This is a genomic window from Nonomuraea cavernae (genome assembly GCF_014646355.1).
GTDB lineage: Bacteria > Actinomycetota > Actinomycetes > Streptosporangiales > Streptosporangiaceae > Nonomuraea > Nonomuraea cavernae.
The window spans coordinates 226,330-449,092 of the sequence record NZ_BMNH01000003.1 but is presented as its reverse complement, the minus strand read 5'-3'; the positions used below and the strand labels follow the sequence as shown (position 1 = coordinate 449,092).

The window sequence follows — 222,763 nt, the reverse complement described above, 5'->3', positions numbered from 1 at the left end:
GGCGGCGGCGCTGGAGGCGACGTTGCGCGCGGCCAACGACGCGGCCACCTGGGTCTCGCAGCTCGCCCACGACCGGCGGGTGTTTCGCAACTACGATCTGCGCAAGCACGTCTACGGGCAGGTCAAGGACAGGTACGGGCTGGCGGCCCAGGCCGCGCAGCATGTCATCAAGAAGGTCGCCGACGCCTACACCACCCTGCACGCCCATGTCCGCAACGGCCATCTGGGCAGGCCCGGCTCCGCCCGGCGTGAGCGGGTGCTGGCCAGGCCGATCGTCTTTCGCCCCGGCGCGGCCCAGCCGTTCGACGACCGCTGCCTGTCCTGGCAGCTGAACGCCCGCACGGTGTCGATCTGGACCACGGGTGGGCGGATGAAGGGCGTGGCGTTCACCGCCTCGCCCGATCAGCTCACCCTGCTGGCCGCTCACCGCAAGGGCGAATCAGACCTGGTCTGCCGCGATGGCAGGTGGTTCCTCATCGCCACCTGCGACCTGCCGGACGTTCCGGTGCGCGCCCCGGACGGGTTTGTCGGGGTGGATCTGGGGATCGCCAACATCGCCACCACCGCCACCGCCACCGCCACCGCCACCGCCACCGGCACCGGCACCGGCGATGGTGTCCGCCACAGCGGCAAGACCCTGAACGCGGTCCGTCACCGCCACCGCGAGCTGCGCCGCCGCCTGCAGGCCAAACAGACCAAGAGCGCCAGACGGCTGTTGAAGAAACGCCGCCGCAAGGAAGCGCGTTTCGCCGCCGACACCAACCACACCATCGCCAGACGCATCGTGACCGAGGCTGCACGCACCGGGCGAGGCATCGCCCTGGAAGATCTCCAGGGCATCCGCGACCGGGTACGGCTCCGCAAGCCCCAGCGGGTCACGCTGCATTCATGGAGTTTCCACCAGCTCGGCCACTTCATCGCCTACAAGGCGGCCCGCGCCGGTGTCGCCCTGGTCTGGGTGGACCCGGCCTACACCTCGCAAGCCTGCTCGGCCTGCGGACACGTGGCCAAGAACAACCGGCCCGACCAGGAAACCTTCGCCTGTACGTCGTGCGGCTTCGCTGAGCACGCCGACGTCAACGCAGCCCGCAACATCGCCGCACGCGGTGAGACGGGCTGGGCAGTGAGTCACGCTGCCTGACGCGGACCAGACCGTCGAAGCCACCGACGGCCAGGAGCTGCAAGCTCGGTCGTTTTACGGCCGAGAAGCTGACGTCCCTGTGCACCACCCCCACCGCGTGAATGGACTCCAGCGCCTCGGCGAGCCCGGCCCCCAGCGTGAGCACGGCCTGCTCTTGCCATGGACCATGCTCGGCAACCGCCTGATCCAGGGACAGACCCGGCACGTACGCCGTCGCCAGCCACGGCGGGTCCCCTTCCGGATCGGCGTCCACCACCCCGACGGTGAAGAACCCGCTCACCGTACGGGCCAGGGCGATCTCCCGGGCGAACCGGTGCCGGAACTCCCGATCGCCGGCCAGCTCCGGGTGGACCACCTTCACCGCCACCGCGCGCCCGCTTCTCGACCGCCCCAGGAAAACGCGGCCCATCCCACCCGCGCCCAGCCGCGCCTCGATCCGATAGGGCCCCACCCTCCGTAAGTCCTGCGGCTGTAACTCCTCGAACACGGCCACGCGCGCCTCCCCAAGGTTCGCGATCAGCTTGCCTGGAACACCAGGTCGTTCAGATAACCGGGAGAATAACGATCACCAACGGAAATACCGCAAAGTTCACGTTCGCCGCCGAAAGCCCGGCACTGCGAGGATCAGCGCATCAGGCCGTGGCAGGCGATGGCGGCGGCGGCCACCACGTTGAGCGAGTCGACCCCCGCCTCCATCGCGGCCGGGCTCATCGGGATGCAGACCGGCTCGTCGGCCTCGAGCAGCCACCGCGACGACAGCCCGTCGCCCTCCGAGCCGAGCAGCAGCGCGACCCGGTCCGTGAGCTTGACGGCGTCGAGGGAGGTGGCCGTCTGGTCGGGCGTCAGGGCCAGGCTCCGGTATCCGGCCTCCCGCAGCCGGGCCAGACCGTCGTACCAGTTGTCCATCCGGGCGTACGGGATCGAGAACACCGCCCCCATCGACACCTTCACCGCCCGCCGGTAGAGCGGGTCGGCGCATCGGGGCGACAGCACGATGCCGTGCACGCCCAGCGCGGCGGCGCACCTGAAGATCGCGCCGACGTTGCCGTGGTCGACCAGGTCCTCCAGCACCAGGACGCGCCGGGGCCCCGGTGAGGAGCCGGACGACGTGCCGGACGACGAGCCGGACGACGAGCCGGACGACGAGCCGGACAGCACGGAGTCGAGCGGGGGCAGCGGGAGGCGTTCCATCGAGGCCAGCGCCCCCCGATGCACCGGGAACCCGGCGATGGCCGTCATGACGTCGTCGCCGGCCACGTACACCCGGGCGTCGCCGAGCACGTCGGCGAGCTGCTCCAGCCAGCGGCCGGCGGTGAGGACCGAGCGGATGGGGTAGCCGGCGGCGACCGCGCGCCTGATCACCTTCTCGCCCTCGGCGATGAACAGCCCGCGCTCGGCCTCGAGGCTCTTGCGCAGCTCGACGTCGCGGAGCCGGGTGTAGTCGGTGAGGCGAGGGTCGCTCGCGTCGGTTACGTACTCAGGCACCTTCAGATACTGCCACGAGCCGCCTGACCTGCCAGCCGAGCGCGTAGCAGCAGAGCACCAGGCAGAGCCCCACCACGGTGCCCGCGCCCACCTTGGTGAGCACGCCGGGCAGGCCGAACTCCGGCGCGGGCGGATAGAGCACCGGCCAGAGGAGCGCTCCGGCGACCACACCGATGTAGGAGGCCGTGAGAACCGTCAGCCGGGCGCGAGGGGAGATCCGCAGGTGGCCGGGCACTCCGCAGGCGGCCATCCGCGACAGCCGGCGCCACGCCCACCAGACCACGAGGGCCAGACCCACCACCGAGGAGCCGTACTGCAGCAGGCGGAACAGCCTGATCACACCGAAGACCGAGTAGGACAGCCACTCGCCCCATTCCGCCGGACCGGTGGAGTGGGTGAAGGAGTCCCACAGGACGTGGCTCGCGGCCCCGATCAGCGCGCCGGCCACGATCGGCAGCGGCCGGACCCGGCGCCAGGAGGGCAGCAGGGTCGCGGCGCGGCCCGCGAGCGAGGGCGGCAGGAGCGAGATCAGCGGATCCCTGAGCACCAAGTGGAACAGGGCGAGCAGCACCAGGACCGACAGCAGGTCGATGGTGAGCACACCACGCCAGGCGTGCCAGTCGGAGTAGTCGGGCAGGAACGGCAGGAAGATCGGCAGATCGGGCACCATCGCGCCGATCGCCAGCGCCCACGGGTCGACCAGCCTGCGGATCCGGGACGACGACGCGAGCGGCAGCACGGCGGCGATGTGGGCGGGCGTGAACGGCACGAAACGGCTCCTCCCCCGAAACGATCATTACAGATTACCCTGTCAATCTTTGCCCCTCGCCACTAAAGTCACGCTAAGTAGCGGGTATGGTACGTAACGCTGTCGGCGGCCGGACGCCGCGGATTCGGAGGTTCATGGTGCCTGACCAGCGGGTTCACGCGCATCCGGCCGCGTCAGCCGACTGGCTCCGGGCGGCGCGCACGGCGCGCGCACTGTCGGTCGTCACGCTCGTGTGGCTCGGGCTGGAGAGCTCCCTCGGCCTGGTGGCCGGGCTGGCCGCGCACTCGGTGGCGCTGATCGGCTGGGGACTGGCGGCCCTCGTGGAGGCGGCGGCGAGCCTGATCGTGGTGTGGCGGTTCACCGGCTCGCGCACCCTGTCGGCGAGCGCGGAGCTCAAGGCGCGGCGCGCGGTCGCCGTGAGCTTCTGGGTGCTCGCCCCCTACCTGGTCCTGCACGTCGCGCACGATCTCGACGCGGGCCACCGGGCGGTGCCGACCACGCTGGGCATCGTGGTGACCACGGTCAGCATGGTCAGCATGCCGGCGCTGGGGATGGCCAAGCGGCGGCTGGGGCGGCGGCTGGCCTCTCCGTCGACCGCGGGAGAGGGCACCCAGAACCTCATCTGCGCCATGATGGCGGCCGGTGTGCTCGCCGGGCTGTGGCTCAACACGCTCGGCTGGTGGTGGGTGGATCCGGCCATGGCGGTCGCCCTGGCCATCGTCGCGCTGCGTGAGGGAATGCGGGCCTGGCGCGGTCACGCATGCTGCCACTGACGGTGACTCACCGTGGTTTCTGCACCAAAAGGGCTGTTTTGCCACAGTAACCGCACCGAGTATCGTTCCGACAGTATTGCGGAGTATCTCCGGCTAGGGTCTCCGGAAGGTCATCGACACAGCTAAGAGGACATCGTGGGGCGACACCGCACAGACGAGTTCGATGGCGGCTACCAATCCCAGCAACCAGCACCTCGCAGGCGCGCCACGGGCGGCGGCCGGGGCCGGGTGCTCGTCCCGCTCGCCGGGGCCGTCGCTCTGGCCGTCCTTCTCGGTGTCGCCGCGTTCGTCATCTTCAACCGCGACCACGACTGCTCCGGCGGCAGGCTGGCCCTCCGGGTCGTCGCCACCCCTGACATCCAGCCCGCCCTGAACAAGATCGCCGGCACCTACAACAAGGCCCTGCACTCCATCGACAGCCGCTGCGTCGAGGTGTCGGTGGCCAAGGAGGCGGCGGCCAAGACCGCGAACGCCCTGACCGCGGGCAAGGCCAACGCCGACGTGTGGGTGGCCGACTCCAGCCTCGTGGTGGCCCGGCTGCGCGGTGAGCCCGCCGCCGAGGCCGCGCTGCCCGAGCCGTCCGGGTCGGTCGCCACCTCGCCCGTCGTCCTCGTGACCGCCAAGTCGGCGGCCCCCAAGCTGGCCGGCAGCCTCAAGCCCAGCTGGGTCAGCATGATCGCCGCGGCCAACGTCGCGAACCCGGACGGCCCCGGCAGGAAGGTCCGGGTGCTCGCCCTCGACCCGCAGAAGAACTCCGCCGGGATGGCCGCGCTGCTGGCCGCCGCCGGCTCCGCCAAGCAGGCCGGCCAGGGCAAGGCTCTGGTGGGCGCGTTGAAGGAGCTGTCGGGCCAGTTGGTCTCCGACCCGAACGCGCTGCTGGCCAGCCTCACCGTGAAGTCCGGCAGCAGGGTGCCCGTCGGCGTCACGTCCGAGCAGACCGTCTACGTCCACAACACGAAGAAGCCGGACGCCCAGGTGGTGCCGCTCTACCCGGCCGAGGGCACGCTCAGCCTCGACTACCCGATCGTGACCGTCACCAAGGACCCGGCCGTCCAGAAGGCGGCGGCGGCCTTCCAGAAGGAGCTCGCCACGGAGTCGGCCCGCAAGGTGCTGCGCGGTCAGGGCTTCCGCACCCCTGACGGACAGGCCGGCGACGCGCTGTCCAAGGACAAGGGCTTCAACCCCGAGGCCCCGGAGGCGTTGCCCGCGCCCGACGCCAAGACCGTGGCCAGCATGACCCAGACCTGGTCGAGGCTGAACCTCGGCACCCGCATGCTCACCCTGCTCGACGTGTCCGGCACGATGGCCCTGCCCGTGCCGGGCACGAACATGACCCGTATGCAGGCGATCAGCAAGATCGCGTCCGAGGGGCTGGGCCTGTTCCCGGCCGACTCCGAGATCGGCCAGTGGGCCTTCTCCACGCACATGGACGGCCAGGGCAAGGACTGGATCGAGAACGTCTCGGTCGGCCCGCTGAGCGAGACCGTCAACGGAGTGCTGCGCAAGGAGACGCTGAACAGGACGCTGCAGCCCAAGGCCACCGGCGACACCGGGCTCAACGACACGATCAAGGCCGCCTACACGGAGATGTCCAAGACGTACGCCGAGGACAAGATCAATACGATTCTGATCCTCACCGACGGCGCCGGCAACGACGACCCCGACGGCGGCGTGAGCGACGCGCAGATCCTGTCGTTCCTCAAGAAGACGTACAACCCCAAGCGGCCGGTCGCCATCCTGCTCATCGCGTTCGGCCCGGACGCCCCCAAGGGCAAGCAGCGGATGGACGCCCTCGCCCAGGCCACCGGCGGCGAGGCCTTCATCGCCAAGGATGTCCTCCAGGTCCGCGACATCTTCCTGCAGGCCATGGAACGCCGCCTCTGCTCCCCCAAGTGCGACGGGTGACTCTGGCAACTCACATCACTTCTGACACTGTTCTCCCTGGTCATGCCGGTTGAGCATCTATGGCCAACCGGCTCTTTTCCGGCGGCGTCCTAAGCGCGTGGGGTAGCGAACCCAGCCGGGGAGGGACTGCGTGCCTGGATGGCCGAGTGTGGACCGTGCCGCCGATCAGCGGTTGGCGGAGGCGCTGCGGCGTGCCGACGCCGACGCCCCCGCCACGCTGTACGACGCCTACGGGGAGCGGCTCTACGCCTACGCGTTCATGCTGCTGGGAGAGCGGGAGACGGCCGCCGACGCCGTCCATGACGCGCTGGTCACGGCCCAGGGGGCGGTGCGGCGGCTGAAGGAGGACACCCGGCTGCGCGCCTGGCTGTACGCGCTGACGAGGTTCCAGGCCGTGGCGCGGATGGCGCACCGGGGCGGCACCTCGCCGGAGGGTCTGCCGGCTCCCGTGCTGGAGGAGACGGACGACTCCGAGCTGTCCGACCTGGTCCGCGAGACGCTGGGCGAGCTGAGCAGGAACGAGCGAGAGCTGCTGGAGCTGGCGCCGCGCCACGGCCTGACCCCGTCCGAGGCGGGCGCCGTGCTGGGGCTGACCTCGCGCCAGGCCGCGAGCCGGCTCGGCAGGGCCCGCGACCATCTGGAGAACGCCGCCGCGGCCGTCATCCTGGCGCGTGTGGGACGTGCGCACTGCCCCGACCTGTCGTCGATGGTCGACTCGTGGGAGGGGCCGCTCACGCCACTGCTGCGCAGGCGGCTGTCCGGGCACATCGGCGGCTGCGAGGTGTGCACCGAGGGACGGCACCGGAAGGTCTCGGCGGGACGGCTGCTCGACCTGGTCCCGGTGGCCTTCCCGCCGATCTCGCTGCGCCACCGGGTGATAGAGACGTGCGGGAGCCCCTCCGGTGACGACACCCGCATGCTGATCATGGATCGGGGTGACGGCTTCGACCGTACGGGCTTCCCGGCGGCGGCCGAGCCCCGTTCGCGACGACGGCGCCGGCCGCGCGGGCTCGCGCCGGTCGTCCTCGCGGGGGTCTGCGTGCTCGCCGCCACCGGCGCGATGGTGATGATCGGCGGCGGCGAGACCGGCACCGGCACGGCGCTGCACGTCATCTCCTCGCCGCCGCCCGTGTCCTCGCCCGGGGAGGGCTTCACCGATCCATCCGAGGAGCCCGAGGAGCCCGCGGCCGAGGACGACGAGCCCACGCCCACCCCGACGCCCTCGGCCACCGGCCCGGACCGGACGCCGGCCACGGTGCGGCCGGTCGCCACGGCGGCGACCACCCGACCGGCCACCGCGCCGCCGGCCACCCGCCGCCCCGTGGCCGGCGCCCGGCTGGGAGCCACCTGCCCCGACGGGATCGACGGCGTGGCCACCGTCCGGCTGACCGCCCGCAATGCCGCCGTGACCTGGACCGCGAGCGCCTCTGCGAGGCTCGGCGTGTACCCGGCGAGCGGTTCGATCAAGGCCGGCCGGTCGGTCTCCGTCTGGGTCACGGTCACCGACCCGGACACTCCCGGCAGCGGGACGGTGTCCTTCGGCTCGAACGGCGGCGGCGGCAGTTGCTCGCTGTCGTGGCGTGGTCATCAGCGGCAGCCCTCGGAGGGGCCGTCGGAGGAGCTGACGCCCACCCCGACCGAGACCGATCCGGTCAGCGACCCGTCGCACAGCTCGGCCGGGGATGCGCACAGTGAGACGGGGAGTCCCTCATGAGGCAACAGTTTTCCCATGAGTGATGCGCATCACCGTAGATCTTCGTTTAAGCGACATACAGGTAGGAGTCGGGCCCTGACTCGATGATCGGGCACCCAATAGGGCATCCTGGTGTACTTGGTGAACGGATCGGGCCGCGGGACGCTTGACCCTGTGTTGTAGGCCACATGGGAAATTCTCGCCTCTCGGTAAACCAATGCGGGTCACCAAGCGTCGGCATTGACGTGCCGGCAGGTGGGTTGGTCCCATGAAATGCGATCAATCGCGCCTTTAACCAGCCAGGAGCCAGGAGACACCATGATCAGGCACCGCCGAGCGCTCGCGTGGCTGCTCGGGCTCGCGTGCATCGCGGGAGCGGTGATCGCGCTCTTCGACATCGAGACGCCTCTCCGCCCTGCCTTGATCTCGCTGTTCCTTCTGGTCGTCCCCGGGGCGGCGGTGGTCGGGTTGCTGCGTGATCGTGACCCGCTGGCCGCGCTCTCCGTGGGGGCCGCCGCCAGCCTGGTGATCAACGTTCTCCTCGCCCAGGCCATGCTGCAGTTCAACGCGTGGTCGCCGCGAGCGGGAGTGGCGACGGTCGCCGTGCTCGGCGGGTTCATGTACGTGCTTCGCGTGTTGTACCGGGGGAAGAACATGCAGACCGAACAGGGGGCCAGGTCAAGGTGAAGATCACGGTGGTTCGCCCCGGAGATCTCGGAGACTCCGAACTCACCCGCTGGCGAGAGTTGCAGAAAGCGGATCCGAGCCTCGACAACCCGTTCCTGTCGGTCGAGTTCGCCGTGGCGATGGACAGGCTGCGCGACTACGTGAGGGTGGCGGTCCTCCACGACGGGTCCGGTGTCGCCGGGTTCTTCCCCTACGAGCGTCACAGCTTCGGCATCGGCAAGCCACTCGGCGGCTTCCTCACCACCTGCCACGGCCTGATCGCGGCCCCCGGGCTGGAGTTCGACGCCCGCGCCCTGCTGCGCGCCTGCAAGCTGACCGTCTTCGACTTCGACCACATGGTCGCGGGGCAGCCGACGTTCGCGCCGTACGAGGCCGACGTCCGCCCGGCGCCGGTCATGGACTTCACCGCGGGCTTCGACGCCTGGCTCGACCAGGTCAGGTCCAACTCCCCCAAGAACCTGAAGACCGTGCGCTACAAGGAGCGCAAGCTCGGCCGGGAGCAGGGCGACCTGCGCTTCGAGTACGCCTCCGCGGATCCCGAGGTGCTGCGCGTCCTGCTCGGCTGGAAGTCCGACCAGTACCGTCGCACGGGGCGGGTGGACAGGTTCGCGCAGCCGTGGATCGTCGAGTTGATCGACCTGATGCACGCCGAGCACTCCAGCGACTTCGGCGGTGTGCTGACCATGCTCTACGCCGGTGACACGCCCGTCGCCGGCCACTTCGGCCTGCGCACCGCCACCACGCTCGTCGGCTGGTTCCCCGCCTACGACACCGAGTACGCCCGCTACTCCCCCGGCATCGTGCACCACCTGCAGATGGCCGAGGCCGCCGCGACGGCCGGTCTGCAGATGGTCGACATGGGCAAGGGCGGCAAGGAGTACAAGGACTGGCTCAAGAGCGGTGTCCTCTACGTCGCCGAGGGCCGCGTGTCGAGGCCCTCCCCGACGGCGGCGGTCCACTGGATGGGCCGGACCCCGTTCAACAAGGCGCGAACAATTGTCCTGGACCGACCGTCTCTCTATAGAGCGGCCGATCGTGTCCTCAAGGGCTTCGGCCGTGTTCGCAGTTCGTTACGCCCCGAGCCAGCCAAGCAAGCAGTGAAGGAACCCACGGGAGCCAACTAGCTCCCACCCCCACCCCAACCAGCGCCACCCCCGGCACAGCAGCAGCACTGAAGCACCACCCTCACGCCACAGGACCGCTCCACGCACCGTTGGTCGATGTCGCCATTCCCCCAGCACCCGGGTGTGGCCGTCCTCGGCTCGCGTGGAGGAGGTCCCGGAAGGATTTGCCTCACCATGAGTCCCGAGACCACCAAGCACAACGGCAAGATTCAGATCACACCGTTGCGATCGATGCCACCTATTGAGCGTTTCACGCCGGTCACTCCTCACCTGGCCATTTCCCCGACGGTGAGCGTGGTCGTTCCGGCGATGAACGAGGCCGAGAACCTTCCCCACGTCTTCGCCACCCTGCCGCAGTGGATCGACGAGATCATTCTCGTCGACGGCAACTCCGTCGACGACACCGTAGCCGTCGCCAAGCGGCTGCGGCCCAATGTGAAGATCGTCACGCAGACCGGCAAGGGCAAGGGCGACGCCCTGGCCGCCGGATTCGCCGCCTGCACCGGTGACATCATCGTGATGATCGACGCCGACGGCTCCACCGACGGCCACGAGATCATCACCTTTGTCGGCGCGCTGGTGACGGGCGCCGACTTCGTCAAGGGCTCCCGCTACGCCGCAGGCGGGGGCAGCGACGATCTGACCTTCAACCGCAGGTTCGGCAACAAGGTGCTCACGAGCCTGGTCAACGTCATGTACGGCACCCAGTACACCGACCTTTGCTACGGCTACAACGCCTTCTGGGCCCGCCACCTCGACGTGCTCGACCTCGACTGCGACGGCTTCGAGGTGGAGACCCTGCTGAACGTCCGCGCCGCCAAGGGCGGGCTGAAGGTGCACGAGGTGCCGAGCCACGAGCGCTGCCGCATCCACGGCGAGAGCAACCTGCGAGCCGTGCGCGACGGCTTCCGGGTGCTCAAGACCATCCTGCGCGAGTGGCGCCGCCAGCCCACTCCCGTGCAGCCCGAGCCGGCCGCCGCTCCCGCCGCGGACCGGGGCGTCGCATAACAAAGAGGCATAGCCGTGAACACGTCCGTCGTCATCTGTGTCTACACCGAGGACCGGTGGGAGGACATCAGGGAGGCCGTCGAGTCGGTCGAGCGCCAGCGGCGCCGGCCACACGAGCTGATCCTGGTGGTCGACCACAACCCCGACCTGCACCTGAAGCTCAAGCGAGCCTATCCACAGGTCATCGTGGTGGAGAACACCCACGAGCAGGGGCTGTCCGGCGGCAAGAACACCGGCGTGGCCGCGGCCACCGGTGAGATCGTCGCCTTCCTCGACGACGACGCCGTCGCCGATCCCGGTTGGCTGGAGGCTTTGGAGGAGGGCTTCCAGGATCCGGGCGTCGTCGGCGTGGGCGGACGCACCGACCCGTTGTGGGCGTCGCGGAGCAGGCCGCGGTGGTTCCCGTACGAGTTCGACTGGACCGTCGGGTGCACCTACCGCGGCATGCCCGCGGTCCGGGCGCCGATCCGCAACGTGATGGGCGGCAACGCGGCCTTCCTGCGGGAGGTCGTGGCCGAGGTCGGCGGGTTCCACAGCGGCATCGGCCGCAGCGTGCAGGGCCGCAAGAGCCGGCCGCTGGGCTGCGAGGAGACGGAGTTCTGCATCAGGCTGAGCCAGCGCAGGCCGGGCTCGGTCATGTTGTTCGAGCCGCGCGCGGTGATCGGCCACAAGGTGTCGGCGCAGCGCGAGCGGTTCGCCTACTTCCGGTCCAGGTGCTACGCCGAGGGCCTGTCCAAGGCCCTGGTCACCAAGGAGGTCGGCACCCAGGACGGCCTGGCCAGCGAGCGGGCGCACGCGCTCAAGACCCTGCCGCTCGGCGCGCTGCGCGGCGTGGGTGAGGCGCTGCGCGGCGACCTGGGCGGGCTCGGCCGGGCCGCCGCGATCGTGATCGGCCTGGCCTGGACCACCTGGGGGTACGTGGTCGGCACCGCCCGGCTGAAGGCGGTGCGGTCATGACCCGTGTGCCGATCCTGATGTACCACTCGGTCACCGACACCCCCAACGAGGAGACCCGCCCCCATTCGGTGCGCCCCTCCGACCTGGAGGAGCAGCTCGCCTACCTGGCGGAGAGCGGCTTCACCCCGATGACGCTGGGCGACCTGGTGGCGAGCCTGAACAAGACCAGCGCCATGCCCGTCAAACCCATCGTGATCACCTTCGACGACGGCTACGCCGACTTCCACAGTCACGCGCTGCCGCTGCTGGAGCGCCACCGCTTCCCGGCCACGGTCTTCCTGACCAGTGGCTGGGTGGCCGACGCGGGTCCCGACGCCGCGGGCCGGGCGCTCGACGACATGCTCAGCTGGGGTCAGGCCCGCGAGATCGCGCAGACCGGCATCGAGATCGGCGGCCACAGCCACAGCCATCCGCAGCTCGACCAGCTGCGCACCGAGGATCTCCGCCAGGAGCTGCGCAAGAACAAGGGGCTGCTGGAGGAGAAGATCGGCGCCCCGGTCGCCACCATGGCCTACCCGTTCGGCTACTCCAGTGCCCGGGTACGCCGCGAGGTGCGCAAAGCCGGATATTTCGCCGCATGCGCCGTGAGCAACGCGATCGCCGCCGACCGGCACGACATGCTCGCCATCCCCCGGCTGACGGTCGCCGGCAACACGACCATCAGCATGTTCAGACGCGCCGTCGAAGGCAGCGCGGTGCCTCTGATCTACCTGCGCGAACGCGTCCTCACCAAGGGCTACGCGGTCGTCAGGCGGACCAGGTACGGCCTGCGCCGGGTGCGCGGAGATGTCTAGCCTCTGGCGCAAGATCGTCCATGACCTGCGCAGCCCGCTGCTGCGCAACGGCTACGCGCTGATGGCCAACACCGGCATCACCGCCGTGCTGGGCATGGGCTACTGGCTGCTCGCCGCCCACTACTACACGCCCGAGGAGTTCGGCAGGGGCCAGGCGCTGATCACCGCGATGCGGCTGTTCGCGTCGCTGACCGCGCTGGGCTTCGTGGGGGCGCTCGCCCGCTTCCTCCCGGTGGCGGGCCGCCGCACCCCCGAGCTGGTCCTGCGCGGGTACGGGCTCGCGGGGGCGACCGGTGTGGTGGCCGCGACCGGGTTCCTGCTGACGCTGCCGCTGTGGGGCAAGACCTACTCGGTGCTCGGCGGGTTCGGGCCCGGCCTGTTCTTCCTGGCCGCGGTGCTGGTCTGGGCGGTGTTCACGCTCCAGGACGTGGTGCTGACCGGCCTGCGCAAGGCCACCTGGGTGCCGCTCAACAGCCTGATCTTCGGCCTGCTCAAGATGGGCCTGCTGGTCGCCCTGGCCGGGGCGCTGCCCGAGGGCGGCATCTTCGTGTCCTGGATGGTGCCGACGGCGATCGCGCTGATCCCGATCAACTGGTTCATCTTCGCGATCATCATCCCCCGGCACGTCAAGAGCGCCGAGGCGAGCGCCCGGCCGCCGAGGCTGCGCGACGTGGGCCGGTTCCTGGCCGGCGACTTCCCCGGCACGCTGTCGATCCTGGCGATCGTCTATCTCGTTCCGGTCATCATCGCGACGCAGGTGGGCGAGGCCACGTTCGGCCGCTTCTCGATGGCCCACACGCTGGGCTGCATGATCGAGCTGCTGGCGATGAACATGGCCGTGTCGCTGACCGTCGAGGGCTCCTTCGACCGGGCGCAACTGGCCGGCAACTGCCGCAGGGCGCTGCGCCGGGCCTTCCTGATCATCGCGCCGGTGATCGCGGTGACGATCCTCGCGGCGCCGCTGATCCTGACCGTCTTCGGGTCCGAGTTCGCGGCGGAGGGGACGACGCTGCTGCGGCTGATGGCGCTGGCCGTGCTGCCCCGGGTGCTGATCGAGATCTACCTGAGCGCGCTGCGGGCGCAGAGCCAGGCGCGCACCCTGGCGATCGTCCAGATCGGGCTGGCGGCCACGGTGCTGATCTCGATCGTCGTGCTGTTCCCCTTCGCAGGCGTGAACGCGGTCGGTTACGGCATGCTCTTCAGCCAGATTCTGGTCGCCCTTTTGATCTTCGGAAGTCTCCGCAAAATTCTTAAATTCGGCGAAATCGGGCAGCCAACCGTCGCTCAGGGGTCGCCCGGGGCCCCATGATGGTCAACGTGAGGCAACGGGACGGCGATGGCATGACAACCGGGATCACGGGTTCCTCAGAGCTCAAGGGTGAGGAGGAGCCGGAGGTGCCCTTCGATCCGGACGCCACGGGCATCATTCCCCGGATCACGCTCTCCGGGGAGTCCGGCGACCCCGCCGACGCCGCGTCACCGGACGGTCCGGCCACCGCAGACGGTCCGGCCACCGCAGACGGTCCGGCCACCGCAGACGGTCCGGCCACCGCAGACGGTCCGGCCGCCGCGGACAGTCCGGCCACCGCAGACGGTCCGGCCACCGCAGACGGTCCGGCCGCCGCGGACAGTCCGGCCACCGCAGACGGTCCGGCCACCGCAAATGGTCCGGCCACCGCGAACGGTCCGGCCGCTGCGGACGACGGCGACGACGGTTACGGCGACGGCGGCGTGGCGGACTCCGACGTGACGACGGCGATTCGCCTGCCCACCCTGCGCATCGGCGGCCCGCCCACGGTCCCCGACGTCACCGCCTCCTCTTCGACCGGCGCACCCCCCTCCACTCCGTCCGGGACCGCGAAGACGCCTTCCACTCCCCCGGCCGAGGACACGTCCGCCACTCGCCCAGCCAAGGACAAGTCCGCCACATCCCTGGTCGAGGACAGGTCCGCCACTCCCGTGGTGGAGGACACGTCCGCCAGGTCTGCGGCGGAGGGCACGTCTGGGAGCCCGTCGTCCCGCACGGCCGCCTCCCGGGGCGCGGCGCCCGTCCAGGACGGCGCGCCCGACACCTCCCAGGCCGAGGACACCGTCACGCAGGTCCTGCCCGCCACCGGCACGCCCGGCGGCGGCAGCGGGCGCCCTTCCCAGGTCGGCAAGGGCGGTCCTCCCATCCCGGACGCGCCTCCAGCCGGCGCGGCAGGAGGCTCGGCTTCGGACGTGGGATCCACCTCTGGTGCGGGGGCCGCCTCTGGTGCGGGGGCCGCCTCTGGTGCGGGGGCCGCCGGGGTGGAGGATCCGCCTACGGCGGCGATGCCGGTCGTGGGCCGCCCATCGGGTGGGAGGTCGACGACGGCGCTGGGTGCCGACGCCGGTGAAGAGGACTCCGGCCCTACAGGCGCCGGGCATAAGGATGACTTCCGCACCGAGAGTGCGAGGATCTCGGCCGGAGACACGGGCAAGGAAGCGCCCGGAGAGAGTGGGTCCGGGCCGACGGTGGCGTTCCAGAGGGCGCCACAGGCGCCTCAGAGGACGCCTGGGCCGTCTCAGGAGCCTCCTGGCCCCGCAGAGCCTCAGCACGCGTCTCACGAGGCTCCTGCGCCCCAGGCGCCCCAGAGCGCGACGGCGGGCGGGACGGCGGGACGGCAGCGCACGGGGGTGGCGGCGCGGTTGCGGCAGTTGCTGCACAGCGCGCCCACCTGGCTCCCGGTGCTGCTCACCGTCGAGGCCCTCGTCATGTACGTCCTGGCGCTGCGCGCGTCCCCGGGGCCGTTCCGCGGGGTGGATCCGGCGGAGATCAACGGGCTGGGCCTGATCGCGGCGCTGCCGGCGAGCGCGTTCGCGGCCATCCTGATCATGCTCGTGGCGTTCTTCGTCACGGTGGCGCAGTCGACCGACCGCAAGTTCCTGCTGTTGTTCCAGATCGCGGTCATCACGTTCGCGCTGCACGGCGCGGGCGCGCTGGTGGCCGACGAGCCGCGCTTCCCCACGGCGTACATCCACGCGGGGTTCGTCGACTTCATCGGCCGCACCGGTGAGACGGCGATCAACATCGACGCCCGCATGGGCTGGCCGGGCTACTTCGCGCTCTTCGCGTTCGTGACGAAGGCCGCCGGGATCAGCGACATGACCACGATCCTGCAGTGGACGCCGCTGCTGTCCAACCTGCTCTACCTGCTGCCCTTCGTGCTCATCCTGCGCCAGGTGGTGGCGACGACGCGGGCGCGCTGGTTCGCGGCGTTGCTGTTCGTGCTGGTGCAGTGGATCGGACAGGACTACTTCTCGCCGCAGGGCTTCACGTTCGCGCTGTATCTGGCCTTCGTGGCGATCCTGCTGCGCTGGTTCGGGCGGGTGGAGCCGCGCACGAAGCCGGTGCCGCCCAAGGGGCTGCGCAAGCTGCTCGGCCGGCTCGACGCGATGACGCCCGGCGAGATCGCCAACACGGGGATGTTCCGGGCCGACAAGCTGCTGATGCTGACGTTGCTGCTGGCGCTGTTCTTCGCGTCGACGGCCTCGCACCAGATCACGCCGTTCATGATGCTCGGCGTGGTGACCGCGTTCCTGATCTTCAAGCGGACGTCGCTGACCTGGGCGCTGCCGTTCTCGCTCGGCCTGGTGGTGCTGGCCTGGATCAGCTACGAGGCCGTGGGGTTCTGGGCCGGCCAGATCGACACGATTTTCGGCGGACTGGGCAGGATCTTCGACAACTTCCAGAGCAACACCGGCGACCGCATCGAGGGCAGCGACCCGGCGCACGCGCTGGTGCTCCAGGCGCGTCTCGGCATCCTGGTCGTGATCCTCTCGCTGGCCGCCACCGGCCTGCTGCGCAGGCTGCGCCGCGGGGTGTTCGACCGGGCGGCGCTGATCCTGCTCTGCGTGCCGGTGATGGCGCTGGGGCTGCAGAGCTACGGCGGCGAGATCGGGCTGCGCATCTACATGTTCGCGCTGCCCGGCGCCTGCCTGCTGGCCGCGTACGCGTTCTTCCCCAACCTGCCCGCCGACAGCGCGGACGTGCGGGAGGAGACGATCCCCATCCGCAGGCGGAACGTCCGCTTCAACCCCGAGGTGACGAGGAAGGTCACGGTCGTCCTCGCGGCGTCCGTCTCGGTCGTGCTGGCCATGGCGTTCCTCGTCGCCCGCTACGGCAACGAGAAGTTCGAACGGGTGACCTCGGGCGAGGTCGCGGCCATGCACTACGTGTACGACCACGACAAGCCGAGCGCGCGGGTGCTCTACCTGGTGCCGAAGGAGGGCCCGGAGGTCACCCCGACACTGCCCTGGGGCGAGAAGGATGTCGAGCTGGTCAACTTCAACGGCCAGGCGCTCGTTCACAAGGATCCGACGCAGATCGCCAGCGCGGTCCAGAAGCTCAAGGAGAGCCCGCGCAACACCTATCTCGTCGTCAGCCGGGGGCAGGTCAGCTACCTGCAGCTCAACGAGGGCTTCCCGGAGGACTGGCACGAGAGGTTCCGGGCCGCGCTGGACGCCTCGCCGGACCTGAAGAAGGTCTACTCCAACAAGGACGCCGCCCTCTACACCTGGAAGACGTTCGTCAGGGGCACCGAGATCCCGGATCCCCAGCCGTACAAGGGGCGGGGCGATCCCACCTCGCCCTGGACGCCGGTGGGCATCGGGGCGCTGGCGGTGACGTGGATCACGTTCTTCGCCTACGAGGTGATCCGGCTGCACGGCCCCGACCGGGCTCGCCGGGCCCGCAGGCGGCTGTTGTACCTGGCCATACCGGCGTTCCTGGTGGCAGTCGGAGTCATCATCGAGCGATTCATCTTTATCGCGATGAATAACTGAATTCACAGGAAACGCTCAGGTTTTGCGGAAGGATGTTCGCCGATGACGGCACAGCGAACACCTCCCGTCCACGTGGACGGGCCGGCGACCAGGATCACGGCCGTCGACTCGCTGCGCGGGTTCTCGCTGCTGGGGATCCTCGTGGTCAACATCGCCTTCCTGGCCTCCGGCTACCGGATGGCCGGGCTGGCGGAGCCGGCGTTCGGCTCGACGCTCGACTGGGCCGTGCGGTGGACCGTCACGATGTTCCTGGAGAACAAGTTCTATCTGCTGTTCTCGTTCCTGTTCGGCTACAGCTTCACCCTGCAGATCGACTCGGCGGCGCGGCGGGGCCTGGCGTTCACGCCGATGTTCCTGCGACGGCTGGCCGGGCTCTTCGTGCTCGGGCTGGCCCATGCCGTGCTGCTCTTCCCGGGCGACATCCTGACCACCTACGCGGTGGCCGGGCTGGCGCTCCTGCTGCTGCGCCGGATCACGCCCAGGACCGCCGTCGTGCTGGCGATCGTGCTGACCTGCGTGCTGGCGGCGGGGTTCGTGCTGCTGGCCGTACTGGCAGGGGCGGGCCTGGACCTGGCGGGGACGGTGTCGCAGGGGACCGCGGAGGCGATCAAGTCCGACGCGTCGCTGGCGGGGTCCGCCGCGCAGATCGTCGCCGAGCACCTGCGCAAGCTGTCGCTCATCGTCGTGCTGCGCGTGCTCTTCCAGGGCCCGGCGGTGCTGGCGGCGTGCCTGATCGGGCTCGCGGTGGGCAAGCTGGGCCTGCTGCGCGACCTCCGGGCGCACACCGCGGCGCTCAGGAGACTGCAGTGGATCGGCTTCACAGCCGGGCTGGGCGGCGCGTTCGTCTACACGCTGTCGGCGTGGACGGGCATGGTGCACAAGTTCGCCGGCGAGGCGGTTGACCTGCTGACCGCGCCGTTGCTGGCCGCCGCCTACGCGGCCACGTTCCTGCGGCTGCTGCCGCGTCTGCCCCGGCTCGGCCGCGCCCTGGCCGCGCCCGGCCGGATGGCGCTGTCCAACTACCTGGCGCAGTCGCTGATCTGCGCGCTCATCTTCACGGGTTACGGCCTGGCGCTGGTGGATCGGGTCAGTCCGCCGCTGGAGGTGCTCATCGCGGTGGGCCTCTTCGCGGGACAGGCGATCTACAGCCATTGGTGGCTGCGTACGCACAGATACGGGCCCGTGGAGTGGCTGCTGAGAGGCATCACGTACGCCCGCGCCCCCGGCAAGGCCATCACGGATCCGGCCGAGTTCCCGCCCAGGCGGGAGCGGGCCTGAGCCGGATCGAGGGAGCACGGCCCGGCGCGAGACCGCTCGCCCGACTTGATAGGCAAGTCTTCACTTGCCTATGCTGAGGGCGTGGCGGAAGACATCTTCAAGGCACTGTCCGATCCCACCCGCCGGCACATCCTTGACGAGCTGGTGGAACGGGACGGTCAGACCCTGTTCGAGATCTGCGCGCGGCTGACGGCCAAGCACGGCCTGGGGCTGTCCCGCCAGGCGGTCAGCCAGCACCTGGCCGTACTGGAATCCGCGGGTCTGATCCATGCGCGGCGTCAGGGCCGCTACAAGTTCCACGACGTGAACACCGAACCGCTCGAGCAGATCGTGACCCGATGGCTCAGGCCCGACACACCGGAAGGCACCTCATGAGAATCCACCTGTCCAGCGTCTTCGTCGATGACCAGGACAAGGCCCTGCGCTTCTACACCGACGTCCTGGGCTTCGTGAAGAAGACCGAGGTCCCGCTGGGCGAGGACCGTTGGCTGACCGTGGTCTCGCCGGACGATCCCGACGGGACCGAGCTCCTGTTGGAGCCCGACGGCCATCCGGCGGTGAATCCGTTACGGAAAGCGCTGGTCGAGGACGGCATCCCGGCCACCGCCTTCGCCGTGGACGACGTGCACGCGGAGTTCGACCGGCTGCGCGGGCTCGGCGTGCGCTTCACCCAGGAGCCGCTGGAGATGGGCCCGGTCACCACCGCGGTCCTGGACGACACCTGCGGCAACCTGATCCAGATCGTGCACCACAAGTAGGGCCCGCTCCGGCGACCGGCGGCGGCTCCACCGTCGCCGGTCAGCCCTGGCCCCGTCCCTCCCACTTGACCTCGTACGGCTTCAAGGTCACCTGCTTGCCGTCGACGGTGGCCGTGACCTCGGCGTCGGCCGTGTTGACCATCACGACCTGACGCTCCTGGGCGAGGACCCTGATCCGCTCGTCGGAGGCATCGACCTGCTGGAGCCGCACCCCGAGGGGAAACCACCGGGTGAACCCGCTCAGCAGGCCCGCCATGGGCATGTCGCCCTCGTCGGCGGTCGACCACAGGCAGCCCGGGCAGACGCCCTGGCCCTTGGTCTGCGGGTTCCAGTAGAGGGCCGACGTCACGCCGCTCTTCGCGAACTCCATCAGCGCCGTGGCCTGCACCGCGGTGCGCTTCTCCTCGCTCCAGCCGGAGTTGTCGGGCTCGACGTACCATTCGGCCCACCAGACCGGCATGTCGCCGCTCTTCTCGCGCAACCAGGTGGTGATCGCGCCGAACTTGGCCTGGGCGGCGAAGTCGCCGGGGATGTTGCCCTTGTCGTTGGTCATCGAGGCGCCGTCGACCACGATGAAGTCGGCGCCCTTCTTGTGCTGGATCCAGTACTCGATCGCGTCGAGGGCGCGCTGGTCGATGGTGCCCCACGGCCCGGTCAGCTCGGACGCGCCGGCGCCGGACTCGCTCCCGATCGGCACGTACGGCCCGCCGACCTGGATGTCGTCGTCGACCTGCTTCAGCGCGGCGTAGACCTTGTTGTACATCTCGGTGTAGCCCTCGGCGTCCCACCGGTTGGAGGTCGTGTCCCAGAAGCCCTTGAACTCGTTCCACACCATGAAGTGCTTGACGGTCGGGTACTGCCTGGCCACCTTGGCGGCGAGCTTGGCGTAGTCGTCGAAGTGCTCGCGCTTGGGGGCGACCGTGTGGTTCTTGCTCCAGTCGGTACGGCCGGCCTGCCCGCCCTTCATCCAGTCGGGGGCGCAGCAGAGCGTGATGACCGGCAGGCCGCGCGACGAGGAGATGAACTTCATCCGCCGGTCGAGGTCGCCCAGGTTGTACTGCCCGGGGCGCGGCTCGGGGTTGCCGACGCCCCAGCCCATGATGTGCTGGTTCTGCAGCATCGGGACCCGGCCGAGCACCCCCTTGGCCTGCTCGGAGATCTGCTTGGGCGCGGTGTCGGCGCTGTACTGGGTGTGGGTGACACCCCACCGGGGCCAGTCCTCGAGGGCGGGTGGCTGCTCCAGGGTGGGGGCCGGCTGCGAGGGCCCGGCCTCGGCCACCTCGCCGCCCCGGAACTCATCCCTGGAACCGACCCGCATCGCGGCGTAGATCATGATGCCGGCCACGAGCACGACGGCGAGGACGCCGGCGCCCACGGCGATCGGCCACGGTGGCCGCCGCCGGGCATGCCGACCATCGGTGGGAATCACGGGAACCTCCACCCCTCGCGCGTACATACAGAGAGTCGGGCGCTGCCGCGCCCGACCTTTATAACCGTATATACGAGACTTGCAAGCTGCTTGCGCTTCAGATTAGGGGGCCGGCGGCCGCTCACCACCCGCCGGACCTGGAACACCCGCGTAACGGTAGGGCACGGGCTGCCGGCCCGGCTGAACTACCAGCAACGTACCGGGAGACTCGGCATAGAAGGCGGATTCGACCGCCGCGGCCACGTCCTCGGCCGTCAGCAGCGGGAACCCGGCGTTGACGAACAGCTCGCGCGCGTCGGCGACCAGCGGCGTGTCGGTGAAGCCGGGACAGACCGCGCCGATCCTGACGCCGTCCCTGGCCAGGGGCGCGGCCAGGGCCCTGACCAGCCCGACCACGGCGTGCTTGGTCATCGTGTAGATCGGGTCTCCGTCGTAGCCGACCAGCCCGGCCAGCGAGGCCGTGACCACGATCGCGCCGCCGCCGGAACGCCTGAGCAGCGGGACCGCGGCCGCGACGCCGAAGACCACGCCGTCGACGTTGACGCCGACCGCCCTGCGGTACTGCGCCGCGTCGAACGCGGCGAAGTCGACCCCGCTGGTGATGCCGGCGTTGAGGTGGACCAGGTCGAGCCGGCCGTACCTCTCCTCGGCCAGCGCGACGGCCTCGCGCGACGCCTCCTCGGTGCTCACGTCGGCGGCCAGCGCGACGCCGCTCACCTCCTTGGCGAGCCGCTCGGCGCCCTCGCCGTCGCGGTCGACCAGCACGCATCGGGCGCCGCCGGCGGACAGCCGCCGCGCCACCGCGGCGCCGATGCCGCTCGCCGCTCCGGTGATCAGTGCAACAGTGCTCATCAACGCTCCTGTGGGGTGGTCACGACTGGTCGAGGATCCTGTGCGCACGGGCTACCAGAGTGGGCACGGCCGAACCGATGTGCTCGAACCCATCCCCCACGGTCTTACCCTGCCGGAAGCGGGCGTGGATACCCTCCACGATGACCGCGAGCTTGTAGTTGCCGAACGCCACGTAGAACCCGAGGTCGGTGATGTCCCGGCCGGACACCTTGGCGTAGTGGGCGGCGAACTCGGCGGCGTTGAGGAACCCGGGGGCGAGCGTCACGTCGCCCGCCACCGGGATGCCGGCCCGTTCGTCGTCGCCGGGGTCCTGCCAGTAGGTCAGCGTGAGCCCCAGGTCGGCCAGCGGGTCGCCGAGGGTGGACATCTCCCAGTCGACCACGGCCAGGATCTCGGGCGCGGGCGCCGTCCGGATCAGCGTGTTGTCCAGCCGGTAGTCGCCGTGCACGAGGGTGCCGGCCGAGCCGGACGGCATCCGGTCGCGCAACCGGCCGGCGAGCCGGTCGTACTCGGGCAGGTCGGCGGTCTTCGAGCGCTCCCACTGCTGGCCCCAGCGCTGGAGCTGCCTGGCCAGGTAGCCCTCCGGACGGCCGAAGTCGCCCAGGCCCACCTCGCGGTAGTCGACGGCGTGGATGGCGGCCAGCACCTCGGCAAGCCGCTCGGACAGCCGCCTGGTCTCCTCGGGCGCGGGGTCCCCGAGCTCCGCCCTTCTCCGTACGGCCGCGCCCTCGACGTATCCCATCAGGTAGAACGGCGCCCCGATGACGTCCTCGTCCCCGCAGAACGCCACGGGTTCGGGCACCGGCACGGGGGTGGGCGCGAGGGCCGAGATGACCCGCCACTCGCGTCGCATGTCGTGGGCGGTGGGCAGGACGTGCCCGAGCGGCGGGCGGCGCAGCACCACGCGGCGCTCGCGGGCCTCGACGAGGTAGGTGAGGTTGGACTTGCCACCGGAGATGAGCGAGACGGAGAGGGGCTCGCCCGCGTCGGGGACGTTCTTGGCCATCCACGCGGACAGGCGCGGCTGGTCGATCCCGGGAACGGTCATGGACACACATTAGAACGTCACTCGGTCCTGAACGCTAGCTGAGAATTCTGTAACGTTCCGAGGCTGCGTGAACCACCGGCTGAAATACCCCTTACCCTGGGATTACACGTCTCCCCGCATGCTGACATGGGACAACGGCATGCCGACGGTAGGAGCCCATGCGCGTCACACTTGCTCGCCCCAGCGAACTGGGCGCACCCGAGCTCAACCGGTGGCGAGCCCTTCAGGAATCAGAGCCCGGATTCGACAATCCGTTCCTGTCGCCCGAATTCACGGTCATCGTCGGCGGGTTGCGGGACATGGTCAGGGTCGCGGTGCTCTACGACGGGCCGGAGATCGTGGGGTTCTTCCCCTTCGAGCGCCATCCGCTGGGCATCGGCAAGCCCGTCGCGGCGGGGCTGACCGACGCGCAGGGCCTGGTCCACGCCAAGGGCGTGGAGATCGACCCGCACCGGCTGATCAGGCAGTGCGGCCTCTCGGTCTACGAGTTCGACCATCTCGTCGCCTGCCAGCCGCTGCTCGACGAGCGGCACGAGCGGCATCCGTCGCCGATCATCGACCTGCGTGACGGCTACGAGAGCTACACCGGCTTCCTGCGCGAGCACTCCGGCAAGACGTACAAGACCACGCTGGCCAAGTCGCGCAAGCTGCAGCGCGAGGTCGGCGAGGTCCGCCACGACTACGCGATCACCGGCGCCGAGCCGCTGCACACCCTGCTCGCCTGGAAGACCGACCAGTACCGCCGCACCGGCCGCACCGACAGGTTCGCCCACCAGTGGATCGTCGAGCTGGTCGAGCGGCTGCTGGCCACCCGGACCGAGTCCTTCGCCGGTGTCCTCGACATGGTCTACGCCGACGGCCGGCCGGTCGCCGGGCACTTCGGGCTGCGCACCCGCACCACGCTGGCCGGCTGGTTCCCGGCCTACGACACCCGGTTCGCGAAGTACTCTCCCGGTCTCATCCACCACCTGGCGATGGCCGAGCGCGCCGCCGAGTCGGGCATCGAGACCATCGACATGGGCCGTGGCCAGAAGGAATACAAGGAGAAGCTCAAGAACGGCGAGTTCCAGGTCGCGGAGGGCAGGGTGGCCACCGCCGGCCCGGCCGCCGGCATCCACTGGCTGATGCGGGTGCCCGCGCGCAGGACCAGGGCCCTCGTGCTGGCCAACCCGGTGCTGCACCGGACGGCCGACCGCACGCTCAAGACCCTTGGCCGGCTCCGCACCGCCCGTTCGTGAGACTCATCGCCGAGCGCACGGGCCGCCGGTGCCTGCGCCTCCCGTCCAACCGTCTGGGGCTCTACCTGGCGCTGCGTCACTGGTGCAGGCCCGGTCAGCGGCTGCTCATGTCACCGGTCTCCGCCGACGAGATCCTCTTCCTGGTGCTCGCCGCCGGCCTGCGCCCGGTGATCGCGACGCTCTCGCCCGGCGACGGCAACATCGACGCCTCCCGGGCCGACCTGTCGCGAGTGGATGCGGTCCTGACGACCAACCTGTACGGCCTGCCCGACCAGATGACCGCCTTCGCCGGAAAGATCGTGATCGAGGACGTGGCCCACGCGCTGGAGACCACGTTCGACGGCCGGCCCCTGGGGACGTTCGGCCAGGCCGGTGTCTTCAGCCTGTCCAAGCACGCGAGCGCCGGCTCCGGCGGGGTGCTCGCCGTCGAGCACTCGGCCGACCTGGAGGCGCTCCGGCAGGCCCGCGACGAGCTCATGGTCCCCGGCTCGCCGCTCAGGCAGGTGTTCGACGTGGTGACGTCCATGGCCCGCCAGACCGCGCTCAAGGCCGACCTGGTCCGCCCGGCCCTCTACCTGGCCCGGCGGCTCGGGCTGCAGGAGCCGCGTGACGGCTACCGCATCACGCTCAAGGCCGACTCCCTCGACCGTGCGCTGCGGCAGGCGCCGTCCCTGTCGGCGTTCGACCCGTGGGTCCGCGCCGACCTGCACGACTACCGCGCGCGCAGGGGCTACGTCGCGCACTGGTACCAGTCGAGGCGCCTGGCCCAGGTGCCCGCCGAGCGGGCCCGGCGGCTCGACGGGGTGCGCCTGCTCGCCGAGCTGCCCATCGTGGCTCCGGCCGTACGCGACCACGTCGACCAGCCGTTGTTCCGGGTGCCCCTGCTGGTGCGCGACCGCGACGCGGCGATCGCGGAGCTGGAGCGCCACGGCGTGGCCGTCGGCTACCTGTACGACCCGCCCTACGACGACTACGCCCTCGGCTACACCGAGCCGTCGCCCGATCCGGGCCCGGCCCGCTGGTGGGCCCGCCACGTGCTCCCGATCAACCCGCTCTACGCCTCCCGCGCGCTGCCGATCCTCATGACCCTGGCCCCGGCGCCCCCGCTCTGACCCCGGCGATCAGGCCGGCCACGATCCGGCAGCCGCGCCGCACCTCGGGCAGCGAGGCGGAGCCGTACCCGATGACCAGACCGGGGCGGCCGGGGCCGAGGTGGTGGCGCTCGGCCGGGTCGAGCAGGACACCGAGCTCCCGGGCCCGCTCGACGATGCCGTCGCAGGTGCCCGGAGGCAGCTCCGCGAACACGTGCAGGCCGGCCGTGTCGCCCCGCAGGCGGCAGACCGGGCCCAGGGTCTCGACGATGACCGTCCGGCGGCGCGCGTACTCGAGCCGCATCCTGCGCAGGTGGCGGTCGAGGTCGCCGCGTTCGAGGAGTGTCGCCACGGCCTCCTGGACCGGGCCGCTGGTGCGGTCGGACAGCTTGGAGCGCAGCGCGGCTACCCTGGCCACCAGCTCGGGCGAGCCGACCAGCCAGCCGACGCCCACGTCGGGCGCCAGCGACTTCGACAGCGTGCCCAGCAGCACCACCCGCGAGGGGTCGAGGCCGTAGAGGGCGGGCAGCGGGGCGACGTCGTAACGGAACTCCGCGTCGTAGTCGTCCTCCACGATCATCGCGCCCGTGGCCCTGGCCCAGGCCAGAAGGCGTTCGCGGCGCGGGATCGGCAGCCGCCCGCCGAGTGGGTACTGGTGCGCGGGGGTGGTGTAGAGCAGGCCGAGGTCGTCGGGGAGGCCGTCGACGATCACGCCGTCCTCGTCCACCGGGCACGGCACGACCTCCGCTCCCCGTGCGGCGAAGACCGTGCGCGCCACGTGGTAGCCCGGCTCCTCGACGCCCGCCCGGCCGCCGCCGCCGAGCAGGGCCAGCGCGCACAGGTCGAGCCCGTTGCCGGTGCCCCGGGTGACCAGGATGCTCTCCGGCTCCACGGCCACCGACCTGGTCCGTCTCAGGTGGCCGGCCAGCAGCTCCCGCAGGCGCGGCAGCCCGTAGGGGTCGGAGCGGTCGCCGGGGGGCAGGTCGCCGGCCTTGCGCCAGGCCCGTTTCCAGGCGGCCCGGTCGTAGTCGCGGACCCAGGGATGGCCGGGCCGCAGGTCGATCGCCCCGGCCGCCAGGTCCGCGACGGGCGCGGGGGCAGGACTCGACGTGGGGGGCACGGCGGCCGGCCGCCGGTGCGTCTCCAGGGAGGCGACGAACGTGCCCGAGCCGTGCCGTCCCTCGAGCCAGCCCTCGGCGTACAGCTGCTGGAAGGCCTCGGTGATCACCGTACGGCTCACCCCGAGCTGCGCCGCGAGCGCGCGTGAGGACGGCAGCCGCTCGCCGGGCGCCAGGGTGCCCGCCAGCATCGCCTCGCGCAGCCGGCCCGCGAGCTGCGTCGAGAGGGGCACGGCCGACTGCCGGGACAGGGATACGGGCAGGTCGACGAGGCTGCGCACGGAAGTGGTCTCCCAGAAGTGGCCGATAGTGGCCCTATAACTTAGAGCCACTCGCTGGCTACCGTCGAATCATGCTCTCCACCACGCCCCGCACCAGACTCGGCCGCGAGAAGCAGCGGGCCGGCACCGATCGCCAGGACCTGTACGACGTGCTCGACACCGGGCTGTTCTGCCATCTGGGCGTCGTGGTGGACGGCTGCCCGATGGTGGTGCCCACCGGCTACGGGCGCGCCGGTGACACCCTCTACCTGCACGGTTCCACCGGAGCGCGGTCACTGCGTGCCGCCGCCGGGGCCGAGGTGTGCGTCACCGTCACCCACGTCGACGGCATCGTGCTGGCCCGGTCGGTCTTCCACCACTCGGTCAACTACCGCTCGGCGATCATCTACGGCCGGCCCGAGCCGCTGACCGGCGAGGAGGAGCGCCTGGAGGGGCTCCGCGCCCTGACCGAGCAGCTCGCGCCCGGCCAGTGGGACTACGCCCGGCGCCCGTCGCCCAAGGAGCTGGCGGCGACGGCCGTGCTGGCCCTGTCGCTGGAGGAGGCGTCGGTCAAGATCAGGCGGGGCCCGCCACAGGACGACGAGGCGGACTACGAACTGCCCGTCTGGGCGGGCGTGCTGCCCCTGCGGACGGCCTGGGGCGCGCCGGTGCCCGACCCGGTGCTCCCAGAAGGTATCGACGTACCTGTTCACATCAGCGGCCGAGAGTAGTTCCATAATTCCGGAGCCACCTGGCAAACCCGACCTCCAACTCGTGCGTCTCATCAGGTGGGCCGATTCCTGATGGGAGAGGCAATATGGAGTGGAGCGCCTCCGGTTACACCGAGGTCAAGCAGCTCGGAGCGGGTGTCAGCGGCAGGGTCGTGCTGGCGGTGCACGACGAGACCGGTGTGAAGGTCGCCATCAAGTACCTCGCCGCGGAGCTCCGGCGCGACCCCGCGAAGCTCGCCCGCTTCCAGGAGGAGGCGCGCCTGCTGGTGACCCTGCGCGATCCGCACATCGCCACGATGTGGGAGTACATCCAGGACCGCGACGGCGCGGCCATCGTGATGGAGCTGGTCAACGGTGTCTCGCTGCGCGCCTTACTGCGCGAGAACGGCACCACCGGGCCCGAGGCCGCGCTGGTCGTGCTGAAGGGCTCGCTGCTCGGCCTGGCCCGAGCGCACCGGACACGGCTCGTGCACAAGGACTACAAGCCCGAGAACGTGATCGTCCGCGACGACGGGGTCAGCAAGCTGGTCGACTTCGGCATCGCCGTACGACAGGGCACGGCCTCTCTTCCCGAGGGCACGCCGCCGTACATGGCGCCGGAGCTGTGGGCGGGCCATCCGGCCTCGCCCGCGACCGACGTGTACGCGGCCACGGCGGTGTTCTTCGAGTGCCTGACCGGGCACCGCCCCTACCGCTCGACCGAGCCGAGCGTGCTCGGCTACCAGCACGTGTACGCGCCGGTCCCGGTGCACGACGCGCCCGAGGAGATGCGCGATCTGCTGGCGCGCGGCCTGGCCAAGGACCCGGCCGAGCGGCCGGCCGGCGCGGACGCGTTCGTGGCCGAGTTGGAGGCGACGGCCCGGGCCGCCTACGGCGAGGACTGGGAGGAGCGCGGCAGGCGCCGGCTGGCCGGGCTGGTCGCGCTGCTGGCCCTGCTCCTGCCCGTGCCGCGGCAGCCGCCCGCCGAGGTGACCACCTCACTGGCGAGGACCGTGTTCCGCGGCGCGCGGAACAACGCGGCCCGGGTCGCGATGGGCGCCGGTCTGGCCACCGTGGTGGCGGTCGGCGCGGTGTACGTGCTGGCCAACCGGGACACCCGGCCGACGGCCATCGACATCGCCGCCGCGCCGGAGTCGCCGGGTGCGGCCCCGGCCTCCGCGCCCCCGACGGTGCCGAGCGGGGAGCCGCCGACGGGCGGCCTCCCCTCGCCCGAGGACAGCGAGGGTGACCCCTCGGCCGCGATCCTGCCGGACCGCAGTGACGAGCCGGAGACCACGGGCAGCACGCCGACCGGGACGTCCGGGCCGACCAGCACCAGAAGCACGGGCCCGGCCTCGGCCAAGCCCTCCGCCACGGCCACCGGCACCACTCCGGTGACCTCGGCCAACCCTCCGGCGACCGACCCGGCGACCCCCTCCGTGACTCCGACCCCCACCCCCACCCCGACCCCGACCCCGACTCCGACGCCTACGCCGACCCCCACCCCCACTCCGACCCCGACTCCTACGCCGCCGACGTCGGTGGCGGGCATCGGCATCGGCCCGCTCACGCTGAACGACGACGCGGTCGGCGGCGCCACGGTCACGATCCGCGCGACCGGCACCCGCCCGATCACCGCCACCGCCGTGTGGTCGGTCGCCGGCGACCCGGTCCAGCGCCGGCAGGTACGGCTCAGCGGCGAAACCTCCTACACCCGCACGTTCAGTCACACGTTCGCCGAGCGGCCCTGTGGCAGGACGGTCACCCTGACCGTCACCACCTCGCCCGCCGCGCCGGGCGGCGCCAGGACCGCCTCGCTGAACGTCCCGCCCTGCCCCACGACCGTGAGCGGGCTGCGGGTGGGGCTGGCCATGGCCCCCTCCCCGGGCACCCGCGCGACCGCCCGGATCCGGGTGACCACGACCGGCACCGACGCGGTCCCGGTCGAGGCCGGTTTCGCGCTCAACGGTGACGGCGTCGGCACCAGGAAGGCGACGCTGTCCGGCCGGACGGCCTACACGCGGACGCTCACCCTCCCGTTCGAGAGCAGGCCCTGCGGCTCCACGGTCTCCGTCAGCGTGACCGCCGGAGACCGGAAGGCCACCGCGCGGGCCCGGGTGACCTGTCCCCCAGGTGTCAAACAGGTGTCCATCGTCCGCTCAGCGGTCAACGCCCGCGGGCTCGCCACCGCCGCCGTCGCCGTCTCCACGGTCAACGACCGTCCGGTACGCCTGACCGTCGGCTTCTACCTGGCCGGCCGGCTCACCGGCACCCGGCAGGTGGCCCTGTCGGGCGAGACCTCGTACCTCAGGGTGCTGAACCACTCCTTCGGCGACCTGCCGTGCGGCGTGACCTGGCAGATCAGGGCGGCCACCCGGCCCGGGGCGGCGAACGGCGGCGACATGGCGGCCGGCCGGACACCCGCGTGCCCGCCCGAGAACGAGGAGCCCGACACCGAACAGCCCGCCACGGAGCGCCCGCAGACGGACGAGCCCGCGACCAAGGAGCCGGAGACCCCCGGCACGATCGGCTGACCGGGGGTCCGCATACCGATCGAGATATCCATGCCTGGAACCTGGCGATATCCCGTTAAGCTACGCTCCGTCTGTTGAGGGTGGGGGCCCAGACGACTCCAGAGGAGACCGTTATGCACGGTGATGCGCAGTGGGGGGTCCCCGGGTACAGCTCGGTCCGTGAGCTGGGCAGCGGATCCGCCGGCCGCGTGGTGTTGGCCAGGCGTGACCACGACGGCGCGGAAGTCGCCGTCAAGTACTTGTCCGACGCGCTGAGAGCCGATGTCGGCTTCGTCGCCCGTTTCCGGCACGAGGCCCGTCTCCTCGGCACGTTGCGCAGCCCGCACAACGCCCGGCTGATCGACTACGTCGAGACCGGCGCGGGCGCGGCCATCATCATGGAGCTGGTCAACGGGGTGTCGCTGCGCGAGATGCTGCGCTCCGAGGGGCCGACCGGGCCCGAGGCCGCGCTGGTCGTGCTGAAGGGCTCGCTGCAGGGCCTGGCCGCCGCCCACGCGATCGGCGTCGTGCACCGCGACTTCAAGCCCGAGAACGTGATCGTCCAGGGTGACGGCAGCAGCAAGCTGGTCGACTACGGCATCGCGGTGCGGGCCGGCGAGGACGCGAGCGCCGCCGGGACCCCGCCCTACATGGCGCCGGAGCAGTGGTCGGGAGCGTCGGCGGCGCCGTCCACCGACGTCTACGCCGCCACGATCGTGTTCTTCGAATGCCTCACCGGCGCCCGCCCCTACCGCGCGACCAACCTCGCGGCGCTCGCCCGGCAGCACCAGAGCGCGCCTCCGCCCGTCGAAGAGGTGCCGGGGCCGCTGCAGGGGCTGGTCGAGCGAGGGCTGGCCAAGGACCCCGCCGGGCGGCCGCCGTCCGCAGAGGCGTTCCTGACCGAGCTGGAGGCCATCGCGACCGAGGCGTACGGAGCCGACTGGGAGGAACGCGGCCGCCGCCGTCTGGCCAGGCTGGCCGGGTTGCTGCTGATGTTCTTCCCGACCGCGCCGGACGCGCCGGCCGGGGTGCGGACGTCGCTCGCCGAGACCCATTTCGGCACGCCGTCCAAGCTGCTGACCAAGCTCTCGTCCAAGGTCCTGATCGGCACCGCCTGCGCCGGCGTGGTGATCGCGGTCGCGGTGGTGACGGTCAGCGCCTTCGACGACGGCGACACGACCCTGCGGGCGCAGACCTCCCAGGTCACGCCGTCCACGGTCGCGCCCTTCACCGAGGAGCCGGTCACCGAGGAGCCGACGGAGGAGCCGACCGAGGAGCTCACGCCGGTCACCGAGGAGACGACACCGGAGGCGCCCACACCGGAGCCGACGGCCTCGACCAGCGCCGGGCCGCCCGTGGCGTCCTCGTCGCCGACCCCCCGGCCCACCAGGACCCGCGCGCCCAAGCCGACGCCCACCGCGAGCAAGACTCCCACGAAGCCGGCCAGCACCGCGCCGACGATCACTGGCACGCTCGACGAGCCGCCGGTCTCGGCCACCCGGCCGACCACGGCGGCGCCCACCACGGCCGCTCCGCCGACCTTCCGGCCTCCCACGCGGACGCCCGGCACACCCGCGCCGGAGCCCACGCCGACCCGGAGCGACGGCGGTGACGGTGGCGATGGAGGCGACGGAGGCGACGGAGGCGGCGACACCAGGCCGACCCCGGTGCCCGAGGACACGGGGGCCGGGCGGGCCGCGGCGGCACTGCTCGCGGCCGGGCTGGTGACGTCGGGCGCCGTGCCCGTCACACTTGCGGTGAGGCGTCGTATGGCGGGACGGCACCGGAAGAAGAGTTAGCGACGTCGGGGGGCGAGGCGATGGACAACGCTCGGAACGGCATCGCCGGCTTCCGGCTCACGGAACACACCTGGATCACCGAGGTCGGCAACTGGATCGACGCGATCTCACCCGACGGGCGCAGGGCGGGGGCGCTGCTGTTCGACCCGAGGGTCATCGGGTCGCCGGGGGTGCGCGATCGGGTGGTGGCGGCGGTCATGACCGACCAGCGGCTGGTGCTGGGCGGCCTGAGCGGCCTGATCCCGGTGGCGGACGTGGTGGCCGCCGGCGACCAGGTGTGGCTGCTCACCGCCCAGGCGGTCAGCCCCACCCTGTTCGACCTGCTCAGCTCGGGCTCGATCGACCCCGGCGGCGCGGCGGCCGTGCTGCTGGAGACGGCGCAGACCCTGCTCGCGCTGCACGCCTCCGGGCTCACGCACGGCTCGGTGCACCCGCGCACCGTGGTCATCGCCTCCGACGGCGCCGCGCTGCTGTCCGAGCGCGGGCTGTCCGACGCGATCCGCGCCCAGGTCTCGCCGCCCGAGCGTGACGCGGCGGCGTGGGCCTCGCTGGCGCGCGGGCTGGCGGCCTCGACCCACGGGGCGCCGCGGGCCCAGGACCTGTTCGAACGGGCGGCGGTGACGGCGACCACCCGCGGCCTGACCGCCGCCAGGGACGTGCTGGTGGCCGGGCGCGAGGTGCTCCCGGGCGGGGCGATCAGCCGTGACCGGCTGGCCCACGCGGCCCGCGGCCAGTCGGTGTTCGCGCAGGCGCCGCCGCAGGCGCTGCCGCAGGCGCTGCCGCGCGACGAGGGTGACATCGTCACGCTCCTGCACGTGCCGGGCGCCTCGTCGGGGTCGTCCGAGTCGTCCGGGCTTTCCGGGCCGGGGTCGTACGGGTCTGGGGCGTATGGGTCTGGCGCGTATGGGTCTGGGGGGTCCGATTCGGCGGCGTACGGGTCCGGGTCCCATGGGTCCGGGTCCCATGGGTCCGGGGCGTACGGGTCCGGGGGGCAGGTGCAGTTCGGGCCGGGGGTCGGCTCCGGTGGCGGCGCCGGATTCGGTGGCGGCGCGGACACGGGGCCGGGGGGCGGTACGCGGGAGCCGCAGCCGGGCACCACGGCCGAGCGGATCTGGCGGACCGGCAAGGACGAGCAGGCCACCGTCCAGCGGCGCGACCGCACGTCACGGGCCTCGCGCGCCCGCCGCCGCCGGACGATCCTGGCCGCGGCGGTGTTCGCGGCCATCCTGGCCGGGGCGATCCTGGGCTGGCTCCGGCTGAGTGACGGCCCCGAGCTGGCGGTCGTGGCGGTCGACGTCGTCGCGCCGAAGAAGACCCAGGGCTGCGGCAGCGTCGTCCCCATCACCGGCACGATCGTCACCAACGGCGCCCCTGGCGAGGTCCACTACGAGTGGCGCAGAAACCTGGACAAACGGGTCGAGAAGGGCACCCTGCGGACCACCTCCGACCGGACCTCCTACGAGGTGTCGTTAAGGTGGTCGCTGGACGGCAAGAGCACGGTCAAGGCCACGGCGACGCTCCGGGTGCTGTCTCCCGCCCCGGTGATCACGGAGAAGGCGAGCTTCACCTACAAGTGCTGACGCCCGGCCACTACGCCTGGCAACAATGCATATCAAAGCCGTTCTTACTACTCTGACGAGCATGACCACGCAGACCCCCGCGGGCTGGTACCCCGACCCTTACGGATCGCCCCGACTCCGTTGGTGGGACGGTGATCAGTGGACCGATGCGACTCACCCCCTGGAGCAGGGAGCGCGGCCACAGCAGCAGCCTTCCTCGGGGCCGCAGCCCGACTGGTCGGCCACCCCGGCCAACCCGACGCTCCAGTTCGGCCACCCGGCCGACACCCACGCGCCGTACGGGCAGCCCAACCAGCCCCAGGCCCCGTACGGGCAGCCCAACCAGCCCCAGCCCCCGCACGGGCAGCCCAACCAGCCGCAGGCCGCACACGGGCAGCCGCCGTGGGGCGGCGGCCCGCTGCCCGGCCCGGAGTTCGGCCCGCCGCCCAAGCAGGGCAATCCGCTGCCCTGGGTGTTCGGCGGCCTCGCGGCGCTGGTCGTGGTCGCCCTGATCGTGGTGGCCGGGATCTTCCTGATCAACAGCCGGTCGCCGGGTGAGGCGGCCAGACCGGCGCCCACGCGCACCCAGGGCTCCCCCGATCCGGGCCAGCCCTCGGAGCCGGCGCCGACGGGCGAGCTGCCGCAGCCGCAGGACGGCCGCGTCGCCGATCCGCTGGCCGGCCTGTCCTACGAGGTGCCCAGCGACTGGAAGGTGCCCGCCTTCGGCGACATCAACGGCGCCGACCCCGCCCTGCAGCGCTGGTCGAGCGGCGTGGAGGCGACCTCCCAGGAGAACTACGACGGCAGCGGCGGCAACTGGATCGGCAATGTCTACACGGGCCTGCTGCACGAGCTCTACCCGTACGAGGGAGCGCAGGGCCTGGGCACCACGGCGAAGATCGTGGTCGCCGACTTCACCAGGAAGTACTACCAGATCCCGCACGCGACCAAGGTCACGCGGGACGAGGCGCTCAAGATCGGCGACCGGGACGCCTGGGTCATCCGGTTCGAGCTCGACTTCACCGAGGAGTCCAAGGCCAAGGGCTACAAGTGGAACAAGGAGAACGGCGCGGTCGTGATCATGGATCGCGGCGAGGGCGAGCGCCCGGGGCTGCTGTACATGTCGGTGCCGGACAATCTGGGCACCGATGTCGACGATCAGGTGCTGAGCTCGCTCAAGCCGGCCTGACCGGTGGCACTAGGCTGGTGGGGTAGAGCAAGCGGGCGGACGGCTCCGAGCCGCTTGGGCGAGGAGAACGTATGAGTGACTTGCTTGTCTGGATCGACTGCGAGATGACCGGGCTCGACCTCGGTCGTGACGCGCTCGTCGAGGTGGCCTGTGTCATCACCGACAGCGAGCTCAAGCAGGTGGACGAAGGCGTCGATGTGGTCATCAAACCGCCGCCCGAGTCGCTGGAGCAGATGTCGCAGGTGGTCCGCGAGATGCACACGGCCTCGGGGCTGCTGCCCGAGCTGCCGGGCGGGGTGACGCTGGCCGAGGCCGAGTCGCTGGTGCTCGAGTACATCCGGCGCCACGTGCCCGAGCCGAAGAAGGCTCCGCTCTGCGGCAACTCGATCGGCACCGACCGCACGTTCATCTCGCGCGACATGCCCGCGGTCGACGCCTACCTGCACTACCGGATGATCGACGTGTCCTCGATCAAGGAGCTGGTGCGCCGGTGGTACCCACGGGTCTACTTCGCCGCACCCGAGAAGCAGGGCGGACACCGGGCTCTGGCCGACATCACCGAGAGCATCAGAGAGCTGCGCTACTACCGCGCCTCCGTGTTCGTCGCCCAGCCCGGGCCCGATTCGGCGACGGCTCGGGCGCTCGCCGAGCGTGTCACGGGTTAATGAGTGGCGTGAAGACTCCCGAACACCGCTACAATTTTCCTGTGCCGCTACAACGCGGTCCATGGTGGGTGTAGCTCAGGCGGTAGAGCGCCAGGTTGTGGTCCTGGATGTCGAGGGTTCAAGTCCCTTCACTCACCCCACGAACGGCCGGTCCTCAGGGACCGGCCGTTGTCGTTTTCTCCTCAATGTCCCCAAAACATGACTATGCGAGTTATGCTCGCTGTCTACCGCTAACGCCGGAAGCTCGGGGGCCTCGGCGACCTGCCCGTCTGTGTGCCCCCGGAGGCCGGATGAGAGTCGACGACGCAGCGTTCGACAGCATTTTCACGTCCCTGAGCAAACGCGAGGCCGAGGTCATGGACCTGATCGCGACAGGTCAGTCCAACGGCCAGATCGCCCGTCGCCTCTTTCTCAGCGAGAAGACGGTCAAGAACCACGTCAATCGCATCTACGCCAAGCTGGGCGTGGACTCCAGGGTCACGGCCATCGGGCTCTGGCAGTCTCGCAACGGCTGACGGCGGCGGGCGCCGCGATCTCCGTGCTCGTTGGGCGTGTTGCCGGACGGCCGTCCAGCCGACGCGCTAGCCTCTCACATCGACATCGCCGCGAGAGCGGCCGGGCCTGCCCCGCGACCTGGCTGATCCCCGTCGGCCCGCGGCCGCGAAGCGATCGTCAACCTCCGGCGAATGATCAGTGATCATTCGGTAAGGCGTGTGCGCCCCCTGAAGCACCGCGCCTCCGGACACATAGAACGGTTTCGGGTGAACACTCGCCATCATTCCGGGCGAATGTTCTGAGGCCCGAACACCGTCACGGGGGAGTCTGACATGGCTGGAAGAATCACGGTACCTATTCTCGTCGCGATGGCCGCCGCGGGCGGGATCACGTTCGCGTCCTCCGGAACGGCGATGGCCTCGGCCGCCCGGACCGCCTCCACGCTGGATCCGAGTCCGTTCCCCTACCCGCCCAAACCCGACCAGCACGCCGAGACCGACTCCGACACCGACACCGACGGGCACATCGAGTCCCGCACCGACGTTGAGGTCTTCGTCGAGGTCGACGACCTGGACCGCAACCGCTACTGGAGGCGCGGAGGCTGCTCCGGCGGAGCCTGCGGGGAGAAGAGCGGGGCCGAGCTGCCGATGACGGGAGCGCCGGTGCAGACCCTGGCGGCGATCGGTGCGGGAATGCTGTTCCTGGGAGCCTCCGGAACCATGATCGCGGTACGGCGTCGCCGATCGTCCAGTGCGAGCTGACAAGCGCCGCCGGTTCGTCACGTTCGGCCTGCTGGTTCCAGCCGCCGGCCTCGTGGCGGCCGGTGGCTGGTCGGCGTACCTCGGCCGTAACGTGCAGGTCGAGCTCCAGGCCACCAAGGACATCCTGGCCGGGATGCGAGAGAGCGAGCCCCGGCAGCTGGGAGAGGCGCTCGCGCGGGCGCGTCTGCACGCGCACGAGGCGCTCCGCCTCACCAGCGGCCCCGACTGGTCGCTGATCTCCCGCTCCCCCGTCGTCGGAGACGGCGCGACCACCGTCCGGGGGCTGGCCGAGGCGGCGGCCGAGCTGACCGAGGTGCTGACCGACGTCCACGGGGCCGGCGCGAAGCTGATGGCGTCCGGCGGGTTCGCCATGGGCGACATACACGAGTTTCTGCCCCACCTCGAGGCCGCGGCGCCCACGCTGGACACCGCCGCCGGCCGGATCGCCGCGGCGCGGGCCCGGCTGGCGGCCACCCCGGCGGACACCGGCCTGGCGACGCTGGACGCGGCCCGCGGCACCGCGCTGCACGAGGTCGACCGGCTCAGTGGCTGGCTCGACCTCGCGGCCGACGCCGGCGCCCTGCTACCGCCGATGCTGGGAAACGACGGCCCGCGCCGCTACTTCCTCGGCTTCCAGACCAACGCCGAGGCTCGCGGCACCGGCGGCCTCGTCGGCGCGTTCGGCATTCTCAAGACCGACCGCGGGAAGTTCGGCATCGAACGGCTCGCCGCCAACAGCGGCCTTGAGCCGATCTCCCGCCCGGTCGTCGACCACGGCCGCGCGTTCCGCTCGCGTTACGGCGAGAGCCCCCTCTACCTGCTGGCCAACTCCAACCTCTCGCCGCACTTCCCGTACGCCGCGCGCACCTGGACCGCGCTGTGGGAACGCCAGACGCACCAGCGCCTGGACGGCGCGATCGCGACGGACCCGGTCGGCCTGTCCTACCTTCTCCAGCTGATCGGGCCGGTCACCCTGCCCGGTGGAGAGAAGGTGACCGCGGACAACGTCATCGACCTCACCGAGCGCACCGCCTACGAGCGCTTCTCGAACCAGTGGGCGCGCAAGAGGTTTCTCATCACGATCGCCACCGCCGTCAGCGAGGCCCTGCCCAGAGCCAGCATCGACCCGGCGGCCCTGATGTCCACCCTGTCCCGGATCGCGGAGGAGCGGCGGATCCAGATCTGGAGCCGCAGGGACGCGGAGCAGAAGCGGCTGGCGGCCACCCCGCTCGCCGGCGAGCTGCCGCGGCGGCCGGAACCGTTCGCCGGGCTGGTGGTCAACAATTCGGGCGGCAACAAGCTCGACTACTACCTGAAGCGCTCGCTCGAGTACGAGCTGGGGCCCTGCCGCGCCGACGGGACCCGCGTCAGCCGGGTACGGGTCGGCCTCTTCAACGACGTGCCGCGCGGGAAGCTGGCCCCCTACGCCTCCGGCCGGCTCGACTCCCCGAACCGTCACCACGCCCGGGGGTCCAACCTGCTGTGGGTCTCGCTGTTCGCCTCGGTCGGCTCGAAGAGCGGCGGCATGAAGATCGACGGTAAGCCCGCGAACCTCTTCCGGGAGGTCGAACGGTCCCACCCGGTCTACTCGACCATGCTGGAGCTGGGTCCCCGGCAGACGAGGACGCTGGAGTTCCTGATGCTGGAGCCGGTCACGGCGGCGCCGCCGCGTGTGCCGGTGCAGCCCCTGGTCCATCCGCAGCGGACCCAGATCATCGAGAATCCGGACGGCTGCGCCTTCGGCGCGGGTCAAGAGGACCGATAGAACGGCAAAGTCCGGCGTGCCGAGGCAGGCGACCGGACCGGGCGTCCTACCGTCGCCCCCATGGAAGGTACGGGGGACGCCCTGCCGTCATCGCGGGCCGGGTTTCGCATCCTGTTCGTCTGCACGGCCAACATCTGCCGCTCCCCGCTCGCCGAGCGGCTGGCCCGGTCGGTCCTCGGCCCGCCGTTCCTGGTGTCGAGCGCGGGAGTGCGGGCCGAGCCCGGCAGGCCGATGGCCGAGCCCGTACGGCGGCTGCTGCTGCGCATGGGCGGCGAGCCCGGCGGTTTCGTCTCCCGGCCGTTGACCCCGGCGCTGATGGCGGACGCCGACCTCGTGCTGACGGCCACCACCGCGCACCGGGCCGAGTCGGTCGGGATGTGCCCCGCGGCGGCCGCGCGTACCTTCACCATCGCCGAGTTCGGCACGCTGAGCCAGGCGCTCACCGACGCGGCCGTCATTCGCCCCCGTGACCCCGTGCGGCGCGCGCACACGCTCGTCGAGGAGGCGCGGGCGCTGCGCGGGCTGGTCCGGGTGGACCAGCCCGACATCGCGGACCCGTTCGGCGGCTCGCGCTGGGCCTACCGGAAGGCGGGGCGGCGGATCGCCCAGGCGATCGAGGCCCCGCTCCACTTGTTCACGCGGTGACCGGGGCCTTCGCCTCGGACTTGGTCTCGTACCCGTAGCCGTATCCGTAGCCGTCGTAGCGGCTGGACTTGGCGGGCACGAAGTTGAGCACCGTTCCCACGATGCGCGCGTTGATCGACGACAGTTGCTCCGTGGCCCGCAGGATGTGCTCCTGCCGGGTCTTGCCGTAGCGCGCGACGAGCATCACCCCGTCGCAGATCGCGGCGAGCGTCGCGGCGTCGGTGACGGGCAGCAGCGGCGGCGCGTCGAAGATCACGATGTCGAAGGCGTCCGTGAGTTCGTCGAGCACCTGGCGCATGCCCTGCGAGCCGAGCAGCTCGCTCGGGTTCGGCGGGGTCTGGCCGCTCGGCAGCACGTGCAGGCTCGGCTCGCCCCAGGTCTGGATCACATCGGCCAGCCGGGCCCTGCCGATCAGCACGTCCGTCAGGCCGATCCCGCCCTCGATGCCCAGGTAGTCGGGAATGCGCGGGCGGCGCAGGTCTCCGTCGACCAGGAGCACCCGCCAGCCGGTCTGGGCCAGGGTGATCGCGAGGTTGGAGGAGGTCGAGGACTTGCCCTCGTTCGGCAGGCAGCTGGTGATCACGAGCGACTTGGGCTGCCGGTCGACCCCGATGAACTGCAGGTTGGTGCGGAGCGAGCGGAACGCCTCCGCGCGGGACGACCGGCCGTCGCGCCGGACGATCAGCGGGTGGCGCCGCGCGTCCCTCTCATAGCCGATGATGCCCAGCGTGGAGCTCTCCGACGTCCGCTGCAGCACGTCGGAGGTCTTGATCGTGGTGTCCAGGCGTTCGCGCAGGATGAGCGCGCTGATCGAGGCGACCAGCGCGACCAGCACGGCGATCAGGAGGTTGAGCAGCGGCACGGGGCTGACCGGTTTCTGGGGCACCTCCGCCTGATCCACCACGGTGACCTTGACGGTCGGCCTGCTGGTGGGGGTCGGCCGCTCGATCTGGTCGATCAGCTTGGCGAACTTGGCGCCCAGGGCGTTGGCCAGCGCCGCGGCACGGTTGGGATCGGCGTCGCTGACCATCGCGCGGAGCAGCACCGTGCCGGGGACGACCTCGGCTGTGATCCTGGCCTGCAGGCGCGGGATCTCGTCGCCCGTGGCGATCTCGCTGACGAGCCGTCGGCTGGTCAGCAGCGTCGCGTAGGACTGCACGCCCTGCGACAGGGTGCCCACCTGATAGGCGGGCGAGAACGCGCCCTGCTTGTCGTAACTGGAGAACAGCATGGTGATCGTCGCGACGTACTTGGGCGGCATGTTCGCGGTCACGACCAGCGCGGCGCCTACCGAGATGATCAGCGACAGGAAGATGAGCATCCAGTTCTTACGTGCGAGCCGTACCAGGGAGAGCAGGTCCACCTGATCATCGCCGCCTTTCACGGATTCGTGGAGGGTTCTCGACAGGACGGTGCGGCACGTCGGCGTTCACGCTCAGCAGCAGGGTGATGAGGCCGATCGCGGTGCCGGCCGCGACGATGGCGGCGCTCAGCGCAGGCACCCAGCCGAGGACCATGGCGGCGAGGAGCGCGCCGGCGAACGCGGCGGTCAGGGCGAGCAGCAGGGCGACCGAGCGGGCGTCGAAGCCGAGGCGCCGGAGCCGGTGCGAGACGTGGTCGGTGCCGCCCGTCAGCGGCGAGCGCCCGGCGCGCAGCCGGGACAGGAACACCACGCCGGTGTCGACGGTCGCGACGAAGGTGGTCAGCAGCAGCCCGGCGACCGCCGTGCCGGGGCCCCGCCCCGTGCTCAGGGCGACCGCCGAGCAGGTGAGGACGAAGCCGATGAACAGCGACCCGGCGTCGCCCATGAACATCCGCGCCGGCGACCAGTTGTGCGGCAGGAAGCCCAGCGCCGCGCCGGCCAGCACGATCAGGAGCAGGGCCAGGGCGGGCTGGTCGAGCAGGAACGCGGCGCCCGCGAGGAAGGCGGCGCTGACCGTGGCGACGGCCCCGAGCGAGCCGTCCATGTTGTCCAGCAGGTTGAAGGAGTTGGTCAGCACGACGATCCAGATCACCGTGATCACGCCGTCCGGCCACGCGCCGGTCACGGTGATCTCGACTCCGGCGAGCACGACGCCGATGGCCGACACGGTCTCCACGGTCAGCCTGGTGAGCGCCGGCAGCGACGCGATGTCGTCGATGAGCCCGAGCAGGGCCACCGCCGTGGCGGCCAGCAGGATGGCGGTGATCCGCTGGTCGGCGAAGCCGAGCGCGGCCATGGCGGGCAGCACCGTGGCCAGCGTGATCGCGATGCCGCCCAGGTACGGAGTCGGGCGGAGATGCCGCTTGTGCCCGCCGGGGCGGTCGGTGAACCCCCACCGCAGTGCCAGGTGCTTCAGCGGGACCGCGGCGGTGACGCTGAACAGGCAGGCCACCGAGCCGGCGGCCAGCGCGTATGCGCCGCTCACCGCATCGCCGCCGCGAGTTCCTCGCGGGCCTCCTCGACGATCTCGGTGAGGATCTCGTCGAGCGTGCGTCGCGGGACCCAGCCGGTGAGCTCGCGGATCCGCGTCGTGTCGGGGACCCTGCGGGTCATGTCCTCGAAGCCCTGCCGGTACGCCTCGTGGTAGGGAACGAGTTCGACCCCGGACGTGGACGCGGTGTGCTCGACGACCAGTTTCGCCAGTTCGAGGATGCTCACCTCGTCGGCCGAGCCGATGTTGAACGTCCGCCCGACGGCCGCGTCGTTGCCGAGCAGCCCGATCAGGGCGTCGACGACGTCCGTGACATGGGCGAAGCAGCGGGTCTGGGTGCCGTCGCCGAAGACGGTGAGCGGCTCGCCGGCCAGGGCCTGGCGCACCAGGCGCGGGATGACCATCCCGTAGGCGGGGCTCTGCCGTGGCCCCACGGTGTTGAAGAGCCTGACGACGATCGTGGGCAGGCCGCGTTCGGCGTGGTAGGCGTTGGCCAGGATCTCGTCGACGGACTTCGCCGTGCTGTAGGCCCAGCGGACGACGCCGGTGCTGCCGAGGATGCGGTCGGCGTCCTCGCTCAGCGCTCCGAACGAGTTCTTGCCGTAGATCTCGCTCGTGCTGGCGATCAGGATCTTCTTGCGGTACCTGTGCGCGGCCTCGATGACGATCTCCGAGCCGCGGATGTTGGTCGTGAGGCACCGCAGCGGCTGCTCGACGATCAGCTTGACGCCGACGGCTGCGGCCAGGTGCACGACCACGTCGCACTGGTTGACGAGTTCGTCGACGATGAGTTCGTCCAGGATCGACCCGTGGACGAAACGCATGCCGGGATGCGGCCGCAGGTTGCTGAGACGTCCGGTCGACAGGTTGTCGAGGATCACGACGGAGTCACCGCGGGCGAGCAACGCGTCGGTCAGGTGTGAGCCGATGAATCCGCTGCCGCCCGTGATCAGGTACTTGCATGCTTTACTCACGAGTTTCCCCATTGGTGCGTGAAAACGTGTTCGTTGGCGGTGGAGAGGGACGGGGTCAGGCCTGACTGCCGGCGCTCATGATCACCGCCTTCTCGAACCAGGCCACGGTCCTGCGCAGCCCCTCCTCCAGCGACACCGGGCGCACACCGGGAAACAGCTGGCGCAGCAGCGCGGGTGACGCCTGTGACTCGCGGATGTCGCCCAGGCGGGGCGGCAGGAAGGCGGCCTCGACCGGCCGGCCGAGGACCGACCCGAGGACGTCCTTCAGCTCCAGCAGCGAGATCCGGGTGCCGAAGGCCAGGTTGACCGGCTTCGCGCTGGTCACCCGGCGCACCACCGCCTCCCCGAGGACGTCCGTCACCGACCCCACGAAGGTGAAGTCCCGTGCCTGGTGCCCGTCGCCGTAGATCGGCACCAGCTCGCCCGCCATGGCCTTGGACACGAACGACGGGATGACCGCCGCGTAGGCGTGGTCGGCGGCCTGCAGCGGTCCGTAGACGTTGAAGAAGCGGAAGGGCAGGACGTCCAGGCCGAAGCTGGAGGCGTAGGCCAGCGCGTACGCCTCGGTCGCCAGCTTGCTCACGCCGTAGGGGCTGAGCGGCCTGGTGGGCAGGTCCTCGTGCTTGTACGGCTCCGCGCTGTTGCCGTAGACCGACGACGACGAGGCCAGGATCACGTGCGGGCCGGAGACGCGGCACGCCTCCAGCACCCGCAGCGTGCCGGTGGCGTTGACGTCGTGCGAGGTCAGCGGGTCGGCCAGCGAGCGGGGCACCGAGGGCCGCGCGGCGAGGTGGACGACGGTCGTGGTGTCGGCCACGAGCCGGGTCAGCAGCTCCGCGTCCAGGATGCTGCCCCGCACGAAGTCGGCCTCGACGCCGTCGAGGTTGGCGAGATCCCCGCTGCTCAGGTCGTCCAGCGCGGTGACCCTCTGGATCTCCGGCCGGGAGGCGAGCGCCCTGCACAGGTTCGCGCCGATGAAGCCGGCGCCCCCGGTTACCAGGACTTTCATCTTTCGTTCCCTCCTGTAGTGACACGACGATCCCGGCGCAGGCCGCCCAGCGATCGGTACAGGGCCTCGGTGTCGGCGACGAGGCGGTCCACGTCGAACGCGGCGCTCGACCAGGCGATGGCCGCCTCGCCCAGGGCGCGCGCGAGGTCCGGGTCGGTGAGCAGCCGCACCGTGCGGTCCGCCAGCTCCGTCACGTCGGGCGCGGCGAGCAGCCCGGTGCGGCGGTCCTGGACGACCTCGGCGACGCTGCCGACCCGCGTGGCGACGGCCGGGGTGCCGGCCATGGCGGCCTCGATGAGCGTGAGCGGCGTGCCCTCGTTGTCGGAGGTCAGCAGGACCACGTCGGCGGCCGCGTAGACCGTCTCCACGTCCTTGCGCCAGCCCAGCAGGTGGAAGGCGTGCCGGAGGGGTTCGACACCGCGTGCCACCTGGTCGCGCAGCTCGCCGCCGCCGCAGATGACGAAGCGGCAGTCGGGCATCCGCTGGAGGATCGTGTTCGCCGTGGCGACGAACCGGTCGGGGCGCTTGACCTGGGTGAGACGGCCGACGTACGCGACCACGGGGGCGTCGGCGGGCAGGCCGAGCTCGCGGCGGGCGGTCAGGCGGTCGGGCACGGGGCCCAGCCGGACACCGGGAGGGATCACGACATACTGCTCGGGCCGCCCGATGCCGGCGGCGAGCAGGTCGTCCCGGACCTTGGCGCCCACGGTGACCAGGCGGTCGGACATGGACGCGAGGAGGCGTTCCGAGCGCACGTAGAGCGCCCTCTTCGCGCCCGAGAAGTAGCCGTCGAGGAGGTGACCGTGAAAGACGTGCACGCCGGCCGAGCCCACTCCCGCCAGCTTGGCGGCCACCCGTCCGAGCGCGCCGGCCTTCGCGGTCCGCGTGTGGACGACGTGGGGGCGGAAGGCGCGCATGGCCGACACCAGCCCGGTGAGGGCACGGACGTCGTCGGAGGGCCTGATGGAACGGCCGAGGCCGGCGATGCGGTGCACCCGCACGTCGGAGCGCTTCAGACCGAGGTGGTCACCCTCGTCGTCGCCGACGTGGCCGGTGTAGAGGCGGTGGTCGAACTCCTCGGAATTCAGGCGCTCGGAAAGTCCCATCACCTGTGTGGCGGGACCGCCGACGTTCAGCCGGGCGATGATTTCCATGACGCGAATCCGACTGTCCGGCTTCATTCGGCTCCTCGATGACAGGTCTGGTTCACGTCCGCGAAGCTAGCTAGGGAATCGGTCAGTTCCGCTCGCGCCGTCTCGGTGGGTGGCGAAATGTTTCCTCGCTCCCTACCTGAGCGTGATCGTCGGGGAGTCGCCGCTTACTCTTCGTACGTCCTGGGCCACATATGGACGGAGTGGACCGCCGGGAAAGGCGTCAGGCCGGAAAGAATGCGCAAGGTGAAGTAATCAGCGGGCCATGGCCATCCTCGGAAAGTGATGTCACGGAGGTTCCGGCGCTAGCGTCGTCGTCGCCCGGTCGCTTCCCGGCGATTCGGTTCGAATGCTGGGCATTGGAGCGTCATGCTCAGCGGGACTGAAGGTCGCATTTTATGGAATTTCTCATTGTCGCCGCCGCCGCTGTGACGCTCGTCTGGCTCGTCCACGCGAACCTGGACGCGGCGGTGGCCCGGCGCGTGCTTCCGGTGCTGCTCGGCGCGTTCGTGCTGCGCCTGGTCATCCATGTCCTGGTGATGCGGTCGGGCGTCATCGAGTACGGCGGCGACAATCTGGACTACGAGGCCCGGGCGATGGAGATCGTGGGCTACTGGCGGCTGGAAGGCGTCCAGTTCGTCACGGCCGACGAGATGAGCTCGCTCTTCTCCATCGCGGTGCCGTGCAACGTCTTCGCCCTGGTCATCTACCTGTGCGACGGCCCCGCGCCGCTGGCCTGCACGGCGATCGTGGCGCTGCTCGCGTGCGCGCTGTGCGTCATCGTGCACAAGTTCGCCAGGCTCGTCGGCGCCGACGAGCGCGCCGCGTTCCGCCTGGTCGTCGTGACCGCCTTCATGCCCGCGCTGCTGCTGCACACGTCCGACACCTACAAGGACGGGTTCAACGCGTTCCTCGTCGTGGCCTGCGTCGGCATCGGGGCGTCGGCCGCGCGGCGGTTCAGCCTGAGCAGGCTGGTCCTGGCGGCGGGGTTGCTGTGGTGCCTGTGGTACGTCCGCCCCTACATGGTGTTCATGTGCGTGGTGCCGCTGATCTGCGGAGTGCTGGTCTCGAAGGCGAAGTTCTCGGTGCGCAAGCTGGTCACGTTCAGCGCGCTGCTGGCCACGGCCATGCTGTTCTTCGGCAGCGTGTACGACAGCGCCGCCATCGAGCAGCTGCAGCAGCAACTGGACCGGGGACAGTCGAACGTGGTCCGGTACGCCAACGCCACCGGCGGCTCAGGGGTGATCTTCGAGGACGGCGGCGACGCGTGGAACTCCCTCGGGGAGAAGCTGGTCTACACGGTCCTGTCGCCGTTCCCGTGGGCCTCGGGCAGCCTCGCGCTGCACCTCGGGAAGATCGACGTGCTGCTCTGGTATTTCCTGCTCTGGTCGGCGGCTCGTGGCGCCGTGCGGCTCTGGCGCCACGATCGCCGGATCCTGCTCATCCTGCTGCTGTTCATCGTGCCCGGCACGATCGCCTACGCGACCACTATGTCCAACATCGGGCTGATCTTCCGGCAGCGGATCCCCATCGTCCTGGTCACCAGCCTGCTCGCCGCGGTGGCCTGGAGCCGGCTGCCGCTGGGGTCCTCGGTGGCTCCGTCCGGCGCGACGCCCGGAGCTCCAGAACGCTCCAGGACGCGGGACCCGCGGCCGGCCAGGCACCTGACCGGGGATCCCGCGCCTCGCCGGTGACTCCCTACCGATCTGTCTGGTAGACGGCGAAGTCCCCGGAACGGAACCGGAGCCGGGCGAAGTCCGCGAGGTCGGGGCTCACGCCGGGGCGCGTCCCGTCGACGAACAGCCAGCCGACCCCGTAACGCTCCCGGAGCCGCTGGACCGCGCCCGTCGACGGAGCCGCGAAGGCCGCCTCGTTCGCCTCGAACCGGGCCCGGTCCCAGAACGGCAGGCTCATCACGGGCAGGCCCGGCTGCCAGCGGTCCGCGTTCGTCGACGTGAACGCCCACCCCTCGATCAGGAAACGCCGCTCGGTCAGGGCCGACATCCAGAACTGGCGAGTGTCGCACGGGTTCTCGAAGCCCCACCGGCAGTGCACGTTCGTCGCGACCAGGGTGTCCTCGGCCGAGTTGGCGCGCAGCCACCTCGCCGCGGCCAGCGCGCCCTGGGGGACGGCGACGCCGGGCTCCGCCGAGGCCGCCTGACCGCCGCCGCCGTACGCGAAGGACAGGACGCGGGCGTGGTGCGCGGCGGGCAGGCCGATGGCGGCCAGCGCCGTGAGCAGCAGAGCCCAGCCGCGGCGGCCCGGCTTCAGGACGACCAGGACGAGCACCGCCAGCGCGACCACCACGGCCAGCGCGACGTGCGGCCGGTAGAGGACGGAGTCCGCCTGGCCGGGATCCAGCGGCGTCCTGACCCCGCAGAGGACGGGGATCGCGTACGCGCAGACCACTCCGGCGCCCACGGCGCACAGCGTCGCCCGGCGCGACACCCGGCCACGGCGCAGGATCACGATGAGCCCGTGGACCGCGATGATCGCCAGATAGGGGTAGGTCCCCCACAGGAAGTACAGCTGGCTCCTGCCGGGATGATCGAGCACCAGGATCGCGCCGAGACCCGCAGCGCTGATGCCCAGCATGAGGACCACGTCGGCGCGCAGCAGCGATCTCGGCCGGCTCAGCAGCCCCAGGACCGGGCACCAGGTGACGGCCCAGGACAGCAGGTAGATCGTCAGCACGCCGAGCAGCGAGGCCAGTGGGGGCACGGACTCGATCGGCAGGCCGGTCAGGTCCTGCCAGACCGTGCGCAGGTAGGAGAGCGGGGCGACGATCGTGCCCTGCCGCTGGCCGCCGTACAGGACGTACTGGGCGAAGAACAGGCATCCCGCGGTCATCGCGAGCGTGACGACGGCGGCCCACGGAGGCCGCCGCCTCCTGACCACCTTGACCGCGATCACCGCCAGCAGCCCCACGGTGAGCATGGGCAGGTGCGTGGCCTTGGCGCCCATGACCACCACGAGGAAGATCGCGAGGAGCAGCCATACCCCGCCGCCCCACCGGCCCAGCCGCAGAAGATCGTTCACGAGCAGCACGACGGGAACGAACAGCAGGGCCCCGAACGCGAAGGTGGGGCTCCCCCACGCCGCGTCGTGCATGCCGCCGAAGGTGAACACGCCGCTCGAACCGAGGTAGAGGAGGGGCGCCCCCAGCAGGACCGTCGCGCAGGTGGCGATCAGGGCTCCCCTCCACGACTCCATCACCTGCCGCCCGAGCAGCGCGACCAGGACGACGAACGCGGCCAGCACCGGCAGCATCCCCAGCCGGAAGAGCAGGACGAGCGGCTCCACACCGCTGATCCAGCTCGCGGCGGCGTAGTGCGCGTAGACGAACCAGTGATAGGAGAGCGGCTCACCGGCCACCATGGGGGTCATGGGCGGCATGTGCTGCTTCAGCTCGCCGATCAGCGCGAGGTGGAACGGCGCGTCATCGGGATAGCCTGCCAGGGCGGGCCAGGACAGCGGGCCGAAGCTGTAGTAGGCGCGCGCGCTCCAGGCGACCAGATAGCAGACGATCGCCGCCAGCGACCACGACCACCAGATCGGAGCGGCCGGCCGCGCCCCGCCCTTCCAGTGCCTGCGAAGCCGGGGAGAGGCGAGGAAGGCGACGTAGACGGCGATCGGCCACGCCACGACGAGCAGCGGCAGGTCGAGGGCCCGGACGATGATGTACACCAGCACTTCGATGGCGTAGCCGAGCGCCACCCCCAGCGCCAGCTCCTCCGCCAGGGTGCGGCGGTCACCGTAGAGGGCACGGACCAGCAGCAGTCCCGGACCCGCGAGACACAGCACGACATAAGCGCCGAAGGCCGCCATGTCCCCGACGGAAACACCGTAGAACCACAGGACGACGGCGACGAACCCCAGCGTGAGCACGGCGGGCAGCCACGAGAACACCCCCCGCGCCCCGGGGGGACGGCGATCCGGATGTCGCCCGGTGCCGGGGAGCCGGATCTCGTGCAGGTCTTCGGGTGATCCTCCGGGGGCATGGGCGAAACCCTCGAGAGACGCGGAACCGGTCATGAGCGCGAGTCTGGCAATTCCGGCGACCGTGACGGGGCGAACACCGGGCGCTCAGCGATGTCCTTGCCTTTCCTTTGTTCCGTCAGCACCGACTGTTCCGTCAGCACCGACTGTTCCGCAGCGCGGATTGTTCCGGCAGCGGCGATTGTTCCGGGCGGTTGTTCCGGGCGGTTGTTCCGGCAGCGGCGATCTGGTCACGCCACCCGCGTATCGCCCGGAAAACCGACCATCCGATTTCACCTCCACCAGTAATCGGTATTAACGACGATATCGCGCTACTTGTGGGCTTGGTCGTAAGAAAGCATTGGCAAAGACACCGCTGTATGACACCTTCCACGCCGTCTCCTGCCACGGGTTATCGCCAAACTTGCCGCCATCTGACATTGCTTGACTCTGGATGCGGCCGGAGGCCACGTGCTGAACAGCGGGCAGAAGACCGGTTTCCCGGCACGGCGGCTGCTACGCACCGCGCTGTTCGGGCTCGGCGGCGGCGCGGCGTCCGCGCTCAGCCTGCTGCTGGGCGCCGACGCTCCGCCGGCGCCGGTCACTCAGCCGCCGGCGCCGACCACGGTCGTCGCCGCCGACCGGCACGCAGCACCCTCCTGGAGCCGCGCCTCCGCGTACGACCCCGTCGACCGGATGCGGCCGGGGAAGCGGCAGACCGTCACCGAGGCCTTTCGCACCATGCGCCGGCACCTGCCCGCCCGGACCCGCAAGGGCAGAGCCGCATGCCCGCCGACCTCCGTCATCTGCATCGAGAACAGCCTGCCGGGCAGCCCGCCGAGCCAGTGGGACGTGCCCACCCAGGGCGGCATCCCCGGCTATCCCACGCAGATCAGCGTGAACAAGGGGCAGACCGTTCAGTTCAAGGTGAACACCGGCGCGACCGACTACCGCATCGAGATATTCCGGCTCGGGTACTACAGCGGCCTGGGCGCCCGCCAGATGGCGACCGTGCAGCCCTCCGTCACGCTCCCCCAGCTCCAACCGGAATGCGTGAGCGAGGCGTCGACGGGGCTGGTGGACTGCGGCAACTGGGCGGTGTCCGCCTCCTGGGCGGTGCCGGGCACCGCCGTCTCGGGGGTCTACATCGCCAACCTGATCCGCGAGGACGGCATCAGCGGCCTGAGCCAGATGATCTTCGTCGTCCGGGACGACGCCCGCCAGTCGGAGATCCTCCTGCAGACCTCCGACGCCACCTGGCAGGCCTACAACACCTACGGCGGCAACAGCCTCTACACCGGCAGCCCGGCGAACCGGGCGTTCAAGGTCAGCTACAACCGTCCCTTCGACGCCCGCAGCAGGTTCTTCGGAGCCGAGTATCCGATGGTCCGCTGGATCGAGGCCAACGGCTACGACGTCAGCTATACCAGCAACATCGACACGGCCAGCCGCGGCGCGGCGATGCTGAACCACCAGACGTTCATCTCGTCCGGCCACGACGAATACTGGTCCAACGACATGCTGGACAACGCCTACGCCGCCCGGAACGCGGGGGTGAACCTCGCCTTCTTCACCGGCAACGAGATCTTCTGGAAGACCCGGTGGGAGCCGAGCATCGACGGGCAGGCCACTCCCTTCCGCACCCTCGTCTGTTACAAGGAGACGCTGGCCAACGCCAAGATCGACCCCAGTCCGCAGTGGACGGGGACCTGGCGTGATCCGCGTTTCTCCCCGCCTTCGGACGGGGGCAGACCGGAGAACGCCCTCACCGGCACGTTGTTCCGGATGAACGGCTACTCGTACAACGCCATCAGCGTGCCCGCGGAGTTCGGCTCCATGCGGTTGTGGCGCAACACCTCCATCGCCGGCCTGCAGCCGGGGCAGGCGGTGACCTTCCCCCTCGGCACGCTCGGCTACGAATGGGACGAGGCGCCCGACAACGGAGTCGCGCCGGCGGGACTGGTGAAGTTCTCGCGGACGACCGTGTCGACCACCAATCTGTTCCTGCTCGACTTCGGTAGCACCTACGGCGCCGGGACCGCGACGCACAGCCTGACGCTCTACAAGCCCACGAGCAACGCGCTCGTCTTCGGCTCGGGCACCGTCCAGTGGTCTTGGGGGCTGGACGCGGTCCACGACCTTCCCGGGACACCGACGAACATCGACATGCAGCAGGCGACCGTCAACCTGTTCGCCGACATGAGGTCCCAGCCGGCCAGCCTCCAGCCGGGGCTGGTGCCGACGACGCCGTCGACGGACACCGCTCCCCCGACCTCGGCGATCAACAATCCCGCCGCCGCGGGCGTCGTGTCCGCCGGTTCGGTCGTCCAGATCCAGGGCACGGCGGCCGACACGGGCGGCGGTGTCGTCGCGGGGGTCGAGGTGTCGGTCGACGGCGGCAACCGCTGGTTCCAGGCGGTCGGCCGCACCAACTGGACGTTCAACTGGACGACGCCCGGCACCACCGGACCCGTGACGATCAGGACCCGGGCGGTCGACGACATCGGCAACATCCAGGGCACTCCGACGCAGCGCACGGTCACCGTGGCCAGGGACTGTCCGCCCTGCACCCTGTGGCCGGACACGACCGTGCCGGCCACCGTCTCCACCAGCGACGACAGGTCGGTGGAGCTGGGCGTGAAGTTCCGCGCCACGAGCCCGGGCTTCATCCGGGGGGTCAGGTTCTACAAGGGCGCGCTCAACACCGGAACGCACACCGGCAGCCTGTGGAGCACCTCCGGGCAACTCCTGGCGACCGCGACGTTCACCAACGAGACGGCCAGCGGATGGCAGCAGGTGAACTTCTCGACACCTGTCGCCGTCACCGCCGGCACCACCTACATCGCCTCCTACTTCACACCGACCGGCCACTTCGCGGTGAACCGGGCGTACTTCACCGCTCCCTATGAGAACGGCCCGCTCATCGCCCCCGCCGACGCGGCGTCGGGCGGGAACGGCGTCTACCTCTACAGCGCGACGAGCGCCTTCCCGGCCAACACCTTCAACGCCAGCAACTACTGGGTGGACCCCGTCTTCGTGCCGTCGAACAGCCTCTGGGACGACTCGACGATCCCGTCGACTATCTCCTCGGACAACAAGGCCATCACGCTCGGCGTGAACTTCAGGGCGTCGACCAACGGGGTCGTCCAGGGAGTCCGGTTCTACAAGAGCTCGCTGAACACCGGGCCGCACACCGGAAGCCTCTGGAGCAGCGACGGGCGACTCCTCGCCGACGCCGTCTTCACCAACGAGACCGCGTCAGGCTGGCAACAGGTGACCTTCTCGTCTCCGGTCACCATCTCCGCCGGCACCACCTATATCGCCTCCTACCACACACCGTCCGGAAACTACGCGGCGTCACGGCAGTACTTCGCCTCGCCCTACACGAACGGCCCGCTCACGGCGGTCGCGAGCGGGCCGGGCACCGGGAACAACGTCTACACCTACGGCGCGACGAACACCTTCCCGTCGAGCACCTTCAACGCCAGCAACTACTGGGTGGACGTGGTGTTCGTGCCGTTGAACAGCCTCTGGGACGTCTCGACGGTCCCGGCCGGCCAGTCGACCGACAACAGGGCCGTGACGCTGGGCGTGAAGTTCAAGGCGACCACCGGCGGGGCCATCCAGGGGGTGCGCTTCTACAAGGGCCCGCAGAACACCGGGCCGCACATCGGAAGCCTGTGGACCGCCGACGGGCAGCTCCTCGCCAGCGCGACCTTCACCAACGAGACGGCGACGGGCTGGCAACAGGTGAGCTTCCCCTCGCCTGTCACTATTGCCCCCAACACCACCTATATCGCCTCTTATTACACTCCCAGCGGACTGTTCTCGATCACCCGGCCCTACTTCACCACCCAGTACGTCAACCGCCCGCTCATCGCCCTCGCCGACGGCGCGGAGGGCGGGAACGCCGTCTACACGTACGGTGCGGGGAACACCTTCCCGACCAGCAGTTTCCAGTCCAGCAACTACTGGGTGGACGTCCTGTTCGCGCCCTGACCGGACCGGCACGGAACAGGCTCACGGAAAAGGCTCACCCCGGCGATCATCGCCGGGGTGAGCCCTTTCTCCACAGCCGGTCTCTACAGCCGGTTCGCGGCGCCGGCCACGCTCAGAGCGTCGCCTCCTTCAACGGCCGCCACCACGCCTCGTTCTCCCGGTACCAGCGCACCACCTCGGCCAGCCCCTCGTCGAAGCCGACCTGGGGCTCGTAGCCGAGCGCCCGGATCTTGCCGCTGTCGACGGAGTAACGCCGGTCGTGACCGGGCCGGTCGGCCACGTACGCGACCATCTCCCAGCCGGCGCCGACCGCGTCGAGCAGCCGCCGCGTGAGCTCCCGGTTGGTCAGCTCGACGCCGCCCCCGATGTTGTAGACCTCTCCGGCCGACCCCTTCTCCAGCACGAGCTGGATGCCGCGGCAGTGGTCGTCGACGTGCAACCACTCGCGTACGTTGCCGGCGTCGCCGTACAGGGGCACCGGCCGGCCGTCGATCAGGTTGGTCACGAACAGCGGGATGACCTTCTCGGGATACTGGTACGGGCCATAGTTGTTGGTGCACCGGGTCACCCGGACGTCCAGCCCGTAGGTCCGGTGATAGGCCCGGCAGAGCAGGTCGGCGCCCGCCTTGGCCGCCGAGTAGGGCGAGTTGGGCAGCAGCGGCTCCTCCTCGGTCCACGACCCCTCGTCGATCGACCCGTACACCTCGTCGGTCGAGACCTGGACGACGGCCCGCACGCCGGCTTCGAGCGCGGCCTGCAGCAGCCGCTGGGTGCCGTAGACGTTGCTCAGGACGAAGTCACCGGGGCCGGTGATCGAGCGGTCGACGTGCGTCTCGGCCGCGAAGTTGACGACGACGTCGTGGCCGGGCACCACGTCGGCGAGCAGCCGGCCGTCCGTGATGTCGCCGTGGACCAAGGTGTATCCGGGGTGCCCGGCGACCGGCAGCAGGTTGGCCAGGTTGCCGGCGTAGCTGAGTTTGTCCAGCACGGTCACCTGGACGTCCTCATAACCGGGCAGGCGCCCGGACAGCAACGACCGCACGTAGTGCGAACCGATGAACCCGGCGCCGCCGGGCACGAGGATTCTCATGCTCTCACCTGAATTTTGCTGTGGTCTCCGACCATGAGCTGGTTGACGTGCGGAGAGTCCATGGACCGGGTGACCTCGACGTTACGGCCGATCAGCGAGTTGGTGAGCCCGCGGACCCCCGTGATGGACGACTCCCCCAGGATGATGCTGTACTCCACCTCGGCGCCCTCCAGCACGCAGCCCTCACCGATCGAGGTGTAGGGCCCGATGCAGGAGCCGCTGATCTTGGTGTTGGCGCCGAGCACGACCGGTCCCCTGATCACGGAGTTCTCGACCAGGGCGCCGGGCGCGATGACGACGCGGCCGCTGATCTCGGAGAACCCGTCCACGGTGCCCCTGACGTCGTGCTCGATGGTCTGCAGGACGATCTCGTTGCACTCCAGCATGTCCTGCAGCCGGCCGGTGTCCTTCCAGTAGCCGCTGACCAGATGCGAGTGCACCCTGAAGCCGTGGTCGACCAGCCACCTGATCGCGTCCGTGATCTCCAGCTCGCCGCGCGCCGACGGCCTGATCGCGCGGACGGCCTCGTGGATCGCCGGGGAGAAGGTGTAGACGCCGACGATCGCGAGATCGCTGCGCGGATGGACCGGCTTCTCCTCCAGTGCGACGATCTCGCCGTCCGGCCCGAGCTCGGCGACCCCGTAGAACCGCGGCTCGGCGACCTTGGTGAGCAGGATCTGGGCGTCGTGGTCGGCCCCGCGGAACGCGTCCACCAGGTCGGCGATGCCGTCCACCAGGAAGTTGTCGCCGAGGTACATCACGAACGGCTCGTCGCCGAGGAACTCCCGGGCGATCAGCACGCAGTGCGCCAGCCCCAGCGGCTCCTCCTGCGGGATGTAGGTGACCTCCAGGCCGAAGCGCGAACCGTCTCCCACCGCCTCCCGCACCTCGCGGGCCGTGTCGCCGACGATGATGCCGACGCTCCGGATGCCCGCGTCGCGGATCGCCTCCAGCCCGTAGTAGAGGATCGGCTTGTTGGCTATGGGGACCAGTTGCTTCGCCGAGGTGTGGGTGAGCGGGCGCAGTCTCGTGCCCTTACCGCCCGCCAGAACAAGTGCCTTCACCGCTCACTGAGCCCTTCCGCGAAGAGTGCATGCCGCGTGAACCGCCTGTCCACCTGACGGTATGCGAGTGCGAATTACCGGGCCGTCCGCCACATTTCCCTTTGCCGAAGGGCGTGCCACATGTTGCCAACGCGAGAGGGTTCGGTCAGCGGGCGACCCGGAGCGGCCGCCCGGCGGGCTCGGGTCGCGCCCGCTCCGCTCGGGCCCCCCTGAGCACGTGGCGGGTCAGTACGTACGTGAGCGGGACGTTGACGGCCAGCACGACCGGCATCGCGAGCCAGGGAGCGAGCCCGGCCCCGGTCAGCAGCACGACGAGTCCCAGGCCGACCAGGTAGGCGACCAGGTACACGACCGGGAAGCGCAGGGCGGACCTGAGTGAGGCCCGGATGCGGAACACGAAGACGGTGTTGATGACGTAGCCGAGCACGATCCCGGTCGCGTAGGCCACCGAGTAGGCGACCGGCGCCGGCATCGACCACGTCAGGACGACGAACAGACCGTGGGTCACGGCCGTGTTCGTGGCTCCTCCGGCGACGAACCGGGCGAACCTCCGGCGCGCCGCGTTCACACCCGCACCGGCTCACCCGAGACGACCCGGCGGAACTCGTCGTACGAGCGGATGTAGTCGTCCGGGTCGTAGGGATGCGAGGCGAACACGAGCAGCAGGGCGTCCGGCGAGTACCGGTACTGCGTGCCCCAGATCATGGCCGGCATGTAGACGCCACGGCTGGGCCGGTCCAGGCTGATCTCCCGCCGGTTGCGGCCGTCGTCCAGCAGGACTCCGCACGAGCCGCGCACACAGATCAGGAACTGGTCGCACCGCCGGTGCGCGTGCTCGCCGCGTACCTCGCGGCTGGGCACGTTGTAGACCAGGAAGTAGCGGGCCGGCCGGAACGGCAGCTCGCGCTCGAACTCGCCGACCGACAGCTCGCCCCGCAGGTCCTTGGCGACGCGGAGTTCGTGGAGGGTCGCCTTCCCCACGCCGAGGCCGGTGCCGCCGGCCGACGGCGCGCCGCCCGCCGCGAACGGGACACCGGGGTCCACCGGATCGGCGACGTAGCCCTTGATGCGGGCCGGGTTGCCGACCACGATCGCGTTCGGCGGGACGGACCGGGTCACCACCGCGCCCGCGCCCACCATCGCGCCGGTGCCGATCTCCAGGCCGGGCAGGATCGTGCTGTTCGCCCCGATGGAGGCGCCGGCCCGGACGACGGTGCGGGTGAACGCCTCGGGACGGACCCTGCTGCGCGGGAACGGATCGTTGGTGAACGTCGTGTTCGGGCCGATGAAGACGTCGTCCTCGACGGTGATCCCATCCCAGAGCTGCACCCCGCACTTGACGGTCACGCGGTCCCCCACGACGACGTCGTTCTCGACGAAGACCCCGTCGCAGATGTTGCAGTCGCCGCCGATCCGGGCGCCCGGCAGGATGTGCGCGAAGGCCCAGACCCGGGTGCCGTCGCCGACGGCCGCGCTCTCGCAGAGCGCTCGCGGATGGATGTACGTGCTCACGCGTGCCTGCCCGTGCAGAGGAGATCGGCGGTGGTCTCGGCCGCCCCCTCGAAGGTGCTGGCGGTGCGCACCAGGGCCAGGGGACGTTTCTTGGTGTTCTCGTAGCTGCGCCAGGCGTAGGAGCCGACGAAGCCGATGCCCAGGGTGTTGAGCGCGCCGAAGAACGTGATGACCACGATCGTGGCCGCGTACCCGGCCGCCTCGATCTGCCCGGTCAGGCGCATGACGATCACGAGTACGGCGAGGCAGCCGGCGACCGCGAACCCGAGCAGGCCCATCACCGTGAGGATCCGGATGGGCAGGTCCGTGAAGGCGAAGACGCTGTCCAGCAGATAGTCGATCTTCTTGCGGAGCGTCCAGGTGCTCGTGCCGTGCGCCCGCTCGCGCCGGTCGTACGGCACCTCGCCGCGCCGGAAGCCGAGCCAGTAGACGAGCCCCACCAGGGAGGTGTTGGCCTCGTCGAGCCGCAGCAGCTCGTCACGGATGCGCTGGTTGCAGCCGAAGACGTCCACCCCGCCCTGCGGGATCTCCGGCACCACGAACCGGCGGTAGAACGACCAGAACAGGTTGGCCGTCAGGCGCGACATCCCCGGGTCGTCGCGGCTCTCGCGAACCCCCACCACGATGTCCGACTCGTCCTTCACCAGCCGGTCGAGGAAGCTGAGCAGGAGCTCGGGCGGCTCCTGCAGGTCCGCGGCCATCACCGCGAAGTAGTCGCCCCGCGCGGCCCGCAGACCGGTGCGGATGGCCGCGAACGATCCGAAGTTGCGCGCGTGCAGCAGCAGCTGCGACCGGAACGGCGCCTGCGGCAGCGCCGCCTTCAGCAGTTCGAAGCTGTCGTCCGGGCTGCCGTCGACCACGAAGACGAACTCCACCGGCAGCCCGTAGCGCTCGGCGACGGTCGCGCCGACGCCGGTGAGCTCCTCGATCAGCAGCGGCACGGTCTCGGCGTTGCGGTACACGGGGATGATCACGGAGAACATGGCCTCACCACGTGTTCAGGCACGAGATCACCCGCGTGACCTCGCCGTCGGAGAGTTCGGGATAGCAGGGCAGCGTCAGGATCGAGCCGGCCAGGGCGTCCGTCACCGGCAGCTCCGCCGGGTCGCCGAGACCGGCCAGCGCGGGCTGGCGGTGGTCCGGCACGGGGTAGTGCACGTCGCTCAGCACGCAGGCCGACGCCAGCCGCGCCCGCAGCGCCTCGCGGTCGTCGCTCACGACCACGTAGAGGTGGCCGACGAACTCCTCGCCGTGCACCGGCGGGCACTGGATCTTCGGGTGGGCGATCTCCCGCGAATAGCGGGCCGCGATGGCCCGGCGGCGGTCGTTCCAGGAGTCGAGGAAGGGCAGCTTGGCGCGGAGCACGGCGGCCTGCATCTCGTCGAGGCGGCTGTTGCGCCCGCCGCCGGGGCCGGCGCGGTACTTCGACTCCCAGCCGTACTGCCGCAGCCGCCGTACCCGCTCGGCGACGTGCGCGTCACCGGTGACCACGGCGCCCGCGTCGCCGAGCGCCCCGAGGTTCTTCGTCGGGTAGAAGCTGAAGGCCGCCGCGACGCCGAACGTGCCGGCCCGCCGCCCGTCGCGCGCGGCGCCGTGCGACTGCGCGCAGTCCTCGAACACCGGGACGCCCGCGTGGGCGGCGACGTCCAGGATCGCGTCCATGTCGTGCAGCAGGCCGAACAGGTGTGTCACCACGACCGCGTCGAGGCCGCCGCCGGCGGCGGCCCGCTCCAGCTCGGCCGGACGCATCAGTTTCGTGTCCGGGTCCACGTCCACGAAGACGGGGCGGGCTCCGAGGGCCAGCAGGGCGGTCGTGGTGTAGAAGCCGGCGTTGGCGACGGTGGCGACCCGGCTGCCGGGGCCGACGCCGAGGGCGCGCAGTCCGAGCTCGATGGCGTCCGTCCCGTTCGCGACGCCCACGCAGTGCGCGGCTCCGCAGTAGGCGGCGAACTCCCGCTCGAACGCCTTCCCCTCCGCGCCGAGGACGTACCAGCCGCTGCCGAGCACCCTCTCGACGGCGTCGCGCACCGCCGCGCCGGTCGAGAACGCGTGCCGGCCCAGATCGTTGATCAGGACACGGCCCGCGCCCTCGCTCCCGCCGTCGTCGAGCCCCTCCAAGGGGAGGTAGGGCGAGTAGTGATCAACAGAGCGCATCGTCGGCCTTTGCTGCGTGCGGCGGTCACGGCTGCCAGGACAGGCGCTCCACATTCAACGCGGGCGGGAGCCTCGGCGGATCCGCCCGACACGCGGGGCACTGCCATCCCTTGGCGAGCCATTACCCAGGGCTTGCCCGGCGGGGTCCCCCGGTGCCGGGGGACGAGGTCACACGACCGCCGGGCGCGCATCCGGTCGCCGCAGCTTCCGCAGCTCCCGCGTGAACCGTACGTACTGGGACGGGGTCGGTGAGTACCACTGGCGGCTGGTCAGGTCGGAGCGCCGGTAGGGGCGCGAGCGGCCGTCCAGCACCGCGCGCACGGCCTCCGCCAGCGCGTCCAGCGCGCCGAGATACTGCTTCACCGGAAGCGTGCGGTAGGTGTCGGTGAACGGGTCGACCGCGACGGGCTCCTGCGCGAGGATCTCGCCCGTGTCCACGCCCGGGTCGATCAGGTGGATCGTCGTCCCGACCAGCTCGGGGCGGCCCTCGTAGATCGCCCAGAAGCCGCCGTGCACTCCCCGGTATCTCGGCGTGATGCCGACGTGGATGTTGACGAACGCCGGGGCGCATTCGAGGATCCGCCTGCCGATGATGCCCGTGCCCGAGACCACGACCGCGCCGGGCCGCTCGTCGCGCAGCAGGCCGGCGACCTCCGGGCCGTTCACGGACCCGACGTCCAGCACCCTGAGCCGGCCGTCGGGAGGACGGCGGTCGTGCCCGGCGAGCAGCTCCGCGACGCGGGCGCGTGACCGCGGCCTGATCACCGTCCGGTCGTAGCAGAGGAAGGCCAGCTGGGCGGCCACGGCGCGGACGCCGAGCTTCCGGAGCCGGTGCCGGAGCAGCCGTCGCTGACTCCCCTGCTCGAAGACCACGGCCGACACCTCGAAGCGCGCCGCCAGGTGGTTGATGAGCAGGTAGGAGGTCTCACTGCGGGCGGCCAGGATCACGATGCCGCTCACCGCCGCGCCCCCGCCCGGGTGACCTCGGCGTTGGCCAGCACGAACTCGGCGGCCTGGGCCATCGTCATGACGGCCAGCTCTCCCCTGTCGCGGCGCGCGCGGACCTCTCGCAGGATCTGCTCCAGCGCGCCGAACATCCGGGGATCGCCGCCCAGGTTGAACGGGTGGAACCAGAGATGGTAGATCTCGCCCCGGCGGACCGCGCGGTCGAGACCGAGCCGGGCCTGCCGCACCCTGGAGGCGATCGGGATGAGCCTGCGTGGCCCGTTGCCGCCGATGAGAAACTGCGACGCGGGCAGGTTCACCAGGCGCTCGCCCTCCCGGAGGGCGGGCGCGGCGTAGGTCGGGGCGGCCGTCCCCAGGGCCCGATCCAGGAAGTGAAGCGCGCCGGAACGGTTTCCGTACCAGTTCCGCTCCACCCCTCGATAGGCGATGATCCCGAAATCGGACAGGGTGTCGACGAATCCGACCTGGTTCCGCGGATAGACGATGGAGCGCATCGGCAGGCCGAGCCGCTCGCTCACCTCGGCGGCGGCCTCCAGCTCGCGGACCCACACGTCGCGGGTGGTGCCCGGATCATGCGCGTAGACGTGGCTGAAGGTGTGTGTGCCGATCTCGTGGCGCACCCGCGCGCCGGTGAGCCACTCCGTCAGATAGGGCGCGCTGTACCAGCGTTCCGGCGTGCGGGCAGGCCCGGAACGGACCGCCGGGTCCAGGAGGAGCCGGCCCACCACCGCCCACGTGGCGGGGACCTGGTATCCGTCCAGCAGATCGATCAGCCGCCGAATGATCTGTGGTTCCTCGTCGAGAATTCTGGAGAAACGCGGCAGGTCTTCGGAATTCGTGCCCCAGGCCAGCTCTGTATCGAGAGAAAGAATGAATATTCCGGGCATGCGGGGAGATTATCAATCTACAAACCACATTCAGCCGGCAGGCGGTCCGATTTCATCGCGATTTTGGTTAAGTCATCATTACCCGGGCCGGCCGGCACGGGCCGTTCTCGCCGCCGTGCCGACCGCCCTCCTCGCCGTCAACGGCCGCAGCACCGAACGCAGGTCGGCCGTTCCCGGTATCAACTCCCGCACCGGCAGCCCGGTCGACCGGGTGAACCGGACGATTTCGAGGAAGGCCATGAGGACGTAGGCCACGGTGGACGCCACGGCGGCGCCCACCGCGCCCCACCGGGGAATCATCACCAGGTTGAGCAGCACGTTCACGGTGAGGGCGCTGACCGCGATGGCGGTCATCGTGATCGGCCGATCGAGGCGCACCAGATACTGCTCCAGCGGCCGGACCACCATCAGCGCGATCGTTCCCGGAGCCAGCGCGAGCAGCGGGGCGACGCTTCCGGCGAAGGACGGGCCATAGACCAGCGGGATGAGCCAGGGCGACGCCGCCGCGAGCAGGCCGACGAGTGCCGAGGAGACGAACAGGTTGATCCGGAGGGCGCGTGCGGTGACCTGCGAGGCGTCGGACACGTGGCCGCCCGCCTGCTGGGGAAGGACGACCTGCGTGATCGTCTCGCCGGGGATCCGGGCGAGGGCCATCACCGTGACGGCGACGGTGTAGATGCCCACCGCGGCCGCCGAGTCCAGGGCGTTGAGCAGCAGGATGTCGATGCTGACGAGGAAATACAGGGCCACCCAGCCCACGTGGTACTTGGCCGAGAGGGCGAGCTGACACCGTACGAGCGCCCTGTCCCAGTGACGGGGGCTGGGCCGGAGCCCGCGCAGCCCCCGGACGAAGGGCAGGGCCGTCGAGATCGCCCAGCAGATGATCACACTGGCGACGGTCACCTGACCGATCGCCGCGAGGAACAGCAGCGGCAGGCACTGCGCGAGCGCGGCGAGCAGGATCGTGCGGTTGACGAACTCCATCCGCGACCGCAGCGTCAGGATGCCGTCGAGGTTGATGGCCGCCGCGCCCAGCGGCACCACCGCCAGCGCCAGCGCCCACAGGGCGAACCCGCCGGGCGCACCACCCGCCGCGGCCAGCGCCAACGCGCCCAGCGCCGACACGGCGCCCAGCACCAGGCCGAGGACCAGGCCGTTGGTGACCAGCGCCTGGTGCCGCGACCGGTCCGACCACCAGGCGATCTGCGACTTCTCCACCGACAGGTGCCCGACGACGATGGCGGCGCCCGCCGCTGTGGCGATCACCGCGTAGACGCCTCTGCCCTCCGGCTGGAGCGTGCGGGCGATGAGCACCCCGGTCGCCATCGCCAGGATCAGCCTGATCGCGCGGCTGACCAGCGTGTGCAGGACGACCGTCTCGGTGGACCTCACCGCGGGGGGACGGGCCATGGGATCAGGTCGCGCACCGATCCTCCAGCAGCCGGTGATACAGGCCCATGTGCTCCTCCACCATGGTGGTGACGTCGAGGTTCTTGCTCGCCCACAGGCGGCTCGCGGCCCCCAGCGAGGCGGCCAGCTCCGGATCGTCCAGCAGGCGGGCGACGGCCTGGCTGAGGGCCACGGGGTCCGCCGGAGGAACGAGGACTCCGCGGTCCTCCACCAGCTCGGGCGTGCCGCCGACCGAGGTGGCGACGATCGGCCGTCCCCGGGCCATCGCCTCCATGACGGAGTTGCTCAGCCCTTCCGAGACCGAGGGCGAGACGACGATGTCGGCACGGTCCAGCATCCCTCTGCTGTCCGTCATGGCTCCCATGAAGCGGATGTCGAGACCGAGCGCGTTCGCCCGCTCCCTGAGCCGGTCCTCCTCGGGGCCGTCCCCGACGAGCACCACGGTGATCGGCCTGCCCTGGCGGGCGAGCAGCGCGGCGGCGTCGAACAGGAAGCCGTGTCCCTTCTCCGGCCGGAGCCGGGCCAGGCAGAGCACCACGGGAAGGCCGGTGTCGATGCCCGCCGGTTCGACCGGGTCGAACGCCGAATCCTGGAGACCGTTGTAGATCACGCTGAGCTTCTGGGGCGGAACCCCCTCGACCGTCCGCGCGTCCTCCGCCACGGCCACCGCGTTGGCGACGACGTGATCGGTGATCCGGACCATCGCGCTGCCGAGCTTGAAGCACCAGCGGTCTCTCAGGATGTCGCTCAGGCTCCGGCGACCGGCCACCAGGACCGGGACCCGGGCGAGCAGGGCTGCCGGGGCCGCCGGCATGTAGCACTCCATGAGAAAGGCGTGCAGCACGTCAGGGCGGAGCCGGCGCAGCAGCCGCACCAGGCGGGCGAAGAGCCACACCCTCTGCATGACCGTGGCCCGGCCGCGCCGGCGCCGGACGAGGTGGTGGACCTCGATCCCCGCGGCTCGCAGCCCCGCCTCGTGGGGCCCGCCCCCGACCAGGAGGACGACGTCCACCTGGATGCCCCGGAGCCGTAGTTCGCGGGCGAGCAGGACCACCTGCGTCTCGGTGCCGCCGAATCCCAGTTGCCCGATGAAGAGCACGACGCGCCGGAGGGTGGCATGACCACTGGACGCCACTTCAGGCACCCTTCTGGGCCATGGCGCAGCGCCCGTCGGCGGCCACCGGATCGGCCGGCGACCCGTGCGCCCGTTGCCACAGCTCGAACTGGAGCAACGCCCAGATACGTTCGGCGTAGTCGGCCCCCGCCATGTGCCGCTGGAGCAGCTCCAGGACCGCCGTGGGCCTGAACAGGCCGCGGGCGCGGGCGGTGTCGTCGGTGAGGAGGTCGTAGGCGAGCTCTCGCAGGTCGCCGCGGAGCCAGGTGGCGAGCGGCACGCCGAACCCCTTCTTGGGGAACTCCAGCAGCTTCGGCGGCAGCCAGGGCGCGACCGCTCTTTTGAGCAGCAGCTTCGTCTGAAGCCTGCGCACCTTGTACCCGCTGGGCACGGCCGCCGCCCACTCCATCAGCTGATGGTCGAGGAACGGCGACCGCGCCTCGAGCGAGTTGGCCATCGTGGTGATGTCGACCTTGACCAGGAGGTCGCCCGGCAGGTAGGTGAGCGTGTCGAGTTCGAGGACCCGGCCCACCTCTGTTTCCAGCGCCGATTCGCGGAAGATATCGCCGAAAAGCCGGTAGCTGTCGGCATGCGCGACCTGTCGCCGCATGGCGTCGGTGTAGATCCGGGCCTTCTGCTCACGCGTGAAGCACGACATCAGCGACGCGTAGCGATGCGACGGAGCTTCGGCGCTGAACGCCATCAGCCGGCCGATCTTCCGGGCCGGGGAGCCCGAACGGGTCCGCTCCATGATCTGCGTGCCGAGCCGGTTGGCCCCCCAGGCGATGGGCGACGGGACGGCCGGGATCCGGCCGGCCAGGTTCATCAGGCCATAGCGCTGGTAGCCGCCGAAGCACTCGTCTCCCCCGTCGCCGTTGAGGACCACGGTGACGTGCTGCCGGCTCATCTGGGCGACGTAGAAGCTCGGGATCGCCGACGAGTCGGCGAACGGCTCGTCGAAGTGCCAGGCGAGCCGCGGCAGGATGTCGAGCAGGTCGGAGGTGACCACGAACTCGTGATGGTCGGTGCCGTAGTGCTCGGCGACCATCCGGGCCTTGTGGCGTTCGTCGTACCTGCTGTCCTCGAAGCCTATGCAGAACGTCTTGACCGGCTCGGGACTCTGCATGGCCATCGCGGCCACCACCGCGGAGGAGTCGATGCCGCCGGACAGGAACGCGCCCAGCGGGCGCTCGCTCACCATCCGGACCCGGGTCGCCTCCAGGAGCAACTCGCGCAGCCGTTCCTCCTCCTCCCGCTCGTCGGTGAACGGCCGTGGGACGTGGTCGAGCCGCCAGTAGCGGTGCACGTCGATCCGCCCGTGCTCCCAGGTCAGGAAGTGACCCGGCGGCAGCTTGTGCACGCCCTGGTAGATCGACTGCGGCGCGGGGACGTACTGGAAGCTCAGGTAGTGGTGCAGGGCGAGCAGGTCGAGCTCGCGCGGCATGCCGGGGTCCTGCGCGAGGGCCTTCAGCTCGGAGGCGAAGTGGATCGAGTCATGGTCGGTGCGCCAGTAGAGCGGCTTCTTCCCGATCCGGTCCCGGGCGAGGACCAGTCGTTCGCGGTCACGGTCCCAGATGGCGAGGGCGAACATGCCGCGGAGCCGGTGCAGGAAGTCGACGCCGTACTCCTCGTACAGGTGGACCAGGCACTCGCTGTCTCCGGCCGTGCGGAGCCGGTGCCCGCGCCGGGCCAGGTCTTCGCGAAGCTCGGCGAAATTGTAGATCTCACCGTTGAAGACGGCGACGACCCGGTCGTTCTCGCCGTACACGGGTTGGTCGCCGGTCGCCACGTCGATGATCGCCAGCCGGCGCATGCCGAGCGCGGCCTGCGCGTCGTCGTGGAATCCGGCGCCGTCGGGGCCCCGGTGCCTCATCACGTCGCACATGCGGCGGACGAGCGCCGGGTCCGGGCCGGACGCCGACACGATTCCCGCTATGCCACACACGGTGCCTCCATAAAACGGTGTACGACCGAACCGATCACACCTGGTCGTCGTGATCATACGTAGAGTAGGCATCTTTGACTTCTCCGGACGGCGCGAGAGGAGAGTGTGTCGTGATGAACTACACCGATTCGGCCTTATTTACCGATAGAGGAGGTGATTCGATCGGATCTGTCATGATTTCCAGTCGACCGTCATGCTTCATCGACCAAGGACGCCTTTTTCTGGCCGACTTCATATGCCGATAAATCCTCAAATTCCAGGAAATATCAGCAACATTCTCCACCTCGGAAAAAGTTTCACAAACGCTGGCCGGCGACAACTCGTGAAGAGTACAGTGCGATTGCGTCTCCTTTTATGAGGATCTTATTCACGAGTTCCTCGCGACATGGGACGCCTAGGCATCAGGGCGGAAATGGCGGCGTCGATCCCCACGCGGTGACCGCGTAAAAGCGGCGCCGGACATTCCGCGAGACCGACGAAGAAGTTGAGTTTCATGCGCGAATCCCAGCCCCAGCACGACGCACCCGACCAGACCCCCGGCCCCCGGGCCTCGGCGCCACCGGCATCCTCCTCCCGTCACCTCCGCTCGCGATCCCGGGGCCGGTCCGGCCTCGCGATCCTGCTCGCGGCCACCCTGTCGATGGGCGCGGTCGTCGCCATGCCGAGCGGCGCCCACGCGATCGGGCCGCCGGTGGACCTCGGCGACGCGGCGGACTTCGCCGTGCTGGCCTCGACCGCGGTGTCCAACACCAACCAGACGGCGCTCACGGGAGACCTCGGCGTGAGCCCCGGCACCACGGTGTCGGGGTTCCCGCCCGGCACCGTGAGCGGCGACATCCACCAGAACGACGCCGCCGCGGTCAACGCGAAGGCCGACGTGGTGGCCGCGTACAACGACCTCGCGAGCCGGGCCCCGGACGCCACCGTCGCCCCCGCGCTCGGCGGGACCACCAAGACCCCGGGCGTGTACGCCTCCACCAGCGGCAGCTTCGCGATCAGCGGCACCCTCACGCTCGACGCCGAGGCCGACCCGGACGCGATCTTCGTCTTCAAGGCGACCTCCCTCACCGCGGCGAACGTGAGCAACATCAACCTGGTCGGCGGCGCCCAGGAGGACAACGTCTTCTGGCAGGTCACCGGCACCGCGAGCCTCGGCACGTACCCCACCTTCCGGGGCAACGTCCTCGCGTCGGGCGCGGTCACGGTCGGCAGCGGTTCGGCGGTGTTCGGCCGGGTGTTCTCCATCAACAACGTGGTCACGCTGCAGGGCACGGACGGCATTCCGGCCACGCGCGTCACCGTGCCGAACAACCCGCCGACCACCACGACCCTCACCTCGTCGCCCAACCCCTCCGCCACGGGCGAACCGGTCACCTTCACCGCCACGGTCGACGGCGGCGCCGCGCCGGTCACGCCGGCCGGTGACGTGGTCTTCAAGGACGGCGCCACCGTCATCGGCACCGACCGTTTCGACCAGAACAACGACGCCCAGATCACGGTCTCCGACCTCGGTGCGGGCCAGCACCACGTCGTCGCCGTCTATCTGGGCGGCACGGTGTTCAACAACGAGCAGCCCATCACGTTCGCGCCGAGCACCTCACCCGTGCGGGTGCAGAACGTGACCACGTCGCTCTGGAACGACTCGACCAACCCGGCGGGCCAGTCCACGGACGACCGGGCCGTCACCCTCGGCGTGAAGTTCACCGCCGGCACGAGCGGGCTCGTGGAGGGCGTCCGGTTCTTCAAGGGCCCCGGCAACACCGGCCCCCATGTCGGCAGCCTCTGGACCAGCGGCGGGCAACTCCTGGCAAGCGGCACCTTCACCGGCGAGACCCCCACCGGCTGGCAGCAGCTGACCTTCTCCACCCCCGTGGCCATCAACGCCGACACCACCTACGTGGCGTCCTACCACACCACTGCCGGACTCTTCTCCCTGAACAGGCCCTACTTCACCTCGCTGCACGCCCAGGGCCCGCTCACCGCGCTCCAGGACGGGGCCCAGGGCGGCAACGGCGTCTACACCTACGGGGCCACGAACTCCTTCCCCACCAGCACCTTCAGGGCGAGCAACTACTGGGTCGACATCGCGTTCACCCCGTCTGACAGCCTCTGGAGCGACTCGACCAACCCGGCGGGCCAGTCCGGGGACGACCGGGCCGTCACCCTCGGCGTGAAGTTCAGATCGATCTCCGACGGGCTCGTGCAGGGCATCAGATTCCACAAGCGGCCAGGAAACAGCGGCCCCCACGTCGGCAGCCTGTGGACCAGCGGCGGGCAACTCCTGGCAAGCGGCACCTTCACCGACGAGACCCCCACCGGCTGGCAGGAGATGACCTTCTCCACCCCCGTGGCCGTCAACGCCGACACCACCTACGTCGCGTCCTACCACACCCCGACCGGGCAGTTCTCCGTGACCAATTCCTACTTCACCGAGAAATGGGTGAACGGCCCGCTCACCGCGCTCGAAGACGGGTTCCAGGGCGGCAACGGCGTCTTCGTCTACGGCGCCGCCAACTCCTTCCCCACCAGCTCCCACAACGCCAGAAACTACTGGGTCGACGTGCTGTTCGTCTCGCCCTGAGCCGCGCTCGTCCAGGTGCGAACCCTCGCCGGTGAAAACTCGCCGACCTGACGGGATCAGGTCGGCGAGAGCCGATCGAGTGCGGCGCCCTACGTCGCCGGAGTCGCCAGCTTCACCAGAGTCGGCCAGGTCACCGGAGTCGGCGGAGTCGCCGCAGTTGCCGGAGTCGGCGGAGTCGCGGCTCGCCGGAGCGCGGGCTGAAGGCTCGTGAATCCGTCGCAGTACGTGGTGCCCCACGCCGGTCCCGGAGGCGGTGGCGCGGCGGTCAGGACGCACTTCGTCTGGGCCAGGGAGCCGCTCGACGTCAGCACCGTGATCAGCAGGCTGCTGAGCGGCTCGTCCGCCTCCGTCACCGAGACGCCGACCACCCCAGGCGGGTAACCGGGCACCGACGTGAGGCTGTGCCAGCCTCCCGGCGCGGGTGTCCGGGGGTCCAGGATCCAGGTCACGCCGTCCGAGACGTACGCGGTGAAGTTCGTGTCGTAGGGCGGGAAGGTCAGCGAGACGAGAGTCGAGCCGACCCCGGAGGCCGTTCCCGGTGTGCCCGGCGTGCCCGGCGCGCCGCGCGGCCCTCGCGGGCCCGGCAGGCCGGGCACTCCCTGCGGCCCCCGAGGACCGGTCTCACCCTGCGGCCCTGGCTCGCCCTCGAGGCCGGGTGGCCCCTGCCATCCGGGCCCCGCCGGTCCCCGCTCCCCTCGCTCCCCTTGCTCCCCTCGCTCGCCCCGCTCGCCGCGCGGGCCCGGCGGCCCTTCCGGACCACGGAGAAAGCGCGCGCAGCGGAACCGGTGGCACAGGTGGCGGCAGCGCCTGCCGTGGCAGTCCCGGCGATCGGCGACGGCGTCCCCGCTCACCGCGAAGGTGGCCGAGGAAGCGGTCACCGCCGCCTGGGCCGTCCCAGGAAACGACAGGCCCGTCGCCGCACAGGTCAGCGTCAACGCGAAACCCGGTATGCCCCTGCGAGAAATCACGTGGTCTCCCTTTCATGGCGAAGAGGAACGCTGCGGAATCGCCACTTTCGGACGACGCGAGCGGGAGATACCCGAATAGCCGGAAGGCGATGCTTTACGGCAATGACGAGCGAAGCAAAAAGGCGACATTCCACAACCAAGTCATCCGCTGTGTCCGGATATAGGGGAATATCCAGGCGTGAATGGTCAATGTCACCGGCGATTGAGCACCTGCTGGGCCACCACCGGCGACTCACTCGGGGCGAATTCGACCCACGCCTCGAACACGGCGGTCCCCCCGTTCACGTAGACGGCCCTGATCTCGTGGACGCCCCGGGACAGGGAGGAGGTCGTGAACGTCGCGATCCCCGTCCGGTCGGCGTAGGCCTCGCCGAGGATGGTGGCACCCTCCATGAACAGGACCATGCCGGTGGGGCCGAACCCCTGGACGTTCCCGTCGACCTTGGCGGTGAAGGTCACCGGCTGCCCCATGCGCGACGGGTTCGGGGCCGAGGTGAGCGTCGTCGTGGTGGGCGGGTTCTGCGGCACGGTGACCCGCGTCGCGGGCAGGATCTCGGTGCCCTCGAAGGTGAGCGCCTCGTCGAGGGCCATCGTGCGGCCGTAGATCGCCGCGCCGTACGACACCTTGACCGAGTTCCGCGCCAGGACGGTCCCGCGGAAGGTGGAGTACGTCCCCAGGGTCGCGTCGTCGCCGACCTGCCAGATGACGTTGTCGGCCTGGGCGCCGTTCACCAGGTCGATGTTGCTCACCCTCGCCGTGTTCAGGGTGGAGTCGGCCTGGAAGATGAAGAGCGCGTCCAGGTCGCCCTGGGCGTCGAGCGTGAGGGTTCCGTTGATGCGGAAGCTGCCGTCCGTGCTCTCGTAGACGCCGGGCGAGATGGTCTTGCCGCCCAGCTCCGGCGACATGACGCCGTTGGCCGCCCGCCCGGCCGCGTCCTCGTAGGCCTCGATCGCGTCGGCCTTCGTCTCCCGCGCCTCCGGGTCGTCGATGTAGATTCCTCCATCACGTACCTCCCCCGGCGGGAAGCCGACCACCTCGTCGCCAGGGGTGATGGCCAGATCACCGGTGACCTGGGTGAGACCCGCGTTGAGGATCCGGGTCGCCCCCATCGCCGCGCAGTCATAGGCACTGCCCAGCTCCACGCGGGGCACCCGCCGCACCCGTCCCTCACCGGGCCGCGCCTGGTACGCGGCGGGCTTCGCGCCGATCGTCCCCGGCTCCGCCTCGGCCGCCGCGTTGTACGAGGCGGGCTCGGCGTTGAACGTCCCCATCGCGAGCGCGCTGACCACGACCGCGGCCAGCCAGGACGAGGGCAGTGACTTCATCATGCGGGCAAGTGTGACAACCCGGTCGGCCCGGACGGACGGGAGCCGTCGGCAGTGGGAGATGTCCTTGCCAGAGTTTGTGCGGTTCGAGACAAGGACCGCTCTCCGCCCGCGCCGCTCTGCGCCCGCGACTCCGGCCAGAGCCGGTAGACGCCGAAGTCGCCGGTGCGGAAGCGCAGGTCCGCGAAGGTCTCCAGGGCGGAACCGGGTCCGGTCCGGCGCTCGTCCACGAACAGCCACCGCACCCCGTAACGCTCGCGCAGCCGCCGGACCGCGCCCGCCGACGGCCGCTCGAAGACCGCGTCGTTGGCCCGCAGCCGGTCGCGGTCCCAGAACGGGCGGGTGACCACCCGCCCGCCCGGACGGCGGCCGTCGAGATTGGTCGCCGTGTAGGCCCACCCCTCGACGAGCATCCGCCGCTCGCTCAGCGCGGCGGCCCAGAAGGCGCGGCTGTCGCACGGGCTCTCGTATCCCAGGCGGCAGTGCACGTTGGTGGCGACGAGCTCACCGGGATCCGAGTGGTCACGCAACCACCGCCCCGCCGCCAGTCCCCCCTCGGGGACGTCCGGAGCCGGCGCCGGCCCGGCCACCGGGCTCCCGTACGTGCCGGGCAGGGCTCGCGCGACCCAGGCGGCGGGTGTGCCGGCCGCCGTGACCATGCACATCACCAGCGCGCACGTACGGACCCCGCTCTGCCGCGCGACGCGCAGCACGGCGACGACCAGCAGCACCACGCCCAGCAGCACGGCGTACGGCAGCCACAGCGCGAGGCCGTCCTGGCCGGAGCCCAGCGGGGTCCGGACGCCGCAGAGCAGCCGGACGGCGCAGGCGGCGAGCACCCCGGCGACGGCCGCGCAGGCCATGGCCCGGACCGTCACCCCCGCCCTCCTGACGACGTACGCCGCCCCGGCGACCGCGACCATCGCCAGGTAGGGGTAGGACGCCTGCGGGAAGTAGCCCTGCGACTGGCCCGGATGGCCGAGCAGGAACACCGCCGCGAGAGCGGCCGCGTTCATGCCGAGCGCCAGCACGACCGGTGGCGACAGGAGCCGTCGTGGCCCCGCGAGCAGGCCCAGCACCCCGCACCAGGTGATCAGCCCGCACAGCAGGCACAGCGCGGCGACCGAGAGGGCGGCGGCCCAGGAGACCTGCTCCGGCGCCCCGCCCGCGCCGGTCAGGTCCTGCCAGGTCACCCGCATGAGCGACAGCGGCTCGAACACCAGGCCCTGTCTCGCGCCGCCGAACAGCACGACGTGCGCGACGAGCAGGCAGGCGACGGTCAGCCCCAGCGCGGCCAGAGCGCGCCGGGGCGGCGAGAACCACCTGGCCGTCTCGACCGCCACGACCGCCACCAGCCCCGCCACGAGCACCGGCAGGTAGGTGGCCTTGGCCCCCATGACCGCCATGAGCATGACGGCCAGCAGCACCCACCGGCCCCGGGCCGGCCGCCGGTCACCGAGCAGATCGACGATCACCAGGACGACCGGGGCGAACAGCAGGGCGCCGAAGGTCTGGCTCGGGCTCGTCCACGACTGCGTGCCGCCCCAGGCGGACACCTCCGCCGTGCCCAGGTACAGGTCGGGCGCGGCGAGGAAGACCGTGCTCGCCAGGGCGATCAGCCCTCCCGTCCACGAGCCCGTGACCCGGCGGCCGACCGCCGCGAGGCACCCGGCGAGCGCGGCCAGCATGGGCAGCAGGGCCAGGCGGTAGAGGAGCACCAGAGGCTCGATCCCGGTCACCCAACTGGCCGCCGCGAGATGCGCGTGGACGAACCAGTGGTAGGCGAGGGGTTCGCCGGCGACCGTGGGCACCACGGGCGGCACGTGGTGCCTCAGCTCGCCGGCCAGCGCCAGGTGATAGGGCAGGTCGACGTACGAGGAGGCGATCGCGGGCCAGGTCAGGGCGTTGGCCGCGAAGAAGCCCGCGCTCCACAGGATGAGGCAGATCACGATCAGCGCGAGGCACCAGGCCCGCCCGAGCGGCGTGCGGCGCGCCGGACGGGCGGCCCTCCAGTGCCGGCGCAGCCGGGGGACGGCGAGGAAGACCGCGTACGTGCCGAGCGGCCAGGCCACGACCAGCAGCGGCGCTCCGAGCGCGCGGGCCGGGAGGTAGGCCAGCAGCTCCAGCGCGTAGCCGAGGGCCACCCCCAGCGCCAGCTCCTCCGGCAGCGTCCGCGCCCGCGGATGCAGGAGCCTGACCCACAACAGACCTGGCAGCGCGAGCCCCAGCGCGACGTACAGGCCGAACACGCTCATGTCCCGGGCGGAGACGCCGTGCAGACCGAGCACGACGACGGCGCAGGAGAGCACGGCCGTCGCCGGCAGCCAGGCCGACAGCCGCCCCAACGGCCCGCGCGGGACGGCGCGCCCCGCACCGGACTCCGGCTCGGGCGGAGGAAACGGGGACGAGGTCGCGGAAGGCAGCGCGGCGCGGGGCGTGGACGGGGCTTCGGCCATGCGCGCAAGCCTGGCGACGCCCGCGCGCCCGGCGGACGCCGACAGCCGAACCGGGTGACGTTCCTTACCTGCCTTTGGCCGGTGGAGACGCCCGTCCAGGGCCGCCCGGCGCGATCACGCGGAGCTTCCCGACACACCCTCAGCTCCTACTCGTGTCAGATTCGTCACTGAGCGTAACGTGGGGTGTGTGAGGATCTGGCCGCTCAGAGGGTTGGTCATCCTTTTCGTCTACTGCGTCTACTGATCGGCCAGCCGAATGAGTCTTCCGAAACAGGCGCGTCCCGGCATCGCTCCGGGTCCCCGGTGTTCCGAGCTCCATTGCCTCCGTTGCCGTGGCACGCTCCGCGTGGCCGACGGCGAGCTGACGTGTGAGGTCTGCCCAGCCACCTATCCCGTGGACAAGGGGATCCCGAGGTTCGTCCCCGAGGACAACTACGCCAAGGGGTTCGGCTACCAGTGGAACCGGCACCGGCTGACCCAGCTCGACAGCCACTGCGGCCTGCCCATCTCCCGCGACCGGGTGATGAGCGCGAGCGGCTGGACCGCCGCCGAGTTGCGCGGTAAAAGCCTGCTCGAATGCGGCAGCGGGGCCGGCCGGTTCACCGAGGTGCTGTGCGAGACCGGCGCCGTCGTGACGTCGTTCGACATCTCCAGCGCGGTCCACGCCAACGCCGCCTCCAACGGCCACTTCCCCAACCTGCTGCTCCTGCAGGCCAGCATCTACGACCTGCCGCTGCCCGAGGAGTCCTTCGACTACCTGTTCTGCTTCGGCGTCATCCAGCACACGCCCGACGTCGAGCGCACCTTCAAGACGTTGTTCCGCTACCTGCGGCCCGGCGGCCGCTTCTGCGTCGACGTCTACGCGGCGCCGATCTCCTACCTGCACCCCCGGCAGCTGTTGCGCCCGCTGACCAAGCGCGTTCCTCCGGCCCGGCTGTACGCCATGGTGGAGAAGACCGCGCCGAAGCTGCTGCCGCTGTCCCTGGCGCTCTCCTCCGTCCCCGTCGCGGGGCCGGGCCTGGCGCGTCTGGTCCCGGTCGCCATCCATCGGCATCTGGGCCTGCGAGACCGGCAGACCGTCCGTGACTGGTCGGTGCTCGACACCTTCGACTGGTTCGCGCCGCGCTACGAGAGGCCGCAGACCCGTCGGCGGCTGGAGCGGTGGACCCGGGACCTCGGGTTGAAGCAGGTGTCGATCCACCGCAATCGCGGCCTCTACGTGGTGCGCGGCGTCAAGTAGCCCCGGCCATGGGACTGACGCGCCCGGCTCTGGCCGGGCGCGTCTCAGCTCGAACCAACGGGAGTCTTTGCATGGAAGAGAAACTGGTTGTCGTCGGCCAGGGCTATGTCGGCCTGCCCCTGGCGATGCGGGCCGTGGAGGCGGGGTTCGACGTCGTAGGAATCGACGTCGACCAGTGGCGCGTCAAGCGGCTGAACGCCTGCGAGTCCTACGTCGAGGACATCACCGACGACCGGCTGGCCGCCGCGCTGCGCAGCGGCCGCTACCTGGCCAGCTCTGACTACGCCGACGCCGAGGGATTCGGCGTGTGCGTGATCACGGTGCCGACGCCGCTCGCCGAGGGCGCCCCCGATCTGAGGTACATCGCCTCGTCCGGCCGGTCGATCGCGCCGTTGCTCCGCCCCGGCGCCACCGTGATCCTGGAGTCGACCACCTACCCGGGCACCACCGAGGAGTATCTGCTGCCGCTGCTGGAGGAGGGCTCCGGGCTGCGGGCTCCGGAGGACTTCTTCCTGGGCTACAGCCCCGAGCGCATCGACCCGGGCAACCCCGAGTGGCGCCTGGAGAACACCCCGAAGGTCGTGTCCGGCCTCGACGAGGCGTCCCTGTCCAAGGTCGGGGCGTTCTACGGGCAGATCGTGAGTCGGGTCGTCCCCGTCTCCTCGCTCCAGGTGGCCGAGCTGTGCAAGCTGCTCGAGAACACCTTCAGGCACGTCAACATCGCCCTGGTCAACGAGCTGTCCATCTTCGCCGAGCAGCTCGGCATCGACGTCTGGGAGGCCATCGACGCGGCCTCCACCAAGCCGTTCGGGTACATGCGCTTCACGCCGGGGCCCGGCGTCGGCGGGCACTGCCTGCCGATCGACCCGTCCTACCTGTCGTGGAAGGTGAAGCGGAGCCTGGGGCACAACTTCCGGGTCGTGGAGCTGGCCAACGACATCAACGACCACATGCCCGAGCACGTCGTGCACCGGGTGACCCTGGCGCTGAACCAGCGTCGCAAGCCGGTCAACGGCAGCCGCGTGGTCGTGCTCGGGCTGGCGTACAAGAAGAACGCCGGCGACTGCCGCGAATCGCCCGCGATCGAGGTGGCGAGGGGGCTGCACAAGCTGGGCGCCGACGTACGGGCCGCCGATCCGCACGTGGAGCACTTCCTGCTGCCTCCCGGCGTCGAGATCATCGAGGTCTCGCGCCGGGAGCTGGCCGAGGCGGACGCGGTGGTGATCCTCACCGACCACGACTGCTTCGACTACGGGCTGATCGAGCAGGTGAGCCCGTTCGTCTTCGACACCCGCAACCGCTGCCGCGGGCCCAACGTCGAGCTGCTCTGACCCTAGGGGATCGCCGAGACCGGCACCTCTCGCACCTCGACCAGCGGGCTCGGCGCCATTCCGGGCGTGACGCCGGCGAACCACGCGGCGGGGGTGCCGGCCGCGGTGACCAGGCAGATCACCAGCGCGAACGTCCGCCGCCCGCCGGTCCGGGCGGCGAGCAGCGCGAGCGCGACCAGCAGCACCACGCCCATCAGGGCGAGGTACGGCAGGTAGAGGAGCACCACCTCCTCACCGCGGCCCAGCGGCACCTCGACGTCGCAGAGCACCCGGACGAGGTAGGCGGCCAGCACCCCGGTCCCGGCCGCGAGCAGCACCGACCTGAGCGGCAGCCGGGCCCGCCGTACGACGAGGAGCAGCCCGTAGACCGCGACCATCGCCAGGTACGGGTACGGCCCTTCGAGGAAGTGCCGATCGCCGAGCAGCAGCCCCAGCAGGAGACCGGTCGCGCTCATGCCGAGCACCAGCACCACAGGGGGCCGCAGCAGCAGTTGCGGCCGGCTCACCAGCCCGAACGCTCCGCACCAGGTGATCGCGCCGCAGAGCGTGAGCAGCAGCGCGACGCCGAGCAGCGCGGCCGGCGAGGGCGCCTCGTCGCCCAGGCCGGTCAGCCGGCCCAGCGTCTCCCGCACGACCGGGCCGGCCGCCGGCGACATCCCGGCGGCCGGCGCGACGGCCAGGCACACCCCGGTCAGCCCGAGGGCGGCGACGGCCCGCCGGGGCAGGCTGAACCACCTGACCGTCTCGACCGCCACGACCGCCACGAGCCCACCGGCCAGCAGCGGCAGGTAGGCGGCCTTCGCGCCCATGACCGCCACGAGCATCACCACCAGGAACACCCACCGGCCCCGGGTCTGCCGCCGGTCGCCGAGCAGGTCGACGACCACGAGCACGACCGAGGCGAAGAGCAGCGCGCCGAAGGTACGGGCCGGGCTCGACCACGACTGCACCGGCTCCCAGGCGAACACCCCGGCGGCCCCCCGGTAGAGGCTGGGCGCCGCGACGAAGACGGTGGCGGCCAGGGCGCCGAGCGCTCCCGCCCACGTGCCGATGACGCGGCGGCCGACGGCCCCGAGCAGGACCACGAGCGTGCCCAGTATGGGCAGCATGGCCAGGCGTGAGGACAGGACCAGCGGCTCGATTCCGGTGAGCGCGGCCGCCGCGAGGTGCGCCTGGATGGACCATTCATGCCCGTCCAGCACGCCGGCCGGGGCGAGCGGGGCGCCGAAACGGTCGGCGGCGGTCCATCCGATCAGGCAGATCACGCCCAGCGCCAGCCCCCACGACCAGCGGAGCGAGGTCGGGGCCGGGCGCGGCGCGCCCTTCCAGTGCCGGTGCAGGCGGGGGACCGCCAGGAAGAGCGCGTACGTGCCGAGCGGCCAGACCGCGACGAGCAGGGGCACCCCGGCCGCGCGGCTGAGAAGGGAGGCGAGGACTTCCAGCGCGTAGCCGAAGGTCAGCCCGAGCGCGACCTCCTCGGGCAGCGCGCGGGGACGCCGGTACAGGAGCCGGACCCACAGCAGGCCCGGCAGCGCGAGGCCCAGGGTGACGTAGCCGCTGAACAGGACGAGGTCCGTGACGGAGACGCCGTAGAACCCGAGCACCACTCCGGCGCAGGCGGCCACCGCCGCGGCGGGCAGCCAGGTGGTGAGCCGCTGCCAGGCCGGCCGCGGGCCGGGGGGCGCTGGTCCGTCCGCGCCGGTCTCCGGCGCGGAGGCGGCGGAGGCGGCGGAGGGCAGCGGGGAACGCGGAAAAGGAGGAGCTTCTGCCATGAGCGCAAGCCTGGCGAGGCAGGCGCTCCGGACCGGCGCGGACGCCCGGGCACGGCAATGTCCTTGCCGGTCCTTGGCGGGGTTTTCAGGCCAGGGCGGTCACTTCAGGGCGGTCACTTCTGGGCGTCACTTCCAGAGTCACTTCCAGAGTCACTTCCAGGCGTCACCTCCAGGCGTCACTTCAGGGCGGCCGAGAGCGCGGCGAGACCGCGGTCGAGGTCGGACTCGGTGATGTTGAGCGCCGGGCGCAGCCGGACGGAGCGGGGGCCGCAGGGGAGCACGAGCACGCCCTGCTCCTCACGGACGCGGGCGACGAAGGCGTCCCGGCTGGAGGTGCCGGGCAGGTCGAAGGCGCACATCAGGCCGCGGCCGCGCACGTTGGACACGCTGTCGGGCTGCTCGGCCTGGATCTTGGCGAGGCGTTCGAGCAGGAGGACGCCGAGGGTGGCCGCGCGCGGGATCAGGCGGTCGCGCTCGATGATCTCCAACAGCCCGCGCGAGCGGACCATGTCGACCAGGTTGCCGCCCCAGGTGGAGTTGATCCGGCCGCTCACCTGGAAGACGTTGTCGGGCACCAGGTCCACGCGGCGGCCCGCCATGATCCCGCCGACCTGCACCTTCTTGGCGAACGCCACGACGTCGGGGGCCAGGCCGAGCTGCTGGTAGGCCCACGGGGTGCCGGTCGCGCCGCCACCGGTCTGCACCTCGTCCAGCACGAACAGGGCGTCGTACTCGTGGCACAGCCGCTGCATGGCCTGCAGGAACTCGGGGCGCAGGTGGTTGTCGCCCCCCTCGCCCTGGATGGGCTCGGCGATGAAGCAGGCGATGTCGTGCGGGTGGCGCTCGAAGGCGGCACGGGCCTGCTCCAGCGCGTGCGCCTCCGCCGCCTCCACGTCTCCGAGGTGGGCGGCCGGTACGTCGAGGCGCGGCCAGTCGAAGACGGGGAAACGGTCGGTCTTGGCCGGCTCGGTGTTGGTCAGGCTCATCGTGTAGCCGCTGCGGCCGTGGAAGGCCCTGGTCAGATGCATGACCCGGGTGCCGAGCCCGCGCGACCTGCCGGCGGCCTCGTTGCGGCGGCTCTTCCAGTCGAAGGCGGTCTTGAGGGCGTTCTCGACGGCCAGCGCGCCACCCTCGACGAAGAACAGGTGGGGCAGTTCGGGGTCGCCGAGCACGCGGGTGAACGTGTCGACGAAGTCGGCGAGATGCTCGGTGTAGATGTCGGGGTTGGCGGGCTTGTTGCGGGCGACCCGGCCGAGCAGCTCGGCGAACTCGGGATCGAAGGGCGGGTTCACGCCCAGCGGGGCGGAGGCGAAGAACGTGTAGAAGTCGAGATATCGGCGGCCGTCGCGCGCGTCGACGAGCCAGGAGCCCTGACTTCGTTCGAGATCGAGCACCAGGCGGTAGCCGTCGACGAGCAGGTGGCGGGCGAGCCGGTCGTGTACGTCCATGTCTCCTCCACAGTGAGCCAGACATGGCATACGTTCCCCACTCCAGCAGGCAATTATCCGAAAATTTTCCGGATTCTAAGCCCCTGGCGCGAGTTTCTTCACCCAGAACGCCAGAGCCATCACCGCGATGCCGTACAGGATCGCGAACAGGCCGACCAGCCAGACGAGCGTGAGCAGGCCCGCGCCCGGCCAGATCAGCAGGACGATGCCGAAGATCACCAACAGCACCCCGCCCACGATCAGCGTCCACTCGTTGGCGGTCGTCTCGCGCAACCGGACGCCCGCCACGATCTCCGCCACGCCGGCCAGGATGGCCCAGATGGCCACGACGTAGAGCAGGGCCAGCGAGGTGATCCCCGGCCAGACGAGGGCCACGATGCCGGCCACGATGCCGAGGATCCCGGAGATGATCAGCCAGGCCCGCGACCCGGTGTCACGTTCGGATCCGGCGAACAGCAGGAAGAAGCCGTTCACGATCGCGTACGCGCCGAAGAAGATCACCAGGACCAGCACCGTGAGGCCGGGCCAGATGAGGGCGAGGATGCCGAAGATGATGGCGGCGATGCCCCGGATGAGAACCAACCACCAGGTGCGCGCGATTTGCTCCATGGTGGATCTATGTCCAGTTTGTCACCGCATGCAGCCCACCATCGGGTCAAGCGTTGGTGATCCGCACCCCCACCGTCCCCGCGTCGCCCCGGCGCAGCTTGCTGCCGAGCATCGCGATCCGGCCCATCAGGCCGTACTTCCGCTTGAGGAGGCCGCGCACCCGCTCGGTCTCCTCGGGGCCGAGCACCTCGGCCCGGCCGGGCACCGCCTCTCCCCTGAGCTTTCCCCTGTGGTCACAGGGCGCCACCGCCACATCGGGATTGTTGCGGATGCGCTTGACCTTGCCGGAACTCGCGGCGGTCCAGAGGACCAGGGCGTCGCCGTCCTGGGCCACCCAGACCGCCGTCGCGACGGGGGTGCCGTCCTTGCGGTAGGTCGTCACTGAGATGTACTGCTCCGCACCGAGATTCACATGTGTGAGTAGACCACGATCGACACCGCGATGTACTGCACCAGGTAGGCGGCGACGGTGAAAGCGTGGAACACCTCGTGGAAACCGAACCACTGAGGTGACGGATCCGGGCGGCGCAGGCCGTACACGACCGCGCCGGCACTGTAGAAGACGCCGCCGACGGCCACCAGCACGACGGCGGCCACGCCCGCCCCCTCCAGCAACTGCGGCAGCACGAAGATCGCGGTCCAGCCGAGCGCCAGGTAGAGCACGGTGTAGAGCCAGCGCGGCGCGCCCATCCAGCACACCCGGAACAACACGCCGGCCAGCGCGCCGCCCCAGGTGACGGTCAGCACGATCACCCGCGCCGCGCCCGAGAGCGCCAGCAGCGCGAACGGCGTGTAGGTGCCCGCGATGATCAGGTAGATGTTGGCGTGGTCGAAGCGGCGCAGCACCTCGGCCAGGCGCGGGCCCAGCGTGCCGCGATGGTAGGTGGCGGAGATGCCGAAGAGCAGGCCCGAGCTGATCGCGTAAACGGCCGCCGCGACGCGGGACAGGAGGGTCGGGCCCAGCGCCACGAGCGCGAACCCCGCGACCAGCGTCACGGGCAGCGCTCCCATGTGCAACCAGCCTCGCAATCGGGGCTTCACGGTCAAGGTCGTCATATAACCTACGGTACCGTAGGTTAGAGCCCGTTGAGGAAGCGGGCGGTGATCGGCAGCGCGGCCGTCCGGCCCGCTCCGCCGTGCCGTACGAAGACGCAGAAGGCCAGGTCGTCGCGGTAGCCGACGAACCATCCGTGGTCGTCGCCGTCCACCACCTCGGCGGTGCCGGTCTTGCCGGAGACCCCGGCGGGCAGGCCCGCCCCGCTCGCCGTCCCGTGGTCGACGACCGCGGCCATCATGTCGCGCAGCGCGGCGACGATCCCCTCGTCGAGCCGGACCGGCCGGTGCGGCGTCCCCTCGATGCGCGCGGCCTCGTCCTCCGGGAGCAGCCGAGGCGAGCGCCAGGTGCCGCTCTGCACGGCGGCGGCGATCGCCGCCATGCAGAGCGGGGTGGCGAGCACGGTGCCCTGCCCGATCGCGGCGGCGCCGTGCCAGTCGGCGTTCTCCGGATCCTTCATCGTGCCGCAGGCGCCGCCCGCGCCCGTCGGCAGGCCGCGGCCGAACCCCCACTCCTCGGCCGTCGCGCGCAGGTCCTCGGTGCCCAGCCGGGCCACGGTCTGCTGCACGAACGTGGTGTTGCAGGAGTGGGCGAAGGCGTCGGTGAAGGAGACGGTGCCGTGGTCCTGGTGGCCGGCGTTGTGGAAGGACCGGCCGAAGGGGATCGTGTACTCGCCCGGGCAGGCGAACTCGGTCGCCGGGTCGAGGCCGCTCTTCAGCAGCGCCGCCGCGGTGATCACCTTGAACGTGGAGCCGGGCGGGAAGAGGTCGTGAAAGGCGCTGGCGCCCCGGAGCCGGTCGGCGACCGCGAGCACCTCCCCCGAGCTGGGGCGCAGCGCGATGATCGCGGCGTCCTGCACCCCGTCCAGCGCCCGCGCCGCCGCCGCCTGCACCGGGCGCGACAGCGTGGTGCGCTGGGCCTCGGTCTTCGGTTCGGCGGTCATCAGCCGCCGGACCGGCTGTCCCGGCACCGTCGACACCAGCGCCCAGCCCTGGTTCACCTCCCCGAACTCGGGTCTGATCCGGTCCAGATAGGACTCGGCGTAGCTGTCGTTGGGGATCTTGTCGCCCTCCCTGGTGACCAACTCGGCCGAGGGCCCGTCGAACTCCGTCAGGTCCAGCGTCCCGCCGTCCTTGAGCAGCGGATGGAGCGTCTCGGGCGACCAGAGCACCTTCCAGGCCCGCCCCCGTACGGCCAGCCGCAACGTCCCGGCGAACGGCCACGGCCCGAACTCGCGTAACTCGCGGCTCCCGGTGAACGGCACCTCGGCCGTCTCCTCCCCCGTGCTCTGCACCGCGCCGGGCACCAGCTCGACCTCCTCGACGTGCAGTCTCTCGGTGAACGACAGGTGGCGGCTGACGAAGTCGGCCGGCGGCTGGTGGACGAGCCGGGCCATCGCCCGCACGTCACCGTCCTGCCACGCCCGGAAGTAGGCCGCCGAGGTCTCCTGGGCGCTGCCCCGGACCCGGTTGGCGGCCAGCACGGCGAAGCCGTACGCGCCCAATACCGCCACTACGGCGATAACGAGCACAATCAGCCTGCGGCGTCGCATACGGTTTCCCCCAGGGAGGAGACAGCGTGGCACGAGGACAGCGCGAACCGATGCCCGGTCTGTATCCGGTGACGTTCGGCGAGATCGAACTGCTCCGGGATCTGGATCGGCAGGACGGCTGGGTGCTGTCCAAGGATGGCGTACCTCAGTCGTATGTTGACCTACAAGACCCCACATATCTGGAATTCGAGTACGTACGCCTCATGGCGGACGTCATCGACCTCCTCCCGGAGGGCCCGCTCACCTGTGTCCACGTGGGCGGCGGCGCCTGCACGATCCCCCGTTACGTGGCGGCCACCCGGTCCGGCTCGCGGCACATCGTCATCGAGCCCGACGGCCTCCTGGTCGACCTGATCCGCGAGCAGCTCGATCTGCGCTCGGTGCCACGCCTGAAGGTCATGGTCCAGGACGGCCGCGACGGCATCGCCCGCGTCTGGGACTCCTCGGCCGACCTGGTGGTGCTCGACGCGTTCGCCGGGGCCACCATGCCGGTCGAGCTGGGCACGGCCGAGTACATGAGCGACCTGGCCCGCGTTCTGCGCCCCTCGGGGCTGCTGTTGATCAACCTGGCCGACGGCAAGGGCCTGAGCTTCGCCAGGCGGCTCGTGGCCACCGTGCTGGGCGCCTACCGCCACGTCGCGCTGCTGGCCGAGCCCGGCGTGCTGCGCGGCCGCAGGTTCGGCAACCTCATCGTCGCGGCGTCTCGCACCGAGCTGCCCGTCGACCTCCTCACCCGCCGCGCCGCGGGCGGCCTCACCCAGGCCAGATGCGTGTACGGCGAGGCGCTGACGCGCTTCGTGGCGGGGGCCTCCCCGATCAGAGACGGCGACCCGGTGCTCGCCCCGGTGCCGCCTCCGGCCGTGTTCGGCTGACCCCCGCGCGCGGGCCCGTGGTCCATGTACAGCGGACAGCCGGCGAGCCCAAGGGCACCCCGTGGCACCCGCACCGCCGGGGGTACGAGTGCGAGACCGTCACCTACTTGACATCCTCCCGGCTCTGAAGAACCGGGATTCCGACCGTCGCCGGTCAGTCTTCCTGCTTCACCGCCGGTCGCCCGCCCGAGAGAGGACCCTCGTTGAGGTCTTACACCGGCTCCACAGGCGTTTCGCCTCTCCGCAAGCCCTGCGGCGAGGATGTTGCCGATCGTTCGTCCGGCGGCTTGGGTGTCGCCACCGTCGAACACACCACCGAACCGCGCGGTGTCACGCGGCGTTTCGACGGCGATCCGCCTGACGGCGAATCGCCTGCCCCTGCCCTGCTCCGCAGGAGTCCGATCCCTCCCCCGCCGGAAGGCGGTGGTCTCCTCGGAGGTTCCCGATGAACATCCGCGCCGAGCTGGTGCAGGCCTTCGAGGACTTCCAGGCCGGCCGCCTCGGCACGATCCCGGCCGGCCACGCCTGATCAGGCGGGCCGGCTCGGGTCAGGTCAGGTCAGGTCCATGTCAATCCAGGATCGGGCCCGTCCAGGACTGGGCCAGTCCAGGATCAGGTCAGTCCAGGGTCGAGTCAGTCCACGGTCAGGCAGGCGACGCGGTCACCGGCGGAGCCTGCCTCGGGGCCCGTGGGCGTGGTCGACTCGGAGTGGATCACCAGGGAGCCGGGATCACGGCCGTCGAGCGACCACGGGTTGCGGGCCGTGGCGCGACCGGCGCCCGCCTCGTCGGTCTTGAAGTCGAGCCACACCTCGCTCGTGGCATTCGCCTTGCCCGGCTCGTGCTGGAAGTGGGGGCCCGAGTCGTCGGGCTTGGGCCCGCACACCTTGGTGTGCAGGTGGGCGCCGTAGCGGCGGTTGGGGAGGAAGCCCTCGACCACGAGGGAGGTCAGCGTCTTGCCACCGGCGGACTCGACGGTGACGCTGGCCTGGGCGCCGTCGGGGACGAGCTTGCGGTCGTAGGTGATGGCCGCGGTGTCGCTGGTCGAGAAGGTGCCGCTGGAGGAGAGCGCCGTCGCGCTGTTGGACGTGCTGTCGGTGGTGTGGTCGCCCGGCTCGCCGGGGCCGGCGCTGGGCGTGCGAGCGTAGGTCTCGCCGGCCGACGGGGTGGGGCTCTGCGCCGCCTGCCCCACCGGGGCGTCGCGCGCCGGGCTGGTGGTGGTCTGGGCACAGCCCGCCACGAGCAGGACGAGCAGGAGTGCGGGCACGCGCATGGGAAACCCCCAGAGCAGTGATGGGAACACGAGCCTTTCGGCCTACCGGCTCGCGAGGCCCATCACTCTAGCGAGTAACCGAACCGCTACGCACCGTGTTTCGCGGCGATGGCGTCGATCAGCGCGGCCAGGGTGAAGTCGGCCTCGGTGAGACCGCCCTTGTCGTGCGTCGTCAGGGCGAGGTGCAGCTTGCGCCACCGGATGTCGATGTCGGGGTGGTGGTTGAGCTCCTCGGCCTTGACCGCGATCTCGTCCACGATGCGGATGGCCGTGGGGAAGTCGGGCGCGGCGACGGTGCGGCGGATCTCGTCGCCCTCGCGCCGCCAGGCGGGCAGCTCGCTGAGCTTCTTCTCGACGTCCATGGGACTCACCGTACTTGAGCGCCCCGGCCTCGGGGCGGACCCGGTATCGACGTCGGACCCGGCATCGGCGTCGGCGTCGCGGCCGGACCGGGGCCGACCGCGACCAGGCCGGGGCCGGACCGGGGCCGGACCGCGACCCCGCGACCGGACCGGAGCCGGGCGGCGGCCCGCTCACGTCGGGGAGTCCCGATCGAGCCGTGACCTTCGCGTGGGCGCTTGCCCAGAATCATGGTCCGGGGAGAGGGTGGGATCATGATCGAGGAGTACGCGGACCGCGTGTGGAACGGCGAGGCGGACGACAGCATCGTGGACATGGGCCTGTTCGGCCAGGGCGTCCAGACGATCGCCGACGGACTGGGCTGGTGGTGCGGTTTCGGCAACGTGATCGCCTTCGACTCGGGCGGCGAACTGGCGCTGTTCGACACGAGCGCCCCGTTCATGTCGGAGCGGATGCACACCGACGTCCGCGCGTGGAGCCGGTCGCCGCTGACCACCGCGATCTACTCGCACGGCCACATCGACCACGTCTTCGGCACGGCTCCCTTCGAGGAGTCGGGACCGCGGGCCACCGTGTACGCACATGAGGCAGTGAACGCCCGATTCCAGCGATATTTGCTGACAAGTGGCTATAACGCGGTGATCAACCGGCGCCAGTTCCAGAACGACGACCTCCAGTGGCCCACCGCCTACCGGTACCCCGACGTGACCTACCGCGACACGCTGACCGTGCGGCACGGCGACGTCACCTTCGACCTCTTCCACGCCAAGGGCGAGACCGACGACGCCACGGTCGGCCACGTCCCCGAGCACCGGCTGCTGCTGCCCGGCGACCTGTTCATCTGGGTCTCGCCCAACTGCGGCAACCCCCAGAAGGCGCAACGCTACCCGCGCGAGTGGGCGCACGCCCTGCGGCGGATGGCCGCCCTGGACGCCGAGATCATGCTGCCCAGCCACGGCGCGCCGATCTTCGGCCGCGACCGCGTCCGCCAGGCGCTGCTGGAGACGGCCGAATGGCTCGACTCGCTGATCTCCCAGACGCTCGTCCTGCTCAACGAGGGCGCCCGCCTCGACGAGATCGTCCATACCGTGAAACCGGTGTCCCACCTGGCGGACCGCCCCTACCTCAGGGCCCGCTACGACGAGCCCGAGTTCATCGTGCGCAACCTGTGGCGGCTGTACGGCGGCTGGTACGACGGCAACCCCGCCAACCTCAAACCGGCCCCCGACGCGGCGCTGGCCGGGGCCGTGGCGGAGCTGGCCGGTGGCGCCGCCCGGCTGGCCGACGCGGCGCTGAAGGCCCTGTCCGACGGCGACGAGCGGCTGGCAGGCCACTTCGCGGAGATGGCCGCGCTCGCCGCACCCGACGACCCCGGCGTGCACCGGGTCCGGGCCGAGGTCTTCGGGGCACGGGCCGCCGGCGAACAGTCGCTGATGGCCAAGGGCGTCTTCGCCTGGGCCGCCAAGGAGTCCGCGGGCCGCGCGTCCACCTGACCTCACCGGCCGCCGTCAGCCGAAGTGGGCGCGGGTCTCGGCGAACGCCTGGTCGGTGCCGTCGAGGGCGCGGGCCACGTCCTCCTCGGTGTGGGCGGCCGACATGAACCAGTTGTGCCACGGATGGAGATAGACCCCGTGGCGCAGGCAGGCGTCGCTCCAGTAGAGGGCCGTGGACAGGTCCGCGTCGCCGTCGAAGCTCAGCCAGGGGATCGTCACCGGCCCGGTCTGGTTCACCGTGAAGCCGTGCGCCTTGGCCTGCGCGTACAGCCCTTCGCGCAGTTGGGCGCCGGCCCGCTCCATGGTGGCGATGCCACCGGTGTCGCGGAGCGTCTCGATCGTCGCCTTGGCCGCCGCCATGGCCACCGCCGAGAACCAGAACGACCCCGTCGAGTAGAGCGACTGCGCCGCCCCGCGCAACGCGTCGGTGCCGGTCACGGCGGCGATCGGATAGCCGTTGGCCATGGCCTTGGACCAGGCCGTCAGGTCGGGCCGCACGCCGTAGGGCTCCCAGGAGCCGCGCAGGTCGATCCGGAACCCCGCCCGCACGTCGTCGATCACCAGCGCGGCCCCGAGCCGGTCGGCCAGCGCCCGCGCGCCCCGCGCGAAGGCGGGCTCGACCAGCTCCTGGTCCTCGAACGAGTCGTGCTTGAACGGCGTCACGATGATCGCCGCCACCTCGCCCTCCACGGTCGCCGCCGCGTTCTCCAGCGACTCCAGCGAGTTGTAGGCGAACTCCACCAGGTCGGCCCGCTCGTTCGGCGTGGTGCCGGCGAGCGACGGCGTGCACCAGGGGTCGGCCCCGTGGTAGGCCCCGTGCGCCATCAGCACCTTGGTCCGGCCGGTGGCGGCCCTGGCCACCATGAGGGCCTGGGTGGTGGCGTCGGTGCCGTTCTTGGAGAACATCGCCCAGTCGGCGCTGGGCACGGTGTCGACGAGCAGCTCGGCCAGCTCGACCATGACGGGGCCCGGCCCGTTGAGGCAGTCGCCCAGCGCGAGCTGGCGGGCGGCGGCCTCCTCGACGCGAGGGTGCCGGTGCCCGAGCACGACCGGCCCCCAGCTGCACATGAAGTCGATGTACTCGCGCCCGTCGACGTCCCACTGGCGGCAGCCCTCGCCGCGCTCGAAGAACTGCGGGTATCCGGGGGCGAAGATGGCGGCGTTGAGGTGCCCGTACATCCCGCCGGGCACCACTTTCGCCGCGCGCCGGCGAAGCTCGGCGTCTGTCATGGCGAAGCCTTCTCTCTCGTGTCGGTACGGCCTGCGTACGGTCTCGCCGGACGGTCTCGCCGGGAGCGGCGGCCCGCGTGGCCGGTGAAGGTCAGGTCAGGTCAGGTCAGGAGGGCAAGGGTGGAGTCGAGGTCGGTGAGGCCCGCGTCGGAGCCGAGGCCGGTCGCCACCCGGGCGGCGGCGGCCGTGCCCCAGCGCGCCGCGCCGATCACGTCCTGCCCGTGCAGCAGGCCCGTGACGAACCCGGCGCAGTAGGCGTCGCCGCAGCCGGTCGTGTCGACGACCTCGGTCTTCAGGGCAGGCACCCGCTCGACGCCGTCGCCGGTGGCGACCAGGCTGCCCTCGCCGCCCAGCGTGACCAGCACCCCGCGCGGCCCTTCGGCCAGCAGTGCCCGCGCCGCGTCCGTCACGTCCTGGGCGCCGCCGGCCATGAGCAGCGCCTGCGACTCGTTGGGCAGCACGTAGTCCACGTGCGGCAGGAAGGCGCGGGCCATGCCCAGCAGGTCGGGCAGCTCCGACAGCAGGTCCATGGTCACGACGGCGCCGGCCGCCCGGATGGAGTCGAGCAGCTCGAAGAACGCCGGGTCGCCCAGCCCGAACGTGACGTCCATGCCGCCCAGGTGCACCGCGCGGACGCCGCGCAGGACCTCGGGGTCGAGGTCGGCGAGCGTCACGCCGAGGTTGGCGCCGGGCACGTGGAAGCTGGGGCGTCCGCCGTCCGGCCTGATCGGCAGGATGGACGCCGCCGTCTGCTCGCCGGGGCGGCGCACCAGGCGGGAGACGTCCACGCCCCGCTTGGCCATCACCGCGAGCAGGAAGTCGCCGAGCTCGTCGTCGCCGATCGCGCCCATGGTGACGACGTCGTTGCCCAGCTTGACCAGGTCGACCGCGGTGCCGGCGGCCGAGCCGGCGGCGGTCAGGCGGATCTGGTCGACCAGCACGGTGTCCTGGCCCTCGGGGATGCGCTCGACGGGCCTGGCGAGGATGTCGACGATGTGGACGCCGACGGTGGCAACGGTCATGGACTAAATAGACAGACGTCCGAATAAAAAGTCAATATGCTGATAGCAGGGAGAGCGAAGGGGGCACCACGATGCCGAAGATCGTTGACCACGACGAGCGCAGGCGCGAGGTGCTGTCGGCGGCCCGCCGGGTGATCGTCAGAGACGGCATCGACGCCGCCACCACCCGCGCGATCGCCAAGGAGGCGGGCTACTCCAACGGGGTGCTCGCCCACTACTTCGCCGACAAGGACGAGATCCTGCTGTCCGCGCTGCGCCAGTCCCACCAGCGCATCCGCGACCGCCTCACCCGCAAGGTCGGGGGCGCGAGCGGGCTGGCCGCGCTGCGCGAGCTGCTGCTCGACAACCTCCCCCTCGACGCGGAGCGCACCCAGGAGACCCGGCTCGAAGTGAGCTTCTGGAGCCGCAGCCTGGCCTCGGAGCGCCTGGCCGAGGTGCAGCGCGCCGAGGCCGCCGAGCTGCGCGCGGCCATCCGCTCGTTGCTCGCCGAGGCCCGCGCGGCCGGCGAGCTGGCCGGCGACGACAACCTCGATGACCTGACCGAGCACCTGCTCGCCTTGGTCGACGGCCTCAGCCTGCACCTGCTGCTCTACCCCGACCGGCTGACCCGGGTCGACCTCGAACGCCTGCTCCTCGCCTCCCTCGACCGTCTCGCCGCCTGACAGGCCGATCCAGGACATTGCCGCATTTCGGACGGCCGACTACATTGCCGCTCATGAGCCTCCGCGAGCAGCTGTGCGAGTACGGCAGGCGCGCCGTCGAGCTGGGCCTGGTCATCGGCACCTCGGGCAACCTGAGCGTCCGGCAGGAGGATCGGGTCGCCGTGACCCCGTCGGGCGTGGCGCTCGACCGGCTGACCCCCGAGCTGTGCCCGGTCGTCGACTTGGCGGGCAACCTGGTCGAGGGCGAGTCGCAACCGTCCTCCGAGACCCCGATGCACCTGGCCGTCTACGCGTCCGGCGACGCGCGGGCCGTGGTCCACACGCACTCGGTGTTCGGCACGGTCGTGGCCACCACGATGACCGAGCTGCCGCCGATCCACTACAACGCGCTGCTGCTCGGCGGGACGGTGCGGGTCGCCGAATACGCCACGTACGGCACGCCCGAGCTGGCGGCCAATGTCAGGGCGGCGCTGGAGGGGCGGCGGGCGGTGCTGATGGCCAACCACGGCGGCATGACCATCGGCGCCACGCTCGAGGAGGCGTTCGAGGCCACCCGGCTGCTGGAGTGGCTGTGCGAGGTGTACGTGCGCGCTCTCGGCGTGGGCACCCCCAACGTCCTGACCCCCGAGCAGTTGGACGCCGTGGTGGAGCGCGCGTTCAACCCGCCGGTGTTCCCTCGCCGGGCCGGCTGACGGCCCGCTCGGCCAGGCCGAGCGGCAGCCCGCCCGCGCCGGCGATCCGGTCGTGGAACGCCTTCAGTGACCCCTGGTACGCCTGCCTGATGCGGTCGATCTCGAGCGCGCCCGTGAGGTAGGACGGCGCCTGCGTGGGCCAGGCGCAGTAGCGGCTGACCTCGGCCCGGGCGGTGCCGGGCGTGAGCGACGCCTTGGTGGCCATGAACGTCTCGGCCTGCTCGATCGACATGTCGTCGCAGTGCAGCGCCGTGTCCACGACGATCCGGGCGGCGCGGAAGACCCGGCAGTCGAGGTGGGCCAGCTCGGTGGCGGGCGTGTCGAAGTAGCCCTGCTCGTGCAGCAGCTTCTCGACGTAGAGGGCCCAGCCCTCGGAGAAGTACGGCGTGCGGAACACCTTGCGGACGGTTCGCGGGTTGCCGGCCATGTGCGATAAGTGCCAGTGGTGCCCCGGGTAGGTCTCGTGCGCGGCGATCGACGGCATCTGGGCCCGCGAGTTGGTCCGCAGGCGCTGACGTACCTCCTCCTCGGTGAAGTCGTCGGGCGTGAACGGCACGAAGAAGACGCCCGTGCGTGAGCTGGTCAGCGGGGGCGGCGCCAGGTAGTGGGCCACGGCCGCGACCGGCCGGGTGTACTCGGCCGAGGGCAGCACCAGGCACTTCTCCCCTTCGGGGAAGGTCACCAGGTCACGGGACCGGACGAACTCGCGGACCCGCCGCGTCTCGGCCTCGTACTCGGCGCGCATCGCCTCCAGGGTCGGCGGGTGGTCGTCCATGAGCGACTCCATGACGGCCCGCCAGTCGGCGGTGCCGCCGGCCCGCCGGGCCACCTCGCGCATCCGCTCGTCCAGCGAGGCCCACGCCGCTCCGCCCTTCTCGTGCAGCTCGGCCGCGCCGTAGCCGAGCAGCTCGCGCTCGCGCAGCAGGGTGGAGTAGAGCCGCTCCCCCATCCGCCAGTCGCCACCGCAGGCGAAGCCCTCCAGGAAGGCGACGAGCTCGTCGAAGGCCCGCGCGGCGGGCTCGGCGGCCTCCGCCAGCCGCGCGCTCAGCGCGGGGTCGCGCACCATCGACGGAACGGTCCGGGTGAGGAAGCGCCGCCCCGTGCGCGCCTGGTCGAGACCGCGCCGCACCAGCAGCGGCGCCGCGAGGTCGGGGTCGAGGTTGGCGCGGCAGGCGGCCAGCACGCCGGGCACCTCGGCCAGCCGCGAGACGGCGGCGGCGACCAGCTCGGGTTCCGGCTTGAGCCGCTGCTGGAAGGGGTTGAACAGGGAGGTGAAGACCGCCGAGAGGTAGACGGCGGGGTCGCGGCGCCAGTCGGGCCAGGAGGCGAGCGCGACCCAGCCTCTCAGCTGCGACAGGACGAGATCCCGGTCGATCGCGTCGTCGGGGGTGGCGGCCTCCAGGGTGGAGAGCCGTTCGAGCCAGCCGGCCTCCTCCCGCGCGCGGGCGGTGAAGGCGGCGGCGGTGAAGTCGCCGAGCGTGTGGTCGTAGCCGTCGGCTCCCAATTGGCTCGCGACCACCGGACGTCCGGAAAAGTACCAATGGAGAAACTCGTCCACGATCGCACAATATCCTGATCTCCATGCCTCTCCAGATCACCGGCACGCTCGGCGACCCCGACCTCATCGGCCTGCCCTGGGACGTGCCGCTCGCCCAGTGGCCGGAGCGGCATCTGGTCGACCTCCCGCGCGGCATCTCACGGCACGTGGTGCGGTTCGCCAGGCTGTCCGGCAAGGTCTACGCGATCAAGGAGATCAGCGAGAGGTACGCCAGGCGGGAGTACCAGCTGCTGTGGGACCTGGCCAGGCTGGACGCGCCGTCGGTGCAGCCGGTCGCCTACGTCACCGGCCGGGACGAGGGGCTCGACGCCGCGCTGATCACCCGGCATCTGCAGTTCTCGCTCCCCTACCGGGCCGTCATGTCGGGCACGCTGCGGCCCGACACGCTCACCCGCCTGCTGGACGCGCTCGCCCTGCTGCTCGTCCGGCTGCACCTGAACGGCTTCTACTGGGGCGACTGCTCGCTGTCCAACACGCTGTTCCGCAGAGACGCCGGGGCGTTCGCCGCCTACCTGGTCGACGCGGAGACCGGGGAGCTGCACCCGATGATCAGCGAGGGACAGCGGCGCGGCGACATCGACATCGCGCACGTCAACATCTTCGGCGAGATGCTCGACCTCGAGGCCGGCGGCCTGCTGCACCCGACGATCGACCCGATGGACACGGCCGAGGACATCGTCGCCCGCTACCACCGGCTGTGGGACGAGATCACCCAGGACGAGATCATCGAGGAGGTCGACTGGCACGTGGTCGAGCAGCGGCTCCGGCGGCTCAACCTGCTCGGGTTCGACGTGGCCGAGATGATGGTGCGCCGCAAGGTCGGCACCGGGCGGCTGATCGTCCGGCCCAAGGTGGTCGACGCCGGGCACCACCAGCGGCGACTGCTCCGGCTGACCGGGCTCGACGTGGAGGAGAACCAGGCCCGGCGGCTGCTGAACGACCTCGACGGCTTCCGCGTGGCCCAGGGACTGCGGCACGAGGACGAGGCGATCGTGGCCCACCGATGGCTGGCCGAGGTGTTCCAGCCGACGGTGGCGGCCATCCCGGCCGTCCTGCGCGGCAAGCTGGAGCCCGCGCAGCTGTTCCACGAGATCCTGGACCACCGGTGGTATTTGTCGGAGGCGGCGGGCGCCGACGTGGGGCTGGCCGCCGCGGTGCGGTCGTACGTCGGCACCGTGCTCGTGCACAAGCCCGACGAGAAGGCGCTGCTGCCGGACGAGCCCGTCGAGTAGGCGGGTCGGCGGGTCGGCGGGGCTGTCAGTAGGCCACGGTGATGCGGCTGCGGAGGTGCTCGAAACGTTCCATCTCGTCGCCGATGGCGACCGCGAAGTCCTCGGCCGAGATGAAGCTGCGTCCCTCCGCGTCGGACAGCAGCTCGTCGCGGCCGATGCGGTAGGCGCCGGTGCGCACGCCAGGAGCGACCTCGGCGGGCGGCGAGACGTAGGTCCAGTCGAGGTCGCCGACCTCGCGGAAGACTCCCAGCGCGGCCCGCTGCGCGAGCGCCTCCTTCTTCCACGACTCGGGGAAGCCGGGCGCGTCGACCAGGTCGAGGTCGGGGGCCACCCGCAGGCTGCCCGCGCCGCCGACGAAGATGAGCCGCCGCACTCCGGCCGCGCGCATGCCGTCGACGAGCGCGCGGACGTCGGCCAGGAAGGGCCCCTCGGGCTCGGTGCCGTCGCGGGGCGGGGCGATCGCGGAGATGACCACGTCGTATCCCCTGGCCAGCGCGGCGGCGTCGCGCACGTCGCCCTGGATCGGACCCGACCTGCTGACGCCGGTCACGTCATGGCCCCGCCCGGCGAGCTCGGCGGCGATGCGGCTGCCGATCATACCGGTGGCGCCAAAAAGAAGGATCTTCATGTTTTCACACTACCCACCGGATACCGGCTACTTCATCACCCGATAATGTGAATAACATTCTTTATTGTCGTCACCGATTCGGTTAAATCTAATAAAAAATCCGTCGCGGTGGGGTTTTTCTCCATCCCCGCCGTATAGCTGTTTAACTCCACCTTTATCAAAGCTTCTTCGCCGCCTCCGGCCCTCCTACGCTGGCTCAATCCTTCAGAAGCGGCGAGGGGAGGACACGTGCTCGGGTTGGACGACTGTCTGATCGAGGTCATGGCGATACCGGGGGCCCTGGACGCGATGCTGCTGGACCAGACGAGCGGCATGGCGGTGGCGGTCAGCGGCTCGCCGCAGGGCGTCGACACCGAGGGCTCGGCCGCCGCCCTGACCGAGACGCTCCGCGCGACCGTGGACGGGCTGGCCCGCTCGTGTCCCGGCGACACGGTGCGCATCGACGACATGCTCGTCACCACCGACCAGGGCCACCACCTGCTCAGGCTGATGGAGACGGCCTTCGAGGGACCGCTGGTCATCTACGTCCGCCTCGACCTGGAACGGTCGAACCTGGCGCTCGCGCGCCACCGCCTGCGGGCCATCTCCAGCAGCCTGCTGACCTGACCCATGGCCCCCCTCGACACGCTGCTGGCGGGCCTCGCCCGCGAACGCTCCACCGGCGCCCTGCTCGTCGGCCGCGCCGGAACGGTCTTCCTCGACGAGGGGCGGGTGACGTACATGGAGTGCGTCCAGACGCCCGGAGTCGAGCGGCTGCTCACCGCGCGCGGCCGCTCGACCGAGGCGACCCTGCGCGGGATGCAGGCCGACGGCGGCTGCGAGCGGCTGCTCGCGGAGGGTGTTCTCACGCTCGGCGAGCTGCAGTACTGCGTGCTGGGCGCCGTCCTGGACGCCGCGTTCTTCCTGCTGCCGGTCGGCGGGACCCGGCCGAAGTTCCGCCCCGGCGAACGACACTGGCTGGGCGGGCGCTGGTACTTCGAGGTGTCGGGGCTGCTGCGTGAGTGCGCGCGCCGCCGTGCGCAGCTCGCGCGGATCTGGCCGTCCGCCGAGGTGGACACCGCTCCGGTACGGCCGGCGCCCTGGCTCACCGGGCAGGGCGTCACTCTCGGCAGGGTCGAGTGGGAGGTCGTCGCCCGGGCCGACCACAAGGCGACGCCGCTCGACCTGGCCAGGCAGCTGGGCCGGTCCGGCTACTCGATCCTGCTGGCCGTGCGCAGGCTGGCGGCGGCCGGGCTGCTGGTCCCGCGTGAGGAACCCGCGCCGGCCGAGGACCCCCGGCTGCCGAAGCGGTCCCGGCAGGCGGTCAAGGCGCCGTCCACCGGCGGCTCGACGGGGCCGCCCCTCGGGCCGGCCGTGACGGCGGACCCCACAGACCTGGCCCTGCTGCTGCGCCTGAAGAAGGCCCTGGAGGAACTGGCATGAGGTTCCCCCCACTGACCGCCATGAGGTTGCCCGCACTGAGAAGGAGGCCGCCGGTGGAGCTGCGCGACGAGGTGCTCAAGGAGATGGTCCTCCTGCGCGAGCGCACCCCCGACATCAACGGCAGCGTCGCGTGCACGGTGGACGGGCTCGCGGTCGCCTGCGATCTCGAGGGCGACAACGGCGACCAGACGGCCGCGCTGACCGCCGCGATGGTCGCCATGAGCCGGCGCATGCTCGCCATGTCCGGCAAGGGCGACCTGGAGGAGACGCTCGTCTCAGGGGCGGCCGGGTTCGCCGCGTTCTACACCGCGGGCCCCACGATCGTCCTCACAGTCCTGGCACGGCCCGGCACGAACGTCGGGCTGCTCCGGCTGGAGGGCCGCAAGACGGCGGCCGCTGTCGGCCGCCACGCAGCACGGATCCGATGACCGATCAAACGACCGATCGGACGACCGATCGGACGACCGATCGGACGACCATCAACGAACGGAGGAAGACATGGCCAGCATGGACGTCTCTCTGAAGGAGATGATGACGATCGACGGCTCGCTCGGGGCCGCGATCGTCGACCACGGCAGCGGCATGGCGCTCGGCGCGCTCGGCGGCTCCAAGGAGCTGGATCTGCAGGTCGCCGCCGCGGGCAACACCGAGGTGGTCAAGGCCAAGCTGCGCACGATGGACTCGCTCGGGCTCAAGGACTCGATCGAGGACATCCTCATCACGCTCAGCGGCCAGTATCACATCATCCGTCCGATCAGCGGGCGCGGCGGCAAGGGGCTGTTCCTCTACCTCGCCCTCGACCGGGGGCGGGCCAATCTGGCGATGGCCCGCCACCAGCTCCGTGGCATCGAGGAGAAGCTGGACGTCTAGCCCGCGGTCAGCTTGGCGATGGCGCCCACGATGTCCGGCCACAGCGGCCTGGGCAGATCGTGGCCCATGCCGGGGTAGGTCAGTAGCGTGGCGCCGGGGATCGCCGCGGCGGTGGCCTGCCCGCCGGCCAGGGGGACGAGCTGGTCGTCCTCGCCGTGGATCACCAGGCTGGGGACATCGACCCCGGCCAGCGCCCCGGTGCGGTCGGGCGAGACGAGGATCGCGGCCAGTTGCCGGGCCGTCCCGGCCGGGTCGTAGCACCGGTCGAAGGCCAGGCCGGTCAGTCTGGTGAGGCGCTCGCGGTCCAGCTCGTAGCCGGGCGAGCCGATCACGGTCCAGGTCTCCAGCGCCCGGGCGAGCGCCGTCTCACGGTCGGGAGCGGGCGGCGCGAACAGCACCGCGCCGGCCGCGGCCGTGGGCTGGGCCATCCCCGGCCCGGGGGTGGACATGATGGAGGTGAGGCTGGACACCCGCCTGGGGTGGCGGATCGCCAGCGCCTGGGCGATCATGCCGCCCATCGAGGCGCCGACCACGTGGGCGGCCGGCCAGCCGAGCGCGTCCATCAGCCCGGCGGCGTCGTCGGCCATGTCGTCCAGCACATACGACGAGGACGTCCCCAGGTCGGGGACGCCCTCGTCGTGGAAGTGCGTGGACAGGCCGGCGTCGCGGTTGTCGAACCTGACGACGTGGTGGCCCTGCTCGGCCAGCAGCTCGCACAGGTCGTCGTCCCAGTGGATGAGCTGGGCGCCCAGCCCCATGATCAGGAGCAGTGGGCGCCCGCCGGGCGAACCGAAGCTCTCGTACGCGATCTCGATGCCGTTCACGGCCGCACGCATGGTCACGAACCTAGAATGGCATTCTAGTCGGCGCCGGTAAAGCCCGTCAGCTCTTGATCGAGCCGAGGTGCTCACGGCCGACGTACGCCACGCCGGCCACGGTGGCCAGCCCGCCGACCAGGGCCAGGATCCCCGCCGTGTCCGCGGTCTCGACGTCCGGCTCGGGAGCGGCGACCGGCTCGGGAGCGGCGACCAGGCGGCCGGCCGAACCCGGGGCGCTCTTCTGCTCGGTGCTCTCCTCGGCCAGGATCTCCGGCGGCTCGGCCGGGTTCCGGTCGATCCGGGACCAGGCGCCCGTGGAGAAGGCGACCGGGTGGTTCTTCTTGCCCACACCCTTGCCCCACTTGGTGATGACGTAGTCGACCTTGATGTGGCCCTGGCCGCCGATGCCGTCGACGCCCAGCGTGCGGGAGTTGAACGTGCCGCCGGTCAGGTCGGCGAACGTCTTGGCGTCCAGGTCGAGCATGATGCCGTTGTTCGACGGGTTACCGGGACCCCGGTCGCCCACGAAGAACGGCATCTTCTTGCCCTTGTAGACGACATAGCCCTCGGTCAGCAGCGGCCAGCTCGGGCTGGCGGCCAGCTTCTTCTGCATCGGCTTGCCACTGGCGGGCAGACCGGTGTCACCGGCGCGGCCGGACGAGTCATCCCAGAAGTAGGAAGCCGTGGTCGACCCCTGGAGCAGGACCTTCGCGTCGTCACCGGTGTCGGCGTGCGCCGTGCCCGTGCCGATGGTGAGCGCGGTGAGCGCCGCGGCGGTGACCAGGGTGAGGGTACGTTTACCAAAGCGAACGGCCATGAAGTAGTAGATCCTTTACCTCAGGAAGCAGGGAAACGGCACTCCACTCAGGAGGCGTAGCCGGGCGAAGGACGCCTGCGGGCGCTACGCGGGGAGCGCGAGAAAGTCTGCGGAGAAGTGCCGCTCAGTGGGCGGCTTGCGCCTTTGCGCGAGGTGGGGATGTGCGGGGGTGCTTCACGATAGGGTCGTCCTCTCCATCTCGCCTACCGGGTTAGCTGACGGGTTCGGGCGTGGAGATGCCCTACCGGCACGAGTGCCGGATTCACCCCAGAAAGGTGGGTCCCCGGTTCCCGCCTGAGCGGGATTCGGCGCCAGCCGGCCGCCGCTTCCTGGACGAAGCGACCAAGTCACCAGCTGGTAACTCCAAAAGACTAACCCAGGAATCGGACATACGCAATGAAAGCCCCATGAAACGGGCTAAGATCTACCCAAGACGGCAAAGAGAAGGGGGGCACGGCGTCCCGTACCCCCCGAAAACGTCAGGTCTCAGCCACCGCTCTTGCGTCTGAACGATCGCTTGTTGGCAGCCGGACCGTGGGCCCCGTGAATCTTGGACTGGTCGGCGCCCCTGCCACCCGCGCCCGAGTCGGCATGCTGGTTGCGCTTGCGCTCCAGCGCCTCGCGGAACTTGCGCTTCATCTCGTCCTCGGGAGTCTCGCTGACTTCCGGCTCCGGTGTTTCCGCCATGAGGACCTCCTGGTGTTGGGGACAAATCAAAGCTTCGCATGGTCACGCCCGTGACGCGAAACCGGCCACGCGAACCGCGCGTCTCCCGCCACACAGGGGCCCAGCGCGCGATGCGGCACGCACGCTGCGTGGTCGTGCCCCGCGAAGAATCTCCCTTATGTGGCGTTGAGGTGTGATTCATCCCGGTTAGACCACTGAGGTGGCGTTGAGCCTGTTCCGTCTCATGGGCCAGGACCTGGCGGTGGATCTCGGCACAGCCGGCACGCGGATCTACTCCCGGGGCAGGGGCATCGTGCTCGACGAGCCCTCGCTCGTCGCGCATCACCCTCGTACGGGAAAGATCGTGGCGTACGGGGCGGAAGCCGACGGTCTGGACGGTGAGACCCGGCTGGTCCGGCCCGTCTGGGGGCAGGGCACGTTCGACCGCGACTTCACCCGGCGGATGCTCAAGCACTTCCTGCGCAAGGTGCACGCGCACCCGTACGCCCGGCCGCGCGTGGTCATGGCCCTCCCCGACGACTCGACCGCCGTCGAGCGCCGCGACCTGCAGGACCTGGCCTTCGAGTCGGACGCGCGGCAGATCTACCTCGTCCGGCACGGGCTGGCGGCGGCCCTGGGCGCGGGTCTGCCGCTCGGCGAACCGGCCGGAGTGATGATCATCGACATCGGCCACGCATTCGCCCGGATCGCGGTCGTCGCCGGTGGCCAGGTGGTCGCCGCCCGGACGACGAGAAGCGGCGGCGACCACCTGAACGACTCCATCGCGCGCCTCGTCGAACGCGACCACGGCCTGATCGTGGGCGACGGCGCCGCCGAGGCGGCCAAACGCGGCCTCGGCCCCGCCTGGAAGCCGCTCGACCGGCAGGTGACCGTGCACGCCCACGCCCCCGAGACCGGGCACGAGAGCCAGGTCACGCTGACGGCCCAGGAGATCTACGAGGCCACCTCACAGCCGGCCGACCTGATCGTCCGGGCCGCGATCGGCACTCTGGACGGATGTCCCGCCGAGGTCGTGGCCGACGTGGCCGTCCACGGCGCGGTCCTGCTCGGGGGCGGCTCCCTGGTCTGCGGTCTGAGCAGACGGCTGCGCGCCCGGCTCGGCGTCCCCGTACGGCGCGCCGAACGCCCCCGGGAGTCGGTGACCCTCGGTCTCGGCCGCTGCGCCGACGACCTGGCCCTGGCCGCCAGCCTGCACGCCATCCACCCGTGAGCCGGTGTCAGGCCGCTCCGGAGTTGAATGAATCTGCGCGGGCACCCGGGACGTGGCTGCTGCGAGAGTGGACGTCGCCGGCGGGAGCGGGCGGAAACAGCGGCCAATGTCGTGGAGAGGCGGACGGGCGATGCGCGGCTGGTTGATCGGCCTGGTCGTGGGTGTGGCCTGCGTGGTGCTGTGCTGGGCGGTGCTGGCGGTGCTGGCCCGCCGACTGCCGCCGGGCACCGCGCGAGATCTGGCCGCGTTCGTCCCCGACTGCCTCACCACGGTCCGCAGACTGCGCCGGCACCCCCAGGTGCCGCGCCGGGCCAAGGTGGCCATCTTGTTCGCGGGCGTGTGGGTGGCCAGCCCGATCGACCTGATCCCCGAGTTCCTGCCGGTCATCGGCCCCCTGGACGACATCGTGGTGGTGGCCCTGGCGCTGAGGTACGCCGCCCGGCAGGTGCCCCGCGAGGTGCTGCTGGAGGCGTGGCCGGGCGAGCCACGCCTGCTGCTCAGGCTGATCGGGCAGCGCTGACCCGTGCCCGCGCCGGGAGGCCGCTGGTCAGATCGGCGGCTGTGGGTCGTACTGGATGTAGTGCCTCACCTGCCGGGCCCTGTCGACCCCGGAGAGGCGGGCCACCAGGTGGAGCGCCATGTCGATGCCCGCCGACACCCCCGAGGAGGTGACCATGTCGCCGTCGTCGACGAACCGGTCCTCGGGACGGACCTCGATCGTCGGGTCGAGCTCGCCGAGCAGGTCCAGGGCGCCCCAGTGGGTGGTCGCCGGGCGGCCGGCGAGCAGACCGGCCGCGGCGTACACGAGCGAGCCCGTGCACACGCTGGTCAGCAGGGGCACGCGGGCGCGCTGCTCGCGAACCCAGGCGAGGTACTCCTCGTCCTGGAGCAGCGGCCGGGTGCCCATCCCGCCGGGGTGCAGCAGCACATCCAGCGGGCCGACGCCGGACAGATCGTGCTCGGCGATCAGGCGCAGGCCCTTCGCCGCCCGGACGGGCCCGGCCACGCGGCCGAACGTGACGACCTCGACCTCGTCGGGACACTGCTCTGCCCAGGAGGCCAGCACCTCCCACGGGCCGACGGCGTCCAGCTCCTCGACACCGTCGAACAGCATGATCCCGATGCGCATCAGTCGCTCCTCCACGAGACGGCTCGCCCACGCCGAGACGGCTCGCCCCTGGCGTGGCGGCGAGATCGGCCGCGTCCGCCGGCCCCTCGGAGCCGGCGGCAGACGGCCGTCGAACAGAAAAACCCCGGCTCAGCATGCTGAGCTGGGGTTTTCGCGGTGCGCCGCCAGGGACTCGAACCCCGGACCCGCTGATTAAGAGTCAGCTGCTCTGACCAACTGAGCTAGCGGCGCGTGCAGGAAGGAATATACCGGCACTCGGCACCTTGGTCGAATCAGCATCTATCCCCCACGCCTGGCTAGAATAAAGTTCGGCCAGCAGACAGGAGCATTGATGTTCGACTCGCCCGCCGACGTGACAGAGCGGCTCGCCGCCGTCGACTACCTCTCCGACGACGCCATCTCCACCTCGGTGTTCCTGGCCGCCGCCCTCGGCAAGCCGTTGCTGGTCGAAGGGCCCGCGGGGGTGGGCAAGACCCAGCTGGCCAAGGCCATGGCGCTGGCCACCGGGTCCGAGCTGATCAGGCTCCAGTGCTACGAGGGGCTCGACGAGGCCAGGGCCCTGTACGAGTGGAACTACAAGAAGCAACTGCTGCGCATCCAGGCCACCAGCGCCGACGACGACATCTTCACCGAGGAGTTCCTGCTGGAGCGGCCGCTGCTGAAGGCGATCCGGACGGGCGTGCCGACCGTGCTGCTCATCGACGAGACCGACAAGGCCGACGTCGAGGTCGAGGGGCTGCTGCTGGAGCTGCTGTCCGACTTCCAGGTGACGATCCCCGAGCTGGGCACGATCACCGCCGTGCACAAGCCGTACGTGGTGCTGACCTCCAACGCCACCCGGGAGCTGTCAGAGGCGCTCAAGCGGCGCTGCCTCTACCTGCACATCGAGTACCCGACACCCGAGCGCGAGCGCGACATCGTGCTCAGCCAGGTGCCCACGATCCGCGCCGATCTGGCCGAACAGCTGGCCAGGACCGTCGCCACGCTGCGCGCGCTGGAGCTGAAGAAGGCGCCGTCGGTGGCGGAGACGGTCGACTGGGCCAACACCCTGCTGGCGCTCGGCCGCGACGACCTGGACGAGGCCACGATGGCGGGCACGCTCGGCGTGGTGCTCAAGCACGCCTCCGACCAGACCCGCGCGATCAAGGAGCTCGGCCTGTCCGAGGCCTGACCCGCTGCCAGGCCCGCCACCTGACCCGCTGCCTGACCCGCCCGCCCGACCCGCCCGTCCGATCCCGTTGGAGGTCACATGTCGCTCGTCGACAGGCATGTCGGGTTCATTCATGCCCTTCGCGAGGCAGGGGTGCCGGTGTCGCTGGCCGAAGGGCTGGACGCGGCGCGGGCGCTACGGGTGATCGACCTGACCGAGCGCGAGTCGCTGCGCGCCGCCTACGCGGCGACGCTGGTCAAGAAGCCGGGCTACCGTCCGGGGTTCGACGTGCTGTTCGACCTGTGGTTCCCGGCCTCGACGACCGGCCTGTACGACCAGGGGCCCGGCGCCGAGGGGGCACCCGATCCACGGACGGCGCCCGTCGAGGACCTGCGCGGCCACCTGGCCCGGCTGCTGACCGACGGCACCGACGCGGAGCTGCAGGAGTTCGCCCGGGCCATGGTCGAGCGGTTCGGCCGCCGGCCGGCCGGACCGGGGCGGCAGAACTGGTTCTCCTACAGCGTGATGCGCGCCCTGTCCCCCGAGACGCTGATGGCCAGGATCCTGCGGGAGGTGCTGGCCGGTCAGGAGCGAGGCGGGCTGGCCGAGAAGACGGCGCGCCAGCGGGTGGCCGCCGGCACCCGGCGGTTCGAGGACGCGGTCGCCACCGATGTGCGCCGCCGGATCGCCGAGGACTCCGGCGTCGAGCGGATCGCCCGCTCCACCGTGCGTCCCCCGCTCGACCAGATCGACTTCCTCCGCGTCACCAAGGCCGACCTGGCCCGGCTGCGCCGCGAGGTCCATCCGCTGGCCAGGCGGCTGGCGGCCCGGCTGACGATCAAGCACCGGCGGGGGCGGCGCGGGCGGCTCGACTTCCGCCGCACGATGCGCGCCTCCCTGCAGAGCGGCGGCGTCCCGCTGACGACCTACTTCAAGCCGCCCCGGCCGCACAAACCCGAGCTGGTCATCCTCTGCGACACCAGCGACTCGGTCTCCTCGTTCGCCCACTTCACCCTGCTGCTCACGTACGCGCTGAGGGAGCAGTTCACCAAGGTGCGGGCGTTCGGCTTCGTGGACACGGTGGACGAGATCACCAGGTTCTTCGTGCCCGGTGCGGACGTGGTGGAGGCCATGGCCAAGCTCGCCGACGAGGCGGACATGGTCAGGTTCGGCCGCACCAACTACGGTCACGCGCTGGAGAGGTTCGCCGAGCGTTACGGCGACGCGATCGGGCCGAAGACGTCACTGCTCATCCTCGGCGACGCCCGGTCCAACTACCAGCCCCCCGCGCTGGACGTCCTGAAGTCGCTGGTCGCCAAGGCTCGCCACGCCTACTGGCTGAACCCTGAGCCGCGCCCGCAGTGGGACACGGGCGACTCGATCGCCTCGGACTACGGAACGGTCGTCCCCATGTACGAGTGCCGCAACGTCTCCCAGCTGACGGGCTTCATCGAGCAGCTCGCGTGACCGGCCGAAAGGCCAGGCGAGCCGCCGGGCCGCGCGGCCGGACCACGCTGTCAGGCCGCGGGCGTCAGACCGCGGGGGTCAGACCGCGAGGTCAGGAACGCTGGCTCTGGAGCTCGCGCGCGGCGGTGCGGGCGAGCAGCTCGACCTGCTCGTCGCTCAGCACGGTCTCCCGCGAGGACTTGATCTCCCTGGCCACCAGGCGCGGCTTGAGGAGGGTGACCCCCTCGGCGGCGACCGCGCCGCCACGCGGCAGCGAGCCGCAGTGCACGGCGAGCAGCGGCGTGATGCGCACCGGGATGCCGGTCTCACGGGTCAGCAGCTCGGCGAACGCCTCGGCGGTGTCGACCAGCGGCTTGGCCACCTTGGTGCCGTATCTCTCACCGAAGAACAGCCGCCCGGCGTAGGTGGCGATCTCGGTGTCGGGGCTCCACGACTCGTTGTCGACGATCCAGACGCCGCCGGGGCCGATCACCAGATGGTCGATGGACGCCTGGTCCCTGATGGCCCGCCCGTCGAGGACGTGGTAGCCCTGCCTGCCGAGCGCGCGCCGCAGCAGCCGACGGGTGATCACCTCACCGCGCCGCCTGCCGCGCCAGACGGCGGTGGCGCGGAACGAACGCCAGTCGAGCCACCAGTCGGCGCCGGCCACGACCCCGGCGAGCACGAGACCGCACAGGGGGGCGAGCGCGACCTCGAACCTGAGCGCCAGGGCGATGCCCGCCACGAAGCCCGCGACGGCCTTGACGATGCGCGACCTCTGCCGGTTACGGGCGTCCTCGCGCCAGAACTTCTCGTAGTACCACTGCGGCGACGAGCCAGTGAACTTCTCGTCCTGCTGCACGTAGATAGAGCCACCAGGCACGGCAAACTCCCCGAATGAGTTGTGACCATGAGGATCTGCCACGCCGAAGATCCCTCGCCTGATCAAGTATTACCCCACTCCAAGCAAGGGCACCCTAAGGTGACGGAAATAGCACCCAGAAGGCCAAGAGACGACCAATCAACCGACCAGTCGGTATGCTGAGCGAGGTGATGGAGGGGGACACAGGTGAAAGAGGAACCGGTACGCCAGCGACTGCTGGGCGCGGCGACACGGCTGTTCGCCGAGCGCGGCTTCGAGAGCACCTCGGTCCAGGAGATCGTAGTGGCAGCGGGCGTCACCAAGGGCGCCATGTATCACTATTTCAGCTCAAAAGATGATCTGTTGCAAGAGATCTACGGCCGTCTCCTGCGCATGCAGATGGACCGGCTGACCGCGATCGCCGACGGCCCCGAGCCGCTCGCCGAGCGGCTGCACCGAGCCGCGGCCGACGTCGTGGAGACCACGACGGCCAACCTCGACGACTCGAAGATCTTCTTCCGCTCGATGCACCTGCTGGCGCCCGAGACCCAGAAGACCGTGCGGGCCGAGCGCCGCCGCTACCACGAGCGCTTCCGCGACCTGGTGGCCGAGGGACAGCGGGCGGGCACGTTCAGCGACCGGGTGCCCGCCGAGCTCGTCGTCGACTACTTCTTCGGCTCCGTGCACCACCTGGGCACGTGGTACCACGCGGACGGGCCGCTCACCGGCGCCCAGGTGGGCAGGCACTTCGCCGACCTGCTGCTCACCTCACTCGGGGCCGGGCACGCCGGCGAGTGAGGCCAGCGCCTCGCGGTGGTCGCCGGGGGTGCCGAGCGCGATCTCGGCGGCCTTGGCGCGCTTGAGGTAGAGATGCACCGGATGTTCCCACGTCATCCCGATGCCACCGTGCAGTTGCAGCGCCTCCTCGGCGATGCGCACCGCCACGTCGCCGTTCCACGCCTGTGCCACGGCCACGGACACGGCCGACCCCTCGGCGACGGCTCCCCGGGCGGCGGCCCGGGCCCGGACCACGTCGAGCCACAGATCGGCCAGGCGGTGCTTGATCGCCTGGAACGACCCGATCGGCCGGGCGAACTGGTGGCGTTCCTTCACGTACGCGAGCGTCGTGTCGAGGCACCATTCGGCCACGCCCAGTTGCTCGGAGGCGAGCAGCCCCGCGCCGAACCTCAGCACCTCGGCCACGTCCACCGGACCGAGCGGCACGGCGAGGGCGTCGTCGAAGGTGACGGTGGCCACCGGCCGGGTCAGGTCGAGCGACGGCACGACCTCGACGCCCGCGCCCTCGACGAGGTACAGGACGCCGTTGACCGGCACCAGCAGCACGTCGGCCACGTCGGCCCCGGCCACGCCGGAGACCGAGCCGGACAGGCGGGCGCCGTCGTCGCCGGCCCGCACCGCCGACCCGCGCTCCGGCCGGTACGGTGACGCGGCGAAGGAGACGGCCAGGGCGGCCGTGGCCCGCCCTTCGGCCAGCCGGCCGAGCAGCTCACGCACCCGGTCCACGGCGACCGCCTGGGGCAGATCACCGGCCTGGTCCACGGCGGCCGACTGGAGCAGCGCGTGGGTGGCCAGCACCGCGCTGGTGAAGTAGGGCACCGGGGCGACGGCCCTGCCCAGCTCCTCCAGCACCACCGCCGCCTCACTCGCGCTCGCCCCGGCGCCGCCGTACGCCTCGGGGATGAGCAGCCCGGCCACGCCGATCTCGCCCGCCAGCGTCCGCCACAGGTCGAGGTCGTAAGGCTCGGACTCGATCCGCTTCAGCACCGCCGCGGGCGGGCAGCGGTCGGCGAGCAGCCCGCGCACGGCGGCCCGCAGCTCCTCCTCGACCTCGGAATACAGCAGCGTCATGGGGCGCTCCCCCTTCTCCTCCGCCACACCGGCCGTCATCGGGGCAGGTCCTTCCAGGGCACGTTCTTGTCGACGCGGGGCTCGGAGGGCAGGCCGAGCACCCGTTCGGAGATGATGTTGCGCAGGATCTCCGAGGTGCCGCCCTCGATGGAGTTGCCCTTGGCCCGCAGATAGCGGTATCCGGCCCCGCGGCCGTAGAAGTCAACGCCCTCCGAGCGGCGGAACGTCCAGTCGTCGTAGCCGAGGTCGCGCCTGAGCTCGACGTCGAGGCCGGACAGCGCCTGGTTGAGTCTGGCGAACGACAGCTTCATGCCCGAGCCCTCGGGGCCGGGCTGGCCGGCGACCAGTTGCTCGCGCAGCCGCGCGCCGGACAGGCGGGTCACCTCGGCCTCCACCCAGAGCGACAGCAGCCGCTGGTGCAGGTCGTGCGTGCGCAGCTCGGGGTGATCGCGCCAGGTCTCCAGCACCGAGCCGAACATGCCGCCGCCGCGGCGGACGGGAGCGCCGCCGATCGCGACGCGCTCGTTCATCAGCGTGGTCTGCGCGACGCGCCAGCCGTCGCCCACCTCGCCAAGCCGCAGGTCGTCGGAGAGCCGCACGCCGGTGAGGAACACCTCGTTGAACTCGGCCTCGCCGGTGATCTGGCGCAGCGGCCGCACCTCGACGCCGGGAGCGTGCATGTCGCAGACGAAGTACGTCATGCCGCGGTGTTTGGGCACGTCGGGGTCGGTACGGGTGACCAGGATCGCCCACCGGGAGTGATGGGCGCCGGACGTCCACACCTTCTGGCCGTCCACCACCCACTCGTCACCGTCGCGGACCGCCCGCGTGGCCAGCGTGGCCAGGTCGGAACCGGCGCCGGGCTCGCTGAAGAGCTGGCACCAGATCTCCTCGCCGGTCCACAGCGGCCTCAGGAACCGGCGCTTCTGCTCGTCGGTGCCGAACGCCAGGATCGTCGGCGCCGCCATGCCCAGGCCGATGCCCTGGACGCTGCTGAGCTGGGGGGTGTGGGCCAGCTCGCGTTCGACCACCTGCTGCAGTTCGCGTGACACTCCCAGGCCGCCGAGCCCTTCGGGGAACCAGACCCACGCCAGCCCGGCGTCGAACCTGGCCCGCAGGAAGTCCAGCCTGTCGCCACTCGGGTCGTTCCGGTCAAGGAACGCGGCTGTGCGCTCCTTGAGCTGCGCTTCGTCCACTCCAGCTCCCTCTCGGCCAGCTCCCTCTCGGCCAGCTCCCTCTCGGCCAGCTCCCTCTCGGCCAGCTCCCTCTCGGCCAGCTCCCTCTCGGCCGGCTCCCTTGCGATCCGTCACATGTACTTCTTGAGCTCGCGGTGGGCCAGCGACCGCTTGTGCACCTCGTCGGGGCCGTCGGCCAGCCGCAGCGAGCGGGCCCCGGCCCAGAGCGCGGCCAGCGGGAAGTCCTGCGAGACGCCGCCCGCCCCGTGCACCTGGATGGCCTTGTCGAGGATCCACTCCACGGTGATCGGTGTGGAGATCTTGATGGCCTGGATCTCGGTGTGGGCGCCCTGGTTGCCGACGGTGTCCATCAGCCAGGCCGTCTTGAGCACCAGCAGCCGCAACTGCTCGATCCGGATGCGGGACTCGGCGATCCAGTCCTGGACCACGCCCTGCTGGGCGACGGGCTTGCCGAACGTGGTCCTGCTCAGCGCCCGCCGGCACATGAGCTCGATGGCGCGTTCGGCCATGCCGATCAGCCGCATGCAGTGGTGGATGCGGCCGGGGCCGAGCCTGGCCTGGGCGATGGCGAAACCGCCGCCCTGCTCGCCGATCAGGTTGTCGGCCGGGACGCGGACGTCCTCGAAAAGGATCTCGGCGTGCCCGCCGTGGTCGGAGTCGCTGTAGCCGAACACGTGCATGCCGCGTTTGATCTGCATGCCCGGGGTGTCACGTGGCACCAGGATCATGCTCTGCTGCCGGCGGGCCGGCGCCTCGGGATCCGTCTTGCCCATCACGATGAAGATCTTGCAGTCGGGGTTCATCGCCCCTGAGATGAACCACTTGCGGCCGTTGATGACGTACTCGTTGCCGTCGCGGACGATCGACGTCGCGATGTTGGTGGCGTCGGAGGAGGCCACGTCGGGCTCGGTCATCGCGAAGGCCGAGCGGATCTCCCCGTCGAGCAGCGGCCGCAGCCACTCCTTGCGCTGCCACTCGCTGCCGAACATGGAGAGGACCTCCATGTTGCCGGTGTCGGGCGCGGCGCAGTTGGTGGCGGCGGGCGCGAGGTTGGGACTGCGGCCCATGATCTCCGCCAGCGGCGCGTACTGCAGGTTGGTCAGCCCCGCTCCGTGGTCACCGGGCAGGAACAGGTTCCACAGGCCGCGTTTTCTGGCCTCGTCCTTCAGGTCGGCGAGCAGCGGCGGCGGGCTCCATCCGCTGGTCGCCGCCTGCTCCTCGAAGGCGGCCTCGGCTGGGTAGACGCACTCGTCCATGAAGCGCAGCAGTCGTTCGCGCAGGTCCTCGGTGACGGCGTCGAAGGCGAAGTCCATGTCGTGAGCCTACCGACCGGCCGGTATGTCTGTCGACAGGTGGTTTCCAGCAAAAACCGGCATGTGGCGCTAACCGCCCTCCCCGGCCGGGACCTAACCTGACCGCCATGACCGCGAAGCTCCCGTCACCCGTGACGCTCGAGAACGATGTCGTCCGACTCGAACCTCTCACCATGACCCACATACCCGACCTGTTCGCCGCGGGCGGCGACGACGACGAGGTCTGGCGCTGGCTCCCCGCCGCCGTGCCCCGCTCCGAGGACGATCTGGCACAGATCGCCCGCATGCTGATCGAGGACGACCGGCACGTCCCGTTCGCGGTGATCCCCCGGCAGACGGGCCGGGCAGCCGGCTGGACCACCTACGGCGACGTGCCGGGCTTCGACGAGAGCGTCGAGATCGGCTGGACGTGGTACGGCAGGGCGTTCTGGCGCACGGCCGTCAACACGGGCTGCAAGCTGCTGCTCATCGACCACGCCTTCGACAAGCTGGGCTTCAACCGGGTCCTGCTCAAGACCGACGTGCTCAACCTGCGCTCGCAGAACGCGATCAGGCGGATCGGCGGCCTGCACGAGGGCACCCTGCGCCGGCAGCGCAGGCGCCCCGACGGCAGCTGGCGCGACGCCGTCTACTTCGGCATCCTCCAGGAGGAGTGGCCGGACCACCGGGCCCGCCTGACCCGCTGAACGCCCGGCCTCGTCAGGCCAGCATGCCGGTCAGCAGCTCGCGCATCGCCGCGCGCAGCTCGTCGAGTGACGGTTCGGCGCCCGCTCCGGCTATCGCGTCGAACATGATGCCCTCGCCGTACGCCACGAGCCGGCGCGCGTGGCGTACGGGGTCGGGCGAGCCGGCGGCGGCGAGCAGGGCGACGGCGGGGTCGCGGAAGCGGCGGCCCGCCTGGTCGTAGATCACGCGCAGCTCGGGCCGCCGGGTGGCCTCCAGGGCCAGCTCGTAGCGGGCCAGCGTGCGCCTGCGGTCGCGGAGCTGCACATGCAACGCCTCGGCCAGGCGCCCCGGCAGGTCGCCGAGCGGGTTCCGCGCCTCCCCCTCGGGGCCGTCGAGCGATTTGTCGGAGGTCCCTCCGGGCACGTCGGGCGTCAGGAGGGCGGACAGGGCCTGCTCTTCCAGCTCCGTCAGGCGTGACAGCGTCAGCTCCAGGAGGGCGGCGCGGGTGCGGGCCAGGTTGGAGGTCGAGCCGGGGGGCAGACCGGCGGCCTCGTCGACGGCGCGGTGGGTGAGCCCGCGCATGCCGCGCTCGGCCAGCAGGCTGATGGCGGCCTCCGCGACCTGGTCAGAGCGCTTCACGGGCACAGATACTACACCGGTAGTAAGGCCTCACTACAGGCGTAGTACGCTGACACTACAGACGTAGTGAACAAGGAGGCGGAACATGCCGAACGCGGTGGTGATCGGCGGAGGCGTCGGCGGGCTGACCGCCGGGATCGCGCTGCACCGACGGGGCTGGGACGTGACCGTGCTGGAGCGGGCGGAGCACCTGGACCAGGCGGGCTCCGGGCTGGCCATCGCGGCCAACGCGCTGCGCGCCCTCGACACGCTGGGACTGGGCGACCGGATCCGCGAGCTGTCGAGGCTGCAAGGGGAGGCCGGTGTGTGCCGCCCCGACGGCCGGTGGCTGATGCGCACCAGCGAGGAGCGGGCACGCGAGCGGTTCGGCGACTCGGTGGTCGTCATGTTGCGGGCCACGCTCGCCGAGGTCCTCGCCGACGCCCTGGGCGAGCGGCACCTGCGGCTGGGCACCACGGTCACCGGTGTCGACCCCGGCACCGGCACCGTCCGCACCGCCGCGGGCGACCTCCGGGCCGACCTGGTCGTGGCGGCCGACGGCATCCACTCGGCGACCAGGAGCGCGCTCTTCCCGGAGCATCCCGGGCCGGTCTACTCGGGGGTGACCGCGTGGCGCGGGCTCGTGCCGAGCTCGGGCCCCGCGGTGCGGAGCACGGAGACGTGGGGCAGGGGCCGGGTGTTCGGCGTGCACCAACTGGCCCGCGACCTCGTCTACTTCTACGCGACCGACCTGGCGCCGGCCGCCGCCAGGGCCGCCGACGAGCGCGAGGAGCTGCTACGCGGGTTCGGCGGGTGGCACGCACCGATCCCGGAGCTGCTGCGCGCGGTGGATCCGGCGCGGATCCTGCGCAACGACGTCCACTACCTCGACCGCCCGCTGCCCGCCCTCCACCGGGGCCGGGTGGCGCTGCTCGGCGACGCGGCCCACCCGATGACGCCCAACCTGGGCCAGGGCGCCTGCCAGGCGATCGAGGACGCGGTCGTGCTCGCCCAGGTGGCCGGGGGCGACCTCGCCGGCTACACGGACGCCCGGCTGCGCCGAACCGCCGGGATCGTGCGCCGTAGCATGACCGTCTGCCGGGCGACCAAGACCCGCGCCCCTGCGGCGGTGCGGCTTCGCGACCTGGCGATGTCGCTGGCCGGACGGCTCAGCCCAGATCTGATGTTGCGTTCATTCGACGAGGTGCTGGACTGGACTCCACCGGTGCCGGCTTCGAGTGGTCGGGGGCCAGCCGCCCGAGCGTGATCGTGCCGCCGATGGTCAGCGCGGCCGCGAGCAGGGCGGGGATGGCCGTTGCGGGACTCGTCGGCAGCGGCTCGCCGAGCAGGATCACACCGGCCAGCACCGAGGTGATGGGGTCGATCACCTGCACGCCGGCGTAGGCGATGCCGAAGTAGCCGACCGCGTAGGACCGCTGCAGCAGCACCACGGCGGCGACCAGCAGCACCGGCACGGCCAGGGTGAACCAGTGCAGCAACCGCCCCAGGTCGCCCTCCAGGCCCCCGCCGACCACCCGGACGAACGTGGACACGCTGGCGGTCACGGCCCCCGCCGCGACTGACAGCAGCAGGGCCCGGGCCGGACCGCGGGCCCGGCTCGCGGCCAGCTGCGTGATGAGCACGACCATGCCGATCACCGCGATGAACGCGATCGCGGCGCCGTTGCCCAGCCGGGGCGTGACGTTGTGGGTGGGGACCAGCATCATCAGCCAGAGCAGCCCGACGGCCACCGCGATGGAGCCGAAGATCTCCCCCTTGTACGGCCTGCGCCCGTACATGAACGCCGCCAGCGGCACCGCGAACACCAGCGTGGCCACGCTGATCGGCTGCACCACGACCAGCGGCGCGAGGCTGAGCGCCACGGCGTGCAGGCAGGCTCCGGTGAACCCGATGATGCCGCCGATCCACCAGCGAGGGCGCCTCACCAACTTGAGCGAGGCGCCCTCCACCACTGCTTCGTACTGCTGCAGGGCCGCGCCGAGCGCGTAGCCGAGGGCACCGGCCAGGGCGATGAGCAGCCCGGCCCAGCTCATGTGCGCCCGCGTAGGCGCAGAGATCCCGTCAAGAGCATTGCTCAAGCTTAGGTCCCGGGCCGACCGCTGGAATCACCCTTTAGGCCAATCCTTGCCTCTTCATCCGCCGGCGCCGTCACTCTTTCTCTGGACAGACGCAGAAGAGATGCCCCTCGGGATCCCGCAGGACGATCCAGCCGACGCCCTCCTCGGTGACGCCCGGCTGGAAGTCGGGCCTGGTGGCGCCCAGCGCGATGTACTCCTCGACGGCCCGCTCCACATCCGGCACCCGGAAGTCCAGGTGGAACTGCTTGTCCGGCCCCGGCCACGCCGCCGGCTCACGGTCGGGGACCCGGCCGAAGTAGATGGCGGTGGTGCCGTCGCCCACCCCGGCGTACTCGTCCTCGGAGTACAGGATGTCCAGGCCGGTCACCTCGTGGTAGAACTCGGCCAGCTTCTTGGGCTCCGCGCAGTCAATGCTGACGGCCAGGAGCTTCGCCTTCGTTGTCATGCTCAGAGGCTCCCAGCCGTACCTGCCATCCTCTGTCAGGTAGGTGGATCAGGTCTTGCGCGTGGCCGAGGACACCCGCTTGAGGATGCGGTCCCACTCGGTGCCGAACGGGTTGTCCTGCACCAGGTAGGTCCACGTCGCCGTGGGACGCTTGAGGTCGGGCTCGGGCGCCTCGAACGACTCCAGCGAGCGCCGCTCGACCTCGCCCAGCAGCGACTTGTACTCGGCCACGGCCTCGCGGTGGAACTCGTCGATCGGGCTCATCCGGCCGAGCGCCCGCAGGTGGATGCCCTCGCGCAGGTCGGTGAGGAAGGCCAGGTGCTCGGTCCAGCACCGGTCGATCGCGTGCAGCACGATCTGCCGGGCCGTCTCCTCGCGCGTGTCGGCGGGCATCGACTCCCAGCGCTCGGGGTCCTTCTCGGCCAGGGCGCGGGCGGCCGCGTCACCGTGCAGGACCTTGTCGCGCCACTCCAGGATGAGCTCGCGCTGGTGCTCCAGCAGCCGGGTGTAGCGCCAGGTGTTGCGGTGGATCTGCAGGTGCACGCCCTCGGCGATGCGCTGGGCGTGGCCCACCAGGTAGGCGCCGCGGCGGTGGCGCACCAGGCCGTCGGAGTCGGCCGCGGGCGGGCGCTCGTCGGCGACGAACTGCGTGATCAGCTCGTCGCGCATGCTGACGAAGAACACCGAGCCGCCGGGGTCGCCCTGCCGGCCCGCCCGGCCGCGCAACTGATCGTCGAGGCGGCTGCTGGCGTGGCGGCCGGAGCCGATCACGTACAGGCCGCCCAGCTCGGGCACGCCGTCGCCGAGGCGGATGTCGGTGCCGCGCCCGGCCATCTGGGTGGAGACGGTGATGGCGTCGCGCTCGCCCGCCCTGGCGATGATCGCCGCCTCCTCGGCGTCGTTCTTCGCGTTGAGCACGACCGGCTCCAGGCCGCGCCGCTGCAGCAGCGTGGCGAGGTTCTCCGACTCGGCCACGTCGAGCGTGCCGATGAGGATGGGCCGGCCGGTGGCATGGGCCGCCTGGATCTCCTCGACCAGCGCGGCGTCCTTCTCGGGCACGGTCGGGTAGATGCGGTCCGGCTCGTCCTTGCGGACGCACGGGCGGTTGGACGGGATCACCGCGACCTTCAGCCCGTAGAACTCGCCGAGCTGCTCGCTGACCGCTACCGCCGTACCGGTCATGCCGGAGATCTGCGGGTAGCGGCGGATCAGGCCCTGGACGGTGATGGAGTCGAGGATCTCGCCCTTCTCGCTGGGCGCCAGCGTCTCCTTGGCCTCCACGGCCGCCTGCAGGCCGTCGGGCCAGCGCTGCAGGAGCGCCACCCGGCCGCGCGAGGGGTTGATCAGCTGCACCCTGCCGTCGCGCACGATGTAGTCGACGTCGCGGGTGAGCAGCGCGTGGGCGTGCAGGGCCAGGTTGAGCTCGATCAGGACGCCCGGCTCGTGCTCGTCGTAGAGCTCGACACCGAGCAGGTTCTCCACGGTGTCGGCGCCCTTGGGGGTCAGGTAGACGTTGCGGGCCTGGTCGTCGACCTCGTAGTGGTAGCCCCTGACCAGTTGCCGGGCCAGGATGGCCATCTCCGGCACCGCGCTGCCCGCGTCGGACGCGCCGGCCATGACCAGCGGCACCCGGGCCTCGTCGACCAGCACCGAGTCGGCCTCGTCGATCAGCGCCACCTCGGGCGCGGGCACGATCAGCTCGCTCGCGTCGGTGCGCAGCCGGTCGCGCAGCACGTCGAAGCCGATCTCGCTGACGGGCCCATAGGTGACGTCCTTCGCGTACGCCTCGCGCCGTTCGTCCGGCGTGGAGCTCTGGCCGATCCAGCCGACCGTGACGCCCATCGCCTCGTAGAACGGCGCCATCCACTCCGCGTCGCGCCTGGCCAGGTAGTCGTTGACGGACATCACGTGCACGCGCTTGCCCTGGAGCGCGTAGCCGGCCGCGGCCATCGCGCCGGACAGCGTCTTGCCCTCGCCGGTGGCCATCTCGGCCACCTTGCCGTCGAGCAGGGCGAGAGTGCCCAGCAGCTGCACGTCGTACGGCCGAAGCCCGAGGGTGCGGTCGGCGGCCTCGCGCGCGACGGCGCAGAACTCTGCCAGATCGTCCATCGACGGCCGCGGCAGCTCGTCGAGCTTGCCGACCCGGTCGGCCCGGTCGGCGGCGGCCTTGACGACCTTCTTGTAGGGGCTCAGACTCACGCCCCCCGGACGGTCCAGGAGATTTCTGAAAATTCCGGAAATCGAAGCCACAGTCCCTCCAACGCACACTTCGTCGGCACCGTTCCCCTTGTGCCCCTATGCATGAGGTCTGGACGGAGTCAGGAGCGGAGCGACGGTACGACATGCGTCGCCGTACCGGACCCTAACCCATGAGACGGGCCGCACCGTCACTCCGCTCCGCTACCCGGGCGGTCCGATCACGCCTGACCGGCCGTGGAACCGGCCCTCGCGGTGAGCACCACCACGGCGGCCGACAACAACGCGCACCCGCCCCAGGCGAGAGGCGACAGCCGCTCGCCGAACAGCACCACGCCCAGCACGGCCGCGCCCGCCGCCTCGACCAGCGAGATGACCGACACCGTGGTGGCGTCGAGCGCGGTCAGCGCACGGAAGAACAACCCGTACGCCAGCGCGGTCGGCACCGCCCCGAGATAGAGCAGCAGCGCCACCGACGGCAGGTTGAGCTCCGGCAGCACCCCCTCGGCCAGCGCGAACGGCATCAGGCAGATCGCGCCGACGAGGAACCCGCCCACGGCCGTGCCCTGGGGGTCGTCCTGGTGACGCCGCGAGAACACCGTCACCCCGGCGTAGCCGGCGGCCGACAGCAACGCGAACGCGATCCCGGCGAGACCGCCGCCGCCTTCGACCGCGGCCTCCCCGGTGAGCAGCGCCAGCCCGGCGAGCGCGGCCGCCAGGGCGGTGAGCCCGACGCGGCCGAGCCGCTCGCGCAGCAGGATCCGGCCGCCGAGGGCGGTGAGGACGGGGGTGGCGCCCATCGTCACCACGGTCGCGACCGCCACGCCGGACTCGGCGATCGAGGCGAAGTAGGCCGTCTGGTAGACGGCCATGCCCAGGCCCACGACGACGACCCGCGGGCTGAACCGGTCGAGCCGGCCGCCCGTGAGGCGGGTCAGCGCGAGCAGGAAGGCGGCGCCGAGCAGGTAGCGCCAGAGGGAGACGCCGACGGGGCCGAGCCCGCCGGACTGGAAGAGCAGCGACCCGGCGGCGCCGCCGGTGCCCCAGGCGGTCGCGGCCACGGACACGTAGAACGCGCCCCGCCGGGCGGAAACAGGGGTCATGACAGATCTCTCCGAATGGAGTGGTCGGAAGTGGGCCCGTCGTGCGGGCAGCGTCCACCCCCGGATCGAAGAGATCCGGAAAAATCAGGAGATGCCGCCCGCTACGGGGCGGGCGGCGGGGAGCAGATCAGAAAGCGTGGCACGATCACACCCTAACGGCCGTCACGGTTCGCCCGCGACGCCGGTGTCACGGCCGACGCCTGTCACGGCCGACGCCTGTCACGGCCGACGCCTGTCACGGCCACGCCGGGTCGCCCGTGGCGTGCACCGGGGTGTCGAGCACGCCGAGGCGTTCGAGCAGGGTGAGGAACGTGGCGGCGTACGGCGAGTCGGCCGTCACGGTGGCGACCCGCGTCCAGTCGACCTGCTCGCGCAGCGCCCGCACCTGCGGCAGCAGCCCGCCATAGTCGCAGGCGTGCTCGGACAGCGGCAGCAGCCAGGAGATGACCAGGTCGGTCGCCTCCAGCACGGGCACGATCACCGCCGACGCCTTCATCGGCTCGGCCCGGTCGAGCAGCTCGTCGGTGATCGGCCGGTCGGACACCCGGAAGATCAGATCCACCAGCCGGCCCTCGTCGAACGCCTTGACCAGCCAGTCCTCCGGCGGCTTGGCGGTCTGGAAGCCCAATCCGCGCAACGCGTCGAGGGCGGCGGGCACGTCGTGCTCGGTGAGGACGAAGTCGACGTCGTGCAACGAGGGCGCCGCTCCCCTGGCGTAGGCCGCGCAACCACCGGCCAGCGCGAACTTCACACCGGCGTCCTTCAGCCCCGAACTCGCCCGCTTGAGGGTGTCGAGAATGGCGTCGGTGACCGCGTGACTGTGGCTGCCCATGTGAGCGGGCTACCCCTACGATCGCCGGATAGACGTCTTCGGCCGCGTCTGTCGGGGCCGGAGTAGCCGCCCGGCACAGGGGTAGCGCGTGCCCATGAATGACTTCCTCGAGAAGACCGAACAGGAGTACTCGGGCGAGCACGATCGCCCGCTCAAGTCCTACCTCCGCATCCTCACCGTGTACGGCGGCGCGGTCGCCACGGGCATCGCCGTCGCCGCGCTGACCGGCCGGCGGGCGCCCGAGCGCGTCGGGCCGATGGACCTGGCGTTGATGGCGGCCTGCACGCACAAGGTGTCACGGCTGATCGCCAAGGACCCGGTCACCAGCCCGCTGCGCGCGCCGTTCACCACGTACGAGGGCGTCAGCGGGCCGTCGGAGCTGAAGGAGGAGCCGCGCAACGCGATGGGCGAGCTGCTCGCCTGTCCGTTCTGCCTGGCCCAGTGGACGGCCACGGCCTACGCCGCCGGGCTGGTCTTCGCGCCGCGGTTCACCCGCCTGGCCGGAGTCACCATGACCGCGGTGGCCGCCTCCGACTGGCTGCAACTGGCCTACGCCAAGCTCATGCGCTCGGCCGGGTAACCCCATCCCCCGGTGACATCTGCGAAGAAACGACCAAATCGAAAAGAATGTTAAAGGTCCGGCGCTCAGGGCAGAAGCGGGCTCATGGCTACTCTGCTATGGATCATCGCTGTCATCCTCGTCATCTCCGGCATCTACGTGATTCTGGCCCGGCGCGATCTGCTCTGGGGAATCGTCCTCATCGTCATCGGTTTCCTGGTCGGTCCCGGCGGTGTCAGCATCTTCAATGTCTAGGGGCGCAGGGCGCCCTCACCGCCTCCCCACTGGGCCGGGACACCCTTCCGGTCCAGTGGCCTCACCGGATTTTCCGACATGTCACGTCTTAGGTCCCCGGTATTTATGCCGCGGGGCCTGATCTTCCGATTTCCGTTCGATGGCCGCTATTGGATGGCCGCTATGAGCCGGGCCGGCGGCTCGCATCCGCGAGCAGCCGGCCCGGCTCCGGCCGGACCGACCGGCCTCGCGTAAGGGACTAACCGCCGTTGAGGCAGTAGACGGCGTAGGCCCGCCCGAGCACGGGCAGCGCGACGTTGCGCACCCGGATGCCGCCGGGGGTGAGCCCCTTCTCACTGCCCTTGTGGGCGTGTCCGTGCAGGATCAGCTCCGCGCCCGCGGTGTCGACCGCCTCGGCCAGCAGGTAGCTGCCGAGGAAGGGATAGATCTCCAGCGGCTCCCCTTCGAGCGTCTCCTTGACGGGGGAGTAGTGCGACAGCACCACGCGCCGGTCCACCTGCATCTCCTTGAGCGCCACGCGCCAGGCGTCGGCGATCTGCCGGGTGTGACCGACGAAGTCCTTGATCTCACGCTCGCCGAACTCGCTCGCGCACTTGCCGGCGAATCCGCCGCCGAAGCCCTTGCCGCCGACCACGCCCAGCTTGGAGTCGCCGCACTGGATCACGACGCCGTCGTCGTCGAGCACGATGACGCCGGCGTCACGGAGCACGGCGGCGATCTCGTGCTGCAGGTCGGAGTGGTAGTCGTGGTTGCCGAGCACGGTGACGGCGGGCACCGGCAGGTCGCGCAACTCGTCGGCCACGACCCTGCCCTCCTCCAGGGTGCCGTGCCGGGTCAGGTCACCCGCGAGCATCAGCACGTCGGCGCGCTCCTCGATGCCCTTGAGTCGTTCCCGGTAGCTGCCCCGGGCGTCTTCGCCCAGATGGAGGTCGCCCGCGGCCGCGATGCGCAGATCAGTCAAGATGCTCATCCTCTCCCGGCTCGCCATAGTCGACGATCTTGATTTCGTTGTGCATCCTCAGGCCGGGCGCCGCCTCGTGGGCCACCGCCCCCAGCCGTTCGCGTTGCTCGGCACCGCTCACCTTGCCGCGCAGGAACATCTGGTCGCCCCTGACGTCGACGTGGATGCCGAGCTCGTGGGTACGCGTGTCCTCGGCCAGCGCCTGCTGGACCCGGGCCGCGACGTACTGCGGTGCTTCCATCGCACTCCCCTTTCCAGTCGCCGCATGCCCATGGAGGAACGGGTCAAACGGCGCGGAAGATGCCCAGCTCTCAGGCACATTGCCCCGGCTACCCAGGACGTTAGACGGCAAACGGTCCGGGCAGGTGTGCGCCATGTCTGAGAAAAGCGAATGGGAACGCCGTGACCAATGGGAAGGGCGGTCGGAATCCGGCAAACCGATGGTTCCCGCGACGCCACGCGACGTCGTGCACATCAGGGTCGGGTCCTTCATCCTCGTCTTCGCCTTCGCCTTCGGCGTGCTGGGCATCATCTCCCAGGCCTACGGGCTCACCGTGATCGCCGCCCTGGCGGCCGTGATCACGATCGTCGACATCGTGCTCGCCGTACGACGCCAGAGGGACCGCAACGTGGGAGAGGCAGGCTGAGAAAGGCATGCGACCGCAGCAAGAAGATCTTCGACGCGATGACGGGCTCCGCGACAAGGTGGTCGTGGTCACCGGGGCGAGCGGCGGTGTCGGGCGGGCCGTGGTGCGCCTGCTCGGCGAGAAGGGCGCCAAGGTCGCGCTGATCGCCCGGGGCACGACCGGGCTCGGCGCGGCGGCCGTGGACGTGGGCGTGGCGGGCGGGAGCGGCCAGGCCTACGAGGCGGACGTCGCGGACTACCAGCAGCTGCGCAAGGCGGCCGAACGGGTCGAGGCCGAGATGGGCCCCATCGACGTGTGGATCAACGTCGCCTTCTCCTCGGTCTTCGCCAAGTTCACCGACATCACGCCTGAGGAGTACGAGCGGACCACCGCCGTCACCTACCTCGGGTACGTCTGGGGCACCCGGGTGGCCCTCGACCTGATGCGCCCGCGCGGCAGGGGCACGATCGTGCAGACCGGGTCGGCCCTGTCACAGCGCGGCATCCCCCTGCAGTCGGCCTACTGCGGGGCCAAGCACGCGGTCAAGGGCTTCACCGAGTCGGTGCGCACGGAGCTGCTGGCCGAGCGGAGCGGGATCCACATCACCATGGTCCAGCTGCCCGCGGTCAACACCCCGCAGTTCGACTGGGTGCTGAACAAGCTGCGCCGGCACCCGCAGCCGGTGCCTCCCATCTACCAGCCGGAGGTGGCCGCCGACGGCATCGTCTACGCCGCCGAGCATCCGGAGCGCAAGGAGTACTGGGTCGGCATCACCACCGCCGCCACCCTGCTCGCCCAGCGCGTCGCCCCGGCGCTGGTGGACCGTTACCTGTCCCGCACCGGTGTGGACTCGCAGCAGACGACCGAGGAGACGCCCACCGACGTGGCCAACCTCTGGGAACCGGCCGACGAGGCGCGCGACTACGGCGCCCATGGCAGCTTCGATCACCGCTCCCACGGCCGAAGCCCGCAGCTCTGGCTCTCCCAGCACCGCCGCCCCGTCCTCCTCGCTCTCGGTGCCGGCGCGCTGGCGGGCGCTTTCGCCGCCCTTCGCCGTGCCCGCTGACGTCCCCGGGAGGAGACCTCATGCCTGAACGCGATCTTCAGTATCTGTCCGACCTGGCCGCCCAGCTGCGCGTGGACTCCGTACGCAGCTCCGCGGCGGCCAAGTCCGGGCACCCGACCTCGTCCATGTCGGCCGCCGACCTGATGGCCGTGCTGTTCACCTGCCACCTCCACTACGACTTCGCCCGGCCCGAGAACCCCGCCAACGACCACCTGATCTTCTCCAAGGGGCACGCCTCCCCCCTGCTCTACTCGCTGTACAAGGCGGCGGGCGCGATCACCGACGAGGAGCTGCTGTCCTTCAGGAAGCAGGGCAGCCCGCTGGAGGGGCATCCGACCCCGAGGCTGCCCTGGGTGGACGTGGCGACCGGATCACTGGGGCAGGGCCTTCCGGTCGGCGTGGGCATCGCGCTGGCCGCGCGGCTGGAGCGGCTGCCGTACCGGGTGTGGGTGCTGTGCGGTGACGGCGAGCTGGCCGAGGGGTCGATCTGGGAGGCCGCCGAGCACGCCGGCGACGCGGGCCTGGCCAACCTGACCCTGATCGTGGACGTCAACCGGCTGGGACAGCGGGGGCCGACCCGGCACGGCTGGGACACCGGCGCGTACGCCCGCAGGTTCGGCGCGTTCGGCTGGCACACGATCGAGATCGACGGGCACGACCCTGGGCAGATCGACTTCGCCCTGAGCGACGCCCGCAACACGCGCAGGCGGCCGACCGTGATCCTGGCCAAGACCCGCAAGGGCGAGGGCGTCCTGGAGGTCGAGAATCGCGAGGGCGCGCACGGCAAGGCGCTGAAGGACCCCGTCACGGCCATCGGCGAGCTGGGCGGCCCGCGTGACCTCACCGTCGACGTGCACCGGCCCGAGCCGGGAGCGGAGCCGTACCGGTTCGGGGCAGGCGCGCTCAGCCTGCCGGAGTACGCGGTCGGCGAGCGGGTCGCGACCCGGACCGCCTACGGCGAGGCGCTGGCCGCCGTAGGCGCGGCCCGCGGCGACGTGGTGGCGCTGGACGGCGAGGTGGCCGACTCCACCAAGACCGAGGAGTTCGCCACCGCGTTCCCCGAGCGGTTCTTCGAGATGTACATCGCCGAGCAGCAACTGGTCGCCGCGGCGATCGGACTGCAGGTGCGGGGCTGGATTCCGTACGCGGCGACGTTCGCGGCGTTCCTGACCCGGGCGCACGACTTCATCCGGATGGCCGCGGTGAGCCGGGCGTCGATCAGGCTGGTCGGCTCGCACGCCGGAGTGTCGATCGGCGAGGACGGCCCGTCCCAGATGGGGCTGGAGGACCTGGCCATGATGCGCGCGGTCCACGGCAGCACGGTGCTCTATCCGTGTGACGCCAACCAGGCGGCGGCTCTGACGGCCGCGATGGCCGGCCTCGACGGGGTGTCCTACCTGAGGACGACCCGCGGCGAGACGCCGGTGATCTACCCGCCGGGCGAGCACTTCTCCGTGGGCGGCTCCCGGGTGCTGCGGCAATCCCCCGCCGATCGGGCCACGGTGGTGACGGCAGGAGTGACCGTGCACGAGGCCCTGGCTGCCGCCGACGAGCTGGCCGCGCAGGGTGTCGCGATCGGCGTGATAGACCTCTACTCGGTCAAACCCGTCGACGCCGCCGCCCTCGCGGAGGCCGCGACCACCACGGGCAACCTCATCACGGTGGAGGACCACCGGCCCGAAGGCGGGCTCGGGGACGCGGTGCTCGACGCCGTCAGCGAGCTCGGGCCGAGGGTGGTGAAGCTGGCCGTTCGGGACCTGCCCGGATCCGCGACCCCCGGGCAACAGCTGGCGAACGCCCGCATTGACCGCCACGCGATTGCCGAGGCGGTCAAGCGGTTGTTGTGAACGAGCGGTCGTGAGCGGAGTGACCGTGCACGGGCCGGGTCAGCCGCGGGCCTTGACCCCGGCCCGCCGGTTGGCCTTCTTGATCGCCTCGACCAGCTCCGGCTTGGTCATCTTCGACCGGCCGGGGATGTCGAGCCTGCTGGCCACCTGCCTCAGGTGCTCCTTGTTGGCGTTGGCGTCGACGCCCTCGGCCGTCCTGCCGGAACGGTCGAGGGCGCCCTGGTCGGACGGGCCCTTGCGCGCCTTCGGCTCCCAGTGGTCACCCACCTTCTCGAAGGTGTGCTTCAGGGCGGAGAAGGCCGTCATGTGGGCGCGGCGGCCCTCGCCGTACGTCTCGACGGCGGAGTCGTGCGCCTTCATCCAGGTGTCCTGCGCCTTCTTCGGCGAACGACGGATGGTCGACGGCAGTTCCTCGCGGGCTGGCATGACGCTGTACCTCCTACAGCGGCGGTTCGTCGTAGCGGCGGCGCTCCTCGTACACCGTGGTGCGCCGCGTCTCGGGCTCGTCGACGAGCTCGTGGCGGACGACAGGCTCGTCGATGGGGCCGACGGCTCTGCGGGTGACGCTGATCCGATACAGGCCGAACAGCAGTCCGGCCAGACCGCCGATCATCAGAATGACCCCGACGACGTTGATGTCGAGACCCGCGAGATCGAACTCCACGGCCCAGGTGAGGATCGCGCCAAGCATGATGAGGATGATGCTTCCGGCGATGGTCATGATTACCTCCTTGACAGAAGGAACCTCTTTCCTCATGGCAAAAAACAAACCAGTAGTGCTGGTCGGGTTGATGGGCTCAGGCAAGTCGACGGTGGGGCGCCTGATCAGCGACGCCCTCGGCCGGCCGCTGAGCGACAGCGATCCCTTCCTCCGGGCCCGGTACGGCGCCACCGCGGCGCAGATCGCGGCCGGCCACGGCGTGGCGGGACTGCACGAGCGCGAGGCCGAGCATGTGCTGGCGGAGCTGCGCGGCGAGCCGAAGGTGATCACCGCCGCGGCGAGCTCCGTCGAGGACCCTCGGGTCCGCGACGCCCTGCGCGGCACCCTGGTGGTGTGGCTGGACGCCCCCGACGCGGTGCTGACCGAGCGGATGCGCACCGGCGACCACCGGCCCGCCTTCCCGCCGGAGTCCGTACGGGCCCGGCGCGAGCCGTACTTCCGCGAGGTGGCCGACCTGACCTTCGACGTGAGCGTGACGACGCCCGAGGAGATCGCGGCGGCGGTGTTGGCCGAAATGGGATTGCCCGCGGCTGATCACGGCTGATAGCCAGGAGGGATGTTCGCTGAGAAACCCACTCTCGCGGGCGAGCGCGTGACGCTCGTCCCGGTCGGCCCCGAGCACGCCGAGGGCCTGTACGAGCTGGTCACCGACCCCGAGGTGCGGCGGCTGACCGGCTCGCACGCGGAGTTCGACCGGGACACCGCACGCCAGTGGTACCTGACGAGGGGCGGGCGTCCCGAACGCCTCGACCTGGCGATCACGGCCGGAGACGCGTACGTGGGCGAGATCGTGCTCAACGAGCTCGACCCCGCCAACCTCGCCTGCAATCTGCGGATCGCGCTGCTGGGCTCGCGGGTCTTCGGCAAGGGCTACGGCACCGAGGCCATCACGCTGGTGCTCGGGCACGCCTTCGCGACGACGGCGCTGCACCGGATCAGCCTCGACGTGCACGCCTTCAACGACCGGGCCAGGCACGTCTACAAGAAGGTGGGGTTCGTCGAGGAGGGCGTGCGCCGCGACGCGCTGCTGTGGGACGGCGAGTGGCACGACTCGGTGACCATGTCGGTGCTGCGGACCGAATGGCTGCCAGGATCGGAACGCCTGGCATAATGATCATGACGCACGGGTCCTCCGAGGCGCGCGGGGGGCCTGTGACGTTCTTTCCTCCGCCCGATGGCGGGCGTCAACCAATCACCGGTTTCGCGCATCTAAGCGTCAGTGACGATGCGCTTGGTGCCTGGTGACCCGGAGAGCCTCGCCGGCTACTGGCTGGCGGGACGGCTCGGCGCGGGCGTCCGGGGCGTGGTCTACGACGCCTACGACGGAGAGGGCCGCCGTTTCGCGGTCAAGGTGCCCCGGGGCGAGGTCACCGAGCAGCTGGGCGAGGCCGTCTGGCGGGTGGCGCCGCACCACCTGGCCAGGGTGGTCGCGGTCGGGGTCGACCGGTCGGTCCCCTACATCGTCAGCGAGTTCGCCGAGGGGCCCGACCTGCGGCAGGCGGTCGCCGTCCACGGCCCCTACACGGGCACGGAGCTGGACGCGCTGGCCGGCGCGCTCGCCACGGCGCTGCGCACCCTGCACGCGGTCGGCATCGCCCACCGCGACCTGCGGCCCGAGAACGTGCTGCTCTCCCCCGGCGGGCCCACTCTGATCGACCTCGGCGTGGCGGCCCCCGGCTCGCTCGGCACCCGCACCTACCTGGCGCCCGAGGTCGTCACCGGGCGGCGGGCGGGGCCGGCGGCCGACGTGTTCGCCTGGGGCGCCGTGCTGCTCTTCGCCGCGACCGGCCGCGACCCGTTCCACGGCGACAGTCCGGGCGGCGTGATGCACCGGCTGCTCGCCGTGGACCCCGAGCTGGACGAGCTCCCCGGCCGCTTGCGCGAGCTGGTCGGCCGGGCTCTGTCCAAGGACGCCACCGCCCGCCCCACCGCCACCGACCTGCCGCTGTGCGCCGAGCTGCCGCTGTGCGCCGAGCTGCCGGACACCCCCGAACCACCGGCCACCAGCGGGTCGCCGGGCGGTCCCGAGCCGCAGGGCTGCGCCGCGGGGCTGAGGCCTCCCGGCGGGCTGGCGGGGCCGCGCTCGCTCGGCGAGGTCGCCGAGGAGGTCTACGCGTCGCTGACGCCGCGCCAGCGGGAGGAGACGCCGGTGCTGTTGCTCCGGCTGCTCGACGGCGAGGCGGTGGCGGGCGACGAGCACGGCGTGCTCGCTCGCCTCACCGACGCGGGCCTGCTCGTACGGCAGAGCGTCCGGGTCGAGCCCAGACAGACCGCTGCGGGCAAACTCGTGGCCATCGCCGGCGACGGGGTAGTCCCGGCCTGCGCCGCCCTCGTCCACGCCTGGCCCCGGCTGCGCGCCTCGGCCGACGAGCGGCGAATCGGCCCCACACCCGCCCCAGGCGGCACCCGGCCACCAGGCGTGGCCGCTGAGCGGCGGATCCCCGGAGCAGCCTGACCGGCCCCTCCGCCGCGTGACACCACCCGGGCCGGCATCGATCGTCAGGAGCCGCTCGCGGGCACGGGCACGCCTGATAGCGCGTGCTCGACGACGATATGGTGACAACGAGGGAATGATTGCCACATCCACCGCGCTGGCGCCGTGGTATCAGCCGCCTCGTCTGGGCCTCACCGCGCGGGTGCGGGCGCCGGGCGCGGATGACCAGGGATCGCGCGTCTCGAGAAAGCCGAGCACGACTCGATGACCGACCTGGTGACCTTCGGTGAGACCATGGCGCTGTTCACGGCCCGCCGCACGGGCCCGATGCGGTTCGCCCGCGACTTCGACCTCGGCATCGGCGGCGCAGAGTCCAACGTGGCGATCGGCGTCGCCCGCCTCGGCCACGGCACCGCCTGGACCGGCCGCGTCGGCGCCGACGAGTTCGGCGACCTGATCCGGGCCACGCTCATGGGCGAGGGCGTGCTGACCCACGCGATCGCCGATCCCGAGGCGCCGACCGGCCTGATGATCAAGGGGCGGCGCACCGCCGACCTGATCGATGTCAGCTACTACCGCGCGGGCAGCGCCGGCTCCCGCCTGTCCCCCGGCGACCTCGACCTCGACCTCATCAGATCCGCCCGGATGCTGCACGTCTCGGCGATCACACCCGCCCTGTCGGCTTCGGCCCGCGAGACGGTACGGCAGGCGATCGCCGGGGCACGCGCCGCCGGAGTCCCCGTGTCGCTCGACATCAACTACCGGGGACGGCTGTGGTCGCCCGCCGAGGCCGGGGCGTGGCTGCGCGAGACGGTCGGCGACGTGGACGTGCTGTTCGCCACCGAGGCCGAGGGCCGCCTGATCGCCGACGCCGACGGGGCCGCCGACCTGGCCAAGGCGCTGGCCGCGCTGGGGCCACGGCACGTCCTGGTCAAGTTCGGCGCCAGGGGCGCCATGGAGCTGTCCGACGGCGAGATCCGGCACGCGGAGCCGTACCAGGTGACCGAGGTCGACCCCGTGGGGGCCGGGGACGCCTTCGCGGCCGGCTGGCTGGCCGACTGGCTGGCCGGCGCGTCGCCCGACCAGCGGCTGCGGACGGCCTGCGCCGCCGGGGCCTTCGCCGTCACCTCGCAGGGTGACTGGGAGAGTCTGCCCCGCCGGGCCGACCTGCGGCTCCTGCACGGCTCCGCCGACGGAGTGACCCGCTGACACCTCCAGACGACGAGCGTGACCAGGGAGCACGCCCCCAGGGAGCGGGCGCCGGCGGGTAGCACGTCCCAGAAAACAGTCCCTAGGCGACGGGAGTGACGTCGATGTGGCAGACCCGTTCCTCCGCGAAGGCGATCGTGGTGGCCGGCCCGCCGCCCGGTGGGGTGACCTGGAGGGCGGCCGGCGTCACGCAGTCGGTCTCGACGACGGTCCAGTGCAGGACCGCGCCGGCCGTGTCGCCCGGTTGGAGCGTGACGACGGGTGACGGCCCGTCGGCCGCGCTCACCGGCAGGGACAGAGCGGCGCCCTGCGCGGAGAGCAGGACGAGCTCCGGACGGCCGTACAGGGTGCAGGCGGTCTCCGACCGGTTGGTGAACTCCAGCGGCGCGTAGCGGTTGCCCGCGCCCGCGTCCACCCGGCCCAGGCTCGCCTGCAACCGGCTCGCCGAGCACTGCCCCACGGCCCCGGGCTCGGCCGTCCGGCACGCCAGGGCGGGGGCGGCGCCACCTGCCAGCAGGAGCCCGCCCACGATCCCGGCGATCCGAAGACTTCTCATCACAGTGCTTATGCCCTGGTCGCGCGATTTTTTCACCTTCGCGCCGATATTGCACTCCACTCCGCCCAGGTGCCCACGGGATACCCGAACGAGATCTCGGGGGCCGGCGCGGACACGAGTGGGGCTGCGAGCTGGAATGGCCCCTGTTCGTGCCGGAGCCACAGGGCAGACACCAAAAATCCCAGCTCAGCATGCTGAGCTGGGATCTGCGCGGTGCGCCGCCAGGGACTCGAACCCCGGACCCGCTGATTAAGAGTCAGCTGCTCTGACCAACTGAGCTAGCGGCGCTTGCGACTGAAGTAACTGTAGCAGCAGCCGCATACCGCCGCGCACATCAACCGAGCCGCTCCCCCAGCCGGGTGTACGCGCCCAGGACCAGATCCCAGAACCGGGGCACGTCCAGCGAGGTCGCGACCAGGGCGTTCGGCCGGCGGTCGCGAGGGGCGAAGTCGGTCACCGTCATCCCGGAGGTGTAGCGGCCGGCCGTCTCGACGTTCACGACCGCCGGAACGCGGGTGAACAGCGACGGGTCCAGCACGTACGCCACCGCGCAGGCGTCGTGGATGGCGGGGCCGCCCTCGGCGGTGACCATGCCGTAGGAGGTCGTGGCGGGAAGGAGCAGGGCGGACAGCCGGCCGAGGTCGCTCATCCGGTCGAGGACGGCCGTGGTGACGAGGGCGGTGAGGGTGACGTCGAGGCCGAGCATGGTGACGGTCCAGCCGGCGTCGAAGACGATCGAGGCCGCCTCGGGATCGGCGACCATGTTGAACTCGGCGGCCGGGTTGTGGTTGCCCCGGGTGTAGGTGCCGCCCATGATGACGAAGTCGCGGGCCCATTCGACGACGCGCGGCTCGCGGCGTACGGCGAGGGCGATGTTGGTCAGGGGGCCGATCGCGAGCAGGGTGATCTCGCCGGGCGCGGCCCACAGCGTCTCGATGATCAGGTCGACCGCGTGGACGGGCGACGCGGGGCGCGCCGGAGCCGGGAGCTCGGCGTCGCCGAGGCCGGAACGGCCGTGCACGTGGGCGGCGCGGACGTCCCGCCGGAGCAGGGCGCCGGCGCTGCCGGCGGCGACGGGCACGTCGCCGAGGTCGAGGAACTCCCTGAGCGCCAGCGCGTTCGCGGTGGTCCGCTCCAGGTCGACGTTGCCGGCGACCGTGGTGACGCCGACCAGGTCCAGCGACGGCGAACCGGCGACCAGCGCCAGAGCGAGGGCGTCGTCGATGCCCGGGTCGCAGTCGATCAGAACCTTCGTCACGGAGGCCGTGGAAGTCACGGAAGTCACGGAAGTCAACGCTACTGTCGCCGGGCATAAATCGAGGCCGGGCGGTTTCCCCCAAAGCCGCCCGGCCTCGATCTTTCGGCGGTCCAGGCCGGCGCACTTTCCCCCAAAAGTCGCCGGCGGTCCCGCTCTGCAGACGACGGTCCCCCTCCGCGTCCGCATCGGTGAAGGTCTGCTAGTCAGTCGCAGGACTCTTGACCTGCCTCGACACTACCGAGACGAATGCAACGGACGCGTCATAACGGGGTCGAATATCGACCTAATCCGGCTACGGAACCTCCAAACGGACCTCGGTTCCTTCCTGCAGCGACCGGGTCACCGTGCAGTACTTCTCGTGCACCCTGGTCGCCACCGCCCGGTAGACCTCCTCGGCCTCCTTGGCGGGCAGCTCGACGTCGTAGGTGACGGTGACGGGCCCGAGCAGGTTGGATTCGACCTTCTGCGCCTCCACGGTCATCGCCAGCCGGACCAGCCGGTGACCGCGCTGGGCCGTGAGCGGCTCGACCGTGACGATGTTGCAACCGCCCACCGCCGCCAGCAGCAGCTCGACCGGAGTGAACGCCCCCTCCTCGTCGCCGCTCCCCATCCGGACCTCGGCTCCACGGGAGTTCGTCGCCCGGAATCCGCCGTCATCTGTCCGCTCAACCCGTACGTTAGCCATGTTTCAGACCCTACTCAGATGGCTCTCATGTTGACCACGCATGGTCGAAGCATGGCTGGTGACGTGCGTGCGAAGCAGTGGCCCCTCGTCTTCTGGGCCGGGGTCGCGGTGGCCGAGTTCGGCGCGCTGCGACCGGAGGCCGGCTCCCCGCTACGACCCGCCACGCTCGCCGCCTCGGCGGCGCTCGTGGCGCTCGGCCTGCTCTCCGTCAGGGCGGCGGCCCTGTCCGAGGTGGCCAGGCAGCGCCTGCGCCTCGCCGGCTATCCCGTGGGCGCGCTGATGCTGGCCCACCAGTTCGGTCCGGCCACGTACGTGACCGGCCTCAGCCGCACGGGCTCGCTCATCCTGTACGCCCTGGCGGCCGTGATGGCGGTGTGGAGTCACGCCTGGCCCTCGGCGCCGGGGAAGTCGCTGCTCATCGTGTCCGGGCTGGACCCCGCGGGTCTGCGCGAGCTGCTGGCGGGCCGTACCGACGACACCGTGGCCGTCTACCGCACCGACCGCGTCACCGACGAGCTGCGCGAACTCGAGTCCAGGTACGCTCTGGTACTGGTGACCGGCGACGAGCACGACCCCCGGGTCAAGGAACGCATCAGCGCCTCGGGGCTGCGGCGCCAGGTGCCGGACATCGCCGAGCGTGAGGTGATCGTGACGGGTCCGCGCACCTTCACGAGGTACGTCCGGGGCGCCCTGGACCGCCTGGCGGTGCCCCCCACGCAGGTCCGCACCGGCGTCAAGTCCCGGCAAAGGGCTTAGCCCGGCGTTACGCGGCACGTGGAACGGTTGAGGCGGACAAGGAGGCAATGGTGACGACTTTCCCTGGAAGCGCCCGTGTCGAGATGGTCAACGGCATCCGGGTCAGCGTGGACATCCGCACGGCTCTGCCGCGCCGGGAGCTGACTCCTCTTCTCGACAATGCCTTCGCCTGGCTGCACTGGGTGGACGAAACGTTCAACCCCCTGAACGAGGACAGCCAGATCGGGCGGCTCAACCACGGCCGGACCATCGAGCAGATCCCCGAGCTCATCGAGGTGCTGCACCGCTGCGACGAGCTGAGGGAGGCGACCGGCGGCTGGTTCGACCCCCGCATCAACGGCGTCGTGGACCCGTCCGGCTACATCAAGGGCTGGGCCCTCGAACGGCTCTCGCGCGGGCTGGTCATGGCCGGCGCCGGCGACCACCGCGTCAACGCGGGAGGCGACATCAGACTGCGCGGCTCGGCCGCTCCCGGCAAGCCGTGGAGCGTCGAGATCCGCGATCCGCACACGGGCCTGGTGCGCAGGGTCGTCCACGGCCACGACCTCGGCATCGCCACCTCGGGCGCCGCCCGCATCGTCGACCCACACACCGGCCGGCGGCAGCGCGGACTCAGCTCGGTCACGGTGCTCGGGCCCGACCTCGGGGTGGCCGACGCCTACGCCACCGCGTTGTTCGCCATGGGCCCGGTGGCGGCCAGGCACTTCGCGGCGGACCTGGCGGAGGGGCCGTACCAGACCATGATCGTCGAGCGGGACGGGCGAGAGGTGAGCACCCCCGGGTTCGCGGAGTACGGCGAGCCGCCGGCCCGGCTGGCCGGCTAGGCCTCGGGGTGTTTGGCCAGGTAGTCGAGGTAGACGGGGCGCAGGGCCTCGCCGAGGTCGCCCTCACCGGCCGCGATGGCGTCGCTGAGCAGCGCGGAGACCCGGCTCAGGCTGGCGGTGGTCTCCCTCTCGTGCCCGGTGGCGGCCTCGGCGGCGGGGATGACCTTCAGCAGGTTCCACAGGAAGTCCAGGTCCCCGTGACGCACGGCATAGCGGACCGCGCGATCGTGCAACTCGCTGGCCGACAACGACTCCAGACCCTCGGTGTTCATCGAATCTCCTTTTCAGGACGCCCCTTCCCTCGTTCGCCGCCGATAACCAGCGGACGCGCGCGGTGATCGGCGAGCGCATAGCGTGGGGTCCCGCCGCCCCTATCGGAGTGCCGAGCAGAAATGGGAGGATCCCCCAGCGTGAGATTCATCATCAGGACCCTGGCGGCCGCCGTCGCCCTCTGGGTCGCGATCCAGTTCCTCGACGGCATCGACATCACCGCCCCCGAATACTCGGCCGAATACTGGGGCACCCTGCTTGTCGTCGCCCTGATCTTCGGCCTGATCAACGCCATCGTGAAGCCGATCGTCAAGGCGCTCGGCTGCGCGATCATCGTGCTCACGCTCGGGCTCTTCCTCCTCGTCATCAACGCGGCCATGCTGTTGCTGACCAGCTGGATCTCGGAACAGCTCAGCATCCCCTTCCACGTCGACGACTTCTACCCCGCCGCCTTCTGGGGCGCGATCATCATCAGCGTCGTCAGCTGGGTGCTCGGCCTGCTCATCCCCGACGGCGACTGACCCCGTGGAGCTCGACGGCGCCGCGCTTACCTGCGCGCAGGTGCACGCGGTGTCGTACGGCACGGCCCAGGTCACGATCGGCTCGCTCGATCGGGCCCGGGCCGCGTGGGACACCGCCCGGGAGCTGACCGGCCCGGTCTACGGCCGCGGCACCGGCGTCGGGGCCAACAAGGACGTCCAGGTCGACGGGGGCGGTCTCGACCTGTTGCGCAGTCACGCGGGCGGGGCCGGCCCCCTGGTGCCGCCCGAGCGGGCCAGGGGCATGCTCGTGGTCCGGCTCAACCAGCTGCTCGCCGGTGGCTCGGGCGTCGACCCGGGGTTGCTGCCGGTGCTGGCCGGGGCGGTCAACGCCGGATTCACCCCGCCGGTCCGCACCTACGGGGCGATCGGCACCGGTGACCTGACCGCGCTGGCCACCACCGCCCTGTGCCTGCTGGGCGAGCTCGGCTGGCGGACCGGGCGGGAGGATGTGCCGGCCCCCCGTTACGCGCTGGCCTCCGGTGACGCGCTGCCGTTCATCAGCTCGGGGGCCGCCACGCTGGCCGACGCCGCGCTCGCCTGCCACCGGCTGCGCGGGCTGCTCGACGCCGCCGTCGACGTGGCCGCCCTCTCGTTCGAGGCTACCGGCGCGTCGGCCGAGCCGGTGGCGGCGCCCGTACAGGAGGCGCGTCCGCATCCCGGCCAGGCGCTCGCGGCCGCGCGCCTGCGCGGGCTCCTCGGCGGCCGGCCCGCCACCCGGATCCAGGACCCGTACGGGTTCCGCGCGTTCCCCCAGGTGCACGGGGCGGCGCTCGACGCGCTGGCCGGAGCCGAGCGGGTGATCGAGACCGACCTCAACTCCGCCACCGAGAACCCTCTCGTCGCCGGCTCGCTGGCCTGGCACAACGGCAACTTCCACTCGGCGCCGGTCGCGCTCGCGCTCGATGCGCTGCGCGCCGCCCTGGTGCCGGCGGCCCAGCTGAGCACGGCCCGCCTGGCCACGCTGATGGAGCCCGCCTACACCGACCGGCCGCCCTTCCTCGCCGCCCGGCCCGGCGGCTCGGGCGTCATGATCCTTGAGTACGTCGCCCAGGACGCCCTGGCCGAGCTCCGGCACCTGGCGACCCCCGTCGCCACCGGCACCGCGGTGATCTCGCGGGGCACCGAGGACCACGCCGGGTTCGCCACGCAGGCGGCCCGGCACGCGCTGCGCTGCGTGGAGCCCCTGGAGATCGTGCTGGCCTGCGAGCGGGTGGCGGCCACCCGGGCCCTCGGCGACCCCGTGCCCGACCGGCCTCTCACCGCGGACCTCGAGACGGCCCGGCAGGCGCTCACCGCTCCGGAGGACCGGCACCGCGCCGGCTGAACCGCCTGGTGGGCCGGTCGGCCACGCACGAGACCAGCCCCGCCCGCGAAACGGACCGCGCGCCGTCACGGCAGGGACAGGACCGAGCCGCGTTCGCGCAGGGTGGGCTGCTGGACGACGCGACGCCGGCGGGTGGCGCCGTCGGCCGCCGCGCACATGAGGCGGACGGCGGCCCGCACGATGCCGTCGATGTCCCAGTCGACCGTGGTGAGCCCCGGGGTGAGCAGGCCGGACATGGGGTGGTCGTCGTAGCCCATGACCGAGATGTCGCCGGGGATCGACAGGCCCCGCTCGGCCGCCGCCGCGTAGACGCCGTAGGCGATCGAGTCGGCGAAGCAGAACACCGCGCTCGCCCGGCCGTCGGCCAGGATGCGATGGGCGGCCTCGGTCGCAGCGCCGAGGCCGTGGGGGGCGGTGGCCACCTCGATGTCGAGACCGAGACGGTCGGCCTCGGCGGTCACGTGGACGTCGGCGGGCCGGTCGGGAGTGCTCGGCCGGGTCGGGGTGAGGACGGCGATGTGGCGGTGGTGCTTGCCCTTGAGGTGCTCCAGCGCGAGCGTCACGCCGCGGCGGTTGTCGAAGACGACCTCGCCCGCCGTGCCGGACAGTGAGTCGCCGATCGCGACGACCGGCAGCGACTCGCACAGCTCGGGCCAGAACGGCGCGGCGGGATCGACGGGCTGCACGATCATGCCGTCGACGCGCTGGTCGCGCAGCTGCTGGGCGAGCGCACGCTCACGGGCCGGATCGCCGACGGCGTCGAGGATCAGGGCGTAGCGGTCCTTCTCGCGCAGGCCCCTGCTGATGCCGACGGCCAGCGACTGCTGCCAGAGGTCTTCGAGCGAGCCGCAGAGCAGGCCGATCATGCCGGTGCGGCCGCTGGCCAGCGCCCTGGCGATGGGGTCGGCCTCGTAACCCAGCTCGGCCGCGGCGGCGCGGACCCGCTCCTTCGTCTCCTCGGACACCTGCAGGCCCCGCAGGGCGTAGGAGACGGCAGCGGGTGACAGACCGGTCGCCTGGGCCACCTCTCGGATCGTCGCTCTCTTGCGAGGCATCCCGCCAGCTTATTGCGTGGCGCCGACATTTTCGCGTGCCCGGGAAGGAGCGGGCGAACCGTTGACACGACAGAAGTGAAGCGGTTCACTGAACCGTATCACTGAATCGCTTCACCATCCCGCTTCACCAGGTGGTACGGTTTACCCGGTAATCTTAGTAGGAAATGAGGGGAGGGGTCGATCGTGGGCATCGACGTGCACCAGCACCTGTGGACCGGTTCGTTCGTCGAGGCACTGCGGGCCCGCACCTCCCCGCCCTACCTCGACGGCTGGACGTTGATCCTGGACGGCGAGCCCCCCTACGAGGTCGACCCGGCCGACCACGCGAGCCGCGACACCACCGGCCTGGAGCTCGCCCTGGTCTCCCTGTCCAGCCCGCTGGGCGTCGAGTCGCTGCCGCCGGAGGAGTCCTGGCCGCTGATCGACGCCTACCACGAGGGCGCGCTCGGCCTCGGACGGCCGTTCGGCGCGTGGGCCGCCACCTGTCACAGCGAGCCCGACCCCGGCCGCCTGGCCGAGGACCTCGATCGAGGCTTCGCCGGCCTGCAGATCCCGGCCACGGCCGAGCCCGACGACCGGCTGCTCGACGTGCTCACCAGCAGAGATCTGCCGCTCTTCGTGCACCCGGGCCCGGCGCGCGCCGTGCCCGGCACGCCCGCCTGGTGGCCCGCGCTGGTGCCGTACGTGCAGCAGATGCACGCCTCCTGGCACTACTTCCACGCCGTCGTCAGGCCCCGGCACCCGAGGTTGCGCGTCTGCTTCGCGCTGCTCGCCGGTCTGGCCCCGCTGCACTCCGAGCGGCTGATCGCCCGGGGCGGCGGCGGCCGGGGCCAGGTCGACACCGGCTTCTTCGTGGAGACCTCGTCGTACGGCCCGCGCGCGATCGACGCGATCGTCCGTGAGCTCGGCGTCGACGTCGTGGTCAACGGCTCCGACGCCCCCTACGCCACCGCACCCGACCCGGGCCTGGGCGAGGCCGCCGCGCACGCCATCCGGGTCACCAACCCCCGTCGTCTACTCGGCAGAGAGGAGTTTCGCAAGTGAGCGAGCACACCATCCACCAGATCCAGGACGAAGGCGCCTGCGCCCGGCTCCCGGAGCGCACGCTCGACCGGCGTGAGCTGCGTGACCTGGTGGACGACCTGGCCGTACGCCCCGAGGAGTGGCGGGACCAGGTCGACTTCCCCGCGGACGGGGGCCGGCACTACGCCTCGCTCTACCGCGACGCGTACGTCGACGTGTGGCTGCTGTGCTGGCGGCCCGAGGACGACACCGGCTGGCACGACCACGACATCTCCTCGGGCGCGGTGCACGTGGTCCAGGGGGCGCTGCTCGAGTGCAACCCGCGCATCGGCGGCGAGCATCTGGAGACGGTGATGGCGGAGGGGCAGTCGTTCTCGTTCGGCCCGGACCACATCCACCGGCTGACCGGGGCAACGGACCACAGCGTCTCGATCCACGCCTACTCGCCGCCGCTCTGGCGGCTCGGGCAGTACTCGATCGACGACACCGGCGTGATGCGCCGCGTCTCGGTGAGCTACGCCGACGAGCTGCGGCCCATGGACGACGGCGAGCTCCGCCCTATGGACGACGCGGTGGCCTGAGCACGCAGCAGCTTCCGCAGGGGTCGGCGTCGGGCAGGGTGATCCACAGACAGCAGGTCCTGCGGAAGTAGCCGTCGCCGTCCGGCTCGATCAGCCCGTCGACCGGCGGGCCGATCTCGCGCAGCAGCTCCATGTAGTCGGCGGGCGCGAACAGGGTCAGCGGGTGGGCGAACGCCTCGGCGGTCGAGCCCCACAGGGTGCGCTCGCCCACCTTGGCCATCGCGGCGATGGCCCGCACCAGCGGCTCCTGCGACTCGGCGAGCGCGCCGCCGATCGCGCCGGCGCCGGACGCCCAGCTCACCCGGGAGGCCGCGATCGTCACCCCGGCGTCGGAGACCTTGAAGTAGGTGTCGGCCGGCCGCATGATCGGGATCCGGCCGTCGAGCGCCCAGCCGAGCGCCATCGGCATCGTGTGCCAGTAGGTGTAGGTCTTCCAGAACAGCGCCGCGCCGACGTGCCGCGGCGCGTTCCAGCGGGCGGCCGTCTCGTCGACCAGCCCGCCGAGCAGGCGGTGAGGCGGACGGACCAGCTCCGAGGCCGGTGTCCAGCTGTCGTCGGGCGAGACCACGAGACCGGGCTCGACCCCGATCACCCCGCCCCGCTCGGCGGCCAGGCGCTCGAGCACCTCGGTCAGCATGCCGCGTCCCCCTCCTACGACCATAGGCAAGCCTAACCTAAAGCATCGGCCCGGCCGAGTTTGACAACGTTGTCTGTACGTCCGACATGGGACTTGACATCCTCCCCCTCGTGAACGAGGAGGATTCCCACGGTCGCCCGTGAGAGTTCCTGTTTCGTCGCCGGTCGCCCGCCAGGAAGAGACTTCCTTTGAGGTCTTACGCCAGCTCCGCAGGCGTTTCAGCTCTCCGCCAGCCCGGCGGCGAGAATGTTGCTGGCCGCGTTCACGTCCCGGTCGTGGGAGGCGCCGCAGGCGCATACCCAGGTCCGGACGTGGAGCGGCATCATGGCGGTGACGGCACCGCACGCCGAGCACAGCCTGGAGGACGGGAACCAGCGGTCCACCACGACGAGTCGCCGGCCGTACCAACGGCTCTTGTACTCCAGCATGCCGCGCAGTTCCCGCCAGGACGCATCCGAGATGGCGCGCGCCAGCCTGTGATTCTTGACCATGTTGCGGACGGTCAGGTCTTCCACGGCGATCACTTGGTTCTCGCGAACAAGCCGTGTAGTGACCTTGTGCAGGTGGTCGCGTCTGCGGTCGGCGATCCGCGCGTACACGCGAGCCACTCGCAGCCGGGCCTTGACCCGGCTGGCCGAGCCCTTCTCCTTTCGGGCCAGCGCCCGCTGAGCACGGGCCAGCCTGCGCCGGTCGGCCCGCTCATGGCGCGGGTTGACGATCTTCTCCCCGGTCGACAACGTGACCAGAGCGGTGATCCCCGCATCCACCCCCACCACCTGCTCGACCCGGGGCAGGGGGGTGATCTGCTCCTCCACCAGGATGGACACGAACCAGCGCCCGGCCGCGTCCCTGCTCACGGTCACCGTGGACGGCCGCGCGCCCTCAGGCAGGGGCCGCGACCACACGATGTCCAAGGGCTCGTCCATCTTCGCCAACGTCAACCGGCCGTCGCGCCAGCGGAACGCCGAACGGGTGTACTCCGCGCTCAGGCGCGACTTCTTACGGGACTTGAACACCGGGTATCCGGCCCGTTTGGCGAAGAAGCCGGCGAACGCCGCCTGAAGGTGGCGCAACGCCTGCTGCAACGGGACACACGACACCTCGGCGAGAAAGCCCAGCTCCTCGGTGCGCTTCCACGCCGTCAGCGCCGCCGAAGACTGCGCGTAGGAAACCCCGCGGCCCTCCAGGCGGTAGGCCCGGGTCCGCTCCTCCAAGGCCTTGTTGTAGACCAGGCGCACACAGCCGAACGTCCGGGCAAGCTCGGCAGCCTGCTCGGCAGTCGGATAGAAGCGGTACTTGTAGGCCCGCTTCACGATCTGCGCCACACGGCACACCGTACTGCAAGATCAGCCAACTATCGGACACGTGTTCGATTTGATGACATTGTTCTGGCTTTCCTTCCCGCCCTCAAGGACGGGGTCTCCAGCCTCAAGGAGATGCAATGATCCGAGCGTGAGACCGACGATGAAGGACGTCGCCTCGGCCGCGGGGGTGGCGCTCAAGACCGTCTCCCGGGTCGTGAACGGCGAGCCGGGGGTCAACCCGGCCACGGCGGAGCGCGTGCGCGACGCCATCGACCGGCTGGGCTACAGCCGCAACGAGAGCGCCCGGGTGCTGCGCAGGGGACGCACGTCGACCGTCGGCCTGGTGATCGAGGACGTGGCCGATCCCTTCTACTCCGCGCTGAGCCGCGCCGTGGAGGACGTCGCCATCCGGCACGGCTGCCTGCTGCTGACCGGCTCGTCCGGCGAGGAGCCGGCCAGGGAACGCGAGCTGGTCCGTACGTTCTGCGCGCGCAGGGTCGACGGGCTGATCGTGGTGCCGGCCGGTGGCGACCACTCCTACCTGCGGCCCGAGCTCGACGCCGGCACCCCCGCCGTCTTCGTGGACCGGCCGCCCGGCCCCGGTCTCGACGTCGACACCGTGCTCAGCGACAACGCGGGCGGCGCGCGGCTGGCCACCCGGCATCTGATCGCCCACGGCCACCGCAGGATCGCGTTCCTCGGCGACCATCCGTCGATCTTCACCGCCGCCCGGCGGCTGCACGGCTACCGGGCCGCCCTGGGCCTGCTGTTCGACGAGCGGCTGGTGTCGATGCGCCCGCCCTCGCCGGACACCGCGCGGGCCGACCTGGACCGCATGCTGGCGCTCGACCGGCCGCCCACCGCGCTGTTCACGGGCAACGGCCGGCTCACCGTCACCGCGCTGCGCGCCCTCGGTGGACGGCCCCTGGCGCTGGTCGGGTTCGACGACTTCGAGCTGGCCGACCTGCTCAGCCCCGGCGTGACCGTGGTGGCCCAGGATCCCGGCGGGATGGGCCGGCGGGCGGCCGAGCTGTTGTTCCGGCGGCTGTCCGGCGACGACGGCCCCTCCGAGCACCACGAGTTGCCGGTCCGTCTCGTCCCCCGCGGCTCGGGCGAGCGACCGCCCTGACCCCCCGCCGCCTCACATGCGCCCCGGACGAGCGCCCCCGCCTCACATGCGGTCCGGGAGAGCGGCCCGCCTGGACTCCGGCTCGGGGCGGAGCGCGCCGGCGAGCGCGAGCGCGACGAGGACGCCCGCGCCGCCGGCCGCGACGATGGCCGGCCCGGGGCCGATCAGTTCGCCGAGCACCCCGACCAGCGCCGCGCCCACGGCCTGCCCGGTCATCAGCCCGGCCGACTGCAGCCCGAACGCCTGCCCGCGCACGTCCTCCGGCACCGCCTCCAGGAACCTCCGCTGCAGTCCCAGCTGGTACGCCAGCCCGACCGTGGCCAGCGCTGCCAGCGCACAGGCCCAGACCAGCCCCGGCGAGGCGAGGAAGGCCAGCCACGGCAGCCCGATCAGCACGGCCAGCGGCAGCGACAACCGCTCCCTCCTGGCGGGCGCCACGAACCTGCCGACCACGAACTGTCCCACCGCCATGCCGACGGCAGCCATCGCGAGCACCGCGCCGGCCCGCCCCTGCCCGCCGAGGTAGGGCACGATCATCGCCTCCGCCCCGGCCAGGCACACGGTCGGCAGCCAGCAGGCCAGCAGCAGCGCGCGGACGCGCCGGTCGGCCAGCAGCAGCCGGTTGACCCGCAGCGTGGTGCGGACCGCGCCGTGCTCGCCCGTACCCCTGGCGGGCCGGTACGGCAGGCCGCACCTGAGCACCACGGCGGCCACGGCGGACAGGGTGGCGGTCACGGCGAGCGCGCCGTGCGGCCCGATCAGGGTGAGGATGGCGCCACCGGCGGCCAGCCCCGCGACCTGGGCGCCGGCCGAGGTGACGCCCAGCAGCGAACGGCCCAGCACGAAGGCGTCGCCGGGCAGCACCTCGGGCAGCAGCGCGCTGTGCGCGGCCCCGAACACCGGCGAGAAGAGCCCGGTCACCAGCACCAGCGCGAGCATCGCGGGCACCGGCAGCCCCGCGTAGGCGAGCAGCAGGCAGACGACCACCCGGACCAGCTCACCGGCGATCATCAGCGCGCGCGGCGGCAGCCGGTCGGCCAGAGACAGCAGGAAGATCCCGCCGAAGATGTAGGGCAGCCAGCCCGCCATGTACGCGGCGGCCGACAGCCCCGGCGAGCCGGTCTGGGCGTACACCAGCACCGACAGGGCCAGCATCTTGATCGAGTCGCCGGACACCAGCAGCGCGAAGCCGCCGAACAGCACCCGGAACTCGCGGACCGCGAACACCTCACGGAAGGTGGCTCCGCGTTCGGTCACGTCTCACGCTCCTCAGGTCGGCGGCCCCGGGAGGTGAGGGGCCGCCGGGCACGATGCTGGCGGTACGACCTCGGATGCGGCGACTGTTTCGGATATAACCGAAAGATGTTCAGGATCGAGGTCACTCCGCAGGACGTGGCGGCCAGCCGGTTCGCGATCTCGCCGCTGATCGAGACCATGCACGCGCAGTGGGTCCTGTCGGGCAGGACCGAGGCGGGGATGCACCGGCACTGGGTGGCGCGGTGGCGCGAGCCGTACCAGGAGCTCGAACGGCGGCATCCGGCGCTGCGGGCCGCGACGGCGATCACCGGGAACAGGGGGCACGCGAACGTCGACTTCGTCGCGCCGCCGCCCGCCGGGCTGAGCGTGCCGTTCGCGGCCGAGCTGGCCGCGATGCGCTCGACCCCGGTCGGCCTGGCGCACGCGGAGATCGGCGCGGTGCTGGCGGCGCGGCCCCCGGTGGCCGCGTGGGCCCGCGAGCTGCTGCTCGGCCCCGACGTGGTGCGGCTGCTGGCCGACGCCTACGAGGAGCTCTGGACGGAGATCGTCTCGGTGGCCTGGCCGCGGTTCCACGCGGTGCTGGAGAGGGACGTGATCCAGCGGGCGGGGCGGCTGGCCGCCTACGGCTGGGCCGCCGCGCTCGACGACCTGAGCTCGCAGGTCAGGTGGGACGGTGACGGGTTCATCGGGATCCGGATGGGCAGGCGCGACGAGCGGCACCGGCTCGGCGGCAAGGGGCTGTTGTTCCTGCCGTCGGTGTTCGCGGGCAGCGTCGGGGCCTATCTGGAGGAGGCCTGGCCGTACGCGCTGGTCTATCCGGCGCGCGGCACCGCCATGGTGCCGCCCGCGCCGGCGCCCGGCCTGGCGCTGCTGATGGGCCGCACCCGGGCGCGTGTCCTCGCCGAGCTCGCCGTGCCGGCCACGACGACGCATCTCGCCGCCCTGCTCGGCCAGGGTCTCGGCACGATGGGCGGCCATCTGGCCGCCCTGCGCGGCGCCGGTCTCGTCACCCGGGCACGCACCGGGCGCAGCGTTCTCTACTCCCGCTCGCCGCTCGGCGACGCCCTGGTGGCGGGTTCGCTGCCGTAGTGCCTCCGGACGTGTCGCGGGCACGCGGGGATCGCTAGCCTTTGCCTCGGAGAGCACGAAGGTATAGTCGTTGCGCATCCGTTCAGCAACAATGTTCAAGCCCTAGGGAGCGCGCGCATGAATGCCGCCGACGTCGGACCGGAGGCGCCAGCCCGGTTCCCTCAGGAGCTGATGTACGCGGCCGCCTCGCAGTACTACCTGGAGGACGCGACTCAGGCCGACATCGCCAAGCGGCTCGGCGTCAGCAGGGCGACCGTGAGCCGGCTGCTGACCGAGGCGCGCAAGCACGGCCTGGTCGAGATCAGGGTGCACCGGCCGTCCGCGCTGGAGGAGGGCCCGCTGGCCGCCGAGGTCGCCGCCGCCCTGCGCCTGGAGCGGGTCTACCTGGTGCCCAAGGTCAGCGGCCCGGCGCTCGGCCCGTGGCTGGCCCCGGGGCTGGCCAGGGCGCTCGCCGGGGTGGGCCTGACCTCGGGCGACGTGATCCTGGTCTCCTCCGGCAGCACGATCTACGAGTGCGCGCGCGAGGGGCTCGGCCAGTTCCCCGGCGTCACGATCGCGCCGGCCGTGGGCGGCCAGGAGGATCCACAGCCCTGGTTCCAGACCAACGAGACCACCCGCCTGCTGGCCGAGCGGGTCGGTGGCGTGCCGAGCTACCTCTACGCGCCCGCGCTGCCGGGGCCGGAGCTGTTCTACTCGCTGCAGCACGAGCCGTCGGTGCGCCGGGTGATGGACCTGTGGGGCCGGGCCAAGTGCGCGATCGTGGGCGTCGGCTCACCGCCGGTGATGCGCCAGGTCGTGCCCGCCTTCGTGCCCCGCTACGCCGACAGCCTGCGCCAGGCGGTGGGCGACGTGTGCTCGCGCTTCTACGACCGCGACGGCGAGCCCGTCGGCTATCCGGGCAGTGAGCGGCTGGTGGCGACGGCGCTGGAGGACCTGCGCCGCATTCCGTTCTCCATCGCGGTCGCGGTGGGCCCGGAGAAGGTCGGCTCGATCGTCGCCGGGGCGCGGGGCGGCTATTTCAACCGCCTCGTCACCGACGCGCTGACCGCCGAGGGTCTGCTCACCGCCGTCCGCTGAGTACCCTCAAATGATTAACAGCAGGTCACAGGGGTAAAAACTCCCTGAACACTTTTGCTGGACAAAAGTTCTGGGTGCGCGCTAGCGTGAGTCGCACCGCAGCGCGTTGCCGTGTGTGAGCGGCCCTGTGCCCTGCGGCACCCGGGGGAACGCGACGCAACCAGCTCCGCGAGACGTAGCAAGTGAGGAAAGAACCCTTGAACAGAACTCAGATGCGCACCACGGCGTTCGCCGCCGTGGCGGTCATCGCGGGCGCGGCTCTGACCGCCTGCGGCTCCGACAGCGGCACCACGGACGCCGGTTCCGGTGGCGGCGGCGGCACCGACGCCAAGGTGGCCTTCCTCATGCCCGACCTCGCGTCGACCAGGTACGAGCTCCAGGACAAGCCGCTGTTCGAGGCCAAGATGAAGGAGCTCTGCTCCGGCTGCTCGGTCATCTACCAGAACGCCGACTCCGACGCCGCCAAGCAGCAGCAGCAGGCCAACTCGGCGCTCGCGCAGGGCGTCAAGGCCATCGTGCTCGACCCGGTCGACTCGGCCGCCGCGGCCACCATCGTCAAGACGGCGCAGGCGCAGAACGTGCCGGTCATCGCCTACGACCGGCCGATCCCGGCGACGCCCGCCGACTACTACATCTCCTTCGACAACGAGAAGATCGGCTCCATGATCGGCCAGTCGCTGGTCGACCACCTCAAGGCCGAGAAGATCGAGGGCGGCCTGCTCCAGGTCAACGGCTCCCCCACGGACGCCGCGGCCGGCCTGATCAAGAAGGGCATCCACAGCGCGATCGACCCGAGCGGCCACAAGCTGCTCGCCGAGTACGACACCCCCGACTGGCAGCCCGAGAAGGCGCAGACCTGGGTCAGCGGCCAGATCACCCAGTTCGGCGACAAGATCGTCGGCGTGGTGGCGGCCAACGACGGCACCGCCGGCGGCACCATCGCGGCGTTCAAGGCCGCGGGTGGCAAGGTCCCGCCGGTCACGGGCAACGACGCCGAGACGGCCGCCGCCCAGCGCATCATCTCGGGCGACCAGTACAACACCATCTCCAAGCCGATCAAGATCGTGGCCGAGGCCGCGGCCACCGTCGCCTGGGACTTCGTCCAGGGCAACAAGCCCGAGGGCAAGACCACGCTCTACGACACGCCGTCGGAGCTGTTCGTTCCCACGGTCGTGACCAAGGAGAACATCAAGGAGGTCCTGTTCGACAGCGGGATCATGAAGGCCTCCGAGGTCTGCACCGGCGCCTACGCCAAGGGTTGCGCCGAACTCGACATCAAGTAGATCTCCAGGAGTCCCCCTTGTCGTCCAACCAGCAATCAGACAACGTCCTGTCCCTGCGCGGGATCAGCAAGACCTTCGGCGCGGTCGCCGCGCTGACCGACATCGACCTCGATGTGGCCGCGGGACAGGTCGTGGCCATCGTCGGAGACAACGGCGCGGGCAAGTCGACGCTGGTCAAGATCCTCTCGGGTGTGCACCCGCCGGACTCGGGAAAGATCGTCTTCGACTCGAAGACGGTCGAGATCCCGACTCCGGCGGCGGCCCACAGGCTCGGCATCGCCACGGTCTTCCAGGACCTCGCGCTGTGCGAGAACCTGAACGTGATCCAGAACCTCTTCCTGGGGCAGGAGCTGCGGCCGCTGCGGCTCAACGACGTGGCGATGGAGACCCGCTCCTGGGATCTGCTCCGCCAGCTCTCGGCCAAGATCCCCAGCGTGCGGGTGCCGGTGGCCTCGCTCTCCGGCGGACAGCGGCAGACCGTCGCGATCGCCCGGTCGCTGCTCGGCGACCCCAAGGTCATCATCCTCGACGAGCCGACCGCCGCCCTGGGCGTCGCCCAGACGGCCGAGGTGCTCAACCTGGTCGAACGGCTCCGCGAGCGCGGCCTCGGCGTCATCATGATCAGCCACAACATGGCCGACGTGAAGGCCGTGGCCGACACCGTGGCCGTCCTCAGGCTCGGCCGCAACAACGGAGTCTTCGACGTGAACGACGTCTCCCCCGAGGACATCATCGCCGCCATCACCGGAGCCACCGACAACGCGGTCTCCCAACGGCAGGCGCGCAGGAAGGAAGGGCTCTCCTCGTGAGCACCACGGTCAAAAGCACGGCCACCGACCGCCAGGACGAGCGGCTGCGGTCACAGGAGGGGCTGCGCGGCGCGATCTCCGACGTGGTCGAGCGGGCCCGGGGCGGCGACCTCGGGGTGATCCCGGTCGTGGTCGGCCTCATCGTGATCTGGAGCGTGCTGCAGATCCTCAACCCCGTCTTCCTGTCCAGCGCCAACCTGGTGAACCTCACCCTGGAGTCGGCGGCCGTCGGCGTCATCGCGCTCGGCATCGTGTGCGTGCTGCTCGTCGGCGAGATCGACCTGTCGGTCGGCTCGGTCAGCGGGCTGTCGAGCGCCGTGCTGGCCGTGCTCTTCGTCAGCCAGGGCCTGCCGGTGTGGGTGGCGATCCTGGCCTCGGTGCTCATGGGCGCGGTCGTCGGCTGGGTCTACGCGCAGCTGTACAACCGGTTCGGGGTGCCCAGCTTCGTCATCAGCATGGCCGGCCTGCTCGCCTTCCTGGGCCTGCAGCTCTACGTGCTCGGCAGCAAGGGCTCGATCAACCTGCCGTTCGACTCCGGGCTGGTGAACTTCGCCCAGTTGGCCTTCGTGCCCGACTGGCTCTCCTACACCTTCGCGGTGGTGGCGGCGGTCTGGCTGTTCGTCAGCGGCTACCTGCACGCGAGCGAGCGCCGCAGGGCGGGGCTGTCGTCCAAGACGACGTCCATGCTGGCCATCAGGAGCGCGGCGCTGCTGGTGGTGCTCGCCTTCGTGGTCTGGTACCTCGGGCAGACGCGCGGCATCGGCTGGATGTTCATGCTCTTCGTCGGGATGGTGCTGGTCATGCACTACCTGCTGTCCCGTACGAAGTGGGGCAGGTCCGTCTACGCCGTCGGCGGCAACGTGGAGGCGGCCCGGCGGGCCGGCATCAACGTCAAGGCTGTCTACACCTCGGTGTTCGTGCTCTGCTCGTCCTTCGCCGCAGTGGGCGGCATCCTGGCCGCAGCCCGGCTGGCCGCGGCCAACCAGAGCAGCGGCGGGGGCGACATCAACCTCAACGCCATCGCGGCGGCCGTGATCGGCGGGACCAGCCTGTTCGGCGGTCGCGGCTCGGCGTTCGGGGCGCTGCTCGGCATCATCGTCATCCAGTCGATCTCCAGCGGCCTGACCCTGCTGAACCTCGACTCCTCCATCCGGTTCGTGGTCACCGGCGCCGTCCTGCTGCTGGCCGTGGTCGTCGACTCGATCGCCCGCAAGTCTCGGACCTCACACGGAAGAGCCTGATGGCGGCGATCTGCGTCGACGCCGGCACCACGGTCGTCAAGGCGGTCGGCTACGACGAGGCGGGCGCGGAGGTCGCGGTCGCCCGGCACCAGACCGGTGTGTCCCGTCCCGCGCCCGGCTGGGCCGAGCAGGACATGACCACGGTCTGGGACGCCGTCGCGCGCACCGTGCGCGACGTCGCCGCCCGGACCGAGGGCCCGATCGACTTCCTCGCCGTCACCGCGCAGGGCGACGGGGTCTGGCTGGTCGACCCCGCCGGCGAGCCCACCGGCAACGCGATCCTGTGGAACGACGGCCGGGCCGCCGCCACGGTCGACGCCTGGGCCCGCTCCGGGGTCGCCGAACGCGCCTTCCGCCTCAACGGCAACGTCAGCGCGTCGGGCCTGCCGCACGCGATCCTGAGCTGGCTGCGCGAGCACGACCCCGACCGGCTCGACCGCTCGGCCGCCGGCCTCACCTGCGGCGGCTGGATCTTCTCCCGGCTGACCGGTGAGATCGCCACCGACGAGTCCGACGCGTCGGCCCCGTTCATGGACCTGCGCACCCGAGCCTACTCCCCCGAGCTGATGGCCATGTACGGCCTGGAGTGGGCCGAACGGCTGCTGCCCGAGCCGCGTGACGACACGCGCCGGGTCGCCGCCCTCACCACCGGCGCCGCCGAGTCGCTCGGCCTGCCCGCCGGGACACCGGTCGTGATGGCGCCCTACGACATCGCCTCGACCGCGATCGGCGCCGGAGCCGTACGGCCCGGCCAGGCGTGCGGCATCCTCGGCACCACGCTGTGCACCGAGACCGTCGCCGACCGTCCCGACCTGGACGGCGAGCCGGTCGGCGTCACGCTCGCGATACCGGGCGGCTACCTGCGGGCCTTCCCCACCTTCTCCGGGGGCGAGGTCATCCAGTGGGCCTGCCGGCTGCTCGGCCTGCCCGGCCCGGCCGAGCTGGGCGAGCTGGCCGCGCAGAGCCCGCCGGGCGCCCGCGGGCTGGCCTTCCTGCCCTACCTCTCGCCGGCCGGTGAGCGGGTGCCGTTCTCCGACCCGCTCGCCCGGGGCTCCTTCCTGGGCCTGTCGTTCGAACACGGCCGCGAGCACATCGCCCGCGCCGTGCTCGAAGGGCTCAGCCTCGTCGTCCAGGACTGCCTGGCCGTCTCCGGGGTCGCGGCCCAGGAGCTGCGCGTGTGCGGCGGCGGGTCGGCCAACGCCCTGTGGGTGCGCATGATCTCCGACATCACCGGCCTGCCCGTCCACCGGTCGAGCGACGCCGAGGTCGGCGCGCGGGGCGCCTTCATCGTCGGGCTGGTCGCCACGGGCGCCGCCCCCGGTGTCGAGGTGGCCGCCGACCGGTTCGTCCGGCTGAGCGACGCCGTACATCCGGACCCCGGCCCGTACGACACCGCCTACCAGGACTTCCTTGCCCTGCGCGCGAACAGCGCCCGATCCTGGCCGCTGCTCGCCGAGACACGCGACCGGACTTGGGGCCGTACATGAGCGTGTGGATCGGCATCGACCTCGGCACGCAGAGCGTGCGCGCGATGGCCGTCGACGGGACCGGGCAGGTGCTCGGCGCGGCGAGCCGGCCGCTGACCAGCCACCGCGACGGGCCGAGACACGAGCAGGACCCCGAGCAGTGGTGGCGTGAGCTGGCCGCCGCCACCCGCGAGGCGCTGCGCGACGTGCCGCCCGGCCGGATCGACGGCGTGGCCGTCGACGCCACCTCTGGAACGGTCCTGCTCACCGACCGCGACGGCGATCCGCTGACACCCGGCCTGATGTACGACGACCGGCGGGCCACCGGCGAGGTCGAGCGGGTCAACGCGGTGGGCGCGCCGGTGTGGGAGCGGCTCGGCTACCTGCGCATGCAGCCCAACTGGGCGCTGCCCAAGCTGCTCTGGCTGCTGCCGGACGCCCCCGCGGGGGCGCGGGCGGCCCACCAGAGCGACTTCGTCAACCGCCGCCTGACCGGCCACGACGTCGCGACCGACCTGAGCAACGCGCTCAAGACGGGCGTGCACCTGATCGACGAGGACTGGCCCCGCGAGGTGTTCGACGCGCTCGGCGTGCCCGCCTCGATGCTGCCCCAGGTCGTACGGCCCGGCAGCCGGCTGGGCACGGTGTGCGCCGAGGCCGCCGAGGCCACCGGCCTGCCCGCGGGCACCCCGGTGATCGCCGGCGCCACCGACGGCTGCGCCGCCCAACTGGGCGCGGGCGCTCTGACGACGGGCAGCTGGAACTCCGTGATGGGCACCACGCTCGTGCTCAAGGGCGTCACCCGCGAGCTCATCCACGACCCGCTGGGCGTCGTCTACTCGCACCGCGCGCCCGACGGCTCCTGGCTGCCGGGCGGCGCGTCCAGCACCGGCGCGGGCGTGCTGGCCCGCGACCTCGCCGGCCGCGACCTCGACGCGCTCAGCCGCGAGGCCGCCGCCCGTTCCTGGGCCGACCCCGCCACCATCTATCCGCTGGTCTCGCGGGGCGAGCGGTTCCCGTTCGACGCTCCAGCAGCGGAGGGCTTCACGCTCGGCCACGTCTCGGACGACGTCGAGCGCTACGCCGCCATCCTGCGCGGGGCGGCGTACATCGAGCGGCTCTGCTTCGACTACCTCGACCTGCTCGGCGCGCCGGTGGACGGCGAGATCATCCTGACCGGCGGGGCGACCCGCAGCGCGTACTGGAACCGGCTGCGCGCCGACGTGCTCGGGCGGCCGGTGACGCTGCGCGAGAACGCCGAGCCCGCGCTCGGCATGGCCGTGCTCGCCGCCGGGCCGGAGGCGTCGGCGAGCATGATCCGCACCCGCGAGGTCGTCCAGCCGGACGGCACCGACCTGCGCGAGCACTACCTGCGCTTCGTCGACGAACTGGAAGGCCGCGGCTGGCTCCCCTCGCCGGCCGCCGCCCACGCCCGCGAGAGGACCACCCGATGACCGACCTGGTGCTGGTGCGCCACGGCGAGACCGTCTGGCACGCCGAGAACCGCTACGCCGGGCTCAGCGACATCGAGCTGACCCCACGCGGCCACGACCAGGCCGCGCGCCTGGCCGGCTGGGCCGCCTCCGCGGGCCTGTCGGCCGTCTACTCCTCCACCCTCAGCCGGGCCCGGATCACCGCCTCGGCCAGCGCCCGCGCGGCGGGGGTCGAGCTCCAGGTGGACGCCCGCCTGGTCGAGCTCGACTTCGGCCAGGCCGACGGGCTGACCGCCGCCGAGATGCACGGGCGCTTCCCCGAGGCGCGGGCCGCGTTCGAGGCCGACCCGGCCGCGCACCCGCTGCCCGGCGGCGAGGACCCGCACCGGGCCGCCGACCGGTTCGTGGCCGCCCTGCGCGACATCCACGCCGCCCACCCGGACGGCCGGGTGCTGGTGGTCGCCCACACGACCGCCATCAGGCTCGCCCTGTGCGGGCTCATCGGGGTGCCGCTCGGCTCGTACCGGCGGCTCTTCCCGCGCCTGGACAACTGCGCCGTCACCGAGCTGCGCGTGCGGGCCGGGCAGGTCGCGATCCTGCAGTTCAACTCTCCGATTGGAGTCATGCGTTGACACTTCGAGTCCTTGCGGCCGGTGACCACTTCGTCCAGAACCGCCTGTTCGCAGACGCGCTCCGGCGCGAGGTTCCCGGCGAGGTCGAGATCCGCGAGCTCACGCTGCCGTGGCCGGTGGTGCCGTTCGGCCGGGTGGGCGAGGTCGACGAGGCGTCCGACGTGGAGGACGAGCTGATCGAGGCGCTGCGGGGCGTCGAGGTGTGCGTCACGCAGATGGCTCCCCTGACGCGCCGCGTCCTTTCCGCCAGCCCCGACCTCAGGCTTTTCGGCGTCAGCCGTGGCGGCCCGGTCAACGCCAACCTGGAGGCGGCCACCGAGGCGGGCGTCGCCGTGACCTTCGCCCCCGGCCGCAACGCCGTCGCCACGGCCGAGCACACGCTGGCCATGCTGCTCGCCGCCACCCGCCGGATCCCGACGACGCACGCCGACCTGGCCACGGGCGTGTGGCGGGGCGACTACTACCGCTACGAGATGGTCGGGCCCGAGCTTGACGGCAGCACGGTCGGCCTGGTCGGCTACGGCGCGATCGGCCGCCGGGTGTCCCGGATGCTGGCGGGCTTCGGCGCGCGGGTGCTGGTCCACGACCCGTACGTCGACCTGCCGGGCAAGGTGAGCCTCGACGAGCTGCTCACCCGCTCGCGCTTCGTCTCGCTGCACGCCCGGGCGACGCCCGAGACCACCGGCATGATCGGCGCCGCCGAGATCGCCCGGATGCCCGCCGGGTCCGTGCTGGTCAACTGCGCCAGGGGGGCGCTGCTCGACTACGACGCGATGTGCGACGCGCTGGAGTCCGGCCACCTGTTCGGCGCCGCCGTGGACGTCTTCCCCGAGGAGCCCATCCCCGACGGGTCGCGGCTGCTCACGACGCCCAACCTGGTGATGACCCCGCACCTGGCCGGGGCCAGCAAGGAGACGGCGATCAAGGCGGCGCGGATCGTCTCGGCGGACGTGGCCCGCTACGTGCGCGGCGAGCCGCTGGCCCACTGCGCCAACCCGGCCTTCGCCGCCTCCTGAGCCGCGGCTCGTCCCTCCGCTCAGCCCCGGGGGGCTCAGCCCTTGAGGGCGCCCGCCATGAGGCCGCGCATGAAGAAGCGGCCCAGCAGGACGTAGATCAGCATCGTCGGGATCGAGGCCAGGATCGCCGCCGCCATCTGCTGGCTGTACGGGGTGGCCTGCGCGCCGGCGATGTTGTTGAGCATCACGGTGGCGGGCCAGCTCGTCGGCCCGGTGAGGAAGACGGCGAACAGGAAGTCGTTCCACAGCGCGGTGAACTGCCAGATGATCACTACGGCGATGGCGGGCGCCGACACCGGCAGCACCACCGACCCGTACGTCCGCAGCATCCCCGCGCCGTCGACCCGCGACGCCTCGATGAGCTCGTCGGGGATCGTGACGTAGTAGTTGCGGAAGATCAGCGTGCAGATCGGGATGCCGTAGACCACGTGCGCCAGCACCAGCCCCGGGATGCCGCCGTAGAAGACGCCCTGCAGCCCGGTCAGCTCGTTGAGCCCGACCAGCAGCTGCACCAGCGGGATCATCACGCCCTGGTAGGGGATGAACATGCCGAACAGGAAGAGCGTGAACAGCAGGTCGGCGCCCGGGAAGCGCCACTTGGACAGCACGTAGCCGTTCATCGAGCCCAGCACGCACGACAGCAGCGAGCCGGGCACCGCGAGCAGCACGCTGTTCCACAGCCCGGGCGCCAGCTTCTCCCACGCCACCCGCCACGCCTCGAGGGTCCAGGTCTGCGGCAGGTTCCAGGCCTGTCCGGGGTCGGCCTCGGTGAGCGGCTTGAAGCTGGTGACCAGCAGGACGTAGATCGGGATCAGGAAGATCGCCACGAAGGCGATCAGCACCGCGAGCCGCAGCCCGGTGAACACCCGCCTTCGCCCGGCCACCGCCGTCATGTGCGCCTCTCCTTGCGTACGGACCAGACGAGGTAGGGGATCACGAAGATCGCGACGCTCAGCACGATGTACGAGGCGATGGTGGCGCCCTTGGCCGGATCGTGGGAGTCGAAGACCGCGACCCACATGAACACCGCCGGCACGTCGGTGATGATCTGCTTGCCCGACACCGCCACGATCAGGTCGAACACCTTCAGCGAGATGTGCCCGAGGATGATCAGCGCCGAGAGCGTCACCGGGCGCAGCAGGGGCAGCACGACGTGCCGGTAGACGCCCCACTCGGTGCACCCGTCGACCCGGGCGGCCTCACGCAGCTCCTCGGGGACGCCCCGGAAGCCAGCCAAAAACAATGCCATGACATATCCGGACATCTGCCACACGGCCGGGAGCGCCATCGCGGCCATCCCCCAGTCCGGATCCCGGAACCACTGCCACTGCGGCAACCCGATCGCGTCGAACAGCCGGTTGAGCCCGACCGCCCGCTCGTCCATGCCGGAGTTCATCAGCCACCGCCACACGATGCCGGTGGCGACGAACGAGATGGCCATCGGGAACAGGTAGATCGCCCGGAACGTGCCCTCGCCCCTGATCCCCTTCTCCATCAGGAAGGCCAGCAGCCAGCCGAGCACCAGCGCGCCCAGCACGAACACGATCGTGAAGACGATCGCGTGGTTGACCGAGATGTGCCATCGGGGCTGGTCCCAGAGGCTGATGAAGTTGTCGAGCCCGACGAACTTCCCCTCGGTCACCTCGTCGTGCTCGTCGGTCATGGCCAGCCGGAAGTTCCAGCCCAGCATGCCGTACACGAACACCCCGATCGCCACGATCGACGGCGCGACCAGGAGCAGTCCCGGCAGCCAGGTGCGTGCCCGCCTCACAACCACTCCCTCCAAGGAGTACGGCAGGCGCCCGGGGATGGACGCCTGCCGGTACGTGGGTTACTGGGCGTTGGCCGTGGCCGCGTCGGCCAGGGCCTTCTGCAGGGCGGCGACGTCCTTGGTGCCGAGGAACAGGCCGACCGCCTCGTTGATCGAGGCCAGCCACGGCTGGTTCACCGAGACGCCGTGCTGGATCGAGCCGGCCAGCTTGTCGCCCGACCAGTCCTTCAGCGCGTCGGCCAGGTAGTCGGTGTAGAGCGCCTGGTCGGCGTCCTTGCGGGCCGGGATGGAGCCCTTCTTCGGGTTGAAGGCGTCCTGGCCCTCCTTGCTGGCCGCGACCTTGAGCCAGGCGAGGGCCCCGTCACGGTTCTTCGCGCCCTTGGGCAGGGTGAAGCTGTCGGACAGCCACAGGTAGGTGCCCTCGGTGCCGGGAGCGGGCGCCCAGTCGAAGTCGGTCTTCGACGTCTTGCCCAGGCCGCCCTCCGGCGGGTTGTGGAAGTAGCCGTAGGCCCAGTCGCCCATGATGTTGAACGCGGCCTCGCCGTCGGCCACCTGCTTGGCGGCGGGCTGCCAGTCGTCCTGCGGGTCGCCCGCGTACGACATGATCGTCTTGAAGCTCTCCAGCGCCTTGGTCACCTCGGCGCTGTTCCAGTCGGCGCCCGGCTTGAACAGCGCGTTGTAGGCGTCGGTGCCGAGCGAGCCGAGCAGGACGCTCTCCAGCAGGTGGGTGACGGTCCACTCGGAGCCGATGGAGAGCGGGATCTTGCCCTTGGCCTTGACCTTCTGCAGCGCGGCGGTGAACTCCTCGATCGTCTTGGGCGCTCCGGCGACCCCGGCCTCCTTGAGGACCCCGGGGTTGAACCACAGGACGTTGGAGCGGTGGATGTTCACCGGCACCGAGTAGATCTTGCCGTCGACGCTGATCTGGTCGATCAGCTGGGCCGGGAAGACGTCCTGGAGCTTGAGCTCGTCGTAGAGGGAGTTGAGCTCCTCCAGGTCGCCGGCCTTGATGTAGCCCTGCAACTCCGCGCCCGCGTGCCCCTGGAAGGTGTCGGGCGGGGTGTCGGCCTGGAGCTTCGACTGCAGCAGCGCCTTGGCCTTGTCACCCGAGCCGCCGGCCACCGCCGCGTCGAAGAACGTGAACGAGGGGTTCTGCTTCTCGAAGATCTGCTTCATCGCCTGCAGCCCGTCGGCCTCTCCCGGCCCGGTCCACCAGGAGAACACCTCGACCTGCTTCGCCGCGTCGCCACCGCCCGTGGTCGGCTCTGCCGCCTGGTCGCCGCCACAGGCGGACAGGCTCAGCGCGCTCGCCATGGTGATCGCGACGGCCGCCATCCACCTTCGTCGCATCGCACTCCATCCCTTCGATACCCCGAGGTGAGTTGACAACGAAGAGAGTTGACAACGTTGTCAGTAGGGCAATCAAGCCATTTCGCACTCACGGGCGTCAAGGCATGTGCGGTAACAGGTCCGCATACGCAACCGGCCCTGCACGGTCGCGCGGAAGTCGCGGAAAGCGCCGATGTATGTAGGGCGAGGCGCGCCCGCCGGGCGGAGGAGGGACCGCGTGACCTGGGAGGTGCGGGCTCGGACCCTGCGCGGTCCGAGCCCGCTGTCACGCGGCCGGAGCCCGGCCCCCACCCCTCCGAGGAGACCCGGCCTCACGGGAACGCGTGACGTCCACGGCGGACCGGCCGCGACGCGTCGTGCGCGGGAAGCTCCAGGCAGGAGGAGCCAGAGACGCGGCGCGCCGTGGCCGGCCACAGGCAGAAACGCTAGGCGCGCGGGCCGGGAACGCGCATGCGCCGAGATGGCCATTCGAGGATGTAGTCGCGCGCGGCCCCGATGTGTAGGACGCGTCCGGATCAACGGCTCCCGCCCACCCCGCGCCGCGATTCGAGGGGGAAGTGCCGACCCGCCGGGCACAACCAACGGTATGGCCGACGAACCCCTCGAACTCGGCGAGATCTCCCTGTCCGAGTGGCACATCCACACCGACCAGATGGCCGAGGCGGGTTTCCTGACCATCGCCAGACGGCTGCCCTCCCTCGTCCGCCAGGCGATGGGCATGGCCTGGCGGGCCAGCCCGCGCGACACGGTGGCGACGGTCGTGCTGAGCCTGCTGGGCGGCGTCTTCACCGCGTTCGGGCTGCTCGCCACCACCGGCGTGCTGACCGCGCTCTTCGAGGAGGGGCCGACGCCCGAGCGGGTGCGAGCGGCGCTGCCCAGCCTGGTCATGGTGGGCGCGGCGGCGGCGCTGCGCACCGCGACGCAGGCGGGCGCGGGCTGGGCGCAACAGCGGCTCGAACCCCAGATCACCCGCCTGACCGAGGAGCGCCTCTACGGCCTGACCAGCCGGGTCGACCTGGTCGCCTACGACGACCCGGAGTTCCATGACGCGCTCCAGCGGGCCCGGATGCGCGGCGTGGCCACCGCCGACTCCGTGGTGGCGCTGGCCGTCGACGTGGTCACGGCCGCGATCGGCATCGCGGCGGTGGCCGGGGTGCTCGGCGTGCTGCACCCGGTGCTGCTGCCGCTGCTCCTGCTCGCCGTGCTGCCCGACGCGTGGGCCACGGTGCGCGCCGCCCGGATGCGCTACTCCACGCTCTACGCGCTCATCCCGGCTCACCGGCACAAGTGGATCATCGCGGAGTTACTCGCCAACCGCAGCCCGGCCGCCGAGGTCCGTTCGTTCACCATGCGCGGTTTCCTGCTGCGGTTGTACGACTCGGTGGCGCGGGCCGAACAGGAGGTGCTGCTCCGGCTGGCCAGGCGGCAGACGATCGCCAGGATCGTCGGCGAGGCGCTCGGCGGGCTCGGCAGCGCCCTCGTCTACGTGGCACTCGGCGTCCTGCTCGCGGTCGGCGCGATCCCGCTCGCCGTGGCCGGCACGGCCGTGCTCGCCATCAGGTCGGGCCAGTCCTCCCTGGCCAACCTCCTGTACGCCACCAACCGCCTCTACGAGGAGGGCCTCTACTTCACCGACTTCGTCGAGTTCTGCGATCAGGCCGAGGGCCGCCTGGCCGTGTCACGTCCCGGGCGGCCGCCGGCGCGCTTCGAGCGGATCAGCGTCGAGAACGCCGCCTTCACCTACCCCGGCTCCGAGACCCCCGCGCTGCGCGGCGTCTCGGTCGAGATCAAACGCGGTGAGGTCGTCGCGTTCGTCGGCGAGAACGGCTCGGGCAAGACCACCCTGGCCAAGATCCTGTCGGGCCTGTACGAGCCCGACACCGGGCGGGTCACCTGGGACGACGTCGACCTGCGCGAGGTCGATCCCGAAGCGATCCGCCGGCGCACCGGGGTCATCGCCCAGGATCACACACGCTGGCCGCTCAACGCCCGCTACAACATCACGATGGGCACCGGCAAGGGCGAGGCCGCCCTGCACACGGCCGCCGCGGTGGCCGGGGCCGACGAGGTCATCGCCGAGCTCCCCCACGGCTACCGCACGCTGCTCGACCGGCGCTTCAAGGACGGGCACGAGCTGTCGGGCGGCCAGTGGCAGCGCATCGCCGTGGCCCGCGGCTTCCACCGGGAGGCCGACCTGCTCATCTGCGACGAGCCGACCGCCTCCCTCGACGCGCGGGCCGAGCACGCGCTGTTCGAGCGGATCCGCGGCCACTCCGACGGACGGACGGTGCTGCTGATCACCCACCGCCTGGCCAGCGTCCGCTACGCCGACCGCATCTACGTGCTCGACCACGGGCTCGTCACGGAGGAGGGCGACCACGAGACGCTCATGGCGCTCGGCGGCCTCTACACCGAGCTCTACACCCTGCAGGCCTCGGCCTACCGCTGACCGCCCGACGTGGAGGTGGAATCGGGAGTGGGAGCCGGTCGCACGCCGCCCGACTCGGTCTTCTCGTCGGGGAAGACCCACTTCCGCAGCGCCCAGAAGCGGAAGACCATGGCGATCAGCGTGCCGATGATCTGCGCGCTCATGAAGTCGGCGATCTCCTGGGTCAGCAGGCTCACCTCCGGGGTCTCCAGACGGAACACGTACCGGGAGATCCATAGCGGCGCGGAGCTGAGCACCAGACCGACGCCACTGACCAGGAAGAACAGCGCCGCCTCGTGACGGCGCTCACGGCCGCCCCTGGTCCGGAACGACCATTCGCGGTTCAGCACGTAGGACACGATCGTCGCCACGAGCACCGCGATGATCTTCGCGGTCACCGGCTTCGGTTCCAAGAAGGTGAGCTTCAGCCCATAGAACACCGTGTTGTCCACTAAGAACGCTGTTCCACCCACCGCCGCGAACTTCAGCGGTTCGCGGTGCTTCAGCGCGAGTGCGCGCAGTGGTTCCGGCAATCTCGCGACTACTGCGTTGGCTATTCGGAGCACCCCCGATCTTCTCACCAGTCGAACAGCGCCGCGGGTTCCGCGGTTCCGTGGGCAATTCCGGCCGGTCATGGGCGCAGTCCGAGCCAACTCAGGTGACCATGAGCGCTGCCGGGAGGTCCAGGGCCTCCAGGAACGCGGCGGCGGCCGGTGCGGGGCGCTGGCGGCTCCAGATCAGGTGCTCCACCCGGGTGGGTGGATCACGGAGCTCGACGACGCGCACATCACGGAGTTCGGGGGCGAAGGCGGCGGGCATCATGCCGATCCCCAGACCCAGCCGGACCAGCCGCGCCAGGAGATCCGCGTTCGTCACCTCGAAGGCGACCTCACGGCTGACGCCGGCGGCGGCGAACGCCTCGTCCGACTGAGCGCGGGCGGCCGTGCCGGCGGGAAAGTCCACGAACACCTCGCTCGACAGCCGGCGCAGATCCACGTCGGCCATGTCGGCCAGCGGGTGGCCGGGCGCCACCACCGCGACCAGCTCACCCCGCGCCAGGGCGCGCCCCCGGACCCCCTTCGGTCGCACGTCCGGCGGCAGCCCGAGGAACGCGATGTCCAGCGTGCCCTGCCGTACCTGTTCGGCCAGCTCGTCGCTCGCCCCCACGCGCAGCGTGATCCGCACCTGCGGATGGCGCACGTGAAAGCTCTTCAGCGCGCTCGGCAGGTCGACCGCCGTGACGGTCGGGATGGTGCCGATGGCGAGCTGGCCGCGAAGCTCCCCGGAGGCCGCCGCCACCTCGGCGCGCGCCCGTTCGGCGGCGTCGAGAGCCTGCCGGGCAGCGGGCAGGAACGCTTCGCCGGCGGGGGTCAGTCTGACCCGGCGGCTGGTGCGGTCGAAGAGCCGGGCGCCCAGTTCGCGTTCCAACCGGGCGATCTGGTGGCTCAGTGCGGATTGGACGACTCGGCAACGTTCGGCGGCACGGGTGAAGTTCGCCGTCTCCGCCACGGCGACCACATAGCGCATCTGCTGGAGTTCCACGAATCCATCATGAATCACGATCGTTACCGTGAAAAACATGCATTGGACTCATTGATCCTCAATGCCCAAGGCTGGGGACATGACGAACGCAGCCGGATCAGGCACTCCACGCGTCACGACGCACCACGAGGCCGCCGAGGTGCCAGACGGTCGCGCGCCGCTGAGCCGCGGGCTGCTGCTCCTGATGTCCGCGGCGACGGGGCTCTCGGTGGCCAACAACTACTTCGCCCAGCCGCTGCTGGACCTGCTCGGCCGGGAACTCCGGCTCAGCACCACGATGGCCGGAATGATCGTGACGGCCGCGCAGGTCGGCTACGGACTGGGTCTGATCCTGCTCGTGCCGCTCGGCGACCTGGTGGAACGCCGCAGGCTCGCTGTCATGCTGTACGCGGCCACCGCGGTGTTCCTGCTGGTCTCGGCGACCGCGCCCAACGGAGCACTGCTGCTGGCCGGAACCGTGCTCACCGCGTTGACCTCGGTGGCGGCCCAGGTCGTGGTGCCGTACGCCGCCACGCTCGCGGCACCGGCGCAGCGCGGCCGAGTGATCGGCACCGTGATGAGCGGGCTGATGCTGGGCGCGTTGTTGTCCCGTACGGTCGCGGGAGGGCTCGCCGAACTCGGCGGCTGGCGGACGGTCTACTGGGTGAGCGCGATCCTCATCGCCGGGGTGACAGTGCTGCTGTGGCGCTTCCTACCGCCCCTGCACACCCCGATCGGGCTGTCGTACCCGGCGCTGTTGCGCTCGACGATCGCGCTGTTCCGCCACGAGCCCGTGTTGCGGTGGCGGGCCGGCATCGCCGCCCTCTCACTCGCCTCGTTCAACGTGCTGTGGACGGCCGTGACCTTCCTGCTCGCCGGCCCGGCCTACGGCTGGTCCGAGGGGGGCATCGGACTGCTCGGACTGGTGGGCGCGGTGGGCACGGTGGCAACGACGGTGGCCGGCCGGCTGGCCGACCGTGGCTACGCGCAACGGGTCACGGGGATCGGCAGCGCCGCGCTCGCCGCCGCCTGGCTGCTGATCGGCATGGGCGAGAGCTCCCTCTGGTGGCTCCTCGGCGGGGTGATCGTGCTGAACCTGGCACACCAGGCGGTGCTCAACAGCAACCAGCACGTCATCTACGCGCTGAGCCCGCAGATCCGCAACCGGCTCAACTCCGCGTTGATGACGGCCTTCTTCGCCGGCGGCGCCGCAGGCTCGGCGCTGGCCGCGGTGGCGTGGGTGCGTGGCGGCTGGACGGCGGTGAGCGTCCTGGGAGGCGTGCTGGCCTGCGGGATGTTCGTGCTGTGGGTGCTGGAACGGCGAAATGTCCAAGAGAGGCGTCATCCGGCCGGCTCCACGTGACCTGTCCGCTGCCGCCAATGTCACCGTCACACCATGGAAGGGATCCAGCAGTGTCGAACAAGAAAACCGTCCTGGTCACAGGCGCGACCGGTGGCCAGGGCGGCGCCGTCGCCCGCAGGCTGCTCGACGACGGCTGGGCGGTGCGCGCCCTCGTCCGCGGCCCGGACAAGCAGAAAGCCAGGGAGCTCAAGGCGCTCGGCGCGGAGCTGGTCACCGGCGACCTCGACGACCCGGAGTCGCTGCGCGCGGCGGCGCAGGGCGCGCACGGCGTCTTCAGCGTGCAGCCCGCCGACGTGGCCGACCCACACCCCGCGGTCGAGGTGCGGCAGGGCAGGAACGTCGCCGACGCGGCCCAAGCCGCGGGCGTCGCGCACCTCGTCTACAGCTCCGTCGGCGCCGCCGGGCGCGAGTCCGGCGTCGCCCACTTCGAGACCAAGACGGAGATCGAGGCGCACATCGATGCCATCGGCGTGCCCGCGACCGTGCTGCGGCCGGTGTTCTTCATGGAGAACTGGCCGTCCATGCTGCCGCAGGCGGAGAACGGCGAGCGGGTCGGTTCGATCGCGCTGGACGCGGACACCTCGCTGCAGATGATCGCGCTGGTCGACATCGGCCGGATCGCGGCGGACGCGTTCGACACGCCGGCCGAGTTCATCGGCAAGAAAATCGAGATCGCCGGCGACGAGCTGACCGTGCGGCAGATCGGCGAGGTGTTCACCAGGGTCGACGGCATTCCGACTCGCTTCGAGCGGCAGCCGATCGAGGAACTGCGGGCCGGGGCAGAGGAGGTGGCGAAGATGTTCGACTGGTTCGACGAGAAGGGGTACCAGGCCGATATCGCCGCGCTCCGCGAGCGGTACCCGGAGTTGCTGACCCTGGAGGCGTGGCTGAGCAGGAACCGGTAGGAGATCGGAGATCGGCCCGGACGACGGCCGACCGGGACAGCGCCGACGATCAGGTGCGCACCAAGCCCGGATCCGGCCTTTCCAGCGCACCCAGTGCTCATTCCGCCGCGGAGCCCGCACGCGCGCCCCGTCAGGACAGGACAGCCTGATTGAGACGCGGATCCCGCACGCGCGACCCGTCAGGACAGGGCGGCCTGGAGGATGGCGCGGGCGATCGCGGCGGCGGACGGGTCGTCGGGAGGCGCCTGTTCGAGGACGACGCCCACGGCCACCTCGGGCACGTCCGCGGGGGCGAAGGCGGTGAGGACGGCCTGGTCCCGAAGCGACCCGGCGGCGGCCGGCTCGACGCCGGGAAGGGCCGCCGGCGCGCTTCCGGCGGCCACCTCGACTCCGGGGATGGCGATCGCCTCGCCGGCGCCTCCCGGCCGGGTGACGGCGGCCATCATCGCCGCCAACTGCCGGGCGTCGGGCGCGGCCAGCGTGACGCGGTAGGGCGAGGCGTCGGCGCGGTTGATGATCGAGCCGTCCGGCAGACGTACGTCCTGCACCAGGTACGGGCGCATCAGGACCCCCTCGTTGGCCACGGCGGCCGACAGCATGGCGACCATCAGCGGCGTGGCCCGGACGAGGTGCCGGCCGGTGGCCGTCAGCGCGGTCCCGGCCCGGTCCAGGCCGGCGGGGAAGGTGCTGGGCACGGCGCGCAGGGGGACGGCGAGGTCGTCGGCGCCGAAGCCGAACGCCTCCGCCTGGGCGCGCAGGGCGTCCTGGCCGAGGTGGAGGCCGAGCCCGGCGAACGCGGTGTCGCACGATCCCCGGAAGGCGCGGCTGAGCGCGACCGTGCCGTCGCCACAGGGCCGGCCGCCGGGGTTGGACAGGTGGCGCGAGCCGCCGGGGAGCGGCAGGCGGCCGGGGGCGACGACGCGGGACACGGGCGTGTACTCGCCGGAGGCGAGCGCGGCGGCCGCGGTGACCACGGTGAAGGCCGAGCCCGGCGGGTAGCTCCGCTCCAGGGCCCGGTTGAGCAGCGGCCGGCTCGGGTCGTGGCTCAGCCGCTGGTCCACCCTGACCAGCCGGTCCGCGTTGAGCGTGGAGTAGGCGCCGGGGTCGTACGACGGGTAGCTGGCCAGGGCCAGGATCGCGCCGGTCGCCGGGTCGACGGCCACCGCCGCGCCGGGCCGGCCCGTCGACCTGAGGCCCTGGTAGGCGGCCCATTGGACGCGTTCCCTGATCGTGAGCCTGACGTCGGCCCCGCCCGCGTCGCCGTCGTTGATCAGCCTGCGCATCCGCACCTTCGGGTCGTCCCCGGACAGCACGCCGTTCTCGGCCTGCTCGACGCCGGTGGCCTGGTGCAGGGCGATGTGGCCGGTGACGGGGGCGTACATCTCGCCGTTGGTGTAGACGCGCCGGTACTCGTACGGGCCGCGCCTGCTCGGCCGGCTCCTGACGATGGTCCGGCCGTCGTAGGTGAGGATGTCGCCGCGCGGGTGCGCGAACCTGGCGAGGAGCGCACGCTGGTCACGCGGGTCGGCGCCGAAGCGGCGCACGCCGAGCGTCTGCAGATAGGTGATGTTCGCCAGCAGGGAGAACAGCAGCGCTCCACAGACCAGGGCGACCCGTCTCAGCGGGATGTTCATCCGTCTCGCCCTCGGCCCGGCCATGGATCACGTCTAACAGGCGGCCCGCCAAGCCAGGGCTACAGGAGGCTCCGGTAGTAGGAGATCTTGTTGTGGAGGTGGCGCTGCCGCTCGGTGAGGTTGGCGATCTGGGGATCAGCCCACGTCACCGAACAGGTCCTGGACAGCCTGAGCGGTGGCCGCGCCGGTGAGCCAGGTCTCGAGCTGAGCGAGATCCGTGCAGGACAGGATCCGGGCACGTGTCTCCTCGGTGACGTGGAAGCCCCGGGCATCCAGCACGAGCAGCACCGACCGGGCCGCCTCCTCGGCCTTCCCTTCGACCTTTCCCTCGGCTTTCCCCTCGGCTTTCCCTTCGGCCATGCCCTCTTGGAGACCGCGACCGTAGTGTTCGCGGGCCCAAGGTGTGTAAACCGGCCAGTCGGTGGACGTCATGATCTCCTCCATGAAAACAGGTGCACGGCCTCCGGCTTCAGAGGACGCTCTGATAGTAGGAGATCTTGTTCCTGATGTAGCGCTTGCGTTCCACGAGGTTCTCGATCTGGGCCTCGACGCGGTGATCGTGCTCTTCGAGGAGCTTGATGCGATCCGGGATGGTGTGGTCGCCGGCACGGGTCAGCTCGGCGAAGCGGAGCATCTCGGCGATCGGCATGCCGGTGTCGCGCAGGCACCGGATCGTCCCGAGCCAGCCCACGTCCTCCTCGCTGAACCGGCGCTGCCCGGCAGCGTTGCGGCCCACGGGCTCCAGCAGGCCGATCTTCTCGTAGTAGCGCAGGGTGTCGAGGGTGAAGCCGGTCTCCTCGACCACTTCGGCGGGTGTGTAGACGCTCACGCCCCAGAGCATCGCACCTGGAGTGCACTCCAGGTCAACGCGAGATCGTTCGTACCGAAAAATGCTCTTACGCGGGCACTTGTTGAGCGCTTGACATGGAGTGCACTCCAGCTTCCACAGTCATCCCTTGACATCCTCCCGGCTCTGAAGAACCGGGATTCCGACCGTCGCCGGTCGGGCTTCCTGCTTCACCGCCGGTCGCCCGCCCGAGAGAGGACTCTCGTTGAGGTCCTACACCGGCTCCACAGGCGTTTCGCCTCTCCGCAAGCCCTGCGGCGAGGGTAATTCCGATCGTTCGTCCGGCGGCTTGGTTGTCGCCACCGTCGAACACACTACCGAACCGCGCGGTGTCGTGCGGCGTTTCGACGGCGGTCCGCCTGGCGGCGAATCGCCTGCCCCTGCCCTGCTCCGCAGGGGTCCGATTCCTCCCTCGCCGGAAGGCGGGGGTCTCCTCGGAGGTTCCCGATGAACATCGCACTCGGCACGATCCCCTTCGGCACGACAGTCGGCGAGAAGGACTCCTTCGCCCTCCTGGACCGCTTCGCCGAGGCGGGCGGCACCATGATCGACACTGCGAACAACTACCCGTTCTGGGCCGAGGGCTGCTCCGGCGACGAGAGCGAGCTGACCGTCGGGGCCTGGATGGCCGCCCGCGGCAACCGCGACGAGATCTTCCTGAGCACCAAGGTCGGCGCCCGCCCGACGATCCCCGGCGACACCACCCTGGACTCGGCGGAGGGGCTGTCCGCCCCGGCCGTCGCCAAGGCCGTCGAGGGCAGCCTGAGCAGGTTACGGACGGACTACATCGACGTGTATTGGGCGCACATCGAGGACCGTTCGGTGCCGCTGGAGGAGACGCTGGGCGCCTTCGACGCGCTCGCCCGGCAGGGCCGGATCCGCAGCGCGGGCGCCAGCAACGTGCCCGCCTGGCGGCTCGACCGGGCGCGCAACCTGTCGGCCTCGCGCGGCCTACTGCCCTACACGTACGTGCAGCTCCGCCACACCTACCTGCGTCCCCGCCCGCTGACCAGAATGGCGGAGTCGGGCCATGTGCTCGCCACGGACGAGATGCTGGACTACGTCCGCGCCGAGCCCGACCTGACGCTGTGGGCGTACAACACGCTGATGGCGGGCGCCTACACGCGGGCCGACCGGCCGATCCCGGAGATCTACGATCATCCGGGCACCACCCGGCGGCTCGCCGTGCTGCGCGAGGTGTCGTCGGAGCTGGGCGTCACGCCCAACCAGGTGGTGCTGGCCTGGCTCCTGGCCGACGGGTACGTCCCGATCGTCGGCGTCTCCACGATGGCCCAGCTCGATGAGGCCGTCGGCGCGGCGGACCTCAAGCTCGACGACGACCTCCGCGCGCGGCTCGACGCCCCCTGCTGACCCCGCCGCCGCGAGCCGCGGCTACGGGAGATGCTCGGCCAGGTAGCGGCGGACCAGCAGCTTGCACTCGGCGATCATGAACGGGTCGCCGTCGGGCTGGATGCGGAAGGCCACCTTCAGCACCGCGTCGGTGGCCTCCACCGCCACCAGCAGCGCCCGGTCGAGCCCGTCGCCCGGAGGCGCGTCGAGCAGGTCGACGGCGAGCGCTCGCAGGCGCTCGGCCACGACGACGTTGTTGTCCTGGGCCCGGTCGAGGGTCCGGCGGGTGCCCTCCAGGGGCGGCCCTCCCGGCCGGGCCAGGACCTCGCCGAAGTCGACCACCGCGAACCCCGGCGTGGTGCGCTTCATCGCGACGAACTCGTCGATCGCCAGGTCCACCAGATCGGTCCAGTGCCCCAGGTGGGCCTCGGCGATCCGCTCACTCACCCGGCTCAGGAACGCGTCGAGGTTGCGCACGGCCAGCGCCCGGACCAGGCCCTGCTTGTCGGGGAAGAACTGGTAGAACGTGCCGATCGGCACCCCGGCCCGCCGCGCGACCTCCTTGGTGGTCAGCGCCTCGTAACCGAGCTCGTCCAGGAGGCGCGCGCACTCGTCGAGCATCCGCTCCACCCGCTCCACACTGCGGCGCTGGGCTGGACGGCGGCGCAAGGCACTGGTCATGCCCCCCATCCTCGCTTATTTCCCACGGGGACAGGCTCTGACTTCCCAAGACGATTAACATGAGCAGCACTCGCATAATTTGAGGAGCCGCTGATGTTTCTCTGGGGTACGGCCACGGCCGCCTACCAGATCGAGGGAGCCGTCGCCGAGGACGGCAGGGGCGTCTCCATCTGGGACACGTTCGCGCACGAGCCGGGCCGCGTCCGCGACGGCCACACCGGCGACGTGGCCTGCGACCACTACCACCGCTGGCGCGAGGACCTCGGGCTCCTGACGGACCTCGGGGTCAACGCCTACCGCTTCTCGATCGCCTGGCCCCGGATCCAGCCGGACGGCGCGGGCGCGCCCAACCCGGCCGGTCTCGGCTTCTACGAGCGGCTGGTCGACGGGCTGCTCGCGGCGGGCATCACGCCGGTGCCGACCCTGTTCCACTGGGACCTGCCGCAGGCGCTGGAGGACCGCGGCGGGTGGCTGGACCGCGACACCGCCGAGCGGTTCTCCGAGTACGCCGGCGTCGTCGCCGAACGGCTGGCCGACCGCGTCCCGATGTGGATCACGCTGAACGAGCCGTTCGTGCACATGGCCTTCGGCTACGGCATGGGCGTCCACGCCCCGGGCCGGGCCCTGCTGCTCGACGCCCTCCCCGTCGCGCACCACCAGCTGCTCGGCCACGGCCTGGCCGTACAGGCGCTGCGGGCTGCGGGCGCCGGGCAGGTGCTGATCACCAACAACTGCACCCCCGTCTGGCCCGCGTCGGACTCGGAGGAGGACCTGGCCGCCGCGGCCGCCTACGACGCCCTGCACAACCGGCTGTTCAACGACCCGGTCCTGCTGGGCTCGTATCCCGACCTGTCGGCGTACGGGACCGAGGTGGAGGTCCGCGACGGTGACCTGGCCACGATCTCGGCCCCGCTGGACGGCCTGGGCGTCAACTACTACAACCCCACCAGGATCGCCGCTCCCACGGGCGACGGCCTCCCCTTCTCGGACGTCGGCGTCACCGGCTATCCCACCACCGCCTTCGGCTGGCCCGTGGTCCCCGACGGTCTGCGCGAGCTCCTGACGGGCCTGCGCCAGAGGTACGGCACCGCCCTCCCACCCGTCTACGTCACCGAGAACGGCTGCTCCCAGCCGGACGAGCTCACCCCGGCCGGCGTCGACGACCAGGCGCGCATCGCCTACCTCGACGGCCACATCGACGCGGTCGAGCGTGCCCGTCGGGAGGGCGTCGACGTGCGCGGCTACTTCGTCTGGTCGCTGCTGGACAACTTCGAGTGGGCCGAGGGATATCACCAGCGCTTCGGCCTCGTCCACGTCGACTTCGCCACCCAGCGCCGCACCCCCAAGGCGTCCTACCACTGGCTCAGGCGCCGCCTGGCCGGCGGCGACCGGCCGCCCTCTTGACGCCACCGCATATCGGGAAACACTGTTTCCCTCATGGCAGCGACATGGTCCGCAGATGACGTCCGAGAGCCCGAGCCGCCCGCCACGTGGGACGCGATCGTCGTGGGGGCGGGCCCCGGCGGGCTCGCCTGCGCCATCGCCGCCGCCGACGCCGGGGCCCGTGTGCTGCTGCTGGAGAAGGCGGACGACGTGGGAGGCGCGCTGCACTTCTCCGGCGGGCACCTGTCCGCCGGCGGATTCTCGGCCCAGTACGAACGCGGCATCGAGGACGACCCGGAGCGGCACCTCGCCGACATCCGGCGGATCAGCCGGGGCACCGCGCGCGAGGACCTGACCCGGGTGTCGCTCGCCGAGCAGCCGGCCGTGCTGGAGTGGCTGCTGGCGGCCGGGTTCGCGATCGACCCGGCGACTCCCCGGATCGTGCACGGGCACGAGCCGTACCTCACGCCGCGCACGGTCCACGCCTCCGCCGTACCGGGGGGACCGGCGATCCTGGCCGTGCTGCGCCCGCTGCTGGCCGCCCACCAGGCGGCGGGCCGGATCGACCTGCGGTGCGGAGTCCGGATCACCGACCTGCTGACCGCGCCGCCGACCAGCGGCGCGCGGGCCGGGAACGGGCCGGCCACCGGCGCCCAAGACGGCGACGGCCGGGTGACCGGGGTGGTGGCCGAGGACGGGACCCGGTGGCGGGCCGGGGCGGTGGTGCTGGCCACCGGCGGCTTCGGCTTCGCGCCGGAGCTGTTCGCCGAGCTGGAGGGAGCGCCGCTGACCACGTCGGCGGCGCCCACGTCCACCGGCGACGGACTGCTGATGGGCCGGCGGGCCGGCGCGGCCGTGCAGGGCACCGGCAGGTACATCCCGACGTTCGGCGGCCTGCCCCCGGAGGGCGACGATCCCCGGGTCGACTGGACGCACCGGCCCCAGCTGGTCGCCGTCGAGCGGCCGCCGTGGGAGATCTACGTCGACCCGCGCGGCAGGCGGTGGATCGCCGAGGACGAGCCGAGCATCGACCGCAAGGAACGGGCGTTGACCACGATCGAGCGGATGACGTTCTGGATGGTGTTCGACGAGCGGGCGCTGCGCGAGTCGTACCCGATCGTGCACGGGTGGAGCGCGGCCGAGCTGGCCGAGCGGTGCGGGCGGCGGCGCGGCGTGCACCGGGCGGGCGACCTGGGCGGGCTCGCCGAGCTGGCCGGGATCGACCGGGAGGGCCTGCTGGAGACGGTGGCCAGGTACAACGGCTTCGTGGCCGGCGGCCGGGACCCCGACTTCGGCCGGCGCCACCTGCCCGCGCCGATCGCCGAGCCGCCCTACTACGCGATCGAGAACCATCCGGTCACGCTGATCACGTTCGCCGGGCTCGACGTGGACACGCGGTCGCGGGTGCGCCGCGCCGACGGGCAGATCATCCCCGGCCTGTACGCCGTCGGCGAGGTCATCGGCTCGGCGGCCGTCAACGGCAACGCGTTCTGCTCGGGCATGTGCCTCACCCCGGCGATGGCCTTCGGCCGCCTCGTCGGCCGCGACCTCGCCGGACGGCGCGGGATCCGGCGCTAGAACAGCGTCGGAGACCGCCCCGGACGCCCGTGCTGGAACCGCGCTAGAACACCGACACGTGCACGTGGTCGTAGTGGTTGGCGGTGGGCCCGCCGCGGTCGGACATGGGGTCCCAGCCCCCGCCGGACCGGATGTCGTAGTAGCGCTGCTTCCAGATGATGTACATCACGCCGAGCCGCGACCCGTTCTGGATGAGGTACTCGGCCAGCGCGTCGCCGCGGTCGGCGTCGGCGCCGGAGGCCACCCGGCCGCCGCCCGACATCATGAAGTCGCAGGCGCGTCCCTTGCCGTGCTCGCCGGGGTCGCCGGAGCGCAGGCAGCCCACGCCGTAGGGCATCGGGAAGTTCTGCATGACCTCGGCACGTACCGTGATCATGCGCTGGGTGAGCCCGCTGGAGCCGCCGGGCTGCTGGAAGCCGTACTTGGCGAGCAGCCGCTCCATCTCGCGGCGCTTGCCCTGCATGACCTTGATCTCTTTGCGCAGCTTGTTGATCTTGTCGTTGGCGGCGAGCTTGGCCTTCTTGGAGTCGTCGATCAGCTTCTCGATGCGCTGGACCTGGCTGGTGCGCTCGTGGGCGATGTAGGCCATGTTGGCCGCGTGGCCGAGCGCGTTGTGCGGCTCGCCGCCGAGGCCGAACAGCTGGGTGCCGTCGAGCGGGCCCACGATGTAGGCGTTGCGGGCGATGTCGGCGACGTCGGCCCTGGCCCTGTCGAGCCGTGCCTGCAGGGCGCCGGAGGTCTGGGTGGCCTTGCCGGCCTGGATCCTGATCTCCTCAAGGCTCTGGATCTGGCCCCGGTAGAGGTCGTTGAGCTGCGCCGCCTGTTTGGTCAGCTTGCGCAGCTCGGCCGGACTGGGGTCGGCCGAGGCCGGCCGCGAGGGAGGGAGGGCGAGCAGCCCGGCGAGGAGGGCGGCGAGTGCGGTGCGGCGACCCAGTCTCACGCCCGTCCTCCCCTCATAGACGGACCGAAACTATAGAAGATGATCTTTATTTCTGTCATCCGAACGATGGAACCCATGTGTCTTAGGTGATGCATGCCTACTTTGTCGGAAATAAGAGCACGATAAGTTTTTGGGCCTTGCCGGGACCGTCGAGTCGGTTTGAGATGGCGGCGAACTCTCTGCGAAGGGGCAGACCGTGTCTCGTTTATCGTCCTCACTCATGGCCGTCGTTCTCGGCCTCGGCACCTGCCTGGTCGCCGTCCAAGCCCACGCCGAGGTGGACCCGCTGCCACCCGGCGACCGGATCGAGCTCTACCAGCTGGACAGCCCTCCCGGCACCGGGCAGATCCTGCGGGAGAAGGGCTTCGACATCGTCCAGCAGGAGAACAAGGGCGGCCAGGAGCACATCGAGCTGACCGCCGCCCAGGCCGACCTCGACGGGCTGCGCAAGCTCGGCCACAAGCCCGAACCCGTGCGCAACCCGCAGGGCCAGACCCAGCTGGAGGCCGCGAGGACGCAGGCCGCGGGCGGCTACACGGTCTGGAAGTCCTACTCCGAGCCCGGCGGCATCGCCGACCAGCTCAGAGCCATCGCCAACGCCAACAAGGACATCGTCAAGATCCAGTCCATCGGCAAGACGCTGAGGGGCCAGGACATCCTCGCCGTCAAGGTCAGCACCCTGGCCAGGGCGCTCCCCGACGGGATCAAGCCCTCGACGCTCTACTCGGCGACGCAGCACGCCCGCGAGTGGATCGCCGCCGAGGTGGACATGCGGCTGCTGAAGTACGTGGTGGCCAACAAGTCGGCGCTGCGCGACCTGCTCAACAGGACCGAGCTGTGGTTCGTGCCGGTGGCCAACCCCGACGGCTACGACTTCACCTTCACCGAGGGCAACCGCCTGTGGCGCAAGAACCTGCGCGACGTCAACGGCGACGGCCGGATCACCAGCGGTGACGGCGTCGACCCCAACCGCAACTTCCCCACGAACTTCCACTACGACGAGGAGGGCTCCTCCTCGATCCCGAGCAGCGAGACCTACCGGGGCACCGGGCCGGCCAGCGAGCCGGAGACCAGGGCCATGGACGGCCTGCTGAAGCGCGTCGGGTTCGAGATGCAGCTCAACTACCACTCGTTCGGCCCGCTGCTGCTCTACCCGATCGGCTTCCAGATCGCCACCGAGACGGCCGACAACCCGATCTACGAGGCGCTGACCGGCACCGACGCCAACCCGGCGGTCCCCGGCTTCGACCCCGACCTCGGCGCCGAGCTCTACACCACCAACGGCGACACCAACGACCAGGCGCACCGCCAGTACGGCACGCTGTCCTGGACCCCGGAGCTCAACGAGGGCTGTGACGGCTGCGGGTTCGTCTTCCCCGACGACGAGGCGCTGGTGCAGGCGGAGTTCGAGAAGAACCTCCCGTTCGCCCTGGACGTCGCGAAGTCCGCGGTCAACCCGGTCGAGCCGGTCAGCCACCTGGGCAACAGGACGCCCGACTTCGTGATCGACCCCTTCGAGGTGAGCCATGGCCGCGACCAGGTGGTCCAGGTCAACGCCAAGCGCCGGCTGGGCCCCGTCGCGCTCAGGTACCAGGTCAACGGCGGCCGTACCAAGACGGCGCTGACCAGCGAGTGGAAGGGCGGAGAGCGCTACGGCAAGGGCTACGACCGCTACTACCACCGGCTGCGCGGCAAGATCACCGGCACCAGGCCGGGTGACAGCGTGAAGGTCTGGTTCACCTCGCTCGGCAAGAAGAGCGCCGACTTCACCTACAAGGTGGCCGACGACATCGGCGGCAAGGTGCTGGTGCTCGCCGCCGAGGACGTCACCGGCATCAGCCCGGCGCAGGGCGTGACCGAGGCGAAGTACGCCGACGACTACGCCAAGGCGCTCGACGAGGCCGGCTACAGCTCCGACGTCTACGACCTGGACAAGATGGGCCGTAAGGCGCCGCACCCGCTCGGCGTGCTCAGCCACTACAAGGCCGTCGTCTGGGAGACCGGCGACGACATCATCCCGCGCAGCGTGGGCCAGGTGCCCGGCACCACGTCCAAGGCCGGGGTCGACACCGAACTGGCCGTCCGCGACTACCTCAACGAGGGCGGCAAGCTGCTGCACGCGGGCAAGTACCCGTCGTACGCGGCCAACAACAACGGCGCCTACTACTACCAGCCCGACCAGCCGGCCCAGCCGGAGTGCGCGACGCCGAACGACCCGCCGTGCATCCCGGTGTTCAACGACTTCCAGCAGTACTACCTGGGCGCCTACGTCTACTTCGACGACGCGGGCACCGACCACGACACGGGTCAGCCGTTCGCGCTGAAGGGCGTGGGCGGCCGCTTCGACGGCCTCAACGCCACGCTGGAGCCGAGCCACACGAACTCGTTCGTGGCGACCTCGGCGATCCTGCCCGCCGACCGGTTCCCGCTGTTCGCGAGCTCCGCGCCCGTCAAGTGGGTACGGCCCGGCGGCCCGTTCGACCCGCACACCGGCTCCTGGGACGTCTACAGCGGCATCGCCGACGTCTCGTGGAAGCGGCTGACCAAGACGATCGACCTCACCGGCAAGACCTCGGGCGACCTGTCGTTCTGGACGTCGTACGACACCGAGGCCGACTGGGACTTCCTGACCGTGGAGGCCCGCACCGCCGGCGGCGACGACTGGACCACGCTGCCCGACGCCAACGGCCACACCACGCAGTCGACGGGCAGCAGCTGCGCACCGCCGAGCGGCGGCGCGGGCTGGCGCACGATCCACCCCTTCACCCAGCGCTACCAGGGCGCCGACTGCTCGCCGACCGGCACCTCGGGCTCGTGGAACGCGGCCAGCGGCAACTCCGCGGGCTGGCAGCAGTGGAAGATCGACCTGACCCCGTACGCGGGCAAGCGGGTCGAGCTGTCGATCTCGTACATCAGCGACTGGGCCACCCAGGGCGCGGGCGTCTTCCTCGACGACTTCGCGGTCACCCTGGACGGCGCGGCGAGCGAGTCGACGTCGTTCGAGGCCGACCTGGGCGGCTGGACGGTCGGCGACCCGCCGGAGGGCACCTCGCCCTCGATCAACAACTGGTTCCGCACGGACCAGGTGTTCGAGGAGGGCGGCGGCGTCACCACCAAGGACACCGTCTACCTCGGCTTCGGCGTGGAGAGCCTGACCACGCAGGAGATGCGCACCGACCTGGTCAAGCGGTCGATGCGGCATCTGCTCGGAGATCGGCGCTGATCTGGGGCGAGCGTGACGGGGAGGGGCGCGGCGTACCTGCCGCGTCCCTCTTGCGTGCGCGGACAGAACATGGTTCGGTCACCTTGAGGCTGTGCACAAACAAGCAAGCATTCGGTCTGCAGGAGGCTCACATCATGCGCCAGCACGACACGCTGTTCATCGGAGGCGAATGGGTGGCACCGGCGGGCACCGGCACCATCGACGTCATCTCCCCCCAGACAGAGGAGGTCGTCGGCCGGGTGCCCGACGGCACGCCCGAGGACATGGAGCGCGCGGTCGCCGCCGCCCGCGAGGCCTTCGACCACGGCCCCTGGCCTCGCATGACGTTCGCCGAGCGGGCCGCGGCGATCGGCCGGCTGGCCGCGATCTACGAGGCCCGGCAGGGCGAGATGGCCGCGCTGATCACCGAGGAGATGGGCTCACCGATCACCTTCTCCAACCTCGCGCAGGCGCCCCAGCCGCTCGGGATGCTGAAGTTCTACGCCGAGTACGGCGCGACGTTCGAGCAGGAGGAGCAGCGGCCCGGCCTGTTCGGCCCGGTGACGGTGCGGCGCGAGCCGGTGGGCGTGGTGGCCGCCGTGGTGCCGTGGAACGTCCCCCAGTTCGTCTCGATGAGCAAGATCGCCCCCGCTCTGCTGGCCGGCTGCACGATCGTGCTCAAGCCCGCCCCCGAGACCCCGCTCGACGCCTACCTGCTGGCCGAGATGGTGCTGGAGGCCGGGCTGCCGGCCGGCGTGCTCAACATCGTGCCCGCCGGTCGTGAGGCGGGCGAGCACCTCGTGTCCCACGCGGGCGTGGACAAGGTGGCCTTCACCGGCTCGACCGCCGCCGGCCGCCGCATCGCCGCCATCTGCGGCGAGCAGCTCAAGCGGGTCAGCCTGGAGCTCGGCGGCAAGTCGGCCGCCATCGTCCTCGACGACGCCGACCTCCCCTCCAGCATGGGCATGCTGGCGCTCGCCTCGCTGATGAACAACGGCCAGGCCTGCGTCGCGCAGACCCGCATCCTCGCCTCGCGCAACCGCTACGACGAGGTCGTCGAGGCGGTCGCGAACATGGTGACCTCGCAGCCCGTCGGCGACCCCGCCGACCCGGGCACCGGCATCGGCCCGCTGGTCGCCAAGCGGCAGCAGGAACGCGTCGAGGGCTACATCAAGGCCGGCATGGACGAGGGCGCCAAGGTCGTCGTCGGCGGACTCGACCGGCCCTACGACCGCGGCTGGTACGTCGCCCCGACCGTGTTCGCCGGGGTGACCAACGACATGAGGATCGCCCGGGAGGAGATCTTCGGCCCGGTGCTGGCCGTGATCCCCTACGAGGACGAGGCCGATGCCGTACGCATCGCCAACGACAGCGACTACGGCCTGGCCGGCACCGTCTGGACGGCCGACACCGAGCACGGCATGGACGTGGCCAGGCAGGTGCGCACCGGCACGTACGGGGTCAACTGCTACATGCTGGAGGCCAACACGCCCTTCGGCGGCTACAAGGCCAGCGGGATCGGGCGCGAGCTCGGCCCCGAGGGGCTCAGCGGCTACCTGGAGTACAAGACCATCGCCCGCCTGGGCTGACGGAGCGTTCGCAGGGCTCCGGCACTTCGGTGTGCCGGAGCCCTGCTCGCGTGCGAGACGGACACCCAGCGCGCCCCCGCAACGCTAGGTGAACATCCCGCCGGCCCCTCAGCGGCCCGCTGGACGTGGACCACGGTGGGCGACCGTCCAGCTACAAGAAGTATGTCCCAGTCCGCCGCCGGTAGCGGTTTCCTGCCCCAAGGACTTTCTCCCTGCGGTTTTGTTCCATCCGCCCTAGGTAGACGTGTATTACTCAGGAAAAGTTCGAGTCGATCCACTTTCCGATGCGACGGACCAGTTCGGGGGTCGCCGCCGCCTCCGCGTGGCCGAACCCGGGCTCGATCCAGAGCTCCTTGGGCTCGCGCGCTCCCGCGTAGAGCTGCCAGGCGTGCTCCAGCGGGAAGAACGCGTCGGCGTCGCCGTGCACGATCAGCAGCGGCGTGGGTGAGACCAGCCCGGCGGCCTCGTGGGGCGGCATCGGGATCGGGTCCCAGGCGCCCCGCGCGATCCGGGTGCGCTTGGCCATCCGGGCCGCCCACCGCCCGACGGGCTGCTCGATGGCCCAGTGGACCTGCCGCATCGGCCGGGTGCCCCGGTAGTGCCAGCGGGCCGGCCCGCTGACCGCCACGACCGCCTCGACGCCGCCCAGCAGCGCCGCGTGGCGCACGGCCACCGCCGCGCCCATCGAGAAGCCCACCACCGCGATCCGGGAGTAGCCGATCACCCGTGCGTGGCGCACGGCCGCGGCCAGGTCGAGGATCTCCAGGTCGCCGACCGTGGTCTCGCCGCCCGAGCGGCCGTGGCCGCGGAAGTCGAACGCGATCACGGCGCCGTGGCCGCTGAGCGCGTGGACGATGCGGCGGGCCGCGCCCACCCGCCACGAGCCGGTGAACCCGTGGGCCACCACGATGCCGAGGTCGGACCGGGCCGACGGGGTGTGCGCGGCGTCGATCCGGACGCCGTCGTCGGTCCTGAGCATGACCGGGAAGTGTGGCGCGAGCGGCATGACCTCAAGCGTAGGGTCACCGCCGGTCCGCATCGCGCCGAGAGGGCGCCAGGACACGCAGGTCAGCCACGCTCACCACGGTCCGCACCCGCGAGCCGTCGGCCGCGTCGAGCGCCTGGGGCAGATCGGAGATCATCACGCGCGCGTGGCTGGCCAGGATGCGCCGGCGCAGGTCGCAGGCGTCGAGCTCGGCGGGCAGCGGCCAGGCGACCGCGCCGACGGCGATCACCGCGTCGGTCGCCACCAGCAGATGGGGCCCGACGGGCAGGCAGATGAGCACCGAGTCGCCCAGCCGCACTCCCCTGCGGCGGAGCTGGACGGTCGCCGCCGCCGACCACTCGTCCAACTCCCCCTCGGTGAGCCGCAGACCCGTCGCCGAGTCCACCATGACGATGCGCTCATCCATGCCGACCACGGTAGGGAGGGGCATCTCGGGCGTACATGGGGCGGAATATGCACTTCGCTATGCAGAAGCCTCAGGATGTTCGGCGGCCCACACCGCGATCTGCGCGCGCGAGGTATAGCCGAGCTTCTCCATGATGTTGGCGATGTGCCTGGCCACGGTGGCCGGGCTGATCACGAGCTCCTCGGCGATGGCCCGGTTGGACAGCCCCCGGGTCAGCAGCGCGGCGATCTCCCGCTCGCGCGGGGTCAGCACCGAGTGCGGGACCCGGGCGGAACGCGGCCGGGGCGCCCGGTCGGCCGGCGCCGGCCGCTCCCCGTCGAGGACACGCTGGGCGGCGTCGGCGGGGCTCATCGTCCGGCCCCGCGACCAGAGCAAGGAGGCGCGGCCCTCACCGAGCTTGGCCCGGGCGCGGGCGAGCAGCTCCTCGATGCGGGTCGCGGCGGAGTGCTGGCCGATCGACTCCCGGAGCGTGGCCGCCGCGGCCGCGGCGAGGACCGCCGCCTCCAGGTCACCCTCGGCCTCGGCGAGCACCGACAGCCCCACGAGGCAGCGGGCCACGCCCTGGCGCTGCCCGGTGTGCCGGCTCAGTGACAGGCTCGCGGCCAGCCGTTCTCTGGCCGTGGCGAACTCGTGCAGCAGGGCCGCGACCCGCCCGGCGCGCGCCAGGCAGCGGGCCAGCTCGACTCCGGTGCCGAGCTCCCGCAGCCAGGTGACGGCCGCCTCGTAGTGGGCCATGGCCGTCACCAGGTCGCCACGCGCCTCGGCGACCGCGCCGAGCTGGGTCGCCACCCGGGCCAGGATCCACCGGTGGCCGTGCTCGCGCGCCCGCTCCAGCGCCTCCTCGCCGTGCCGCTGGGCCTCGCGCAACCGGCCGCGCACCAGGGCCACGGCCGAGAGCCCGGCCAACCCCGCCGCCTGGTTCCACTGGTCGCCGGCGGCCGTGGCCACGGCCAGGCACCGCTCGGCGTGGTGCAGCGCCTCCTCGGCCCGCCCCAGGCGCAACCACACCATGACCAGCAGGTTGTGCACGACGCAGGCCCGGAACCGGTCGTCGGCGAGGCCCGGCAGACTCTCCGTGGCCAGCTCAAGGGAACGGGGCAGCTCGTCGCGAGCCTCCAGGCCGTAGGCGAGGTAGGCCTTGGCCAGGGCGATCTGATGGACGGGCACCTGGCTCAGATCGAGGGCGAGCAGCCGCTCCACCCAGCCGACGATCTCCGTCAGACCGCTCACCGGCAGCAGGCCCGTGCTGCGGAAGCACAGCCGCAGGCCCTGCGACGCGCTGCCCGACTCGATGGCCCAGTCGAGCGCCGCCCGCTGGTCGTCGAGCAGCGTGCGGCTCGCGGTCAGGGCGGCCAGCCGCCGCGCCCACGGCAGCCGGCGCTCGGACAGCTCGACCGTGAAGTGCCGCTGCATCAGCTCGCAGAGCACGTGCAGGTGACGGTCGCGGACGACCTCGTGCTCACCCGCCGCCGCCAGCCGCTCGGCGGCGAAACGCTTGATGGTCTCCAACAGGCGGTAGCGCCTGCGAGATTCGTCACACAACACCAGGGACTTGTCGACCAGCCCGCCCAGCAGGTCGACGATCTCCGCCCCGGAGATGGGCAGCTCGGCGCACACCTGCTCGGCGAGGTCGAGGTCGAAGGACCCGGCGAAGACCGAGAGCCTGCGCAGCAGCACCTGCTCCTTGGCCGACAGCAGGTCGTGGCTCCACTCGACGGCGGCCCGCAGGGTGCGCTGCCTGGCCGGGGCGGTGCGCTCGCCGGTGGTGAGCAGCGAGAAGCGGTCGTCGATCCGGTCGGCGATCTGCCCGGGGCTGAGCAGGCTGGTGCGGGCGGCGGCCAGCTCCAGCGCGAGCGGCAGCCCGTCGAGGGCCCGGCACAGGCGCGCCACGTCGGCCTGGCTCTCGGGACCCAGCCGGGTGCCCACGGCGGCCGCCCGGTCGCGGAAGAGCCGCACCGCCTCGGCGTCGGGCGCCCCGGGCTCGGGCAGGTCGAGCGGCGGCACCCGCCAGACCAGCTCGCTGGCGATGCGCAACGGCTCCCTGCTGGTGGCCAGGATGCTCAGCCGCCGGCACGAGGCGACGAGCCTGGCGCTCACCTCGGCGCAGCTGTCGACGAGGTGCTCGCAGTTGTCGAGCAGCAGCAGGCAGCGCGTGCCGCCCAGCCGCGCGGCCACGGTGTCGAGCAGCGGCCGGGTGTGCTCCTCGGGCACGCCCAGCACCCTGGCGATCTCGCGCACCACCAGCTCGGGCCGGTTGATCCTGGCCAGCTCGACCAGCCACACGCCACCGGAGTAGGAGGGCACCAGCCGGGCCGCGACGCGCAGGGCCAGCCGGGTCTTGCCGATGCCGCCGACGCCGCACAGGGTGACCACACGCGTGTCGCCGAACATCCCGCACAGGTCGTCGAGATCACGCTCGCGTCCGACGAACCGGTTGGGCTCGGCTGGGAGGTTGTGCCGGGGGGAGTCAGGCATGTGGTCACCCTGCGTCGCGGAAGGATCACACTCTTCCACAGTGTCGCACTTTTCACAGGGCGAGGGAGCTGACGACCGCCCTTTCGTCGACGACGCGCAGCGTGGGGTCGCCGAGCAGGCGTCTGGCCAGGTCGTACGGGGCGACGACGAGCGTGGCGGCGCGCTCGTGGGCCAGCACCCGGCAGCCGATCAGGCTGGGCTCGTGCGCGATCACGACGTGCGCGCCGGCCATCATGGCCAGGTCGAGCACCCGCAGGCCCTTGAACGCGTCGCTCACCGCCGCGAGCACGACGTCGTCGGGGCCGACCAGCAGCCGGGTGGCCAGCTTCCGCAGGTCTCCGGCCAGCTCGTCGTGGTGCAGGATCCGCTCACCGTCGACGCTCAGGGCGGGACCGGCCAGCGGCCCGAACTCGACCGTGCGCTCGCCGATCAGGTCGGCGAACGGCTTGGCCCCGGAGACGGGCTCCATGCTGAAGACGTGCTGCACGTCGACCGCGTCGGCGTCGAAGCCGCGATGGACGATCATCATCCGGGCGGCGCCGGAGGCGCCGAGCACGACGACGCCGCCGGACCAGGCGACGGAGTGCACGGCGACCGCCAGTCCGGCGCCGAGGGGCAGGTCGACGAGCACGCGGTCGCCGTAGCGGAGCCCGTGGCGGCGCAGCCCGGCCGCCACGTGCGTGACCCGCCGCGCGAAGGCGGCGTAGGACAGCACCTCGCCGGTCCTGACGTCGGTCACCGCCGGTCGGTCGCCCCGCGTCGGCGCCGCGCCCATCACCAGCTCTGTCCAGGTCATGCCGTCAATGTAGGGACCCCAGGCCTTCCCCGGCATGCACACAATTGTGCAACCCGGTATGTACCTCGCCCCGCTGAACCGGGACAAGCGCCCTAGTCTTGCTCCATGCGGGACGAGTCCGTCGAGCGCATCCTCGACGCCGCCTACGCGCGGATGCTGGCCGGTGGCCTGCGGCGGTTGACGGTCGACGAGGTCGCCAAGGAGGCGGGCCTGTCACGGATCACCGTCTATCGCCGCTTCGCGCGCAAGAGCGACCTGGTGCAGGAGGTCATCCTGCGCGAGCTGCGGAGATTTCTGCGTTCGTTCGAGCAGGCGGTGGCGCCCCTGCCGGACATGCCGGAGCGGGTGGTCGAGGGGTTCGCCGTCACCCTGCGCCTCGTGCGCGGGCATCCGCTGCTGAGCGGGCTGCTGGCCACCGAGCCGGAGACGATCCTGCCGCACCTCACGCTGGAGGCGGGGCCGTACCTCGCGGTGGCCAGGGAGTATCTGGCGGCGCATCTGAACACGCCGGACGCGCGGGCGGTGGCCGAGATGTTCATCCGCGTGGCGCTGTCGTTCGTGCTCACGCCGGACAGCGTCGTGCCGCTCGGCACCGACGAGCAGGCCCGCGCCTACGCCCGCAGGCACCTCGTCCCGCTCCTGCCATCAGAGGGGATCAACTAGACTTGGTAGGTCGCGACATCGCGCGGCCGACCCCACGACAAACAGATCGAGACTCATCATGCCTTTGAACAGCCGCGACGACCTGCGGAACATCGCGATCATCGCGCACGTCGACCATGGCAAGACCACGCTGGTCGACGCCATGCTCTGGCAGTCCGGGGCCTTCCGCGCCAACCAGGATGTCGACGACCGCGTCATGGACTCCAACGACCTCGAGCGCGAGAAGGGCATCACCATTCTCGCCAAGAACACCGCGGTCGAGCACGGCGGCATGACCATCAACATCATCGACACTCCCGGCCACGCCGACTTCGGCGGCGAGGTCGAGCGCGGCCTGTCCATGGTCGACGGTGTCGTGCTGCTGGTCGACGCCTCCGAGGGACCGCTGCCGCAGACCCGGTTCGTGCTGCGCAAGGCGCTGAGCGCGAAGATGCCGGTCATCCTGTGCATCAACAAGGTCGACCGGCCCGACGCCCGCATCAAGGAGGTCGTCGACGAGGTCTATGAGCTGTTCATGGACCTCGACGCGACGGAGGAGCAGATCGACTTCCCGATCGTCTACGCCTCGGGCAAGGCCGGCCGGGCCGCGCTCGCCCGCCCCGACGACGGCACCATGCCCGACTCCGAGGACCTCGAGCCGCTGTTCGAGATCATCAAGTCGACGATCCCGGCGCCCACCTACGACCCCAACGCGCCGCTGCAGGCCCACGTCACCAACCTCGACGCGTCCTCCTACCTCGGCCGCATCGCGCTCTGCCGGATCCACCAGGGCGTGCTGCGCAAGGGCCAGCAGGTGGCCTGGTGCCGCACCGACGGCTCGGTGCAGAAGGTGAAGATCACCGAGCTGCTGATGACCGAGGCGCTGGAGCGCAAGCCCGCCGAGGAGGCCGGGCCGGGCGACATCATCGCCATCGCCGGCATTCCCGACATCATGATCGGTGAGACGCTGGCCGACCCCGAGGACCCGCGCCCGCTGCCGCTGATCACCGTCGACGAGCCGGCCATCTCGATGACCATCGGCACCAACACCTCGCCGCTGGTCGGCAAGGCCAAGGGCACCAAGGTCACCGCCCGCATGGTCAAGGACCGCCTGGAGCGGGAGCTCGTCGGCAACGTCTCGCTGCGCGTGCTGCCCACCGAGCGTCCCGACACCTGGGAGGTGCAGGGCCGGGGCGAGCTGGCGCTGGCCATCCTGGTCGAGCAGATGCGCCGCGAGGGCTACGAGCTGACCGTCGGCAAGCCGCAGGTCGTCACCAAGCTCGTCGACGGCAAGGTGCACGAGCCGGTCGAGCGCCTGACGGTCGACTGCCCCGAGGAGTACCTGGGCGCGGTCACGCAGCTGCTGGCCGTCCGCAAGGGCCGCATGGAGCACATGACCAACCATGGCACCGGCTGGATCCGGATGGAGTTCGTGGTGCCCGCGCGCGGCCTGATCGGGTTCCGCACCGAGTTCCTCACCGAGACGCGCGGCACCGGGCTGGTGCACCACGTGTTCGACTCCTACGAGCCGTGGTTCGGCGAGCTGCGCACCCGCAACAACGGGTCGCTGGTGGCCGACCGCTCGGGTCCGGTGACCGCCTTCGCCATGCTCAACCTGCAGGAGCGCGGCACCCTGTTCGTCTCGCCGACGACCGAGGTCTACGAAGGCATGATCATCGGCGAGAACTCCCGGTCCGACGACATGGACGTCAACATCACCAAGGAGAAGAAGCTCACCAACATGCGCTCCTCCACCTCCGAGGAGACCGAGAAGGTGATCCCGCCGCGCGTGCTGTCGCTGGAGCAGGCGCTCGAGTTCATCCGCGAGGACGAGTGCGTGGAGATCACGCCCGAGGCCGTACGCATCCGCAAGGTCGAGCTCAACGCCTCCACCCGCGGCCGGAGCGCGGCGCGGGCCAAGCGCGCCTGACGTCCTTTCGCACGGCCGGTTCGCGCGTCCCACCGGGACGGCGGCGCCCGGCTCGGCCGCCGTCCTCGGTCTCCTCGGGCGACGACCAGGTCAGCTCCAGGTCAGCTCCGCGCCGAGGTGAGGACCACGTACCCGTCCCGGGCGAACCTCACCTCGTAGCCGTTCGCGACCAGCAGCCGCACCCGCTCGCGCTGCTCGGGCAGGTCGGCGAAGGGGAACGTGCGGCGCCCCGTCTCGGCCACCACCCACGGCGCCCAGCGGGGCGTGCGGTCCCAGAGCAGCACGGTGCTCCTGCCCGACAGGGCGGGCGCCAGGTTGTTGGCCGCCTCGACCAGCACGCCGTCGGGCACCACGGCGACCGCGGCCGCCGCCGCCCGCTCACGCCCGTCGAGGCGGTAGGAGTCGGGGTCGGCGAGGGCGGCCAGCGAGAAGAAGGGCACCGTGGCGACCGCGAACGCGAGCGCGCCCGCCGCCCACGCCCGCGGCAGCCAGGGAGCCCGCCCCCGGACCCGCCGGACGGCGTCCACCCCACCGGCGAAGACGACCACCACGACGAACGCGTTGTAGTGGTATTCGGCCACCCACCAGTTGGGGAACGAGCCGGCCAGCATCCGCTCGGCGATCAGCGGCACCGCCATCGCGAACAACGGCGAGCCGAGCGCGGCCAGCAGGCTGACACCGAGCAGCAGGGCCAGCGTGACGAGCTTGACGGGCGGGGCGCCGAGCTGGGCGATCACCGTGAGCGGGTCGGTCAGCGCGGTGCGGGCGACGGCGGGCAGATCGGGGCCCAGCGCGCCGTACGCCCAGTAGTAGTTGGACCTGCCGCCGAACAGCGGGATCAGCACCTGGGACGCCAGCGCGGCGAACCCGAGCCCGCCGGCCACGAACGCACCGCCCAGCACCCGCCAGCCCCGCTGGAAGAGCAGGACCAGCCCGAAGCCCGCGACCAGCAGGCCCATGTCCTCCTTGACGCAGAGCAGCGCGAGGACGGCGAGCACCACGTGGCCGCGCCGGCCCGCCTGCCACCGTTCGAGGAGCAGGGCGGTCAGCAGGGGCGCGAAGGCGGCCTCGTGGAAGTCGAAGGCGACGGCCTCGACCACCGGCCACGACAGGGTGTAGGCGACCGCGACCAGGTGCGCCACGGCCGGGCTGCCCAGGGCCCGCCTGGTGAAGACCCACAGCGGCACCGCCGCCGCGGCCATCAGCACCGCCTGGGCGACGAGCAGGGTCTGGGGACCGTCGAAGATCCAGTAGAGCGGCGCCAGCAGGGCGAGGATCGGCGACCAGTGGTCGCCGAGGACGGCGAAGCCGGGGCCGAAGTCGTTGTGAACGCCCTTGACGATGGCGACCGGGAGCTGGAAACGGGAGTAGGAGCGGACCGCCTGGTCGAAGATGACCAGGTCGTAGGCCCCGGCCCGGAACCCCGCGAACCGGGTCAGCGACAGCATGGCGTAGGCCAGGGCGGCCACCCCGGTGATCGCCCCCAGAATGATCCGGTGCCGGTCGAACCCGGCTCGGGTGCCGCTCTCCGGTCGCCGGACGTCCGTGTCGTGGCTGCTCGCCGTCACTTCAGCGCCGGGGCAGATCGCTGGCGCGTACGTGGGTGCCGAGCCACTCCACCAGCGGCTCGAAGGCGCGCCAGGTCTCGCGGACCCGGTCGGCCGCCTCGGCGGTGTGGATCCAGGGCTCGGGCGGGAACCGGTGTCCGGCGTGCAGGGACCTGTGGCGCAGCAGGTCGATGCGCGGATGGTCGTCGGAGAACCCACGCGGTTTCGTCTTGAGACGATCGCCCTCCAGGGTGTGGCCCGCCGCCTGGAGAGCCGCGACCAGGGCGGCCAGCGACTTGCCGGTCAGGTCGTCGTCCACGGCCGCGCGGTAGCGGGCGACCTGGTCGGAAGCCTGGGTGTAGCAGCCGCCCGCGGTGTAGAGGCCGTCGGCGGAGATCTGGACGTAGAGCCCGATGCCGGGCACCAGGTCGACGAAAGCCCCCTGATGGGTCTTGTACGGCGACTTGTCCTTGGCGTAACGAACGTCGCGATAGGGGCGGAACAACTGGGCCTGGCCGAACTCCTCCGCCAGCTCCTCGGTGAGGGCCAGCATGGGCGCGCGCACCGCGTCGTCGTAGAAGTGCCGGTGACGGGTGAAGTACGTCTTGGAGTTGTCCGCTTCAAGGCCCTCGTAGAAGACGAAGGCCTCGTCGGGAAAGCCGGTGAAACCCATGCCGACAAGCGTGCCACGCCTCACTCGTGCTTCGTCCACCGATCCGTGTACTCCCGGCCGGGCACCGGCGTGGCACCGTACAGCTCCGAGACGGTGACGAACTTGAAGCCCTTCTTGGCGAGCGTGTCGAGCAGCTGGGGCACGGCCTCGATGGTCGTGCGGTGGATGTCATGCATGAGCACGATCTCTCCGGGTTTGGCGGCGTCCGCTCGCCGGGCCACGACCGAGGAGGCGCGGTCGCGCCAGTCGAGGGTGTCGAGGCTCCACAGGATCTGCGCCAGCCCCTCACGGCGGGTCTCGGCGGCCACCCTGGCGTCCGTGGCCCCGTACGGCGGCCGCATCATCCGCATCCGCACCCCGGTCAGCCTGCGCACGAGATTGTCGGTCTGGACGAGCTCGGCCCTGATCTGCTCCTCGGGGAGGGCCGTCAGCGGCGGATGGCTCCAGGAGTGGTTGCCGATCTCGTGGCCCTCGTCGACGATGCGGCGCGCGAGGCCGTGCGGGTCGGCGGCCACCATCTGGCCCAGCACGAAGAAGGTGGCCTTGGCCTCGCGGCCACGCAGCAGGTCGAGCAGCTTGCCGGTGTATTCACCGGGCCCGTCGTCGAAGGTGAGCGCGACGCACTTGTCACGCCGGCAGTTGACCGGGCGGTTGGCGGGCCAGTCGGGCTGCGCCCGCGCCAGCCGCTTGGCCAGGACGCGGGGGTCGACCACCGCCGGTGGACGGGCGGCCTGCTGACGTGTCTGGGGCCGCGTGCCGCAGGCCGTGACCGTCATCACCAGCAGCGCCAGAGCCAGTCCCCATATGTGCACGCTTCCCCCTGAAGGCACAGGGGGGGCAGGCTATGGATAGTCCTGTGCCGGATCCCCCCGCAAGTCCTTGGCCAGGTCCTCCCACCATGGTGGGATATCGGCCTGCGGAGCGGTAAGGCGACGCGCCACTCTTAGGGCACATCCGACCGGATCCGTACCTAGATCCCGATGTTTCACTGGTCGGGCGCTTCGCGGGGCTCGGCGACGACCATGATGAGGCGGAGTTCGTCAGGCCCGTTGTTGGCGTAGCGATGGGGCCGATCGGCGGTGAAGACCACCGCGGCGTCGGTCCTGATCAGGTGGCTTCTGCCGTACACGGTGAGGGTGAGCTCACCCGCGAGGACAGTGAGCATCTCCCTGGTGCCGGGCGGGTGCGGATCGCCGTCGTGGTGCCCGCCGGGGCCGAGCCGCCAGTCCCACAGCTCCAGGATCGTCGGAGTGTCGGCGCCGACGAGCACCCGGGCGTGCACCTCGCCCTGGTCGAAGGTGACCACGTCGGCCTTCTCCACGATCCGGACCACCGGCACGTCGGCGACCTCGACCAGCCGGGCCACGGTCACGCCGAGCGCGGAGGCGATGCGGGTGAGGGTGGAGACACTGGGGTTGGTCCTGGCCTGCTCGACCTGGACGAGCATGCCTTTGCTCACCCCCGAGCGTGCGGCCAGGGCGTCGAGGGTGAAGCCGCGGTGTGAGCGCTGTGCCCTGACGTTGCTGGCGATGGCCTGGGTGATCGTCTCCGGATCCTGCATGAGTGCAGTCTAGTGAACCCCGCTTGCAGTATATTGCACCTATTGTGTTGCACTAAGAGTGCACTCCACTGCACCAGATGGGAGAGACGTGACTGCGGTGATCCTGGCGACCGCCTGTGCGTTGGTCTACGGCACGGCCGACTTCTTCGGCGGGCTGGCGACCCGGCGTTCCCGGGTGTTCGCGGTCGTGGCCCTGTCGCAACTGGCCGGCCTGGCGCTGATCCTGGCCCTGCTCCCGCTGCTGCCCGGCCTGTTCAGCGCCAGGGCGTTGCTCTGGGGGCTGGCCGCCGGTCTGGCGGGCGCGGCCGGGCTCGTGCTGTTCTACCGGGCGCTGGCCACCGGGGTGATGTCGGTGGTCGCGCCCACCACGGCGGTGACCTCCGCCGTGCTGCCGGTGCTGTTCGGGCTCGCCAGCGGCGAGCGGCCGCATCCCGTGGCGCTGACCGGGGTGGTGCTCGCGCTCGGCTCGGTGCTGCTGGTCAGCCAGGACCCGTCGGCCGCGAAGGGCGGCTCCGTGGGTTCGGTGCTGGTCGCGCTGGCGGCGGGCGCCGGGTTCGGCGGCTTCTTCATCCTGCTCGCGCTGGCCCCGGACGACGCCGGGCTGTGGCCGCTGGTCGGCGCCCGGCTCTCGTCGGTGACCATGGTCGTGCTGCTGGCCGTCGTCGCCGGGCGCACGCTGAAGCCGGCCGCCGGGGGGTTGCGCGTCATCGTCGCCGCCGGCCTGCTCGACATGCTGGCCAACGTCCTCTACCTGCTGGCCAAGGCCGAGGGCCTGCTCAGCCTGGTGGCGGTGCTGGTCTCGCTCTACCCGGCGAGCACGCTGCTGCTGGCCAGGCAGGTGCTCGGTGAGCGGCTGCACCCGGTCCAGCTGACCGGGGTCGCCTGCGCGCTGGGGGCGGTCGCGCTCATAGCCGTTGCGTAGGCGACAAGCGCTTGCTACGTTTCGCCCGTGCGTCCCGACCGGGCACGGGCCCACAGTGAGTCGTTGAGACACCTGCTGGTGCCGTACGACTCGCCTGAGGCGTTCCTCCGACTGGTGGTGCCGCGCGTGCGCGACGCGCTGGCCGACGGCAGGCGGGTGCTCGCGGTCACCTGCGCGGCGAAGCTCGGGCTGCTGTCCGAGGCGCTCGGAGCCGACGCCGACCGGATCGACACCCGCCTGTCCGGCTCCTGGTACGCCCACCCGCACCGGACCCTGGCCGCCTACCACGAGTACGCGACAGGCCGGCGGACCCTGATCATCGGCGAGCCCGCCTGGACGGGCCGGAGCGACCGGGAGATCCGCGAGTGGATCCGCTACGAGTCGGTGCTCAACGCGGCCCTGGGCGGCGCCGCGACCACCGTGCTGTGCCCGTACGACCCGGGACGGACACCTGAGGAGGTGTACAGCCACGGCCCCGTCACGCACCCGCTCACGCTGCGCGCCGGCGGGGAGGTGGCCAACGCGCGGTTCGTGGAGCCGCACGAGCTGGTGCTGAGCGGCGACCTCGCGCCGCTGCCCGACCCGAGCGGGCGGGTGGAGTCGCTGCGGTTCACCGCCCGCGAGCTGAAGGACCTGCGCCAGGCGGTCACCGACTACGCCAGGGCGGCCGGGATGTCCCGGAGCGACGTCGCCTCGCTGGTGCTCGGCGTCTCGGAGATAGCCGCCAACAGCGTCGAGCACGGCGCCGGGCACGGCCTGGTCAGGATGTGGGTGAACGGGAGGGAGCTGGTCTGCGAGATCGCCGAGCCGGGCGGCGCTCTGACCGACCCGTTACCGGGCTACATACCACCGGAGCCCGAATCCTCTCGGGGATACGGGCTCTGGATCAGTCGTCAGCTCTGTGATCTCGTCGAGCTGCGGACGGAGCGCGGAACGCTCCGGGTGCGCCTGCACATGCGTCTCGGTGACTAGGCCGCGCTCTGCGCGGGCACGCGCACGGCGCCCTCGGCGCGGGCGTACGGCTCCAGCGTGTCGCGCAGCTGGCGGCGGCCGCGGTGCAGCCGGGACATGACGGTCCCGATGGGAGTGCCCATGCGCTCGGCGATCTCCTTGTACGCGAAGCCCTCGACGTCGGCCAGGTAGACGGCCACGCGGAAGTCCTCGGGCAGGGCCCGCAGCGCGTTCATCACCACGTTGTCGGGCAGCCGGTCGAGCGCCTCGGTCTCGGCGGACCTGAGCCCGGTCGAGCTGTGCGACTCGGCGGCGTGCAGCTGCCAGTCCTCGATGTCCTCGGCGGCGGAGAGCTTCGGCGAACGCTGCTTCTTGCGGTAGTCGTTGATGAAGTTGTTGGTGAGGATGCGGTGCAGCCAGGCCTTGAGGTTGGTGCCCTCGCGGAACTGGTGGTAGGAGGTGTAAGCCTTGGCCACCGTCTCCTGGACCAGGTCCTCGGCGTCGGCGGCGTTGCGGGTCAGTCGCATGGCGGAGGCGAACAGCTGCGACGTCACAGGCACGACGTCGCGCTCGAACCAGTCCTGACGCTGCTCATCGGTCATCGTGATCAATTCATTCCCCCTTGCACTGTCCCCGTCTCGGCGCAGGCAGCGAAACCATGTTCGCAAAACCCCCGTAAGGGCCGCGTTAACGGTTGCGCCTGGTCAGAGAGGTAAAAAAGTCCCATTGCTCGCGGCATGCGTCATCACGTCCACGGCCGGACTAGTCTCATTATCATAACACTATCCATCCAATTTCCTAGAAAAAGTGGGCGGAGTCACATGAGATAGCGTATGGACATGGATTTCGTGGACCGTCACGACATGGAGGCACGTCACTGGGTGGCGGAGGCCATCCGCAAGGTGGAGGCCGACGCCAACCGGAGCTGTGACACACACCTGCATGTCTTCCCGCTGCCCCCGCGGTGGGGGGTAAACCTCTACTTGAAAGACGAGTCGGTACACCCCACCGGTTCACTGAAACACCGACTTGCCCGATCACTTTTCCTGTACGGCCTGGCGAACGGCTGGATCGGCCCCTCGACCACGATCGTCGAGGCGTCCAGCGGCTCCACGGCCGTGAGCGAGGCCTACTTCGCCCGCCTGCTCGGCCTGCCGTTCATCGCGGTGATGCCCGCCTCCACCTCACCGGAGAAGTGTCACCTGATCGAGTTCTACGGCGGCAAATGTCATTTGGTCGACGACCCGACCACGATCTATGACGAGTCTCACCGCCTGGCCGCCGAGACGGGCGGCCACTTCATGGACCAGTTCACCTACGCCGAGCGGGCGACCGACTGGCGCGGCAACAACAACATCGCCGAGTCGATCTACGCGCAGATGTCGCTGGAGCCGCACCCCGTGCCGGCCTGGATCGTGGTCGGCGCGGGCACCGGCGGCACCTCGTCCACGATCGGCCGCTACATCCGCTACCGCCGCCACGACACCCGCCTGGCCGTCGCCGACCCCGAGGGCTCGGCCTTCTACCCGAGCTGGGTGTCGGGCGACCCCTCGGTCACCGCGCCGGGCTCGCGGATCGAGGGCATCGGCCGTCCCCGGGTGGAGCCGTCCTTCCAGCCCACGGTGATCGACCGCATGGTGGCCGTGCCCGACGCCCGGTCGATCGCCGCCATGCACTGGGTGCGCGAGGTCACCGGCCGGGACGTCGGCGGCTCCACCGGCACCAACGTGGCCGCCTGCGTGGACCTGATCAGGGAGATGCGCGAGGCCGGCGAGCAGGGCAGCGTCGTCACCCTCATCTGCGACGGCGGCGAACGCTACCGGGGCACCTACTGCGACCCCGGCTGGCTCGCCGCCCAGGGCCTCGACATCCACCCCCACCTCGACGAGTTCCGGGCCTTCCTGCCCGACTGATCGGCTAGGCGGCCTTGGCCGGGTCGACCTCGAACAGCTTGGCCACGTCGTCGAGGATCGCGTGGGCGCCCTGGATGCCGACGGCGGTCATCCAGGTGAGGTCGTTCACCTCGTGCTTCTCGCCCTTGAGCTTGCCCCACAGCGGGTTGTTCACGAACTTCTCCTTGGGCCCGTCGGCGGCGGGGTCCGCGTAGGTCGCCACGAAGATGTGGTCGGCGTCCAGATCGGCGATGCGCTCCTGGCTGACGTTGACCACGATCGAGTCGCTCACGGTGGGCTGGCCCTCCGGCCGGGGGAAGCCGATGTCCTTCATGACCAGGCCGGAGTAGGACTCCTCGACGTACAGGCGGGTCGTCGGCTCGCCCGCGAAACGGACGATTGAGATGGTCGGCAGCTCGCCCTCCTTCTCCTTGATCGCGGAGCCGATCTTCCCGGCCCGCTCCTCGAACGCCTTGAGCCTCGCCTCCGCCACGTCCTCCTTGCCGAGCGCCTGGCCCACCAGGCGGAGGTTCTCCTTCCAGATGGCGCCGGTCGTCTCGCTGAAGACGGTGGGAGCGATCTTGGCGAGCTTGTCGTAGAGCGCCTCGTGACGGACCTTGGCCGAGACGATCAGGTCGGGCTTGAGCGCGATGATCTTCTCCAGGCTCGGCTCCTCCAGCGTGCCGACGGCCGTGGCCTCCTTGCCGTACTCCTCGGCGACGGTGCCGAGGTAGTCGGGCAGCGCCGTGTCGATCGACCGGTAGGTGGTGTATCCGACCACCGGCGTCTCCAGTGTCAGCACCGCGTCCACGAAGCTCTGGTCCAGCGCCACCACCCGCTTGGGCCGGCTGGGGATCACGGTCTCGCCCATCGCGTGCTTGACGGTGCGGAACGGCCCGGCCGAGCTCTCCGGAGCGGTGGACTCGGCGGTCTCGGTCGAGCCGCAAGCGGCCAGCCCCGCCACCAGAACGACCCCTACCAGCGCACGCAACGATCTCATCGACAACCCCTCTTAGCTTAGGCAACCCTTAATTAAGTTAGCCGTGCCTAACCTGGCATACTTCTCCGGGATCGGGCAAATGCTGGAGGGACGAGTGGGAGCCACCGCTGTCGCGCCACGCTCGCACACCCTCCGTCACCGGCGTCTCCTTCTGCTCACCGTGCTGCTGGGAGCCGTCTGCGTGACCGTGGTGCTGAGCGTCACGGTCGGGTCCAGGCCCGTGCCGCCGGCCGACGCCTGGCAGGCGCTCACCGCCCCCGCCGGCACCGAGAGCCACATCATCGTCCGCTCGCTGCGCGTCCCGAGGACCGTGCTCGGCGTGCTGGCCGGCCTCGCGCTCGGCGTGGCTGGGGCGCTCATGCAGGGCCACACCCGCAACCCGCTCGCCGACCCCGGCCTGCTCGGCGTCACCCAGGGCGCCGCCTTCGCCATGGTGGCCTCGATCATCCTGCTCGGCGCCCAGAGCCTGCTCGCCTACATCTGGTTCGGCCTGGCCGGAGCGCTGATCGCCAGCGTGGGCGTGTTCGCGCTCGGCATGGTCGGCGGCCGGGGCGGCCCCACGCCCGTCACGCTCGCCCTCGCGGGCACCGCCGTCAGCGCCTTCCTCTACGCGCTGACCTCGGCCATCGTGCTCCTGGACGAGCAGGCCATGGACGTGTTCAGGTTCTGGCAGGCGGGTTCGATCGCCGCGCGCGGCCCCGACGTGGTCTGGCAGGTGCTGCCGTTCGTCGTGGCCGGCCTGGTGCTGGCCATGGTCAACGCCCCCGGCCTGAACGCGCTCTCCCTCGGCGAGGACGTCGCGCGCGGCCTCGGGCAGCGCATCGGCCTCACCCGGGGCGTCGGCGTCGCCGCCGTCACGCTGCTCACCGGCGCCGCGGTGGCGGCCTGCGGGTCCCTGGCCTTCGTCGGCCTGATCGTGCCGCATCTGGCCCGCTCGCTGTCCGGCACCGATCACCGCTGGCTACTGCCCTACTCCGGCCTGATCGGCGTCGCGCTGCTGCTGCTCGCCGACGTGATCGGCCGCGTCGTCGCCCCTCCCGGCGAGCTGGAGGTCGGCGTGGTGCTCGCCCTGCTCGGCGCCCCCTTCTTCGTCGCGCTGGTCCGCCGCAGGAAGCCGGTGCGGCTGTGACGACCGTCCTCGCGCTCCGCGTCGCGGGCCTGTCCTGGCGGGTACGCCCCCGCGCCGCCGCCGTCACGCTGGGCGGCCTCCTGCTACTCGGCGTGCTCATGGCACTGAACATGCGCATCGGCGACATCCAGATGAGCCTGGCCGAGGTGGCGCGGGCCACGTTCGACACCGCGAGCGCCGGCCACTTCGTCATCATGGATCTCCGCCTGCCCCGCGCCCTGACCGGCGCGCTGGTGGGCGCCGCGCTGGCGCTGTCCGGCGCGATCATCCAGTCCATCGCCCGCAACCCGCTGGCCAGCCCCGAGATCCTCGGGGTCACCACCGGCGCCTCGGTCGCCGTCGTGGCCGGCGTCGTGGTCAGCGGCAGCGCGTACGGCGGCGCCAGCGGGCTGCTCTCCACCCTCGGCATCCCGGCGCTGGCCCTGGCCGGCGGGCTCGTCGGCGCCATGATCGTCTACACGCTGGCCTGGCGGCGCGGGCTCGACGGCTACCGGCTGGTCCTCGTCGGCATCGGCGTGGCGGCCGTGTTCACCAACGTCAAGTTCTGGCTGCTGACCATCGGCGACGTCAACGACACCAGCCGGGCCATGGTCTGGATCAGCGGCTCGCTCAACGGCCGCGGCTGGGAGCACGTCCGGCCCGTCGGCGTGGCCCTCGCCGTGCTCATCCCGCTGGCGCTGCTCGGCGCCCGGTCGCTCGACGCGCTGCGCTTCGGCGACGACACCATCACCGGGCTGGGCGTGCGGATGAACCTCTCGCGGGCCCTGCTGATCCTCGCGGCCGTGCTGCTCGCCGCGGTCGCCACCGCCTCGGCCGGGCCGATCGCGTTCGTCGCGCTGGCCGCGCCGCAGATCGCGCTCCGGCTGGCCCGCTGCGCGCAGCCACCGCTGCTGTCGTCGGCCGTCGTGGGCGCCCTGCTCACCACTGGCGCCGACCTGATCGCGCGCACCGCCTTCTCCCCTGTCGAGCTGCCCGTGGGCATCGTGACCGCGGTGCTCGGCGCGCCGTACCTGATTCATCTGATCTGGAGGGCACGCACTTGAGGCTCCAGGCCGCCGCCGTCAAGCTCGGCTACGGCGAACGAACCGTCGTGGACGGGCTCGACCTCGTCGTCGAGCCGGGCACGGTCACCGCGATCATCGGCCCCAACGGCTGCGGCAAGTCCACGCTGCTGCGCGCCCTCGGCCGCCTGCTCAAGCCGCGAGGCGGCGAGGTGCTGCTCGACGGCAAGCGCATCGATCGCATCCCCACCCGCGAGGTGGCCAAGGTGCTCGGCCTGCTCCCCCAGGCGCCCACCGCGCCGGAGGGCCTGACCGTCGCCGACCTGGTCGTCAGGGGCCGCCACCCGCACCAGACCTGGTATCGGCAGTGGTCGTCGGACGACGAGGCGGCCGTGAGCGAGGCGCTGGCCATGACCGGGCTGGCCGACCTGGCCGAGCGCCCGCTGGACGAGCTGTCCGGCGGGCAGCGGCAGCGGGCCTGGATCTCCATGGCCCTGGCCCAGGGCACCGACCTGCTGCTGCTGGACGAGCCGACCACCTTCCTCGACCTGGCTCACCAGGTGGAGGTCCTGGAGCTGGTCCGCCGACTGCACCAGGCGGCCGACCGGACCATCGTGATGGTGTTGCACGACCTCAACCTGGCGGCCCGTTACGCCGACCGGCTGGTGGCCATGCGCGAGGGCCGGGTGATCATCGCCGGCGCCCCGCACGAGGTGCTGACCGAGGAGCTGTTGCGCGAGGTGTTCGAGCTGGACGCCAAGGTGATCACCGACCCGGTGGCGGGCACGCCGCTGGTCATCCCGATCGGGCCGCACCGCTAGCGACCGGCGCCCCGCTCATGGTCGCTCGGCGAGCGCCCGCCGGATCTCCTCGTCGTCGGGCGCCAGCTCCTGGGCTCGCAGCAGGTCGGCTCGGGCCAGCGCGGGCTGCCCGCACCTCCGGAGCGCGAGCGCCCGATTGAACCTGACCTCCGCCCCCTCCTCCAGCTCGATCGCCCGGCTCAGGTCGGCGACGGCGCTCTCGTACTCGCCCTCGCCGAACGCGACCGCGCCGCGCCCCGCCCAGGCCGCCGCCAGCCGCGGCTCGCGTTCCAGCGCCGAGTCGAACGCCTTGCGGGCCTCCAGCGCGTGCCCCTCCGCCGCCTCGATCTGCCCCAGCACGCAGAGCAGGTACGGGTTGCCGACATCGCGCTCGGCGTCGGCCCTGGCCCTGGCCGGCTCGTTCAGCGCCACGAGCAGCCCGGCCCGGTTGACGTAGGCGTCGGTGAAACCGGGATCCAGCTCGATCGCGTGATCGAGGTCCGCGAGCGCGCCCGCGAGGTCGCCGGCGGCGAAACGGATCTCGGAGCGGTTGTAGTAGGGCTCGGGGAAGGGCGGGCCGACCCGCATGGCCGTCTCGTAGTCGGCCGTCGCCTCGGCCGGACGGCCCAGGCGGTGCAGCAGGTTGCCCCGGTCGAGGTAGTAGTCGGGATAACCGGGATCGGCCGCGACGACCGCGTCGAGATCGCGCAGCGCGCCGGCGAGGTCGCCCCGCTGGGCCGCCAGCTGGGCCCGGTTCGCCCGCAGCACGAGCCTGTGGATGGGGTGCCGGCCGGGCTCCAGGTCGCGCTCGGCCAGCTCGACGGCCTCCTGGACGAGCCGCTCGGCCTGCGCGAGGCGCCCTCTGCGCACCTCGACCAGCGCCTTGCCGTTGAGGTCGAAGCTCAGGTGGAAGGCCCGCTCGCCGCGATCGGGCAGCAGCGAGGTGAGCGCGACCGCCTGGTTGATCCAGGCCATCGCCTCCTCGGGGTCGCGCTCGCCGGGGTCGTGGTGGCGGACGAGCAGCATCGCGGTGGCGTAGGCGGCTGTGGCGAGCTCCTTGGGCCGGGTGCTGACCCGGCGGGCGCGGTCGAGCAGGTCGCGGGCCTCGCCCTCCCGGTCGAGGGCGGCCAGCGCGGTGGCCGTACGGTGCAGCAGCGTCCACCACTCCTCGCCGTCCTCGTCCAGCGTGGGCAGCAGCGCCAGGCCGGCCTCGGCCATGGCGTGGTGGAAGCCCTCGTTGCGGTAGCGGTCGAGTTCGGCCGCGGGCGGGACGACAGGCCGCGGGCGTGGCGGCCCGGGCGGAGAGATCACCACCGTGACGGACGCGGCGGGCACGCGGCGCCTCAGCACCGCCAGGAATTCAGTATCGGTCGGGTCCGATTCTTCGGCATTATTCACCCGTAAAGTCAGCGGCACACTCCGCGCCACATGATCCCGGACGAACTCCGCCAGCCCGTTCGCCAGCCGGAGCGTCCGCAGGGGTGCGGGCACCAGGATGCGTTCGTCCTGCGGCAGCCGGTCGGCCAGCGAGGTCCTCCGGGCGGGGACCAGGTCGCGCAGACCGGGCGCGGCGGCTCTGATCTCGATGTCGTGCGCGGCCACCAGATCCGGCGCGGCCTCGGGGAGCAGCGCCGTGAGCAGCCCGGACGCCAGCGTGTAAGGGCCGCGCAGCCTGCGGTCGGCGTCAACCGTGATCTCGCGCAGAGTCACTCCCGGAGAAGACGGAAACCGGCGTCACCACCGCAGACGCCGGCCTCATCCGTGCGTTCAGGACAGGTCAGGCCGAGTGCTTCGGACTCGCGGCTCCGGACAGCTTGACGGTGCCGGGTTTGTGGACGACGACTCTCTTCATTGAGCGCCCTTTCCGATCAGTTTCCGAGGACCGCTCAATGTCAACACGGCACCGGTCAAACGACAAGGCATCAACCGGTAAGTGACATATCCGAATTGATTATGTGTCAGTCCCCAAGGATCGCGTCCACGAACACCTCGGGGTCGAACGGAGCCAGATCGTCGGGCCCCTCGCCCAGCCCGGCCAGTTTGACCGGCACCCCCAGCTCGCGCTGCACCGAGATGACGATGCCGCCCTTGGCCGTGCCGTCGAGCTTGGTCAGCGCGATGCCGGTGATGTTGACCACCTCGGCGAAGACCTGCGCCTGCCGCATGCCGTTCTGGCCGGTGGTGGCGTCGAGGACCAGCAGCACCTCGTCGACGGTGGCCTTCTTCTCGATCACCCGCTTGACCTTGCCCAGCTCGTCCATCAGGCCGGTCTTGGTGTGCAGCCGGCCCGCCGTGTCGACGATGACCACGTCGACCTTGTCCAGGATGCCCTTGGCGGTGGCGTCGAAGGCCACCGAGGCCGGGTCGCCGGCCTCCGGCCCGCGCACCACCTCGGCCCCGACCCGGTCACCCCAGGTCTGCAACTGGTCGGCCGCCGCCGCGCGGAACGTGTCGGCCGCGCCGAGCACGACCGTCTTGCCGTCGCCGATGAGCGAGCGGGCGAGCTTGCCGGTCGTGGTGGTCTTGCCGGTGCCGTTGACGCCCACGACGAGCACCACCGCGGGCCGCTCACCATGCCTCTGGACGTGCAGGGTGCGGTCGAGATCGGGATTGACCTGGGCCAGCAACTGCTCGCGGAGCAGGGCGCGCACCTGGTCGGGCGTGCGGGTGCCGAGCACCTTGACCTTGGTCTGCAGCTCCTCGACGATGGCGCGGGTGGGCGCCACACCGACGTCGGCGGTGATCAGCGCCTCCTCGATCTCGTCCCAGACCTCGTCGTCGAGGCGGTCACGGGAGAGCAGCTCCAGCAGCCCCCGGCCGAGCGCGCTCTGCGAGCGGGCCAGCCTGGACCGCAGCCGCACCATCCGACCGGCGGACGGCGGCGGCACCTCCACCTCGGGCGGCGCCACGACCGGCTCGGCCGGTTTGACCGGAGGCGGGAGCGTGGTGGTGGCCCCCTCACCTTCCTCGCCACCTGGAGCCGCTCGCTTCTCCTTCTCCTCCGGAGGCAGCAGCGTCTCCGGCGGCTCGGCCGGTGGCGCGGCCTTGCCTCCCGGTCTGAAGAGCAGGAACAGGCCGCCCGCCGCCACGAGGGCGACGAGGACCACGATCACGATGACGCCGAGATAACCATCCACAAGACGTCAGTTTTCCAGATCGACCGGCATGGTCATGCCCAGGGCCACGCGGATCAGGCCGGCTCGCGCTCCCGCAGCCGCTGGCTGACGACCTGGGTGACGCCGTCGCCCCGCATCGACACGCCGTAGAGGGCGTCGGCGATCTCCATCGTGCGCTTGTTGTGGGTGATCACGATCAGCTGCGAGCTCTGCCGCAGCTCCTCGAAGAGCCGCAGCAGGCGCTGCGTGTTGGTGTCGTCGAGCGCCGCCTCGACCTCGTCCATGACGTAGAACGGCGAGGGCCGGGCCTTGAAGATGGAGATCAGGAACGCCACCGCCGTCAGCGACCGCTCACCGCCGGACAGCAGCGACAGCCGCTTGACCTTCTTGCCCGGCGGCCGGGCCTCGACCTCGATGCCGGTGGTCAGCATGTCGGTGGGCTCGGTGAGGACCAGCCGGCCCTCGCCGCCGGGGAAGACCCGGGTGAAGATCTGCTCGAACTCGCGGGCCACGTCCTCGTAGGCCGAGGAGAACATCTGCTCCACCCGGTCGTCGACCTCCTTGACCACGGTCATCAGGTCGCGCCTGGTCTTCTTGAGGTCTTCGAGCTGCGAGGTGAGGAAGGCGTGGCGCTCCTCCAGGGCGGCGAACTCCTCCAGGGCGAGCGGGTTGACCTTGCCCAGTTGGTTCATCTGCCGCTCGGCGGCACGGGCCCGTTTCTCCTGCTCCTCGCGTACGTAGGGGATCGGCGGGTCGCCGGGCACCGGGGCCTGCGGGCCGTACTCGGAGATCAGGGTCTCGGGCTCGACGCCGAACTCGTCCAGGGCCCGCTGCTCCAGCTGCTCCAGGCGCAGCCGCTGCTCGGTGCGGGCGACCTCGCTGCCGTGCACGCGGTTGACCAGCTTGTCGAGCTCCTGGCTGAGCTCGCGGACGCGCACGCGTACCTGCTTGAGCTCGGCGTCGATCGCCACCCGCGCCAGGTCGGCCTCGTCACGCTCCCGGGCCGCGAGCTGGACGGACGAGGCGAGCGAGGTGAGCACCCGCCTGGCGCCCCCGCTGACGGCCTCGGCCACCTCCGCCTGGCGCCTGCGCCTGGCGCGCCGGGCGGCGGCCTGGGCACGCTCGTGCCGCTCGCGCTGGGCGGCGCGGACGAGGCCGTCGGCCCGGCCCTCGATGCCCTTGACGCGCTCCTCGGCGGTGCGGACCTGGAGCCGGGTCTCCATCTCGCGCTGCCTGTCGGTCTGGCAGGTGACGGCCAGCTCGTCGCGGGCCTCGGTGGTGGGCTCCGCCTCCAGCTCCTGGGAGTATTCGGCCTCGGCCAGCCTGATCTCCAGCTCGGCCAGCTCCGCCAGGCCCTCGGCCCGGGACTCCTCGGCCGCGGTGACGCCGTGACGCAGCCGCGCGGCCTCGTCGTGGGCGGCGTCGGCGGCCGCCTCCAGCTGGGCCAGCCGCTTGGCGGCGGCGGCGTCGCGCTGGTCGGCCTCTCGTTGCCGGGCCCTGACCTGGTCGAGCGCGCCCTGGGCGGCGCTCACCCCGGCCTGGGCGGTGCTGACGGCGGTCTGCGCCTCATTGACCCGGGCCTGCGCCTCCTCCACGGCCGCCTGGGCCGCCTGCTCGGTGGCGGCCGCCTCGTCGAGCGCCTCGGCGGTGCGCTCGGCGGTGGCCTCCGCGTCGCCGAGGTCGGCGACGGCGTCGTCGAGCGCCGCCCGCACCTGCAGGACCGAGGTGCCGCCCTCGAACCCGCCGCTGGCCAGATGGGCGCCGACGAGGTCACCGTCCCTGGTCACGGCGCGCAGCCCGGAGTGCTCCTCGACCACCCGGCGGGCGACGCCGAGATCGTCCACGACGACGACACCGGACAGCAGGCGGTCGACCGCCGACCTCAGGTGGCCTGGCACGGTCACCAGCTCGGCCGCCCACTCCCCACCTCCGGGCGCGGCCGTACGGACCTCGCCGCCTCCCGGCGCGGCCGCACGGACCCCGGTCTCCCCCATCCGGCCTGCCGCGGCTGCCGGGGACGGGTCCTTCGGCCCGTCACCTGGGGACGCGGACCCGCGTCCCGGCCCGTCGGCCGGGGAGGCGACGAGGAGGGTGGCCTGACCTGCCTCCTTGACCCGCAACAGCTCGATGGCCTCGATCGCCGTGGCGACGGACCTGACGGCGATGGCCTCGGCGACCGGGCCGAGCACGGCGGCGACCGCCGGCTCGGCGCCCGGCGTGACCTGGAGTGAGGCCGCGAGCGGGCCCAGCACCCCGGCCAGATCGGCCTCCAGGAGGGCGGCGCCGCCGTCGCCCTTGGCCAGCCCGAGCTCCAGCGCCTCGCAGCGGGCCCGCAGCGCGGCCACCGCCCGCTGGGCCTCCTGGTCGGCGGCGCGCGCCGCGACGACTCCCGCCTTGGCGGCCTGCGCGGCCGAACGCGGCGCGTCGAGGGCGGCCTTGGCCGACGAGGCCGCGGCGCGGGCCTCGTCGGCGACGGACTTGGCCTCCTCCACCAGTGCCTGCGCGGTGGCGAGCTCCTCGGCGAGCGCCGGATCGACGGCGGGCTCCTCGCGCCGCCGCTCCTCCAGGTCGTCGCGGGCGCGCCGCTCGCGCTCGGCCGCCTCGGCGACGGCCCGGTTGAGGCGGCCGATCTCCTCCTCGGCGGCGCGTGACCTGCTGCGCACGGAGTCGACCTGGCCCCGGAGTTTGGCCAGGCCCTCGCGCCGGTCGGCGGCGGCCCTGGCGGCCATGGCGAGGCGGCGCTCCTCGGCGCTCAGCGCGGCCTCGGAGCCGGCCCGCCGCTGGACCGCCTCCTCCAGCAGCTCCTGGGCGTGCTCCAGCTCGGCCTGGAGGATGAGCTCCTGCTCACGCACCTCGGCGGCCTCGCGTTCGAGATCTTCGGGGTCGCGCCCGCGCCGCTCGATGGAGGCGGCGTCGACGGCGTGCCGGTGGCGCTCGGCGGCCAGTTGTTCGAGGCCGGTGATGCGTTCGCGCAGGCTGGACAGCCGGAAGTAGGTCTCCTGCGCGGCGCTCAGCCGGGGCTGAGCCTCGGCCTCGGCGCTCTCCAGGGCGGCCTCCCGCTGCTGGCCCTCGGCCAGCTCGGCCTCCACCTGGGTGCGTCTGCTCAGGACGGCGGCCTCGTCGGCGGCCTCGCGCTCCAGCGTCGAGCGCAGGATGCCGACGTCGTCGGCCAGCAACCGCAGCCGCGCGTCGCGCAGGTCGGCCTGGATCACGGCGGCCTTGCGGGCGATCTCGGCCTGACGGCCGAGCGGCTTGAGCTGGCGGCGCAGCTCGGTGGCGAGGTCCTGGACGCGGGTCAGGTTGGCCTGCATCGCGTCGAGCTTGCGCAGCGCCTTCTCCTTGCGCTTGCGGTGCTTCAGAACGCCCGCGGCCTCCTCGATGAACGCCCGCCGGTCCTCGGGACCGGCGTGGAGCACCGCGTCGAGCTGGCCCTGGCCGACGATGACGTGCATCTCGCGGCCGATGCCCGAGTCGGACAGCAGCTCCTGGATGTCGAGGAGACGGCAGGTGTCGCCGTTGATCGCGTATTCGCTCTGGCCCGACCGGAACATCAGCCGGCTGATCGTGACCTCGCTGTAGTCGATCGGCAACGCCCCGTCGGAGTTGTCGATGGTCAGCGTCACCTCGGCCCGGCCCAGCGGCGGCCTGGACGAGGTGCCGGCGAAGATCACGTCCTCCATCTTGCCGCCGCGCAGCGACTTGGCGCTGTGCTCGCCCATGACCCAGGCCAGGGCGTCGACGACGTTGGACTTGCCGGAGCCGTTGGGGCCCACGACGCAGGTGATGCCGGGCTCGAAACGCAGAGCGGTCGCGGAGGCGAAGGACTTGAAGCCGCGCAGGGTGAGGGTCTTCAAATACAAGCGTCGGCCCCCTTCTCCCTGAACGGACTCCGGAAAAGCCTACTGGTCCTGCCTGCCCCATGCTGGCCGCCGCAGTCGAGTCCGCGGCGGACCAGGCAAAAGAGCTACCAAGATATTCCGGATCGGGCGATGAAGAGGGCAAATAACGAGGGACGCCTCATGGAGACGTCCCTGGATCATGCGATCCGATCACTCGTCAGGTGAGTGCCGGCTCGCGCTCCTGCATGCGACTGATTGCCTCATCGCGGGTTTGCGCCGCAAGAGCGTCATTCTGGGCCTGAAGTCGGATGAGTTCTGCCTCCAGATCACGGATTCGCTGCTGCAGACGGCGCATCTCCGAGACCATTCGAGGGTCAGGACCGCCGACGTGGCCGAGTAGAGCCTTCGCCATGGTAAAGGGTCCTCCACGCTGAGTGACCAGACTGGTTCGCGCACTTCTTATTCCGCGGGAGGGGTGCGCGTGGTACCTAACAAGAGTCGCACCGGCAGTGTGGGCGGTCAAGTCGAACGAACCGCTGTTACCCCCCAGTGGGCACTCTTGCCATATAACTATACCCCATTTGGGGTGTTTAACGAAAGTCCTTACCGCTCGAGGAATCCCCCCAAACCACCTCGCACTTCACTCCAGCGTTCCACTACTCCATCCACCCGGCCCGGCGTGTCGCAACCTCTGAGCAGGTCCAGGAGCTTGACGCAGGCCTCCCGGGAGCCCTCGGCGACGACCTCCACCCGGCCGTCCTCGGTGTTGCGTGCCCAGCCGACGAGCCCCAGCTCCAGCGCCCGGGCCCTGGTCCACCACCGGAACCCGACCCCCTGCACCCGCCCGCGCACCCAGGCGGTCACCCGGACGATCTCGGTGTGCTCCGGCATTCCACTGTCTCCGTCGCGTCTCAGGTGGGTGGTCAGCGCGGCCGTCGCTGGCAGGTCGGACAGGAGTAGGACGAGCGGTTCATGAACGCCTCACGCCGGATCGGGGTGCCGCAGCGCGAGCAGGGCTGGTCGCGCCTGCCGTAGACCTCCAGGGAGCGGTCGAAGTAGCCGCTCTCACCGTTGACGTTCACGTAGAGGCTGTCGAACGAGGTGCCGCCCTGGGCCAGCGCGGCGCCCATCACCTCGCGTACGGCGGCCAGCAGCTCGGCGATCTTGGGCCGGGTGAGGGTCTGCGTGGGACGGGCCCAGTGCAGCCGGGCCAGCCAGAGCGCCTCGTCAGCGTAGATGTTGCCGACCCCGCTGATCAGCGACTGGTCGAGCAGGGCCCGCTTGATCTCGGTCCGCTTGCGCCGCAGGCCGGCCGTGAACGCCTCGTCGTCGAACGCCTCTTCGAACGGGTCGGGCGCGATGTGCGAGATCGGCTCGGGGACGCCGTCGACCAGGGCCGTGAGCATGACATGGCCGAACGTCCGCTGATCGACGAACCGGAGGTCGGGACCGCCGTCCGTGAAGCCGAGACGTACCCGCAGATGCTTCTCCAGCGGCGCGTGCGGGTCCACCACGAGCAGTTGGCCGCTCATTCCGAGGTGGGCCATGAGCGCCTCCTCGGCGCCCGACAGGGGCAGCCACAGGTATTTGCCGCGACGTTCGGCGGAGATGACCGTGCGGCCCTTCAGCCGCGCGGCGAACTCCGTGGCGCCCGGAACGTGACGCCTGATGGCACGCGGGTGCAGCACCTCCGCCGTGGCGATCTCGCGGCCGGCCACCCACTGGGCGAGCCCCCGCCGGACGACCTCGACCTCTGGCAGCTCGGGCACCCTAGCCCGCCGGCTGGCTCTCGCGCTGCTCGCGGCGGGCCCGGATGCGGGTCCACGCCGCCTCGGCCGCCTGCTGCTCGGCCTCCTTCTTGCTGCGCCCCGTGCCCGAGCCGTAGGCCTCGCCGCCCACCAGCACCTCGGCGGTGAAGGACTTGGCGTGGTCGGGGCCGCTCTCCTCGACGTGGTATTCGGGCACGCCGAGCGCCTCGGAGGCGGTAAGCTCCTGCAGGGACGTCTTCCAGTCGAGCCCCGCGCCGAGCGAGGCCGAGCGGACGATCAGCGGGTCGAACAACAGGTGGACCACGCGGAACGCCTCGTCCAGCCCCTTGTCGACGTAGACGGCGCCGATCAGCGCCTCCAGGGTGTCGGCCAGGATCGACGACTTGTCGCGCCCGCCCGTGCCCTCCTCGCCCCTGCCGAGCCGCAGGAACCGGCCCAATCCCAGGTCGCGGGCCACGTCGGCCAGGGCACGCATGTTGACCACCGCGGCCCGCAGCTTGGCCAGCTGCCCCTCGGGCAGGTCGGGGTGGTTGCGGTAGAGGGTGTCGGTGACCACCAGGCCCAGCACCGAGTCGCCGAGGAACTCCAGGCGCTCGTTGGTGGGCAGGCCGCCGTTCTCGTACGCGTAGGAGCGGTGCGTCAACGCCCGCTCGAGAATGTCGGAGTCGAGGCTGACGGCCAGCACTCTCTCCAGCTCTGCTCCGGCGACCTCCACGGCCACCGGCTTAGGACCTGCGCCCACGTGTTCCTCCTCGGACACCTTCACACGGCGCGACGGCTGCGGAGGATGCCCGAAAACGTGGTGGGCGTCGGGGAGGACAGAGCCCCGGCGTCCACCACGACCGCGGGCGAACCGCTACCGCACGCATCTGAGACGTTAACGCCGACCGGGGCACAATGGCACCCGGTCGGCATCACGTCAACTGCGAGATCAGGCGGACGGCTCGATGACCTGACGACGGTTGTAGGTGCCACAGGTGGGGCACGCGATGTGCGGCTGCTTGGGCGAACGGCACTGCGGGCAGCTCACCAGGGCGACAGCAGTCGTCTTCCACTGGGAGCGACGGGCGCGGGTGTTGCTCCGCGACATCTTTCGCTTCGGGACGGCCACGTCACTTCTCCTGATCGTTATCGTTCTCGGTAACCAGACCTTGCAACGACGCCCAGCGAGCGTCGATCTTCTCGTGCCGGTGATCGTCGCCGGCCTCGGCCAGCTTGACCCCGCACTCCACGCAGAGCCCCGTGCAGTCGTCGCGACAGACGGGACTCAGCGGCAGCGCGAGCACCACCGCGTCGCGGAACGTCGGCTCGAGGTCGAGCAGCGCCCCGTCGAGCAGTGAGTCGTCCTCGGAGGCGTCCTCGTCGGAGTAGAAGAACAGCTCCTGCAGGTCGACCGCGATCTCCGAGGTCAACGGGTCAAGGCACCGCGCGCACTCCCCGGCGAGCGGGGCCTGCGCCGTGCCCGAGACGAGCACGCCTTCCATCACTGCTTCGAACCGGAGATCCAGCTCGACTTCGGCGTCCTTGGGGACACCGATCATGTCGACGCCGAGATCTGCCGGTGCCGGAAGGGTCAGGGTCACCCGCCTCATCGTGCCCGGCCGCTTTCCCAGGTCGTGGGTGGAGATCACCCATGGGGAGCGGGGGTCGAGGTGCTGAGTCATCCTGCTCTCGCTAGGCATGGCGAAACCGTCGCCGTCGTACAAGGCTGAAATGAAAGGATACCAGGCCGCTGTCAGCTCCTGAGCCGCTCGACGAGCAGTGTGTGCACCAGATCCGGCACCAGGCCGGACACGTCGCCACCATAGCGGGCGATCTCCTTCACCCTGCTGGAGGACAGGAACGAGTATTCGGGGTTGGTCGGCATGAACAGCGTCTCGACGCCGGACAGCCGGTAGTTGAGCTGTGCCATCTGCAGCTCGTAGTCGAAGTCGCTGACCACCCTGATCCCCTTGACGATCGCGGGGATGTCGTTGTGCCTGCAGAAGTCGACGAGGAGCCCGTGGAACTTCTCGACCTTGACGTTGGGATATTCCTTGGTGACGGTCTGCAGCATGTCGATCCGCTCGTCGACCGTGAACAGGCTGCTCTTCTCGACGTTGATGAGGACGGCGACGGTCACCTCGTCATAGAGCCGGGCGGACCGGCCGATGATGTCGAGGTGACCATTGGTGATGGGGTCGAACGACCCCGGGCAGACAACGCGCCGCAAAACGCCTCCCAGGTCTACGGGTTCCCGGCGGCGCGACCGTACCAAACGGACGCTTCACCATAACGACGGACCCTCTCCTCAACGTACCCTTTAGGCCATATGAGGGGCTTTCCCCTGGTTTCCCGCTCGAATGCCACCAAAGCCCCCTCGGCCAGCCATCCGTGGTCGCGCAGCGACTCCAGCACCCGAGTCGCCTCCTCGCCCGAGACCGCGTAGGGCGGGTCGGCGAAGACGATGTCGTACGCCTCCCCGCCCTGGCCGGGCGACCGGTCACCGCCCGCGCCCTCCGGCTCTCCGGGAGGCCTGCCCAGCAGCCGCTCCACCCGGTCGGCGACCACCTGGACCCCGTCGAGCCCCAGCGCCTTGACGTTGGCTCTGATCGTCCGGACCGCCTTCGGGTCCGACTCCACCAGCAGCGCGTGCGCCGCCCCCCGGGACAGCGCCTCCAGCCCGACCGCCCCCGAGCCGGCGTACAGATCCATCACCCGGGCACCCGCCAGCCCCTGGAGCGAGTCGAGGGTCAAGAAGATCCCCTCTCGCGCCCTGTCGCTGGTCGGCCTCGTCCCGCGCCCCGGCGGCACGACCAGCCGCCGCCCACCCGCGGTCCCCGCGATGATCCGAGTCATAAGAGCCATTGTTCCGCATGTCAACGCAGGTCAAGAGTGCACAGGTGTCGGCCTTGAGAGCGCAAGGGTGATTCACATCGTCTGACCGGCCACGCATGATGAGTCCTGCGGCCTCCGAGGTGACCCAGCTGGAGGCCGACCGGTGTGATCGTGAGCCCTTCCGCACACCGGTTCCCTCGGCACCTGACCCGAGGGGTGGGCCCAGCCGGGGACGGCATTCGGGGGGAGGCCGTCCCCGCGGCTGGGGCCGTGATCACGCCGGCGCCGGCCACCGCGGAAAGACGCTCGCCAGCAATCCGCTCTCCGGTCACGTCCTGCCGAGCGCCCCGCCGTAGATCACGTCTTCTCCAGGTATTCGGCGCGTTCGTCGGCCAGCAGCCGGTCGATCTCGGCGCGGAGACCGTCGTGGGAGGTCAGGGAGGGATCTCTGGCCAGCAGGGCCGCCGCCTCCTCACGAGCCGCCTCGATCACGTCCTCGTCGCGCAGGAGCTGGAGCATCTTGAGCGATGACCGCTTGCCCGACTGGGCGGCGCCCAGGACATCGCCCTCACGGCGTTGCTCCAGGTCGACCCGGGACAGCTCGAACCCGTCGAGGGTGGCGGCCACGGCGTCGAGGCGGGCCCGGGCCGGAGTGCCCTCGGGGAAGTCGGAGACCAGCAGGCAGAGCCCCGGCAGGCCGCCGCGGCCGACCCGGCCGCGAAGCTGGTGGAGCTGGGAGACGCCGAACCGGTCGGCGTCCATGATGATCATGACCGAGGCGTTGCGCACGTCGACCCCCACCTCGATGACCGTGGTGGCGACCAGGACGTCGAGCTCGCCCCGCGTGAACGCGCGCATGACCGCGTCCTTCTCCTCGGGCGGGAGCTTGCCGTGCAGCACACCCAGCCGCAGATCATGGAAGGGCCCCTCGGACAGCAGGTCGGCGACCTCCAGGACGGCCAGAGGCGGCCGGCGCTCGTCGTCGGCGGGCGGCGCCAGGTCGCCCTCGTCGCCCTCCAGGTCGCCGATGCGGGGACAGACGATGTAGGCCTGCCGGCCCAGCGCCACCTCCTCGCGCACCCGCTCCCAGGTGCGCTCGAGGAAGTGGGGCTTGTCGGCGGCGGGCACCACGTGCGTGGTGATCGGGGCGCGGCCCGACGGAAGCTGCGCCAGCGTCGAGACCTCCAGGTCGCCGAAGACGGTCATGGCGACCGTGCGCGGGATCGGGGTGGCGGTCATCACCAGCACGTGCGGCCGCCCGCCGCCGGCCTTCTCGCGCAGGGCGTCGCGCTGCTCGACGCCGAACCGGTGCTGCTCGTCCACCACGACCAGGCCCAGGTCGGCGAACTGGACGTGCTCCTGCAGCAGCGCGTGGGTGCCCACGACGATGCCGGCCGTGCCCGAGGCGGCGTCGAGCAGGGCCGAGCGGCGGGCGGCGGCGCCCATGGAACCGGTCAGCAGGGTGACCGCCGTGCCGCCGAACATGCCGCCCTGCGCCAGGTCGCCCAGCATGGCGCTGATCGAGCGGTGGTGCTGCTGGGCGAGCACCTCGGTGGGCGCCAGCAGGACGGCCTGCCCGCCCGCGTCGACCACCTGCAGCATGGCGCGCAGCGCCACCACGGTCTTGCCCGCCCCCACCTCGCCCTGAAGCAGCCGGTGCATGGGGTGCTCCAGCGCCAGGTCGGCGGCGAGCTCCTCGCCCACGAGCGCCTGCCCCTCGGTGAGCGTGAACGGCAGCCGGGCGTCGAAGTCGGCCAGGATCCCGTCATCCCGACGCGGTCGCGGCCGGGCCGGCCAGGCCGTCGCGGCCTGCCTGCGCTGGAGCAGCACCGCCTGCAGCACGAAGGCCTCGTCGAACTTGAGCCGCTCCCGGGCCCGCCGCACCTCGGCGAAGTCCTTCGGCCGGTGGATGGCCTCCAGCGCCTCGCCCAGATCCTGCAGCCCGTGGCGGGCGCGCAGCTCCTCGGGCAGCGAGTCGGTCAGCGGACCCAGCGTGTCGAGCACCAGGCCGACCGCCCGCCTGATCACCCACGGCGTCAGGTCCTTGCCCGCCGGGTAGATCGGCACCGGCGCGGCGGAGAACTCGGCGGCGCTGGCCTCGGTCTCCTCGAACAACTCGAACTCCGGATGCGACAGCTGCCAGCGCGGGTTGGTGTGCGACCCGAACAGACCGACCTTGCCGGCGAACATGCCGCGCCGACCCGGCTTGAGCCGCGACTCGGCCACGTGGGAGCCCTTGCCGAAGAACGACAGATAGATCTTCTTGCCCGTGCCGTCGACGACCTCGACCTCGAGCCAGGTGCCGCCCCGGTTGCGCATGGGCTTGCGCATGAGCCTGGTGACCTCGCCCACCACGGTGACGTGCTCGTCGACCTCGAGCGCGTCGAGCGAGGTGAGCTCGCCGCGCTCGGCGTAGCGGCGCGGATAGTGGCGCAGCAGGTCGCCGACCGTCTCCAGGCCGAGCACGCCGTGCAGCAGCTTGGCGGTCTTGGGGTCGAGCGCCTTGGTCAGGGGCTCGGCGAAACGGCTCACCGGACCCCCACGGCCGCGCCCGGCGGTGTGATCGGCCCACGGCGGCCGGCGGGGCGATCGGTGTGTCCCGCCTGACCCGTCACGTCAAGCGGGGAGGGCCCGGGTTGCCGGAACCCGCGAACCGCGAACCTCAACACGACCTCCTCCTCGTGAGGTAGCTGCTGTTGTGATGCCCCGCCGTCGATGCCTTGGATGCCCGGGCGAGGGGAGGCTGTCGAGGGGAGGTTGTCAAGGCTCTATGTTCTACCGTCTCCGACCGACAGAACGAACCGTCCACGCTGCCCCACGGCGAGTCCCGGGGCCGGGGCGCCGGTCGTGGCCTCATTCGACGCCGATGAGCAGGGGGTAGCCACCCTGCTCGCCGTCGTACACCACCAGGTCGAGGTCGGGTCTCGCGCCGCGCAGGTGACCGGCCAGCCGGTCGGCCAGCCCTTCGGGGGCGTCCGCGCCCGTGACCAGCGTCACGAGCTCGCCGCCGCCCGCCACCATCCGGTCCACGACCAGCGCGGCCACGTCGTCGAGCGCGCGGCCGATCACGGAGACGTCACCGTCGATCAGCCCCAGCACGTCGCCGGGACGGCACACGCCCGCGCTGGTGACCGCCTCCCTGTCGGCGATCGCCAGGTGCCCGTGCCGGGTGTGCCCGGCCGCGTCGGTCATCGCGACGACGTCGTCGTCGAAGCGGCGCAGCGGATCGTGTACGGCCAGAGCCGCCAGCCCCTGAACGGTCGCCCTGGTCGGCAGCACGCTGACCACGACACCGTCCTCGCGGGCGATCTGCGCCGCCGCGGCCGCCACCGACCGGGAGCCCTCGTCGTTGGGCAGCACGGCCACCTCGCCGCCCGCCCGCCGGATCGCGGCCAGCAGCTCGGGCAGAGCGGGCCGCGTGCCGGGCGTCCGGCGCACCACGACCGCGCCGCACTGCTCGAACAGCGCCGCGATGCCCTCGCCGGCGGCGACGGCCACCACTCCCCTGCCCGCGTCGCCGCGATGGGTCCGCTCGGCCAGGTAGGTGATCCTGATCCGGTGCGGCCGCCCCGCCCGGAGCCCGGCCTCGATCGCGGGCCCCGCCTCGTCCACGTGGACGTGCACGTTCCACAGCCCCTCGCCGCCGACCACGACCAGTGAGTCGCCCATCGCGTCGAGCTCCGCGCGCAGCCCGGCCACCGCCGAGTCGTCGGCGTCGAGCAGGTACATCACCTCGTAGCCCGCGCCCACCTCGGTCATCGGCGAGACCCGCGACGTCGGCGCGGGAACGTCGTAGCGCTCGCTGTAGGAGTCGGTGACGGCCGCGACCAGCGCGTCGAGGATGATCGCCAGCCCGGCCCCGCCCGCGTCGACGACACCGCTGCGGGCCAGCACGTCGAGCTGCTCGGGAGTGTGCCGCAGCGCCGCGCGGGCCGCCACCGCCGCCCGGCGCGCCACCTCGGCCGGCCCTCCTCGCTCGTCCTGTACGGCTCGCGCCACCGCGGCCAGCACGCTCAGCACCGTGCCCTCGACCGGCCGCGCCACGGCCTCCCTGGCCAGGAAGGCGGCCCGGCCGAGCCCGGCGCGCAGGTCGGCCTGGTCCTTCAGCACCTCGGCGAGACCCCGCAGCGCCTGGCTGACGATGACGCCGGAGTTGCCCCGCGCGCCGACGAGCGCGCCGTAGGCGAGCGTCTGCCACACCACCGCGGCGTCCACGTCGTCGGGCAGCGCCTCGACCGCCTCGGCCGCCGACAGCATGGTCAGGTGCAGGTTGGTGCCGGTGTCCCCGTCGGCGACGGGGAACACGTTGAGCGCGTCGATCTCCGCCCGCGCCTTGCCCAGGGCGTCGGCCGCCAGGCGCGCCCATCGGCGTACGCGAGGTGGGTCGAGGACCTCCATGTGCGACGCTCCGCCCTCCCCGAGTGCGCTACGTTGAACGAGGAGGATATCGCCGGGCCATCTGCTCGGGTTCGCACCGAGGGGTGTGGATCGGATATCCTCGTCTGGCTGGCCGGTTGTCCCGGCATGCCCTCCGCTCCGACGAACATCAGCGGACCGGGCTACATCGACTGTTTTAAGGAGCGATACCGTGGCTTCCGTCTGCGATGTCTGCCGCAAGGGTCCGACCTTCGGCAACAACGTGTCCCACTCTCACCGCCGCACCCGCCGTCGCTGGAACCCCAACATCCAGACGGTCCGCGCGGTCGTGGGCGGCACGCCGAAGAAGCTGAACGTGTGCACCTCGTGCATCAAGGCGGGCAAGGTCACCCGCTAGTTCCGACTTCCACGAGAGCCCGCCGGCCCGGCAACGAGCGGCGGGCTTTCGTCATGCCCGGGGCCCGTCAGCGCCACTGCCAGGCGTGGTCCACGGGCCCGATGCCGGTGCCCAGCGGGAAGCCCCGGGCGATGGCGCCCGTGACGTACGCCTTGGCCCGCTCGACGGCCGAGGGGACGTCCTCGCCCCGCGCGAGGTGGGAGGCGATGGCCGAGGCGAGCGTGCAGCCCGTGCCGTGGGTGTGACGGTTGTCGAGGCGTTCGGCACTGAACCGGTATTCGCTCGTGCCGTCGGTCAGCAGGTCGACCGGCTCGTCCGGCAGGTGGCCGCCCTTGATCAGCGCCCAGGTGGGGCCGAGGGCCAGCACGGCGTCGGCGGCGCGGCGCAGGTCGCGCTCGTCCTCCACCTTGACCGAGGTGAGCTGCTCGACCTCCCACAGGTTGGGGGTGACGATCGTGGCGACCGGCAGCAGCTGGGTCCGCACCGTCTCCACGGCCTCGGGCACGAGCAGCGGGTCTCCGTGCTTCGACACCCCGACGGGATCGACCACCACGGGGGCGCCGTACGAGCCGAGCGCCACGGCCACGGTCTCGACCAGTTCGGGGGAGGCCAGCATGCCCGTCTTGATCGCCTGCGCGCCGATGTCGCCGAGCACGGCGTCGAGCTGGGCCCGTACGGCCTCGGCGGGCAGCTCCCAGTAGCCCTGGACACCCAGTGAGTTCTGCGCCGTCACCGCGGCGATGACGCTCATCCCGTGCACGCCCAGGGCCAGCATGGTCTTGAGATCGGCCTGGATGCCCGCTCCACCGCCGGAGTCGGATCCGGCGATGGTCAGCACACACGGAGGGGTCGTAACGGTCATGTCCCCCATCCAACCATTTAGTTGACTGCGCACTCCCCGCCGACCAGCCCGCAGTTCCCGGGCCGACCCGCCCGGCCCGTGGCGGAGAACTTCACCTCGGTGGACCCGCCCTTGACCAGGGAGCCGGACAGATCGATGATCAGCAGGTTGCCGTCCTGCGTCCACTCCCCGCCCGTCATGCTCACGACCCGGCCGGCGACGGGCAGCGACACCGTGAGCGACTTCAGCGCCATCGGGGAGGCGTTGACCACGTCCAGATGCGCGGTGTAACCGGTCACCCCCTGCCTGACGACGTCGAACCTGACGTTCACCGAGCCGCCGCTGAGCGCCGACTGGACGGTGGCCGACACGGTCGGCTCAGGGGTGGCGGGCGGCGCGTCGGTCGTCGTGCCGCCGGGATCGTTGATCGTCGTCGGCTCCACCGTCGGCTCCTCCGTCGCGTTCTCCTCGAAGTCCGTCGGGACCGGCTCGTCGGTCTGCTTCGCCGGCGTCCTCTCCTTGGTCTTCGTGGGCGTCGGCTCGGGAGAGGAGGTCCGGCGCGGCGCCCGCGCGCTCGTCGTGTTCTGCGGAGTCGGGGTGTCGGCCGCGTCGGACTGCTCGTCCTCCGTCGGCTCATCGATCGGGGACTCCTCCTCCTCGACCGGATCGGACACCACCGGCGCCGGCTGGTTGGAGGTCTGTACGGCGGTGCATCTGTCCCCAGGGCACGCGGTGTCTCCGGGACCGCTCATCAGCTTGACGCCCGCGACGGTGCCACCGAGCACGACGGCCACGGCGGCGACGGAGAGCAGGGCGACCCTGGCCCTGCCACCGCCCGGCGCCTCGTCCACCAGCGCGTCACCCGGAGGCGGCTTGCGGCGACCGCGACGGCGGCGGGGCCCGGAGTCGTCCGACGACCAGCCGGAGTCCAGGAAGCCGTCGCCGCCGTCCGCCCAGGCCGGGGCGGACGTGTCGGCCATGGTCGGGTTGCCGGCCACCCGCACGTCCCCGGGCTCGGGCGGCTGGAGCGCCTGAGTGCGGTCCGCCTCCTGGCCGAACGCCTGCGTGGCGTCTGCGCCGTACTCGAAGGCGCGCGGGTCCGAGTCTCCCTGAGGGGCCCTGAACGGATCGCTTCCAGGCCCGTGGGCCCGCGGATCGGTTTGTCCCGCGGCCGGCCCGAACAGATCCGCACTCCCGAACGCGCGCGGGTCCGGCGCCCCCGGATGGGCACCGAACGGATCCTGCCCGTCGCGGGAACCGGACGGACCCGGACCGAACGGATCCTGGGCACCACGAGGACCCGGCGCTCCTGGACCGAACGGATCCTGGGCGCCATGAGGACCTGTGTTCGCGCGAGAGTCGGGACGGCTCGGCGGACCGAACTCGTCGACGACCGAGAAAGCCTGGGTGTTCTCCCCCGGGGTGTCCCAATGCGCCGGCCGGGTGAAGGCCCCGGTGGTCTCGAACGGCTGGTCCGGCCCCGGCATGGACCCGCCCGGATGACGTTGGGGCGGCGGCGCGAAGGCCCCCGTCGTCTCGAGCGGACTGGACGGCGGTGGGGGCGGCGTCTGTCCGGGCTCCCGCCTGGGCATAGGCGCCCACTGGCCCGTCACCTCGACCTGATCGGGAAGCGACGGCCAGCCAGGCGGTTCGGCGGGCCGCTCATCGGTGTCCCAGAAGGAGCTCTTGGCGGTCGGGTCCGGCGCGGCAGCCCACTTCGCGGCGTGATCGGTGAACCTCAGGTCCTCCTGTGAGTCGTCAGACCTGCCGTCCCCCCATTCGTCCGCGTCTTCGGATCCACCTGTGCCGTGGCGGCCCATGGCTGCCCTTTCTGCCGGGTACATGGCCGCCAATCTTCATAACACCTTTGCTACGCCTTTGTCACAGCAATCACGGGAGTTCCCCGTCACACCCGAAGAATTTCCGCATACCAGGACAAGTCCTCACCTAAAGTGATCCCACCCGCCGCGGTCCGTCTCGCGCCCCTCGACGGACACCCCCCGGCCCGCGACCACACGGCCGACGACCCGCCACGACGGCCCGAGGCGTACCTCTGCCGGGAAGACGGCGGCGAGGGCGTGGTCATCACCGCCGGTGAGGACCCAGTCGAGCGGATCGGTCCCGAGCACCGCGGCCGCGGCGGCCACCGGCGCGTCCACCGCGAACGCGGCGGAGTCCAGCTCCACGCGCACCCCGCTGGCCGCCGCGACGTGCCCGAGGTCCTGCAGCAACCCGTCGCTGACGTCCAGCATCGCGCTCGCCCCGAGCCGCGCCGCCTCCGGCCCGCACGGGTAGGGCGGGCACGGCCGCCGATGCGCGGCCACGGCCTCGCCCAGCAACGACTCCACGTCATCACCGCCCGCCCGACCCACCTCACCGAGCGTCCGGCCATCCGCCGGAAGACCCGTCGGGCCCCCCTCACCGGACGGCCGATCCCTCGCCGAAAGGCCGGTCGGGCCCGTCTCACCGGACGGCCGATCCCTCCTCGCGGGGTCGGTCCAGCCGGCTTCCAGCAGGGCCAGCCCGGCCGCAGCGTGGCCGAGGCGGCCGGCCACGGCCACCACCTGTCCGGGACGCGCTCCCGACCTGGTCACGGGCGCCCGCCCCCCCAGGTCGCCCAGCGCGGTCACGCCGAGCACCACCAGGTCGCCCCGGGTGGTGTCGCCCCCGGCCACGCTCGCGCCGACGACGGCGCACTCGTCACGGAACCCGTCGGCCAGCGCGTCTAGCCAGTCGACCGGCAGCTCGGCCGGCATCCCGAGCCCGACCACGATGGCCGTGGGCACCGCGCCCATGGCGGCGATGTCGGCGAGGTTCTGGGCCGCCGCCTTCCGGCCGACGTCGTAGCCGCTGGACCAATCCCGGCGAAAGTGCCTACCCTCGACTAGGAGGTCCGTTGACACCACTACGCGCCCGTCCGGCGCGCTGACCATCGCGGCGTCGTCGCCGGGACCCAGGAGCACTGTCTCTCCTTGGGGCAGACGTCCTGAAATACGAGTTACTGCTCCGAATTCGCCGAGATCTCCGACTGTGATGACGCACCTCCTGACGCACACAGGGTACGGTGGCCCTTCGGCGTGATCGAATCGCCCGGGAGGACGTAATGGTGCAGGCCTACATCCTTATTCAGACCGAGGTCGGCAAGGCCGCGAGCGTGGCCCGCGAGATCTCCGGGATTCCGGGGGTCACCCAGGCCGAGGACGTGACGGGCCCGTACGACGTGATCGTGCGTGCGGAGGCTCGCAACGTCGACGAGCTCGGCAAACTGGTCGTGGCCCAGATCCAGGCCGTGGAAGGGATCACACGTACCCTTACATGCCCGATTGTCCACATTTAGCGTTTCTAAGGTAGACATTCCCCATGCGTGCCGTTGTCGTCGTGGTGGTCCTGTTCGCGCTCGCCGGATGCGGTGCCGTACAGGTCGAGCCGCCGGCTCCACAGGGCGAGGCGGTGGCCGCGTGCGAGCGGCTGCGCGGTCTGCTGCCCCAGCGGCTCGACGGCGTGGACCGTGGCACGTCCACCCCCGAATCCCCCTACGTCACCGTCTGGGGCGAGGGGGAGATCGCCGTGCGCTGCGGGGTGCCGCGGCCGGCCAGGATGGCGCCGACCGACCAGCTGCAGGAGATCAACGGGGTGGGCTGGTTCGCCGACCCGGAACGGCCGACGCTCTTCACCGCCGTCGCCGACCCCGCCTACGTGGAGGTCACGATCGCCGGCACCCACGTCGCGGCGAGTGTGCTCGCCGACCTGTCGGGCCCGGTCGGCGAGGTGTCAGCGCAGCCCCGCTGAGCGGTGCAGCGCGAGCTGGAGCAACCGGTCGACCAGCTCCGGATAGGACAGGCCGGAGGCGGCCCAGAGCTGCGGCGCCACCGACAGCGAGGTGAAGCCGGGCATCGTGTTGATCTCGTTGAAGATGAGCTCGCCCTCGGGCGTGTAGAAGAAGTCGACCCGTGACAGCCCCTCGCACTCGAGCGCCTCGAACGCGCGCACGGCCATCGCCCGCAGCTCCTCGGCGATCTCCTCGGGCAGGTCGGCGGGCACGGTCAGCGACATCTGGTCGGGGTAGTACTTGGCCTCGAAGTCGAAGAACTCCTGGCCGCCCTCGACCTTGACCTCGCCGGGCCGCGACGCGGCGGGCGGCTCGTCGCCGGGCGACTCGAGCACCGCGCACTCGATCTCACGCCCCGCGACCGCCGCCTCGATGAGCACCTTGGGATCGTGCCGCCGGGCGAACTCGACGGCCGCCTCCAGCGACGCCCGGTCGTGGGCCTTGGAGATGCCCTGCGAGGACCCGGCCCTGGCCGGCTTGACGAACACCGGCCAGCCGAGGTCCTCGGCCTCCTTGAGCACCCGGTCGCGATCGAGCCGCCAGTCGCGCTCGCGCACGACCACGTAGCGCCCGATGGGCAGCCCGGCGGCCGCCATGACCGTCTTCATGTGGGCCTTGTCCATGCCGACCGCGCTGGCCAGCACTCCGGAGCCGACGTAGCGCACCCCGGCCATCTCCAGCAGGCCCTGGATCGTGCCGTCCTCGGCGAAGGGCCCGTGCATCACCGGGAAGACCACGTCGACCGTGCCCAGCTCGACCGGGATGCTGCCCGGGTCGTAGGCCACGAGCGAGCCCTCGCCGGAGGAGGGCAGCGCGAGCGCCGCGCCCGAGGTGTCGACGGCGGGCAGCTCTCCGTCCTCGATGGCGAACCGCTGGTCGGTAGCGGCGAGCACCCACCTGCCGTCCTGCGCGATCCCGATGGGGATCACTTCGTACTTGGTCCTGTCGATCGCGCCCAGCACGCTGCCCGCGCCCATGATGGACACGGCATGCTCGGAATTGCGACCTCCGAAAACGACGGCGACGCGTGGCTTGCTCATGACGTCCGAATCTACCGGCGTGTTCCTACTTGCAGCGAGTCAACCCGCGCGGATGGGTGGTGGTCAGAGCCCGTAACGCTCTGGTTTGGGCGACCGGGACATGAGCAGCATGCCCGCCTCGCTCGGCGACATGCCGTCGTGCACGACTCCGACGACGACCTCGGTGATGGGCATCTCGATGTCGTGCTTTTTGGCCAGCGCGAGCACGGACTCGCAGGACTTGACGCCCTCGGCGGTCTGCTTGGTGGCCGCGATCACCTCGGCCAGCGTCATCCCGCGGCCCAGGCGCTCGCCGAACGTGCGGTTGCGTGACAGCGGCGAGGTGCAGGTGGCCACCAGGTCGCCCATCCCGGCCAGCCCGGCGAAGGTGTGGGGATCGGCTCCCAGGGCGGCCCCCAGCCGCGAGATCTCGGCCAGCCCCCTGGTCATGAGCATGGCGGCGACGTTGTCGCCCATCCCCATGCCGACGGCGACGCCCACGGCCAGCGCGATGACGTTCTTGACGGCGCCGCCGAGCTCGACCCCCACCACGTCGGGGTTGGTGTAGGGGCGAAACCACGGCGGCAGGTGACAGGCCGCCTGCAGGCGGGCCGCGACCTCCTCGTCGACGCAGGCGACCACGGTGGCGGCGGGCTGGCGCTGGGCGATCTCCTTGGCCAGGTTGGGCCCGGAGACGACGGCGACCCGCTCCTCGGGCACCCCGGCCACCTCGCGGATGACCTCGCTCATCCGTTTGGTCGTGCCGAGCTCGACGCCCTTCATCAGGCTGACCAGCACCGCGTCGCGGGGGATGTGCTCGCGCCAGGCGGCCAGGTTGAGCCGCAGCGACTGCGAGGGCACGGCCAGCACCACGAAGTCGGCGCCGTCGAGCGCCTCGGCCGGATCGGTCGTGGCCCCCAGCGACGTGGGCAACGCCACACCCGGCAGGTAGTCGAGGTTGGTGTGGGCCCGCTGGATGCCCTCGACCAGCTCCGGTCTGCGCCCCCACAGGATGGTCCGGTTGCCCGCCTCGGCCAGGATCATGGCGAACGTGGTGCCCCACGAACCGGTGCCGAACACCGCGGCCTTCGTCATGCGCTCACCGTCCCGCGGGATCGTAAGGAGTCTCGGGCGCCTTCTCGCCGCGCAGCTCGGCGAGCTGCGCGGTGATCGCCGCCATGATGTCGGCGGTCGCCTCGCGCAGCACCTCGGCGTGCGGCGGGCGGCCGATGTGACGCGACAGGTCGACCGGCGGCCCCACCGACACGCGGAACGTCTTGCGCGGGAACAGCCTCGGCCGCTTCTCTCCGTAGGGCAGCAGCTCCTGGGCCCCCCAGTGTGCCACCGGGATCACCGGGGCGCCGCTCTGCAGCGCCAGCCGGGCGACGCCCGTCTTGCCCACCATCGGCCACAGACCAGGATCACGGGTGCAGGTGCCCTCGGGATAGAAGAAGATCGCGCAGCCGTCTCGCAGCCGCTCCTCCGCCGTGTGCAGCGACTTGGCCGCTTCGTTGCTGCCCCGCTCGACGGGGATGACGCACAGCGAGCGCACCGCGTGCCCCAGCAACGGCACCCTGAACAGCGCGGCCTTGGCGAGAATGACCGGCCAGCGGCCGTTGTTGTAGAGGAAGTGCGACAGCAGGATCGGATCCGACCAGGAGAGGTGGTTGGCCGCGATGATCACGCCGCCGGTGCGCGGCACGCGCTCGCCGTGCCGCCAGTCACGCTTGATCAGGAGCTTCGACAGCGGCTTGACGATGACGACGGCCAGAGTTTCCCAGAAACGCGACGGGCGTGTGGGGCGGCTCATGGTTCCCTCCAACCCGGACGATAGGCGCCCCAAGTCTCCCGGTTGGCCGCCCGGGATGTCGAGGCGCGATGCTTAACCCTATGAGCAACCGCTGGTCACTGGTGATTCCGGTGAAGACGCTGGTCGCGGCGAAGACCCGGTTGGCCGCCGCGACAGGCCCCCACCGGACCCGGCTGGCCGTCGCGGTCGCCTGCGACACCGTCTCGGCGGCACTGGCCTGTCCGCTGGTCGCGCGGGTCATCGTGGTGACCGCCGACCCGGCCGCCGCGGGGCCGCTGTCCGTCCTGGGCGCCGACGTGGTGCCCGATCCCGATCAGGGCCTCAACACCGCGCTCCGCACCGGCGCCGCCCATGCCGTACGTGTCGCGCCCGGCGATCCGGTGGGCGCGTTGCAGGCCGATCTGCCCGCCCTGCGGCCCGCGGAGCTGGCCACCGCCCTGACCGCGGCGGCGGAGTTCGACCAGGCGTTCGTCCCCGACGCGCTCGACGTCGGCACCACCTTCTACGGCGTACGCGCCGGGCTGCCGTTCACGCCCCGGTTCGGCGGCGAGTCGCGGTCCAGGCACCTGGCGGGCGGCGCCAAGGAGCTGTGCGTGGAGGGCATCGAGTCGGTCAGGCGCGACGTGGACACCCCCGACGATCTGCGGGCGGCCATGGCGCTCGGTCTCGGTGGGCACACCGCGGCCGTGGTCGCCGATCTCTGGCCGTCCGGCTGAGCCGGGCGGGCGCCGCATGCGCACCGGCGGCCGAGCGTTTACGCTGGGCTGCGTGCAGGCGACGGTGCGCGGCTTCGATGAGGTGACCCGCTCGGGCACGGTCTTCCTCGACGACGGGACCGTGCTGCCCTTCGGCGCCCAGGCCTTCGACGCGGGGCCGCTGCGGCTGCTGCGCTCGGGGCAGCGGGTCCGGCTGGTGGTGACCGACGGCGAGATCACCTACATCACGCTGTCGACGTTCCCCGTGCCCGGCTGACCCCGGGCAGCGAAACGCCCGGCCCTCGGAGCGAGGACCGGGCGTACGCGAGGTCGTTACTTCTTCTTCGCGGCCTTCTTGCCGGCCACGTTGACCAGTTCCTTGAAGTCTGAGCCCGGTCGGAACTTCGGCCCCCAGCTCTCGTCGACCTTGATCTCCGCTCCGGTCGACGGGTTCCTGGCCGTGCGCGCCGGCTTGTGCACCATCTCGAACGCGCCGAAGCCCGTGATCGAGACCTTGTCGCCGCTCGCGACTGCCTTCTGAACGGCATCGATGATCGCGTTGACGGCCTCCGTGGCCGTCCTCCTGTCCCCCACGCGATCTACGATGGCGTCAACGAGTTCTCGCTTGTTCATGTTCGTTCCGCTCCCCCAGTTACGGCTCGGGGTTCCAGCTCACGAAGCTCGACGTAGAAACCCCTTACGCGCTCGAAAGTAGGCGGGATCGCCGGGGAACTCAAATACCGAGCGGATTTTCGGGTGCGCGTGGCGTGTCGGAGGCGCCGTCAAGGGCGGCCAGGAAGGCGTCGAGCCTGGTCGCGGCCCGTTCGCGGTCGCGTTTGGCGAGGTCGCAGATCGCCAGATATCGGCGTCCCATCCGCTCCTTCTCGGCGGCGGGGAGCAGGCGGACGCGGCGGTGCGCCTCGCGCAACCGCCGCGCCAGTTCGTCGTCCTCTAGACGGTCGTCGGCAGCCATGGCTGCCGACCATTCTCGTACGCCGTCACCTCGTCGGCGTGACGCAGGGTCAGTCCGATGTCGTCGAGGCCCTCCATCAGGCGCCAGCGGGTGTAGTCGTCGATCTCGAACGCGACGACCTCGCCGGCCCAGCGCACCTGGCGTTCGGCCAGGTCGACGGTCACCGCCAGGGTGGGGTCGGCCTCGACCGCGGCCTGCAGGGCCTCGACCTTCTCGGCGGGCAGGACGACCGGCAGCAGCCCCATCTTGGTGGAGTTGTTGCGGAAGATGTCGCCGAACCTGGCCGCGATCACCACGCGGAAGCCGTACTGCTGCAGAGCCCAGACGGCGTGCTCACGCGAGGAGCCGGTGCCGAAGTCGGGGCCGGAGACCAGGATCGAGGCGCCCTCGTAGGAGGGGTCGTTCAGGACGAACGCCGGGTCCTCGCGCCAGGCGGCGAACAGGCCCTTCTCGAAGCCGGTCCTGCTCACCTGCTTGAGCCAGACGGCCGGGATGATCTGGTCGGTGTCGACGTTGCTGCGGCGCAGCGGCACCGCCTTGCCGGTGTGGGTGGTGAAGGCTTCCATGGTCTTGATCTCCTAGAGGTCGGCGGGGGCGGTCAGGCGGCCGGTCACGGCGGTCGCGGCGGCGACCTGCGGTGAGACCAGATGGGTGCGGCCACCCTTGCCCTGACGGCCCTCGAAGTTGCGGTTGGAGGTGGAGGCGCTGCGCTCGCCCGGCTGGAGCGTGTCGGGGTTCATGCCCAGGCACATCGAGCACCCGGCCTCCCGCCACTCGGCGCCGGCCGCCTTGAACACCTCGTCCAGCCCCTCCTGCTCGGCCTGGAGCTTGACCAGCATCGATCCGGGGACGATCAGCGTGCGCGTCTTCACCTGGCGGCCGCGCAGGATCTCGGCGGCGGCGCGCAGGTCCTCCAGGCGGCCGTTGGTGCACGAGCCGACGAAGACCGTGTCGACCTCGATCTCGCGCAGCGGCGTGCCCGCGGTCAGGCCCATGTACTCCAGCGCCCGCTCGGCCGACTGCCTGGCGACCGGGTCGGCGAAGCTCTCGGGGGCGGGCACGGTCTCGCCCAGCGGCAGGCCCTGGCCGGGGTTGGTGCCCCACGTGACGTACGGCGTCAGCGTCGTGGCGTCGATCTCGACGACCTGGTCGAACACGGCGTCGTCGTCGGTGCGCAGCGACGTCCAGTAGGCGACGGCCTGATCCCACGCCTCGCCCCGCGGCGCGTGCGGGCGGTCCTTGAGGTAGGCGAACGTGGTCTCGTCGGGGGCGATCATGCCCGCTCGCGCGCCGGCCTCGATCGACATGTTGCAGACCGTCATCCGGCCCTCCATGGAGAGCTTCCGTACGGCCTCACCGCGGTACTCGATGATGTAGCCCTGCCCGCCGCCGGTGCCGATCTTGGCGATGATGGCCAGGATCAGGTCCTTGGCCGTGACACCGGGGGGCAGCTCGCCCGAGACCTCGATGGCCATGGTCTTCGGCCGGTAGGCCGGCAGCGTCTGCGTGGCCAGCACGTGCTCGACCTCGGAGGTGCCGATGCCGAAGGCGATGCCGCCGAACGCGCCGTGGGTGGAGGTGTGGGAGTCGCCGCAGACGATCGTCATGCCCGGCTGGGTCAGGCCGAACTGCGGGCCGATGATGTGCACCACGCCCTGGCCGGCGTCGCCCATCGGGTGGAGCCGGATGCCGAACTCCGCGGCGTTCTTGCGCAGCGTCTCGACCTGCGTCTTGGACACGGGGTCGGAGATGGGGCCGAGCACGGTCGGGACGTTGTGGTCCTCGGTGGCGATGGTGAGCTCGGGCCGGCGCACGGGCCGGCCGGCGAGCCGGAGCCCGTCGAACGCCTGCGGGCTGGTCACCTCGTGGATGAGGTGCAGGTCGATGTAGAGCAGGTCGGGTTCGCCGTCGGCGCGGCGCACGACGTGCTGCTCCCAGACCTTCTCCGCCAGTGTGCGGCCCATGATCTCCTCCTGCTTGTCGCGATGCTCCGCATCGCGGCTCGGTCGTTCAGACCCGATCTTCCTCGCGGGAAAATCCTTTCAGCTTGCCTTCTCATATGTCGAGACGGCAGTATCGGCCTATGGACAACTCTAGCGGAGTCGGAGTACTCGACAAGGCCGTTCTGGTACTCAACGCGCTGGAAGCCGGCCCGGCTTCGCTCGCGCAGCTTGTTCAGGCCACCGGTCTGGCCCGCCCCACGGCCCATCGGCTCGCAGTCGCGCTTGAGCACCACCGCATCGTGACTCGTGACACACAGGGCAGGTTCGTGCTCGGGCCGCGCCTTTCGGAGTTGTCCACGGCCGCCGGTGAGGACCGGCTGCTCGCGGTCGCCGCGCCCGTGTTGCTGCAGCTCAGGGACCTGACCGGCGAGAGTGCGCAACTGTACCGCCGTCAGGGCGACGAGCGGGTCTGCGTGGCGGCGGCCGAGCGGTCCAGCGGGCTGCGCGACACGGTCCCCGTCGGATCGGCGCTGCCCATGACGGCGGGCTCGGCGGCGCAGATCCTGCTGGCCTGGGAGGAGCCCGACCGGCTGCACCGCGGCCTGCGCGGCGCCAAGTTCAACGCGTCCACGCTGGCGTCGGTACGCCGCCGGGGCTGGGCTCACAGTGTGGGAGAGCGCGAGCAGGGAGTGGCCAGCGTGTCCGCCCCCATCAGGGGAAGCGGCGGCAAGGTGATCGCCGCCGTGTCGGTCTCCGGGCCCATCGAGCGACTGACCAGAGCCCCCGGACGACTACACGCGGTGGCCGTCATGGCGGCCGCCGAACGCGTCACGGAATCCATGCGACGTACGTCATGATCAGCCAAAGCGCCTATTTGGGGAGCCGAGTGCCTCACGGGCGCACTAGCCTGAGTGCGTGACAGATCGCATCGAGGTAGCCGCCACTGAGCTGCGACCCCTGCTCGAAGAGTTCATCTTGTGGGCGAGCACCAACGCGCCCGACAGCGACCCCGAGCTCGTAGGGCCGGCAGTGCTGTGGCACCGTCTCGCCTTCTCCCAGGATTCCGGCACGTGGAAGCGTGCCGACCTGCGAAACCTGCTGCTCGATCGGATGCCCAAGGTGGTGGAGGATCCCGACACCGCCGCCGACGGCATGCTGCCGGCGGTCGACGCCTACCTGACGTTCCTGTCGCAGACCGGCAGGCTGACCAAGGGGTCCGACTCCCTCGACGATCTGCGGGCCGAGCTCGACGACGTCGAGGACCAGTTCGTCGAGCTGATGGAGGAGCTGCTCGACGACTCCGAGGAGTCGGGCGACGACGATGACGAAGGCGGCGACCTCGGCGACTTCGAGCTGTTCGCCGACGAGCTGGCCGAGCTCGACACCATCAGGCTGCGGCCCGACACCGAGCTGGCCGCCGCCGCCCGCGAGGCGCCGCTGATCGCCCAGGCCCGCGACCTGGCCCTGTGGGTGGGCTCCGGCCGCCGGGTGGGCGAGGACACCCTGCTGTCCGACGACGAGGTCGAGCAGGCGCTGGCGGTCGTCGGGCTGCCCAGGCCCGAGACCGAGGGCTCGCTCGCCGAGGCCGTCCCCCAGCTGTGGAACATCTGGAATCTCGCCGTCGACCTCGAGTTCCTGGAGCCCGGCGACGCCAACACGGTGGCCGTCCAGGACGACACCTCCGAGTGGCCGTTCGACGACGACGAGGACGTGCTCGACGCCTGGATGCTCGGCCTTCACTCGGTCGACTACGGCGACCCCGAGCTGGCCGACGACGACCTGACCATGGCGCTGGCGGGGCTCACCCGCGGCGTGCTGGTCAGGCTGCTGCTGGCCGGCGGCTCGCGCGACCTCGACGGTCTGCGGCGCGAGCTGGCCGAGGCGGCCGCCGACCTCGACGAGCTGGGCGCCGACGCCTGGGAGGCGGCCGACGACCCGCTGATCCCGGCGGTCGACTGGCTGGCCGGCTACGGCATGGTCACGGTCGCCGACGGCACGGTCAGCCTGACTCCGCTCGGCACCGAGGGAGTCGTCCACCTGGTGGACGACTCCGACATCGAGGTCGACGCGCGGCCCGCGATCGAGTCGATGAGCGCGCACGAGCTGCTCGCGCTCAGCGCCGAGCTGCCCGAGGAGGAGGCCGACGCCGAGTTCGCCGCCTGGATGCGGCTGCGCGAGCCCGGCCGAGCGGCCGAGGAGCTGCTGGAGGCCGCCGCCGAGGACGAGAGCGACGCGCTCATCCGGGTGCAGGCCGCCAGCGTGGTGGGCACACTCGGCGAGGCGGCCATCCCGGCCTGGCAGGAGGCGCTCAAGCAGCCGTCCCTGCGTCCCTACGCCGCGACGCACCTGAGCCACCTGCAGGTGCCCGACGCGCCCGAGCCCACCCAGGACGACACCCACTGGCTGATCCTCGACATGTGGACCATCTCGGCGGGCCTGGGCCGGTCCGAGTTCGTCAGCAGCGTCCGCGACATCGGCCCCGACCTGCTCGACGGCCTGCTCGAAGTGGTCTGGAAGATCCCGCACGCCCACGTGGAGGAGTTGCTGGACCTGATCTCCCAGGTCCATCCCGACAAGCAGGTCGCCAAGGCGGCTCGCCGGGCGCTCTTCCGGGCCCGTTCGACCAGCTCCTAGCGACCTCCCGGCCAAGCGTCCCCCGGCGGGGCGACGATGCTCACCGCCCGCCGGGACTCCCGCCGCTTGCCACATCGACGGTTCGCCGACACCGGCCAGTACCTCTGGCAGGCCCTCACCACCTTTCCGGGCTTCGTGGTGGCCGCGGGCGCGTTCTTCCTGCTGTGGAGGCTGCTGTGGAGCGCCCGCGCCGGCGTCTACCTTCCGCGGGTCGCACGTCAGGTGCGGTTCCTGGGCTGGTGGCTGCTGGTCGGCGGTCTCCTGGCGCCCCAGATCGAGCATGTCGCGATGATGAGGCTGCTGGACACGGTGGCCGTGGGCGAGGCCGGCCACCTACCGGGGGAGATCTCGCTGGTCGTCCCGCTCATCGGGCTGGGGCTGCTGGCCCTGGCGAGCATCCTGCGCGACGGCGTACGGATGCGTGAGGACCTGGAAGGAACCGTCTGATGTCGCCCGCGGAGCCGGAGTCCCATGCCATCACCGTCCATCTCGACCGGCTGCTGGCCGAGCGGGACATGACGCTCACCGAGCTGGCCGACCGGGTCGGGGTGACGGTGGTCAACCTGTCCATCTTGAAGAACGGCCGGGCCAAGGCCATCCGGTTCACCACGTTGACCAGGCTCTGCGAAGTCCTCGGCTGCCAGCCGGGCGACCTGCTGGGCTATCACGCCGGAGAGGAACGATGAGCCGACGCGTCGCCCTCGGCGAACGCGAAAAACCGCCGAGCACCGGAAAGCACGAAAGGCCCGATCAACGATCGGGCCTTTCATAGAGGTAGTCCCGACCGGATTCGAACCGGCGCTACCGCCTTGAGAGGGCGGCGTCCTGGGCCACTAGACGACGGGACCTTCTTCACTTGCCTGACAGTGGTAGTCCCGACCGGATTCGAACCGGCGCTACCGCCTTGAGAGGGCGGCGTCCTGGGCCACTAGACGACGGGACCCTGTCAACAAGCGATTGTGCCGGGCCTCCCCGGCAACGGACGTAACTCTACCGCACCCCAAGGAGCACACCAAACCACTATCAGCCCAGCGGATCGGGCCTGCGGGGCCCCGACCGCGCTCGACGACCGGGAGGAGGACGCCGGCTCGCCACCGGCCGGCCGGCGCGAGGAGGGCAGCAGGCAGTCGGGCGCGAATCTTGTCCGGAAAAACGAAAAACGGATGTCTCTTAACGAGACATCCGTCCAATGCTGGGGTACCAGGACTCGAACCTAGACTAACTGAACCAGAATCAGTCGTGCTGCCAATTACACCATACCCCACCGTTACGGACCCCTTAGGGCCCGTGTGGCGACCTCCGAAAGAATAGCCCAGCTTGGGGGACAAGACCAAAACGATTGTCCGAGCGGCCGCGACCGGGCCCCTGTCGTGCCAAGCTGATGGGGACAAAACACCACGTGGAGGAGCCCCGACGTTGGCTGAGAATCCGTTGTTCGCCCCCAGCAGCCTGCCCTACCAGCTGCCGCCCTTCGCCGAGATCCGCGAGGAGCACTACCTGCCCGCCTTCGCGCGCGGGATGGCCGAGCAGCTGGCGGAGGTCGACGTGATCGCGCGCGACACCGCCCCGCCGACGTTCGACAACACGATCGCCGCGCTCGAACGGTCCGGGCGGATCCTCGAGCGCACGGCCACGGCCTTCTTCAGCGTCGCCGCCTCCGACTCCACCAACGCCGTCCTGGAGATCGAGAAGCGGATCTCCCCCAAGCTGACCAAGCACAGCGACGCGATCCGGCTCAACCGGGCGCTCTGGGGCCGGATCAAGCAGGTGACAACGGAGGACGCCGAGGAGGCGTGGCTGCTGGAGAAGTACCGCGAGGACTTCATCCGGGCCGGCGCCGACCTGTCGGAGACCGAGCAGGAGCGGCTCAAGGAGCTCAACGAGGAGCAGTCGAGGCTGTCGACCGAGTTCGCCCAGAACCTGCTGAAGGCCTCGACCGAGTCCGCGCTGGTGGTCGACGACCCCAAGGAGCTCGACGGGTTCGACGAGGCCAGGATCGCGTCACTGGAGAGCGACGGCCGCTACGTGCTGCCGCTGCTCAACTTCACCAACCAGCCCGGGCTGGCCCAGCTCACCGACCGCGACGTCCGCCGCCGGCTCTACACGCTGAGCGTGGAGCGGGCGCCGCGGAACTTCGGGCTGGCCGTACGGCTCGCCACGCTGCGGGCCGAGCGCGCCCGGCTGCTGGGCTACCCCGACCACGCCGCCTACAAGGTCGCCGACCAGACGGCCAAGAGCGTCGAGGCGGTCGAGGACATGCTGGGGCAGCTCGTCGGGCCGGCCGTACGCAACGCCCGCAAGGAGGCGGAGGCGCTCACCGAGCAGGCCGGATTCGCGATCGAGCCGTGGGACTGGTCGTTCTACGCGGAGAAGGTGCGCCAGGCCCGCTACGACTTCGACGCCGGCGCCATGCGGCCCTACTTCGAGCTCGACCGCGTCTACCTCGACGGCGTCTTCTACGCCGCGACCAGGCTCTACGGCGTCACGTTCAGCGAGCGGACCGACCTGGCCGGCTACCACCCGGACGTGCGGATCTTCGAGGTGTTCAACGAGGACGGCGGCGCGCTCGGCCTGTTCGCGCTCGACCCGTTCGCCAGGCCGACCAAGCGCGGCGGCGCGTGGATGAACAACCTGGTCAACCAGTCGTTCCTGTTCGGCGAGAAGCCGGTGGTGATCAACAACCTGAACATCACCAAGCCCGCGACCGGGCCGACGCTGCTGACCTACGACGAGGTCACCACGGCGTTCCACGAGTTCGGGCACGCGCTGCACGGGCTCTTCTCCGAGGTGCGCTATCCCCGCGTCTCGGGCACCAACGTGCCGCGTGACTTCGTCGAGTATCCGTCGCAGGTCAACGAGATGTGGGCGACCTGGCCCGAGGTCCTGGCCAACTACGCCAAGCACCACGAGACGGGCGAGCCGATGCCCGCGGAGCTGGTGGCGAAGATGAAGGCCGCGGAGCAGTTCAACCAGGGCTTCATGACCGTCGAGTATCTCGCCGCGACGCTGCTCGACTGGGCCTGGCACCGGCTGAGCCCCGGCGAGACCGTCGAGGACCCCGAGGCGTTCGAGCAGGCGGCCCTGGAAGCGGCCCAGATCGCCTTCCCGCTGGTCCGGCCGCGCTACCGGACCAACTACTTCGCCCATGTCTTCTCCGGCGGCTACAGCGCCGGCTACTACTCCTACATCTGGAGCGAGGTGCTCGACGCCGAGAGCGTCGAGTGGTTCAAGGAGAACGGCGGGCTGGAGCGTGCCAACGGAGATCACTTCCGCCGCGCGCTGCTGTCGAAGGGCGGCAGCCTCGACCCGCTGACCGCGTTCCGCGACTTCCGCGGCCGCGAGCCGTCCATCCAGCCGCTGCTGGAGCGCCGCGGCCTGGTCTGATCCGCGTGTCCGGGGCGGCGACACCGTGGTCGTCGCCCCGTGACGAGGCGGCCGGGACTGCGCTGGCCGGGACTGCGCTCAGCCGCGCAGGCGGGCCAGGGCGGCCCGGATCCGGTCCTGGGCCCGCTCGCGGCCGAGCACCTCGATCGACTCGAACAGCGGCAGGCCCACGGTCCTGCCGGTGACCGCGACGCGTACGGGAGCCTGGGCCTTGCCCAGCTTGAGACCGTTGGCGGTGCCGACCGCCTCCAGCGCCTCCTTGAGCGACTCGGGGTCCCAGCTGACCGTGTCGAGCCGCTCCAGGTAGCCGGTCAGGATCTCGACCGGGGAGTTCTTCATCGCCTTGTCCCAGGAGGCCTGGTCGAACACCGGCTCGTCGAGGAACAGGAAGTCGACGTTCTGCCTGATCTCCGACAACACCGCGATGCGGGTCTGGGCCAGGGCGGCGACCTTGCTGAACATCTCGCGGTCCCAGTCGGCTTCGAGGTAGGGGGCGCAGCGCTCCTCGAAGGTCTCCAACGGCAGCGCGCGGATGTACTCGCCGTTGAACGCGCGCAGCTTCTTCTCGTCGAAGTACGCGCTGGAGCTGTTGACGGCGTCGAGCCGGAACAGCGGCACCATCTCCGACCACGGCATGATCTCGCGGTCGTCGCCGGGCCCCCAGCCGAGCAGCATGAGGTAGTTGACCATGGCCTCGGCGAGGTAGCCCTCGGCCCGGTAGTCCTCCAGGGCCACCTTGTCGCGCCGCTTGGACAGCTTCTTGCGCTGCTCGTTGACGATGACCGGCAGGTGGGCCCAGACGGGCGGGGTGGCGCCGAGCGCGGGCCAGAGCAGCTGCTGCTTGGCGGCGTTGCCCAGGTGCTCCTCGCCGCGCACCACGTGGGTGATGCCCTGCGTGATGTCGTCGACGGCGTTGGCCAGCACGTAGAGGGGCGAGCCGTCGGTGCGGGCGATGACGAAGTCCTCCTGGGCGTCGTTGGGGAACTCCACCCGGCCCCTGATGACGTCGTCGACGACGGTGACGCCCTCGTCGG

General features: G+C 71.1%; 207 protein-coding genes, 6 tRNA genes, 1 pseudogene and 1 riboswitch (1 of these 215 cut by a window edge). Of the genes and pseudogenes, 99 read left to right on the top strand and 115 right to left on the bottom strand.

Annotation, left to right across the window (positions count from 1 at the left end; all coding sequences use genetic code 11):
* The coding region (locus IEY82_RS08925) for an RNA-guided endonuclease InsQ/TnpB family protein (protein ID WP_189123520.1) at positions 1-1,141 on the top strand (1,141 nt) is incomplete at its 5' end.
* Here the strand turns inward: IEY82_RS08925 and IEY82_RS08920 are convergent.
* The 3 genes from IEY82_RS08920 to IEY82_RS08910 all read right to left on the bottom strand — a co-directional run bounded on the left by IEY82_RS08920 (position 1,077) and on the right by IEY82_RS08910 (position 3,395).
* Positions 1,077-1,634, bottom strand: coding sequence for a protein kinase domain-containing protein (locus IEY82_RS08920; RefSeq protein WP_225262459.1), 558 nt, complete (start codon positions 1,632-1,634; stop codon positions 1,077-1,079). The two genes, IEY82_RS08925 and IEY82_RS08920, sit on opposite strands and share 65 nt — an antisense overlap.
* A gap of 131 nt (positions 1,635-1,765) precedes the next feature.
* Positions 1,766-2,626 carry a TrmH family RNA methyltransferase gene (locus IEY82_RS08915; RefSeq protein ID WP_372459691.1) on the bottom strand — a complete coding sequence of 287 codons (861 nt, stop codon included), beginning with the start codon at positions 2,624-2,626 and terminating at the stop codon, positions 1,766-1,768.
* Complete coding sequence (locus IEY82_RS08910; RefSeq protein WP_189123519.1) at positions 2,619-3,395, bottom strand: DUF4184 family protein; 777 nt, start codon at positions 3,393-3,395, stop codon at positions 2,619-2,621. The genes IEY82_RS08915 and IEY82_RS08910 overlap by 8 nt, the downstream gene beginning before the upstream one ends.
* Before the next feature lie 134 nt (positions 3,396-3,529).
* Here IEY82_RS08910 and IEY82_RS08905 point away from each other — a divergent pair, with 134 nt between their 5' ends.
* The 9 genes from IEY82_RS08905 to IEY82_RS08865 all read left to right on the top strand — a co-directional run bounded on the left by IEY82_RS08905 (position 3,530) and on the right by IEY82_RS08865 (position 13,645).
* A complete protein-coding gene (locus IEY82_RS08905; protein WP_189123518.1) occupies positions 3,530-4,168 on the top strand; it encodes a cation efflux transmembrane domain-containing protein in 639 nt (212 codons plus the stop codon).
* Between the two features lie 135 nt (positions 4,169-4,303).
* On the top strand, positions 4,304-6,073 hold the full coding sequence (locus IEY82_RS08900) for a substrate-binding and VWA domain-containing protein (RefSeq protein ID WP_225262457.1): 1,770 nt from the start codon (positions 4,304-4,306) through the stop codon (positions 6,071-6,073).
* A gap of 130 nt (positions 6,074-6,203) precedes the next feature.
* Positions 6,204-7,787 (top strand): RNA polymerase sigma factor, encoded by a 1,584-nt coding sequence (locus IEY82_RS08895; RefSeq protein ID WP_189123517.1) that lies wholly within the window; start codon positions 6,204-6,206, stop codon positions 7,785-7,787.
* A 297-nt stretch (positions 7,788-8,084) separates the two neighbouring features.
* Positions 8,085-8,453, top strand: coding sequence for a hypothetical protein (locus tag IEY82_RS08890; RefSeq protein WP_189123516.1), 369 nt, complete (start codon positions 8,085-8,087; stop codon positions 8,451-8,453).
* Between the two features lie 8 nt (positions 8,454-8,461).
* The gene (locus IEY82_RS08885; RefSeq protein ID WP_308015941.1) at positions 8,462-9,577 is read left to right on the top strand and encodes a GNAT family N-acetyltransferase; all 1,116 of its coding nucleotides are present in this window, start codon (positions 8,462-8,464) and stop codon (positions 9,575-9,577) included.
* A gap of 174 nt (positions 9,578-9,751) precedes the next feature.
* Complete coding sequence (locus IEY82_RS08880) at positions 9,752-10,585, top strand: glycosyltransferase family 2 protein (protein WP_189123514.1); 834 nt, start codon at positions 9,752-9,754, stop codon at positions 10,583-10,585.
* 15 nt (positions 10,586-10,600) lie between these two features.
* Positions 10,601-11,542 (top strand): glycosyltransferase family 2 protein, encoded by a 942-nt coding sequence (locus IEY82_RS08875; RefSeq protein ID WP_189123513.1) that lies wholly within the window; start codon positions 10,601-10,603, stop codon positions 11,540-11,542.
* Complete coding sequence (locus IEY82_RS08870; protein ID WP_189123512.1) at positions 11,539-12,336, top strand: polysaccharide deacetylase family protein; 798 nt, start codon at positions 11,539-11,541, stop codon at positions 12,334-12,336. Before IEY82_RS08875 ends, IEY82_RS08870 begins: the two co-directional genes overlap by 4 nt.
* Positions 12,329-13,645 carry a lipopolysaccharide biosynthesis protein gene (locus tag IEY82_RS08865; protein ID WP_189123511.1) on the top strand — a complete coding sequence of 439 codons (1,317 nt, stop codon included), beginning with the start codon at positions 12,329-12,331 and terminating at the stop codon, positions 13,643-13,645. The genes IEY82_RS08870 and IEY82_RS08865 overlap by 8 nt, the downstream gene beginning before the upstream one ends.
* A 406-nt stretch (positions 13,646-14,051) precedes the next feature.
* Here IEY82_RS08865 and IEY82_RS08860 read toward each other — a convergent pair whose 3' ends face one another.
* The gene (locus tag IEY82_RS08860; protein ID WP_189123510.1) at positions 14,052-14,495 is read right to left on the bottom strand and encodes a hypothetical protein; all 444 of its coding nucleotides are present in this window, start codon (positions 14,493-14,495) and stop codon (positions 14,052-14,054) included.
* 499 nt (positions 14,496-14,994) lie between these two features.
* Between IEY82_RS08860 and IEY82_RS08855 the strand changes: the two genes are divergently transcribed.
* The 4 genes from IEY82_RS08855 to IEY82_RS08840 all read left to right on the top strand — a co-directional run bounded on the left by IEY82_RS08855 (position 14,995) and on the right by IEY82_RS08840 (position 19,178).
* Positions 14,995-17,142, top strand: coding sequence for a hypothetical protein (locus IEY82_RS08855; RefSeq protein ID WP_189123509.1), 2,148 nt, complete (start codon positions 14,995-14,997; stop codon positions 17,140-17,142).
* Between the two features lie 42 nt (positions 17,143-17,184).
* Positions 17,185-18,420 (top strand): DUF418 domain-containing protein, encoded by a 1,236-nt coding sequence (locus IEY82_RS08850; protein ID WP_189123508.1) that lies wholly within the window; start codon positions 17,185-17,187, stop codon positions 18,418-18,420.
* An 81-nt stretch (positions 18,421-18,501) separates the two neighbouring features.
* Positions 18,502-18,795 carry an ArsR/SmtB family transcription factor gene (locus IEY82_RS08845; RefSeq protein WP_189123507.1) on the top strand — a complete coding sequence of 98 codons (294 nt, stop codon included), beginning with the start codon at positions 18,502-18,504 and terminating at the stop codon, positions 18,793-18,795.
* On the top strand, positions 18,792-19,178 hold the full coding sequence (locus tag IEY82_RS08840) for a VOC family protein (RefSeq protein ID WP_189123506.1): 387 nt from the start codon (positions 18,792-18,794) through the stop codon (positions 19,176-19,178). Before IEY82_RS08845 ends, IEY82_RS08840 begins: the two co-directional genes overlap by 4 nt.
* A 40-nt stretch (positions 19,179-19,218) precedes the next feature.
* On the opposite strand, the gene IEY82_RS08835 is transcribed toward IEY82_RS08840, so the two are convergent.
* From IEY82_RS08835 to IEY82_RS08825, 3 genes are all read right to left on the bottom strand, one after another.
* Positions 19,219-20,607, bottom strand: coding sequence for a GH39 family glycosyl hydrolase (locus IEY82_RS08835; protein ID WP_225262454.1), 1,389 nt, complete (start codon positions 20,605-20,607; stop codon positions 19,219-19,221).
* 102 nt (positions 20,608-20,709) lie between these two features.
* Positions 20,710-21,459, bottom strand: coding sequence for an SDR family oxidoreductase (locus IEY82_RS08830; protein WP_189123504.1), 750 nt, complete (start codon positions 21,457-21,459; stop codon positions 20,710-20,712).
* 19 nt (positions 21,460-21,478) lie between these two features.
* On the bottom strand, positions 21,479-22,507 hold the full coding sequence (locus tag IEY82_RS08825) for a phosphotransferase family protein (protein ID WP_189123503.1): 1,029 nt from the start codon (positions 22,505-22,507) through the stop codon (positions 21,479-21,481).
* A 158-nt stretch (positions 22,508-22,665) separates the two neighbouring features.
* Between IEY82_RS08825 and IEY82_RS08820 the strand changes: the two genes are divergently transcribed.
* Both IEY82_RS08820 and IEY82_RS08815 read left to right on the top strand, forming a co-directional pair.
* Positions 22,666-23,745 carry a GNAT family N-acetyltransferase gene (locus IEY82_RS08820; RefSeq protein ID WP_189123502.1) on the top strand — a complete coding sequence of 360 codons (1,080 nt, stop codon included), beginning with the start codon at positions 22,666-22,668 and terminating at the stop codon, positions 23,743-23,745.
* Positions 23,742-24,857 carry a DegT/DnrJ/EryC1/StrS family aminotransferase gene (locus tag IEY82_RS08815; protein WP_189123501.1) on the top strand — a complete coding sequence of 372 codons (1,116 nt, stop codon included), beginning with the start codon at positions 23,742-23,744 and terminating at the stop codon, positions 24,855-24,857. The genes IEY82_RS08820 and IEY82_RS08815 overlap by 4 nt, the downstream gene beginning before the upstream one ends.
* Here IEY82_RS08815 and pdxR read toward each other — a convergent pair.
* Entirely contained in the window at positions 24,826-26,235 is a 1,410-nt protein-coding gene (pdxR, locus tag IEY82_RS08810) for a MocR-like pyridoxine biosynthesis transcription factor PdxR (RefSeq protein WP_189123500.1), read from the bottom strand. The two genes, IEY82_RS08815 and pdxR, sit on opposite strands and share 32 nt — an antisense overlap.
* Before the next feature lie 71 nt (positions 26,236-26,306).
* Between pdxR and IEY82_RS08805 the strand changes: the two genes are divergently transcribed.
* The 11 genes from IEY82_RS08805 (at position 26,307) to IEY82_RS08755 (ending at position 38,315) form a co-directional block, all read left to right on the top strand.
* The gene (locus tag IEY82_RS08805) at positions 26,307-26,945 is read left to right on the top strand and encodes a pyridoxamine 5'-phosphate oxidase family protein (protein WP_189123499.1); all 639 of its coding nucleotides are present in this window, start codon (positions 26,307-26,309) and stop codon (positions 26,943-26,945) included.
* 86 nt (positions 26,946-27,031) lie between these two features.
* The gene (locus IEY82_RS08800) at positions 27,032-29,458 is read left to right on the top strand and encodes a serine/threonine-protein kinase (protein WP_225262452.1); all 2,427 of its coding nucleotides are present in this window, start codon (positions 27,032-27,034) and stop codon (positions 29,456-29,458) included.
* 113 nt (positions 29,459-29,571) lie between these two features.
* Positions 29,572-31,236 (top strand): serine/threonine-protein kinase, encoded by a 1,665-nt coding sequence (locus IEY82_RS08795; RefSeq protein WP_189123498.1) that lies wholly within the window; start codon positions 29,572-29,574, stop codon positions 31,234-31,236.
* A gap of 20 nt (positions 31,237-31,256) precedes the next feature.
* Positions 31,257-32,816 carry a protein kinase family protein gene (locus IEY82_RS08790; protein WP_189123497.1) on the top strand — a complete coding sequence of 520 codons (1,560 nt, stop codon included), beginning with the start codon at positions 31,257-31,259 and terminating at the stop codon, positions 32,814-32,816.
* Between the two features lie 61 nt (positions 32,817-32,877).
* A complete protein-coding gene (locus IEY82_RS38955) occupies positions 32,878-33,984 on the top strand; it encodes a DUF2510 domain-containing protein (RefSeq protein ID WP_225262450.1) in 1,107 nt (368 codons plus the stop codon).
* A gap of 71 nt (positions 33,985-34,055) precedes the next feature.
* On the top strand, positions 34,056-34,649 hold the full coding sequence (gene orn, locus IEY82_RS08780) for an oligoribonuclease (RefSeq protein WP_189123496.1): 594 nt from the start codon (positions 34,056-34,058) through the stop codon (positions 34,647-34,649).
* 64 nt (positions 34,650-34,713) lie between these two features.
* Positions 34,714-34,789: transfer RNA gene (locus IEY82_RS08775), tRNA-His, on the top strand.
* A 150-nt stretch (positions 34,790-34,939) separates the two neighbouring features.
* Entirely contained in the window at positions 34,940-35,164 is a 225-nt protein-coding gene (locus IEY82_RS08770) for a helix-turn-helix domain-containing protein (protein ID WP_189123495.1), read from the top strand.
* Between the two features lie 312 nt (positions 35,165-35,476).
* On the top strand, positions 35,477-35,905 hold the full coding sequence (locus IEY82_RS08765; protein ID WP_189123494.1) for an LPXTG cell wall anchor domain-containing protein: 429 nt from the start codon (positions 35,477-35,479) through the stop codon (positions 35,903-35,905).
* Entirely contained in the window at positions 35,895-37,670 is a 1,776-nt protein-coding gene (locus tag IEY82_RS08760) for a DUF4012 domain-containing protein (protein WP_189123493.1), read from the top strand. Before IEY82_RS08765 ends, IEY82_RS08760 begins: the two co-directional genes overlap by 11 nt.
* Positions 37,671-37,730: 60 nt before the next feature.
* Entirely contained in the window at positions 37,731-38,315 is a 585-nt protein-coding gene (locus tag IEY82_RS08755) for an arsenate reductase/protein-tyrosine-phosphatase family protein (RefSeq protein ID WP_189123492.1), read from the top strand.
* Here the strand turns inward: IEY82_RS08755 and IEY82_RS08750 are convergent.
* Genes IEY82_RS08750 through IEY82_RS08730 form a run of 5 tightly spaced genes read right to left on the bottom strand, consistent with a single transcriptional unit; the run spans position 38,305 to position 43,866 of the window.
* Positions 38,305-39,699 carry a tyrosine-protein kinase domain-containing protein gene (locus IEY82_RS08750; protein ID WP_229697562.1) on the bottom strand — a complete coding sequence of 465 codons (1,395 nt, stop codon included), beginning with the start codon at positions 39,697-39,699 and terminating at the stop codon, positions 38,305-38,307. The two genes, IEY82_RS08755 and IEY82_RS08750, sit on opposite strands and share 11 nt — an antisense overlap.
* Positions 39,683-40,723 (bottom strand): MraY family glycosyltransferase, encoded by a 1,041-nt coding sequence (locus tag IEY82_RS08745; protein ID WP_189123490.1) that lies wholly within the window; start codon positions 40,721-40,723, stop codon positions 39,683-39,685. The genes IEY82_RS08750 and IEY82_RS08745 overlap by 17 nt, the downstream gene beginning before the upstream one ends.
* On the bottom strand, positions 40,720-41,703 hold the full coding sequence (locus IEY82_RS08740; RefSeq protein ID WP_225262448.1) for an NAD-dependent epimerase/dehydratase family protein: 984 nt from the start codon (positions 41,701-41,703) through the stop codon (positions 40,720-40,722). Before IEY82_RS08740 ends, IEY82_RS08745 begins: the two co-directional genes overlap by 4 nt.
* Before the next feature lie 55 nt (positions 41,704-41,758).
* Positions 41,759-42,712, bottom strand: coding sequence for an NAD-dependent epimerase/dehydratase family protein (locus IEY82_RS08735; RefSeq protein WP_189123488.1), 954 nt, complete (start codon positions 42,710-42,712; stop codon positions 41,759-41,761).
* A complete protein-coding gene (locus IEY82_RS08730; RefSeq protein ID WP_225262445.1) occupies positions 42,709-43,866 on the bottom strand; it encodes a glycosyltransferase in 1,158 nt (385 codons plus the stop codon). Before IEY82_RS08730 ends, IEY82_RS08735 begins: the two co-directional genes overlap by 4 nt.
* A gap of 395 nt (positions 43,867-44,261) precedes the next feature.
* Here IEY82_RS08730 and IEY82_RS08725 point away from each other — a divergent pair, with 395 nt between their 5' ends.
* Positions 44,262-45,557, top strand: coding sequence for a hypothetical protein (locus IEY82_RS08725; protein ID WP_189123486.1), 1,296 nt, complete (start codon positions 44,262-44,264; stop codon positions 45,555-45,557).
* 4 nt (positions 45,558-45,561) lie between these two features.
* Here IEY82_RS08725 and IEY82_RS08720 read toward each other — a convergent pair whose 3' ends face one another.
* Positions 45,562-47,898: a hypothetical protein gene (locus IEY82_RS08720; RefSeq protein WP_189123485.1), complete on the bottom strand. Its 2,337-nt coding sequence runs from the start codon at positions 47,896-47,898 to the stop codon at positions 45,562-45,564.
* A gap of 414 nt (positions 47,899-48,312) precedes the next feature.
* Here IEY82_RS08720 and IEY82_RS08715 point away from each other — a divergent pair, with 414 nt between their 5' ends.
* Positions 48,313-51,840 (top strand): DUF4082 domain-containing protein, encoded by a 3,528-nt coding sequence (locus tag IEY82_RS08715; RefSeq protein WP_229697561.1) that lies wholly within the window; start codon positions 48,313-48,315, stop codon positions 51,838-51,840.
* A gap of 112 nt (positions 51,841-51,952) precedes the next feature.
* Here IEY82_RS08715 and rfbB read toward each other — a convergent pair whose 3' ends face one another.
* The 11 genes from rfbB to asnB form a co-directional block, all read right to left on the bottom strand.
* Entirely contained in the window at positions 51,953-52,930 is a 978-nt protein-coding gene (gene rfbB / locus IEY82_RS08705) for a dTDP-glucose 4,6-dehydratase (RefSeq protein ID WP_189123484.1), read from the bottom strand.
* On the bottom strand, positions 52,927-53,994 hold the full coding sequence (locus IEY82_RS08700; protein WP_189123483.1) for a glucose-1-phosphate thymidylyltransferase: 1,068 nt from the start codon (positions 53,992-53,994) through the stop codon (positions 52,927-52,929). The genes rfbB and IEY82_RS08700 overlap by 4 nt, the downstream gene beginning before the upstream one ends.
* A gap of 145 nt (positions 53,995-54,139) precedes the next feature.
* A complete protein-coding gene (locus IEY82_RS08695; RefSeq protein WP_189123482.1) occupies positions 54,140-54,562 on the bottom strand; it encodes a GtrA family protein in 423 nt (140 codons plus the stop codon).
* Positions 54,559-55,506, bottom strand: a complete 948-nt coding sequence (locus tag IEY82_RS40125) for a WxcM-like domain-containing protein (protein ID WP_189123481.1) — start codon at positions 55,504-55,506, stop codon at positions 54,559-54,561. Before IEY82_RS40125 ends, IEY82_RS08695 begins: the two co-directional genes overlap by 4 nt.
* Positions 55,503-56,489 (bottom strand): glycosyltransferase family 2 protein, encoded by a 987-nt coding sequence (locus tag IEY82_RS08685; RefSeq protein ID WP_189123480.1) that lies wholly within the window; start codon positions 56,487-56,489, stop codon positions 55,503-55,505. Before IEY82_RS08685 ends, IEY82_RS40125 begins: the two co-directional genes overlap by 4 nt.
* Positions 56,490-56,493: 4 nt before the next feature.
* Positions 56,494-57,660, bottom strand: a complete 1,167-nt coding sequence (locus IEY82_RS08680) for a DegT/DnrJ/EryC1/StrS family aminotransferase (protein ID WP_189123479.1) — start codon at positions 57,658-57,660, stop codon at positions 56,494-56,496.
* 168 nt (positions 57,661-57,828) lie between these two features.
* Positions 57,829-58,620, bottom strand: a complete 792-nt coding sequence (locus IEY82_RS08675; protein ID WP_189123478.1) for a formyl transferase — start codon at positions 58,618-58,620, stop codon at positions 57,829-57,831.
* Positions 58,617-59,513 carry a polysaccharide deacetylase family protein gene (locus IEY82_RS08670; protein WP_189123477.1) on the bottom strand — a complete coding sequence of 299 codons (897 nt, stop codon included), beginning with the start codon at positions 59,511-59,513 and terminating at the stop codon, positions 58,617-58,619. The genes IEY82_RS08675 and IEY82_RS08670 overlap by 4 nt, the downstream gene beginning before the upstream one ends.
* A gap of 78 nt (positions 59,514-59,591) precedes the next feature.
* Positions 59,592-60,923 carry an MATE family efflux transporter gene (locus tag IEY82_RS08665; protein ID WP_189123476.1) on the bottom strand — a complete coding sequence of 444 codons (1,332 nt, stop codon included), beginning with the start codon at positions 60,921-60,923 and terminating at the stop codon, positions 59,592-59,594.
* A gap of 4 nt (positions 60,924-60,927) precedes the next feature.
* Complete coding sequence (locus tag IEY82_RS08660; protein WP_189123475.1) at positions 60,928-62,058, bottom strand: glycosyltransferase family 4 protein; 1,131 nt, start codon at positions 62,056-62,058, stop codon at positions 60,928-60,930.
* Between the two features lies 1 nt (position 62,059).
* Entirely contained in the window at positions 62,060-63,982 is a 1,923-nt protein-coding gene (gene asnB / locus IEY82_RS08655; protein ID WP_189123474.1) for an asparagine synthase (glutamine-hydrolyzing), read from the bottom strand.
* Positions 63,983-64,475: 493 nt separating this feature from the next.
* Between asnB and IEY82_RS08650 the strand changes: the two genes are divergently transcribed.
* The gene (locus tag IEY82_RS08650; protein WP_189123473.1) at positions 64,476-66,563 is read left to right on the top strand and encodes a DUF4082 domain-containing protein; all 2,088 of its coding nucleotides are present in this window, start codon (positions 64,476-64,478) and stop codon (positions 66,561-66,563) included.
* A gap of 89 nt (positions 66,564-66,652) precedes the next feature.
* On the opposite strand, the gene IEY82_RS39805 is transcribed toward IEY82_RS08650, so the two are convergent.
* The 3 genes from IEY82_RS39805 to IEY82_RS08635 form a co-directional block, all read right to left on the bottom strand.
* Positions 66,653-67,531, bottom strand: a complete 879-nt coding sequence (locus tag IEY82_RS39805; protein WP_189123472.1) for a collagen-like triple helix repeat-containing protein — start codon at positions 67,529-67,531, stop codon at positions 66,653-66,655.
* Positions 67,532-67,723: 192 nt separating this feature from the next.
* On the bottom strand, positions 67,724-68,860 hold the full coding sequence (locus IEY82_RS08640; RefSeq protein WP_189123471.1) for an ice-binding family protein: 1,137 nt from the start codon (positions 68,858-68,860) through the stop codon (positions 67,724-67,726).
* Positions 68,857-71,313: a hypothetical protein gene (locus IEY82_RS08635; protein WP_189123470.1), complete on the bottom strand. Its 2,457-nt coding sequence runs from the start codon at positions 71,311-71,313 to the stop codon at positions 68,857-68,859. The genes IEY82_RS08640 and IEY82_RS08635 overlap by 4 nt, the downstream gene beginning before the upstream one ends.
* A gap of 346 nt (positions 71,314-71,659) precedes the next feature.
* On the opposite strand from IEY82_RS08635, the gene IEY82_RS08630 reads away from it, so the two are divergent.
* Entirely contained in the window at positions 71,660-72,553 is an 894-nt protein-coding gene (locus IEY82_RS08630; protein ID WP_189123469.1) for a class I SAM-dependent methyltransferase, read from the top strand.
* A 71-nt stretch (positions 72,554-72,624) separates the two neighbouring features.
* On the top strand, positions 72,625-73,884 hold the full coding sequence (locus tag IEY82_RS08625) for a nucleotide sugar dehydrogenase (protein WP_189123468.1): 1,260 nt from the start codon (positions 72,625-72,627) through the stop codon (positions 73,882-73,884).
* Between the two features lie 2 nt (positions 73,885-73,886).
* Here IEY82_RS08625 and IEY82_RS08620 read toward each other — a convergent pair whose 3' ends face one another.
* The 6 genes from IEY82_RS08620 to IEY82_RS08595 form a co-directional block, all read right to left on the bottom strand.
* A complete protein-coding gene (locus IEY82_RS08620) occupies positions 73,887-75,656 on the bottom strand; it encodes a hypothetical protein (protein WP_189123467.1) in 1,770 nt (589 codons plus the stop codon).
* A 176-nt stretch (positions 75,657-75,832) separates the two neighbouring features.
* On the bottom strand, positions 75,833-77,104 hold the full coding sequence (gene lat, locus IEY82_RS08615) for an L-lysine 6-transaminase (protein WP_189123466.1): 1,272 nt from the start codon (positions 77,102-77,104) through the stop codon (positions 75,833-75,835).
* A 75-nt stretch (positions 77,105-77,179) separates the two neighbouring features.
* A complete protein-coding gene (locus tag IEY82_RS08610) occupies positions 77,180-77,713 on the bottom strand; it encodes an HdeD family acid-resistance protein (RefSeq protein WP_189123465.1) in 534 nt (177 codons plus the stop codon).
* Positions 77,714-77,759: 46 nt separating this feature from the next.
* Positions 77,760-78,125, bottom strand: coding sequence for a PPOX class F420-dependent oxidoreductase (locus IEY82_RS08605; RefSeq protein WP_189123464.1), 366 nt, complete (start codon positions 78,123-78,125; stop codon positions 77,760-77,762).
* Positions 78,122-78,769, bottom strand: coding sequence for a PAQR family membrane homeostasis protein TrhA (trhA, locus tag IEY82_RS08600; RefSeq protein WP_225262440.1), 648 nt, complete (start codon positions 78,767-78,769; stop codon positions 78,122-78,124). The genes IEY82_RS08605 and trhA overlap by 4 nt, the downstream gene beginning before the upstream one ends.
* A 20-nt stretch (positions 78,770-78,789) precedes the next feature.
* A complete protein-coding gene (locus tag IEY82_RS08595) occupies positions 78,790-80,280 on the bottom strand; it encodes a penicillin-binding transpeptidase domain-containing protein (protein WP_189123462.1) in 1,491 nt (496 codons plus the stop codon).
* Positions 80,281-80,369: 89 nt separating this feature from the next.
* Here IEY82_RS08595 and IEY82_RS08590 point away from each other — a divergent pair, with 89 nt between their 5' ends.
* Positions 80,370-81,191: a spermidine synthase gene (locus IEY82_RS08590; RefSeq protein WP_189123609.1), complete on the top strand. Its 822-nt coding sequence runs from the start codon at positions 80,370-80,372 to the stop codon at positions 81,189-81,191.
* A gap of 633 nt (positions 81,192-81,824) precedes the next feature.
* On the opposite strand, the gene IEY82_RS08585 is transcribed toward IEY82_RS08590, so the two are convergent.
* Complete coding sequence (locus IEY82_RS08585) at positions 81,825-82,463, bottom strand: superoxide dismutase family protein (RefSeq protein WP_189123461.1); 639 nt, start codon at positions 82,461-82,463, stop codon at positions 81,825-81,827.
* A gap of 86 nt (positions 82,464-82,549) precedes the next feature.
* The gene (locus IEY82_RS08580; RefSeq protein WP_189123460.1) at positions 82,550-82,825 is read right to left on the bottom strand and encodes a 4a-hydroxytetrahydrobiopterin dehydratase; all 276 of its coding nucleotides are present in this window, start codon (positions 82,823-82,825) and stop codon (positions 82,550-82,552) included.
* A 252-nt stretch (positions 82,826-83,077) separates the two neighbouring features.
* Between IEY82_RS08580 and IEY82_RS08575 the strand changes: the two genes are divergently transcribed.
* On the top strand, positions 83,078-84,316 hold the full coding sequence (locus IEY82_RS08575; protein ID WP_189123459.1) for an alkyl sulfatase dimerization domain-containing protein: 1,239 nt from the start codon (positions 83,078-83,080) through the stop codon (positions 84,314-84,316).
* A 15-nt stretch (positions 84,317-84,331) separates the two neighbouring features.
* On the opposite strand, the gene IEY82_RS08570 is transcribed toward IEY82_RS08575, so the two are convergent.
* The gene (locus IEY82_RS08570) at positions 84,332-85,546 is read right to left on the bottom strand and encodes an aminotransferase class III-fold pyridoxal phosphate-dependent enzyme (protein WP_189123458.1); all 1,215 of its coding nucleotides are present in this window, start codon (positions 85,544-85,546) and stop codon (positions 84,332-84,334) included.
* 101 nt (positions 85,547-85,647) lie between these two features.
* Positions 85,648-86,568 (bottom strand): carbohydrate kinase family protein, encoded by a 921-nt coding sequence (locus tag IEY82_RS08565; RefSeq protein ID WP_189123457.1) that lies wholly within the window; start codon positions 86,566-86,568, stop codon positions 85,648-85,650.
* Between the two features lie 71 nt (positions 86,569-86,639).
* On the opposite strand from IEY82_RS08565, the gene IEY82_RS08560 reads away from it, so the two are divergent.
* Complete coding sequence (locus IEY82_RS08560) at positions 86,640-87,230, top strand: TetR/AcrR family transcriptional regulator (protein WP_189123456.1); 591 nt, start codon at positions 86,640-86,642, stop codon at positions 87,228-87,230.
* 53 nt (positions 87,231-87,283) lie between these two features.
* Positions 87,284-87,922, top strand: a complete 639-nt coding sequence (locus IEY82_RS08555) for a class II aldolase/adducin family protein (protein WP_189123455.1) — start codon at positions 87,284-87,286, stop codon at positions 87,920-87,922.
* On the opposite strand, the gene IEY82_RS08550 is transcribed toward IEY82_RS08555, so the two are convergent.
* Positions 87,888-89,480 carry a DUF885 domain-containing protein gene (locus IEY82_RS08550; RefSeq protein WP_189123454.1) on the bottom strand — a complete coding sequence of 531 codons (1,593 nt, stop codon included), beginning with the start codon at positions 89,478-89,480 and terminating at the stop codon, positions 87,888-87,890. The two genes, IEY82_RS08555 and IEY82_RS08550, sit on opposite strands and share 35 nt — an antisense overlap.
* Positions 89,481-89,503: 23 nt before the next feature.
* Here IEY82_RS08550 and IEY82_RS08545 point away from each other — a divergent pair, with 23 nt between their 5' ends.
* Positions 89,504-90,712 (top strand): DUF4032 domain-containing protein, encoded by a 1,209-nt coding sequence (locus IEY82_RS08545; RefSeq protein ID WP_189123453.1) that lies wholly within the window; start codon positions 89,504-89,506, stop codon positions 90,710-90,712.
* Between the two features lie 25 nt (positions 90,713-90,737).
* Here IEY82_RS08545 and IEY82_RS08540 read toward each other — a convergent pair whose 3' ends face one another.
* Positions 90,738-91,340: an NAD(P)-dependent oxidoreductase gene (locus tag IEY82_RS08540; RefSeq protein ID WP_189123452.1), complete on the bottom strand. Its 603-nt coding sequence runs from the start codon at positions 91,338-91,340 to the stop codon at positions 90,738-90,740.
* Between the two features lie 228 nt (positions 91,341-91,568).
* On the opposite strand from IEY82_RS08540, the gene IEY82_RS08535 reads away from it, so the two are divergent.
* The 4 genes from IEY82_RS08535 to IEY82_RS08520 all read left to right on the top strand — a co-directional run bounded on the left by IEY82_RS08535 (position 91,569) and on the right by IEY82_RS08520 (position 93,632).
* Positions 91,569-91,946 carry a roadblock/LC7 domain-containing protein gene (locus tag IEY82_RS08535; protein WP_189123451.1) on the top strand — a complete coding sequence of 126 codons (378 nt, stop codon included), beginning with the start codon at positions 91,569-91,571 and terminating at the stop codon, positions 91,944-91,946.
* A gap of 3 nt (positions 91,947-91,949) precedes the next feature.
* Positions 91,950-92,762, top strand: coding sequence for a transcriptional regulator (locus IEY82_RS08530; RefSeq protein WP_189123450.1), 813 nt, complete (start codon positions 91,950-91,952; stop codon positions 92,760-92,762).
* Positions 92,759-93,190 carry a roadblock/LC7 domain-containing protein gene (locus tag IEY82_RS08525; RefSeq protein WP_225262438.1) on the top strand — a complete coding sequence of 144 codons (432 nt, stop codon included), beginning with the start codon at positions 92,759-92,761 and terminating at the stop codon, positions 93,188-93,190. The genes IEY82_RS08530 and IEY82_RS08525 overlap by 4 nt, the downstream gene beginning before the upstream one ends.
* Positions 93,191-93,260: 70 nt before the next feature.
* The gene (locus tag IEY82_RS08520; RefSeq protein WP_189123449.1) at positions 93,261-93,632 is read left to right on the top strand and encodes a hypothetical protein; all 372 of its coding nucleotides are present in this window, start codon (positions 93,261-93,263) and stop codon (positions 93,630-93,632) included.
* Here IEY82_RS08520 and IEY82_RS08515 read toward each other — a convergent pair.
* The 3 genes from IEY82_RS08515 to IEY82_RS08505 form a co-directional block, all read right to left on the bottom strand.
* Positions 93,629-94,468, bottom strand: a complete 840-nt coding sequence (locus IEY82_RS08515; protein WP_189123607.1) for an alpha/beta hydrolase — start codon at positions 94,466-94,468, stop codon at positions 93,629-93,631. The two genes, IEY82_RS08520 and IEY82_RS08515, sit on opposite strands and share 4 nt — an antisense overlap.
* Positions 94,469-94,514: 46 nt before the next feature.
* The gene (locus IEY82_RS40120) at positions 94,515-95,267 is read right to left on the bottom strand and encodes a hypothetical protein (RefSeq protein ID WP_308015939.1); all 753 of its coding nucleotides are present in this window, start codon (positions 95,265-95,267) and stop codon (positions 94,515-94,517) included.
* A gap of 185 nt (positions 95,268-95,452) precedes the next feature.
* Positions 95,453-95,588: riboswitch (cyclic di-AMP (ydaO/yuaA leader) on the bottom strand.
* 165 nt (positions 95,589-95,753) lie between these two features.
* Positions 95,754-95,954 (bottom strand): DUF5302 domain-containing protein, encoded by a 201-nt coding sequence (locus tag IEY82_RS08505; RefSeq protein WP_189123448.1) that lies wholly within the window; start codon positions 95,952-95,954, stop codon positions 95,754-95,756.
* Between the two features lie 199 nt (positions 95,955-96,153).
* Between IEY82_RS08505 and IEY82_RS08500 the strand changes: the two genes are divergently transcribed.
* On the top strand, positions 96,154-97,164 hold the full coding sequence (locus IEY82_RS08500; protein WP_189123447.1) for a rod shape-determining protein: 1,011 nt from the start codon (positions 96,154-96,156) through the stop codon (positions 97,162-97,164).
* Between the two features lie 130 nt (positions 97,165-97,294).
* Positions 97,295-97,684, top strand: a complete 390-nt coding sequence (locus IEY82_RS08495; RefSeq protein WP_189123446.1) for a YkvA family protein — start codon at positions 97,295-97,297, stop codon at positions 97,682-97,684.
* Between the two features lie 27 nt (positions 97,685-97,711).
* Here IEY82_RS08495 and IEY82_RS08490 read toward each other — a convergent pair whose 3' ends face one another.
* Together IEY82_RS08490 and IEY82_RS08485 are read right to left on the bottom strand one after the other, a co-directional pair.
* Entirely contained in the window at positions 97,712-98,293 is a 582-nt protein-coding gene (locus IEY82_RS08490) for a DJ-1/PfpI family protein (protein WP_225262433.1), read from the bottom strand.
* A 157-nt stretch (positions 98,294-98,450) separates the two neighbouring features.
* Positions 98,451-98,524, bottom strand: a tRNA-Lys gene (locus tag IEY82_RS08485).
* A 100-nt stretch (positions 98,525-98,624) separates the two neighbouring features.
* On the opposite strand from IEY82_RS08485, the gene IEY82_RS08480 reads away from it, so the two are divergent.
* Both IEY82_RS08480 and IEY82_RS08475 read left to right on the top strand, forming a co-directional pair.
* Positions 98,625-99,464, top strand: coding sequence for an AAA family ATPase (locus IEY82_RS08480; protein WP_189123445.1), 840 nt, complete (start codon positions 98,625-98,627; stop codon positions 99,462-99,464).
* Between the two features lie 78 nt (positions 99,465-99,542).
* Positions 99,543-100,910, top strand: a complete 1,368-nt coding sequence (locus tag IEY82_RS08475; RefSeq protein WP_189123444.1) for a vWA domain-containing protein — start codon at positions 99,543-99,545, stop codon at positions 100,908-100,910.
* Between the two features lie 91 nt (positions 100,911-101,001).
* Here IEY82_RS08475 and IEY82_RS08470 read toward each other — a convergent pair whose 3' ends face one another.
* On the bottom strand, positions 101,002-101,772 hold the full coding sequence (locus IEY82_RS08470) for a nuclease-related domain-containing protein (protein WP_189123443.1): 771 nt from the start codon (positions 101,770-101,772) through the stop codon (positions 101,002-101,004).
* Positions 101,773-101,958: 186 nt separating this feature from the next.
* On the opposite strand from IEY82_RS08470, the gene IEY82_RS08465 reads away from it, so the two are divergent.
* A complete protein-coding gene (locus IEY82_RS08465; protein WP_189123442.1) occupies positions 101,959-102,549 on the top strand; it encodes a TetR/AcrR family transcriptional regulator in 591 nt (196 codons plus the stop codon).
* On the opposite strand, the gene IEY82_RS08460 is transcribed toward IEY82_RS08465, so the two are convergent.
* From IEY82_RS08460 to IEY82_RS08450, 3 genes are all read right to left on the bottom strand, one after another.
* Positions 102,520-103,659 carry an acyl-CoA dehydrogenase family protein gene (locus IEY82_RS08460; protein WP_225262430.1) on the bottom strand — a complete coding sequence of 380 codons (1,140 nt, stop codon included), beginning with the start codon at positions 103,657-103,659 and terminating at the stop codon, positions 102,520-102,522. The genes IEY82_RS08465 and IEY82_RS08460 overlap by 30 nt on opposite strands.
* A complete protein-coding gene (locus tag IEY82_RS08455; RefSeq protein WP_189123441.1) occupies positions 103,656-104,816 on the bottom strand; it encodes an acyl-CoA dehydrogenase family protein in 1,161 nt (386 codons plus the stop codon). The genes IEY82_RS08460 and IEY82_RS08455 overlap by 4 nt, the downstream gene beginning before the upstream one ends.
* 110 nt (positions 104,817-104,926) lie before the next feature.
* The gene (locus tag IEY82_RS08450) at positions 104,927-106,129 is read right to left on the bottom strand and encodes an acyl-CoA dehydrogenase family protein (protein ID WP_189123440.1); all 1,203 of its coding nucleotides are present in this window, start codon (positions 106,127-106,129) and stop codon (positions 104,927-104,929) included.
* Between the two features lie 107 nt (positions 106,130-106,236).
* Between IEY82_RS08450 and IEY82_RS08445 the strand changes: the two genes are divergently transcribed.
* Positions 106,237-106,815, top strand: coding sequence for a GNAT family N-acetyltransferase (locus IEY82_RS08445; RefSeq protein ID WP_189123439.1), 579 nt, complete (start codon positions 106,237-106,239; stop codon positions 106,813-106,815).
* Positions 106,816-106,828: 13 nt separating this feature from the next.
* On the opposite strand, the gene IEY82_RS08440 is transcribed toward IEY82_RS08445, so the two are convergent.
* Positions 106,829-107,434, bottom strand: coding sequence for a TetR/AcrR family transcriptional regulator (locus tag IEY82_RS08440; protein WP_225262428.1), 606 nt, complete (start codon positions 107,432-107,434; stop codon positions 106,829-106,831).
* 85 nt (positions 107,435-107,519) lie between these two features.
* On the opposite strand from IEY82_RS08440, the gene IEY82_RS08435 reads away from it, so the two are divergent.
* Positions 107,520-108,680 (top strand): FAD-dependent monooxygenase, encoded by a 1,161-nt coding sequence (locus tag IEY82_RS08435; RefSeq protein ID WP_189123438.1) that lies wholly within the window; start codon positions 107,520-107,522, stop codon positions 108,678-108,680.
* On the opposite strand, the gene IEY82_RS08430 is transcribed toward IEY82_RS08435, so the two are convergent.
* From IEY82_RS08430 to IEY82_RS08410, 5 genes are all read right to left on the bottom strand, one after another.
* On the bottom strand, positions 108,583-109,467 hold the full coding sequence (locus tag IEY82_RS08430; protein ID WP_189123437.1) for a DMT family transporter: 885 nt from the start codon (positions 109,465-109,467) through the stop codon (positions 108,583-108,585). The genes IEY82_RS08435 and IEY82_RS08430 overlap by 98 nt on opposite strands.
* A 115-nt stretch (positions 109,468-109,582) precedes the next feature.
* The gene (locus IEY82_RS08425; protein WP_189123436.1) at positions 109,583-109,957 is read right to left on the bottom strand and encodes a VOC family protein; all 375 of its coding nucleotides are present in this window, start codon (positions 109,955-109,957) and stop codon (positions 109,583-109,585) included.
* Between the two features lie 48 nt (positions 109,958-110,005).
* Positions 110,006-112,156 (bottom strand): accessory Sec system translocase SecA2, encoded by a 2,151-nt coding sequence (gene secA2 / locus IEY82_RS08420; RefSeq protein ID WP_225262427.1) that lies wholly within the window; start codon positions 112,154-112,156, stop codon positions 110,006-110,008.
* A gap of 218 nt (positions 112,157-112,374) precedes the next feature.
* Positions 112,375-113,256: a DMT family transporter gene (locus IEY82_RS08415; protein WP_189123434.1), complete on the bottom strand. Its 882-nt coding sequence runs from the start codon at positions 113,254-113,256 to the stop codon at positions 112,375-112,377.
* Between the two features lie 235 nt (positions 113,257-113,491).
* Positions 113,492-114,088 (bottom strand): nucleotidyltransferase, encoded by a 597-nt coding sequence (locus tag IEY82_RS08410; RefSeq protein WP_189123433.1) that lies wholly within the window; start codon positions 114,086-114,088, stop codon positions 113,492-113,494.
* Positions 114,089-114,182: 94 nt separating this feature from the next.
* Between IEY82_RS08410 and IEY82_RS08405 the strand changes: the two genes are divergently transcribed.
* Positions 114,183-114,668 carry a DUF1360 domain-containing protein gene (locus IEY82_RS08405; RefSeq protein WP_189123432.1) on the top strand — a complete coding sequence of 162 codons (486 nt, stop codon included), beginning with the start codon at positions 114,183-114,185 and terminating at the stop codon, positions 114,666-114,668.
* Positions 114,669-114,752: 84 nt separating this feature from the next.
* Entirely contained in the window at positions 114,753-114,902 is a 150-nt protein-coding gene (locus IEY82_RS08400; protein WP_181308348.1) for a GPGG-motif small membrane protein, read from the top strand.
* A gap of 238 nt (positions 114,903-115,140) precedes the next feature.
* On the opposite strand, the gene IEY82_RS08395 is transcribed toward IEY82_RS08400, so the two are convergent.
* Positions 115,141-115,863 carry a metallophosphoesterase family protein gene (locus IEY82_RS08395; protein WP_225262425.1) on the bottom strand — a complete coding sequence of 241 codons (723 nt, stop codon included), beginning with the start codon at positions 115,861-115,863 and terminating at the stop codon, positions 115,141-115,143.
* Positions 115,856-116,104, bottom strand: a complete 249-nt coding sequence (locus tag IEY82_RS08390; RefSeq protein WP_189123430.1) for a BON domain-containing protein — start codon at positions 116,102-116,104, stop codon at positions 115,856-115,858. Before IEY82_RS08390 ends, IEY82_RS08395 begins: the two co-directional genes overlap by 8 nt.
* A 133-nt stretch (positions 116,105-116,237) precedes the next feature.
* Between IEY82_RS08390 and IEY82_RS08385 the strand changes: the two genes are divergently transcribed.
* From IEY82_RS08385 to IEY82_RS08375, 3 genes are read left to right on the top strand one after another with little or no spacing between them, the layout of a single operon-like run.
* Positions 116,238-116,510 (top strand): hypothetical protein, encoded by a 273-nt coding sequence (locus IEY82_RS08385; RefSeq protein ID WP_189123429.1) that lies wholly within the window; start codon positions 116,238-116,240, stop codon positions 116,508-116,510.
* Positions 116,511-116,517: 7 nt separating this feature from the next.
* Positions 116,518-117,555 (top strand): SDR family oxidoreductase, encoded by a 1,038-nt coding sequence (locus IEY82_RS08380; RefSeq protein ID WP_189123428.1) that lies wholly within the window; start codon positions 116,518-116,520, stop codon positions 117,553-117,555.
* 20 nt (positions 117,556-117,575) lie between these two features.
* Positions 117,576-119,402, top strand: a complete 1,827-nt coding sequence (locus tag IEY82_RS08375; protein WP_189123427.1) for a transketolase — start codon at positions 117,576-117,578, stop codon at positions 119,400-119,402.
* 39 nt (positions 119,403-119,441) lie between these two features.
* Here IEY82_RS08375 and IEY82_RS08370 read toward each other — a convergent pair whose 3' ends face one another.
* Together IEY82_RS08370 and IEY82_RS08365 are read right to left on the bottom strand one after the other, a co-directional pair.
* Positions 119,442-119,828 carry a ChaB family protein gene (locus tag IEY82_RS08370; RefSeq protein WP_189123426.1) on the bottom strand — a complete coding sequence of 129 codons (387 nt, stop codon included), beginning with the start codon at positions 119,826-119,828 and terminating at the stop codon, positions 119,442-119,444.
* A 13-nt stretch (positions 119,829-119,841) separates the two neighbouring features.
* Positions 119,842-120,123 (bottom strand): hypothetical protein, encoded by a 282-nt coding sequence (locus tag IEY82_RS08365; protein ID WP_189123425.1) that lies wholly within the window; start codon positions 120,121-120,123, stop codon positions 119,842-119,844.
* A gap of 34 nt (positions 120,124-120,157) precedes the next feature.
* On the opposite strand from IEY82_RS08365, the gene IEY82_RS08360 reads away from it, so the two are divergent.
* The 4 genes from IEY82_RS08360 (at position 120,158) to IEY82_RS08345 (ending at position 123,766) form a co-directional block, all read left to right on the top strand.
* Positions 120,158-120,667 carry a shikimate kinase gene (locus IEY82_RS08360; RefSeq protein WP_225262423.1) on the top strand — a complete coding sequence of 170 codons (510 nt, stop codon included), beginning with the start codon at positions 120,158-120,160 and terminating at the stop codon, positions 120,665-120,667.
* A gap of 12 nt (positions 120,668-120,679) precedes the next feature.
* Positions 120,680-121,234: a GNAT family N-acetyltransferase gene (locus tag IEY82_RS08355; protein ID WP_189123424.1), complete on the top strand. Its 555-nt coding sequence runs from the start codon at positions 120,680-120,682 to the stop codon at positions 121,232-121,234.
* 123 nt (positions 121,235-121,357) lie between these two features.
* Positions 121,358-122,578 (top strand): serine/threonine-protein kinase, encoded by a 1,221-nt coding sequence (locus IEY82_RS08350; protein WP_189123423.1) that lies wholly within the window; start codon positions 121,358-121,360, stop codon positions 122,576-122,578.
* Between the two features lie 243 nt (positions 122,579-122,821).
* A complete protein-coding gene (locus tag IEY82_RS08345) occupies positions 122,822-123,766 on the top strand; it encodes a sugar kinase (RefSeq protein WP_189123422.1) in 945 nt (314 codons plus the stop codon).
* 82 nt (positions 123,767-123,848) lie between these two features.
* Here IEY82_RS08345 and IEY82_RS08340 read toward each other — a convergent pair whose 3' ends face one another.
* The 4 genes from IEY82_RS08340 to IEY82_RS08325 all read right to left on the bottom strand — a co-directional run bounded on the left by IEY82_RS08340 (position 123,849) and on the right by IEY82_RS08325 (position 126,265).
* Entirely contained in the window at positions 123,849-124,322 is a 474-nt protein-coding gene (locus tag IEY82_RS08340) for a DUF4232 domain-containing protein (RefSeq protein ID WP_189123421.1), read from the bottom strand.
* A 214-nt stretch (positions 124,323-124,536) separates the two neighbouring features.
* A tRNA-Lys gene (locus tag IEY82_RS08335) sits at positions 124,537-124,610 on the bottom strand.
* Positions 124,611-124,656: 46 nt separating this feature from the next.
* A complete protein-coding gene (locus IEY82_RS08330) occupies positions 124,657-125,580 on the bottom strand; it encodes a nucleoside hydrolase (protein WP_225262422.1) in 924 nt (307 codons plus the stop codon).
* Positions 125,581-125,872: 292 nt separating this feature from the next.
* Positions 125,873-126,265: an OsmC family protein gene (locus IEY82_RS08325; protein ID WP_189123419.1), complete on the bottom strand. Its 393-nt coding sequence runs from the start codon at positions 126,263-126,265 to the stop codon at positions 125,873-125,875.
* A 51-nt stretch (positions 126,266-126,316) separates the two neighbouring features.
* On the opposite strand from IEY82_RS08325, the gene IEY82_RS08320 reads away from it, so the two are divergent.
* Positions 126,317-127,021: a ferredoxin reductase domain-containing protein gene (locus IEY82_RS08320; RefSeq protein ID WP_189123418.1), complete on the top strand. Its 705-nt coding sequence runs from the start codon at positions 126,317-126,319 to the stop codon at positions 127,019-127,021.
* A 47-nt stretch (positions 127,022-127,068) separates the two neighbouring features.
* A complete protein-coding gene (locus IEY82_RS08315) occupies positions 127,069-127,845 on the top strand; it encodes an FAD:protein FMN transferase (RefSeq protein ID WP_194518786.1) in 777 nt (258 codons plus the stop codon).
* Here IEY82_RS08315 and IEY82_RS08310 read toward each other — a convergent pair.
* Entirely contained in the window at positions 127,842-128,117 is a 276-nt protein-coding gene (locus IEY82_RS08310) for a hypothetical protein (RefSeq protein WP_189123416.1), read from the bottom strand. The two genes, IEY82_RS08315 and IEY82_RS08310, sit on opposite strands and share 4 nt — an antisense overlap.
* A gap of 138 nt (positions 128,118-128,255) precedes the next feature.
* On the opposite strand from IEY82_RS08310, the gene IEY82_RS08305 reads away from it, so the two are divergent.
* Complete coding sequence (locus IEY82_RS08305) at positions 128,256-128,636, top strand: phage holin family protein (protein ID WP_189123415.1); 381 nt, start codon at positions 128,256-128,258, stop codon at positions 128,634-128,636.
* 4 nt (positions 128,637-128,640) lie between these two features.
* Complete coding sequence (locus IEY82_RS08300) at positions 128,641-129,981, top strand: aromatic amino acid lyase (RefSeq protein ID WP_189123414.1); 1,341 nt, start codon at positions 128,641-128,643, stop codon at positions 129,979-129,981.
* A 65-nt stretch (positions 129,982-130,046) separates the two neighbouring features.
* Here the strand turns inward: IEY82_RS08300 and IEY82_RS08295 are convergent, their stop codons facing one another.
* Positions 130,047-131,036, bottom strand: a complete 990-nt coding sequence (locus IEY82_RS08295; protein WP_189123413.1) for a LacI family DNA-binding transcriptional regulator — start codon at positions 131,034-131,036, stop codon at positions 130,047-130,049.
* Positions 131,037-131,219: 183 nt separating this feature from the next.
* On the opposite strand from IEY82_RS08295, the gene IEY82_RS08290 reads away from it, so the two are divergent.
* Together IEY82_RS08290 and IEY82_RS08285 are read left to right on the top strand one after the other, a co-directional pair.
* Positions 131,220-132,080, top strand: a complete 861-nt coding sequence (locus IEY82_RS08290) for an amidohydrolase family protein (RefSeq protein WP_225262419.1) — start codon at positions 131,220-131,222, stop codon at positions 132,078-132,080.
* A complete protein-coding gene (locus tag IEY82_RS08285) occupies positions 132,077-132,640 on the top strand; it encodes a cysteine dioxygenase (protein ID WP_189123412.1) in 564 nt (187 codons plus the stop codon). Before IEY82_RS08290 ends, IEY82_RS08285 begins: the two co-directional genes overlap by 4 nt.
* On the opposite strand, the gene IEY82_RS08280 is transcribed toward IEY82_RS08285, so the two are convergent.
* Together IEY82_RS08280 and IEY82_RS08275 are read right to left on the bottom strand one after the other, a co-directional pair.
* Positions 132,618-133,277, bottom strand: coding sequence for a (2Fe-2S)-binding protein (locus IEY82_RS08280; protein WP_189123411.1), 660 nt, complete (start codon positions 133,275-133,277; stop codon positions 132,618-132,620). The genes IEY82_RS08285 and IEY82_RS08280 overlap by 23 nt on opposite strands.
* Positions 133,278-133,408: 131 nt before the next feature.
* Positions 133,409-134,602, bottom strand: a pseudogene (locus tag IEY82_RS08275) (RNA-guided endonuclease InsQ/TnpB family protein); the annotation flags it as partial.
* 127 nt (positions 134,603-134,729) lie between these two features.
* On the opposite strand from IEY82_RS08275, the gene IEY82_RS08270 reads away from it, so the two are divergent.
* Positions 134,730-135,710, top strand: a complete 981-nt coding sequence (locus tag IEY82_RS08270) for a LacI family DNA-binding transcriptional regulator (protein WP_372459690.1) — start codon at positions 134,730-134,732, stop codon at positions 135,708-135,710.
* Between the two features lie 42 nt (positions 135,711-135,752).
* Here IEY82_RS08270 and IEY82_RS08265 read toward each other — a convergent pair whose 3' ends face one another.
* Positions 135,753-136,967 carry an MFS transporter gene (locus IEY82_RS08265; RefSeq protein WP_189123409.1) on the bottom strand — a complete coding sequence of 405 codons (1,215 nt, stop codon included), beginning with the start codon at positions 136,965-136,967 and terminating at the stop codon, positions 135,753-135,755.
* A gap of 105 nt (positions 136,968-137,072) precedes the next feature.
* Between IEY82_RS08265 and IEY82_RS08260 the strand changes: the two genes are divergently transcribed.
* The 9 genes from IEY82_RS08260 (at position 137,073) to IEY82_RS08220 (ending at position 147,013) form a co-directional block, all read left to right on the top strand.
* Positions 137,073-138,056 carry an ArsR/SmtB family transcription factor gene (locus IEY82_RS08260; RefSeq protein WP_189123408.1) on the top strand — a complete coding sequence of 328 codons (984 nt, stop codon included), beginning with the start codon at positions 137,073-137,075 and terminating at the stop codon, positions 138,054-138,056.
* 117 nt (positions 138,057-138,173) lie between these two features.
* Positions 138,174-139,133 carry a sugar-binding transcriptional regulator gene (locus IEY82_RS08255; RefSeq protein WP_189123407.1) on the top strand — a complete coding sequence of 320 codons (960 nt, stop codon included), beginning with the start codon at positions 138,174-138,176 and terminating at the stop codon, positions 139,131-139,133.
* Between the two features lie 197 nt (positions 139,134-139,330).
* Entirely contained in the window at positions 139,331-140,416 is a 1,086-nt protein-coding gene (locus IEY82_RS08250; RefSeq protein ID WP_225262409.1) for an ABC transporter substrate-binding protein, read from the top strand.
* Positions 140,417-140,433: 17 nt separating this feature from the next.
* Positions 140,434-141,225, top strand: a complete 792-nt coding sequence (locus IEY82_RS08245; protein WP_189123406.1) for an ATP-binding cassette domain-containing protein — start codon at positions 140,434-140,436, stop codon at positions 141,223-141,225.
* Positions 141,222-142,466: a sugar ABC transporter permease gene (locus IEY82_RS08240; RefSeq protein WP_225262408.1), complete on the top strand. Its 1,245-nt coding sequence runs from the start codon at positions 141,222-141,224 to the stop codon at positions 142,464-142,466. Before IEY82_RS08245 ends, IEY82_RS08240 begins: the two co-directional genes overlap by 4 nt.
* Entirely contained in the window at positions 142,466-143,953 is a 1,488-nt protein-coding gene (locus IEY82_RS08235; RefSeq protein WP_189123405.1) for an FGGY-family carbohydrate kinase, read from the top strand. Before IEY82_RS08240 ends, IEY82_RS08235 begins: the two co-directional genes overlap by 1 nt.
* Positions 143,950-145,386, top strand: coding sequence for an FGGY-family carbohydrate kinase (locus tag IEY82_RS08230; RefSeq protein WP_189123404.1), 1,437 nt, complete (start codon positions 143,950-143,952; stop codon positions 145,384-145,386). Before IEY82_RS08235 ends, IEY82_RS08230 begins: the two co-directional genes overlap by 4 nt.
* On the top strand, positions 145,383-145,997 hold the full coding sequence (locus tag IEY82_RS08225) for a histidine phosphatase family protein (protein ID WP_189123403.1): 615 nt from the start codon (positions 145,383-145,385) through the stop codon (positions 145,995-145,997). Before IEY82_RS08230 ends, IEY82_RS08225 begins: the two co-directional genes overlap by 4 nt.
* Positions 145,994-147,013, top strand: coding sequence for a 2-hydroxyacid dehydrogenase (locus IEY82_RS08220; protein WP_189123402.1), 1,020 nt, complete (start codon positions 145,994-145,996; stop codon positions 147,011-147,013). The genes IEY82_RS08225 and IEY82_RS08220 overlap by 4 nt, the downstream gene beginning before the upstream one ends.
* A gap of 35 nt (positions 147,014-147,048) precedes the next feature.
* Here IEY82_RS08220 and IEY82_RS08215 read toward each other — a convergent pair whose 3' ends face one another.
* Genes IEY82_RS08215 through IEY82_RS08205 form a run of 3 tightly spaced genes read right to left on the bottom strand, consistent with a single transcriptional unit; the run spans position 147,049 to position 150,134 of the window.
* Positions 147,049-147,906 (bottom strand): carbohydrate ABC transporter permease, encoded by an 858-nt coding sequence (locus tag IEY82_RS08215; protein ID WP_189123401.1) that lies wholly within the window; start codon positions 147,904-147,906, stop codon positions 147,049-147,051.
* Positions 147,903-148,784, bottom strand: a complete 882-nt coding sequence (locus IEY82_RS08210; RefSeq protein ID WP_189123400.1) for a carbohydrate ABC transporter permease — start codon at positions 148,782-148,784, stop codon at positions 147,903-147,905. Before IEY82_RS08210 ends, IEY82_RS08215 begins: the two co-directional genes overlap by 4 nt.
* Positions 148,785-148,844: 60 nt before the next feature.
* Positions 148,845-150,134, bottom strand: a complete 1,290-nt coding sequence (locus IEY82_RS08205; protein ID WP_189123399.1) for an ABC transporter substrate-binding protein — start codon at positions 150,132-150,134, stop codon at positions 148,845-148,847.
* A gap of 586 nt (positions 150,135-150,720) precedes the next feature.
* Between IEY82_RS08205 and IEY82_RS08200 the strand changes: the two genes are divergently transcribed.
* Entirely contained in the window at positions 150,721-152,583 is a 1,863-nt protein-coding gene (locus tag IEY82_RS08200; protein ID WP_189123398.1) for an ABC transporter ATP-binding protein, read from the top strand.
* On the opposite strand, the gene IEY82_RS08195 is transcribed toward IEY82_RS08200, so the two are convergent.
* Together IEY82_RS08195 and IEY82_RS08190 are read right to left on the bottom strand one after the other, a co-directional pair.
* Positions 152,574-153,197 carry a GtrA family protein gene (locus IEY82_RS08195; RefSeq protein ID WP_189123598.1) on the bottom strand — a complete coding sequence of 208 codons (624 nt, stop codon included), beginning with the start codon at positions 153,195-153,197 and terminating at the stop codon, positions 152,574-152,576. The two genes, IEY82_RS08200 and IEY82_RS08195, sit on opposite strands and share 10 nt — an antisense overlap.
* Before the next feature lie 19 nt (positions 153,198-153,216).
* Entirely contained in the window at positions 153,217-154,104 is an 888-nt protein-coding gene (locus IEY82_RS08190; RefSeq protein ID WP_225262406.1) for a LysR family transcriptional regulator, read from the bottom strand.
* Positions 154,105-154,183: 79 nt separating this feature from the next.
* Between IEY82_RS08190 and IEY82_RS08185 the strand changes: the two genes are divergently transcribed.
* Positions 154,184-155,446: an MFS transporter gene (locus tag IEY82_RS08185; protein ID WP_189123396.1), complete on the top strand. Its 1,263-nt coding sequence runs from the start codon at positions 154,184-154,186 to the stop codon at positions 155,444-155,446.
* 50 nt (positions 155,447-155,496) lie between these two features.
* Positions 155,497-156,351: an NmrA/HSCARG family protein gene (locus IEY82_RS08180; protein WP_189123395.1), complete on the top strand. Its 855-nt coding sequence runs from the start codon at positions 155,497-155,499 to the stop codon at positions 156,349-156,351.
* A 179-nt stretch (positions 156,352-156,530) separates the two neighbouring features.
* Here the strand turns inward: IEY82_RS08180 and IEY82_RS08175 are convergent, their stop codons facing one another.
* The 3 genes from IEY82_RS08175 to IEY82_RS08165 all read right to left on the bottom strand — a co-directional run bounded on the left by IEY82_RS08175 (position 156,531) and on the right by IEY82_RS08165 (position 158,814).
* The gene (locus IEY82_RS08175) at positions 156,531-157,985 is read right to left on the bottom strand and encodes a penicillin-binding transpeptidase domain-containing protein (protein WP_225262404.1); all 1,455 of its coding nucleotides are present in this window, start codon (positions 157,983-157,985) and stop codon (positions 156,531-156,533) included.
* Positions 157,986-158,120: 135 nt separating this feature from the next.
* Complete coding sequence (locus tag IEY82_RS08170) at positions 158,121-158,417, bottom strand: RpnC/YadD family protein (protein WP_189123393.1); 297 nt, start codon at positions 158,415-158,417, stop codon at positions 158,121-158,123.
* Between the two features lie 37 nt (positions 158,418-158,454).
* Complete coding sequence (locus tag IEY82_RS08165; RefSeq protein WP_225262401.1) at positions 158,455-158,814, bottom strand: MerR family transcriptional regulator; 360 nt, start codon at positions 158,812-158,814, stop codon at positions 158,455-158,457.
* A 465-nt stretch (positions 158,815-159,279) separates the two neighbouring features.
* Between IEY82_RS08165 and IEY82_RS08160 the strand changes: the two genes are divergently transcribed.
* Positions 159,280-160,203, top strand: a complete 924-nt coding sequence (locus IEY82_RS08160; protein WP_189123391.1) for an aldo/keto reductase — start codon at positions 159,280-159,282, stop codon at positions 160,201-160,203.
* 21 nt (positions 160,204-160,224) lie between these two features.
* Here the strand turns inward: IEY82_RS08160 and IEY82_RS08155 are convergent, their stop codons facing one another.
* Complete coding sequence (locus IEY82_RS08155; protein ID WP_189123390.1) at positions 160,225-160,863, bottom strand: TetR/AcrR family transcriptional regulator; 639 nt, start codon at positions 160,861-160,863, stop codon at positions 160,225-160,227.
* Positions 160,864-160,956: 93 nt separating this feature from the next.
* Here IEY82_RS08155 and IEY82_RS08150 point away from each other — a divergent pair, with 93 nt between their 5' ends.
* Positions 160,957-162,267 carry a GH1 family beta-glucosidase gene (locus IEY82_RS08150; RefSeq protein WP_189123389.1) on the top strand — a complete coding sequence of 437 codons (1,311 nt, stop codon included), beginning with the start codon at positions 160,957-160,959 and terminating at the stop codon, positions 162,265-162,267.
* A 33-nt stretch (positions 162,268-162,300) separates the two neighbouring features.
* Positions 162,301-163,824 carry an FAD-dependent oxidoreductase gene (locus IEY82_RS08145; RefSeq protein WP_189123388.1) on the top strand — a complete coding sequence of 508 codons (1,524 nt, stop codon included), beginning with the start codon at positions 162,301-162,303 and terminating at the stop codon, positions 163,822-163,824.
* Positions 163,825-163,867: 43 nt separating this feature from the next.
* Here the strand turns inward: IEY82_RS08145 and IEY82_RS08140 are convergent, their stop codons facing one another.
* Positions 163,868-164,764 carry a VldE C-terminal domain-containing protein gene (locus IEY82_RS08140; protein ID WP_189123387.1) on the bottom strand — a complete coding sequence of 299 codons (897 nt, stop codon included), beginning with the start codon at positions 164,762-164,764 and terminating at the stop codon, positions 163,868-163,870.
* A 220-nt stretch (positions 164,765-164,984) separates the two neighbouring features.
* On the opposite strand from IEY82_RS08140, the gene IEY82_RS08135 reads away from it, so the two are divergent.
* Together IEY82_RS08135 and IEY82_RS08130 are read left to right on the top strand one after the other, a co-directional pair.
* Positions 164,985-167,987 carry a M14 family metallopeptidase gene (locus IEY82_RS08135; protein ID WP_189123386.1) on the top strand — a complete coding sequence of 1,001 codons (3,003 nt, stop codon included), beginning with the start codon at positions 164,985-164,987 and terminating at the stop codon, positions 167,985-167,987.
* Between the two features lie 134 nt (positions 167,988-168,121).
* On the top strand, positions 168,122-169,555 hold the full coding sequence (locus tag IEY82_RS08130; protein WP_189123385.1) for an aldehyde dehydrogenase: 1,434 nt from the start codon (positions 168,122-168,124) through the stop codon (positions 169,553-169,555).
* Positions 169,556-169,808: 253 nt separating this feature from the next.
* On the opposite strand, the gene IEY82_RS08125 is transcribed toward IEY82_RS08130, so the two are convergent.
* Genes IEY82_RS08125 through IEY82_RS08110 form a run of 4 tightly spaced genes read right to left on the bottom strand, consistent with a single transcriptional unit; the run spans position 169,809 to position 174,238 of the window.
* Positions 169,809-170,561: an alpha/beta hydrolase gene (locus tag IEY82_RS08125; protein ID WP_189123384.1), complete on the bottom strand. Its 753-nt coding sequence runs from the start codon at positions 170,559-170,561 to the stop codon at positions 169,809-169,811.
* Between the two features lie 16 nt (positions 170,562-170,577).
* Positions 170,578-170,967, bottom strand: coding sequence for an AMP-binding protein (locus IEY82_RS08120; RefSeq protein ID WP_189123383.1), 390 nt, complete (start codon positions 170,965-170,967; stop codon positions 170,578-170,580).
* A gap of 57 nt (positions 170,968-171,024) precedes the next feature.
* Complete coding sequence (locus IEY82_RS08115) at positions 171,025-173,442, bottom strand: LuxR C-terminal-related transcriptional regulator (RefSeq protein WP_189123382.1); 2,418 nt, start codon at positions 173,440-173,442, stop codon at positions 171,025-171,027.
* Positions 173,443-173,494: 52 nt separating this feature from the next.
* Positions 173,495-174,238, bottom strand: coding sequence for an AMP-binding protein (locus tag IEY82_RS08110; RefSeq protein WP_189123381.1), 744 nt, complete (start codon positions 174,236-174,238; stop codon positions 173,495-173,497).
* A gap of 105 nt (positions 174,239-174,343) precedes the next feature.
* Here IEY82_RS08110 and IEY82_RS08105 point away from each other — a divergent pair, with 105 nt between their 5' ends.
* Both IEY82_RS08105 and typA read left to right on the top strand, forming a co-directional pair.
* Complete coding sequence (locus IEY82_RS08105) at positions 174,344-174,901, top strand: TetR/AcrR family transcriptional regulator (protein WP_189123380.1); 558 nt, start codon at positions 174,344-174,346, stop codon at positions 174,899-174,901.
* A gap of 58 nt (positions 174,902-174,959) precedes the next feature.
* Positions 174,960-176,810, top strand: coding sequence for a translational GTPase TypA (typA, locus tag IEY82_RS08100; protein WP_189123379.1), 1,851 nt, complete (start codon positions 174,960-174,962; stop codon positions 176,808-176,810).
* A gap of 101 nt (positions 176,811-176,911) precedes the next feature.
* On the opposite strand, the gene IEY82_RS08095 is transcribed toward typA, so the two are convergent.
* From IEY82_RS08095 to IEY82_RS08080, 4 genes are all read right to left on the bottom strand, one after another.
* Positions 176,912-178,378, bottom strand: coding sequence for a DUF2079 domain-containing protein (locus tag IEY82_RS08095; RefSeq protein WP_189123378.1), 1,467 nt, complete (start codon positions 178,376-178,378; stop codon positions 176,912-176,914).
* 1 nt (position 178,379) lies between these two features.
* The gene (locus IEY82_RS08090) at positions 178,380-179,030 is read right to left on the bottom strand and encodes a DUF2461 domain-containing protein (RefSeq protein WP_189123377.1); all 651 of its coding nucleotides are present in this window, start codon (positions 179,028-179,030) and stop codon (positions 178,380-178,382) included.
* A gap of 20 nt (positions 179,031-179,050) precedes the next feature.
* Positions 179,051-179,842 (bottom strand): polysaccharide deacetylase family protein, encoded by a 792-nt coding sequence (locus IEY82_RS08085; protein WP_225262398.1) that lies wholly within the window; start codon positions 179,840-179,842, stop codon positions 179,051-179,053.
* A gap of 173 nt (positions 179,843-180,015) precedes the next feature.
* Positions 180,016-180,591, bottom strand: a complete 576-nt coding sequence (locus tag IEY82_RS08080; protein WP_189123376.1) for a helix-turn-helix domain-containing protein — start codon at positions 180,589-180,591, stop codon at positions 180,016-180,018.
* Positions 180,592-180,679: 88 nt separating this feature from the next.
* Here IEY82_RS08080 and IEY82_RS08075 point away from each other — a divergent pair, with 88 nt between their 5' ends.
* Together IEY82_RS08075 and IEY82_RS08070 are read left to right on the top strand one after the other, a co-directional pair.
* A complete protein-coding gene (locus IEY82_RS08075) occupies positions 180,680-181,513 on the top strand; it encodes a DMT family transporter (protein ID WP_189123375.1) in 834 nt (277 codons plus the stop codon).
* A 63-nt stretch (positions 181,514-181,576) separates the two neighbouring features.
* A complete protein-coding gene (locus tag IEY82_RS08070) occupies positions 181,577-182,485 on the top strand; it encodes an anti-sigma factor RsbA family regulatory protein (protein ID WP_189123374.1) in 909 nt (302 codons plus the stop codon).
* Here IEY82_RS08070 and IEY82_RS08065 read toward each other — a convergent pair.
* Positions 182,482-183,066: a sigma-70 family RNA polymerase sigma factor gene (locus IEY82_RS08065; RefSeq protein WP_225262396.1), complete on the bottom strand. Its 585-nt coding sequence runs from the start codon at positions 183,064-183,066 to the stop codon at positions 182,482-182,484. The two genes, IEY82_RS08070 and IEY82_RS08065, sit on opposite strands and share 4 nt — an antisense overlap.
* A 237-nt stretch (positions 183,067-183,303) precedes the next feature.
* Between IEY82_RS08065 and IEY82_RS08060 the strand changes: the two genes are divergently transcribed.
* Positions 183,304-184,377, top strand: a complete 1,074-nt coding sequence (locus IEY82_RS08060; protein ID WP_189123372.1) for a PLP-dependent cysteine synthase family protein — start codon at positions 183,304-183,306, stop codon at positions 184,375-184,377.
* A gap of 4 nt (positions 184,378-184,381) precedes the next feature.
* Here the strand turns inward: IEY82_RS08060 and IEY82_RS08055 are convergent, their stop codons facing one another.
* Complete coding sequence (locus tag IEY82_RS08055; RefSeq protein WP_189123371.1) at positions 184,382-185,356, bottom strand: ABC transporter substrate-binding protein; 975 nt, start codon at positions 185,354-185,356, stop codon at positions 184,382-184,384.
* Positions 185,357-185,450: 94 nt separating this feature from the next.
* Between IEY82_RS08055 and IEY82_RS08050 the strand changes: the two genes are divergently transcribed.
* From IEY82_RS08050 to IEY82_RS08040, 3 genes are read left to right on the top strand one after another with little or no spacing between them, the layout of a single operon-like run.
* Positions 185,451-186,485: a FecCD family ABC transporter permease gene (locus IEY82_RS08050; protein WP_229697558.1), complete on the top strand. Its 1,035-nt coding sequence runs from the start codon at positions 185,451-185,453 to the stop codon at positions 186,483-186,485.
* Positions 186,482-187,528: a FecCD family ABC transporter permease gene (locus IEY82_RS08045; RefSeq protein WP_225262394.1), complete on the top strand. Its 1,047-nt coding sequence runs from the start codon at positions 186,482-186,484 to the stop codon at positions 187,526-187,528. The genes IEY82_RS08050 and IEY82_RS08045 overlap by 4 nt, the downstream gene beginning before the upstream one ends.
* Positions 187,525-188,307 (top strand): ABC transporter ATP-binding protein, encoded by a 783-nt coding sequence (locus tag IEY82_RS08040; RefSeq protein ID WP_189123369.1) that lies wholly within the window; start codon positions 187,525-187,527, stop codon positions 188,305-188,307. Before IEY82_RS08045 ends, IEY82_RS08040 begins: the two co-directional genes overlap by 4 nt.
* A gap of 15 nt (positions 188,308-188,322) precedes the next feature.
* Here the strand turns inward: IEY82_RS08040 and IEY82_RS08035 are convergent, their stop codons facing one another.
* The 13 genes from IEY82_RS08035 to fakA all read right to left on the bottom strand — a co-directional run bounded on the left by IEY82_RS08035 (position 188,323) and on the right by fakA (position 204,225).
* Positions 188,323-189,996, bottom strand: a complete 1,674-nt coding sequence (locus IEY82_RS08035; RefSeq protein WP_225262392.1) for a tetratricopeptide repeat protein — start codon at positions 189,994-189,996, stop codon at positions 188,323-188,325.
* Between the two features lie 248 nt (positions 189,997-190,244).
* Positions 190,245-191,423 carry a signal recognition particle-docking protein FtsY gene (gene ftsY / locus IEY82_RS08030; protein WP_189123368.1) on the bottom strand — a complete coding sequence of 393 codons (1,179 nt, stop codon included), beginning with the start codon at positions 191,421-191,423 and terminating at the stop codon, positions 190,245-190,247.
* A 53-nt stretch (positions 191,424-191,476) separates the two neighbouring features.
* The gene (locus IEY82_RS08025) at positions 191,477-195,262 is read right to left on the bottom strand and encodes an SMC hinge domain-related protein (protein WP_189123367.1); all 3,786 of its coding nucleotides are present in this window, start codon (positions 195,260-195,262) and stop codon (positions 191,477-191,479) included.
* A 196-nt stretch (positions 195,263-195,458) separates the two neighbouring features.
* A complete protein-coding gene (locus IEY82_RS08020) occupies positions 195,459-195,653 on the bottom strand; it encodes a hypothetical protein (RefSeq protein WP_049556952.1) in 195 nt (64 codons plus the stop codon).
* Positions 195,654-195,844: 191 nt separating this feature from the next.
* Positions 195,845-196,132 carry an acylphosphatase gene (locus IEY82_RS08015; protein WP_189123366.1) on the bottom strand — a complete coding sequence of 96 codons (288 nt, stop codon included), beginning with the start codon at positions 196,130-196,132 and terminating at the stop codon, positions 195,845-195,847.
* Between the two features lie 32 nt (positions 196,133-196,164).
* On the bottom strand, positions 196,165-197,010 hold the full coding sequence (gene mutM / locus IEY82_RS08010; RefSeq protein ID WP_189123365.1) for a bifunctional DNA-formamidopyrimidine glycosylase/DNA-(apurinic or apyrimidinic site) lyase: 846 nt from the start codon (positions 197,008-197,010) through the stop codon (positions 196,165-196,167).
* 1 nt (position 197,011) lies between these two features.
* The gene (gene rnc / locus IEY82_RS08005) at positions 197,012-197,731 is read right to left on the bottom strand and encodes a ribonuclease III (RefSeq protein ID WP_189123594.1); all 720 of its coding nucleotides are present in this window, start codon (positions 197,729-197,731) and stop codon (positions 197,012-197,014) included.
* Positions 197,732-197,941: 210 nt separating this feature from the next.
* Positions 197,942-198,121, bottom strand: coding sequence for a 50S ribosomal protein L32 (gene rpmF, locus IEY82_RS08000; RefSeq protein WP_033409409.1), 180 nt, complete (start codon positions 198,119-198,121; stop codon positions 197,942-197,944).
* 1 nt (position 198,122) lies between these two features.
* Positions 198,123-198,674: a YceD family protein gene (locus tag IEY82_RS07995; RefSeq protein ID WP_189123364.1), complete on the bottom strand. Its 552-nt coding sequence runs from the start codon at positions 198,672-198,674 to the stop codon at positions 198,123-198,125.
* A gap of 71 nt (positions 198,675-198,745) precedes the next feature.
* Positions 198,746-199,222 (bottom strand): pantetheine-phosphate adenylyltransferase, encoded by a 477-nt coding sequence (gene coaD, locus IEY82_RS07990; RefSeq protein ID WP_189123363.1) that lies wholly within the window; start codon positions 199,220-199,222, stop codon positions 198,746-198,748.
* A 14-nt stretch (positions 199,223-199,236) separates the two neighbouring features.
* On the bottom strand, positions 199,237-199,848 hold the full coding sequence (rsmD, locus tag IEY82_RS07985; protein WP_189123362.1) for a 16S rRNA (guanine(966)-N(2))-methyltransferase RsmD: 612 nt from the start codon (positions 199,846-199,848) through the stop codon (positions 199,237-199,239).
* Between the two features lie 336 nt (positions 199,849-200,184).
* Positions 200,185-202,359: an ATP-dependent DNA helicase RecG gene (gene recG, locus IEY82_RS07980; protein WP_189123361.1), complete on the bottom strand. Its 2,175-nt coding sequence runs from the start codon at positions 202,357-202,359 to the stop codon at positions 200,185-200,187.
* Between the two features lie 321 nt (positions 202,360-202,680).
* On the bottom strand, positions 202,681-204,225 hold the full coding sequence (gene fakA, locus IEY82_RS07975) for a DAK2 domain-containing protein (RefSeq protein WP_189123360.1): 1,545 nt from the start codon (positions 204,223-204,225) through the stop codon (positions 202,681-202,683).
* 190 nt (positions 204,226-204,415) lie between these two features.
* Here fakA and rpmB point away from each other — a divergent pair, with 190 nt between their 5' ends.
* Positions 204,416-204,601, top strand: a complete 186-nt coding sequence (rpmB, locus tag IEY82_RS07970; protein WP_043618345.1) for a 50S ribosomal protein L28 — start codon at positions 204,416-204,418, stop codon at positions 204,599-204,601.
* Between the two features lie 67 nt (positions 204,602-204,668).
* On the opposite strand, the gene thiD is transcribed toward rpmB, so the two are convergent.
* The 3 genes from thiD to IEY82_RS07955 form a co-directional block, all read right to left on the bottom strand.
* Entirely contained in the window at positions 204,669-205,472 is an 804-nt protein-coding gene (gene thiD, locus IEY82_RS07965; RefSeq protein WP_225262390.1) for a bifunctional hydroxymethylpyrimidine kinase/phosphomethylpyrimidine kinase, read from the bottom strand.
* An 8-nt stretch (positions 205,473-205,480) separates the two neighbouring features.
* Positions 205,481-206,440 carry a hypothetical protein gene (locus IEY82_RS07960; protein ID WP_189123358.1) on the bottom strand — a complete coding sequence of 320 codons (960 nt, stop codon included), beginning with the start codon at positions 206,438-206,440 and terminating at the stop codon, positions 205,481-205,483.
* A 945-nt stretch (positions 206,441-207,385) separates the two neighbouring features.
* Complete coding sequence (locus IEY82_RS07955) at positions 207,386-208,405, bottom strand: thiamine-monophosphate kinase (protein ID WP_225262388.1); 1,020 nt, start codon at positions 208,403-208,405, stop codon at positions 207,386-207,388.
* 140 nt (positions 208,406-208,545) lie between these two features.
* Between IEY82_RS07955 and IEY82_RS07950 the strand changes: the two genes are divergently transcribed.
* Together IEY82_RS07950 and IEY82_RS07945 are read left to right on the top strand one after the other, a co-directional pair.
* Positions 208,546-208,779, top strand: a complete 234-nt coding sequence (locus IEY82_RS07950; protein ID WP_189123357.1) for an Lrp/AsnC family transcriptional regulator — start codon at positions 208,546-208,548, stop codon at positions 208,777-208,779.
* 23 nt (positions 208,780-208,802) lie between these two features.
* Positions 208,803-209,231, top strand: coding sequence for a DUF3515 family protein (locus IEY82_RS07945; RefSeq protein ID WP_189123356.1), 429 nt, complete (start codon positions 208,803-208,805; stop codon positions 209,229-209,231).
* Here IEY82_RS07945 and IEY82_RS07940 read toward each other — a convergent pair.
* The 3 genes from IEY82_RS07940 to IEY82_RS07930 form a co-directional block, all read right to left on the bottom strand.
* Complete coding sequence (locus tag IEY82_RS07940) at positions 209,214-210,311, bottom strand: D-alanine--D-alanine ligase family protein (RefSeq protein ID WP_189123355.1); 1,098 nt, start codon at positions 210,309-210,311, stop codon at positions 209,214-209,216. The genes IEY82_RS07945 and IEY82_RS07940 overlap by 18 nt on opposite strands.
* Positions 210,312-210,374: 63 nt before the next feature.
* Entirely contained in the window at positions 210,375-211,385 is a 1,011-nt protein-coding gene (locus IEY82_RS07935) for an NAD(P)H-dependent glycerol-3-phosphate dehydrogenase (RefSeq protein WP_189123354.1), read from the bottom strand.
* A 4-nt stretch (positions 211,386-211,389) separates the two neighbouring features.
* A complete protein-coding gene (locus tag IEY82_RS07930) occupies positions 211,390-212,100 on the bottom strand; it encodes a lysophospholipid acyltransferase family protein (RefSeq protein WP_189123353.1) in 711 nt (236 codons plus the stop codon).
* Between the two features lie 80 nt (positions 212,101-212,180).
* Between IEY82_RS07930 and cofC the strand changes: the two genes are divergently transcribed.
* Positions 212,181-212,816 carry a 2-phospho-L-lactate guanylyltransferase gene (gene cofC, locus IEY82_RS07925; protein ID WP_189123352.1) on the top strand — a complete coding sequence of 212 codons (636 nt, stop codon included), beginning with the start codon at positions 212,181-212,183 and terminating at the stop codon, positions 212,814-212,816.
* Between the two features lie 52 nt (positions 212,817-212,868).
* Positions 212,869-213,072, top strand: coding sequence for a hypothetical protein (locus IEY82_RS07920; RefSeq protein ID WP_189123351.1), 204 nt, complete (start codon positions 212,869-212,871; stop codon positions 213,070-213,072).
* A gap of 56 nt (positions 213,073-213,128) precedes the next feature.
* Here the strand turns inward: IEY82_RS07920 and IEY82_RS07915 are convergent, their stop codons facing one another.
* The 4 genes from IEY82_RS07915 to leuC form a co-directional block, all read right to left on the bottom strand.
* Positions 213,129-213,428 carry an HU family DNA-binding protein gene (locus tag IEY82_RS07915; protein WP_189123350.1) on the bottom strand — a complete coding sequence of 100 codons (300 nt, stop codon included), beginning with the start codon at positions 213,426-213,428 and terminating at the stop codon, positions 213,129-213,131.
* 100 nt (positions 213,429-213,528) lie between these two features.
* Positions 213,529-213,768, bottom strand: a complete 240-nt coding sequence (locus IEY82_RS07910; protein ID WP_189123349.1) for an SCO5555 family protein — start codon at positions 213,766-213,768, stop codon at positions 213,529-213,531.
* Complete coding sequence (gene leuD / locus IEY82_RS07905; RefSeq protein WP_189123348.1) at positions 213,747-214,334, bottom strand: 3-isopropylmalate dehydratase small subunit; 588 nt, start codon at positions 214,332-214,334, stop codon at positions 213,747-213,749. The genes IEY82_RS07910 and leuD overlap by 22 nt, the downstream gene beginning before the upstream one ends.
* A gap of 12 nt (positions 214,335-214,346) precedes the next feature.
* On the bottom strand, positions 214,347-215,732 hold the full coding sequence (gene leuC, locus IEY82_RS07900) for a 3-isopropylmalate dehydratase large subunit (protein WP_189123347.1): 1,386 nt from the start codon (positions 215,730-215,732) through the stop codon (positions 214,347-214,349).
* 119 nt (positions 215,733-215,851) lie between these two features.
* Here leuC and IEY82_RS07895 point away from each other — a divergent pair, with 119 nt between their 5' ends.
* The 4 genes from IEY82_RS07895 to IEY82_RS07880 all read left to right on the top strand — a co-directional run bounded on the left by IEY82_RS07895 (position 215,852) and on the right by IEY82_RS07880 (position 219,031).
* The gene (locus IEY82_RS07895; protein WP_189123346.1) at positions 215,852-216,568 is read left to right on the top strand and encodes an IclR family transcriptional regulator; all 717 of its coding nucleotides are present in this window, start codon (positions 215,852-215,854) and stop codon (positions 216,566-216,568) included.
* 58 nt (positions 216,569-216,626) lie between these two features.
* Positions 216,627-218,345 carry a hypothetical protein gene (locus IEY82_RS07890; RefSeq protein WP_189123345.1) on the top strand — a complete coding sequence of 573 codons (1,719 nt, stop codon included), beginning with the start codon at positions 216,627-216,629 and terminating at the stop codon, positions 218,343-218,345.
* Between the two features lie 66 nt (positions 218,346-218,411).
* Positions 218,412-218,792, top strand: coding sequence for a DUF2975 domain-containing protein (locus IEY82_RS07885; protein WP_189123344.1), 381 nt, complete (start codon positions 218,412-218,414; stop codon positions 218,790-218,792).
* Entirely contained in the window at positions 218,792-219,031 is a 240-nt protein-coding gene (locus IEY82_RS07880) for a helix-turn-helix domain-containing protein (protein WP_189123343.1), read from the top strand. Before IEY82_RS07885 ends, IEY82_RS07880 begins: the two co-directional genes overlap by 1 nt.
* An 89-nt stretch (positions 219,032-219,120) precedes the next feature.
* Here the strand turns inward: IEY82_RS07880 and IEY82_RS07875 are convergent.
* From IEY82_RS07875 to IEY82_RS07865, 3 genes are all read right to left on the bottom strand, one after another.
* Positions 219,121-219,193 (bottom strand) — tRNA-Glu (locus IEY82_RS07875).
* A 19-nt stretch (positions 219,194-219,212) separates the two neighbouring features.
* Positions 219,213-219,288: transfer RNA gene (locus IEY82_RS07870), tRNA-Glu, on the bottom strand.
* Positions 219,289-219,537: 249 nt separating this feature from the next.
* A tRNA-Gln gene (locus IEY82_RS07865) sits at positions 219,538-219,609 on the bottom strand.
* 152 nt (positions 219,610-219,761) lie between these two features.
* Here IEY82_RS07865 and IEY82_RS07860 point away from each other — a divergent pair.
* Positions 219,762-221,729, top strand: coding sequence for a M3 family metallopeptidase (locus IEY82_RS07860; RefSeq protein WP_189123342.1), 1,968 nt, complete (start codon positions 219,762-219,764; stop codon positions 221,727-221,729).
* Positions 221,730-221,807: 78 nt separating this feature from the next.
* Here IEY82_RS07860 and gltX read toward each other — a convergent pair whose 3' ends face one another.
* Positions 221,808-222,763, bottom strand: the 3' portion of a protein-coding gene (gene gltX, locus IEY82_RS07855) for a glutamate--tRNA ligase (protein ID WP_189123341.1). The gene runs 418 nt beyond the window's last position; 956 of the gene's 1,374 nt are visible here — the last part of the coding sequence; the start codon falls outside the window, past its right edge; its stop codon occupies positions 221,808-221,810.

What these genes read in the sequence shown, in the direction of transcription:
- IEY82_RS08905 (WP_189123518.1), top strand. Translation starts at nt 3,530, where the DNA reads ATGGTGCCTGACCAGCGGGTTCACGCGCATCCGGCCGCGTCAGCCGAC.
- IEY82_RS08890 (WP_189123516.1), top strand. Translation starts at nt 8,085, where the DNA reads ATGATCAGGCACCGCCGAGCGCTCGCGTGGCTGCTCGGGCTCGCGTGC.
- IEY82_RS08880 (WP_189123514.1), top strand. Translation starts at nt 9,752, where the DNA reads ATGAGTCCCGAGACCACCAAGCACAACGGCAAGATTCAGATCACACCG.
- IEY82_RS08870 (WP_189123512.1), top strand. Translation starts at nt 11,539, where the DNA reads ATGACCCGTGTGCCGATCCTGATGTACCACTCGGTCACCGACACCCCC.
- IEY82_RS08865 (WP_189123511.1), top strand. Translation starts at nt 12,329, where the DNA reads ATGTCTAGCCTCTGGCGCAAGATCGTCCATGACCTGCGCAGCCCGCTG.
- IEY82_RS08850 (WP_189123508.1), top strand. Translation starts at nt 17,185, where the DNA reads ATGACGGCACAGCGAACACCTCCCGTCCACGTGGACGGGCCGGCGACC.
- IEY82_RS08840 (WP_189123506.1), top strand. Translation starts at nt 18,792, where the DNA reads ATGAGAATCCACCTGTCCAGCGTCTTCGTCGATGACCAGGACAAGGCC.
- IEY82_RS08830 (WP_189123504.1), bottom strand. Translation starts at nt 21,459, where the DNA reads ATGAGCACTGTTGCACTGATCACCGGAGCGGCGAGCGGCATCGGCGCC.
- IEY82_RS08825 (WP_189123503.1), bottom strand. Translation starts at nt 22,507, where the DNA reads ATGACCGTTCCCGGGATCGACCAGCCGCGCCTGTCCGCGTGGATGGCC.
- IEY82_RS08820 (WP_189123502.1), top strand. Translation starts at nt 22,666, where the DNA reads ATGCGCGTCACACTTGCTCGCCCCAGCGAACTGGGCGCACCCGAGCTC.
- IEY82_RS08805 (WP_189123499.1), top strand. Translation starts at nt 26,307, where the DNA reads ATGCTCTCCACCACGCCCCGCACCAGACTCGGCCGCGAGAAGCAGCGG.
- IEY82_RS08800 (WP_225262452.1), top strand. Translation starts at nt 27,032, where the DNA reads ATGGAGTGGAGCGCCTCCGGTTACACCGAGGTCAAGCAGCTCGGAGCG.
- IEY82_RS08795 (WP_189123498.1), top strand. Translation starts at nt 29,572, where the DNA reads ATGCACGGTGATGCGCAGTGGGGGGTCCCCGGGTACAGCTCGGTCCGT.
- IEY82_RS08790 (WP_189123497.1), top strand. Translation starts at nt 31,257, where the DNA reads ATGGACAACGCTCGGAACGGCATCGCCGGCTTCCGGCTCACGGAACAC.
- IEY82_RS38955 (WP_225262450.1), top strand. Translation starts at nt 32,878, where the DNA reads ATGACCACGCAGACCCCCGCGGGCTGGTACCCCGACCCTTACGGATCG.
- orn (WP_189123496.1), top strand. Translation starts at nt 34,056, where the DNA reads ATGAGTGACTTGCTTGTCTGGATCGACTGCGAGATGACCGGGCTCGAC.
- IEY82_RS08770 (WP_189123495.1), top strand. Translation starts at nt 34,940, where the DNA reads ATGAGAGTCGACGACGCAGCGTTCGACAGCATTTTCACGTCCCTGAGC.
- IEY82_RS08765 (WP_189123494.1), top strand. Translation starts at nt 35,477, where the DNA reads ATGGCTGGAAGAATCACGGTACCTATTCTCGTCGCGATGGCCGCCGCG.
- IEY82_RS08755 (WP_189123492.1), top strand. Translation starts at nt 37,731, where the DNA reads ATGGAAGGTACGGGGGACGCCCTGCCGTCATCGCGGGCCGGGTTTCGC.
- IEY82_RS08735 (WP_189123488.1), bottom strand. Translation starts at nt 42,712, where the DNA reads ATGAAAGTCCTGGTAACCGGGGGCGCCGGCTTCATCGGCGCGAACCTG.
- IEY82_RS08730 (WP_225262445.1), bottom strand. Translation starts at nt 43,866, where the DNA reads ATGGAAATCATCGCCCGGCTGAACGTCGGCGGTCCCGCCACACAGGTG.
- IEY82_RS08725 (WP_189123486.1), top strand. Translation starts at nt 44,262, where the DNA reads ATGGAATTTCTCATTGTCGCCGCCGCCGCTGTGACGCTCGTCTGGCTC.
- IEY82_RS08720 (WP_189123485.1), bottom strand. Translation starts at nt 47,898, where the DNA reads ATGACCGGTTCCGCGTCTCTCGAGGGTTTCGCCCATGCCCCCGGAGGA.
- rfbB (WP_189123484.1), bottom strand. Translation starts at nt 52,930, where the DNA reads ATGAGAATCCTCGTGCCCGGCGGCGCCGGGTTCATCGGTTCGCACTAC.
- IEY82_RS08685 (WP_189123480.1), bottom strand. Translation starts at nt 56,489, where the DNA reads ATGTTCTCCGTGATCATCCCCGTGTACCGCAACGCCGAGACCGTGCCG.
- IEY82_RS08680 (WP_189123479.1), bottom strand. Translation starts at nt 57,660, where the DNA reads ATGCGCTCTGTTGATCACTACTCGCCCTACCTCCCCTTGGAGGGGCTC.
- IEY82_RS08670 (WP_189123477.1), bottom strand. Translation starts at nt 59,513, where the DNA reads ATGCCCGGAATATTCATTCTTTCTCTCGATACAGAGCTGGCCTGGGGC.
- IEY82_RS08665 (WP_189123476.1), bottom strand. Translation starts at nt 60,923, where the DNA reads ATGGCCCGTCCCCCCGCGGTGAGGTCCACCGAGACGGTCGTCCTGCAC.
- IEY82_RS08650 (WP_189123473.1), top strand. Translation starts at nt 64,476, where the DNA reads ATGCGCGAATCCCAGCCCCAGCACGACGCACCCGACCAGACCCCCGGC.
- IEY82_RS08640 (WP_189123471.1), bottom strand. Translation starts at nt 68,860, where the DNA reads ATGATGAAGTCACTGCCCTCGTCCTGGCTGGCCGCGGTCGTGGTCAGC.
- IEY82_RS08635 (WP_189123470.1), bottom strand. Translation starts at nt 71,313, where the DNA reads ATGGCCGAAGCCCCGTCCACGCCCCGCGCCGCGCTGCCTTCCGCGACC.
- IEY82_RS08625 (WP_189123468.1), top strand. Translation starts at nt 72,625, where the DNA reads ATGGAAGAGAAACTGGTTGTCGTCGGCCAGGGCTATGTCGGCCTGCCC.
- IEY82_RS08620 (WP_189123467.1), bottom strand. Translation starts at nt 75,656, where the DNA reads ATGGCAGAAGCTCCTCCTTTTCCGCGTTCCCCGCTGCCCTCCGCCGCC.
- lat (WP_189123466.1), bottom strand. Translation starts at nt 77,104, where the DNA reads ATGGACGTACACGACCGGCTCGCCCGCCACCTGCTCGTCGACGGCTAC.
- IEY82_RS08610 (WP_189123465.1), bottom strand. Translation starts at nt 77,713, where the DNA reads ATGGAGCAAATCGCGCGCACCTGGTGGTTGGTTCTCATCCGGGGCATC.
- trhA (WP_225262440.1), bottom strand. Translation starts at nt 78,769, where the DNA reads ATGACGACCTTGACCGTGAAGCCCCGATTGCGAGGCTGGTTGCACATG.
- IEY82_RS08590 (WP_189123609.1), top strand. Translation starts at nt 80,370, where the DNA reads ATGCCCGGTCTGTATCCGGTGACGTTCGGCGAGATCGAACTGCTCCGG.
- IEY82_RS08585 (WP_189123461.1), bottom strand. Translation starts at nt 82,463, where the DNA reads ATGCGCGTGCCCGCACTCCTGCTCGTCCTGCTCGTGGCGGGCTGTGCC.
- IEY82_RS08580 (WP_189123460.1), bottom strand. Translation starts at nt 82,825, where the DNA reads ATGGACGTCGAGAAGAAGCTCAGCGAGCTGCCCGCCTGGCGGCGCGAG.
- IEY82_RS08575 (WP_189123459.1), top strand. Translation starts at nt 83,078, where the DNA reads ATGATCGAGGAGTACGCGGACCGCGTGTGGAACGGCGAGGCGGACGAC.
- IEY82_RS08570 (WP_189123458.1), bottom strand. Translation starts at nt 85,546, where the DNA reads ATGACAGACGCCGAGCTTCGCCGGCGCGCGGCGAAAGTGGTGCCCGGC.
- IEY82_RS08565 (WP_189123457.1), bottom strand. Translation starts at nt 86,568, where the DNA reads ATGACCGTTGCCACCGTCGGCGTCCACATCGTCGACATCCTCGCCAGG.
- IEY82_RS08560 (WP_189123456.1), top strand. Translation starts at nt 86,640, where the DNA reads ATGCCGAAGATCGTTGACCACGACGAGCGCAGGCGCGAGGTGCTGTCG.
- IEY82_RS08555 (WP_189123455.1), top strand. Translation starts at nt 87,284, where the DNA reads ATGAGCCTCCGCGAGCAGCTGTGCGAGTACGGCAGGCGCGCCGTCGAG.
- IEY82_RS08545 (WP_189123453.1), top strand. Translation starts at nt 89,504, where the DNA reads ATGCCTCTCCAGATCACCGGCACGCTCGGCGACCCCGACCTCATCGGC.
- IEY82_RS08540 (WP_189123452.1), bottom strand. Translation starts at nt 91,340, where the DNA reads ATGAAGATCCTTCTTTTTGGCGCCACCGGTATGATCGGCAGCCGCATC.
- IEY82_RS08530 (WP_189123450.1), top strand. Translation starts at nt 91,950, where the DNA reads ATGGCCCCCCTCGACACGCTGCTGGCGGGCCTCGCCCGCGAACGCTCC.
- IEY82_RS08525 (WP_225262438.1), top strand. Translation starts at nt 92,759, where the DNA reads ATGAGGTTCCCCCCACTGACCGCCATGAGGTTGCCCGCACTGAGAAGG.
- IEY82_RS08520 (WP_189123449.1), top strand. Translation starts at nt 93,261, where the DNA reads ATGGCCAGCATGGACGTCTCTCTGAAGGAGATGATGACGATCGACGGC.
- IEY82_RS08515 (WP_189123607.1), bottom strand. Translation starts at nt 94,468, where the DNA reads ATGCGTGCGGCCGTGAACGGCATCGAGATCGCGTACGAGAGCTTCGGT.
- IEY82_RS40120 (WP_308015939.1), bottom strand. Translation starts at nt 95,267, where the DNA reads ATGGCCGTTCGCTTTGGTAAACGTACCCTCACCCTGGTCACCGCCGCG.
- IEY82_RS08505 (WP_189123448.1), bottom strand. Translation starts at nt 95,954, where the DNA reads ATGGCGGAAACACCGGAGCCGGAAGTCAGCGAGACTCCCGAGGACGAG.
- IEY82_RS08495 (WP_189123446.1), top strand. Translation starts at nt 97,295, where the DNA reads ATGCGCGGCTGGTTGATCGGCCTGGTCGTGGGTGTGGCCTGCGTGGTG.
- IEY82_RS08490 (WP_225262433.1), bottom strand. Translation starts at nt 98,293, where the DNA reads ATGCGCATCGGGATCATGCTGTTCGACGGTGTCGAGGAGCTGGACGCC.
- IEY82_RS08480 (WP_189123445.1), top strand. Translation starts at nt 98,625, where the DNA reads ATGTTCGACTCGCCCGCCGACGTGACAGAGCGGCTCGCCGCCGTCGAC.
- IEY82_RS08475 (WP_189123444.1), top strand. Translation starts at nt 99,543, where the DNA reads ATGTCGCTCGTCGACAGGCATGTCGGGTTCATTCATGCCCTTCGCGAG.
- IEY82_RS08460 (WP_225262430.1), bottom strand. Translation starts at nt 103,659, where the DNA reads ATGACGGCCGGTGTGGCGGAGGAGAAGGGGGAGCGCCCCATGACGCTG.
- IEY82_RS08450 (WP_189123440.1), bottom strand. Translation starts at nt 106,129, where the DNA reads ATGGACTTCGCCTTCGACGCCGTCACCGAGGACCTGCGCGAACGACTG.
- IEY82_RS08445 (WP_189123439.1), top strand. Translation starts at nt 106,237, where the DNA reads ATGACCGCGAAGCTCCCGTCACCCGTGACGCTCGAGAACGATGTCGTC.
- IEY82_RS08435 (WP_189123438.1), top strand. Translation starts at nt 107,520, where the DNA reads ATGCCGAACGCGGTGGTGATCGGCGGAGGCGTCGGCGGGCTGACCGCC.
- IEY82_RS08430 (WP_189123437.1), bottom strand. Translation starts at nt 109,467, where the DNA reads ATGAGCTGGGCCGGGCTGCTCATCGCCCTGGCCGGTGCCCTCGGCTAC.
- IEY82_RS08425 (WP_189123436.1), bottom strand. Translation starts at nt 109,957, where the DNA reads ATGACAACGAAGGCGAAGCTCCTGGCCGTCAGCATTGACTGCGCGGAG.
- IEY82_RS08415 (WP_189123434.1), bottom strand. Translation starts at nt 113,256, where the DNA reads ATGACCCCTGTTTCCGCCCGGCGGGGCGCGTTCTACGTGTCCGTGGCC.
- IEY82_RS08410 (WP_189123433.1), bottom strand. Translation starts at nt 114,088, where the DNA reads ATGGGCAGCCACAGTCACGCGGTCACCGACGCCATTCTCGACACCCTC.
- IEY82_RS08405 (WP_189123432.1), top strand. Translation starts at nt 114,183, where the DNA reads ATGAATGACTTCCTCGAGAAGACCGAACAGGAGTACTCGGGCGAGCAC.
- IEY82_RS08400 (WP_181308348.1), top strand. Translation starts at nt 114,753, where the DNA reads ATGGCTACTCTGCTATGGATCATCGCTGTCATCCTCGTCATCTCCGGC.
- IEY82_RS08390 (WP_189123430.1), bottom strand. Translation starts at nt 116,104, where the DNA reads ATGGAAGCACCGCAGTACGTCGCGGCCCGGGTCCAGCAGGCGCTGGCC.
- IEY82_RS08385 (WP_189123429.1), top strand. Translation starts at nt 116,238, where the DNA reads ATGTCTGAGAAAAGCGAATGGGAACGCCGTGACCAATGGGAAGGGCGG.
- IEY82_RS08380 (WP_189123428.1), top strand. Translation starts at nt 116,518, where the DNA reads ATGCGACCGCAGCAAGAAGATCTTCGACGCGATGACGGGCTCCGCGAC.
- IEY82_RS08375 (WP_189123427.1), top strand. Translation starts at nt 117,576, where the DNA reads ATGCCTGAACGCGATCTTCAGTATCTGTCCGACCTGGCCGCCCAGCTG.
- IEY82_RS08370 (WP_189123426.1), bottom strand. Translation starts at nt 119,828, where the DNA reads ATGCCAGCCCGCGAGGAACTGCCGTCGACCATCCGTCGTTCGCCGAAG.
- IEY82_RS08365 (WP_189123425.1), bottom strand. Translation starts at nt 120,123, where the DNA reads ATGACCATCGCCGGAAGCATCATCCTCATCATGCTTGGCGCGATCCTC.
- IEY82_RS08360 (WP_225262423.1), top strand. Translation starts at nt 120,158, where the DNA reads ATGGCAAAAAACAAACCAGTAGTGCTGGTCGGGTTGATGGGCTCAGGC.
- IEY82_RS08355 (WP_189123424.1), top strand. Translation starts at nt 120,680, where the DNA reads ATGTTCGCTGAGAAACCCACTCTCGCGGGCGAGCGCGTGACGCTCGTC.
- IEY82_RS08345 (WP_189123422.1), top strand. Translation starts at nt 122,822, where the DNA reads ATGACCGACCTGGTGACCTTCGGTGAGACCATGGCGCTGTTCACGGCC.
- IEY82_RS08340 (WP_189123421.1), bottom strand. Translation starts at nt 124,322, where the DNA reads ATGAGAAGTCTTCGGATCGCCGGGATCGTGGGCGGGCTCCTGCTGGCA.
- IEY82_RS08325 (WP_189123419.1), bottom strand. Translation starts at nt 126,265, where the DNA reads ATGGCTAACGTACGGGTTGAGCGGACAGATGACGGCGGATTCCGGGCG.
- IEY82_RS08320 (WP_189123418.1), top strand. Translation starts at nt 126,317, where the DNA reads ATGGCTGGTGACGTGCGTGCGAAGCAGTGGCCCCTCGTCTTCTGGGCC.
- IEY82_RS08315 (WP_194518786.1), top strand. Translation starts at nt 127,069, where the DNA reads ATGGTGACGACTTTCCCTGGAAGCGCCCGTGTCGAGATGGTCAACGGC.
- IEY82_RS08310 (WP_189123416.1), bottom strand. Translation starts at nt 128,117, where the DNA reads ATGAACACCGAGGGTCTGGAGTCGTTGTCGGCCAGCGAGTTGCACGAT.
- IEY82_RS08295 (WP_189123413.1), bottom strand. Translation starts at nt 131,036, where the DNA reads ATGCCTCGCAAGAGAGCGACGATCCGAGAGGTGGCCCAGGCGACCGGT.
- IEY82_RS08280 (WP_189123411.1), bottom strand. Translation starts at nt 133,277, where the DNA reads ATGCTGACCGAGGTGCTCGAGCGCCTGGCCGCCGAGCGGGGCGGGGTG.
- IEY82_RS08260 (WP_189123408.1), top strand. Translation starts at nt 137,073, where the DNA reads ATGTTCAGGATCGAGGTCACTCCGCAGGACGTGGCGGCCAGCCGGTTC.
- IEY82_RS08255 (WP_189123407.1), top strand. Translation starts at nt 138,174, where the DNA reads ATGAATGCCGCCGACGTCGGACCGGAGGCGCCAGCCCGGTTCCCTCAG.
- IEY82_RS08235 (WP_189123405.1), top strand. Translation starts at nt 142,466, where the DNA reads ATGGCGGCGATCTGCGTCGACGCCGGCACCACGGTCGTCAAGGCGGTC.
- IEY82_RS08230 (WP_189123404.1), top strand. Translation starts at nt 143,950, where the DNA reads ATGAGCGTGTGGATCGGCATCGACCTCGGCACGCAGAGCGTGCGCGCG.
- IEY82_RS08225 (WP_189123403.1), top strand. Translation starts at nt 145,383, where the DNA reads ATGACCGACCTGGTGCTGGTGCGCCACGGCGAGACCGTCTGGCACGCC.
- IEY82_RS08215 (WP_189123401.1), bottom strand. Translation starts at nt 147,906, where the DNA reads ATGACGGCGGTGGCCGGGCGAAGGCGGGTGTTCACCGGGCTGCGGCTC.
- IEY82_RS08205 (WP_189123399.1), bottom strand. Translation starts at nt 150,134, where the DNA reads ATGCGACGAAGGTGGATGGCGGCCGTCGCGATCACCATGGCGAGCGCG.
- IEY82_RS08200 (WP_189123398.1), top strand. Translation starts at nt 150,721, where the DNA reads ATGGCCGACGAACCCCTCGAACTCGGCGAGATCTCCCTGTCCGAGTGG.
- IEY82_RS08195 (WP_189123598.1), bottom strand. Translation starts at nt 153,197, where the DNA reads ATGACCGGCCGGAATTGCCCACGGAACCGCGGAACCCGCGGCGCTGTT.
- IEY82_RS08185 (WP_189123396.1), top strand. Translation starts at nt 154,184, where the DNA reads ATGACGAACGCAGCCGGATCAGGCACTCCACGCGTCACGACGCACCAC.
- IEY82_RS08175 (WP_225262404.1), bottom strand. Translation starts at nt 157,985, where the DNA reads ATGAACATCCCGCTGAGACGGGTCGCCCTGGTCTGTGGAGCGCTGCTG.
- IEY82_RS08170 (WP_189123393.1), bottom strand. Translation starts at nt 158,417, where the DNA reads ATGACGTCCACCGACTGGCCGGTTTACACACCTTGGGCCCGCGAACAC.
- IEY82_RS08160 (WP_189123391.1), top strand. Translation starts at nt 159,280, where the DNA reads ATGAACATCGCACTCGGCACGATCCCCTTCGGCACGACAGTCGGCGAG.
- IEY82_RS08155 (WP_189123390.1), bottom strand. Translation starts at nt 160,863, where the DNA reads ATGACCAGTGCCTTGCGCCGCCGTCCAGCCCAGCGCCGCAGTGTGGAG.
- IEY82_RS08150 (WP_189123389.1), top strand. Translation starts at nt 160,957, where the DNA reads ATGTTTCTCTGGGGTACGGCCACGGCCGCCTACCAGATCGAGGGAGCC.
- IEY82_RS08145 (WP_189123388.1), top strand. Translation starts at nt 162,301, where the DNA reads ATGGCAGCGACATGGTCCGCAGATGACGTCCGAGAGCCCGAGCCGCCC.
- IEY82_RS08135 (WP_189123386.1), top strand. Translation starts at nt 164,985, where the DNA reads ATGGCCGTCGTTCTCGGCCTCGGCACCTGCCTGGTCGCCGTCCAAGCC.
- IEY82_RS08130 (WP_189123385.1), top strand. Translation starts at nt 168,122, where the DNA reads ATGCGCCAGCACGACACGCTGTTCATCGGAGGCGAATGGGTGGCACCG.
- IEY82_RS08125 (WP_189123384.1), bottom strand. Translation starts at nt 170,561, where the DNA reads ATGCCGCTCGCGCCACACTTCCCGGTCATGCTCAGGACCGACGACGGC.
- IEY82_RS08120 (WP_189123383.1), bottom strand. Translation starts at nt 170,967, where the DNA reads ATGGATGAGCGCATCGTCATGGTGGACTCGGCGACGGGTCTGCGGCTC.
- IEY82_RS08115 (WP_189123382.1), bottom strand. Translation starts at nt 173,442, where the DNA reads ATGCCTGACTCCCCCCGGCACAACCTCCCAGCCGAGCCCAACCGGTTC.
- IEY82_RS08110 (WP_189123381.1), bottom strand. Translation starts at nt 174,238, where the DNA reads ATGACCTGGACAGAGCTGGTGATGGGCGCGGCGCCGACGCGGGGCGAC.
- IEY82_RS08105 (WP_189123380.1), top strand. Translation starts at nt 174,344, where the DNA reads ATGCGGGACGAGTCCGTCGAGCGCATCCTCGACGCCGCCTACGCGCGG.
- typA (WP_189123379.1), top strand. Translation starts at nt 174,960, where the DNA reads ATGCCTTTGAACAGCCGCGACGACCTGCGGAACATCGCGATCATCGCG.
- IEY82_RS08090 (WP_189123377.1), bottom strand. Translation starts at nt 179,030, where the DNA reads ATGGGTTTCACCGGCTTTCCCGACGAGGCCTTCGTCTTCTACGAGGGC.
- IEY82_RS08080 (WP_189123376.1), bottom strand. Translation starts at nt 180,591, where the DNA reads ATGCAGGATCCGGAGACGATCACCCAGGCCATCGCCAGCAACGTCAGG.
- IEY82_RS08065 (WP_225262396.1), bottom strand. Translation starts at nt 183,066, where the DNA reads ATGACCGATGAGCAGCGTCAGGACTGGTTCGAGCGCGACGTCGTGCCT.
- IEY82_RS08060 (WP_189123372.1), top strand. Translation starts at nt 183,304, where the DNA reads ATGGATTTCGTGGACCGTCACGACATGGAGGCACGTCACTGGGTGGCG.
- IEY82_RS08055 (WP_189123371.1), bottom strand. Translation starts at nt 185,356, where the DNA reads ATGAGATCGTTGCGTGCGCTGGTAGGGGTCGTTCTGGTGGCGGGGCTG.
- IEY82_RS08020 (WP_049556952.1), bottom strand. Translation starts at nt 195,653, where the DNA reads ATGGCGAAGGCTCTACTCGGCCACGTCGGCGGTCCTGACCCTCGAATG.
- IEY82_RS08015 (WP_189123366.1), bottom strand. Translation starts at nt 196,132, where the DNA reads ATGCCGGAGCACACCGAGATCGTCCGGGTGACCGCCTGGGTGCGCGGG.
- IEY82_RS07995 (WP_189123364.1), bottom strand. Translation starts at nt 198,674, where the DNA reads ATGACTCAGCACCTCGACCCCCGCTCCCCATGGGTGATCTCCACCCAC.
- rsmD (WP_189123362.1), bottom strand. Translation starts at nt 199,848, where the DNA reads ATGACTCGGATCATCGCGGGGACCGCGGGTGGGCGGCGGCTGGTCGTG.
- fakA (WP_189123360.1), bottom strand. Translation starts at nt 204,225, where the DNA reads ATGGAGGTCCTCGACCCACCTCGCGTACGCCGATGGGCGCGCCTGGCG.
- thiD (WP_225262390.1), bottom strand. Translation starts at nt 205,472, where the DNA reads ATGGGGGACATGACCGTTACGACCCCTCCGTGTGTGCTGACCATCGCC.
- IEY82_RS07950 (WP_189123357.1), top strand. Translation starts at nt 208,546, where the DNA reads ATGGTGCAGGCCTACATCCTTATTCAGACCGAGGTCGGCAAGGCCGCG.
- IEY82_RS07945 (WP_189123356.1), top strand. Translation starts at nt 208,803, where the DNA reads ATGCGTGCCGTTGTCGTCGTGGTGGTCCTGTTCGCGCTCGCCGGATGC.
- IEY82_RS07940 (WP_189123355.1), bottom strand. Translation starts at nt 210,311, where the DNA reads ATGAGCAAGCCACGCGTCGCCGTCGTTTTCGGAGGTCGCAATTCCGAG.
- IEY82_RS07935 (WP_189123354.1), bottom strand. Translation starts at nt 211,385, where the DNA reads ATGACGAAGGCCGCGGTGTTCGGCACCGGTTCGTGGGGCACCACGTTC.
- IEY82_RS07930 (WP_189123353.1), bottom strand. Translation starts at nt 212,100, where the DNA reads ATGAGCCGCCCCACACGCCCGTCGCGTTTCTGGGAAACTCTGGCCGTC.
- cofC (WP_189123352.1), top strand. Translation starts at nt 212,181, where the DNA reads ATGAGCAACCGCTGGTCACTGGTGATTCCGGTGAAGACGCTGGTCGCG.
- IEY82_RS07915 (WP_189123350.1), bottom strand. Translation starts at nt 213,428, where the DNA reads ATGAACAAGCGAGAACTCGTTGACGCCATCGTAGATCGCGTGGGGGAC.
- IEY82_RS07910 (WP_189123349.1), bottom strand. Translation starts at nt 213,768, where the DNA reads ATGGCTGCCGACGACCGTCTAGAGGACGACGAACTGGCGCGGCGGTTG.
- leuD (WP_189123348.1), bottom strand. Translation starts at nt 214,334, where the DNA reads ATGGAAGCCTTCACCACCCACACCGGCAAGGCGGTGCCGCTGCGCCGC.
- leuC (WP_189123347.1), bottom strand. Translation starts at nt 215,732, where the DNA reads ATGGGCCGCACACTGGCGGAGAAGGTCTGGGAGCAGCACGTCGTGCGC.
- IEY82_RS07895 (WP_189123346.1), top strand. Translation starts at nt 215,852, where the DNA reads ATGGACAACTCTAGCGGAGTCGGAGTACTCGACAAGGCCGTTCTGGTA.
- IEY82_RS07880 (WP_189123343.1), top strand. Translation starts at nt 218,792, where the DNA reads ATGTCGCCCGCGGAGCCGGAGTCCCATGCCATCACCGTCCATCTCGAC.